The sequence below is a fragment of the Achromobacter aegrifaciens genome, assembly GCF_902859735.1.
In the GTDB taxonomy this organism is placed as follows: domain Bacteria; phylum Pseudomonadota; class Gammaproteobacteria; order Burkholderiales; family Burkholderiaceae_B; genus Achromobacter; species Achromobacter aegrifaciens.
In genome coordinates this window covers 112,730-291,285 of record NZ_CADIJY010000006.1, presented here as the reverse complement: position 1 = coordinate 291,285, position 178,556 = coordinate 112,730, and the positions used below count along the sequence as shown (strand labels likewise).

Here is a 178,556-nt window from a genome sequence, read left to right as displayed (position 1 = left end):
CAGGCCCAGCCGTCGCCGCGCCGATGCCTGCGCCCGCAGCACCGGTCGAGGCCGCGGTTGCCGCCGCGCCTGCCGCGCGCGAGCGCAGCCTGGGTAACGCCACGGTGGAACCCGTGACGGCTCAAGTGACCATGAAGGCCATGGTGATAGATGTGGTGATGGTGCTGGCCTGGGGCGCGATCATTCCTGGCCTGATGTGGCTGGGCGCGGCCGCCGGATTCTGAACGGTCGGATGCCCGGCGGTAGCCGGCAGGCAAGGCGTAACCGGTACGCGCCAGCCCCGCCAGCCGGAACTGCCCGGAGCAGGGTTCGTCAGCTTGAACCCAGCAGAACGACGCCCGCCAGGATGGCCAGGCAGCCAGCCAGCCGGCCCGGTCCGACTTTTTCGCGCAGCAGGAACATGCCGGCCAGGGTGCCCAGCATCATGGACATTTCCCGGGCAGGGGCTACCAGGCTCAGCGGCGCGCCGTTGCGCAGCGCGTACAGCACCAGGATGTAGCCCAGCGGCGACAAGAGGCCCACGGCCAGCGCCAGATGCCAGTGCCCGCGCATGGCCTCCCAGGACTGGGGGCGGCGGCGCAGCATGTGGGGGGCCATCATGGTCGTGCGGGTCACGCAGGTAAACCAGTCGAACAGCACGGGGCTGATCAGCAGCACCTTCACGCCGTAGGCGTCGACGACGGTATAGGCCGCGATGAACAGGCCGATCACCACGCCCCAGCGCACGCCCACCCAGGCCTGGGCCTGCTTGAAAATGGCCAGGCGGCCCTGGGTTGCGATCAGCAGCACCCCGCCCACTACGCAAAGCATGCCGATGATGCCGGTGCTGGTGGCGGGTTCGCCCAGCAGCAGAAAGGCGCCGGTGGTGGACAGCAGCGGCCCGGTGCCCCGTGCGATGGGGTAGACCACAGACAGGTCGGCCACCTGGTACCCGCGTTGCAGGCACAGGCTGTAGCCCAGATGCAACAGGCTGGAAGTCAGGATGGCGCCGACCACGGGCCAGGTCCAGGTCATGCCGTCGTGCAACAGCACCCAGATGACCCACGGCGCATACAGTACCGAGGCGCACAGGCCATAGGCGAAGACGAAGGGAGCGCCCACCATGGCCGCGCGCTTGGCGAGCAGATTCCACGTGGCGTGGGCCATTGCCGCCAGGACGACCAATATCAGGGACGAATACGACATGAAGGAACAGCGCCAGATGACGTGTTTGTTACAGAAGACGGAAGGGTACTCCAAACCGCGAGAACCGGGGCCATGTTACCTGATGCCCGGAGCGATTTTTGGTGTAGAATCATTGGTTTGCCAAATCTCATCCTCTGCTTGCGGCACATGCAACGGGAGCTGGCCTTAGCGTCAGTTGGCCGTGCAACACGCGATGGATGCGGGCTTGTGCTTATAGCGCAATCCTGCAGAAGCCACGTGAACAACATCGAACGGCAAAAGTTTTAGTCCGCAAAGACATGATGATCTAGGAGTTCTCATGAACCTTATCGCTATCCTGGAACAGGAAGAAATTGCCCGCCTGACCGGCGGTCAAGCCAAGCCTGAATTTGCTCCTGGTGACACCGTCATCGTGAGCGTGAACGTCGTTGAAGGCACCCGCAAGCGCGTGCAGGCTTTCGAAGGCGTCGTGATCGCCAAGCGCAACCGCGGCCTGAACTCCGCGTTCACCGTGCGCAAGATTTCGTCGGGTGAAGCCGTGGAACGTACGTTCCAGCTGTACTCGCCGCAAATCGCCGGCATCGAAGTCAAGCGCCGCGGCGACGTGCGCCGCGCCAAGCTGTACTACCTGCGCAACCGCTCGGGCAAGTCGGCGCGTATCAAGGAAAAGCTGGTCAGCAAGCAAGCCTCGGCGGCTTGATCGCTTATCGGCACACGGCCCTACCAGTGTCGGACGCTCACGCCATCCAGCGTTTTCGTTCGGCACGGGTTTCCGGGTTAAAAAGGCACCTGCGAGGGTGCCTTTTTCTTTTTGCAGAGTCTTTTGCAGAGACGTATGTCTGATTCCTCGTCTTCCCCGCGGCCCCGGCGGCCGCTGGCGCGTCCCGGCTTCGATCCGGCGACGCAACCCTGGGTGGTGGCCAACGCGTCCTTGCCGGCCGTGCCCGCCAGCCTGTTGACCCCGGATTCGTTGCGGGGCACGCTCAGCCAGCCGTCCACCTGGACGCTGGAGCTGTCGCGCGACACCGACCTGCGTTATCCGGGCCGCGAAGGCGTGCCCGTGCCTGCGGCGGTGCTGATTCCGCTGGTAACGCGCGACAACGGCGTGCACATCATGCTGACGCAGCGCGCCGCCCACCTGCATGACCATGCCGGCCAGATCAGCTTTCCGGGCGGGCGCATCGAAACCAGCGACTCCACGCCGGAGGCCGCGGCCTTGCGCGAAGCGCAGGAAGAAACCGGGCTGCCCGCCAACCACGTCGAAGTGCTGGGCAGCATGCCGCCGTATCTGACGGCGACGGGGTTCTCCATCATTCCGGTGGTGTCGCTGGTGCGTCCAGGCTTTGACCTGGCGCCCGACGCCTTCGAGGTGGCGGAAGTATTCGAAGTGCCGTTGTCCTTCCTGATGGATCCCGCCAATCACCGGCTCTATGAGGCCCGCCTGGATGACGGCCGGGTGCGCCAGTACTACGGCATGCCTTACGGCAAGCATTTCATCTGGGGCGCGACAGCCGGCATGTTGCGCAACCTCTACCATCTGCTGCGCCACGGCTTTACGCCCCGTTGATCCCCGCCGCGAGCCGGCCTTGGTTTCCGGCTTTCGCTGCCAATGAATACGGCCCCGTACAGGGGCCGTATTCAATTACGGAACGTCCAGGGGAGTGTGTGTCGGACTTCGCAGCAGGTTCCCATTGGACGACACGCTAGTAGCGCTGCTGTCCCGCCAGGTTTTCTTCCAGGATGCGCTGGTACAAGGCGTAGCGCGCCGGATCGATTGCGCCCGCCTGCAAGGCCGCGACCACGCCGCAGCCGGGTTCCTGGCGGTGGGTGCAGTTGTAGAAACGGCACTCCTCGATGGGCTTGGTGAACTCCGGGAAGCCGCGGATGATGTCCTCACGGCTCAGATGCTGCAGGCCAAAGGCCTGGAAGCCCGGCGAGTCGATCAGGTCGCCGCCCGGCGCGGGCAGGTGATAGAGCCGCGTGCTGGTGGTGGTGTGCTTGCCCATGTCCAGCGCGGTGGAGTGCTCGCGGGTGGGAGCGGCCGCGTCGGGCACCAGGGCGTTGAGCAGCGTGGACTTGCCCATGCCGCTCTGGCCCAGCAGCAGGCTGGTGTGTCCGGCCAGGCGCGGCGCCAGCAGCGTATGCACCTTTTCGGGTTCCAGCGCGCTGAGTTCGATCACGTCCACGCCCAGCGCGGCGATCGGCGCCAGCCGCGCGCGCGCCGCCGGCAGTTCGTCCGCCAGGTCGGTCTTGTTGAGGATGATGATGGGCGCGATATCCGCGCTCCAGGCGCCGGCCAGGGCGCGGCCGGTCAGGTCGTCCGAAAACGTGGGCTGCACGGCGACCACGATCAGCAACTGGTCGACGTTGGAGGCGAACTGCTTGGAACGCATTTCGTCCGAGCGGTACAGCAGATTGCGCCGCGGCAGGATGGCGTCGATGGCGCCTTCGTCCTTGCCCTGGGGGGTGATGCGCACGCGGTCGCCGACGGCGGCGCCTGCCTTCTTGCCGCGCGGGAAGCACTTGCGCAGCGTGCCGTCGGCGAGCTCCACCGTGTAGTGGCGCCCGTGGGCGGCGATGATGCGGCCTTCGTTGGACGGCGCGGTCATGCAGCGGCCGCCGTCAGGTGGCGGATGCGCACGGCGGCGGGGGGATGGCTGTCGTAGAAGGCGGAGTGCACGGGGTCGGGAGTCAAGGTGGCGGCGTTGTCGTCGTAGAGTTTGACCAGCGCGGACACCAGGCGTTCCGGCGAGCTCTGTTCGGCCGCGTAGCGGTCCGCTTCGAACTCGTCGCGGCGCGAGTACCAGCTGGCCACGGGCGTGAGCATGAAAGTGAAGACGGGGATCACCAGGAAGAACAGCAGCAGCGCCATGGCGTCGTTGCGTCCGCCCAGTTGCGGCATGACGCCCAGTCCCACGTAGAACCAGGGCTGTTGCGAGATCCAGCCCAGGATGGCGAAGAAAACCAGCGCGGCGGCGAAGCTGAAGACGATGCGCTTGACGATGTGGCGCTTGGCGAAATGGCCCAGCTCGTGCGCCAGCACGGCTTCGATCTCGTCGCCGTTCAGGCGCGCCAGCAGGGTGTCGAAGAACACGATGCGGCGCGAGCGGCCGAAGCCCGTGAAGTAGGCATTGCCGTGGGCGGAGCGGCGCGAGCCGTCCATCACGAACAGGCCGTTGAGCGCAAAGCCGCAGCGCTGGGCCAGGCGCTGGATGCGGCCGGCCAGCTCCGGGTCGGACAGCGGCGTGAATTTATTGAAGAGCGGGGCGATGAACATCGGGTAGACGATCAATAGCGCCAGGTTGAACGCGGTCCACAGCGCCCAGGCCCACACCCACCAGTAGGCGCCCGCGCTGCCCATCAGCCACAGCACCGCGGCCGCCAGCGGCAGGCCCAGCACCGCCGCGACCAGCAGGCCCTTGGCGGCGTCGGCGATGAACAGGCCAGGCGTCATGCGGTTGAAGCCGAAGCGCGCTTCCAGCTTGAACTGCCGCCACAACGTGAAGGGCAGGCCCAGCACGCCCAGCAACAGCGCCACCACGACCAGCAGCAGCATCTGGCGCAGGAAGTCGTTGCTGGTAATCTGGGCCACCATCAGGTCGATGAGCTGCAGTCCGCCCATCAGGGTCAGGCACACCAGCAGGATGGCGTCGTAGGTGCGTTCCAGCATGCCCAGCTTGACCCGCGCCACGGTGTAGTCCGCCGCCCGCTGGTGGCTGGCCAGCCCGATACGGTGAGAGAATTCGGACGGCACCTGGTCGCGGTTGCGCGCGACATGGCGGATCTGGCGCGTAGCCAGCCACAGGCGCACGGCGATATCGGTCAGCAGGAAGGCAACGAACAGCAATGTGAACATGGGCGATGCGGCGTGCTCAAGTGTGGGTATGTGCGAAAATCGAACGTTTTATAGGCAAATTATATGGCTGTGAACGAAAACCGCCTGGTTTGGCTGGACATGGAAATGACCGGCCTGGACCCCGAGAAAGAACGCATCATCGAAGTCGCCGTGGTGGTGACGGAACCCGACCTGACCGTCGTGGCCGAGGGCCCCGTGCTGGTGGTGCACCAGCCCGACAGCCTGCTCGACGCCATGGACAGCTGGAACAAGTCCACGCACGGCAAGAGCGGCCTGATCGACAAGGTCAAGGCGTCCACGATTTCCGAGGCGCAGGCCGAGGATACGCTGCTGGCGTTTCTGGCGCAGCATGTGCCGGCGGGCAAGTCGCCGCTGTGCGGCAACACCATCAGCCAGGACCGCCGTTTCATGTTTGCTTACATGCCGCGCCTGGAGCAGTTTTTCCACTATCGCAACCTGGACGTGAGCACGCTGAAGGAACTGGCCCGCCGCTGGGCGCCGGCCGTCTACAAGGGATTCGAGAAGAAGAGCCGCCACGAAGCGCTGGCCGACATCTACGAATCGATCGACGAGCTCAAGTACTACCGCGAACACTTCCTGAAGGTATAAGCGGCCCCCGCCCATGCCTGCCGCCCCGTCCGCCTGCGAGCCGCTCATCGGGGATCACCCGTCGATGGCGGCGCTGCGCGATCTGGTCGGCCGGGTCGCCCGCAGCAAGGCCAGCATCGTCCTCATCTACGGCGAAACCGGCACCGGCAAGGGGCTGGTCGCCCGCAACCTGCATGCGCAGTCGGCGCGCGCGGCCAAGGGCTATACCGAGATCAACTGCGCCGCCATCCCGGGCAACCTGCTCGAGTCCGAATTGTTCGGCCATGAACGCGGCGCGTTCACCGGGGCGGTGGCGCGCAAGACCGGCCTGCTCGAAGCCGCCAATGGCGGCAGCGTGTTCCTGGACGAAATCCGCGAGCTGGATCCGGTCATGCAGGCCAAGATCCTGACCTTGCTGGACAGCCGGCGCTTCCGGCGCATCGGTTCCGTCCAGGAGGTTTCAGTCGATGCGCGCTTCATCGCCGCCACCAACAAGATCCTGTTGGGGGAGGTGCAGGCCGGGCGCTTTCGCGACGACCTGTATTACCGCCTGCAGGTGGTGTCGATCAACCTGCCGCCGTTGCGCGAGCGCGGCGATGACGTGATCGTGCTGGCGCAGCGCTTCCTGGAACGCTACAACGCCACCCACGGCAGCCGTTTCACCGTCATCGATCCCGAGGTGCGGCGCATTTTCAAGGCCTACGCCTGGCCGGGCAATGTGCGCGAACTGAGCAATCTGCTGGAGCGCATCTGCATCCTGGAAGACGGCGACACGGTACTGGCGCGACACCTGCCGCAGCGCATCCTGCGCGAAGCGGGCAAGCCCGCGCCGGCGGCCTCGTCTGCCGCCGCCGGCACCTACGCCGAACTGTCCGCGCAGTTCCAGCGCGGCCTGATCCGGGCGGCCTTGCAGGCCCAGGACGGCAACCTGGGGCGCGCCGCCGAGTCCCTGGGGCTCACGCGGCACGCCCTGCGCCACCAGATGCTCAAGCTGGGGCTGGAAGGCTGAGGCCTATTCCGCGCTGATGTTGTGCTTGCGCGCAATGCCTTGCCACAGGGCCAGTTCCTCGCGCACGCGCGTGCCGAATTCGGCGCTGTCCATGCGCGACGGCACGGTGCCGTCCAGGTCCAGCAATGCCTTCATTTCGGGCGAAGCCGAGATATCGACGAGCGCGGCGTTGAGCTTGTCGATATAAGGCTGCGGCGTGCCCGCCGGCGCGAACACACCCACCCAGATCTGCACCGAATATCCCGGCAGCGCCTGCGCGGCCGGCGGCAGGTCGGGGAACGCCGCGGAGGGCGATTGCGCGGTGGTCGCCAGCAGCGTGACCTTCTTGCCCTGCACCACGGGGGCCAGCGTGCTGTAGTTGGACAGCATGACATGGATCAGGCCGCCGGCCAGGTCGGAGGCGGCGTTGGCCGCGCCCTTGTAGGGCACGTGAGTCATCTCCGTGCCGGCCGCGTCGTCCAGCATGACGGTGGCCAGATGCGCCAGCGAACCGACGCCGGCGCTGCCGTAGTTCAGGGCGCCCGGCTTGCTGCGCGCCGCTTCCAGCAGCTGCTTCAACGAGGTATAGGGCGTCTGCGCCGAGGCGGCGATGACCAGCGGCCCCTGTCCTATCATCGCCACCGGCGCGAACTGCTTCAGCGGATCGTAGGGCAGGTGAGGCTGCGTGGCGGCGGTGGTCAGGAAGGTCGACGAGGTCAGGAGCAGCACCGAGCCGTCCTTGGCCGAGCGGGCCACGTACTCGGAACCGATCGCGCCGGCCGCGCCGCCGCGGTTTTCCACGATCACCGTGTTGCCGAAGCGGGCCGCAAGCTGCGGCGCGATCGCGCGGGCGATCGCGTCATTGCTGGCGCCGGCGGTGAACGGCACCACGATCTTGACCTGCTTGGGCACTTCCGTCTGGGCCGCTGCCGCGCCGGCCAGCAAGGATGCCGCCAGGAACAACGTTGTTTGCATTAGCGCTTTCATGATCGATTCTCTAGGAGAGCGGAGGTTGGAGCGGGCGCCGGGTGCGGCGCCCGCGGCGTTCAGTCCGGCATGGGGACGGCGACGTCCAGCAGCGGCGCATATTGCTGCGCGCCGAAGATGTCGCCATCGCCCGCGGACCCGCTGGGAGCCAGCCGGTAGATCGTGAACTTGATGGCCAGGCCGGGATCGTAATGCACGAAGTCCGATATGCGGCTGTCGTCGATGCGGTACAGGGCCGCCATGCTGGCGCGCGTCAGCGCGCCGGAGCGCTTGACCGCCTCGTAGGTCGCCGGCTCGCGGAAGATGATGTCGAAGGTGATCTTGTTCACGCCCGCGTTCTTGCTGCGGATGGTCTTGGCCAGGGTGCTGAGTTTCTGGGTGCTCATGGTCTTGCCGGCTCAGGCGCCAGCCTCGGTGAGGTGGGTCGGGAAGAGTTCGCCGGCGTCTTCCACCGGCAGCGTGTGGTTCAGGGTCCAGCGGTAGGCGGCGCTGGTGCGCACCACCTCGTCCAGCGGGAACGACACCGAACCGGCCGTGCCTTTCACGTCGGGCAGGCGGGCGTAGAACATCTGGCGCAGGCCCGTAAGCGTCAGTTCCTCGGCCATTTCGGCGGTCGGCGCCACGCCCTGGACCATGACGCACAGCTCATGGCCCGGCTGGTCGCGCAGCGGCTCCAGGTCGCCCATGACGCCGTCGCGCCCGTAGACCTTGTAGTGCAGCTCATAGCCCGAGTCGCCGAAGCGTTCGCGCACCTTGTCTCGCGCCCAGGCGATGACGCGGTCGACGTTGGCGATGGTGTAGGGATCGCGTATGCCGCAAAGTCCCATGTAGCGCTCGCCGACCTTGCCGGAGCCTTCCAGCTTTACGCGCACCTGGGCGGCGGGTTCGAAGCGCGAGCCGGTGATGCGGGTGGTCTTTTCGCTCAACTGCTCGTAGCGGCAATCGGCCATGTCCAGCCGGCCGCCTGCGAAGAATTCTTCGTAGGGATTGGAGCGCTCGTACATCGCGTGGCCCGCGACCGACGCGATGGTGCAGCGCTGGTCGGGATGCATGGCCGTGACGCGCACGTCCTCCGCCGAGATCTCGCCCATCACGGTTTCCTTGCCGCCATAGGGTTCGGCGCAGAACGAAGCGCACTCCAGCACCTTGCCCAGGTAATAGGCGCGGTCGGCGTCGTAGCCCCGGTGCAGGGCAGGGGCGGCGAACACGGCGGCATCCGAGCTGCGGCCGCCGATGATCACGTCCGCGCCAGCTTCCAGCAGCTTGATGTAGGGATGCACGCCGGCCACCGCCACGATGCGGTCGCTGGCATCCAGCTCGGCTTCGGTCAGGTCAGCGTAGCCGTCCAGGCCGGCCACCTGCTGGCCCGCGCGCAGCGCGCGGCGCACGCGTTCCTTGTCGACTTCGGAATAGAAGTAGCCGACCTTGAACGGCGCCAGCTTGTGCTCGGCGGCGATCTCCTTGATCAGGCGCACGTACAGGTCGACCCGGCTGTTGGAGCCGGTGTCGCCGGCCGAGCCGATGACCATGGGCACGCCCAGCTTGCGCGCGGCCAGCAGCATCTGTTCCAGGTCGTGGCGCTGCCAGGCTTGCGGGCTGGTGGAGGTGTCGGAGCCCAGCGGCACGGGACCCACGTCGTCGCTGCCCGAGTCGGCGGCGATGCAGTCCGGCCCGGCGGCGACGCCGAGCTGGAAGCTCTCGGTGCGCAAGGGGGCGAATCCTAAGTGCCCGTTCGGGCAGATGATGCTCATGGAACGCATGGGTGTAGTCTCTTCAGTTGAGTCGTCCGGTCTCGCTCGTACCGGCAATGACTACAACGCAAGATGCGTGCCAACTGGCGGGAAGCGTAAAACCCGCGAATTTGCGGGCTTGTCGGCGCGATCTCTTTAAATTTGCCGGTAAATTTTCACGCAATGCGTGAATTTCACACATAAAAAGCGATGCCATCTTCATACTCGGTCGCCCGGATCCGCGACGCCGAACGCCAGGCCTTGGCCGCCGGCAGAAACTTGATGCCCCTGGCGGGGGCCGCTGCGGCCCGTTACGCGGCGGCGCGGCTCGGGCCGGGGGCGAGGGTGCTGGCACTGGCGGGGCCTGGGAACAATGGCGGCGATGCGCTGGAAGCTGCGGCCGGCCTGCGCGCCATGGGACATGACGTGCGGGTGCTGTTGCCGGCGGGGGCGCAGCGCCTGCCGCCGGATGCCGCCCGCGCCTATGCCGGCTGGCTGGCCGCGGGTGGTGAAACCTGGTCGGAACTGGAACCGGGCTTCGCGCCGGAATTGGTCATAGACGGCCTGTTCGGCATCGGCTTGAATCGCCCGCTGGGCGCGGATTGGCAGGCGCTGGTGGACACGGTCAACGCCTGGAGCGTGCCGGTACTGGCGCTGGACGTGCCCAGCGGCATAGACGCGGACAGCGGCGAGGCCCTGGGGCGGCCCATCCGGGCGCGCTGGACGCTGTCTTTCATCGGCCGGGCCAGGGGGCTGGAACGGCCAGGCCCGGGACGCGACGCCTGCGGCGTGTCGGAAGTGGACACGCTGGGCGTGACCATCGAGCCGGCGGCCTGATCCGAAAGGCAGGTCTTGGCGTCTTGGCCTAGGCGGGCTTGCCGCCGAAGCGCGAGGCGATGTCGGCCGCCAGCGGCGCGTAGCGCTCGTTGTCGCGGCCGGCCAGTGCATCCAGATGCGCTTCCGACGCGTCGAACACGTGCCAGTAGATGCGGCCGCAGATCTCGCGGGCGGCATGGCCGGGCCAGTCGTCAGGGAGCATGGGGCCCGGCAGTTGCGGATCGTGCAGCACGATCCGGCGCCAGCTGTGCAGCAGCATGACCCGCACGATGAACGCATCGGCGGGGGCGGGCGGGGTTTCCAGCAGCTTTTCCAGCGGGCCGAAATTCTTCGCGAACTGGCGGTACTGCTCGGCCAGCTCGTCCAGGTTCCAGCATTGCGAGGCCAGGCTGGCTATCGGCAGACCGCCTGCGCCGGCCAGGTCGCGCGCCGACAGTACCAGCGCGCGGTCGGGGATGCCCAGCTTTTCCAGGATGTCGTGCGCGGCGCTTGCCTCGGTGTGCGGATGCGCGAACAGCCCGGGCGCGATCATGCCGAAGCCTTCCCAGACCAGTTCCCGGCGCAACTCGGCGCGCTCGGCCAGTCCGTTGCCGGTGCGCGGCAGGGCGACCAGCGTCCATTCGCCGTTCCATTCCAGGGGCGGACCGACATAGATGCGCTGCGAGGCGTGCGCGGTGTGGCGCAGGCCCTGCTCGGAGATCAGGTAGAGGCTGCGCCGTCCGTGGCGTTCGGATTGCAGCCAGTTCTGGGCCACCAGGCGGAACACGCTGGTGCGCAGCAGCCGTTCATTGATGCCCAGCGGGGCCAGCAGCTCGATCAGATCGCCCAGCCAGATGGCGCCGCCGTGCGGCGCCAATGCGTCCCCGAGCAGGCTGACGCAGAGCGATTTCGCGCGCGGCGGATCGTTCTTGATCAGGCGTGACAGAAAGCGGTCCAGGGGCGACTGAGGGTTTGCCATTAGAGGGGGCCAGAGTGGCCGATATCGGGATCCGCAATATGATACATAAATCCAATGTGATACAGATTTGAGTTTGACAATGAATTTTTTGTATTAAATAATCCGCCTATGACATGACGGCACTGCGGAACGTTTGCTTTGCGTTTTCGCAAACCGTCTTCAAGGAGACAGACATGTACGCTCAACTCGTCGAAACCGGCGTCAAGCAGGTCAAGACCGCGGACCAGCTCGAAGGCCGGGAACAGACGTTCCAGCGCCGGATCGACGACGGCGTCCGCATCGAGGCCAAGGACTGGATGCCGGACGCCTACCGCAAGACGCTCGTGCGCCAGATTTCCCAGCACGCGCACTCCGAAATCGTCGGCATGCTGCCCGAAGGCAACTGGATCACCCGCGCGCCTTCGCTCAAGCGCAAGGCCATCCTGCTGGCCAAGGTCCAGGACGAAGCCGGCCACGGACTCTACCTGTACAGCGCCGCGGAAACCCTGGGCGTGTCACGCGACGACCTGATCGACGACCTGCATGCCGGCCGCGCCAAGTACTCCAGCATCTTCAATTACCCCACGCTCAGCTGGGCCGACATCGGCATGATCGGCTGGCTGGTCGACGGCTCGGCCATCATCAACCAGATCCCGCTGTGCCGCTGTTCCTACGGCCCCTATGCGCGGGCCATGGTGCGCGTCTGTAAGGAAGAGTCCTTCCACCAGCGCCAGGGCTACGACCTGCTGATGCAGATGTGCCTGCACGGCACGCCCGAGCAGAAGGCCATGGTGCAGGACTCGCTGAACCGCTGGTGGTGGCCCGCGCTGATGATGTTCGGCCCGTCCGATGCCGACTCGCCCAACAGCGCCCAGTCCATGGCCTGGAAGATCAAGCTCTTCTCCAACGACGAACTGCGCCAGAAGATGGTGGACCAGACCGTGCCGCAGGCCGAATACCTGGGCCTGAAGGTGCCGGATCCCGAGCTCAAGTGGAACGCCGAACGCGGCCACTATGACTTCGGCGAGATCGACTGGTCCGAGTTCTACGCGGTGCTCAAGGGCAACGGCCCCTGCAACCGCGAACGCTTGGCCGCGCGCGTCAAGGCGCACGAGGACGGCGCCTGGGTGCGCGATGCGCTAGTCGCCTACGCCGACAAGCAGGCCGAGCGCAAGGTAGCTTGAGCCCGCGAGCGGGCTCCACTCTTCTTCACCACCATTGCAAACCGGAGCGCGCCGCGCGCGCCCGGCATTCAAGGACATCCATCATGAGCAAAGACTGGCCCCTGTGGGAAGTGTTCATCCGCAGCCAGCACGGCCTGGCGCACAAGCACGTCGGCAGCCTGCACGCGCCCGACGCCGAAATGGCGATCAACCACGCCCGCGACGTCTACACGCGCCGCAACGAAGGCCTGAGCATCTGGGTGGTGCGCGCCTCCGATATTTCGGCCAGCAGCCCCGGCGACAAGGATCCGCTGTTCGAACCGGCCAACAGCAAGGTCTACCGGCATCCCACGTTCTTCCCGATGCCCGAAGAAATCAAGCACATGTAAGACGGCGGGGGAGACATGGACAAGACTCTGTTTGAATACCTGCTGCGCCTGGGCGATTCCTCGCTCATCCTGTCGCAGCGGCTCGGCGCCTGGACCGGCCACGGCCCGATCCTGGAAGAAGACCTGGCGTTGACCAACACCGCGCTCGACCTGCTGGGCCAGGCCCGCATGTGGCTGACGCTGGCCGGCGAAGTCGAAGGCGCCGGCCGCGACGAAGACGCACTGGCCTATTTGCGCGATGCGCACCAGTTCCATAACGCGTTGCTGGTTGAACGCCCCAACGGCAACTACGCCGACACCATGGCGCGCCAGTTCCTGTTCGACGTCTGGCACTATTTCCTGCTGCAGCGCCTGGAAAAGTCCAGCGACGAACGCGTCGCCGGCATTGCGGCCAAGGCCATCAAGGAAGTGACCTACCACGTGCGGCGTTCGTCGGACATGGTGGTGCGCCTGGGCGACGGCACGGCGGAAAGCCATGCCAAGATGCAGGCCGCCATCGATGATGCCTGGCGTTTCACCGGTGAGTTGTTCGCCGACGACGCCGTCGACCTGGACGTCGCCGCCCGCGGCATCGGCTGTGAACTGTCGGCCCTGCGCCAGCCCTGGCTGGCCCATGTGCGCGAAGTCCTGGAAGAAGCCACCCTGACGGTGCCCGACGAAGCCGCCGCCAGCCATCTGGCATACCGTGGCGGACGCCAGGGCAAGCACACCGAGGAACTGGGCTACGTGCTCGCCGAAATGCAGTTCCTGCCGCGCGCCTACCCGGGAGCCACCTGGTGAACGCGCTGGCGCCCGTTTCCGCCGACCAGGTCTACGCCTGGCTGCAGGAGGTCCCCGACCCGGAGATCCCCGTGCTGTCCGTGGTGGATCTGGGCGTGGTGCGGGACGTGTCCTGGGACGGCGAGGCCTGTGTCGTGGTCATCACGCCCACATACTCCGGCTGTCCGGCCATGCGCGAGATCACGCAGGATATCCAGCAGACGCTGGCCCGCCACGGCGTCGCCGAGGTCCGCGTGGAAACCCGCCTGGCGCCGGCCTGGACCACCGACTGGATGAGCGAGAAGGGACGCGAGGCGCTCAAGGGCTACGGCATCGCCGCGCCCGCCGAACGCGCCGTCGACATCTCGGGCATCAGCCGGCGCGCGGTCGGCCCCGCCATCGCCTGCCCGCGCTGCGGCTCGAAAGACACGCGCCTGGTCAGCAACTTCGGGTCTACGTCGTGCAAGGCGCTGTATCGTTGCGTGTCTTGCCGCGAGCCCTTCGATTATTTCAAGACTCACTGAGAGCGGTTTCGCAATGAGCCAGAACCAATTCCATTCCTTGACGGTGGCTTCGGTGGCGCGCAACACGCGCGACGCCGTGGTCGTGACCTTCGACCTGCCCGAGACGCTGGCGCAAGAGTTCGCCTTCCTGCCGGGCCAGTACCTGACGCTGCGCACCGAGCTCAACGGCCAGGAGCAGCGCCGCTCCTATTCCATCTGTTCCGCGCCCCACGACAAGCTGCTGCGCGTGGCCATCAAGAAGGTGGACGAGGGCGTTTTCTCCAGCTGGGCCAACCATGAACTGCAGCCCGGCCAGACCCTGGAAGTCATGGCGCCGGCCGGCAACTTCACCGTCGATTTTTCCCCCGAGAACAAGCGCCACTATGTGGCGTTTGCCGTAGGCAGCGGCATCACGCCGGTGTTCTCCCTGGTCAAGACCGCGCTGTCGACCGAGCCCGACAGCAAGTTCACGCTGTTCTTCGGCAACCGCGCTTCGTCCGCGGTGCTGTTCCGCGAAGAGATCGAGGACCTGAAGAACCTCTATATGGAGCGTTTCTCGCTGGTCTACATCATGAGCCGCGAGACCCAGGACATCGAACTCTTCAACGGCCGCCTGGACGGCGACAAGGTCGACCAGCTGATGTCGGCCTGGATGAGCCCCGAGGATATCGATTACGCTTTTGTCTGTGGTCCGCAGACCATGACCGAAAGCGTGGTCGAGCGGCTGCAGGCCCGCGGCATTCCGAAGTCGAACATCAAGTTCGAACTCTTCGGCGCGCCCAAGGGGCCGCGCGCATTGCGCACCGGCCAGGACGCCCGCCAGGCGCCCGGCAAGGGCCAGTGCGAGGTGACCGTGGTGCAGGACGGCCACAGCCGTATGTTCGTGATTGAAAAGAATAAAGACAGCGTGCTGGATTCGGCGCTGGCGCAAGGTATCGAACTGCCGTATTCGTGCAAGGGCGGGGTGTGTTCCACCTGCCGCTGCAAGGTCATCGAAGGCGAGGTGGACATGGACGCCAACTTCGCCCTGGAAGACTACGAAGTGGCGCGCGGATTCATCCTGAGCTGCCAGAGCTTTCCGGTCAGCGACCGCCTGGTCATCGACTTCGACCAGGAAACCTGACCCGGCCCGCGCCAGGCAGATAAAACCATATCCATTTGGAGAGACGCAGTGTCCCAACAATTCTTCGAACGCCATCAGCCCCTGCTGGAACAAGCCATGGCCGCCGCCTCCCTGCGCGGCTACTGGAGCCCCTTTGCCGAGTCGCCCAGCCCCCGCAACTATGGCGAAACCGCCAACGACGACGGCCGCGCGGCTTTTGAGGCGCTGCAAGGCAAGCCTTTCCCGCTGAACCTGCACGACGCCGACGGTACCGTCGGCGGCGAAAAATCGCCGTTCGGCTTCGACTTGGGCATCACCTATCCGCACGTGCCCGCCGACAAGCTGATCGCCGCCTCCAAGCGCGCGCTGGAAGACTGGCGCCGCGCCGGCCCGCGCGCCTGGGTGGGCGTGTCGCTGGAAATCCTGGCGCGCCTGAACAAGCGCAGCTTCGAGATCGCCTACGCGGTCCAGCACACCACCGGCCAGGGCTTCATGATGGCCTTCCAGGCCGGCGGCCCGCACGCGCAGGACCGCGGCTTCGAAGCCGTGACCTACGCCTGGCAGGAAATGTCGCGCATCCCCGGCGTGGCCGTCTGGGAAAAGCCGCAAGGCAAGAATGACCCGATCCGCATGGAAAAGCAGTTCACCGTGGTGCCGCGAGGCGTGGCGCTGGTGATCGGCTGCTCCACCTTCCCGACCTGGAACGGCTACCCCGGCCTGTTCGCCAGCCTGGCTACCGGCAACACCGTCATCGTCAAGCCGCACCCCGGCGCGATCCTGCCCCTGGCCATCACCGTGAAGGTGGCGCGCGAAGTTCTGCAGGAAGCGGGCTTCGACCCGGACGTCGTCCTGCTGGCCGCGCACGCTGCCGGCGATGACACCGCGCAGAAGCTGGCGCTGGACCCGGCGGTCAAGATCGTCGACTTCACCGGCAGCACCGCCAACGGCGACTGGCTGGAGAACAACGCCCGCCAGGCGCTGGTCTACACCGAGAAGGCCGGCGTCAACCAGGTCATCATCGATTCCACCGACGACCTCAAGGGCGTGGCCCGCAACCTGGCGTTCTCGCTGGCCCTGTACTCGGGCCAGATGTGCACCGCGCCGCAGAACATCTACGTGCCGCGCGACGGCATCCAGACGCCGGAAGGCCGCGTCAGCTTCGACGAGGTCGCTGCTGCCCTGGGCGCCGCGGTCGAGAAGGTCGGCGCCGATGCGGCCAAGGCCGTCGAGCTGACCGGCGCGATCCAGAATGAAGGCATCGTCGAGCGCATCGAGAAGGCCCGCGCGCTGGGCCTGCCGGTGGTGGCCGACAGCAAGGCGCTGACGCACCCGCAGTTCGAGAACGCCCGCGTCCGCACGCCGCTGCTGCTGCGCACGGAAGCTGGCAACGCCGCCATCAGCCAGGAATGGTTCGGCCCGATCGCCTTCGTGGTGGCTACCGATTCCACCACCCACAGCATCCAGCTGGCGCGTGACAGCGTCATCAAGCATGGCGCGTTGTCGCTGTCGGCCTACACCACCAGCGACGCCGTCGCCGACCAGGTGCAGGACGCGGCTGAAGTCTCGGGCGTGTCGCTGTCGCTGAACCTGACGGGCGGCGTGTTCGTCAACCAGACCGCCGCTTTCAGCGACTTCCACGGCACCGGCGCCAACCCGGCCGCCAACGCCGCGCTGTCGGATTCGGCCTTCGTGTCCAACCGCTTCCGCGTGGTGCAAACCCGCCGTCATGTCTGAACGGGGGCGATGACATGAGCTACCAGGATATCCAATTCGACCTGTCCGGCGGCATCGCGCGCCTGACGCTGAACCGTCCAGACAAGCTGAACAGCTTCACCGCCAACATGCACGGCGAAGTGGCCGACGCGTTGACGCGCGTGGAGACCGAGGGCGCGCGTGTGCTGCTGCTGACGGGAGCCGGCCGCGGCTTCTGCGCCGGCCAGGACCTGAGCGAGCGCAAGCCCGCCGCCGACGGCACGCCGCCCGATCTCGGCGAAACCGTCGACAAGTTCTACGGGCCGCTGGTGCGCCGCGTCAACGCCTTGCCCATGCCCGTCGTGGTGGGCGTGAACGGCGTGGCGGCCGGCGCAGGCGCCAACCTGGCGTTTGCGGGCGACATCGTCATCGCCAAGGCTTCGGCAACGTTCATCCAGTCGTTCTGCCGCCTCGGGCTGATCCCCGACACGGGCGGCACCTTTGTGCTGCCGCGTCTGGTCGGCCGTGCCCGCGCCATGGGCCTGGCCATGCTGGGCGACAAGCTCAGCGCCAAGCAGGCCGAAGAGTGGGGCCTGATCTGGCAATGCGTGGCGGACGAGGAATTCGATGCCACGCTGGAACGCCTGGCGCAGCACTTCGCCAAGGCGCCGACCAAGGGCCTGGCGTACACCAAGCGGGCCATGCAGGCCAGCCTGGGCAATGACCTGTCCACGCAGCTGGACCTTGAGCGCGACATGATGCGCGAACTCGGCCGCAGCGCAGACTACGCGGAAGGCGTGGCCGCCTTCCTCGGCAAGCGCGAACCGCAATTCAAGGGGCAATAAGAATGAACGCACACGTTCCCGCGGTCGAAGTGCCGGCCGATCCCCAGGAGCTGGCGCAGGCCGTCGGCACCGTCATGTTTGCGGGCGATGCGGCCTCGCAGGGCCTGGACATGAAAGTCGAGGAAATGGCGCCGGGCTACGCGCGGCTGACCATGCGCGTGCGCGCCGACATGCTGAACGGCCACAAGACCTGCCACGGCGGATTCATCTTCGCCCTGGCGGACAGCGCCTTCGCCTTTTCGTGCAATTCGCGCAACGTCAGCACCGTGGCCTCGGGCTGCACCATCGACTATCTGGCCCCGGGCTTCGAAGGCGATCTGCTGACCGCCGTGGCGCAGGAGCGTTCGCTGGCCGGCCGCACCGGCGTCTATGACGTCACCGTCACCAACCAGGAAGGACGCAACGTGGCGCTGTTCCGCGGCCGTTCCTACCGCATCAAGGGCCAGATCGTCGGCGTCCCCGCGGACGCTTGAGGCAGCCAGCCAACCAAAGCTATACGGCCGCGGGCCGCGCCGCGAGCGGGCAGGGCATACGCCCGCCGCGATCCGGCCCCGCGCAGAGAGAATTTCAGGAGAGAGATAACCATGTCCAACACCATGAGCAAGCCGGGGCTGGACCCCATCGAGCATGCCAGCCAGGATGAGCTGCGCGCGCTGCAGCTCGAGCGCCTGAAGTGGTCGCTCAAGCATGCCTACGACAATGTGCCGCACTACAAGAAGGCTTTCGATGAAGCCGGCGTGCATCCCGACGATCTGAAGCAGCTGTCCGATATCTCGAAGTTCCCCTTCACCACGAAGAAGGAACTGCGCGAGAACTATCCTTTCGGCATGTTCGCCGTGCCGCGCGAGCGCATCTCGCGCATCCACGCATCCAGCGGCACCACCGGCAAGCCGACGGTCGTGGGCTACACCAAGGGCGACCTGGACAACTGGGCCAACCTGGTGGCGCGCTCGATCCGCGCGGCGGGCGGCAAGCCCGGCGACACGGTGCACGTGGCCTACGGCTACGGCCTGTTCACGGGCGGCCTGGGCGCGCATTACGGCGCGGAACGCCTGGGCTGCACGGTCATCCCGATGTCGGGCGGACAGACCGAAAAGCAGGTGCAGTTGATCAACGATTTCCGTCCGGACATCATCATGGTCACGCCCTCCTACTTCTGCAATATTCTGGAGGAACAGCGCCGCCAGGGGATTGATCCGCGTCAAAGTTCGCTGCGCATCGGCATCTTCGGCGCCGAACCCTGGACCGGGCAGATGCGCGCCGACATCGAGGCCGAAGCCGGCATCGACGCCGTGGACATCTATGGCCTGTCCGAAGTGATGGGGCCTGGCGTTGCCAGCGAATGCGTCGAGACCAAGGACGGTCCGGTGGTCTGGGAAGACCATTTCTACGCGGAAATCATCAATCCCGACACGGGCGAGCCCGTGGCCGACGGCGAGCCGGGCGAACTGGTGTTCACCTCGCTGACCAAGGAAGCGATGCCCATCATCCGCTACCGCACCCGCGACCTGACGCGCCTGCTGCCGCCCACCGCGCGCAGCATGCGGCGCATCGGCAAGATCACTGGCCGCAGCGACGATATGCTGATCGTGCGCGGCGTGAACATGTTCCCGACCCAGGTCGAGGAACTGGTCCTGAAGATCGCCCAGCTGGCGCCGCATTACCAGTTGGTGCTGTCGCGCACCGGCAATATGGACGAGCTGGAAATCCTGACCGAACTGCGCGCCGAATTTTCCACCCTGTCGGATGCCGAGCGCGCGAACCTGGGCAAGCAGCTCCAGCATGCCGTGAAGACGCACATAGGCGTGAGCGCGCGCATCCAGGTGTCGGATTCCGGGCACGTGGAACGCACGCTGACCGGCAAGGCTCGCCGCGTGATCGACAAGCGGCCGAAATAAGGTCCAAAAAAAGCAGCCGCAAGGCTGCTTTTTTTACTTGATCGTCCCGCGCACGATGCGCCGGTACCAATAGTGCAGCAAGGCCGCCGACAGTCCCAGGCCGACCATGGCCATCAGCCACATGCTGCCCGCGCCCTGGGGGGAGCCAGGGACCAGGATGGCGCGCACGCCGTCCAGGCCACCGCGGCCCGGGCCGAAACCGAACCACCAGCCGCCGACCAGGCCCACGCCCGCCAGCGCCACCACCTGCAGCAGCAGCGGCACCACCGCGACCTTGTAGGCGCGCAGCAGGTAGGAGTTGATGCACTGCATCGAGTCGAACAGGTGGAACAGGGGCAGGACGGCCAGCAGCGTGGTCGCCACCGCGGCCACCTCCGGATTGTCGGTATAGGCGGCCAGGATCAGCGGACGGCCAGCCAGCAGCACCGCCGCCGTCAGCAGGGCGCCCAGGATGCCCAGCGTCAGGCCGGCCATGCCGGTGCGATGCGCATGGGCGAGGTTGCCCGCGCCGATGGCCTGCGCGGTCAGGGCTGCCGTGGCGACGCCCAGCGCCATGGGCATCATGTAGCAGAGCGCGGCCAGGTTGGACATGATCTGATGGCCGCCGGTCACGTAAGTGCCTTCGCGCGCCACCAGCAGGGCCATGAAAGTGAAGGCCGACACTTCGACCAGGTAGGAACCGCCCATGGGGATGCCCAGGCGCAGCAGTTCCTTGAGCGTCTTCCAGTCGGGCTTGCCGACGTGCAGCTTGAAGCGGCGGTAGTAGCGGTCGTGGGTGATGACCCACAAGCCGAGGCCCAGGCTCATCCACGACACCACGGCGGTTGCCAGTCCGGCGCCGGTGGCGCCCATGGCGGGCAATCCCAGCTTGCCGTAGATGAACAGCCAGTTGAAGAAGGCCTTGAAGACTATGGCCGTCAGGTTGATCGCCATGACCAGCTTGGGCCGCGAAACCGACGTGCCCAACGCGTAGATGGTGCGGAACACCAGCGCGGCGGGCAGGGCCAGCACCAGGGCCTGCAGATACGAGCCGATGCGTTCGCGCACGCCGGGAGCGACCTCGCCGGACATGGACAGCCACATGTTGGGGAACAGCATCAGCACGGCGCCCACCACGGACAATCCCAGCGCCAGCCAGACGCCCTGGCCCCAACTGCGGCCGACCTCAAGATTGTTGCCTGCGCCGAAGTGCTGGGCCAGGATGGGGATCAGGGCGTGCACCACGCCCATCAGTCCGACGAAGATGGTGATGTAGATCGACGCGGACAGCGCCATTGCCGCCAGGTCGGCGGCGCTGGAATGGCCGGTCATGGCGGTGTCGAGCACGCCGAAGGAGATGCCGGCCCATTGGCTGACCAGCACCGGCCAGGCCTGCCTGGCGATGCCGCGCAGGGTGGCGCCGAAACTCATCGGCGCGGCGGGCGCGGGCGTCATCGGGGGGCGCCGACTCGGAGCAGGCGGAAGACTTCCTGGCGGTCGGCGCGCCGGCCGCCTTGCCACAGCACCTCGGCGCCGTCGCTGTAGGCGGCGGTGTTGTCCCGCAAGCTCTGGTTGCTGGTCTGCTGCAGCACCAGCGTGCACTTGGAGTCGAACGTGAACGTGAGGTTATTGAAGATCAGGAACGAGGCGCGCTGCCCGCTGCCCAGGCTAAGCCCGCGCACGCACTCGCCGGGGCGCACGTTCTGCTGCAGCGCCTGGGCCAACTGGCCCGACACGGTGCGGTAGCTGCGGGCGTAGTCCACGGCGGGTTGCCACAGCAGCACCAGCAGGATCCAGGTCACCGTCAGGCCGCCGGCCGACAGCACCGTGCCGCGCCACAGCGCCTGCGGCCGCACCCGCAGCCGCCACACCACCAGCGCGATCCAGCCCACGGTGAAACCCACGGCCAGCGCGAACGCGACCCAGGAGATCTCGGGTTGGTAGCCGGTGGTCTGGCGGGCGATATTGCGGGAAATCTGCGCCGGCCAACCGAAGTGCAGGGCAACCCAGCCCAGCCAGACCGTGATGGCCGTCAGCGAAAAGCACATGACGGCGAACCAGTCCAGCGTGTTGACCACGCCGCGGCGCAGCGTGGGCAGCGAGAACGCGCCCAGCACCGCGCAGGGCACGGCCAGCAGCACGTACTCGGAATCCGAGGCTTCTTCCAGGCCGAACAGCACGACCGCCGAGCACACCAGCAGGACCAGCGGCAGCCAGATGTGCGGCGCGTAGAGCCAGGCGCGCCAGCGCCAGATGGCCAGCAGGGCCAGCGGCCAGGTCGGCCACAGGTACCAGGGCAGGTCGCGCAGGGTGCGCCCGATGTCATGCCAGGGCGGCACGGCGAAGGACGACAGGTTCCAGGTCTTCCAGTTGCGGATCCAGTATTCGCTGCTGTGGCTGGCGGGTATCCACCAAGCCAGAATCAGGACGGCGGCCAGCAGCGCGGCCCACGGCAGCCAGCGCCGGCATTTCCACAGTCGGCTGCGGGGGTAGAACGCCAGGGCTGCGCCCACCATGATGGGGATGGCGCCGACCCAGCCGCGGGTCAGGAAACTGGCCGCCAGTGCGATGCCCAGGGTGGTGCTGCCGGTGAATGGCCGGTCTATGCTGCGCGCCAGCGAATAGAAGGCAAGCGCCTGCCAAGCCATGATGGCGGGCACCACGGTGGTTTCGTGGGTGCGCTGCAGGATGCCGACCGTGGCCAGCAGCAACAACAGCGCGGCGTCCGCCAGCATGCGTCCGTAGTCGCGCGGTTCGGGTTCGCCGCCGAAGGGCAGGGCCAGCGGTTGCGCCTCGGCGCGGCGGCCCAGCAGATAGGTGCCGTACCAGACGCTGGTGGCGGTGATGCCGAACCACAGCAGATTGGGCAGGCGGCCGGCGGTGATGTCGCCGATGTAGGGGCCGAACAGCCAGATGCAGATCGCGCCCACCCAGGTGATCAGGGGACCTTCCTCGGCGTGCGCCAGGTGTCCCACCTGCGGCAGCAACCAGGTGATGCCGCCTTCGCGGATCGCCGTGATCATGGTCGCCAGTCCCACGGCATCGTCTGTTTTCCACGGGTCGCGCATGAACAGGCCGGCCACGATATAGGCCAGCGACAAGCCCAGCAGAATCAGTCTGGGCAGTTTCGCGGTAGCCACGGACGTGAGCCGGGCTGGAGTGGAAATGGAAAGTGGGGACACGGGCGTTAATGTAACCGAGTGGTCTGGTTGCGCTAGTACCCAGCGTCAGAATCGGACGGCCAGGGAGAAAAAAAAGCAGCCCGGAGGCTGCCTTTTCGCTGCGGCTCCCGGGGGAGCGACAGATCAGGAAGCGGACTTGACCGTGCCTGCGGTGCGGGCGAAGCGGGCGCGGAACTTTTCCACGCGGCCGGTTTCGACGATGCGCGTCTGGGCGCCCGTGTAGAACGGATGCGATTCGGAGGTCACGTCGCACTTGAAGAGCGGGTACGTCTTGCCATCCAGTTCGATGCTTTCGCGCGTCTGGACGGTCGAACGGGTGATGAACTTGTTGCCCGTTTGCAGGTCGGCGAAGACGACTTCGCGGTATTCGGGGTGAATGCCTTCTTTCATGGTGCTTTCCTAGGGCTCTGTCGAGCCTTGCAAGTTGTTAGGGTCGCCAGCCGGGTGTCCGGTGTCCCGCCTGCCTGGCGAACCCGCCGATATGCGGATCGGGTTTGCCCAGCGGCCGGATACTCGTTGACTGTTCCAGCCACGTATCCAAAAAGTAACCCCAAATTCTAGCATGGGAATTTTGGCCAGGCCAAGAGGAAAGGAGGCCCCGCTCAGGGGCGCCCCTTGGCCAAAAATTGGGGCCAGATAAATTCGGCGCTTAAAGATCCGTGCGCAGCTTCCAGATCTCGGGGAACAGCACCACTTCCAGCATGCGCCGCAGGTAGTCCACGCCCGACGTGCCCCCGGTGCCGCGCTTGAAGCCGATGACCCGTTCGACCGTCGTGACGTGGCGGAAGCGCCACAGGCGGAACGCGTCTTCCAGGTCGGTCAGCTTTTCTCCCAACTGGTACAGGTCCCAGTAGCGGTCGGGCTGGCGGTAGACCGTCAGCCAGGCAGCTTCCACGCCAGCCGACGATTGGTAGGGTTGGGTCCAGTCGCGTTCGAGGTGATCGGCCGGCACGTCCAGGCCGTGGCGCGCCAGCAGCCGCAGCGCCTCGTCGTACAGCGACGGGGCTTCGTAGGCGCTGCGCACCTGGGCCAGCAGGTCCTCGCGGTGCGCATGCGGCTTTAGCATGGCCGCGTTCTTGTTGCCGAGCAGGAATTCGACCTGGCGGTACTGATAACTCTGGAATCCGCTGGAACGCGCCAGATAGGGACGCAGCGCCGAATACTCGGGCGGCGTCATGGTCGCCAGCACGTCCCAGGCATGGACCAGCTGTTCCATGATCTTGCTGACGCGGGCCAGCATCTTGAAGGCGGGCTGCAAGCGGTCGGCTGCCACATTGGCGATGGCGGCGCGCAGTTCGTGCAGCATCAGCTTCATCCAGAGTTCGCTGGTCTGGTGCTGGATGATGAAGAGCATCTCGTTGTGCTCGGGCGACAGCGGATGCTGCGCGCCCAGCAGTTCGTCCAGATGCAGGTAATCGCCATAGGTCATGTCGCGCGTGAAATCCAGCTGCGCTTTTTCCTGGCGGACGATGTCTTCGGGGCGTTCGGAGTGGCTCATGCGCGGCCTCCCTTGCAGGGCGGGGCGGCGCGGCGCGCCGAGGCGGGCAGGGCGCGCCACGAGGGCGCGTGGGGGCGGGCGCAGGCAAGCGCCGCATGCAAATCGGAATGGTCTTTCATGGTCGTGCTTCCAGAACCGGCGGCCGACTTCGGATCGGCCGCCATGGCCAGCGGACCAGCCTACAGTTCGCGCAGGACGGCGCGAACCGGGCTGGCATCGGCCTGGACCAGCGCCAACGGCAGTGCGATCAACTCGTAATCGCCTTCCGGCACATCGTCGAGCACCAGGTTCTCCAGTACCCGCATGTCGTGCCGCAAGATCGTGTGGTGGCTGTCCAGGGTCTTGCTGGACGCGGGGTCGATGCTGGCCGTATCCAGGCCGATCAGCATGACGCCGCGTTCGGCCAGCCATTCGATGGTCTGGGGCGCGTAGGCGGAGAAATCGTCGGTCCACCAGTCCTGCGCGGCATGCTTGGCGGTGCGGACCAGCACGCGCGGCGGCAGGTTCAGGGCCGCATGGGCCAGGTGGTCCACCGTGATGAGGGGGCCGCAATCGATGGCGTGGATGACGCGACAGGGACCCAGGAATGGTTCCAGTGATACGGCCCCGATGGCTGCGGCGCCGTTCTGGTAGTGCAGGGGAGCGTCAGCGTGCGCGCCGATATGCGGCGACATGGTGATTTCGCTGACATTCACCGGACAGCCGGGCGCAAGCGACCATTTCCATTGCTGGCGGTACGGCGTGTCGCCAGGAAAGACTGGCGATGCGGTGGACACGGGCGGGGAAATGTCCCACAAGCGTTTCATGTCAGGCGGGGGGATCGAGAGATGCGTTAAGCCTAAAGCAATTGCGGGCGCTAGTCTAACGAATTCCGGCGCGGGCCGCAGCCTACAGGCCGCCGAGTTCGGCCATGGACACGACCGTGCCGGCAGCCACGATCAGGTGGTCCACCAGCCGGATGTCCACCAGCGCGAGCGCCTGCTTCAGGTGCTGGGTGAATATGCGGTCCGCGGCGCTGGGCTCGGCCAGGCCGGACGGATGGTTGTGGGCGATGATCAGGGCGGCCGCGTGATGGCGCAGGGCTTCGCGCACGACCTCGCGGGGATAGACCGATGCCTGCGACAGGGTGCCGCGCGCCAGCTCGCCCGTGGCGATCAGGCGCAGGCGGTTGTCCAGGTAGAGCGCAATGCAGTGTTCCACCTGCCGGTGCCCCAGCGCCATCTTGCAATATTGTTTTACCGGCAGCGGGTGATCCAGATTGCTGTTGCGGGCCAGATCTTCCTCGATGGCGCGGCGGGCCAGTTCCAGCAGGGCGGCCAGCATGCACGCCTTGGAAACCCCCAGGCCGGGAATCGCGGTCAGTTCCTCGGGCGTCGCGCCCAGCAGGCCTCGCAGGCCGCCAAATCGGGTCAGGAGCCGGCTGCCCAATTCAACCACGTCCAGGCCGGGAATACCGGTGCGCAGGGCGATGGCGAGCAGTTCCGAGTCCTGGAGCGCAGCGGCGCCGTGGCGCAGCAACCGCTCCCTGGGGCGCTCGTGTTTGGGCAGCCGGTCGGACAATTTCATAAGAGGCTCTAAAATCAAGGTTTACTCAATTGCATATACGGTGGCAGATCTTGAGCATCGCCTCTAATGAAGTGAACGTTTTGGTCCGTCCGGATTCCTACCTGACGCTGCACTATCGCATCACGCTGGCCTCGGGCCCGGGCAAGGATTCCGTGTTCGCCGACACCTTCGATGGCCGTCCCGGCACGCTGCAGATGGGCAGCGGCCAATGGGCGCCTGGCCTGGAAGCGGCGCTGGTCGGCCGCGCCGAAGGCGAGCGCTTCAGCGTCACGGTCGAACCCGCCGACGCCTACGGCGAACGCAACCCCGAACTGATCCAGCGCGTCACGCGCGCCATGCTGGCCGAGCATGCGGGCGCCGACGCCACCTTCGAACCCGGCGACCTGGTGGAATTCACCGCGCCCAACGGCGGCCGCTATTCGGGCGTCCTGAAGGAAATCAACGACGAATCGGCCCTGTTCGATTTCAACCACCCGCTCGCGGGCATCAGCTTGCGGGTCGACGTGGCGCTCTTGGGAGTCCTCTGATGAGCCAGGTTGTCACCGCCACCGACGCCGAAGTCCTGCTGGCGCAGCCGCGCGGCTTCTGTGCCGGTGTGGATCGCGCCATCGACATCGTCGAGCGCGCGCTTGAATTGCATGGCGCGCCCATCTATGTGCGCCACGAAATCGTCCATAACCGCTACGTGGTGGAAGACCTGCGCGCCAAGGGCGCCATCTTCATCGATGAACTGGACGACGCGCCCGCCGGCGCCATCGTGGTGTTCTCGGCGCACGGCGTGTCCAAGGCGGTGCGGGCCGAAGCCGACGCCCGTGGGCTGCGCGTGTTCGACGCCACCTGCCCGCTGGTCACCAAGGTCCACATCGAGGTGGCCCGCATGCGCGCGGCCGGCCGCGAGATCATCATGATCGGCCACAAGGGCCATCCCGAGGTCGAGGGCACGCTGGGCCAGGCCCAGGGCGGCATGTACCTGGTCGAGACCGTCGAGGACGTCGCCGGCCTGCAGGTCACCGATCCCGAGAACCTGGCCTACGTCACGCAGACCACCCTGTCGGTGGACGACGCGGCGGCCGTGTCGCGGGCGTTGAAAGAACGCTTTCCCAACATCGCCGAGCCCAAGAAAAGCGATATCTGCTACGCCACCCAGAACCGCCAGGACGCGGTCAAGGTGATGGCGCCGGATTGCGACCTGGTGCTGGTGGTGGGCAGTCCCAACAGTTCCAACTCCAACCGGCTGCGCGAAGTGGCCGAGCGCAAGGGCGTCGCGTCCTATCTGATCGACGGTGCGCAATCGATCGATCCGGCCTGGCTGGCGGGCCGCAAGCGCATCGGCGTGACCGCGGGCGCTTCCGCGCCGGAGATCCTGGTGCAGCAGGTGATCGATCGGGTCAAGGAATTGGGCGCGGTGTCGGTACGCACCATGCCCGGCCTGGAAGAGAATGTGGCGTTCCCGCTGCCCAAGGGGCTGTCCCGCAAGTCGGCGCAAACGGAATCGCTGGAATAAGCAGGCGGGCGCCGCGCGCATGCGCGGCGCCGCAACAGAAAATCAAGGAGACTTCATGCAGTTGTACAGCTACTTTCGCAGCTCGGCCGCGTACCGCGTGCGCATCGCCCTCAACCTGAAGGGCTTGCCCTACGAATACCTGCCCGTGCATCTGCTGAAGGACGGCGGCCAGCAACTGTCGGCGGATTATCGCAAGGTGAATCCGACCGCGCTGGTGCCCACGCTGGTCGATGGCGACGCCGTCATCGGCCAATCGCTGGCCATCATCGAATACCTGGAAGAAACGCATCCTGAAGTGCCGTTGCTGCCGGCGGACGCGGTAGGCCGCGCGCGGGTGCGCGACCTGGCGCTGGGCATCGCCTGCGACACGCATCCCCTGAACAACCTGCGCGTGCTGAAGTACCTGAAGCACACCCTGGGCGTGGACGAGGCGGCCAAGACCGCCTGGTACAAGCACTGGGTGCATCAGGGCCTGGAAGCCCTGGAGGCGCAATTGGCCGGTTCTTCCGCCACCGGCCTCTTCTGCCACGGCGATACGCCCACCATTGCCGATCTGTGCCTGGTGCCTCAGGTGGCGAACGCCCAGCGTTTCGACTGCGACCTGTCGGCCATGCCCAACGTCGTGCGCATCGATGCCGCCTGCCGTGCATTGCCGGCGTTCGACGCGGCCGCGCCGGGCAAGCAGCCCGACGCGGAGTAGCGCCTATCCGGGTGCAGACCGGCTCAGCCGATCTGCACCGGCACGAAGATCTTGTCTTCGCCGCGCTGTACCAGCAGGGCGACCGTCTTGCCCGCCTTGGACAGCGCGTCCTTCACCTGAGCGACGTTGCGCACCGGTACGCCGTTCAGCGACAGCAGCACATCTCCCGGTTCGATCCCGGCCTTGGCGGCCGGTCCGATCGAACGTTCGATCAGCAGCCCCTCGGCGCCAGCCGCCTGCTGCTCTTGCGGGCTCAGCGGACGCAGCGCGAGGCCGAGCTGGCCGCGCTGAACCTCCTGGTCGCCAGCCGAGGCCTGCGTCTTGTCCTTGGGCACGCCGCCCAGGGTGGCGACCAGCTCCTTCTGCGAGCCGTTGCGCCAGACGTCCAGCTTGATCTTTTCGCCCGGAGTCGCCAGCGTGATGGTGGAGGCCAGGTCGCCCGAGGACACGATGGTCTTGCCGTCGATCTTGCGCACCACGTCGCCAGGCTGCAGGCCGGCCTTGTCGGCGGCGCTGCCTTTCTCCACGCTGGAAACCAGCGCGCCCGAGGGGGTATCCAGCTTGAAGGAGTTGGCCAGATCCTGGTTCACTTCCTGCACCGTCACGCCCAGCCTGGCGTGCTGCACCTTGCCGTGTTCGAGGATCTGGTCCTTGATCTTGTAGGCCACATCGATCGGGATCGAGAACGACAGGCCCTGGAATCCGCCGGTGCGGCTGTAGATCTGCGAATTGATGCCCACGACTTCGCCGCGGTCGTTGAACAGCGGGCCGCCCGAGTTGCCGGGGTTGACCGCCACGTCCGTCTGGATGAAGGGCACCGAGGTGTCGTCGGGCAGCGACCGGCCCTTGGCGCTGACGATGCCGGCGGTGGCCGTGTTCTCCAGGCCGTAGGGCGAGCCGATGGCCAGCACCCATTCGCCCACCTGCAGCTGGTTGACGTCGCCCACCTTCACCACCGGCAGGTTCTTGGCGTCGATCTTGAGGACGGCCACGTCGGTCTGCGGATCCGAGCCCAGCACGCGGGCCTTGTATTCGCGGCGGTCGGTCAGCTTGACCGTGACTTCCTTGGCGTCCTGGACCACGTGCGCATTGGTCAGGATGATGCCGTCGGCGCTGACGATGAAGCCGGAGCCTTCGCCGCGCATGGGCACTTCACGCGCGGGCCGCTGGCCGCGCGCGCCGGGAATCTGGCCGAAGAATTGGGCGAACGGATCGCCTTCGTCGGCGGACACCTTGCGGGTGCCGCTGACGCTGATGTTCACCACGGCCGGACCGAAGTCGCGCGTGATCTGCGCAAAGTTGGGCGGGCTGGACGTGCCCGGCGCCTGGAAGGAGGAAGCGATGGCCGGCGCGGTGGCCGCCATCGAAACGCCGCCGGTGAAGGCGGTTGCGCCCGCGCCGCCTATGGCGCCGGCTGCCAGCAGCGCCAGCACCAGGCGCGAGGGTTTCATTTGGGTGGTCTTCATGTCGGCTCCTGCGTTCATGTTGAAGGACATGGCGCTATCTTCGGGCCTGACACTTAGGCGAGTCTTAAGTCGGAAAAAACACCTTCACGCGCAGGCCTGCGCCCACCGGCGTGTCCTGCAGTTCTATGGTGGCGCCGTGCTGGTCGGCGATGCTGCGCGCGATCGCCAGCCCCAGGCCGCTGCCGTGCTGCGAATTGCCTTCGACGCGGTAGAAACGGTCGAACACGCGCTCGCGCTCGTCCGGCGCAATGCCGGGGCCCTCGTCGTCGATCAGCAGGGTCGTCTCGCCGGGAGCCTGTTCCAGATGGAGGTGGACGCGCTTGCCGGCGGGCGTGTACTTGATTGCGTTGTCCAGCAGGTTGCGTGCCAGCAGCGTCAGCGCGTCGCGATGTCCCTGCACCGATGCTTGCGGCGCGCCGTCCAGGTCGATGCTGATCGATTTCGCGTTGGCCTGGGGCAGCATTTCAGAGAGCGCCTGGCGCAGCACGTCGGCCAGGTCCACGGTTTCGGCGGGTGCCTGTCCGGCCGCGCTTTCATGGCGCGCCATGGATAGCAGCTGTTCGACCAGGCGTGTCGCGCGGTCGATGCCGGCTGCCAGCCGCTGTTCGGCCAGCCGGCGCGCATCCGTGTCGCCCGCGCGTTGCAGGGCCTGCAATTGCAGGCGTAGCGCAGTCAGGGGCGAACGCAGTTCGTGCGCCGCATCGCCGACGAACTGCTTTTGCTGCGCGAAGGCGCCGCGCATGCGCTCCAGCAGCAGGTTCAGTTCCAGCACCAGCGGCCGGATCTCATCGGGCAGGCCCTCCACGCTGACGGGCGACAGATCTTCCGGCTGGCGCGCCGCAACCTGGGCGCGCGCCCGCTTCACAGGCCGTAGCGACCAGCTGACCACGCACCAGACGATCAGCATGAGCAGGGGAGCGGCGGCGGCGATGGGGGCGATGGTGCGCAGCGCCAGCGCGCGCGCCATGCTGGTGCGCACGGTCATGTCCTGCGCCACCTGGATGACCTGGAAGGGCGTGGCCAGCGAATATACGCGGTAGGTGCTGCCCTCCATCTTCGCGTCGGAGAAGCCGAGGATGATCTGGTCCGGCAGCGGCCGGCGGGATCGGGAATTGAAGACGCGCACGCCGTCGGGCGTCCAGATCTGGATGATCAGGTCGTCCGCCACGGGCGAACCCGCGCCGCGCGCGTGCGCCGGACCTGTGCTGAGCAGTCCGTCGCCGGTGCCCAGCGACAGGGCGGTGCGCTGCAGCAGCGAGTCGAAGATATCGTCGGCCTGCGCCAAAGTGCTGCGGTAAGCGATGGCGCCTTGCACCAGCGCGCCGACCACGATGGCGGCCAACAGGAAGAAAAGCAGCCTGGCTCTCAGTGAGTAGCTAAGCGGAATGCTCATGTTTTGGGGATGACATAGCCGACGCCTCTGACGTTCTGGATCAGGTTCGGACCCAGCTTCTTGCGCAGGCCATGAATATAAACCTCAACCGCGTTGCTGCTGATGCCGTCTTTCCAGCTGTACAGCTTTTCTTCCAGCTGGGCGCGCGAAAAAATCATGCCCGGGCGAGCGATCAGCGGTTCGAGCACCGCCCATTCGCGCGCGGTCAGCGTGACCGGAGCGCCGTCCACCATGGCGGCGTGCGACTGGGGATCGATGGTGATGCCCTCATGCTCGAACACCGGTTCCGCGCGGCCTGCGCTGCGGCGGATCAGGGCGCGCATGCGGGCCAGCAATTCATCCACGTCGTAGGGTTTGACCACATAGTCGTCGGCGCCGGCGTCCAGTCCCGCGATCCGGTCGCTCACGGCATCGCGGGCGGTGGCTATCAGCACCGGCGTGCGGTCCTTGCGCGTGCGCAGGTCGCGTAGGAGCGACAGGCCGTCGCGCTTGGGCAGCCCCAGATCCAGAAGTATGAGGTCGTACGTATCGGTACGCAGCGCGAGCTCTGCGGCATTGCCGTCCTTGACCCAGTCTACGGCGTAGTGTTCGGCGCGCAGGCAGTCCAGCACGCTCTCGCCTATCATGAGGTCATCTTCGACTAGAAGGATGCGCATGGTCGTGTCCGCCAGGATGGTCCAGCAGATTGGACGCGTGGCGGCGGACGGGAGTTCCCGGGTAAGGGTTCGGCGCGCGAACCGGCGCGGAAATGAAAAAAGCAGCCCGAGCGGGCTGCTTTTTGGAATCTGGTGCCGGCAATAGGAGTCGAACCTACGACCTTCGCATTACGAATGCGCTGCTCTACCAACTGAGCTATGCCGGCAAGACCATTTGCTCCGCTCCTGTAAGAGCCGCAAGCAAAACATCTTCGTTTTTTCCGGTCCGTCACCCTGTTTATGGGGTCCGATCTGGAAAGACCGAGATCATATCAGAGTTTTTTTGCGATGGGAAACCAAGCGGGCCAAACAGGCGAAAAAATCAGCGATTTGCACACTTCAAATTTTTAGTTCATAATCTCGTTTCTTAGCAGTTCCCCGATAGCTCAGTCGGTAGAGCGACGGACTGTTAATCCGCAGGTCGCTGGTTCGAGCCCAGCTCGGGGAGCCAAAGAATTCAGGGCCATTCACGCAAGTGAATGGCCCTTTTGGTTTTCTCCATCAGGGCGGCGAGCATGGAAGATCGGGTATGGACGACAAACGCATAGGCGTGACGGTGATTTCCGGCTTCCTGGGTAGCGGCAAGACGTCGCTGCTCAATCGCCTGCTGAGGGATCCGGCATACGCTGACGCTGTCGTCATCGTCAATGAGTACGGTGAGATCGGTGTGGACCATCACCTGGTGCGCCAGGCCCGCGACAACATTGTCCTGGTTGAAGGCGGCTGCCTGTGTTGCGTCGTCAGCGGCGCGGTAGTCGACGCTTTACGCGAATTATTCATGTTGGCGCTCAGCCGCAAGATCAAGCCCTTTCGTCGCGTGGTCATCGAAACCAGCGGATTGGCCGATCCCGCGCCCATCCTGTTCACCCTCAAACACGACCGCTTCCTCGCCGAGCGCTATGCGTACCGGGGCGCGATCGTCGTGGCGGACGCCCGCAATGGGTTGGACCAATTGGAGCGGCAGCCCGAAGCCCCGCGGCAACTGGCCCTGGCGGATGTCGTGGTGTTCAGCAAGCCGGACCTGGCGGACGCCGCGAGTCTGGATCTTCTGGATCGGGCCGTCGCCGCCATTAATCCGGGGGCGCAGCGCTGCGTGCAATGGCCTGATGCGCCGCTTGCGGATCCGCTGCGCGCGGGTCTCGACCTGCGGGCCAGGCGCGATGGCGTGACCCTTGCGAATTGGTTGCGGCCCTTCGCGCAGTCGAGAGCCGCCGCTCATGGAGATGTGGGCAGTTTCTCGCTGGTATTGGCTGCTCCTGTCGGGCGGGCGGCGTTTCTTGCTGGCATGTCGCGGGTTCTGGAACGCTTTGGGCAGGGCTTGCTGCGCATGAAGGGGCTGGTGTGCTTTGAGGGTGAGGCGCTGCCGTGCGAGGTGCATGGCGTGCATGGCGAGCTCTATCCGATCAATCAGCTGGAGCAGTGGCCGGACGAGGGGCGGGCGTCACGGCTGGTCTGCATCCTGCGGGGGTTGGATGTCAATGAGGTCCGTGCCGCCTTGGGCGTTGCGCTCGGGCAGCTGGCTCCTTGATCGTCTGCGTCTGAGCGTCTGGTCTGGTCAGGGCTTGCGGGTGGCCGTCTCGATTATGGTGTCGATGTTGCGCCGAAATACGGTATAACCGGAGCGGTCTGGTGCAAGAATCGAGACAATCATGGATCGTTTGAAAGCCATGCAGGTATTCGTGGAAGTCGCTGACAGGGGCAGCCTGTCGGCGGCGGCGATCCATCTGGACATGTCGCGCGCCATGGTGTCGCGCTATCTCGCGGAAATGGAGCAGTGGGTGGGGGTGCGCCTGCTGCACCGCACGACGCGGCGCCTGAGTCTGACGCCGGCCGGCGCCGAAACGCTGCCGCGCTGCCGCCAGATGCTGGACATGGTGGGAGACCTGCGCAATGCGGTATCGACCCCGGACGACACGCCCCGCGGGCTGCTGCGCATTACCACCAGCATGTCGTTTGGCTCCCGCCATCTGGCCAGCGCCATTACCGACTACGTCAAGCTGCATCCGGGCACCTCGGTTGACCTGATGCTGGTCGACCGCGCCGTCAATCTGGTGGAAGAGCGCGTGGATCTGGCGGTGCGTATCACCAATGACCTGGATCCCAACCTGATCGCCCGCAAGCTGGCGGTCTGTCGTTCGGTGGTGTGCGCCTCGCCCGAGTACCTGCAGCGCGAAGGCGTGCCGGCGCGCATCGAGGACCTGTCCTTGCGCAACTGTCTGACTCATTCGTATTTCGGCAAGAGCCTGTGGCGCTTCGAGCGCGACGGCGAGCCGGTGGATGTGCCGGTCAGTGGCAATATCAGCGCGAACGAGGTGTCGGTGTTGTCGCGCGCGGCGCTGGAGGGCGCGGGTATTGCGATGCTGCCGACCTACTATGCCGCGGACTACATCGCATCGGGCCGCCTGCGGGCCATCCTGACGCAAAGCAAGCCGCAGGAGCTGGGTATTTATGGTGTTTATGTCTCGCGCCGCCAGATGCCTCTGATCTTGAGGTCCATGCTGGATTTTCTGGTGGACCGCCTGGAATCCACGCCGTGGGACAAGCCTGCTCCGTAGTTTTTGCGCCGCGCGAGGCGCTGTGCGGGCTTGAGGGTGGGGTATATGGCGGTATAATGAAACAACTGCTTGAATATGTTGGACGCGGCGGGCGGATGCCGGCCTTGTCTGGTTAGAAAACATCCAAGAATCGTGGTTGCGGCTTATGTGGGCCGCGGGCATTGCGGAACTGGTTTTTCGCGTGCGCCAGGGGAAACGTATCGGGTTTGTGGGTTGTGGCGGTCTGTCCGTGGCGCCCGAACCTTGATGATTCAGGTCCTAGATATCGATTGCCGCGGGAAGGCGGCGCCGGGTTGCCGGCGTGCTCCGCGGGCTGGCTGGCGATTTGTGCCGGCTTTTCCAGAATTTGCTTGAGTGTTTGCTGCGCGGGGCGCGGCAGGCATCCCGCTCAATCCCGATTGGCGCGGTCGTTTCGGCACATGTCCGGGGTATCTCTATCCGGGGTGCATGGCGGTAAACACAGGAATCCAGTGAGAACTACGCAAACCCATGCAGTCTGTTGCTGGCGAGCCGCCGAGGCTGCCGGTGCGGCGGCGGGTGCCTGTGCTGCCGTGCTGCGCACGTCGGTGCAGCCGGGTTTGCTGGATCTGCGGATTTTTTCCGGCGCCGCAAATGAAAAAGGCCCGGCGAAATCGCCAGGCCTGAATCAATTTGGTTGCGGGGGCAGGATTTGAACCTACGACCTTCGGGTTATGAGCCCGACGAGCTGCCAGACTGCTCCACCCCGCGTCTGAGAAATGAATAGTAGCCTTATTTTCAACCTAGCGCAAGTTAGCCCTTTTTGAATTTGAATGTCGATGAACGATAGCGAGGCAATACTCGTGTTGGAAACCGCGCTGCTATGCGCGGCGCAGCCGATGCAACTGTCCGATATGCGCAAGCTGTTCGGGGACGATGAACAATTCGACAACAGCGCATTGCGCACGCTTCTGGAAACGTTGCAGGCCAATTGGGCCGATGGCGGGCTGGAGCTGGTGCAGTTGGCCACCGGATGGCGCTTTCAGAGCCGCCCGCGCATGCAGCGCTACCTTGAGCGCCTCAATCCGGAAAAGCCGCCCAAGTATTCGCGCGCCGTGATGGAAACGCTGGCCATCGTGGCCTGGCGCCAGCCGGTGACGCGGGGCGACATCGAGGATATCCGCGGCGTCACCGTGTCTTCGCAGATCGTGAAGGCGCTGGAGGACCGCGGTTGGATCGAGGTCATCGGCCACCGCGACGCGCCGGGCCGTCCGGCGCTGTTCGGCACGACGCGCCAGTTTCTCGATGACCTGGGCCTGCGCGCCCTGGATGAATTGCCGGCGCTGGAATCCGCGCAGGCCGCGGCCGCGCTCGCCGGGCTGGATCTGGGTGAAGTGCAGCAGGTGCTGGGCGGCGAAGCGCCCGCCACCGAGGATGCGCCCACCGATGATGCCGAAGCTGCCGGTCAAGCGGTTGCCGAGGCTGCGGAGGGCGTCGAGGGTGAGGCGAGCGCCGAGGGCGGGGTTGGCGGCGAAGCCGAGGCTCGTCCTGACGGCGAACCTGCGGCTACGGCAGGCGAGGGTGAGGCGTCCGAAGTCAGTATTCCGGTTGCGGAATTGTCTGTTTCGGAACAGGATGTACCCATCGCTCCCGTCGATAGCGTAGAATCCATGCTTTCGCGCACAGAAGAAGGCGCGGATCCCGCCGACGAATCCACCGTCCGGGAGCAAGCCGAAGGCTTGTCCAATACGTCAGCCACGTCCGGTTTTCCCGACGATGCGGCTGACAACGACATTTCCGATATGGCCGCCGATGCCCCAGAAGCCGGCGCTGCAAAGGAAAGCGTCGAGAACGCAAAACACGCGGAACCGACCGACCCGATTGACGAGACCGATACCGCGGCGCCTGACGCCGCCGGGCATGAGCCCGCTTCCGGTCTTGCCGATCCTGTTCGGCCTGGCCCGGATGCCGCCTCTCCGGAATCGGACGAGGCAGGCGTCGAGCGGCCCGAGGCCGATCGACAGCCGGCGTCCCCAGATGATGACGAGCCTGCCGCAGGCAGGCCCACCCAAGTTTGAAATTCGGAGCTGTCCCAGTGACAACGAATACAGCAATGCAGGACGACAATCCCCGTTCGGATGATGCCGCTTCCAATGGCCAGCCGGAATCCGCCGCGCGTGAGCCGGCGGCTGAAGGCGAGACGGGAGCCCGCGGCAGGGGCCGCAAGCTGAGAACGCCGTTCCGCCGTCGCCGCGGCGATACCGCCGCCGAGCAGGCGCCGGCCGGCGAAGCGCAGCCCGCGGCGGCTGCCGCCCCTCAGGCCGAGCCGCAGGAGTCGCGCGGCACCGAGCAGGAAGCCGAGCAGGCGTTGTCGTACCTGGAAACCGCTGACCGCATGGAGCAGCGTCTGGGCAAGTACCTGAACAGCGATTCGGTCATGCCCAAGCTGCACAAGGTGCTGGCGGACGCCGGCATCGGTTCGCGCCGCGAAATGGAAGAACTGATCGTTGCGGGCCGCGTGTCGGTCAACGGCGAGCCGGCCCATATCGGCCAGCGCGTGGCGCCCAATGACCAGGTGCGCGTCAACGGCAAGCCCATCATGCGCGTCAATACGAAAAAGCCGCCGCGCGTGATCCTGTATCACAAGCCCGCTGGCGAGATCGTCAGCCATGACGACCCGGGCGGCCGCGCAAGCGTTTTTGCCCGCCTGCCGAAGCTGCGCACGGGCAAGTGGCTGTCGGTCGGCCGTCTGGATCTGAACACGGAAGGCCTGTTGATCTTCACGACCTCCGGCGACATGGCCAACCGCATCATGCATCCGCGCTACGGCACGGAACGCGAGTACGCGGTGCGTGTGCTGGGAGAAATGGACGAGGCTCAGCGCCAATCGCTGGTCGACGGCATCGAGCTGGACGACGGCATGGCTGCCTTCGGCGCCCTGGACTACCTGGGCGGCGACGGCAGCAACCGCTGGTACCGCGTCACCCTGCAGGAAGGCCGCAACCGCGAAGTCCGCCGCATGTTCGAGGCCGTGGGCGTCACGGTCAGCCGGCTGATCCGCACCCGTTTCGGCGACGTGGTCCTGCCGCGTACGCTGCGCCGCGGCCGCTGGGAAGAACTGGATTCTTCCCTGGTCACGGCCTTGATGGTCCAGTTGGGCCTGGTGCGCGACGACGATGAATCCGGCGGCAACCGTCGCCGCTCCAAGCAGCCGCAGTCGCATGACAGCGCGCTGCCCCCGGGTTTCGGCACCATGGACCGCAACGGCATGAACGGCGCGCGCATCGGCCGCCGCGGCAAGCTGCAAGGCGGCCGCTTGGGCAGCGCAGGCCAGGCGGCCGCGTGTCCGTCGGATCCTTTTGGCACGGGCCTGATGATTGCTGGTGGTTATGCCAACGGCCATCCCCTGTCGGGAGAGGGCGCTGGGGGCAACCGCAAGGGCGGCAAGCCTGGCGGCGGCCGTTCCGCAGCGGGGGCGGGCGGCAAGGCCGGCGGCAAGCAGGGCGGGGGCAAGCCTGGTGGCAAGTCCGGCGGCAAGCCGCGCGGTCCGCGCGCGGCTGCGGCGGGCGGCCAGCCTGGCAATGCCGTGTCGGTCGAGGCTGGCGGCGGCAACGTCGCGGAAGCGCCGGCTGGCGGTCGTCGCTCGGCTGGCGGCAAGCCTGCCGGTGCGCGTGGCAATAGCGGTCGCGGCGGCAAGCCGGCAGGCGCCGGTGGCGGCCGTAGCGGTAACAAGTCGGGAGGCGCCGGCGGCAATAAGGGGCCGAACGCTGGCGGCAAGCCGCGCGCACCCCGTAATGCCTCGTCGTCCCCGCGCGGCGATGACTGGCAGCCGCGCGGCGCTTCGGCGCACGAATCCCGTCTGGGCGTGATGGGCGGGCGCGGTCGTCAGGGTCGCTGAAGGCCTGCGGGCGGCGCGCCGGACGCGCCGCTGCGCGGGATATGTCCCGCATAAACGTAAGCCCGCGACGAATCAGGCGTTTTTCCAGTTTATCTGGTAAAATCAATGGTTTTCATGGCTTCGCGCCGTCGCCTTTTGCGTGCCCGCAAGGAAAAGCACGCAAATACAGGGGCGGCAAGAGCTGGCAGTTTGCATCGGACTTTGCGCCTGGTGCTGCCTGGCCCGGGTTGCGGGTTGGGGCGGCGGGTCTTAATGGCCTGGGGCGGCGCAAGCCAAATTTAGGTCGCAATATAGGGCACTGCCCAGCATTGCTCCTTACGTGCAGTAGGGTGGCGGCTGGGCGCTGTGCAATACGGTGGGCTGGGCGTGCAGCCCATTTTTTTTGAGTATATGGCTGATTTATTCGCATTGACCAAAGAGGCTCTGGCCGGCATGGACGTCGAACTCGTGGACGTCGAGCGTGCCGCCCTGGGCCTTTTGCGCGTCACGATCGATCGGGTCGGCGGTGTGCGCATCGAAGACTGTGAACAGGTGTCCCGCCAGTTGTCGCGGGTGTTCGAAGTCGAGAACGTCGACTACAAGCGGCTGGAAGTCGGTTCGCCGGGCGTCGACCGCCCGCTGCGCAACGAGGCCGACTTCCGCCGGTTCGCAGGCGAGCGCATCGAAATCAAGCTGCGCGAGGCATTGGACGGCCGCAAGGTCTTTGCCGGCACCCTGACGGTGCCCGAAGACGACGCCGCAGCCTCCGACGCGGCTGCTGGAATGCAAAAGACCGTGTTCGGTCTCGAATTTGAGGCAAAAAAGAACGACGTCCAGGTATTGAATTTCACGGTCGACGATATCGAACGTGCAAAACTGGACCCCGTTCTGGATTTCAAGGGCAAAAAGCGATGAGTCGCGAAATTCTTCTGTTGGTCGATGCCTTGGCGCGTGAAAAGAACGTCACGCGCGACGTCGTGTTCGGAGCGCTGGAAAGCGCGCTGGCCTCGGCGATGAAAAAGCGCTTCAAGGATGATGCGGACATCCGTGTCGCCATCGATAGGGACACGGGCGATCACGAAGGCTTCCGCCGCTGGCTGGTCGTGCCCGACGAGGCTGGCCTGCAAGAGCCCGACAAGCAGGAAATGCTGTCGGACGCGCAGGAAATCGTCCCCGGCATCAAGGAAGGCGAGTACATCGAAGAGCCGCTCGAACCCATCGAGTTCGGCCGCATCGGCGCGCAGGCCGCCAAGCAGGCCATTCTGCAGAAGATCCGCGACGCCGAGCGCGAGCAGGTGCTGAACGACTTCCTGGACCGTGGCGAGACCATCGTGTCCGGCACGATCAAGCGCATGGACAAGGGCGACGCCATCGTCGAAACCGGCAAGATCGAAGCGCGCCTGCCGCGTTCCGAAATGATCCCGAAGGAAAACCTCCGGGTGGCCGACCGCGTCCGCGCCTTTGTGTTGCGCGTAGACCACGCCGCGCGCGGCCAGCAGGTGATCCTGTCGCGCACCGCGCCGGAATTCATCCGCCAGCTGTTCGAGAACGAAGTCCCCGAAATCGAGCAGGGCCTGCTGGAGATCAAGGCCGCGGCCCGCGACGCCGGCGTGCGTGCGAAGATCGCCGTGGTGGCATACGATAAGCGCATCGACCCGATCGGCACCTGCGTGGGCATGCGCGGTTCGCGCGTGACCGCCGTGCGCAACGAGCTGGGCGGCGAACAGGTCGATATCGTGCTGTGGTCGGAAGACCCCGCGCAGTTTGTCATCGGCGCCCTGGCGCCGGCCAACGTCGAGTCCATCGTCGTTGATGAAGACAAGCACGCGATGGACGTCGTGGTGGACGAGGAAAACCTGCCCAAGGCCATCGGCGCCAAGGGTCAGAACGTTCGCCTGGCTTCCGAGCTGACCGGCTGGCAGATCAACATCATGACGCCGGAAGAAAGCCTGAACCGCCAGGAAGTCGAGCGTTCGGGCCTGCGCGCCACGTTCATGAGCAAGCTGGACGTCGACGAGGAAGTCGCTGACATCCTGATCGACGAAGGTTTTACCGGTATCGAGGAAATCGCCTACGTGCCCATGCAGGAACTGCTGGAAATCGAGGCCTTTGACGAAGACACCATCAATGAGTTGCGCGCCCGTGCCCGCAATGCGCTGCTGACCGAGGCGATCGCCCAGGAAGAGCGCCTTGAGACCGCGCAGGATTTGCTCGAACTCGAAGGCATGACGCCCGAACTGGCTGCCAAGCTGGCCGAGCGCCAAGTGCATACGCGTGATGATCTGGCCGAACTGGCGACGGACGAACTGGCGGAAATCGCCGGTCTGACCGAGCAGGAAGCCAGCGATCTCATCATGCGTGCCCGCGCCCATTGGTTCGACGAGGAATAACCAAAAGGACACGGGTCCGCGGCGGACGGAATATCCGCCGCCGCGAGTTCACGTTGTTTGTAATAGCTGCATATAGGGAAGAGAGAGCCTAATGTCGAGTAATACCGTCGCGCAGTTCGCTACCGAGCTGAAAATGCCTGCCAATGTGCTGCTGGATCAGCTGCGCTCGGCTGGCGTTGACCTCAAATCGGTCGACGATTCCGTCACCGACAGCGACAAGGCGAAATTGCTCGAATCGCTGCGTCGCGCCCACGGCGCGACCGAAGGCAAGAAGATCACCTTGACGCGCCGCCAGACGTCCGAGATCCGCCAGGCGGATGCCACCGGCCGTTCGCGCACGATCCAGGTCGAAGTGCGCAAGAAGCGCGTGTTCGTCAAGCGTGATCCCTCCGAAATCGCCCTGGAACAGGCCGCGTCCGCGCGTGCCGAAGATGAGGCAGCCGCCGAAGCGGCGCCGCAGGAAGTGTCGGCGCCCGTCGCACCCGAAGCTGCCGCTCCTCGCGAGACCGCTCCCGTCCAGGCTGAGGCTATTGCCCCGGCCAAGGCGGAAGAGCCCGTTGCTGCAGAAGCGCCCGCGCCGGTCGAAGCGCCCGCGCCTGTTGAATCCGTCGCGGCCGAAGCGCCCGCTCCCGTCGAGGCGAAAGCCGCCGAAGTCCAGGCTCAGCCTGAACCCGAACCGACGCCGGCGCCTGCTCCTGCCGAGCCCGTGGCCGAAGAGGCCAAGCCCGAAGTCAAGACTGAATCCACCGAGCCCAAGGCTGAAGAAGCCAAGCCGGAACCCGTTGTGCTAGCCAATAAGTCCGAACCATCTTCCTCCCAGGCCGCCGCGCCTGTCGCCCAGGCTCAGCCTGCCGCGAAGTCCGAACCCGTCAAAACTGCCGCGAAGCCCGAGCCCGCCGCGCCCGCCGTCAAGGTTGGCAATCGTGCGGACAACCGCCGCGCCGGCCCGCCTCTCGCGGCTTCCGCCGCGCCGGCGGCCCGCGACGAGGCCCGCCGCAAGGCCGAGGCTGAAGCCGCCGCTCTGCGCGAGATGCTGAACCGTCCGCGCAAGGTGCTGCGCGCTCCCGAACCGGAAGCGCCCGCCGCTGCCGCGCCGATCTCCGGCACGCTGCACAAGCCGGCTGGCAAGCCGGGCGCCGCTCCCGGCGCCAAGAAGGACGCCAAGCCCGCCGCTCCCGGCGCGAAGAAGACCATCAAGACCGCCGAAGTCGCTTCGACCTGGTCCGATGACGCTTCGCGCAAGAAGCCCGCGGACAAGCCGGCAGCCCCGGCCAGCCGCGACGGCTGGCGCGCTGGCGGCAAGGGCGGCGGCAAGGGCGGCCGAGGCGGCCGCAACCAGCAGAACGATCGCCGCAACGAGCCGGCGCCGCAGGAATTCATCGCGCGTGAAGTTCACGTGCCGGAAACCATCAGCGTGGCCGACCTGGCCCACAAGATGTCCGTCAAGGCCGCAGAAGTCATCAAGCAATTGATGAAGCTGGGCCAGATGGTCACCATCAACCAGGTGCTGGACCAGGAAACCGCCATGATCGTGGTCGAGGAACTGGGCCACGTGGCAATCGCCGCCAAGCTGGACGACCCGGAAGCCTTCCTGGACGAAACCGCGAGCGTGTCGGAAGCCGAACAGCTGCCGCGCGCGCCGGTTGTCACCGTCATGGGCCACGTCGACCACGGCAAGACCTCGCTGCTGGACTACATCCGCCGCGCCAAGGTTGCCGCGGGCGAAGCCGGCGGCATTACTCAGCACATCGGCGCCTACCACGTTCAGACCGAACGCGGCATGGTGACCTTCCTTGACACCCCGGGCCACGAGGCGTTTACCGCCATGCGTGCCCGCGGCGCCAAGGCGACCGACATCGTCATCCTGGTCTGCGCGGCCGACGACGGCGTGATGCCGCAGACCCGCGAAGCCATCCACCACGCGAAGGCCGCAGGCGTTCCGATGGTCGTGGCCATGACCAAGATCGACAAGCCTTCCGCCAACCCCGACCGCGTCAAGCAGGAACTGGTTGCCGAGGAAGTGGTGCCGGAAGAATACGGCGGCGACGTGCCGTTCGTGTCCGTGTCGGCCAAGACCGGCGAAGGCATCGACGATCTGCTGGAAAACCTGCTGCTGCAGGCCGAAGTGCTGGAACTGAAGGCTCCCGTCGACGCGCCCGCCAAGGGCCTGGTGATCGAAGCTCGTCTCGACAAGGGCCGCGGCCCGGTCGCGACCATCCTGGTGCAAAGCGGCACCCTGCACCGTGGCGACGTGGTGCTGGCCGGCGCAAGCTTTGGCCGCGTGCGCGCCATGCTGGACGAAAACGGCAAGCCTATCCAGGAAGCCGGTCCGTCGATCCCCGTGGAAATCCAGGGCCTGACCGAAGTGCCGGCCGCTGGCGACGAGCTGATGGTGCTGTCCGACGAGCGCAAGGCGCGCGAAATCGCGCTGTTCCGCCAGGGCAAGTTCCGCGACGTCAAGCTGGCCCGCCAACAGGCCGCCAAGCTCGAGTCCATGTTCGACAACCTGGGCGAGGGCACGCAGACCCTGGCCCTGATCGTGAAGACCGACGTCCAGGGTTCGCAGGAAGCGCTGGTGCAGTCCCTGGTCAAGCTGTCGACCGACGAAGTGCGCGTGCAGGTCGTGCACGCCGCCGTGGGCGGCATCTCGGAAAGCGACATCAACCTGGCCATCGCCTCGAACGCCGTCGTCATCGGCTTCAACGTCCGCGCCGAAGCCAGCGCCAAGAAGCTGGCCGAGAACAACGGCATCGACGTGCGCTACTACAACATCATCTACGACGCCGTGGATGAAGTGAAGGCAGCCATGTCGGGCATGTTGGCGCCCGAGAAAAAGGAAGAAGTCATCGGCTTGGTCGAGATCCGCGAGGTTTACAGCATTTCCCGCATCGGCAACATCGCCGGTTGTATGGTGCTGGACGGCCTGGTGCGTCGCGATTCGCAAGTCCGCCTGCTGCGCAACAACGTGGTCCAGTGGACCGGCCAGCTCGATTCGCTGCGCCGCTTCAAGGACGACGTCAAGGAAGTCAAGTCGGGCTTCGACTGCGGCCTTACGCTGCGCGGCAACAACGACATCCAGGTGGGCGACCAGCTGGAAGTCTTTGAAATCAAGGAAATCGCGCGTACGCTGTAAGGCGACCGCGAGGCATTTTTTCTAATGAGCCGTCACAAGTCCAAAGCCATCCCCGGCCGCAATCTGCGGCTGGCCGACCAGATCCAGAAGGATCTGGCCGGGATCATCCAGCGCGAGATCGACACGACCCGCGCTGGACTGATCACGCTCTCTGGTGTGGAATTGTCGACCGACTACGCGCATGCCAAGGTGTATTTCACGGTTCTGGGCGCCGAGCCCGAAGCCGCGACCGCCTTGCTGAACGAGAAAGCCGGTTGGCTGCATTCCCAGCTGTACAAGCTGCTGCACATACATACTGTCCCCACTTTGCGCTTCTTCCACGACGAGCAGATCGCCCGTGGCATCGAAATGTCGATCCTCATCGACCGCGCAAACCGGCCCGGCCCGCATTCGGGCGTGCCCGACGAACCTGAAGACCAGTCCTGATCGGGCTGTCGTCACTGCTTTAAACCGGATTCCGACGATGGCTAAACGACGCGGGCTTACGCTCGACGGTGTGCTGTTGCTCGACAAACCCGTGGGTTTGTCGAGCAACCACGCCCTGCAACGCGCCAAACGCGCCATGGACGCGGCAAAAGCCGGCCACACTGGCACGCTGGATCCCTTCGCCACCGGTCTGCTGGTGTGCTGCATGGGACGCGCAACCAAGATTTCCGGCGCGATGCTCAACGCCGACAAGGCATATCGCGCTACGCTGCAATTTGGCTCCGAAACCGACTCCGGCGACCTGACCGGTAATGTCGTGTCCACCGCCGAGCCGGGCTTTACCGTTGATGAGCAGGCGCTGCGCGACGCGCTGTCACGTTTCTCGGGCACGATCGAGCAGATTCCGCCCATGTATTCGGCGCTCAAGCGCGACGGCAAGCCCTTGTACGAGTACGCGCGCGCCGGCATCGAGCTGGAACGGCCGCCGCGCCAGATCACGATTTACCGCATCGAACTGCTGTCCCTGAACGGAACCGAGGCAGAGATCGATGTGGCATGCAGTAAAGGCACATACATCCGGACGCTGGCCCAGGACATCGGGCGCGTGCTGGGCTGTTACGCCCACCTGACGGCGCTGCGGCGCACGCACGTCGGGCCGTTTTCCCTGGAACGCGCCGTTGCGCTGGATGCCTTGCAGGCCATGCCAGACCCCAAGCAGGCATTGCTTGCATTGAACGAATTGCCGGAGGGCTTGCTGCCCTCCACCCTGACCTTAAAGGACTCGCTATGACTCGCGCCTTGCGCAACGTCGCCATCATCGCCCACGTGGACCACGGTAAAACCACCCTGGTCGACCAGCTGCTGCGCCAATCCGGCACCTTCCGCGAAAACCAGGCGCTGACCGAACGGGTCATGGACTCGAACGACCTGGAAAAAGAACGCGGCATTACGATTCTGGCCAAGAACTGTGCCGTCGAATACGAAGGCACGCACATCAACATCATCGACACCCCGGGACACGCGGACTTCGGCGGCGAAGTCGAGCGCGTGCTGTCCATGGTCGACGGCGTGCTGCTGCTGGTGGATGCGGTTGAAGGCCCCATGCCCCAGACCATCTTCGTGACCCGCAAGGCGCTGGCCCTGGGCCTGAAGCCCATCGTCGTGGTCAACAAGGTCGACCGTCCGGGCGCCCGCACCGATTTCGTCATCAACGCCACCTTCGACCTGTTCGACAAGCTGGGCGCCACCGACGAGCAGCTGGACTTCCCGGTGATCTACGCCTCGGGCCTGTCGGGCTACGCCGGCCTGAATCCTGAAGTGCGCGAAGGCAACATGCGCCCGCTGTTCGAAGCCATCCTCGAACACGTGCCGCAGCGCGACGACGATCCCAATGGTCCGCTGCAGATGCAGATCATCTCGCTGGACTACAACAGCTACGTCGGCAAGATCGGCGTGGGCCGCATCAACCGCGGCCGCATGCGTCCCGGCATGGAAGTGGCTTACAAGTTCGGTCCTGAAGGCCAGGGCGGCCGCGGCCGCATCAACCAGGTGCTGAAGTTCCACGGCCTGGAGCGCATCGTCGTGGACGAAGCCGAAGCCGGCGACATCGTGCTGATCAACGGCATCGAAGAGCTGGGCATCGGCTGCACGGTGACCGACACCGCCAATCAGGACGTGTTCCCGATGCTGCGCATCGACGAGCCCACCCTGACCATGAACTTCATGGTGAACACCTCGCCCTTGGCCGGCCGCGAAGGCAAGTTCGTGACCAGCCGCCAGCTGCGCGACCGCCTGGACCGCGAACTGAAGTCGAACGTGGCGCTGCGCGTGCGCGACACGGGCGACGACACGGTGTTCGAGGTGTCGGGCCGCGGTGAACTGCACCTGACCATTCTGCTGGAAACGATGCGCCGCGAAGGCTACGAGCTGGCCGTGTCGCGTCCGCGCGTGGTGTTCAAGGATATCGACGGTGTGAAGTGCGAGCCGTTCGAATCGCTGACCGTCGACGTCGAAGACGCCCACCAGGGCGGCGTGATGGAAGAGCTGGGCCGCCGCAAGGGCGACCTGCAGGACATGCAGCCGGACGGCCGCGGCCGTACCCGCCTGGAATACCTGATCCCGGCTCGCGGCCTGATCGGTTTCCAGAACGAGTTCCTGACGCTGACGCGCGGCACCGGCCTGATGAGCCACATCTTCCACGAATACGCGCCCATCAAGGAAGGCTCGATCGGCGAGCGCCGCAATGGCGTGCTGATCAGCCAGGATCACGGCGACGCCGTGGCCTACGCCCTGTGGAAGCTGCAGGATCGCGGCCGCATGTTCGTGAGCCCGGGCGATGCGCTGTACGAAGGCATGATCATCGGCATCCACAGCCGCGACAACGACCTGGTCGTGAACCCCATCAAGGGCAAGCAGCTGACCAACGTGCGCGCCTCGGGCACCGACGAAGCCGTGCGCCTGGTTCCGCCCATCCAGATGTCGCTGGAATACGCCGTGGAATTCATCGACGACGACGAACTCGTGGAAATCACGCCCAAGTCGATCCGTCTGCGCAAGCGCTTCCTGCTGGAAAACGAGCGCAAGCGCGCCGCGCGCGAATCCGCCGTCTGATGACACGGCGCGCAGCTTGGCTGCGCTGCTACAAAGAAACGCAGCCTTCGGGCTGCGTTTTTTTTGGGGGCCGCAGTGTCAGGGGCGATTCGCGCTTGCCGCGCCAGGCAGGCGCTGCACCGCGTCCAGCAGCCGGGCGGCGAACTCCTGGGCGGCGCGGCTGCGCGAGGCTTCCTTGCGCCACAGGATGGCCGCGCGGCGGATGGTGGTGGGGTCGGTCAGCGCGATGCTCTTCAACCCCGATCCGGCCGCGCCTGCCGCATGCTCGGCGGCGATGGTCGCCAGTTCGCCCTGCCGGCACAGGTGGATCAAGGCGTCCACCGACTCCATTTCGACCCGCACGTCGGGCGTCAGCCCTGCCTGGGCGCAGGCCGCGTCTATCATGCGGCGCGTGGCGAAACTGCGCGGCAGCAGCGCCAGCGGCACACCCGCGAGATCGCGCATGCGCAGGCTGCGCCGCGAGGCCAGCGGGTGGTTTTTGCCAACCACGACCTGCAGGCGTTCGTCGAACAGGGGTTGCGCCTCGATTTCTTCCCGCAGCGCCGGATGGAATGAAATGCCCAGGTCCAGCTGGCCGCTGACCAGCAGGTCTTCAATGGGGCCAGCCCGCAGATCGCGCACCTGGATCTGGACCTTGGGAAAGGCCAGGCTGAACCCGGCCACCGCGTCCGGCACGAAATGGGTCAGGAAGGTGGGGATGACGCCTATGGTCAGGGACCCCGCCTGCAGGCCGGCCAGATCCGCCAGGGCCATCTTGCCGGCTTCGATTTCCTGTAGCGCCCGGCTGGCGTGGTCGCGCAGCACCCGGCCCGCCTGCGACAGGCGCAGCCCCCGGCCGATGCGGTCGAACAAGGGCATGCCCAGCTCTTCTTCCAGCTGGCGCAGGCCATGCGACAGGGTGGATTGGGTGACGTGCAGGGCGTCGGCCGAGCGGGTCAGGTGCTCGGTGTCGGCGACGCTGAGAAAGTAGCGCAGCTGGCGCAATTCCATCGAGGGGCTCCTGGCGCTATGCCGGTCTGGGCGGTCGATGATTGTAAGTGTATCGTTCGACCATATCGAATGATAAATGCAATATAAATCATTGGATGCAAAACCGGCCGAGCCCTAATCTTGCCGCATCACTCACGCAGGGCTTCAGGCTTTATGACATCCGTTTCGACCCCGGCTCCGATCACGGCAGACGATGCCACCTGGCGCATCGAGCGCATCCACGCAAGAATCGTCGACATCCCGACGATCCGGCCGCACAAGTTTTCGTTCGGCGCCATCAACCGGCAAAGCCCGGTGATCGTGCAGCTCTGGCTAGCCAACGGCGCCTGCGGTTTTGGCGAAGCGGCCACGATAGGCGGCCCGTCGTGGAACGAGGAATCGCCGGAAACCATCCTGCATGCGATCCAGAACTACCTGGCTCCCGCCGTGGCCGGCGCGGATGCGCGCAGATTCGCCGAACACCTCAACCGCTTCGATGCGGTCTGCAAGGGCAATACCTTCGCCAAGAGCGCGGTCGAGATGGCGCTGCTGGACGCCGTGGCGCGCAGCCTGGGCGTGCCGGCCTGGCAATTGCTGGGCGGCAAGCGCATCGAACGCCTGCCGCTGGCCTGGACGCTGGCCAGCGGCGATTCGCAACGCGATCTGGAGGAGGCCGAGCAGATGATGCAGGCGCGCCGCCATCGCCTCTTCAAGCTCAAGATCGGCGCGCGCAGTCCGGCGGACGATGTGGCGCACGTGACGCGCATTGCGCGCGGCCTGGACGGCCGCGCCGACATGACGGTGGACGTCAACCAGGCCTGGGACGGCAACACCGCCCGCCGCTATCTGCCGCAACTGGTGGAGGCCGGCGTGACCCTGATCGAACAGCCCGTGGCGAAGTGGGACGTGCAGGCGCTGCGCGAAGCGACGCAGTCGCTGGGTTCGGCCGCGCTGATCATGGCGGATGAAACCGTGTGCTCCGCGCAGGACGCCTACATGCTGGCCGCGCAGCGCGCCTGCCATGTGTTTTCCCTGAAGGTTGCCAAGCACGGCGGGCTGCTGCGCACGCGCGAGGTCGCGGCCGTGGCGCAAGCGGCCGGCATCGGCTGGTACGGCGGCACCATGCTGGAAACCTCGCTGGGAAGCGCGGCGTCGGCGCACGTGTTCGCCACGCTGTCCGACCAGCACCACGGTTGCGAACTGTTCGGCCCGCAATTGCTGGTCGACGACATCGTCGAGCAGCCGATGACCGTGCGCGACTTCGAACTCCACCTTCCCGACGGCCCCGGCTTTGGCGTCGTCGTCGACGAAAAACGGCTGGAACGTTTTGACCGCGCAAGGGCGGGCCTGACGCCCGCCACGGTCGACTTCGGCCGCCGCGGCGAGGCCGCTGCGACCTGACCCATCACTTTCCCGATCATTCCAAAAAGCAGGAGACGCATCATGGCTGAATATACCCAGCAACAACTACTGGATCTGGTCAACAGCTCCCAGGTCAATCCGGGCAACGACCGCGTGCGGCAGATCACGCAGCGCATCGTGTCGGACCTGTTCCGCGCGATCGACGATCTCGACATCAAGCCCGATGAATTCTGGGCGGGCGTGGACTGGCTTGCGCGCCTGGGCGGCAGCGGCCAACTGGGGTTGATCACGGCAGGCCTGGGCTTTGACCGCCTGATCGACATCCGCGAGGAAGAGGCCGACGAGGCCGCCGGCCGCGCCGCCGGCACGCCGCGCGCGATCGAGGGACCGCTCTACATCGCGGGCGCGCCCTTGTCCGACGGCGAAGCCCGCCTGGACGAGGATCCCGCAGCCGGCACGGTGCTGGTGATGGAAGGGCAGGTGCGTGACGTGGACGGCAATCCCGTCGCCGGCGCACTGGTGGACGTGTGGCACGCCAACGAGCTGGGGCGTTATTCGCACTTCGATCCCGACCAGGCGGACTACCACCTGCGCCGCAAGATCAAGACCGACGCGCAAGGCCGCTACCGCTTTCGCAGCTTCATCCCGCCGGGCTACGCGATTCCGCCGAACAGCCCCACGTCCGAACTGTTCGGGGCGCTGGGCCGCCATGGCAACCGGCCGGCCCACATCCACTTCCTGGTGGCGGCCGACGGGCAGCGCACCTTGACCACGCAGGTCAACATCCCGGGCGACACCTTCCTGGACGATGACTTCGCCTTTGCCACGCGCGAAGGCCTGGTGGTCGAACTGCAGCCCAATACGCCGGCCGCTGGCTATGAGAGCCTGGGCGTGAACGCGCCGTTCACGCGCGTCTGTTTCGACTTTGTGCTGCAGCCGGCGCTGGACGCCGACGAGGCCCGTCCGCAAGCCCGCATGGACCGCGCCACCGCCTGACCGATGCCCGGGCGGCGCCCGCAAGCGGCGCCGCCATTTTTTCCCCCAAATCACCTAGAACAACCCGCAGGCGCGAGGCCGGGTTCGGCCGCGCCATGGAGACAACCATCATGACCGCGACTTCCAGCTGGTCGATTCCGACGCTGATCGACCAGGAACGACTGGGCGCCTTTCAATGGCGCGTGTTGATCCTGTGCTTTCTGATCGCGCTGTTCGACGGCTTCGACACACAGGCGATCGCCTTCACCGGGCCGGCGATCCTGGCCGCGTTCGATCTGAAGGCGGGCGCGCTGGCGCCCATCCTGACCGCTGGCATCGTCGGCATGACGGTGGGCGCCATGACCCTGGGCCTGATCGGCGACCGCATCGGCCGCCGTCCGGCCATCATGCTGGGCCTGGCCCTGTTCGGCCTGTCCACGCTCGCCACGGCCTGGGCCACCGACACCACCCATATCCTGGTGCTGCGCTTCATCGCCGGCCTGGGCATGGGCGGCTGCACGCCGGTGCTGCTGGCGCTGGCCGCCGAGTACGGTCCGGCCCGTTTGCGCGGCGCCATCATGACCGGCGTGCTGCTGGGCCTGCCGGCCGGCGCCATGCTGGGCGGCCTGTTGGCCGCCCGCATGCTGCCCGTCATCGGCTGGGAAGGCATCTTCATCGTGGGCGGCCTGGCGCCGCTGGTCCTGCTTGCCGTCGCCTTTCTGATGCTGCCCGAGTCGCTGTACTTCAAGGCCACGCGCCGCGATCCGGAAAGCCAGCGCTACATCGCGCGCGTCTTGTCGGCCATCTCGCGCCGCAAGCTGGACGCCGACACGCAGTTCACCGTGCCGGAGGAATCCGTCGCGCGCGCCGGCGTCGGCGCCTTGTTCTCGGATGGCCACGGCGCCAAGACCGTGGCGATCTGGGCGGTGTACCTGCTGAACTGGGTGGCGTGGTTCATGCTGCTGTCGTGGCTGCCCACGGTGCTGAAGGCCGCGGGCCTGCCCGCCGAGCAGGCGCCCATGGGCACGGTCATCGTCAACGCCGTCTTCATCATCTGCGCGATTCCGCTGTCCTTCGTGCTGCCGCGCGTCAACACGAGGAGGCTGCTTGGCGGCATGTTCGCGCTGGGCATCGTGGTGGCCGTCGGCCTGAGCCAGGCTGGCGACAACTGGACGCTGGTCTTCATCCTGGTCGGCGCGGCCGGCTTCGGCATCGGTGGTCAGCAGATTGCACTGAACTACCTGGTCGTGGGCGCTTACCCCACCGCCTTGCGCGCCACCGCCACCGGCTGGGCTATCGGCATGGGCCGCGCGGGCGCGATCGCGGGTTCGGCCATCGGCGGCAGCTTCCTGGCCTGGGGCGGACCGTCGGGATTTTTCATCGCGTTGGCGATACCCCTGGCGGTCGCGGCCCTGGCGGTGCTGAGCCTCAAGCTCAAGCACGCGCGGCCGGACGGCGCGCTTTCGGCGGCCCATTGATATAGCAAAGGACGATACAAGCATGAGCACACATCTACGCTTCGAGGGCCTGGTGGCCCTGGTCACCGGCGCCGCCCAGGGCGTAGGCCGGGCAACGGCCCGGCGCCTGGCGGCTGAAGGCGCGCACGTGGTCGTGGTGGACCGGGCGGAGGAGCAGGGCGCCGCCGTGGCCGAGGAGATCCGCGCCGCGGGCGGACGCGCGAGCTTCGCACAGGCCGATCTGGAAACCCATGAGGGCGCGCAGTCCATGGTGCGCGCCGCGTTGGAGATCAACGGCCGCATCGACGTGTCGGTGCATAACGTGGGCGGTACGATCTGGACCCGGCCGTTCTGGGAATACACGCCGGAGCAGATGCAGCGCGAGGTCAACCGTTCGTTGTGGCCCACGCTGTGGTCCTGCCGTGAAGTCATACCGGTGATGCGGGCGCAGGGCGCGGGCGCCATCGTCAACGTGGGTTCCAACGCCACGCGCGGCATCTACCGGGTGCCGTATTCGGCCTCCAAGGGCGGCGTGCACGCCGCCACCGTCTGCATGGCGCTGGAGCTGGCGAAGTCGGGCGTGCGTGTCAATTGCGTGTCGCCGGGCGCGCTGGACAACGGCGTGCGCGCGATTCCGCGCAATCACGAGACGCCATCCGCGCAGGAAGCCGCCTGGGTCAGCGAGATGTATGCCTCCTGCCTGCGCGACACGCCGCAGGACCGCCTGGGCCAGGCCGAGGAAGTCGCCGCGGCGATCTGCTTCATGGCGGCGCCCGAGGCGTCCTACATCACCGGGCAGATCATGTATGTGGCGGGCGGCGACATAGGCTGAAGACCGGGCTGGCTCAGCTGGCCTTGCGCCCGGCCGCCAGCCAGTCCAGGAAGTCGCGGCCCGGTCCCTGGTCGCGCACGATCGCGCCGATGGGCTGGAATGAACCAGGCGATTCGATGCGCACGCGCTGGAAATGTCCGTGCTGCATGTACCAGTTGCCCAGGGTCTGCGGCACCATGGCCAAGGCCTTCTGCGCCTGCATGACGGCGATGAGCAGCGGCATGGGCGGGGCGGCGCTGCTCAGCCGGCACAGCCGCGGCACCACGCCGGCGCGTTCGAAGAAGGCCTTGAAGACCGCATGGATGGCCAATTCCGGGCGAGGTTCTATCCATAGTTGGGATGCCACCTGCGCCAGCGTGGGGGCGTCGTCCGGATCCAGCAGCGGGTGGCCGGCAGCAGCCACGATCACGGCCGCGTCTTCCTGCAGCGGCACGAATTCCAGGCCGGCGGGCACGGCTTCCGGACGCCGGCACAGCAACATGTCCAGGCTGCCGCTGGCGGCTTGCGGCAGTAGTTGCTCGCGGCTGCCTTCCACCACCTCTACTTGCAGTCCGGGCCGCGCGTTCATGTAGGCGGGCAGGCGCTCGGCCAGCAGGCCGCCCGTGGCTGCCGGGATGGCGCCCAGGCGCAGATTGCCCGTGGCGCCCTGGCGCAGGGCCGCCACCGAATCGGTGGAAGCGCGCAGCGTCGTCAGCATGCTGCGGGCGCACTCCGCCATGAGCTGGCCGCTGCGCGTGGTGCGCATGCCGCGGGCATGGCGCTCGAACAGTTGCACGCCCAGCAGATCTTCGATGTCGGCCAGCGCATGGGTGGCCGCGGGTTGGCTCAGGCCGATATGGCTGGCCGCCTGCTGAATGCTGCCGAGGTCGGCGATGCTGGCTAGCAATTGCAGGTGGCGCAGGCGGCCTTTGGCGAGCAGGCGGGACAGCAGGGTGGCGGGAGCGACGTCCATGGCGCAGGGCGGAAAGCTATTCAAAATACGAATATATCAACGCATTAATGTATTTGAAATAAGGATATGCCCTGGACACAATGCAGCGATCCCTTACATCGCTTCCCGTTCCCCAGGAGTGGCTGGTCCATGAAGTCCCGTCTGCTGCACGCGCTGGTTTGCGCCGTAACTTTCAGTGTTTCGTCCCTGGCCGCCGCCCAGGATGCCTATCCCTCCCAGCCCTTGCGGCTGATCGTGCCGTTCGCGCCCGGCGGGTCCACGGACGCGCTGGCCCGCGCGGTGGCCGAGGGCCTGCGCAAGGAACTGGGCCAGAGCGTGGTGGTGGAGAACCGTGCCGGCGCGGGCGGCCTGCTCGGCACCGAGGCGGTGGCCCGGGCCGAACCTGACGGCTACACGCTGGGCATGGCCACGGTCAGCACCATGGCCGTCAATCCGCTGCTGTACGGCACCAAGCGGGTCAACCCCGAAACGCAGCTCAAACCAGTGGCCTCGGTGGCGACGGTGCCGGTCGTGTGGATGGTGAATCCGGCGTTTCCGGCGCAGGATTTTGCGCAGTTCCTGGCTGAGCTGCGGGCTCATCCGGGCAAGTATTCCTATGGTTCGCCCGGAGTCGGTTCGCTTGGCCACCTGAATCTGGCGGCGATGAATGCCGATCTGAAGGTCGATGTGCTGCACGTGCCGTACCGCGGCATGGGGCCGGCGCTGACCGCCGCGGTGGGCGGCGAGGTGCAGGTGCAGCAGGACCAGTACGCGTCCGCGCAATCGCTGGTCAAGGCCGGCAAGCTGCGCGCCATCGCCGTGTCGGCGCCCGCCCGGATGCCTGACATGCCGGACCTGCCGACCATGACGGAACTGGGTTATCCGCAGTTGAACGCGCTGGGCCAGACCTGGTTCGGCCTGGTCGTGCCCGCCGGTACGCCCGATGCCGTGGTGCAGCGCCTGAATCAGGCCGCAGTGCGTGCGCTGGCCGAGCCCGGGTTGGTGCAGCGCCTGGCGGGCATGGGCGCGCAGCCCGACGCCGGCACGCCGCAGGCCTTTGCCGAGCGCATCGCGCAGACGCTGGCCGCCAACCGCAAAATCATTGAAACTGCCGGCATCAAGCTCGACGAGTGACCTGACCGGTTTTTTCCCCGCCATTACAGCCACAGGAGAAACAATGGGTGCCATCGATAAACTTGCGCCGTTCATCGACGCGCGCAGCGAGCGCTACGCGGAACTGAGCGACCGCATCTGGAGCCTGGCCGAACTGCGCTACGACGAACACAAGTCCGCCGAGCTGCACATCGCGATGCTGGAAGTAGCGGGTTTCCGCGTCACGCGCGACGCCGCCGGCATTCCCACCGCCTTCGTGGCCGAGGCCGGCAACGGCGGCCCGGTGATCGGCATCCTGGGCGAGTACGACGCGCTGTCGGGCCTGAGCCAGGAGAGCGGCGCCTACGCCTGCCAGCCTTCGCCGGAAACGCCGAACGGCAACGGCCACGGCTGCGGCCATCATCTGCTGGGCACGGCCGCGCATTTTGCGGCGGTGGCGGTGAAGGAATTCCTGGAGGCCAACGGCCTGCCCGGTACCATCCGCTTCTACGGCTGTCCGGCCGAAGAGGGCGGTTCGGGCAAGACCTTCATGGCGCGCGCGGGCCTGTTCGACGACGTGGATGCGGCGCTGACCTGGCATCCCGCATCGCACACCGGGATCTTCCACCAGTCCTCGCTTGCCAACATCCAGGCCTATTTCCGTTTTCGCGGCGTTGCCGCGCACGCGGCCAATTCGCCGCACCTGGGCCGCAGCGCGCTGGACGCGGTCGAGCTGATGAACGTGGGCGTGAACTACCTGCGCGAGCACATGGTGCCGGATGCGCGCGTGCATTACGCCGTGACCAACAGCGGCGGCATTTCACCGAACGTGGTGCAGGCCCGCGCCGAAGTGTTGTACCTGGTGCGCGCACCCATCAATTCGCAGGCGTCTGAGCTGTACGAGCGCGTGCAGAACGTGGCGCGTGGCGCGGCGCTGATGACGGGTTGCGAACTGGAAATCGTGTTCGACAAAGCCTGCTCGAACTACATTCCCAACGGCGTGTTGAACCAGATCATGTACGCCAACATGCTGGCCTTGCAGGGGCCCGATTACACCGCGGGCGAGCAGCAGGCCGCTCGCCGCATGTGGGATGCGATCTCTACGGACGACATCGACAACGCCGGCAAGAACCTGGGCGCGGTGCTGCGCAATCCCACGCCGCTGTTTGCCGGCGTGGCGCCCTACGAGCCCGGCAAGGCTGAGATCACCTACGGTTCCACCGACGTGGGCGACGTGAGCTGGGTCGCGCCCACTGCGCAATGCTGGGGCGCTTGCTACGCCTACGGCACGCCGTTCCATTCCTGGCAGATGGTGGCGCAGGGCAAGATGTCCATGGCGCACAAGGGCATGGTGCACGCGGCCAAGATCATCGCGGCGACCGCCGCCGATCTGTACACGCAGCCCGAGGCGCTGGCGCGCGCCAAGGAGGAACTGATGGAGACGCGCCGCGGGCAACCTTACGTCTGCCCGATTCCGCCGGACGTGCTGCCCTCGTTCATGCGCAAATAACAGGGAAAGGGCCCCCACGCTGCGCACGCTTCGCGCGCTTGCTGCCCCTCCGAGGGGGCGGCAAGCGGGCCTTGAGCTACATGCGATTTCAGGCCGGCAGGGACGGCGCGTATTGCGCGTCCGAATTGACCTTGGCGTGGAATTCCACCACCTTGCGCACCACCTTGACGGGATCGTCTTCGATGATGAAGAGATCCAGGTCATGCGCGCCTATCATGCCATTGGCCAGCACCTGGCCGCCCAGCCATTCGACCAGTCCGGACCAGTACTCGCTGCCCACCAGCACGATGGGAGCGGGCGGGACCTTGCCCGTCTGGATGAGCGTCAGCGCTTCGAAGAGTTCATCCAGGGTGCCGAAACCGCCAGGCATCGCCACATAGGCGAAGCTGTGCATGAAGAAGGTTGCCTTGCGCGAGAAAAAATACTCGAATGACAGGCTGATGGTTTGGTATTCGTTGTTGTGCGCTTCGTGGGGCAGGCTGATGTTCAGACCGATGCTGGTGCCGCCTGCTTCGAACGCGCCCTTGTTGGCTGCCTCCATGATGCCGGGACCGCCGCCGGCGATCACCGCGAAACCCGCATCCGCCAGGGCGGCGGAAATTGCGACGGTGGTTTCATAGTGGGGGGAATTACGGCTGACTCGCGCACTGCCGAAGACGCTGACAGCAGGCCCGATGTTCGCGAGCTTGTCTGCCGCCGTCCGTATCTCTGACATAATCAGCGGAATTTGTTTGTTGGCGGGTGTTTCCGCAGCTATTGCCATATCTGCCTTTGTAACCATGAAAAAAACCTTATTACTGGTCGACGGTTCAAGTTACTTGTACCGCGCTTTCCACGCTATGCCTGATTTGCGCAACGCGCAAGGCGAACCCACGGGGGCGCTCTACGGCGTGGTGAATATGCTGCGCAAACTTGTCTCTGATCATAAGGCAGAGTATGCCGCATGTATTTTCGATGCCCGCGGCAAGACCTTCCGTGACGATATCTATCCGGAATACAAGTCGCATCGCCCGCCCATGCCGGAAGACCTGGCCGCGCAGATCGAGCCCATCCACCGCGCCGTGCGCGCGCTGGGCTGGCCGGTGCTGGCCATCGAGGGCGTCGAGGCCGACGATGTGATCGGCACCCTGGCCAAGCGCGCCGCCGAGCATGACGTGCACACCATCGTGTCCACCGGCGACAAGGATCTGGCGCAGTTGGTCAACAGCCACGTCACCCTGGTCAACACCATGACGGGCGAAGTGCTGGACGAGGCTGGCGTGGTCAACAAGTTCGGCGTGCCGCCCGACCGCATCGTGGATTACCTGATGCTGGTGGGTGACGCCGTGGACAACGTCCCCGGCGTCACCAAGGTGGGCCCGAAGACGGCGGTCAAATGGCTTACGGAATTCGGCTCGATAGACAAGCTGATTGAAGGCGCGGAAGGCGTCAAGGGCGTGGCGGGCAGCAACCTGCGCGAGGCCATTCCCAACTTCCCGCTGACGCGCCAATTGCTCACCGTGAAGTACGACTGCGACCTGGCCGGCCACGTGGACAACGTGGATGACCTGACGCCGCGTCCGCGCGACGATGCGACGCTGACCGAACTCTATGAACGCTATGGTTTCCGCACCTGGCTGCGCGACCTGACCGGCGACGCCGAACGCGTGCCCGCGGGCGACGCCCGCGTTGCGCACGAGGCGCCCGCCGCGCCCGTGGAGCTGGATTATCAGATCATTTCCGATTGGGCCGCGTTCGACGCCTGGATGGAAAAGCTGAAGGACGCGCCCCTGGTCGCGGTGGACACCGAGACCACCTCGCTGGACGAAATGCAGGCCAGGATGGTGGGCATGTCGCTGGCGGTGGCGCCGGGCGTGGCGTGCTACATCCCGGTCGCGCATCGCGGTCCGGACAATGCGCCGCAGCTGCCCAAGGCCGAGGTGCTGGCGCGCCTGAAGCCCTGGCTGGAAGACGCGTCCCGCGCCAAGCTGCTGCACCACGCCAAGTACGACGCGCACGTGTTCGCCAACGAAGGCATCAAGCTGGCCGGCATCGCCGAAGACACGATGCTGCAGGCCTATGTGCTGGAATCGCACCGCGGCGTGGGCCTGAACGACCTGGCCCAGCGCTATCTGGGCCGCAGCGGCGTGTCCTACGAGGACCTCTGCGGCAAGGGCGCCAAGCAGATCGGCTTTGACGAAGTGGCGGTGGACAAGGCGGGCCATTACGCGGCCGAAGACTCGGACTTCACCTTGCAGCTGCACCAGGTGCTGCGCCCCATGGTGACGGCCGATGCGGGACTGAACCGTATCTACCTGCTGGAAATGCAGGTGTCCTCGGTGCTGACCACGGTCGAGCGCAACGGCGTCAAGGTAGACGCCGCGGAGCTTGGCCGCCAGAGCCACAAGCTGGGCCAGGAGATGCTGCAGCTGGAACAGAAGGCCTATGAACTGGCCGGCCAGCCCTTCAACCTGAATTCCCCCAAGCAGCTGGGCGAGATCCTGTTCGGCCGTATGCAGCTGCCGGTGGTGCGCAAGACCGCCAGCGGCGCGCCGTCCACCGACGAAGAGGTGCTGAGCAAGCTGGCCCAGGACTATCCGCTGCCGCAGGTGCTGCTGGAGTACCGCGGCCTGTCCAAGCTGAAGTCCACCTATACGGACAAGCTGCCGCGCATGATCAACCCGGATACCGGGCGGGTGCACACGCATTATTCGCAGGCCGCGGTGATCACCGGCCGCCTGGCTTCGTCCGATCCCAATCTGCAGAACATCCCCGTGCGCACCGAGGCCGGCCGGCGCGTGCGCGAGGCGTTCATCGCCGAGCAGGGCATGCTGCTGTCGGCGGACTATTCCCAGATCGAGCTGCGCATCATGGCGCACGTGTCGGACGACGCCAACCTGCAGCGCGCCTTCGCAGCGGGCGAGGACATCCACCGCGCCACCGCTTCGGAAGTGTTCGGCGTGTCGCTGGCCGACGTCTCCACCGACCAGCGCCGCGCCGCCAAGGCCATCAACTTCGGCCTGATCTACGGCATGGGGGTGTTCGGCCTGGCGTCCAACCTGGGTATCACGCGCGATGCCGCGCAGGCCTACATCGACCGCTATTTCGCCCGCTATCCCGGCGTGGCCATGTACATGGACGATACCCGCCGCCGCGCGCGCGAGCAGGGCTACGTGGAAACCGTCTTCGGACGCCGCCTGCAGCTGCCGGAAATCCGCGGCGCCTCGGGTCCGCGCCGCCAGGCGGCCGAACGCGCGGCCATCAACGCGCCCATGCAGGGCACGGCGGCCGACCTGATCAAGATGGCCATGGTGGCGGTGCAGGACTGGCTGGAAGCCGAAAAGCTGCAGACGCGCATGATCATGCAGGTGCACGACGAACTGGTGCTGGAAGCGCCCGACGCCGAGCTGGAACTGGTCAAGGAAGCGCTGCCGCGCCTCATGTGCAACGTGGCGGAACTGCGCGTGCCGCTGGTGGCGGAAGTCGGCATGGGCAAGAACTGGGAGCAGGCCCACTAGAGCCGGAAGCACCCAGTCCCAGGACACATGGGCCGCCTGCGGGCGGCCCATTTCCGTTTTTGGTATTGAAACAATATAATGTTTCGCTTCCCTCCGCCTTAAAGCGTCCCCCCAAAAATGTTGCTGCTCTGGATTTTGCTCGCCACCGTCACCGGCGGGCTTATCGCCGTCCTTGTCGCCAGCTGGCTGGCCTACAAGGTTTTCGCGCAATACCTGCACCACATGGTCAGCCTGTCGGTGGGGGTGCTGCTGTCGGTGGCGCTGCTGCACCTGCTGCCCGAGGCCTTCGAGACGGGGGTGGGCGATGCCCACGTGCTGTTCGGCCTGATGCTGGCATCGCTGATCGGCTTTTTCGTGCTGGAGAAGATTGCGCTGCTGCGCCACAGCCATCACCACGAGGGCGACGGCCATCACCACCACAAGGGGCATGACCGCCACGAGGCGGGCCGCGGCGGCGTGCTGATCCTGATCGGCAGCTCGCTGCACAACCTGTGCGACGGGGTGCTGGTGGCGGCGGCTTTCCTGACCGATCCGCTGCTGGGCGTGCTGACCGCGGCGTCCATCATCATCCATGAGGTGCCGCACAAGCTGGGTGACTTCGTGGTGTTGCTCAACGCGGGCCTGGCGCGCCGCCGCGCGTTCTCCCTGATCCTGTTCACCAGCTTGTGTTCAGCCGTGGGCGGCATAATAGGGTACTTCGTGCTGCAGCAGGCGCAGCAATGGGTGCCGTATGTCCTGGTGGTTGCAGCCAGCAGCTTCCTCTACATTTCGGTGGCCGACCTGATGCCGCAGATGCACGAACGGGTATCCCTGGCCGATGCCGTCCCGCAATTGCTGCTGGTCGGCGTGGGCGTGGTGCTGATCTACAGCGTCACCACGGTGATGCACCATGGGCACGACCACGAGGCCGAAGCCGGCCAGGCCGCGCCGCAAGTGGAGCATGGCCACCGGCACTAGGACAGGCGCGGGGCCGTGCAGGCGCTGACGGGATATCCGGCTTGGTTGATCATCCCTACACAGGAGTTCTTCATGAGTTTTTCCGCCGCAGCCGGCAACGTCGCGCCCACCGTGATCCACACGGACACCCAGGGCCTGGTCCACGGGGATTTCAAACTGCCCGTGGCCGACGGCACGATCGCCGCCTATTACGCCGCGCCCGAAGGCAAGCGCGACCTGCCCATCGTGCTGGTTGTGCAGGAGATCTTCGGCGTGCACGAGCACATCAAGGACCTGTGCCGCCGGGTCGCCAAGGCCGGCTACCTCGCCGTCGCCGCCAATCTGTACGAACGCCAGGGCGATGCCTCGGTCTACACCGACATCCCGAAACTCATTGCCGAGCTGGTCAGCAAGGTGCCGGACGAACAGGTGTTCGCCGACCTGGACGCCAGCGTGGCCTGGGCGGCCGCGCACGGCGGCGATCCCAAGCGCGTGGCGGTGACGGGCTTTTGCTGGGGCGGTCGCCTGACCTGGATGTACGCCGCGCACAATCCCGACGTGAAGGCGGGCGTGGCCTGGTACGGCAAGCTCAGCGTGGGCCATGGCCCGCTGATCAAGCGCGTTGCCTTCGACGTGGTCAACGAACTGCACGCCCCGGTGCTGGGCCTGTATGGCGGCAAGGACGCCAGCATTCCGCTGGCCGACGTCGAAACCATGAAATCCAAGCTGGCCGCCGGCAACGACAACGCCCGGCGCTCGGAATTCGTGGTGTATCCCGAGGCCGACCACGCCTTCCTGGCGGACTACCGCGCCAGCTACAAGGCCGAGGCCGCGCAGGATGGCTGGAAGCGCATGCTGGAGTGGTTCAAGCGCTATTTGTAGGATGCGGGGCAGCGAAAGCTGCCCAAGAGCGCGGTGAAAAAAGCCGACCACATAAGGTCGGCTTTTTCGTTCTGCTCAGTTCCCAGCCTCGCGCAAGCGGCTGGGCAGCAGTTCGCCGTGCCGCGCCAGCAGCGGATAGGCCGCCGCGCCGACCAGATGGGAATTGATGCCCTTCATGTCGCGCAGGATGTCCAGGTAGAGCGCGCCCACCTCGGCGGCGTCGACCTCGCCGCCTTTGATTTTCTGCAGGTGCGTGTCCGCGGCATGGGTCTCGATCGAGCGGAAGCGCGCCTTTTCACCCGCCAGCGCACGAGCCTGGCGCAGGTCGTCGTTGACGAACAGGGCGGCGGCGGTGCGCTGGTTGGCGATGAGCTGGCCCAGCGTGTCGTCCAGGCTGGCGCGCTGTTCGGGCGAAAAGATCCAGCCCTGCTTGCGCAGCTTGGCGACGTGGCTGAGCAGGCCGTGGTGGGCGATGTCGCCGGCATGGCCGATATTGCTGGTGAAGGCCAGGATGTCGTCCAGGCGCTGGATGTCCTCGCGCGTCATGTTCTCCTGGTCCAGGGTGGCCAGGTAGGTGGTGATGGCGTTTTCCAGCTTGTCCAGCGCGGCGTCCAGCTGGCGCGCCTGCACCATGCGGTGGCGGTTGTCGCGCTTGAAGCCGGCGCGGGCGTAGAGCAGCAGCGTCTGCAGCATGTCGGCCATGCGCAGGGCCTCGCGCGCGGCGTTGCCCAAGGCCACGGCGGGCACGTCATGAGCCCATTCATCCAGGTACTGCGGGCGCGACGGGTCGTTCGGATCTGCGCGCTTGGGCAGCCAGCGCGTCAGCAGGGCGGCGTAGGGCGTCAACAGCGGCAGGAACACCAGGGCGATGACGGCGTTGAACAGGGTGTGGAAGTTGGCCACGGCGCGGGCTGGGTCGGAGGCCAGATCGCTCATCATCGGCTGCAGGTAGGGCAGCAGTATCAGCCCGATCAGCACGCCCAGCACCCGGGTCAGCAGGTTGCCCAGGGGCAGGCGGCGCGCGGCGGGGTCGTCTCCGGTCACGCCTTCGATCATGGGGTTGATGGCAGTGCCCAGGTTGGCGCCCAGCACCAGCGCGAAGGCTACGTGCGGGGCCACCATGTGGTGGCTGGCCAGCGACATGACCAGCACCACCACGGCCACGCTGGAATGCGCCGCCCAGGTGAAGGCGGCCGCCAGCAGTACCGTGGCCACGGGCTGGGTCGCCAGCGCGTCCAGGATCATGCCCAGCATGGGCGCGGTCTGGAAGGGCTGGAACAGTTCGACCAGTTGGTGCAGCGACAGCAACAGCAGGCCCAGGCCGATGAAGACGCGTCCCAGGTCGCGCGTGCGGCCCGGCGGGTAGCGGCGGAACATCCATACGCCCGCGAGGATCAGGATGGGGGCGAGCGAGGTCAGGTCGAAGGACAGCAGCTGGACGATGAGCGTGGTGCCGACGTTGGCGCCCAGCATGGCGGCCAGGGCCGGCGCCAGGCCGACGACGCCGCCGGCCGCGAAGCCGGTGATCATCAGGCCCGTGGCGGTGCTGCTCTGCAACGCGGCGGTAATGCCCAGTCCGGCGGCGAATGCCCGCAGCCGGGTTCCCAAGGCCTTGCCCAACGCCGCGCCCAGGGCGGCCCCGAAGGCGCGCTGCACGCCTGTTTGGACCATATGCACGCCCCAGAGGAGCAGGGCGACGTAGCCGGCGAAGTCAAGCAGGGTAATGAGTCCGGACATCCTGGCGTATTTCCATTCTTTTATGACAAGTAATAATTTTGTAATGATCGCATGCGCGGCGCTGCCGGGGGAACCTGTCCCCGCAATACAGCATACGCCTGCGGGCGCATCTACGGGGCAGGACGCTAGCTGCGCGTGGGCTGGCCTACGCGTATCATTGCCTCATCAATCGCAGATGCAATGGAGTTTTGCGTGGCTGTTTCCGTATTCGACCTGTTCAAGATAGGCATAGGCCCGTCTAGCTCCCATACGGTGGGCCCCATGCGGGCCGCCCTGTTGTTCGCGCAAGGCCTGGAGCGCGACGGCCTGATGCCCAATGTGGCCACGGTGCGCGCCGAGCTTTACGGCTCGCTGGGCGCTACGGGCAAGGGCCACGGCACCGACAAGGGCGTGCTGCTGGGCCTGATGGGCGAAGCCCCCGACACCGTCGACCCCGCCGCCATCGCCGGCATGATCGCGTCGGTGCGGGCCAGCCGCCAATTGCCGCTGCTGGGACGCTATCCGGTTCCTTTCGTCGAAAAGGAACACATGATGTTCTACCGCCGCGAAGCCATGGCGGAACATCCTAACGGCATGAAGTTTCACGCCTTTGACGCCAATGGCGAATCCCTGCGCGAGGCCCGCTACCTGTCGGTGGGGGGCGGTTTCGTGGTGACGGCCGGCGCGTCCAACAGCCAGGTCATCGCCGCGCACGACCAGTTGCCGTACCCGTTCCGCATGGGTCGCGAACTGATGGGCATGTGCAGCGAGAGCGGCCTGTCGGTGGCGCAGCTGATGATGAAGAACGAGTTGACCTGGCGCGACGAGGCCGAGGTGCACGCCGGGCTGGACCGCATCTGGCAGGTCATGCAGGACTGCGTGTCGCGCGGCTGCGGCATCAACTATCCGGAAGCGGACGGTGAACTGCCCGGTCCCCTGCGCGTGCGCCGCCGCGCGCCCGAGCTTTACCGCAACCTGACCCAGCGCGCCGAGCGCACCCTGTCCGATCCCCTGTCCGTGATGGACTGGGTCAATCTGTACGCCATGGCGGTCAACGAAGAGAACGCCGCGGGCGGGCGCGTCGTGACGGCGCCGACCAATGGCGCGGCCGGCATCATCCCGGCAGTGCTGCATTACTACGACCGCTTCGTGCCTGGTTCCAACCGCGAGGGCGTGCGCGACTTCCTGCTGACCGCGGCGGCCGTGGGCCTGCTGTACAAGTACAACGCCTCGCTGTCGGGCGCCGAAGTCGGCTGCCAGGGCGAGGTCGGCGTGGCCTGCTCGATGGCGGCGGGCGGCCTGGCCGCGGCCCTGGGCGGCACGGTCGAACAGGTCGAGAACGCGGCCGAGATCGGCATGGAGCACAACCTGGGCCTGACCTGCGACCCCGTGGGCGGCCTGGTGCAGATCCCCTGTATCGAGCGCAACGCCATGGCCTCCATCAAGGCCGTGAACGCTGCCCGCATGGCGCTGCGCGGCGACGGCCAGCACTATGTGTCGCTGGACTCCGTCATCAAGACCATGCGCGAGACCGGCGCCGACATGAAGACCAAGTACAAGGAAACCGCGCGCGGCGGGCTGGCGGTGAACATCGTCGAGTGCTGAGGGCACGGGGTGACGACGATGCGGGAGGGCGAGCGGCTGTCATGGCCTCGGGGTTTCTTTCCGAAGCAAGGGAAGAACGCAGGCCGGGGAGGAAATGGCAAACGGCACGCCTGCAGGCTGCAGCTGGCCGCTGTCCGGGTCGATGCGCATGCAGGAAATGCGGTGCTCGTCCTGGCTGGCGACCAGCAGGAAGCCGCCGTCCGGGGTGATGGCGGCGTCCCGCGGGGTGCGCCCGCCGGCGGGCCACAAGCCTATCGGCTCAAGCCAAGGGGCGGATTCCAATAGCCGAAATCCTGCGATGCTGTCGTGGCCGCGGTTGGTCGCGTAGAGCCAGCGTCCGCTCGGATGCAGGCAAAGCGCGGACGCGGAGTTGGCGTTTTGCCAATCTGCCGGCAGCGTGCCGATCCGGGCGAGCGCGTGTGCATGGGGATCGCGTGCCGTGGGCAGTTGAACGACGCTCACGCTATTGGACAGTTCGTTGAGCACGAAGGCGCGGGTACCGGCCGGATTCAGCCGCAGGTGGCGCGGCCCGGAACCTGGTCCTATCTGCACCTGCAGGTCCGGGAGCAGATCCAGCGCGGCGCCCCGCAAGGCATGGCGGGCGACGCTGTCGGTACCCAAGTCACACAGGTAGACCGCATCGCCGGACGGGGTCGGCTGGGCGCAATGCACATGGGGGCTCGCCTGGCGGTCGCTGCGCGGACCGCTGCCATGGCGAACGATGATGTCGGGCGGGGCGCTGGGCAACCCCTGCCCGTCGAGCCGGTAGCTCAGGAGTTCGCCGCTGCCATAGTTGGATACGAAGAGGCGCTCCGCCGCAGGCGTCAGGCTGATGTGGCAAGGGCTGGCGCCAGGCGTAGGCACATTGAGCAAATGCCGCAGCGTGGCCGCGCCGTCGACCGCGTAGACGTCGATGCTGGCGCCCACTTCCTGCTCGCTCACGCCGTACAGCAGGCCGAGGGACGCGGAATGGCACAGGTAAGAGGGATTGACGCCATGGCTGTCCACCTGCAATTCACGCAGCGTGGCCGTCGCGGCGTCGAACCTCAGCAAGTGGATGCCGCGCCCTATGCCGTGCACATGCGGCATCGGCCGCGTATACGTGCCCACGGCAACCAGCCAGCTGCCCGTTCCGCGGGCCGGGGAGTGCGTACTCGATTCAGCCACGGTCTGCCCTCGACATCACGTCTATCCATACGGCCAGGACCGGCGCCAGGCCCCTGAAATTATGCGCCCACCCCATTGAAGCAGGAATGTCTGATCGTTGGTCGTCTTCGGGGGGGGCCTCGCATCCTGGGGGCCATTTTTGGACGGAGCCGGAAAAGACGATGGCCCGCGCAAGCGGGCCATCGAGTCAGGGCTGCAGGGCGCGAGGCCCGTCTGAGCGAAAGGCTTAGATCACGCGCGCATTCTGCAGCGCGGCGATGCGGGCCGGAATCGGCGGGTGCGAGGCGAACATCGCGGCCAGGCCGCCCTTGCCGGTGATGCCCGAGGCCTCGAAGGACTTGGGCAGCTCGCCCGGTTCCAGGCCGCCCAGGCGGGCCAGGGCGCGGATCATGGGTTCGCGGGCGCCCATCAGGTGGGCCGAGCCGGCGTCGGCGCGGTACTCGCGCTGGCGCGAGAACCAGGCCACGATGATCGAGGCCAGCACGCCGAAGATGATTTCACAGACCAGCACGGTGATGTAGTAGCCCGGGCCGATGCCGCGTTCGTTCTTGAACACCACGCGGTCGATGAAGTAGCCGACCACGCGGGCCAGGAACACGACGAAGGTGTTCACCACGCCCTGGATCAGCGTCAGCGTGACCATGTCGCCGTTGGCGATGTGCGCGACTTCGTGCGCCAGCACGGCGGCGACTTCTTCCTCGCTCATGCTTTCCAGGAGACCGGTGGACACCGCGACCAGCGAGTCGTTCTTGAAGGCGCCGGTGGCGAAGGCGTTGGGGGCGCCTTCATAGATGGCGACTTCCGGGCGGCCGATGCCGGCGCGGTCGGCCAGCTGGTGCACGGTGTCGACCAGCCAGGCTTCGCGCTGGTTGCGGGGCGAATTCGGGTCGAGCACCTGGGCGCCGGTGCTCCACTTGGCCATGGGCTTGCTGATCAGGAGCGAGATGATCGCGCCGGTGAAACCGACCACCACCGAGAAAATCAGCAGGGCGTTCAGGTTCAGGCCGTTGGCGGTGATGTAGCGGTCCACGCCCAGGATGCGCAGCGTGGCCGACAGCACCAGCATGACAGCCAGGTTGGTCAGGACGAACAGGACAATGCGTTTCATGTTTTTTGTGTTCCTCTGCGAGCAGGATATGCCGGGATTCGACACTGCTGCGGGCCGCCAGTTCCCCGACTCGCGGCGCCGCTTCCGGTGACGGAGAGTATAGTATCGCTTTCCCTTATTCCTCCTCACTTTTCCCTTAGCGTAGACCCCCATGCAGGCACTCTGGATGTTGCTGGCGTCCGCCATGTTCGCCATCATGGGTTCGTTCGTGAAGCTCGGCACCGAACACGGCGCCTCGCTGCCGCAAGTCGTTCTATTTCGCGGATTGCCGTCGGTCATCCTGCTGCTGATCTGGGCCCGCGCCGGCCGCCAGTCCATCATCCCCGTCAGCTGGAAACTCCACCTGTGGCGCAACCTGTCCGGCGTCACCTCGATGTGGCTGGGCTTTTTCGCCATCGCCCATCTGCCCCTGGCCACCGCTACCAGCCTGAACTACACCGCGCCGCTGTTCATCGCCTGCTGGATGCTGGGCTGGGGCGGCGCGCAGCGCGACCCCGTGCGCATCGTGGCGGTGGCGCTGGGGTTCCTGGGCGTGATCGCGGTGCTGCGGCCCAGCATCAACGAGGACCAGTGGCTGGCTGCCCTGCTGGGGATGACCGCCGGCGCCATGTCGGCCATCGCCATGATGCAGATCCGCCAGTTGGGCCGGGTCGGCGAACCCGAATGGCGCACGGTGCTGTTCTTCTCCGTGGCCGTTTGCGTGTCCAGCCTGGCCGGACTGTTGTTCGAGGGCTGGGGCCACGCCGACTGGACCGGCTACCTGTCGCTGCTGGGCGTGGGCGTGACGGGCCTGTTCGGCCAGTTGGCCATGACCCGCGCCTTCGGCCTGGGGTCGGCGCTGCTGACGGCGGCGCTGCAGTACAGCACCATCATCTTCGCGGCCCTGCTGGGCATGGGTTTCTGGGGCGAACAGCTGGACGCCCTGGCCTGGGCCGGCATGGGCTTGATCATTTTCGCGGGCCTGTTGTCGATCTGGCGCACCATGCGCGATCCCAAGCCGGCCTGAGCCGCGGTCGCCCAACACCCTTACAGGAGCACACCGAATGACGATGACCCTGATTTCCGCCGCCGACCTGGCCGCGCGCCTGGATGCGCCGGACGTGCGCGTGTTCGACGTGCGCCACGACCTGACCAACCATGCGGCCGGCCGTCAGGCCTATGACGCGGGCCACATCCCCGGCGCGCGCTACCTGGACCACGAAACCGAACTGGCCGCGGCCCGCACCGGCAAGAACGGCCGTCATCCGCTGCCGTCGCGCGCCGCGTTCGGCGCGCTCATGGCCGCCCACGGCGTGACGCCCAAGACCCTGGTGGTGGCCTATGACGCCAGCGGCGGCATGTACGCTGCGCACCTGTGGTGGATGCTGCGCTGGCTGGGGCATGACCAGGTGGCAGTGCTGGACGGCGGCTGGCAGGCCTGGACGGCGGCCGGTTTGCCGACCACGACCGAGGCGGGCGCCGCCGTGCGCGCGGGCCAGCCCGTCGAGCCGGGCGCCTCGCTGGCGGGTTCGGTGGATGCGCAGGCGGTGCTGGACAACATTCCCCGCCAGGCCTTCACCGTGATCGACGCGCGCGCGGCCAACCGCTACCGCGGCGAGGTCGAGCCCATGGACCCGGTCGCCGGCCACATTCCGGGCGCGCTGAACCGCCCCAACGGCGAGAACCTCCAGGCCGACGGCCGTTTCAAGCCGGCCGCGCAGTTGCGCGAGGAATTCGCCACGCTGCTGGACGGCCGCGATCCGGCTGCCATCGTGCACCAGTGCGGCTCGGGCATCACGGCTTGCCACAACCTGCTGTCCATGGAGATCGCGGGCCTGTCCGGTTCGCGCCTGTACCCGGGCTCCTGGAGCGAGTGGTGCAGCGATCCGTCCCGCCCGGTGGCTACGGGCGCTCAGTGACCTGAGGCCTGGACCTGATGCCCGGGCCTGGACGCCCGGGCGTCGGCAAAGACCCGGGAACCCAGAAAGTCCACTAGCGCCCGGACCTTCGGCGACGGGTGCTTGCTGGCGGGCCACAGGATGTGGAAGACGTTGGTCCGCTCCGATTTTCCTTTCAGTACCTGCACCAGGCGGCCGTCCGCCAGGGGTTCGCGGATGGCGAAGTCCGGCAGGTAGGCAATCCCCAATCCTTGCAGCGCGAAGCAGGCGCGCGTCTCGATGTTGTTGCAGATCATCGAGACGGGCAACTGCAGTTCAGGCTCGTCGTCGGCTTGCCGCAGGGCCCAGGTCTCCAGCTTGCCGCTGCTGGGAAAGCGGTAGTGCAGGCAGCTGTGGCGCAGCAGGTCGGCCGGCGTTTTGGGCGTGCCGCGGCTGGCCAGGTAGGCGGGGGAGGCGACCAGCAGGATCTGGAAGGCGCCCAGGCGGCGCGCCGACAGGCGTGAGTCGGCCGGCTCGCCCGTGCGCACCACGGCATCGAAGCCTTCTTCGATCACGTCCACCATCCGGTCGGTGAAATCCAGGTCGAGTTCGATCTCGGGATACTCGCGCATGAACTCGCCCAGCACCGGCAGCACCAGCCCGCTGACCAGCGGCAGGCTGACGCGCAGGCGTCCGCGCGGCGCGGCGGCGGCCTGCGACAGCTCCAGTTCGGCCGCTTCGATCTCGGCCAGGATGCGGCGGCTGCGTTCCAGGAACAGCGCCCCTTCGGCCGTCAAGGTGACGCTGCGCGTGCTGCGGTGGAACAGGCGCACGCCCAGTTTTTCTTCCAGCCGCGCCACGCTTTTGCCGATGGCGGATGCCGACACGCCCAGCAGCCGGCCGGCGGCGACGAAGCTGCGCGTTTCGGCGACCTGCACGAATACGACAAAGCCATTGAGGCTATCCATCTGTTTCCTCGATTGCGGACATGTAATTCCGCATAAGAAGGAAATGTAGCCTACTTTTTCTTTAATCCGGGGGACTCTATCGTCTCGGCACCAAGCTTCAACCAAGGTGCCTGAGATGAAAAAAACCACGAATTCCCCGCGTCCGCGTACTGCGCCCACGCATCCCCCCGCCGGTCGCGACCGCCTGCCGCTGGGCGCCTTGCTGGCGCTGGCGATGGCCGGCTTCATCACCATCCTGACCGAGGCGCTGCCGGCCGGGCTGCTGCCGCAGATGGCGCAGGGCCTGGCCGTGTCCCAGGCCAGCATCGGCCAGACCGTCACCATCTACGCGATCGGGTCGTTGGTGGCGGCGATCCCGCTGGTCGCCGCGACCCAGGGCGTGCGGCGGCGTCCGCTGCTGCTGGCGGCGATCGCCGGGTTCGTGCTGGCCAACACGGTGACCGCGCTGTCATCCGGCTATGTGCTGACCCTGGCCGCGCGCTTTCTGGCCGGCGTGTCGGCGGGACTGTTGTGGGCGCTGCTGGCAGGTTACGCCGCGCGCATGGTGCCCGCACATCAGCAAGGGCGCGCGATCGCGGTGGCGATGCTGGGTGCGCCGCTGGCGCTGTCGCTGGGCGTTCCGGCCGGCACGTTCCTGGGCGCGCTGTGGGGCTGGCGCGCAGGCTTTGGCATCATGAGCGGGCTGGCCTTGGTCCTGATGGTCTGGGTGCGTTTGCGGGTGCCGGACTTTGCGGGACAGGCCCGGGGCCGGCAACTGCCGCTGCGGCGCGTATTCCTGCTGCCCGGCGTGCGCCCGGTGCTGTTCGCGGTGCTGGCGTTCGTCCTGGCGCACAACATTCTCTACATCTATATCGCGCCGTTCCTGGCATCGCTGGGCATGGCTGCAAACACCGAGCTGGTGCTGCTGGTGTTCGGACTCAGCTCCCTGGCCGGCATCTGGCTGATCGGGACGTTGATCGACCGTCATCTGCGGGCGCTGACTTTGGCCTGCATCGCCCTGTTCGGCCTGGCCGCGCTGGCGCTGGGTATCGCGGGCGGCATGCCGGCCATGCTTTATCTGTCGGTGGGGGCTTGGGGCGTGGCGTTCGGCGGCTCGCCGACGCTGTTCCAGACCGCGCTGGCCAAGACGTCGGGCGATGCCGCGGACGTGGCGCAGTCCATGCTGGTGACCGCGTGGAACACGGCGATTGCCGCAGGCGGGATCGTCGGCGGCGCGTTGCTCGAACGCCTGGGCGTGGCCGCGTTCGTACCGGTGCTGCTGGCGCTGTTGGCGGCGACGCTGGCGGTGGTCTGGGCCGCCAGGACGCACGGCTTTCCGGCCAGCCCTACCAGATGGCAGCCAGCTTGACCCGACCCGAGATGCTCTCGGCGATTTCCAGGAAGTGGTCCAGGGGCGGCGTTGCCAGCCCCGGAACCTTGGCCATGTCGTCCCAGCGCCTCAGGCGGATCGCATCCGGCGCGCCCGGCATGCTCGCGAATTCCACCGCCTGGCTCGCATCGAAACTGCCCCCCTGCAGCGCCAGGCTGCGTTTCGAATCCTCCGAGAGCGACGCTTCATATTGCGGTTCCACATAGCAGAGGTAGCGCTTGGCTTCCACGTGCAGCCGGATCGGGTCCAGCACCGCCGAGCTGAACAGGCCGCGCAGGAAGGGCAGGACGAAGTACTGGTGCTTGTCGTCGATGCCGCGCAGCGTCGGCGTGCCAGGCCGGTCGGCGATGAGATGGCCCAGGTCGTGCAGCAGGCTGGCGGTGATCAGGTGGGCGCCGGCGCCGTTGCGCTCGGCCAGCGCCGCGGTCTGCAGCGCATGCCGCAGGTGGCTGACGGATTCGCCGTCATAGGAGCGGTGCCCGCGCTCCAGGAAAATCTGCTCGATATCTTGCAAGGTCAAGGCCATGGTTGTCTCCTGGGTGGCCGCATAGGGGAGGGCGGCGCTCAGCCGGCGGCTGGCGCCATCTCCAGAAAGCGCGCGATCAGCTGCACCGGTTGGCGCTCGCGCAGGCAGTACAGGTATTCGTGCATCACGATGTCGGCGCCCTCGATGTCCAGGGCCGCCAGATCGGGATGGGACGGGATTTCGCGCGAGGGGATCAGGCTGATCCCCAGGCCGCACAGGATGGCCTGGCGGATGGACTCGCGGCTGCCGATTTCCAGCGTGCGGCTTACCGTGACGCCGGCCGCCTGCAAGGCGTCCTCCGTCAGCTGCCGCGTCATGGAGCCGGGTTCGCGCAGCAGCAGCGCGTGTTCGGCCAGGTCGGCCAGGCGGACGTGGCCGTGGCGCGCCAAGGGATGGTCGCGATGCGCCACCACCCGGATGGGGTCGGCCGCGATCATGCGGCGGTACAGGTGCTTGTCATCCATCAGAAACGACGACGTGGCAATCTCGATGCGATAGTCATGCAGCGCCTGCAGCATGCTTTGCGAATTGCCGATAGCCAGCGTCAGGTCTATGCCCGGATAACGCTGGTTATAGGCGCGCACCGTGTCCATGATGTAGTAGGGGCCGGTGGCGCCGATGCGCAGATTGCCTTCGCGCAGGTCGCTGGCGTCGCGCAGCCGGAAGTCGATCTCGGTTTCCTGCTGGACCAGCTTTTCCACCATGGGCATCAGGCTGTGGCCGGCGTCCGACAGGCGCATGCCGCGCCCCTGGCGGTGGAACAGTTCGACGCCGTAACGCGACTCCAGCTGGCGCAATTGCCCCGTCACCGTGGGCTGGCTGACGCCCAACTGGGCGGCGGCCTTGGTGACGGTGCCGCAGCGGGCCACGGCGTAGAAGGATTTGAGTTCGGCGACAAGCACGGTGCAGGGGGCGGAATAGGGGCGCAATGCGCAAGACCGCCAGTACACCAAAATAATTTGATGTTTTTATTACTGCATTTGCGCGAAGTGTCATAAACACTCAATACGCGTCTTCCATACTGCCTTCGTTCCCAAACCGGAGGCCCCATGGCCGAACGCGATACCGCATTTCTCTCTGTCAGGCATCTGGTGAAGCGCTTTGGCAGCCACACCGCGCTGTCGGACGTCTCGCTCGACATCCGCGCCGGGGAGTTGGTGTGCCTGCTGGGCCCCTCGGGCTGCGGCAAGACCACCTTGCTGCGCGCCATCGCCGGCCTCGAGCGCCAGGACAGCGGCACCATCGTGCTGTCCGGGCGCGACATCTCGCACGCCGAACCGCAGGCGCGCGACTACGGCATCCTGTTCCAGTCGTACGCGCTGTTTCCCAACCTGACGGTGGCCCAGAACGTGGCCTACGGCCTGAGCGGCAAGCGCGCCCACCGCAACCACGTCGCCAACCGCGTCGAGGAAATGCTGACGCTGGTCGGCCTGGCGGGCGCGGCGGATAAATATCCGGGACAGATTTCCGGCGGACAGCAGCAGCGCGTGGCCCTGGCGCGCGCGCTGGCGCCATCGCCGTCCCTGCTGCTGCTGGACGAGCCCATGTCGGCGCTGGACGCCCGCGTGCGCGAGCATCTGCGCATCGAGCTGCGGGCCCTGCAGAAGCGCCTGTCCATCACCACGCTGATGGTCACGCACGACCAGGAAGAGGCCATGGTGATGGCCGACCGCATCGCCGTAATGAATGGCGGCATCATCGAGCAGTACGGCACGCCGCGGGAACTCTACCGCCAGCCCGGCTCGGCCTTCATCGCCGATTTCGTGGGCGAGGCGAACTGGCTGCCGTTCGAACGCGTGGACGCGCACCGCGCCCGCGTCGGACGCCAGGAGCTGGCCGTGGACGAGGCGCTGGACGCCGCCAGCGGCAAGCTGTTCGTGCGCCCGGAAGCGGTGCGCGTCAGCACCGCGCGCCCGGATCAGCCCAACGCCATGTTGGCCGATGTGCTGGACGGCGTGTTCCTTGGCCGCGGCTATCGCCTGGCCTTGCGCCTTGAGGGCGTGCCCGGCAGCACGGTGCATTCCATCGTGTCCCCCGAAATCGGAGACGCCCTGCTGGGCCCTCACGCCGCCAGCCGCTGCTGGGTGGAGCTGCCGCGCCATGCGATTCGCGCCTACGCTTGATCCGGCCATGAACCGTTCCTCCAACGCCGCCGCGCCGGCTGCTGGAAATATCGCAGCGCCCATGCCGGCCCCGGCGCTGGGCCGCCGCCCGCTGCCGGCCTGGGTTGGCGCCTTCGGCCTGGCCACCGGGCAGGGCGCCCTGGCGCTGGGCCTGTTGCTGTTCCTGGCGCTGCCGCTGGCCGCCATCCTGCTCAAGTCGGTGACCGACAGCGATGGCGCCTGGGCCGGGTTGTCGGTGCTTGCGGACATCATCGGCGGCGACGGCTTCATGGCCATGGTCGCGCGCAGCCTCGCGGTGGGCGTGGTGACGACCTTGCTGGTCGTGCCCTGCGCCTATGGATTCGCCTATGGCCTGACCCGCACGCGCCTGCCGGGCAAGGGCCTGCTGCGCACCGTCGCCTTGCTGCCGCTGCTGGCGCCGTCGCTGCTGCCGGGGATCGCGCTGGTGTACCTGCTAGGCAACCAGGGTCTGCTCAAGAGCCTGACGGGCGGCGCGACCATCTACGGTTTCTGGGGCATCGTCGTGGGCGAGGCTTTCTATACCTTCCCGCACGCGCTGATGATTCTGCTGACCGGCCTGGCCCTGGCCGACGGCCGTCTTTATGACGCCGCGCGCGCCATGGGCGCCGGCCCCTGGCGCACCTTCCTGACCGTGACCCTGCCGGGCACCCGCTACGCCGTGTTTTCGGCCTGCTGCGTGGTGTTCACGTTGACGGTGACCGACTTCGGCGTGCCCAAGGTCGTGGGCGGCGATTACAACGTGCTGGCGATGGAAGCCTACAAGGCCGTGGTCGGCCAGCAGAACTTTCCCAAGGGCGCGGCCATCGGCATCCTGCTGCTGCTTCCCGCGATCCTGACCTTCGCCCTGGACAGGCGGCTGCGCGCCCGACAAGGCGCTCAGCTGAGCGGCCGGGCCCAGCCCTATGCCGCGGGCGTCAACCGCCGCCGCGATGCCGCGTTCCTGGCGCTGGCCGGCGTGCTGGCGGCGTTCCTGCTGCTGATCATCGGCGTGGCGGTGTGGGCGTCCTTCGTGAAGATGTGGCCCTACAACCTGTCGATGTCGCTGCGTTCGTACGACTTCGACAATATGGACGGCGGCGGCTGGCTCGCCTGGCGCAACAGCCTGCAGCTGGCGTTCTGCACCGCCCTGGCCGGCACGGCCGTGGTCTTCACCGGCGCATGGATGATGGAGAAGGTGCCCGCCCGCGGCCAGCTCGCGCGCGGCCTGCGCGGCATGGTCGGCATGCTGGCGCTGATGCCCATGGCGGTGCCGGGCCTGGTGCTGGGCCTGGGCTACATCTTCTTCTTCAACAGCCTGTCGAACCCGCTGAACGTGCTGTACGGCACCATGCCGCTGCTGGTCCTGTGCACCATCGTCCACTTCTACACCAGCGCGCACCTCACGGCTGCCACCGCGCTCAATGCGCTGGACCCCGAATTCGAAGCGGCCTCCACGTCGCTCAAGGTGCCGCGCCTGACGACCTTCCTGCGCGTGACGCTGCCGATGTGCCTGCCGGCCGCGCTGGACGTGGCCCGCTATCTGTTTGTTTCCGCCATGACCACGGTGTCCGCGGTCGTGTTTCTGTACAGCCCGTCGACGGTGCTGGCCGCGGTCGCGGTGCTGAACATGGACGACGCCGGCTTCATCGGTCCCGCCGCCGCCATGTGCACCGTGATCATGGCCAGTTCGGCCGTCGCTGCACTGGTCCTGCACCTGGCCAGCCGCGCGCTGGTGGCGCGCAGCCAGGCCTGGCGCCGCCCCGCGGCCCATTGAACGATTTTTCAAGGATGACCCTCATGACTGTTTCGCCTTTGCCCGTCCGCCTGGAGGCGGTGATCTTCGACTGGGCCGGCACGCTGGTCGACTTCGGTTCCTTCGCGCCCACCAAGGTGTTCGTGGACGCGTTCTCGCAGTTCGGCGTGAAAATGTCGCTGGCGCAGGCCCGCGGCCCGATGGGCATGGGCAAGTGGGACCACATCCGCACGCTCTGCAATGAGCCGGTCATCGCCAGCCAGTACCAGGCCCAGTTCGGCCGCCTGCCCACCGATGACGACGTGACCGCCATCTACGAGCGCTTCCTGCCGATGCAGCTGGAGAAGGTTGCCCAGTATTCGGCGGCGATCCCCGGCGCGGCAGAACTGCTGCGCGCTCTGCGCCAGCACGGCCTGAAGATCGGCTCGTGCTCGGGCTACCCCGCCAGCGTCATGCGCCGCGTGGTCGAGCGCGCCGCCACCGAAGGCCTGGAGCCTGATTGCATCGTCGCCAGCGACGACGTGCCGCGCGCGCGCCCGGCGCCCGCGATGGCACTGAAGAATGTGGTCGAACTCGGCCTGTCCGACGTGGCCGCCTGCGTCAAGGTCGATGACACCGCGCCCGGCATCGAAGAAGGACGCCGCGCCGGCATGTGGACCGTGGGCCTGCTGCTGTCGGGCAACGCCGCCGGCCTGACGCTGGAGGAATACCTGAGCCTGGACGACGCAGGCCGCCAGAAAGCGCGCACCGCCGCCAGCCTGGAGCTGTCGCCCGCCGCGCCGCACTACCTGATCGATACCGTCGCCGACCTGCCTGGCGTGATCTCCGATATCGAAGCCCGCTTGTCCGCAGGCCAGCGCCCCTAACCCTCTCACCTGTCTGCACCGCTTGCCGGGGCCGGTTCGCGCCAGCCCCGGGGGCCTCCCTCAGCCTTTTTCCGCCTACCCACGGAGTACTTCATGAATCGCTACAAGCTGCTTGCACTGGCCGCCGCCCTGACGGGCGTGATGGGCGCCGCCTCCGCCGAGACCACGCTGACGGTCTACACCGCGCTCGAAGCCGACCAGATCAAGGCCTACCAGGCCGCGTTCGAGAAGGCCAATCCCGACATCAAGATCCAGTGGGTGCGCGACTCCACCGGCATCATCACCGCCAAGCTGCTGGCCGAAAAGAACAACCCCAAGGCCGACGCCATCTGGGGCCTGGCCGGCACCTCGCTGGGCCTGATGGACAAGGAAGGCATGCTGCAGCCCTACGCCCCCAAGGGCCTGGACCAGATCGCCGCCAACATGCGCGACGCCAAGGCCGAGCCCAGCTGGGTCGGCATGGACGGCTTCGCCGCCGCCATCTGCTTCAACACCATCGAAGCCGAAAAGCAGAAGCTGCCCAAGCCCACTTCGTGGCAGGACCTGACCAAGCCGGTGTACGCCGGCAAGATCGTGATGCCGAACCCGGCTTCGTCGGGCACCGGCTTCCTGGACGTCAGCGCCTGGCTGCAGATCTTCGGTGAAGAGAAGGGCTGGGCCTACATGGACGCCCTGCACAAGAACATCGGTTCGTACACGCACTCGGGCTCCAAGCCCTGCAACATGGCTGCCGCCGGCGAATTCCCGATCGGCGTGTCGTTCGACTACCGCGCCGCCAAGCTGAAGGCCGACGGCGCGCCCGTCGAAGCCGTGTTCCCCTCGGAAGGCCTGGGCTGGGAAGTGGAAGCCACCGCCATCATGAAGGGCACCAAGAACCTGGAAGCCGCCCGCAAGCTGGCCGACTTCTCCGCCAGCCGCGAAGCCAACGAACTGTACAAGGCCAACTTCGCCGTGCTGGCCATCCCGTCGATCGCCACGTCCAATCCGAACCTGCCGGCCGACCTGATGCAACGCATGATCAAGAACGACTTCACCTGGGCCGCCACCAACCGCGACCGCATCATCGCCGAGTGGACCAAGCGCTACGACGGCAAGTCCGAGCCGAAGAAGAAGTAAGTCCGTTTGACCGCGGCGGCGCCGGACGCCGCCGCGCCCCGGGGGGCGCCCGCCAGGGCGGCTCCCGCCGCATTTCCCTTTGCAATGTTCCACAGATGAAAAATTTCGACGTAGTCGTGGTGGGCGCCGGCATGCTGGGCATCGCCCACGCCTGGGCCGCCGCCAAGCGCGGCCTGTCGGTGGCCGTGATCGAGCGCAGCCGCCAGGCGCATGGCGCCACCATCCGCAATTTCGGCCAGGTCATCGTGACGGGCCAGGCCCCCGGCATGATGCTGTCGCACGCCCAGCAGGCGCGCGAACTGTGGCTGGAACTGGCGGACCGAGCGGGTTTCCATGTGCGCGCCAACGGCGCCCTGGTGCTGGCGCGCAATGCCGAAGAGGCGGACGTGCTGCAGGAATTCGCCGACACGCGCATGTGCCAGGAAGGCTATCGCGCCGACCTGCTGTCGGCCCGCGAGGTGGCCCGGTTGTACGGCGGCCAGCTCGCGCACCACTGCGCGGGCCTGCAAGGTCATGACGATCTGCAGATCTATTCGCGCGAGGCGCTGCCGGCCATCACGAGCTACCTTGCGGAATCGCTGGGTGTGCAGTTCATCACCGGCACGCTGGCGCGCGCGGTCGAGGGCGGGCTGGTGTGTACCTCGGCTGGCGAATTCAAGGGCGGACACGTGTTCGTCTGCCCCGGGCATGACTACCTGACCCTGCTGCCTGAGCGCTTTGCGTCGATGAACCTGGAGGTCACGCGCCTGCAGATGTTGCGCGCCGCGTTCGAGACTCATCCCATCGCGCTGGACCGCCCCTTGCTGACCGGCCTGTCCTGCGTGCATTACGGCGCATTCTCGGACCTGCCGTCGGCGCTGGCGTTGCGCGACGTGATCCAGGCGCGCACGCCCATGCTGCTGGAGAACGGCATCCACCTGCTGATCAGCCCCACGCCTTATGGCGAACTGATCATCGGCGATTCGCACCGCTACGGCCAGGACGCGCCGCCGTTCAACGACGAGGCAGTCGACAATGCCATGCTGGACCTGGCGACCCAGGCGCTGGGCGCGCGCCTGCGCGTGCTGGAGCGCTGGCAGGGCGTCTATGGCGCGCATGGCCCCGCGCCGTTCTCGGTCATGCCGGTGGACCCGGCCACGACGGTGGCGGTGATGCACTCGGGCGTGGGCATGACGGTGGGACTGGCCATCGGCGAGCGCACGGTGGCGGGTGTGCTGGGCCGCTGATCGCGGCAGCCGGAAAGAAGAAAGGCCTCGCATGTGCGAGGCCTTTTTGCATGGGACAGGCGCCGGAGCCAGGCTTCAGACCCGCTCCTGCATGATGCGGCGATACCATTCATGGAAGTGCTGCATGCCGTCTTCCATGGGCGACTGGTAGGGACCGGTTTCGTTCACGCCGCGCAGCATCAGCGCCTTGCGGCCCGCGTCCATGCGCTCGGCGATCTCGTCGTCCTCGATCGCCGTTTCCATGTAGGCGGCGCGCTGCGCCTCGACGAACTCGCGTTCGAAGGCGGCGATTTCCTCGGGGTAGTAGAACTCGACCACGTTCACAGTTTCCTGCGGGCCCTTCGGGTACAGCGTGGAGAGCACCAGCACATGCGGATACAGCTCGATCATGTGGGTCGGGAAGTACGTGACCCAGACCGCGCCGAAATCAGGCGCATCGCCTTCGCGGAACGCCAGCAGGCGGTCGTGCCATTGCTTGTACACGTCGGACCCCGGCTGCGCCAGGGCGTTGTGCACGCCGACCTTCTGCAGGCTGTACCAGTCGTTGAACTCCCAGCTCAGGTCGTCGCAGGTGACGAAGCGGCCCAGGCCCGGATGGAACGGACCGACGTGGTAGTCCTCGAGGTAGACCTCGATGAAGGTCTTCCAGTTGTAGTTGCACTGGTGCACTTCGACGTGGTCCAGCACGTAGTCGCCGAAGTCGAATTCCGGGCGCGAGAACAGCGGCGCCATGTCGGCGGCCGGATCACGCGGGCCTTCGAACAGCAGGCCATGGCAGTCGCGCAGGCGGAACTTCTGCAGGTTCATGCAGGGCGTGGTGGCGAACTGGGGCGCGCCCAACAACTCGCCCTGGTTGTTGTACGTCCAACGATGCAAGGGGCAGACGATATTGCCGCCGGTTGCCTTCAGATTGCCATGCGTATTGCAGTTGCCGGCCACATTGCCGGTTTCGCCGCCAAGCATCAGCGCCTGGCGGTGGCGGCAGACATTTGAGATGAGTTCGACGCCTTGCTGGTTGCGAACCAGCACGCGTCCTCCGTCTTCCTGGACCAACGTACGCCAATCCCCGATTTCGGGCACCACTTTCTGGTGGCCGACGTATTGTGAGGATTGCTTGAAAATGAGTTCTTGCTCGCGGGCAAAGAGGGCTTCGTCAAAATACGCGCTGACGGGTAGCTGGGTGCGAGCTGGCACTACATGTGCCATCCGACCGATGTCGGTCATGATTCCCCCCGCTCGGATAAAAAAGCCAGGACGGAGGGGCTTTTGCCTGGCGGCTTTGAAATCCGCAGGATGCGTTCCGTGCTGGCGCGAAGAAAAATCGGTGTCTGGCCGATCAAATAAGCCGTGAATTGTACCCCAAGCCCTTACCCCGCGCCCGTGAAGATCTGCGAAGCTTCGTGAAGTTATGCCGTAGCCGTCGTGCACGCGCTGCGCGAGGCATAACCCCTTGAAGATGTAGGCCTTTCAGACGAAGCGCCGGGTGGCCGGATGGCGTCTCATCAGCCAGCTGCTGGCCGCCGACAACATGAACACGGCCACCGCCAGCATGGGCAGCGTCCAGGCCTCGTTGCGCGCGCCCGTCAAGGCGCCGGCGCGATGCGCCACGTCCAGGAACAGTGGATGGATCAGGTAGACGCCGAAGGTCAAAGGCGCCAGCGAGGCCAGCCGCGGCAGGCGCGGCGACCCAACGATCCACTGGAATGCGGCCAGCGACATGAACGGCACCGTGAGACTGAAGTAGTCGTAGAAGTAGGTATCCAGCGCGCGGTTGCTCGACATCGTGTACACGCCCAGCGCGGTCGCGGCGACGCTGGCCGCCAGCATCAGGCCGGGACGCGGGATGCGCATCTGGCCGTCGAAGATCAGGCGGCCCGCCACGAAGTAGCCCAGATAGGGCAGGAACCAGGTCAGGAAGAAGCCCGCGGGCGCGCCCAGCGCGCGGCGGTACAGCGCGTCCAGGATCGCCACGCCCAGGATGCCGACGACCCACAAGGCGCGGGCGCGCGGCGTGCTGCGCGCATACAGGACGCGCACCAGCGGCGCGAACAGATACAGGCCCACGATCATGTACAGGTACCACAGGTGGTAGTACGGCTCGCCCTGCACCAGCTTGCGCGGCCAGAACGAAAAATCGATGCGGCCGTCGTCCCACCAATCCAGCGCCGTGCGCCAGGCCAGATAGAAAAACGTCCAGAACAAGAGCGGCGCGCAGATCCGCGCCATGCGCCGGCTGTAGAACTGGCGCGCGTCCTGCGGCTTGTCGGGATCCAGCAGCAGGGCGCCGCTGACCATGACGAACACGGGCACGCACCAGCGCGCCGCCGAGTCGTACAGATTGGCCGCCAGCCACGCTCCCCCGCCGTACACCGCGGGGTTGCTTACCACCATGGCGGCGCTGTGCAGCAGCACGACGGCTACCGCCGCCAACCAGCGGGCGGCATCCAGGCGCGCATATTTCTCTTCGGCGTACGGCATCGGGCTCCCATGGCGGTGTCTACTTTTTCACCATAGCAGCGGGCAGCGTCCTGGTTCTGTATCCAGGGGTTAGAGGGCATATCGACGCGCATGAAAAACCGGCAGGGGCGCTGGAGCCCTCTGCCGGCGGACGCCGCGCGGCGCGGCGCATTCACGGGCGGGCGCGGGCCCGCCTACGTTTTGTCACGAAACCAGCCGCGCCATCATTGCAGGACGATATTGGCCTGCTTGATCAGTTGCGCCACGATCGGCTGTTCGGTCTTGATCTGCTTGTCCAGTTCGGCAGCCGTGCCCGAGCGCGGGTCGATGCCCATGTCCAGCATGCGCTTCTTGATGGTCTCGTCCTGCAGGGTCTCGGCCAGGGCCTGCTGCAGCTTTTCCATCACGGGGGCGGGGGTGCCCTTGGGCGCCACGAAGCTGAACCAGGCGGTCATGTCGAACGCGGGATAGCCTTGTTCGGCCAGCGTCGCCAGCTTGGGCTGCGTCGCCAGGCGGCCCGGGCTGGTGATGGCGAAGACCTTGACCTTGCCGGCATCGGCCTGCGGCATGCCGGTGGCCACCATGTCGAAGAACAGGTCCACGTCGCCGCTGACCAGGGCGGGCAGGGCCTGGGTCGCGCCCTTGAAGGGCACGTGCAGGATGTCGATGCCCGCGCGTTCCTTGAAGAGTTCGCCCGCCAGGTGCGAGGACGTGCCCGGGCCGAAGGTGGCGAAGGTCAGCTTGCCTGGATTCTGCTTGGCGTAGGCCACCACGTCCTGGGTGCTGTTGAACGGCCGCTTGGGGCTGGACAGCAGGACCAGCGGCCCGACGCCGACCATGCCGATGCGGGCGAAGCCATCGGGATCGTAGGGCAGTTCCTTGTACAGATAGCGGTTGGTGACCAGCGTGGAGTTGGTCGCCATCAGGATGGTGTAGCCGTCCGGCGCTTCGCGCGAAACAAAGGCCGCCCCGATCGAGGTGCCGGCGCCTGCCTTGTTCTCGACGATCATGGGCTGGCCCAGCGTCTTGGCCATGCGCTCGGCCAGGATGCGGGTCAGCACGTCGGTGGCGCCGCCGGCGGGGAAGGGCGAGACCACCTTGATCGGCCGGGCCGGATAGGTTTCGGCCTGGGCACCCAGCGCGGCGGCGCTGAGCAGCAGGGTGGCCAGCAGTTTGAAGCTAGTGCGAATCATGTTTTTCCCCTTGAAATCGCGTGCATGAGTGGATGTTCGGGCCTGGCTTGGCGCTGCGGGTAGCGCTTGCCAAGTCTCCTTGGGTGCATTAAATTCCGTAAAATGGAATTTAATTTTGTTATTCGAAATAAACTATAAAAACGAAGCGAATAGAAATGCAATCTTTTTCTGACGCCAAGCGCATCGCCCATCCCGCCGCCAAACCGGACGGCAAGGTCGAACTCAGCCTGCCCGCGCGCCGCAAGCGCGCCGCCGGCGCGGGCGTGGGCGCCAACTCGCCTGATTTCATTACCGCACTGGCGCGCGGGCTGGATGTACTGCGCTGTTTTCGCCATGGCGTGACGGCCTTGGGCAATCTGGACCTGGCGCGCCTGACCGGTTTGCCCAAGCCCACCATCAGCCGCATCACCTACACCCTTACTGAATTGGGTTATCTGCGCTATCACCCGGACACCGGCAAATATTCGCCTGGCTATGGCGTGCTGGCGCTGGGCTTCGGTCTGCTGGCCGGGCTGGAGGTGCGCGAACTGGCCAAGGCCTCGATGACCGAGCTGGCGCGCGCCACCGGCGGCGCGGTGGCCCTGGGCGCCTTCGATGGCGATGCCATGACCTACGTCGAGGCCATCCATGGGTCTTCGGCGCTCTACCTGCGCCTGCCCGTCGGCTATCGCGCCAGCCTGGACAGCGCCATGGGCCGGGCCTACCTGGCCAGCCTGCCGCCCCAGGCCTGCGCCGACGCGTTGGCCCGGCTGGGCGAGACCGCGCCGGACGCGGCCGCCATGGAGCGCGCCCGCGCCGAACTGCGCGACACGGGCTGCTGCTACGCCATCGGCGAATGGCAGTCGGGGATCAATGCGGTCGCCGTGCCGTTTGCCTCCATCACGGGCGAGGGCGTCTTCGTCATGAGCTGCGGCGGGCCCGCCAGCCTCTTGCCCGAGGCGGACCTGCGTACGCGCGTGGCGCCGCTGCTGCAGGGCGCCATTGCGGGGCTGGCAGGCGCTGCGGCCTGAGACGCGCCGCGCGCGGCGGCAAGCCCGACGGCCTTGCGGGTATCTCGTACAATTCACGGATTGATCCACCCCTAGCGCCCTCGGAGACCCGTTTGGCCAAATCTTCACAAGCCGATCCGCAGATCGATGACCGTCCCTTGCCCCAGGATTTCGAAACGGCGCTGGCCGAACTCGAATCGCTGGTAGCGGCCATGGAAGACGGCTCGTTGCCGCTGGAGCAGTCGCTGGCCGCCTACCGGCGCGGCGTGGCGCTCACGCGGGTCTGCCAGGAACGCTTGGCGCAGGCCGAACAGCAGGTCAAGGTCCTGGAGGGCGACTTGCTGCGTCCGCTGGACCCGGCGGCGCTGGATGACGAATAAGAACCCGATGAAGCAAATTCAACTCGCCTTCCCGGAATGGTTGCAAGGCCGTGTCCAGCACGTCGAAGACGTCCTGGACGATCTGCTCCCCCCGGCGGACGCGTTGCCCGCGCGGCTGCATGAAGCCATGCGCTACGCCGTGCTCGGCGGCGGCAAGCGGGTGCGCGCCGCGCTGGTCTACGCGGCGGGGCAGGCCTGCCCCGTCAGCGGCAGCGTGCTGGCCGTGCAGGCCTCGCTGGACCGCGCCGCCGCGGCGGTGGAACTGATCCACGCCTATTCGCTGGTGCATGACGATCTGCCCTGCATGGACGACGACACGCTGCGCCGCGGCCGTCCCACCACCCACGTGAAGTTCGACGAAGCCACCGCCATGCTGGCGGGCGATGCGCTGCAACCGCTGGCCTTCGATCTGCTGGCTTCCATGCCGATCGCGCCCGCGCTGATCGTGCAGGCCACTCAGTCGCTGGCGCGCGCCGCCGGCAGCCAGGGCATGGCCGGCGGCCAGGCCATTGACCTGTTCAGCGTCGGCCGCGCGCTGTCGCGCGACGAGCTGCAAACCATGCACAGCATGAAGACGGGCGCCATGCTGGCTTGCAGCGTGGCCCTGGGCGGCATCGTGGCGGGCGCCAGTTCGGCCTCGCGCCAGGCGCTGGACGCCTACGCGCAGGCGGTGGGCCTGGCCTTCCAGGTGGTCGACGACATCCTGGACGTGACCGCCGACAGCGCCAGCCTGGGCAAGACGCCGGGCAAGGACGCCGCCGAGAACAAGCCCACCTATGTATCGCTTCTGGGCCTGGACGGCGCGCGCGCGTTCGCCCAGGAACTGCGTGAGGACGCGCTGGCCGCCCTGGCTCCGCTGGGCGAGGCCGGATCGCGCCTGGCTGAACTGGCCGACTTCATCGTCCTACGAGACCGCTGAACCGGGACCAGCCCGGGCTGGAGGCAGACCGGGCCAACGAACCACATAAAAGCATGACGACAGATTTACTGGACCGCATTCAATCCCCGGCTGACCTCAAGCGCCTGGATCGCCGCGAGCTGAAGAAGCTGGCCGACGAGCTGCGCGGCTTCGTGCTGGAATCGGTGTCCAAAACGGGCGGGCACCTGTCGTCCAACCTGGGCACGGTCGAGCTCACCCTGGCCCTGCATCAGGTGTTCGACACGCCGCATGACCGCATCGTCTGGGACGTAGGCCACCAGTCCTACCCGCACAAGATCCTGACTGGCCGCCGCGCCGGCATGGCCAAGCTGCGCCAGCAGGGCGGGATTTCGGGTTTCCCCAAGCGCAGTGAATCCGAGTACGACGCCTTCGGCACCGCGCATTCGTCCACTTCCATCTCCGCGGCGCTGGGCATGGCGGTGGCCTCGCGCAACGCCGGCGTGCAGCGCCAGCACATCGCCATCATCGGCGACGGCGCGATGTCCGCCGGCATGGCCTTCGAAGCCATGAACAATGCCGGCGTCACGCCCAACATCAACCTGCTGGTGATCCTGAACGACAACGACATGTCGATCTCACCGCCAGTGGGGGCGCTGAACCGCTACCTGGCGCGCCTGATGTCGGGCCGCTTCTATGCGGCCGCCAAGAACGTCGGCCGCGCGGTGCTGCAACACGTGCCGCCGGTGCTGGAACTGGCGCGCCGCTTCGAAGAGCATGCCAAGGGCATGGTCACGCCGGCCACGCTGTTCGAGGAATTCGGCTTCAACTACGTCGGCCCGATCGACGGGCACGACCTGGACGCGCTGGTGCCCACGCTGCAGAACCTCAAGGCCCTGGAAGGCCTGCAGTTCCTGCACGTGGTCACCAAGAAGGGCCAGGGCTACAAGCTGGCCGAGGCCGACCCGGTGCTGTACCACGGTCCGGGCAAGTTCGATCCGGCCGTCGGCATCCAGCAATCGAAGGCGCCGGGCAAGCGCAGCTTCACGCAGGTGTTCGGCCAGTGGCTGTGCGACATGGCCGAACAGGATTCGCGCCTGGTCGCCATCACGCCCGCCATGCGCGAGGGCAGCGGGCTGGTGGAATTCGAAAAGCGCTTTCCGCAGCGCTACTTCGACGTGGGCATCGCCGAGCAGCACGCCGTGACGTTCGCTGCGGGCATCGCCTGCGAAGGCCAGAAGCCCGTGGTCGCGATCTACTCCACCTTCATGCAGCGCGGCTACGACCAGTTCATCCACGACGTGGCCCTGCAGAACCTGGACGTGACCTTCGCGCTGGACCGCGCCGGCCTGGTGGGCGCGGACGGCGCCACGCATGCGGGCAATTACGACATCGCCTTTCTGCGCTGCGTGCCCAACATGGTCGTGGCCACGCCCTCGGACGAAAACGAAACGCGGCTGCTGCTGTCGACCTGTTATCAGTATCCCGGCCCGGCGTCGGTGCGCTATCCGCGCGGCGCGGGCTGCGGCGCGGCTGAAGCGCCCGGCCTGGACACGGTCGAGCTCGGCCGCGGCGTGGTGCGCCGCGAGGGCCGCAAGATCGCCATCCTGGGTTTCGGCATGCTGCTTCAGGCCGCGTTGGGCGCGGCTGAAAAGCTCGATGCCACCGTGGCCGACATGCGCTTCGTCAAGCCGATCGACCGCGAACTGATCCTCGACCTGGCCAGCCGCCATGACGCCCTGGTTACGCTGGAAGACGCTTCCATCATGGGCGGCGCCGGCAGCGCGGTGCTGGAAACGCTGAGCGCGGCGGGGGTTGCGATCCCGGTCCTGCAACTGGGCCTGCCCGACGAGTTCATCGACCACGGCGAGCAGTCGGCGCTGTGGGCCGGCATCGGCCTGGACGCGGCGGGCATCGAAAGCGCGATCCGCGCCCGTTACGCCAATCTGCTGGGCTGAATCCGGCCCGATTCCGCGGGCAGGGGCCAGGCCACTGTCCGCGGCAATGAAACACACTGTTCCGGCCCCGCCAACCTACGGATAAAAGGGTTTTCCCTGGCGATCCGCGGACTATGGGCGATAATGGCCCCCTTCTCAAAGATTCCTAGGCCCGTGCGTTTTCACGACTGATTGCCTAGACAGGTAAGCCGAAATGAATTCTCCGATCGACCCCGCCATCGTGATGCCCGACGTCCAGAGTTCGGCGGACACCCGGCACATCCCGATTCAGCGCGTGGGCATCCGTGGCGTGCGCCACCCCATGTTGATTGAAAGCGGCGACGGCTCGCCCCAAGGCACCGTGGCCAACTGGACGCTCACGGTGGCGCTGCCGCCCGAAGAAAAAGGGACGCACATGTCCCGCTTCGTGGCCCTGCTGGAAAAGTACCGCAGCATCCCCATGACGCCGACCCTGTTCCGCGCCATGGCTGCCGACATGCTGCCGCTGCTGCATGCCGAGCGCGGCGACATCACCGCCGCCTTCCCGTACTTCATCAACAAGTCCGCCCCGATTTCCGGCGTGCAAAGCCTGTTGGACTACGAAGTGCAATGGATCGCCCGCGCCCAGGGCGACGAGGTCGAGTTCGAGTTGATCGTGCAGGTGCCCGTCACCAGCCTCTGTCCCTGCTCCAAGGCCATCTCCGAATACGGCGCGCACAACCAGCGCTCGCACGTCACGGTGTCGGCCATCCTGAATGCCGACATCGGCATGGACGGCGTCATCCGCCTGATCGAAGAAGAAGGCTCGTGCGAACTGTGGGGCCTGCTCAAGCGCCCGGACGAGAAGTACGTCACCGAGCGCGCCTACGACAATCCCAAGTTCGTCGAGGACCTGGTGCGCGACGTGGCTGCCCGCCTGAACGCGCATCCCGGCATCGCCCGCTACCGCGTGGAAGCCGAGAACTTCGAATCCATCCACAACCACTCGGCCTACGCCGTCGTGGAAGGCTGAGCTTTCCGTGAGCCATCCGGCGGCCAATGACTGGCCGCTCATCGCGGGGCTGCAGGAGTGGGAATCGCGGCTGGCCAGCAATCTGGCCGGCCGCGGCCGTTTTGGCGTGGCCCTTTACGAGTTCTTCCGCTTTGGCGTGAAGCAGGCCTGGGCCTGCCTGTTCGGCGGCCTGATGTGCGCGCTGCTGCTGGGCACGCACTGGTGGTATCCGAAAGACGCCGCGCTGGCCCGCTACGACTTCCTGACCCTGGCCGCGCTGGGCATCCAGGCGCTGCTGCTGGCGCTGCGCATGGAAACCTGGAGCGAAGCCCGCGTGATCCTGCTGTTCCATGTGGTGGGCACGGGCATGGAAGTGTTCAAGACCGCCGCGGGTTCGTGGATCTATCCCGAGGCCAGCGTGCTGCGCATCGGCGGCGTGCCGCTGTTCACGGGCTTCATGTACGCGGCGGTGGGCAGCTATCTCGCCCGCGTCTGGCGCCTGTTCGATTTCCGCTTCCGCGCGCATCCGCCGCTGGCGGCCTGCGTGGCGCTGTCGGTGCTGATCTACCTGAACTTCTTCGCGCACCACTACATCATGGATATCCGGTGGGCGCTGTTCGCGCTGACCGCCATCCTGTTCGCCCGCACCTGGGTGTATTTCCGCATTTGGCGAGTCTACCGCCGCATGCCGCTGCTGCTGGGTTTCGTGCTGGTGGCCCTGTTCATCTGGTTCGCCGAGAACATCGGCACCTTCGCCAACGCCTGGCGCTATCCAAACCAGTCGCAGGGCTGGCAACTCGTGTCCATCGCCAAGCTGGGCTCATGGTTCCTGCTGATGATCATCAGCTACGTGATGGTCGGCGTGGTCAACCGTCCCCAGGAAATCGATGTTGCCGATTTGCCTCGGCAGGCGGGGCAGGGCGATGGAAATAGTCCGTCCCTTATTTCCTGACCTGCCTCTGGCTTGCGTCTGACCGCTCAATCGGTGATAATCGAGAGCTTTCTTGCTCGACCGCCCATGGTTTTTGGGTAGCGGGCTGCCCCTTGCGGGCCACTGTTCAAGATGCATATTGCGATCCGCCCCTGATGGAAAGCGGGGGCGCAGGACGGTCGGCCAGCGAGACATCCTCAAGGAGTTTTACTCATGCGTCACTACGAAGTGGTGTTTATCGTTCACCCCGACCAAAGCGAGCAAGTGCCCGCCATGGTCGAGCGTTACCAAGCGCTGGTCACGGGCCAAGGCGGCTCGGTTCACCGCCTGGAAGACTGGGGTCGCCGTCAACTGGCCTACCCGATCCAGAAGCTCGTCAAGGCTCACTACGTCTGCCTGAACATCGAGTGCGGCCAAGCCACGCTGGATGAGCTGGAACACTCGTTCCGCTACAACGACGCCGTTCTGCGCCACCTGGTCATCAAGACCAAGAAGGCTCAAGCCACGCCCTCGATCATGATGAAGTCGGTCGAACGCGAAGAAGCCCGCAAGGCTTCGGCTGAAGCAGCAGCGCCGGCTCAGGCCGAGTAAGCAGGGCTCACGCAGAGCTCATCCCATGAAGTCCCCTCGGTGCCTGGCAGGATGAACAAGCTGGAACTCAGCGCCCGCGTTCTCGAATGCGAGCCTTTGCGCCACACTCCCGCCGGTTTGCCCGCACTGGAAATGGTGCTGGCGCACGAGTCCGAAGTCATCGAAGCAGGCCACCCGCGCCGCGTCGAACTGACTATCGCGGCCGTGGCACTGGGCGATCTGGCGTTGCTGCTGAAGGACACCGCGCTAGGGTCCGAATTGCTGGTGCAGGGGTTTCTGGCTCCCACCCGCAAGGACTCGGTGAAGGTCAAGCTGCATTTGCAGCAGGCACGCAGGATCAGCGGCAGCGCAGGGCGCGATCCGCTGGTGGCTTGAAGGGAATTGGGCAAGAGGCGCGATGAGCGCCTTCTGATTACGGATAGGTTATGGGGGTTTGGGCCCGTTTTGGGTAGAACCCGGCCCCCTCAAACAAAGAGGCACATATCATGGCTTTCTTCGGAAAACGCAAGGAAAAACGCAAATTCACGCAGCAGAACCCGCTCTTCAAGCGTCGTAAGTTCTGCCGCTTCACCGCTGCCGGCGTGGAAGAGATCGACTACAAGGATCTGGACACCCTGCGCGACTTCGTGCAAGAAAACGGCAAGATCATCCCGGCTCGCCTGACCGGCACCAAGGCAATCTACCAGCGTCAGCTGGACACCGCCATCAAGCGCGCGCGCTTCCTGGCCCTGTTGCCTTACACCGACAACCACAACTAATCCGGGGCACTGAAATGCAAGTTATTCTGCTCGAAAAAGTCGTCAACCTGGGTAACCTCGGCGAAGTCGTCCGCGTGCGTGATGGCTATGCTCGCAACTTCCTGATCCCCCAGCGCAAGGCCCGTCGCGCAACCGACGCCGCCCTGAAGGAATTCGAAGCGCGCCGCGCCGAACTGGAAAAGGCCCAGGCTGAAAAGCTGGCCGCCGCCCAGGCTCTGGGCGAGCGCGTCGCCGGCTTCCAGCTGAAGATCGTCCAGAAGGCTGGCGTCGACGGCCGCCTGTTCGGCTCGGTCACCAACGCCGACATCGCTGAAGGCCTGCGCAAGGCCGGCTTCGAAGCCGTGGAAAAGGCGCAAATCCGCCTGCCCAACGGCCAGCTGAAGTCGATCGGCGAGTTCCCGGCCCAGGTTGCCCTGCACGCCGACGTTCTGGTCGACGTGACGATCCTGGTCGAAGGCGAACTGTCCTAAGCCGGTACCCGCAGTAAAAAAGAAGCCGGCCCGCGCGCCGGCTTTTTTTCTTTTTGTCCATCGCGTATTGCGTGTAGTCTTCGGACTCCACGATCCAGGCCCCGCGCCGCATTCCTCAGAGGACGTCTTGACTCAGCCCCCCGTTCACCACAACGCGCCCCCCGGCCTGCGAGCCTGGTTGGATAGCGTGGATGCGTCGCGTGAACCTTCGGTGAGGGATGTGACGATAGATGGCGTGCGCTGCATCATCAAGCGCCGCCGTCCCGGCATCGGTCAGGGCGTGAGCTACGCGCTGCGCTATGTGCGCGCCCTGTTCCTGGGCGTGGGATGCAAGATTTTCCTCGGCGAGTTTCCACGTCCGGGCGTGTTGCTGCGCAACGGCCTGACGCATGAGTCGCAGCGCCTGGCGCAACTGCTCAAGGCCGGTTGCCGCGTGCCCGAGGTCTGGTGGCAGGAGCAAGGCCTGCTGGTGCTGGAATACGTGGGCGAAGACCTGGCCGACCTGATCCGCAACGAGGACACGACGTCCCGCTTGTGGCTGGCGCGCGCCGCGGCAGCAGATCTGGCCGCTTTCCATGCCCGCGGCATGTGGCATGGCGGCGCCCAGATCCGCAATATCACCCTGCAGGACGGCGAGCTGTGGCGCATCGATTTCGAAGAGAACATCGGTTCGACCCTGTCGCGCCCGCTGGCCCAGGCCTATGACCTGTTCCAGATGCTGGCCTCTCTGGTGTCTTTGCGTAAATTGCCGGACGACGTGGCCCGCACGCTGGGTAAACTGGCGTTCGAAGTCTATTTCGAAAGCAACCCCGACCCCGAGGTCCGAGCCCGCCTGACGCGCCTGGCGCGCGTGCTCTGCGGCATTGCCGCGCCCTTGCGCGTGGTGCTGGGCCGATTGCCCTCGCGCGATATCCAGGGATTCTTCCGCGTCGCGGACATCCTGCAGCCGTTACTATTGAAGTCATGAATACACCTGCCGACTCCCAGCTCGAATACCTGCGCGTTCCCCCCCATTCCATCGAGGCGGAACAGTCGGTTCTGGGCGGCCTGCTGCTGGACAACGCAGCCTGGGACCGCATCGCCGACGTGCTGGTCGAAGAGGATTTCTACCGGCACGACCACCGGCTTATCTGGCACCATATTGCCCGCCTGATCGGGCTGGCGCGCCCGGCGGACGTCATCACCGTCCACGAGTCGCTGGTCAGCGCCGGCAAGGCCGAGGATGCCGGCGGCCTGGCCTATTTGAACGCGCTGGCCCACAACACGCCGTCGGCCGCCAACATCCGCCGTTATGGCGAGATCGTGCGCGAGCGCGCCATGCTGCGCAAGCTGGTCGCGATCGCCGACGAGATCTCCGCGGCCGCCATGAGCCCGCAGGGCAAGGAAGCGCGCCAACTGCTGGACGAGGCCGAGTCCAAGGTGTTCCAGATCGCCCAGGAAGGCGCACGCGGCGCCGCGGGCTTCCAGGAAATCCAGCCGCTGCTGACGCAGGTGGTGGAGCGCATCGACGAGCTCTATCACCGCGAGAGCACCTCCGACGTGACCGGCGTGCCCACGGGCTTCACCGATCTGGACAAGATGACCTCGGGCATGCAGGGCGGCGACCTGATCATCGTGGCCGGCCGCCCGTCCATGGGCAAGACCTCGTTCTCGATGAACATCGGCGAACACGTCGCCATCGAGGAAGGGCTGCCGGTGGCGGTGTTCTCCATGGAAATGGGCGCGGTCCAGCTGGCCATGCGTATGCTGGGCTCCGTGGGCCTGCTGGACCAGCATCGCATGCGGACCGGCAAGCTGATCGCCGAGGACTGGCCACGCGTGACCCACGCGGTCCAGCTGATGCAGGACGCGCAGGTCTACATCGACGAATCGCCGGCGCTCAGCCCGATGGAAGTGCGGGCGCGCGCGCGCCGCCTGGCGCGCCAATGCGGCCAGCTCGGCCTGATCATCATCGACTACCTGCAGCTCATGTCGGGCAATGGCTCGGGCGAAAACCGGGCCACCGAAGTGTCGGAAATCAGCCGCTCGCTCAAGGGCCTGGCCAAGGAACTGAACTGCCCGCTGATCGCGCTGTCGCAGCTGAACCGAAGCCTGGAACAGCGTCCCAACAAGCGCCCCGTGATGAGCGACCTGCGCGAATCCGGCGCTATCGAACAGGACGCGGACGTGATCCTGTTCATTTACCGCGACGAAGTCTACAACCCCGATTCGCCGGACAAGGGCACCGCCGAGATCATCATCGGCAAGCAGCGTAACGGTCCCATTGGTTCCGTGCGTTTGACCTTCCAGGGCTCCAGCACGCGCTTCCTGAACTTCTCGGGCGCACAGCCGCGCGACATGTACTGAACCTGTCCGGTCCAAGAAAAAACCGCGCCTCGGCGCGGTTTTTCATTGCAGCTGCGAACCCGCTTCAGGCTTGCGCCTCGGGACGCTTGCCGAAGCGCGCGGCCAGCACGCCGCACACCATCAGCTGGATCTGGTGGAACAGCATCAGCGGCAGCACGATCGCGCCCACGGCGTGGCCGGCGAACAGCACCTGCGCCATCGGAATGCCGCTGGCCAGGCTTTTCTTCGAGCCGCAGAACAGCAGCGTGATGCGGTCTTCGACATTGAAGCCGAACACGCGGCCGGCCAGGGCCGACAGACCCAGCGCCAGCGCCAGGATGACGGCGCAAGCCACCACCAGGCCGGCCAGCGCGGGGATCGGGGTCGAACTCCACAGGCCTTCGTTGATGGCTTCAGAAAACGCCGTGTAGACCACCAGCAGGATGGAGCCCTGGTCGACGAACTTCAGCATGGCCTTGCGCTTGTGCACCCAGGCGCCGATCCAGCGGCGGGCGAACTGGCCCAGCACGAAGGGCAACAGCAGTTGCAGCATGATCTTGCCGACGGCGTCGAACGAGATCGGCGCGCTGCCCGCGTTGGCGACCACCGTGCCCACCAGCAGCGGGGTGATGAAGATGCCGAGCAGGCTGGAGGCGGAGGCGCTGCACACGGCAGCCGGCACGTTGCCGCGCGCCATCGAGGTGAAGGCGATGGCCGATTGCACCGTGGCGGGCAGGCAGCACAGGAACAGGATGCCCAGATAGAGTTCGGGCGTGACCAGCGGTTCCAGCACCGGCTTGAGCGCCAGGCCCAGCAGCGGGAACATGAGGAAGGTCGCGGAGAAGATCGTGAGGTGCAGCTTCCAGTGCGTCAGGCCGGCGATGATGGCCTCGCGCGACAGGCGCGCGCCGTGCAGGAAGAACAGCAGGCCGACCGCGATGTTGGTGATCCAGCCGAACACCACCACGCCTTGCCCATGAGCGGGTACGATGCTGGCGATGATGACGGTGCAGATCAGATAGAGGGTGAAGCGATCGGGAAGAAGGCGGGCAAGGCGTGACATGAGGGATGGAAGGGGGAGGGCGGACGGAAAGCGCCGCGGGCGCCGTAAACGGGCAGTATTGTAGTCCCCGGGACGTCTTGCTTCCTGACAGCCAGTTGTCAGCGCTGCAGGTCGCAGCAGCGCCGCAGCGCGGCGCTCAGGGCGTCATGGCCAGCGCCAGGTCGAACGCCGCGACCAGCGAAGCATGGTCGGCCAGGCCCTTGCCCGCGATGTCGAAGGCAGTGCCGTGGTCCACGCTGGTGCGCACGAAAGGCAGGCCTACCGTCACGTTCACGCCGTGGTCCAGGCCCAGGTACTTGACCGGAATGAGTCCCTGGTCGTGGTACTGCGCCACCACGATATCGAACTCGCCGCGCCTGGCGCGCATGAAGATCGTGTCGCCGGGCCAGGGCCCGCTCGCGTCTATGCCTTGCGCGCGGGCAGCGGCGATTGCGGGCTCGATGATGTCGATGTCTTCGCGGCCGAACTTGCCGCCTTCGCCCGCGTGCGGATTCAGGCCCGCGACCGCGACGCGCGGCTGGGCGATGCCCATCTGGCGGCAGGCCTGGTCGGCCAGCCGCATGGCAGTCAGTTCCGCCTGCGGCGTGATGCGCGCGATCACGTCGGCCAGCGCCACGTGTATGGTCACCAGCAGCACGCGCAACTCGTCGTTGGCCAGCATCATCGCGAAGTCTTGCGTATCTGAGCGTTCCGCGAGGATCTCGGTGTGGCCGGGATAGTCGATGCCGGCGGCATGCATGGATTTCTTGTTCAGCGGCGCGGTGACGATGGCGCGGATGCGGCCGGCCTGCGCGTCGTCGATGGCGGCGCAGACATAATCGTAGGCGCCGCGTCCCGCGGCCGCGCTGATCTGCCCCAGGGGCAGGTCGGCGGGCAGGGCAGGGCTGCAGGCGATGACGTTGATGTGGTCCGCGCCCGGCGCTGCCTGGCCGACGTCGGCGACCTCGACGATCTCCAGCCTTGCGCCCAGCTGGGCGGCGGCGCGGCGCAGTGCGCCCGCATCGCCATACACCACGCAAGGCGCGTTCAGGCCTTGCGCGTAGGCCTTGACGACGATTTCGGGACCGATGCCGGCGGCATCGCCCATGGTGATGCCTACGGGCAGGGAGGTGTTCACGATGCGGGGACTGAGGTTGTGTTGCGGATCTGGGTGGGCCGCCGCCTTACTTCGAGGAATTCTTGGGCGGCTCGATGACGCCGCATTCGAAGGTCACGGTGGCGCGCTTGGGGCCCAGGCCGGTCGCGTGGTTGGAGGTGATCTTGGGCTTGACCAGCTTGCGGTCGATCGACTGGCAATACTGTTCGGCCCGCAGCAGGGCCTGGTTCTTGATTTCCACCCAGGTCATCATCTGCGAGCCGGAGCTGTGGGTGACGCTGTAGGTGTCCTTGCCGGCGGGCGTGACCTCGCTCATGCTGGAACAGGCGGTCAGCAGGGCAAGCAATACGGCGGCGGGGGCAAGGCGTGCAAACATGAGGCGTCCTGGAATGGCGATTACCTCAATTACACCATCATTTCATGGTGCGGCCACGGCGCTGCGGCGATCGAGCTTGCGGCTCAGGACGATGGAAGTCTGGGTCTGCTTGACCCCGTCGATCAGGCCGATGCGGTCCAGCAGTTCGTCCAGCTGTTCGTGGGTTTCGCAGCGCAGGAAGATGAGGTAATCGTAGGGGCCGCTGACCGAGGAGACCTCCTCGACTTCGGGCATCTTCTCCAGTTCGCGTATGACCGCGGCGGGAGTCTTGGGCAGTACGCTGATGAAGCAATAGGCGCGCACCGCCGCTTCTTCCAGCAAGCGCCCCAGGCGCACGCCATAGCCCGCCACGATGTGCTCGCGTTCGAGCCGCGCAATGCGCGCCACCACCGTGGTACGGGCCAGGCCGAGCTTGCGCGCCAGGATGGCCGCGGGTTCGCGCGCATTGGCTTGCAGCAGGCTGAGCAGTTGCCGGTCGATGGCGTCGAGTCGTTCGTTCATACGGAAATGGGCGGCATGGAGCGAGAGGGCGCGAGTGCCGACGGTACAGGCCCGGGCCTGCCCGCGTCAATGCGCAGCCGGCCCTCGCACGCCAGCATGGCGCCAGGCGCTAGCCATCGGATTCGGGTGGAATGCCGCCTTGATAGATGCGCCCGTCGAACTCGAAGCGCGTGATGGTCTTGCGCGCAGCATCGAAGATGCGATCGCGGCTGGCATCGTCCAGGCCGTCGTGGTCGGCGAAGCTGAAGCGGCACAGATCGATGTCGCTATCGTAGAAGGCCGAATGCACATAGCGGCTGACATCGGCCTCGTGCGCGAAATGCGCGAATTCGCGCAACTGCTCCATTTCGTGGAAGGAGCCGTTACGGCTGACCAGCAACATGCCGAACTTGCGCTCTTCGTCGGCGACGGGTTCCGGCGCGGGCAGGGCGTCGGGATGCCGGGTGTCCTGATAATCGAAACGCGCGCCCAGGTCATGCATGGCCGCCAGCACGCGTTGCCATTGCGCTTCGTCCAAGGTGAGGCGGGCCGCCACGTAGAACAGGCGCTGGCGGCCCAGCGAGCGCGGTTCGGGGCCGCCGATGAAACTGTGCCAGGGAATGGCTGCGTCGAGTCCGGCCAGCTCCGCCATGCGCGCGTCGCTGTATCCCAGCCGGTCCTGCAGGCGCCGCATGGACTGGGCGTCCGGCGCAACGTAGTTCTGGATCGTCTTCATCGGAGGCCTCCGGTTGCACCGGATGCTCGCAGGCGCGCAGCCCTGGAGACGGAGCCGGTGACGTGCGCCGCCGTGCCTCTGCGGCTACGCTTCATGCTAGCGCGGCGCGCAGGGCTTGCCTAGCATGGGCCGGCGTGGCGCCGTGCTAGGATTTGCGCCGACTTCAATGCCAGGAGGCTTACACATGGACATCCAGGAACAAATCGCCGTCATCGTGCATACCATTTCGCATCAAGGCGGCCGCATCGATGCGCTGAATTCGACCGTGCTGTCGATGCTGCATCTGGCCAAGGCTTCGCCCGGCCTGCGCGAGGCCATCGAAGCCCAGCTCGAACAGAACTATTCCAGCCTGCTGGCCCGCTCCGAGAATCCGCAGTACGTGGCCGGTTTCGAGAGCGTGCGCGACATGATTCTGGGCGCCTTGAAATAGGCTGGCTTGCGGGTCCAGGCTTGCGGGAGTTACCCACAACTTCTGTGGACAAGCCTTGGGATAGTGCGGGCATAGATGTTCATTTTCCTTTAATTACAAAGGCTTGCATGGAGCGGTCAAAGCTGGCTCCATTTGCTCGCTGCGGCAGCGCTTGCTGCACGCTGCCGCAGGTCACGCAAGCCGGGTAATATGCGGCCCCATGCGGAATCAGTATTCATTGGAATGCCGGGGCGGATCGATCGCGATGCGCGTCTCGGAAGCAGCAAAGCTGGCGGCGTTCGACCCCGGCAAACTTTCCCCCGAGGCGCGCCAGAGCTGGGAGCGCATGGGGCATGGCTTCAAGGCCTGGCACGACTTCGACCAGCGCCACCCCATCCTGCGCCGCCTGGCGCGCTTGCCCCTGGTGGGCCGCTGGTACCGCAACGCGCGGCGCCGTTATGTGCTGCGCGCCAGCGGCAAGCTGGTGGTCTGAGCGCAGTTATTTGCGGCGCCTGCCCAGCAGGTGATAAGCCAGCCAGATGAGCACGCCGATCGCGATGGCCACGGCCAGCTTGGTCTCGACGCCGTGCAGGCGTCCCAGCATGGATTCGATCGTTTGGCCGAACAGATAGCCCAGGGTGCTGAAGCACACCGCCCAGATGGCGGCGGCGATGGCGTTGAGCACCAGGAAGCGCAGCGGCGGCACATTCGACACGCCCAGCGCCACTGGCCCCACCGTGCGCAGGCCGTACAGGAAACGCAGGCTCAGGATGAAGCCGTGCGGATAGCGGTCCACCGCGGCCAAGGCCTTTTCGAAAGCGGGCTTCTCGCGGATGCGCCGGACATAGCGATGATCGCGATAGCGGCGGCCCAGCAGGAACAGGGCCTGGTCCGCAAGGAATGAACCGGCGAACGCGCACAGCACCACATAGGGCAGGTGCAGCAGGTGCTGGTGTGCCAGGAAGCCGGCGAAAACGACCACGCTTTCGCCTTCGAGCAGCGTGCCGGCCAGCACCGCCCACAGGCCGTAGTCGACGATGAGCTGGTGCAGGGCGGGATTCATCTGGGCCGCTCGCCCACGATGCGCGCGAGCGTTTGCAGCGCAGCGGTGATCTCGGGCGTGGTGCGTTGTCCGCAGCTGATGCGCAGGAAATGGTTGTAGCGTGTGCCATTGGAGAACATGGCGCCCGGCGCGACCCGTATGCCTTGCCGGAGCGCGGCTTCGAACACGTCCATGCCCGAGCGTCCGTCGGGCATCTCCACCCAAAGCAGCATGCCGCCCTGCGGCACGCTCAGGCGGGTGCCGGAAGGGAAGTGCGCAGCGATGGTCTCGGCCGTCTGGTCGCGCTGCATCTTCAGGTGCCGGCGCAGGCGCGACAGATGGCGGTCGTAGGCGCGCGAGCCCATGAACTCGGCCACGGCAATTTGCGCCAATGGTTCGTTGGGCCGGCTCTGGGCGAACTTCAGCATGGCGATGCGGGCCTTCCAGCGGCCGCCCAGCAGCCAGCCCAGGCGCATGCCTGGCGCCAGCGTCTTGTGCATGGACGAACAATAGATGACGTTGCCGGTCGCGTCCCAGGACTTGGCGGCGGCCAGCGGCGTGTCGTCGTCCGTCAGCGCGCCGTAGGTGTCGTCTTCGATCAGGGGCACCTGCTGGCGTTCGCACAGCGCAACCAGCCGCGCCTTTTCCGCGTCGGGCATGACGCAGCCCAGCGGGTTCTGGAAATTGGGCACCACCACCACGGCGCGGATGTTGCCGTGGGTCTGGAACGCCAGGTCCAGCGCTTCGATCGACAGGCCGTGCTGCGGGCTGGTGGGAATCTCCAGCGCCCGCATGCCCAGGCTTTCCAGGATCTGCAGCAGGCCGAAGTAGGCGGGCGATTCGACCGCGATTGTGTCGCCTGGCCGCGCCACCGCGCGCAGCGCCAGGTTCAGCGCCTCGATGCAGCCATGCGTGACGATGACGTCGTCCGGCGTGGCGTTGATGCCGTTGGCCAGTGCGCGGCGGGCGAGCACGGTGCGCAGGTCCGGATGGCCCTGCGGCGGGACCGGGCTGACCAGCACCTGCGGCGACTGGCGCAGAGCGCGGATCATGGCCTGCTTAAGTTCTTCCAGCGGATAGGCTTCGGGCACTGCCGCGGCCAGGGCGAAGTTGGCGCTGACCGGATGCGCTTCGCACTTGGCCACGAAGTCCGAGACCCGATCGTGGATGCCCACGTATTGCGCCGCGCCCAGTGCCTGGCGGATGTCCGGCTCGTCCACGGGCGGGATAGTGTTGCGGCGGGGCTTGAGCACGAAGTAGCCCGAGCGGGGCCGCGCTTCGATCAGGCCGTCGTCTTCCAGCTGGCGGCAGGCCTGCAAGGCCGTGGACAGGCTGACGTGGTGGGTGCGCACTAGCGTGCGGACCGAGGGCATGCGCTGGGCGGGCGCCAGCACGCCGGTCTGGATGGCGCGCCGGTAATGGTTGGCCAGGCGTAGATAGAGCGGTTGCGGATCCATGCGCCGATCATGCTCCCCGAGGTTGGTGTGAGACTAGGCACAGATTTAAGCAAAGTACACCATAACAGCGACGAAATCGAGGATCTGCATCGGTACAGAAACCTCAGGGGTGTGACTGTTGCGCATAGCAGGGCGCGCGTAGTCTGTAGTTGTCCCACAGGAGACGACGATGATTGCGACTTACACCCCAGATGCCCAGGCCCGCCGCCTGGAACTTGCCGCCGGCGCCAGCCGGAAACTGGTCCTGCGCGCCGGCGCCACGCTGGTGTGCGTCAGCGGCAGCGTGCGGATCGAGGAACCCGTGAATGGCCCGGAAGCCGCGGGCGGACTGCCTCGCGCGGTATCGGTGCGCATTAATGCGGGTGAGGGGCATGGCCTGGGCTACGGCGGCGTGGCGCAGGTCACGGCCATCGGCCAGGCCGAGGTGATATGCATGGACGTACCGGGCTATGCGCAGCGTTTTTTTCAGGCAGCGGCCGCATTTTTTCGGCTGGATTTGGCCAGAAGCCGAAAAAATTCCCTCGGTGCGCTGCACAAGATTTCAAAATGATGTATGATTCACACATCAGACGCGGGGTGGAGCAGTCTGGCAGCTCGTCGGGCTCATAACCCGAAGGTCGTAGGTTCAAATCCTGCCCCCGCAACCAGTTTCAAGCAGAAGAAAGCCGCGATACTAATCGCGGCTTTTTTTCGTCTTGCGGCAGGATTTCCCGCGCCGCTTGCTCTGCGTCAAACCTTTGTTCCAGTCCGGACTTTCCCTGGTGTTCACGGCCGCACAGGCCCGCAGCCCTGCGCTACCATGGGTCACGCGCGCTAGGTTGCCGCACTCGAGGAGGGTCCATGGGAACAGCAAAATACGATCATCCCGGCTATGTCGCCGATACGGGCGCTGACGGCAAGTACCACGTGGGCATCTGGTGCCCCCATGGCTATCCCGCCCATATCCATATCGGCAGGCCCGCCGAACGTGGCGATCCCCAGGCGATGCTGCGCCTGCGCATACCGGACGGGGTGTTCCAGTCCTTGCCCGACGATCCTGAAACCCTTTGCCGCCGTGCGCTGGGGCAGGCGCTGGGCGCGGGCCTGTTGCCGTCCGTCTCGGTGGATGGCGAATACCAGGAACTGCGTTTCCAGATCGACGCCGAACCCTGGTCCGGCCCGATGCAGTCGGCCGCCCACGCCTGAATCCTGGCCGCGAGCCCAGGTTGAATTACCCACAGCAACTGTGGACAAGCCTTGGGATAGCCTCTGCGCATTTCGGGTTTTCCCTGCCAGAACAATGACTTGGTAACGCCGGTCAATAAACGCCCCACTGGGGCGTTTATTGCTTCCCTCCTGCACGACGGTCCGGCTATGCGACAATCTTTTCCCTCCCTGGCGTGCCCGCCCCTGTTTTGCCATTCCCTCCCGGTCCGTTCCCCATGCTTAGTGCTACGCGTATCCATTCCTGCGGCCTGAAGGCGCCGACGCCATGAGTCCAGCTGTCGCGCGCGTCGCCGTCATCGGCGGCGGTCCCGCCGGTCTGATGGCCGCCGAGCGCCTGAGCGCGCAAGGCGTGCAGGTGGATGTGTTCGATGCGATGCCATCGGTCGGCCGCAAGTTCCTGATGGCGGGGCGGGGCGGCCTGAATCTGACCCACAGCGAGCCGGCCGAGCCGTTCCTGGCGCGTTACGGCGACCGCGCGTCCCATGTCGCGCCTTGGCTGCAGGCGCTCGACGCGGACGGATTGCGGGAATGGACCCACGGACTGGGCATCCAGACCTTCGTGGGTTCGTCCGGCCGGGTTTTTCCCCAGGAGATGAAGGCGGCGCCCCTGTTACGGGCCTGGCTGGCCAGGCTGCGCGCCGGCGGCGTGCGCCTGCACATGCGGCACCGCTGGCTGGGATGGCCGGCGGGTTCCCGGCCTGGCCCGGGCGCGCTGCGCTTTGATACGCCCGAGGGCGAGCAGTGCTACGCGGCTGACGCCGTGGTGCTGGCGCTGGGCGGAGGCAGCTGGGCCAAATTGGGATCGGATGGCGCCTGGGTCGACGGCCTGCAAGCGCACGGCGTTACGGTCGCGCCGCTACGGCCGGCCAATTGCGGATTCGACGTGGCGTGGTCGGATCATTTTCGCGAACGCTATGCGGGACAGCCCGTGAAATCCGTGGCCATGGCCTGCGAAACCGCAGCCGGCGTGGCTCCCGCCCGTCAGGGAGAGTTCGTTGTGTCGGAAACCGGCATAGAAGGCAGCCTGGTGTATGCCCTGTCCGCGCCGCTGCGCGACCGTATCGATGCCCAAGGCCATGCCGTCGCCATGCTGGATCTGGCTCCGGACTGGTCGCAGGAGAAAGTGATGGCTGCCGTGACGCACCCGCGCGGCTCGCGGTCAATGTCCAGCCATCTGCAAAGCCGGTTGGGGCTGACCGGGGTCAAGGCGGGGTTGCTGCGCGAATGCGCCTCGGCGGAAGATTTCCGCGCCCCCGAGCTGCTGGGCCTGCGCATCAAGGCCTTGCCGCTGCGTCTGCTGCGTGCGCGGCCTATCGACGAAGCGATCAGCACCGCAGGCGGCGTGTCGTTCGCCGCGCTGGATTCCGGCCTGATGCTGCGCGAAATCCCTGGCGTGTTCTGCGCAGGGGAAATGCTGGATTGGGAGGCGCCGACAGGCGGCTATCTGCTGACGGCCTGCATGGCGAGCGGCGTGGCCGCCGCGGCCGGGGCGATTGAATTCTTGCGATCGGGTGGGCGCGGCCAGGCGGATGCCTGAAGCCGCATGAGCTCAGGAGCCCGAGGAATAGGGCGCCAGGCCCAGCGGCGCGCGCGGCGCCAGATCGCCGACGACGTGGCCCACGACGGGTTCGCCCCCTTCCGGTTGCGTGACGATGCCGATGACGCGGGTAATCGCGCTGGCCGGAATGTCCGTGCCGTGCGCGGGATCCTGCACCAGTTGCCAGATGGTGGCTTCTTCGGGGACTGCGGTCTGTTCGGTCAGGTCGGAGCTGTCCAGGCAGCTGCGGGCAAAGGCCGACCAGTCCGATGCGTTGCAAGGCAAGCCGTGAGCGGTGGCCAGGCGGGCCAGGGCCAGCGGCGCGTCTGCCTGGCTGGCCGCATGCTGGGCGGCGGCTCCCAGGGAGACATCCAGCGACAGCAGGCGCAGGAACTCTACGACGTTGTCGGTATTCTTCATTGTGCGGTCTCCTGTGGTGACTGTTCTGGTTATGGCCCTGAGCCTGCAGGCAAGCCGGGCGGCGTTTCAGGCCGGGCCTTGGCCCAGCATCGATACCAATGACTTTTTCAGGCGTGCCGAAAAAATCGGTACCGTATGGGACACCCCATCGCGGTCGACGCCCTCTTTGAGTTCGACCGATTGGCCGAGGAAAATATCCGGTGCGGCGCCAATTTCGTTGTAGCGGGCCAGCAATTCGTTCACGTTCTGCTGCGCGTCGGCGAGCGTGCTGCTTTCAGCCAGCTTGCCAGCGGCATGCGCCTGCAAAATGCGATGGAGATCGTCGATGAAGAGCGCCAAAGCCGCCTGCCCGCGGCACTGCGGCTGTTCCCAGCCCCAGCCCTGGTGGGCCGAGCCGGCGCTTTGCGATGTGTGTTTCTTGGTCATGTCCGCATCCTAATCGATTGGCGCTAAATGCGCGACAGGCGAACGCAAGCCTTTCCAACGGCGTTTGATCCCGGCTCAGCCTCCCATAGGGGAGCCGCCGCGAGCCGGTCCGGTCGATGCGCAAATGAGGGTCTTTGGGGTATGCTGGCTTCACTTTCCAAGCCCAGACAGGAGATGTCTATGAAGAACAAAGTCTTTCTCGTCATGTTGCTTTCGATCGCCGCGCTCTCGGCCGGTTGCAACACCGTAGCGGGGGCAGGCAAGGACATCCAGCGGGGCGGCGAGAAGATAGAGGGCGCCGCCACCAAGTAGGCCCGCGCCCTGCGCCGCAATCCGGCCTGGAAGCCGCGAGACATGCCTTGGCATCCCTCTCGCGGCTTTTTTGTTGGCGCGCTACGTAGAAAGGGGCTGCAAGCGGGAGGCGGTGCGAGGGCTTTCCCCCTGGCATAATTCGCGGAGTTGAATTCGATCGTGGGAAGTGTCATGCGCAAGTCTTTGTGGTTGGGAATGGCGTTTGCGGCCTTGTTGGCCGGCTGCGCGAGCAAAGGGGTCTACGAATCCGATGCCGTCGTCACGGAGACCTTCACCGTCAATACCAACTACGAAGCGGCTTTCCGCCGGGCCGGCGAGTACGTGCGCACCTGCCACGTGCAAGTGCAGCACGCCTATAACGTCGCCTATGCCTGGCGCCACGTGAAGGGCGAAAAGGGTGCGCCGGACGAAGTGCAGCTCTATAAGGTGACGGAACCCGCCAAGGTGCTGGAACTGATTGCCGCCGAAAGCGCCAGCCCCTCCACCGCCAAGGTAACCATCACGGTCTTGGGCGAAGGGCGTTGGGACGCTGCTGAAATCGCCGCTGCCCGCGCCTCCATCCAGAGCGCAACGCCGGTCTGCCGCAAGGGCGGCGAAGGCTGATCCATGGATGCCCGCGCCCAGCAGATCCGTGCTAGCGGCCTGTCGTTCTCGCTGCTGGCGGGGGCGTTCCGCTTCCTGGGCTGGCTCAATGGGGGCGCGGCGCTGGTCCTGACGGGGTTTTCGCTGGGCGTGGTCGGCGGCGATATCGCCGCGCCGGATCTGCAACTGCCGCTGGCGCTGCTGCTCGGCGGCCTGCTGGCCGCCTGCCTGGGAATTCTGTTTGCCTACCTGGCGCAGGTCAGCCTGTTGCGCCAGGGCTACACCGGACATCTGACGCGTGCCCACTGGCCCGCGCAGCTTCTGGCCATGGTTTGTTATCTGATCAGTGCGCTTGCCTTCTGCGCCGCCTGCTGGCTGGCGGCTGGACAGGCGGTCACGGATGCGCCTCAGACGACCGCCTATGCGAGGCGGTAGTTGCGGGTAAACCCGTGTGCGCAAAAGTGTTGGACTTGAATTTGTGTTGAGAATAATATGCGCAGTGCGTATATAAATCTCCTGTTCGGGGCCCGTCATGACCATTTCCCAGCAAGCCTTCCTGCGCGACGCCATGCGGCGCCTGAATCTCACCCGCGACGTGTTCGCGACCCGCATCGGCGTCAAACGCCGGGCGCTTGATACCTGGTTGCTGCCCGAGGGCTCGCAGGAATTCCGCGCCATGCCGGAAGTGGTGCAGCGCTTCGTCAGCGAAATCGTCCAGAACGGTGTTTTGCTGGAAAAATATACGCAAAGCGTACAAGAAGGTCCGCTGCGTGACCGCATCGCCGTGGAAGGCAAGCACCAACTGCTGTCGGTGGACCAGTTCACCCGTGAATCGGTCGAGGACCTGTTCCGCGTGGCCGACATGATGCAGCCCATCGCCCGCCGCCAGAAAGTGTCGCGCGTGCTGGAAGGCGCGGTGCTGGGCAACCTGTTCTTCGAGGCCAGCACCCGTACCCGCGTGAGCTTCGGTTCGGCATTCTGCCGCCTGGGCGGCTCGGTCTGCGACACCACCGGCTTCACGTTCTCGTCCATGGCCAAGGGCGAGTCGATCTACGACACCAGCCGCGTCATGAGCGGCTACGTCGACGCCATGGTCATCCGCCATCCGGACCAGGGTTCGGTCGCGGAATTCGCGCGCGCCACCAACATCCCCGTGGTCAACGGCGGCGACGGCCCGGGCGAACACCCTAGCCAGGCCCTGCTGGACCTGTACACGATCCTGACCGAGTTCTCGCGCCTGGGCAAACTGCTGGACGGCGCGCACATCGCCATGGTCGGCGACCTGAAGTACGGCCGCACCGTGCACTCGCTCATCAAGCTGATGGCGCTTTACAAGAACGTGAAGTTCTCGCTGGTGTCGCCCAAGGGCCTGGAAATGCCGGCCTACATCATCGAGCAGGCCAGCCGCAACGGCAACATCATCGAGCAGAAGAGCACGCTGGCCGAAGGCCTGGCCGGCGCCGACGTGATCTACGCGACGCGCGTGCAGAAAGAGCGCTTCGCCAACGAAGAAAACGAAGGCTACACGCCGGATTTCCAGATCAGCCGCGCCATCATCGACGCCTACTGCGGCCCCGATACCATCGTGATGCACCCGCTGCCGCGCGACAGCCGTCCCGGCGCCAACGACCTGAGCGTGGACCTGAACCACGATCCGCGCCTGGCCATCTTCCGCCAGACCGACAACGGCATTCCCATCCGCATGGCGATCTTCGCAGTGCTGCTGGGCGTGGAGGGCCTGGTGCAGCACTCCTTGCGCGACGTGACCTGGCAGCATCCGTCGCACGTGGGTCCGGACGATTCCGCTTTCCACGGACTCGAATAAGCGCGCGGCGCCGGGTCGAATACCCCTTGGACTCCAGCCGCTACGCGGCCTGGAGCCGGGGTTTTCAAGCATAATCCGCGCTGGCTTTTTCTGTCGCGTGTCGTTTCCGGACACGCCGTAGGGCCTACGGACGGATTATCTATGTCTACTAGCAGTGTTGGCGTCGTGCCATCTTCCGATCGGCACGCCGGCGCATCCGGCCAGGCGTGCTACCTGAGCGCATCCGACGAGCAGGCCTGGATAGCGGTCTACCAGTCGGTTGACGCCTATACGCGCGGGCAGGTCGCCGCAGTGGTGGGCGACAGCCTGTCCGCCCTGGTCGACGCCTTTTATTCCACGCTGCTGGCCGACGCCGAAGCCGGCCCCCGCCTGTCCCACGACATCGTATCCAGCCGTTTGCACGCGGGCATGACCCGCTGGCTCAAGGGGCTCCTGTGCGTGCGCGACCAGGGCGACATCGCCGTCCTGATGGCTACGCAGAAAAAAGTGGGCGAGGTGCACGCCCGCGTCCACATTCCGATCCATCTGGTGATGGCGGGCGCCCGCATCCTGAAGAACGAGATCGCGCTGCGCCTGCGCGCCAGCGACCTGGACGGCATGGCCGCATCGGTCGCCACCCAGTACGTGTGCAATCTGTTCGACCTGGCGGTCGAGCAGATGAGCCGCGCCTTCATGCGCGACATCAGCCGCGGCGCCCGCAACGACGAGGCCTATCGCCTTTTCGCCCTGGGCCAGAACATTTCCACGGAACGCGAACGCCAGCGCGCCGCCTTGCTGGAATGGAGCCAGGCGGTGCTGATCGGCTTGCATTACCGTGCGCCAGGGCAAAGCCTGCCGCGGCTGGCGGCCTCGGAATTCGGGCTGTGGCTGCAGCACAAGGGCGGGGCGATGTTCGAAAGCGCTCCGGGCCTGCAGCAGATCACGGACGCCGTCGCGCAGTTGGACTCGGTAGTGCTGCCCCAATTGATGCGGGGCGAAGAACAGGGGCTCGCCGCCTCGATGCCGGACCACGTGCGCGAATTGCAGGAACTGGTGGCGCGCATCAAGCATCTGCTCAACGGCCTGTTCGACATGGTGGCCGAGATCGAGAGCGGCAGCGATCCCCTGACCAATGTGCTGAACCGGCGCTTCCTGCCCTCGGTGGTCGGGCGCGAAATCTCGATCGCGCGGCGCCAGCGCAGCGCATTCTCCGTCCTGTTGCTGGACATCGACCATTTCAAGGCCATCAACGACCAGCACGGCCATTCGGGCGGCGACCAGGTGTTGCGCCAGTTTGCGGAAGTGCTGCACCAATCGTGCCGCTCCAGCGATTTCGTGTTCCGCTACGGCGGCGAGGAATTCCTCGTGGTGCTGGTGGATGCGCAGCAGGAGGCCGCGCTGGCGACGGCCGAGAAGCTGGGCGCGGAGATCCGCCGCCATGTGTTCAACATCCCCGAGGCGGGGCCGCTGCATATCACGGCCAGCATCGGCGTGGCGACCTTCGACGGCCACCCGGACTATGCCTATCTGATCGACCGCGCCGACCAGGCGCTCTACCAGGCCAAGCAGGCCGGCCGCGACCGCGCCGTGGCGGCCTGAGGCCCGGCGCGCGCATGAAAAAGGCCGCCCGGTCAGGGGCGGCCCGCGGTTTGCCTGGCGCCATGGCGCCCGCGGCTTACACCTTCTTTTCGCCGCCGAGCGCGTCGACCAGTTCGGCCATCATCTTGGCCAATTCGCCCGTCATCAGCATCATGTCGGAATCGAACTTCTCGTCGTCGTTGGCGGCCACGCCTTCGTTGCCTTCCTTCAGCACGTCCAGGGGCGCGACGCGCTTGACGTCCAGGCCTTCGGTCAGCACGAACGAAATGCGGTCGGCCCAGGTCATGGCCAGGCGGGTGCACTGCTTGCCCGACTGGATATGGCGGCGCACGTCATCGGCGTCGATCGAATGCTTGACGTAGCGGATCGCTGCGCCGCTTTCGCCCGACGAACGCAGCTCGGTGTCCTGGTCGATCGAGAAGTTGGCCGGAGCCTCGTCCTCGGCCAGCCAGCCGGTCATGGCCGAAGCCGGCGACTGCGCCACGTACAGGTTTTCGAGCGGGAACGGATCCACGCACTTGGCCAGGAGGCCGATGACTTCGTCGGCCTTGGCCGAGGCGGCCGCGTCGATCACCAGCCAATGGTTCTGCGGATCGATCCAGACGCGCGTGTCGCGGTACACGCTGAAGGCGCGCGGCAGGAGCTCGTCGGTGACGCGTTCCTTGATTTCCTTCATTTGCTTGCGGCCCGGCTTGTAGCCTTGCTGCTCTTCGATTTCCTGGGCGCGGGCCTTGGCGACCTGGTTCACCACGGTGCCAGGCAGCAGCTTCTTTTCGGCGCGCAGGCTCAGCAGGATCTGGCCGTTGACCACATGCGCCAGGCCGCCGTTCTCGCGCGGAGGAACCCAGCCCAGGCTTTGCATTTCGAGGTTGTTGCCGCTTTGGTAGGCATGCCGCGCGAGCGTTTCTTCAAGCTGGTCGCCGACCAGCGTCCACGGCGAGGAGAGGCGATAAATCTTGAGATTCTTGAACCACATGAGCGTCGGCCAAAAGGGTTGATTCTATACGACCCGGCCGCTTTGCCGAAGTGCGGCAATACCGCAGCGTGACGCGACACCTTCTGTCACTGACAGCGGCGGGCCGATGCGCTACTGTCCGCGCAGCAAGTCGAACTGGAGATAAAAAATGAAGATCATCGGCGCCATTCTGATCGTCCTGGGTATCGCCGCCCTGGCCTACAAGGGCTTCAACTACAAGTCCGAGGAGACCGTGCTGCAGATCGGTTCGGTGAAGGCCACCGCCGAGACCGAGAAGTCGGTGGCGATTCCGGCCTGGGCCGGCATTGCGGCCATCGTGGCCGGCGTGGTGGCGATCGGCGTCGGCATGCGCCGCTGACTGCGGGCTGTCTGCAAGATCCGCCGATGGCGACCGCAGGGTCGCCATTTTTGCGCGCGCAGGCAAAAAAAAGCGGCCCGGCTCATTGAGGGCCGGGCCGGTACGGGAGCACGCAATACCGCGTCATAAAAGGCTCGCGGGGAACGCGGTATCGGTGTCAGAACACTGGCCCTGCAATCGGCCGACAGGGGGATCAATCGTCGGTCAATCTGGCGCAAGGCCGTAATCTGAGCGCCCAGTCTAATGGCGCGGGTCTGACATGGTCCTGAAAGTGCGGACTCAATTGCGGTGGAGCGACATAGGCGAATTCGGACCAGGCCTATCGTTGGCGACCTTGGTCTGGGACTGGGCTGATTTTCCGCCTCGGGTCGAAAAAATACACTTTTCTCTCGCTATCGAGGTTTGTCGATGCCGGTCTTCGGTACTCAGAACTCGTACTTTTCGGCGAGGTGATGCGTGATGCGAGGTGAAACATGAAGAAAGCAGTCCGGCTCCTGGCTGCGGCTGGCGCAATTGTCCTGTCGCACTTGTTTGCAAACGACAGCTCGGCGGCAATTTGTACGAATCCGTACGCGTTCACGCTTCAAGGTCCCGCTTCTATTGCCTTCGACCCTGCGCTTACTGTCGGCGCCACACTTTGGAGCGGTTCTGTCAATGCATCCAGTGGCGGTAGCGGTGGCTGCAGTTCCGGTACGTTCAGGATTGATTTCGTGGGTTCGAAGACCTACCAGGGAAACAATCTCTACGATTCTGGGATTTCGGGGATCGGCTACAGGCTGAAGTTCACAAGCTCGGGATCTTGCACCAAAGTCTGGTGGCCGTCTTCGTGCACCGACTCATGGTCGGGCACGATGGGTACTCACAGCCTTCTGGTCGAACTGGTGAAGACCGGGCCGATCACAACCGGCGGAACGTTGAGCGGGATATTCGCGGAATGGAAGGTCGGCGCTGAACAGTACTTGCGCTACAGTTGGCGGGGCAGTGTCACCGTCAAGCCGGTGATCCCTACCTGCAAAGTCGCCACGCCGTCCATTCCCGTCCCGCTCGGCACCATTCCAGCCAGCAAGTTCTCTGGGATAGGAAGCACTTCGAAGTCCGAGAGCTTCAACATCGCATTGCAGTGCTCGGGTGGCGACGCCGGCCGCACCACCGACATCCATCTGACCTTGACCGACCAGACTGCGCCTTCCAACCGCACGGCCGTGCTGTCGCTGACCTCGGGGTCAACGGCGCAGGGTTTAGGCATTCAGGTCAAGAGCGGGACGACGCTTATCAGCTATGGCCCCGACTCGGCTGCGCAGGACAACCCCAATCGTTGGTACGCGGGGGCGGCCGCCAATGGCACGTTCCTGATCCCGCTGTCGGCGAGCTACGTGCAAACCGGGGCCACGGTCAAGGGTGGATCGGCCAATGGCCGGGCGACGTTCACGATGAGCTATCCATAGCCCCCCAATGCGCGCGCAAAAAAAAAGCTCCATAAGGAGCTTTTGAAAGGCCGGGCGGGCGCAGCAGTCCCGTCCGGCGGGGGATGGCCTTTTAAGCGTTGATGTCGTTGTCCTTGGATTCGCGCACGAACAGCGTGCCGATGACCAGGGTCATGACTGCAATGATGATCGGATACCACAAGCCGTCGTAGATGTTGCCGGTGGCGGCGACCACGGCGAAGGCGACCGGGGGCAGGAAGCCGCCGAACCAGCCGTTGCCGATGTGGTAAGGCAAGCTCATCGACGTGTAGCGGATGCGCGTCGGGAACATTTCCACCAGCATGGCGGCGATCGGGCCGTAGACCATGGTCACGTAGATCACCAGGATGGTCAGCAGCACCACGACCATGACGTTGTTGCTCTGGGCCGGATCAGCCTTGGCGGGGTAGCCGTGGCTGCGGATGGCGGTGGTGAGCGACTTGTCCAGTTCGGCGGCCTTGGCCTTGAAGTCGGCGGGCGCCAGGGCCTTGCCGTCGAACGAGGCGAACTCGTCGTTGCCGATCTTGACCTTGGCGACCGAGCCGGCCGGGGCCGCTTCGTTCTTGTAGTTCACCGAGTTGCGGGCCATGAACGACTTGACCACGTCGCAAGAGCTGGTGAACGAGGCGGTGCCCACGGGGTTGAACTGGAACGAGCAGGTGGCCGGGTCCGCGATCACGGTGACCGGCGCCGAAGCCTGGGCCTTTTCCAGCGCCGGGTTGGCGAAGTGCGTGATGCCCTGGAAGATCGGGAAGTACGTCGCCGCGGCGATCAGGCAGCCGGCCATGATGATGGGCTTGCGGCCGATCTTGTCGGACAGCGCGCCGAAGATCACGAAGAAGGGCGTGCCGATCAGGAGCGCGATCGCGATCATGATGTTGGCGGTGTTGGCGTCGACCTTCAGCGTCTGCGTCAGGAAGAACAGGGCGTAGAACTGGCCCGTGTACCAGACCACGGCCTGGCCGGCGGTCAAGCCCAGCAGCGCCAGGATCACGACCTTCAGGTTCTTCCACTGGCCGAACGATTCGGCGATCGGCGCCTTGGAACCCTTGCCTTCGTCCTTCATGCGCTGGAAGGTCGGCGATTCGTTCAACTGCAACCGGATCCACACCGAGATGCCCAGCAGGACGACCGAGATCAGGAACGGAATGCGCCAGCCCCAGGCCTTGAAGTCGTCTTCGCCCATGAACGTGCGGATGCCGAGGATGACCAGCAGCGACAGGAACAGGCCCAGGGTCGCGGTGGTCTGGATCCAGGACGTGTAGAAGCCACGGCGGCCATGCGGCGCGTGTTCGGCGACATAGGTCGCCGCGCCGCCGTATTCACCGCCCAGCGCCAGGCCTTGCAGCAGGCGCAGGACGATCAGGATGGCGGGAGCGGCCAGGCCGATGCTGGCGTAGCTGGGCAGCACGCCCACGAGGAACGTGGACAGGCCCATGATCACGATCGTGACCAGGAAGGTGTACTTGCGTCCGACCAGGTCGCCCAGTCGGCCGAACACCAGTGCGCCGAACGGACGTACGGCGAAACCGGCGGCGAACGCCAGCAGGGCGAAGATGAAGCCCGCGGTGGGGTTCACGCCCGAGAAGAAGTGTTGCGCGATGATGGCGGCTAGCGAGCCGTACAGGTAGAAGTCGTACCACTCGAAAACCGTGCCCAGCGACGACGCAAAGATGACGCGGCGTTCATCCTTGGTCATCGGGCGCGGATCCGCGGATGGACCGCGGCCTGCCATGGTTGTTGTGCTCATGATGTCTCCTCGGTTTTATGGCCGGCGGTGGTCCGCCGTGCTGCGCCCGCCGCCGGCGAGCCGACATTGAGCTATATGCAACATTGGGGGGTGAGGCTGACGAGGTTCTGACGGGATACTTACTTGAGTCTTAAAATTGAAACTGAAAGTAACTGCTCCCTGGGAGGCTAGGGATAGTCCTAGGAGACGTCGGAGAGGTCTGACAACTCGGCGTAAAGCGGAAAGATCACGCGAATCCGCATACCGGGGAGGTTCGAATACGTCGTGGGGTGATCGCTGATTTCGACGCTGGCCTGGTGCTTCTGGGCGATCTCCCGAACGATGGCCAGCCCCAGGCCGCTGCCGTCGGACTGGGTGCCCAGCACGCGGTAGAAGCGGTCGAACACCCGTTCGCGCTCTTCAGGCGGGATGCCGGGGCCGGAATCCTCTACCTCCAACACCGCATGCGCACCCAGGATCTGCGTGCGCACCGTGATGTGGCCGCCGCGCGGCGTGTAGCGCAGCGCGTTGTCCACCAGGTTGTTGAGCAGTTCGGCCAGCAGCAGCGGGTTGCCGTTGATCTCGACCGGGTGGTCCGAGCCTTCGAAGCCCAGGTCGGTACTCAGCGAGAGCGCCTGCGGCACCCAGTGCATGGCCTGTTCGTAGGCGATGGCGTTGATGTCCGTGCGGGTCATGCCGATGGCGCTGGGGTTTTCGGCCCGGGCCAGCAACAGCAACTGGTTCACCAGGCGCGTGGCGCGCTCGGAACCGGTCACGAGCTGGCGCAGGCTGGACTGCATTTCCTCGGGGCTGGCGTCGCGCAGGGCCAGTTCGGCCTGGGTGCGCAGGCCGGCCAGCGGGGTTTTCAGCTGGTGCGCGGCGTCCGCGACGAAGCGGCGCTGCGCCTGCACGTTGGACGATAGCCGGTCCAGCAGGTCGTTCATCGCGGCCACCAGGGGCGCGATCTCGGTGGGCGCGGCGCGCTCGTCGATGGGCGACAGGTCGTCGGGCCGGCGGGCCCGCAGGCGCTGCTGCAACGCGTTCAAAGGCGCCACCCCGCGCGACAGCCCGAACCACACCAGCAGCACGGCGACAGGCAGCACCACGAACTGCGGAATGATCACGCCCTTGATGATGTCGTTGGCCAGCTGGGTGCGCTTTTCGACGGTCTCGGCCGCGATCAGCAGCGCCGGCTGGGTATCGGGCAGATGCAGGTCCACCCAGGTGAACGCCAGCCGGACCCCGAAGCCGCGCAAGGTCGCGTCCTCGTACTGCACTTCGCCGGGCCGGGGCTGGCCCACGGTGGAAGGCAGGGGCAGGGCGCGGTCGCCGCCCAGGTATTCGCCGCGGCTGCCCAGCGCCAGCCAGAACACGCTATCGGTCTCGTCGGCGTGCAGTACTTCCCGCGCGGTGTTGGTCATCTTCAGCACGGCCCGGCCGTCCTGCGCATGTACCTGCAGCGTCAGCACATGAAGATTATTGGCCAGCGCACGGTCGTAGGGCACGTTGGCGATGTTCTGCGCCACCACATAGGTGATGGCCACGCTCATCGGCCACAGCAGGAATAGCGGCGCCAGCATCCAGTCCAGGATTTCGCCCAGCAGGGAGCGCTGCGGCGGCGCGAAGCTGGGGCCCTTGGCCCCCGCCCGCATGACATCCAGTGCTTCCTGGTTCAGCGCTTCCGGCGGCGCCGCTTCAGCTTGCGAGGTACGCCGCACCCTGGTCCCGCTCAAGACAGTAGCCCAGGCCGCGCACGGTCACGATCTTCACGCCGCTGGGCTCCAGCTTCTTGCGCAGGCGATGGACGTAGACCTCGATGGCATTGGTGCTGACCTCTTCGCCCCATTCGCACAGGTGGTCGACCAGCTGGGTCTTGCTGACCATGCGGCCGCTGCGGGTCAGGAGGATCTCGAGCAGGCTGACTTCGCGCGCCGACAGGTCCAGGGTCTGGTCGTCGACCATGGCGACGCGGCCGGTCTGGTCGAACAGCAGGCGGCCATGCTTGATCATGGTGGCGCCGCCGCCCGCACCGCGCCGGGTCAGGGCCCGCACGCGGGCCTCGAGCTCGGACAGCGCGAAAGGCTTGGCCATGTAGTCGTCGGCGCCCAGGTCCAGGCCCTTGACGCGCTGTTCGATGCTGTCGGCAGCCGTCAGGATGAGCACCGGCAGGGCGGAATTGCGGGCGCGCAGGCGGCGCAGCACTTCCAGTCCGGCCAGTTGCGGCAGGCCCAGGTCGAGGATGAGCAGGTCGAATGCCTGGGCCGCCAGCGCCGAGTCGGCCGCCAGTCCGTCGCGCACCGCATCCACGGCATAGCCGTTGTGGCGCAACGAACGGGACAGGCCGTCGGCCAGGATGCTGTCGTCTTCGGCGATCAGGATACGCATGGGCTACAGTGAGAAAAGGCCCCGCGGCGCAAAGGGGACAAAACGCCGGGTTCGTCTGGCATTCTGGCATAGGGCGCCATGCTTGCCACTCAGGGTATACGTGCAAAACACTGGCACACTGGTTTTATGTACAGTATAATCCGATGCCATAATCTGACCCGTTGCTCAAAGCACCCGCCTAACCCTGCGGCACTTCCCTAGACACCAGATACGTTACAGACAGGACTCTACATGGACGACAAAACCACCAAGGCCGCCGCATCGGAAAAGGCCAAGGCGCTTGCCGCCGCGCTTTCGCAGATCGAAAAGCAGTTCGGCAAGGGCTCGATCATGCGCTACGGCGACAACGAGGTGTCGCACGACATCCAGGTGGTTTCCACGGGCTCCCTGGGCCTGGACATCGCGCTGGGCGTCGGCGGCCTGCCGCGAGGCCGCGTGGTCGAAATCTACGGTCCGGAATCCTCGGGCAAGACCACGCTGACGCTGCAGGTGGTCGCTGAAATGCAAAAGCTGGGCGGCACCTGCGCCTTCGTCGACGCCGAACACGCGCTCGACGTGCAATACGCCTCCAAGCTGGGCGTGAACCTGGCCGACCTGCTGATCTCGCAGCCGGACACGGGTGAACAGGCGCTGGAAATCACCGACGCGCTGGTGCGCTCCGGCTCGGTCGACCTGATCGTGGTCGACTCGGTGGCCGCGCTGGTCCCCAAGGCCGAAATCGAAGGCGAAATGGGCGATTCCCTGCCCGGCCTGCAAGCCCGCCTGATGAGCCAGGCGCTGCGCAAGCTCACCGCCACCATCAAGAAGACCAATTGCATGGTCATCTTCATCAACCAGATCCGCATGAAGATCGGTGTGATGTTCGGCAACCCCGAAACCACCACCGGCGGCAACGCGCTCAAGTTCTACGCCTCCGTGCGCCTGGACATCCGCCGCATCGGCTCCATCAAGAAGGGCGACGAGGTCGTCGGCAACGAAACCCGCGTCAAGGTCGTGAAGAACAAGGTCGCGCCGCCGTTCAAGCAGGCCGAATTCGACATCATGTATGGTGCCGGCATCTCGCGCGAAGGCGAAATCATCGACCTGGGCGTGGCCGCGAACGTGGTCGACAAGTCCGGTGCCTGGTACAGCTACAACGGCAACCGCATCGGCCAGGGCAAGGACAATGTCCGCGAGTACCTGAAAGAGCACAAGGAACTGGCCATCGAAATCGAGAACCGCGTTCGCGAAAACCAGGGCATCGTCAGCCGCGCGGCAGAATTCGTGCCCACCGCGGAAGATACCTCCGAAGAGTAATCGGATTGGTGGCGGGCCTGGCGCGGCGCAATTCAGGTTCGCCGCAAACGGACCGCCTATCGCGTCGGGGCAGCCCGAACAGTTGCGGCAGGCGCCAGGACGGGCCTGCCGTTATGCATACTAAGCAGGAAACGCATGAGCTGGAAATCGCCGCCCGCTTCAGCCGAGCGCCTACGCGCCAAGCTGGACGATGAATTCGAAACCGTGGCCAAGCCCCAGGGCTTGCGCCGCACTTCGGATGCGCGCCGCGATCAGGAAGCGGAATCCAGCGATGCGCCGGAGCAATGGAGCCGCAGCTCGGAAGCCGGCAATGTGCGCCGAGGCCGGCGCGCCGCCGCTGCCGAGGACGGCCCGGACGCGGACGGCCAGTCCGCCCGCAAGGGGCCATCGCTGAAGATGCGGGCCGTGGGCTATCTGTCGCGGCGCGAGCATGCCCGCGAAGAGTTGGCGCGCAAGCTTGCCGCCTACGCCGAGGACTCGGGCGAAGTCGAGGCCGTGCTGGATGCCCTGGAAAAAGAAGGCTGGCTGTCCACCGAACGTTTTGCGCAAAGCCTGGTGCACCGCCGCGCGTCGCGCCAAGGGGCGGCGCGCATCGTGCAGGAATTGCGGCAACATGGCGTGGACGACAACCAGGTCGCCGAATTGCGCGAACAACTGCGCGCCACCGAGTACGACCGCGCGCTGGAAGTCTGGAAGAAGCGCTTCAGCGCCAAGCCGGAAGACCGCGCGGCCTATGCCAAGCAGGCCCGCTTTCTGGCCAGCCGCGGCTTCGCGCATGACGTTATCCGCCGCATCCTGGGTGCAGGCGGCGACGAGGACTGAGCGCTACGCCCGAAGCGCCTGGCCTCTTACTTTGCCGACTTGATCCCCGACAGCGTCTTGAAGCAGACATCCCGGGTAATGGTCAGGAACTCATCGATGTACGACGCGTCCGTGTCTTCGCTACGCACCGTCGCGTACAGCGTGCGCCATACGCCTTGCGGGCCCAGCCGGCACAGCCGCAGCCAACCCTGATTCATGTATTCCGTCAGCGCCCAGTTGGGCAGCGCGGCCACGCCGCGGTTGCTGGCTACCAGTTGCGCGATGATGGGAGTGAGTTCCGCGCGGCGGACGGCGGCCGGTTCCACGTCGGCGGGGTCGAGGAAGGCCGTGAAAATGTCCAGGCGCTGCTTGTCCACGGGATAGGTGATGAGCGTCTGGTCGGCCAATTGCTCCGGCATGACGAACTTGCTGCCTGCCAGCGGATTGGATTCCGACACGGCCAGCACCAGCTCGTACTTGAACAGCGGCAGGTATTCCACCGCATCCAGCGGTTGGGGATCTGACGTGATGACCAGGTCCAGGTCGCCGCGCACCAGAGCGGGCAGGGGGGCGAAGGAAAACGCCGCCGACAGGTCCAACGCCACGTCCGGCCATTGCACGCGGAAGGCATCCAGGGCCGGCATCAGCCACTGGAAGCAGGAATGGCAGTCGATGGCCAAATGCAGCCGGCCGGTGCGGCCCGCGGCCAGCCGCTGCAGGTCCCGTTCCGTCGCGCGGATGCGCGGCAGCACGTCATCCGCCAGCGCCAGCACCCGCAGTCCCGCCGTCGTCAGCCGAGCCGGCCGCGTGCGGCGGTTCAGCAACGGCGTGCCCAGCCGGGTTTCCAGGTCGCGCAACTGATGCGACAGGGCCGACTGGGTCAGGTGCAGGCGCTCGGCGGCTTCCTGCAGGCTGCCGCCGTCGCGGATGGCGGAAAGCGTTTCAAGGTGGCGGATTTCAAGCATGGGTGACTGCAGGATTTGGGAATAAGCTCATATTCTATGAGATTTGCTCATTTTATGAATGTAGACATTGATTTTGATTCATTTTGATTTGGCCTCAGAATGGCTGTCACTTGAACAAATTTTGTCTAACGGTGGTGATCCATGACTACGATTCATAATTTGGGGTTCCCCCGCATCGGCGCCCAGCGTGAACTGAAGCGCGCAGTCGAAGCTTATTGGGCCGGCAGGCAAACCGCCGAGGAACTGGAACAGACGGGCCGCGAGCTGCGCGCCAGGCATTGGAAGCTGCAGGCCGCCGCCGGCCTGAAGTTCGTGCCGGTGGGCGACTTCGCCTGGTACGACCAGATCCTGGAATGGAGCACGCTGCTGGGCGCCGTGCCTGCCCGCTTCGGCCAGCACGACAACGAACCCGTCACGCTGGACACGCTGTTCCGCATGGGCCGTGGACGCGCGCCGTCGGGCAAGCCCGCCGCCGCCTGCGAAATGACCAAGTGGTTCGATACCAACTATCACTACATCGTGCCGGAACTGGCGCCGGGCCAGACCTTCCGCATCGCCCGCGAATCGCTGTTCGAACAGGTCCAGGAGGCGCAGGCCCAGGGGTACGCCGTGAAGCCCGTGATCCCTGGCCCGCTGACCTGGCTGTACCAAGGCAAGGGCGACGCCTTTGCCGCCGGCGCCGCCGATGAGGGCAAGCTGCAATTGCTGGCCGCGCTGCTGCCGGTCTACCAGGAAGTGCTGGCGCGCTTCGCCAAGCTGGGCGTGCAGTGGGTGCAGATCGATGAACCCATCCTGGCGCTGGATCTGCCGCAAGCCTGGCGCCGCGCGTTCAAGCAGGCCTACGACCAGCTGTCCTCCAGCCCGGTCAAGCTGTTGGTGGCCACCTACTTCGACGGCCTGAAGGACAACCTGCCGACCGCCCTGGGCCTGCCCGTGGCCGGCCTGCATGTGGATCTGGTCCGCGCACCCGAGCAACTGGCGGAAGTGGTTGCGGGCCTGGGCTCCGGGCAGGTGCTGTCCGCCGGCATCATCAACGGCCGCAACATCTGGCGCACCGACCTGGATTCGGCCATTGCCACGCTGGCCCCGATCAAGCAGCAATTGGGCGACCGCCTGTGGCTGGCGCCGTCGTGCTCGCTGCTGCACGTGCCGGTGGACCTGGCGCATGAAACCGAGCTGGACGCGGAACTCAAGAGCTGGTTGTCGTTTGCCGCGCAGAAGCTCGAAGAACTGAGCCTGCTGGGCCGCGCCCTGGACGGCGCCACGCAAGCGGCCGCGCAGGAAGGCCTGGCCAGGCAGCGCGCCGCGCTCGCCGCCCGCCGCGCTTCGACCCGCATCCACAATCCGGCCGTCGCCCAGCGCATGGCCGGCGCTGCGGCCGTGTCGCGCGATCGCGCGCCGTTTGCCGGCCGCATCGCCCGCCAGCAGGAACAGCTGGGCTTGCCCGCCTACCCGACGACGACCATCGGCTCCTTCCCGCAGACCGCGGAAATCCGCGCCTTGCGCCGCGACTGGAAGTCGGGCGCGTTGACGGACTCGGGCTACGAGACCGCCATCCGCAAGGAGATCGAGGAAGTCATCCGCTTCCAGGAAAAGGTAGGCCTGGACGTGCTGGTGCACGGCGAACCCGAGCGCAACGACATGGTGGAGTACTTCGGCGAGCTGCTGGCCGGCTTCGCCTTCACCAAGAACGGCTGGGTTCAGAGCTATGGCTCGCGCTGCGTCAAGCCGCCCGTCATTTTTGGCGACGTTGCGCGCCCGGCGCCGATGACGGTGGGCTGGTCGTCGTACGCGCAGTCGCTGACCGACAAGCCGGTCAAGGGCATGCTGACCGGGCCGGTCACCATCCTGCAATGGTCGTTCGTGCGCGACGACCAGCCGCGCGAGCAGACCTGCCGCCAATTGGCGCTGGCGCTGCGTGACGAAGTGGTGGACCTGGAAGCCGCCGGCATCAGCGTCATCCAGATTGACGAACCCGCCATCCGCGAAGGCCTGCCGCTGCGCCGCGCCGATTGGCAGGCCTACCTGGACTGGGCCGTGGATTGCTTCCGCCTGTCGACCGCCGGCGTGCGCGACGAAACGCAGATCCACACCCATATGTGCTATTCGGAGTTCAACGACATCATCGAGTCCATCGCCGCCATGGACGCGGACGTGATCACGATCGAAACCTCGCGCTCCAACATGGAGCTGCTCAAGGCGTTCGAGGACTTCCGCTATCCGAACGATATCGGCCCCGGCGTGTACGACATCCATTCGCCGAACGTGCCCGAAGTGGACTGGATGGTCGGCCTGATGCAGAAGGCCGCGGCCCGCCTGCCCAAGGAGCGCCTGTGGGTCAATCCTGACTGCGGCCTGAAGACGCGCGCCTGGCCTGAAACCGAAGCTGCGCTGCTTGGTATGGTGCAGGCGGCCCGAGCCTTGCGCCAGGCGGCCTGAGCAAGCAGCTTGCCCTGACGCCGCCGGGATCCCAAGGGTCCGGCGCCAGCCCTGATCCGTGCATGTCGCGCGCGGAGCAGGGCTTTTTCCTTGCAGCCGCAAGGTCCTTCTGATGGCTGCAAGCCACAGCCTGCGCGCAGCGTGGATGTTTTTTTTCAAACTTGCTTGAACGAAATTTCGCGGCGGGGGTCAATACGCAAAAATCCCATTGCTGGATCCTTGTCGTTCCTATGATTCTCCAAGGCCCCTGTCGGCCCGACCTGCTGCTCGCAGAGACGCTGCCCGACATTCTGGAAGCCACGATCCGCCGGCATCCCGCCGCCGTCGCCATTCATTGGCTGGATCACACTCTCACCTACGACATGCTCGGCCAGCGCGCCGATCTGGCCGCGCATCATCTGATGCAGGCCGGCGTGCGGCCTGGCGATATCGTGGGCCTGTGCCTGCCGCGCGGCGCCGACCTGCTGGTGATGCAGGCGGCCATCGCGAAGGCGGGCGCGGCCTGGCTGCCGTTCGAGTCCGACACGCCGGCGGACCGCATGCTGGTCTGCCTGCAGGACGCGGGCGCTCGCGGGCTGATCGCGGGCGCCGAGGTCCGGCTGGACGGCATGGCCACCTGGACCACCTGGGCCTTGTCGGAGCCGGTCGAAGGCGCTTTGCGCAGGCGGGAAGGGCTGCTGGCCGAGCATCCCGCCTACGTCATCTACACCTCGGGCTCCACCGGCAAGCCCAAGGGCGTGCCTGTCAGCCATGCCAGCATCTGCCACTTCCTGCGCAGCGAAAACGCGGTGCTGGGCGTGCGCCACGAAGACAAGGTCTACCAGGGCTTCTCGGTAGCCTTCGACATGTCGTTCGAAGAGATCTGGATCAGCTATCTGGTCGGCGCGTCCCTGTGGGTGGCGCCCAAGATGCTGACCACGGACCCCGAAGGCCTGCCGGACGCGCTGGTGCGGGAAGGCATTACCGTGTTGCACGCCGTGCCGACCTTGCTGGCGCTGTTCGCGCGCGACGTGCCGGGATTGCGCATCGTCAACCTGGGCGGCGAGGTCTGTCCGGACTTCCTGGTGCCGCGCTGGGCCACGCCCGGCCGGCGCCTGTTCAATACCTACGGCCCCACCGAGACCACGGTGTCCGCCAGCCTGGCCGAACTGCTGCCCGGCCAGCCCGTGACCATAGGCACGCCGCTGCCCAACTACGGCATGCTGGTGCGCGGCGAGGATGGCGCGGTGCTGCCGCAAGGGCAGGTGGGCGAGCTGTGCATCACAGGCCCCGGCGTGGCTGGCGGCTATCTGGGCAGGCCCGAGCTGACGGCCGAGAAATTCCTGGCCAATCCGCGTCCGGCCGGCGATCACGACACGCGCATGTACCGCAGCGGCGACCTGGCGCGCATCGACGAGCACGGGCAGATCCACTGCCTGGGCCGCAGCGACGACCAGGTCAAGGTGCGGGGGTTCCGGGTCGAACTCGGGGAAATCGAGGCCGCGCTTTACCGCCTGCCGGGCGTGGGCGCGGCCGCCGTGGTGCTGCGCGATCTCGCGGGCATCGAGCAGCTGGTGGCTTTCCTCAAGCCCGAGGGCGAGGCGCGGCTGGACCCGCATGGGATGCGCGCCGCGCTGGGCGCGGACCTGCCCGCCTACATGATTCCGGCGCGCTTCGAACTGGTGGCCGATGTTCCCCGTTTGACCTCGGGCAAGATCGACCGCAAGGCGCTGAAGGCGCGCGAACTGGTGGCCGTGTCCGAGCCCGGCGGCGAAGACGACGAACCCGTCACGCCGGGCGAGCGGGCCTTGTTCGACGCCTTGCGTCCGCTGTTCCCGGGACAGCCGCTGCGGCTGGCCAGCGACTTCTTCCGCGACCTGGGCGGCCATTCGCTGCTGGCCGCGCGCCTGGTGTCGTCGCTGCGCAAGCATCCGCATTTTTCCGCGCTGACCATGCACGAGCTTTACCAGCATCCTGTGCTGGCGACGCTTGCGGCCCGGCTGGACGCGCTGGCTTCGGCCGAGAGCGACGCGGCCCAAGCGGCGGGCGTCGCCGGCATTGGCGCCGATCCCGCGCCCGCGCCCGAGTGGCGCCGCTGGACCTGCGGCCTGGCGCAGTTGGCGGCCTTGCCGCTGCTGATCGGCGTACGCATGCTGATCTGGCTGACGCCGTTCTTCACGTATCACTATTGGACGGGCGACGAAGGCGACTCCGTCTGGCGTGCGGTGGTCCTGTCCATCGCCAGCTATCTGGCCTGCAATCTGTTGAGCTTCGGCGTGGCCGTGGCCTGCAAGTGGGGCATTCTTGGCCGGCTCAAGCCCGGCAGCTATCCGATGTACGGCTGGCTGTTCTACCGCTGGTGGCTGGTGGACCGGGTGATGGACATTCCGCCCGCGCATCTGCTTGCGGGATCCCCGTTGCAGGTCTGGTACCTGCGGGCGCTGGGCGCGCGCATCGGCCGCGACGCTGCCATCAGCCGGGTGTCCGTGCGTGCGCCCGATCTGCTGTCGGTGGGCAACGGCGTGAGCATCGGCGCGGCGGTCAACCTGGAGAATTTCTCGGTGCGCGGCGGCGAGTGGGCTGTGGCGCCGATCACGTTGGCGGACAACACCTACATCGGTTCCTATTCGGTGCTGCAAGGCGACGTGGCGATGGGCGAGGGCGCACGGCTGGACGGACTGTCTGCGCTGGCGCAGGGCGCCCGCGTGCCTGCGGGCCAGATCTGGAGCGGGGCGCCAGCGCGCCACGATCCGCAGGCCCGCGCTCCCGAATTGCCGCCGCGGCCGCAACGCCACGGCATCTGGAGCCGGCTCGACTGCATGGCCTATGCGGCCGGCGGTACGCTGATCGCCGCGCTGTTCTTCATGCCGGTGTTCCCGAGCTTTGTGCTGATCGACTGGATCGACGCGCGCTGGCTGGACCTGATGGGCGCGCGAGTGCCCTGGCCTCAAGCTTTCCTGAGCTATCTGCTGCTGGCCTTGCCTGCCAGCGCATTGCTGTTGATGCTGACGGTGCTGGTATCGGCGTTGCTGCGATGGACGCTGTTGCCGCGTCTGGCCAGCGGCCGCTGGCCTGTATACGGCCAGATCTACCTGCGGCGCTGGTTGACGAACCAGATCCAGGAATCGAGCCTGAGCGTGCTGCACGGCCTGTACGCGTCGATCTACGCGGGCAACTGGTATCGCCTGCTGGGCGCGAAGGTCGGGCGCGGCACCGAAATTTCCACCGCCATGGGCGTGGTGCCCGACATGCTGACCCTCGGCCGAGACAGCTTCATCGCCGACGGCGTCATGCTGGGCGACGAGGAAATCGACGCCGGCTGGATGACCTTGCGGCCCACCGTCATCGGCAACCGCAGCTTCGTCGGCAACGGCGCCTATGTGCCGGACGGCTCGGTACTGCCCGACGACGTCCTGATCGGCGTGCAGAGCCGCGCGCCGGCCAATGCCCGCATGGCCAGCGGCCAGACCTGGCTGGGCAATCCGCCGCTGGCGCTGCCGGCGCGCGAACAGACCGCGGGCTTTCCGGCGCACCTGACCTTCCGCCCCAGCCTGGGGCGCAAGATCCTGCGCGGCGGCGTCGAGGGCATGCGCATGGTCCTGCCGCTGGCCGTGGTGATCGCGGTGGGCTATCTGACCGTGATGAAAGTCATCCCCATGGCCGCCCGCGAAGGCTTTGTCTCCGCTTTCGACGAGCTGATGCTGGCCGGCGTGTTGTACGGCGTCGGCGCGTTCCTGTTCCTGGTGGCGCTGAAATGGGCCTTGATCGGCCGCTACAAGCCGCGCGCCGAGCCCATGTGGACGCCGTTCGTCTGGAAGAGCGAAGCGGTCACCAGCCTGTATGAATCCATAGCGGTGCCCAACTTCTTCAACTTCCTGCGGGCCACGCCCTGGCTGCCGCTGGCCCTGCGCTGCATGGGCGCCCGCATCGGCAAGCGCGTCTTCATGGACACCACCGACATCACCGAGTACGACTGCGTGTCGATCGGCGACGACGCGGTGCTGCACGCCTGGTCCGGACCGCAGACCCATCTGTTCGAAGACCGCGTGATGAAGATCGGCATGGTCCGCATCGGCGATGCCGTCAACGTCGGGCCGCGCAGCACCATCCTGTATGACACTCGGGTCGAAGCGGGCGCGCGCCTGGGGCCGCTGACGCTGGTGCTCAAGGGCGAGGCCATTCCGGCGGACCAGGCCTGGATCGGCAGTCCGGCCACGCCTTGGGAGCAGCGGTGACCGGACCCCGGAGGCTGACCGGGGAGGGCGCCCCGGTCGAATTGTGGCTGCTGCACCTGCCTGCCTCCCGCCACAGGCAACGGGAGGCAGCCCGGAATTGGCTGGCCACGGAATTGGCGCGGCGCGATCCGCAAGCCGCGCCCGGCTGGACGGAAACGCCCAAGGGTCCGCAAATGCCCGCAGGCGCGCGCTGGAACAGTTCCTTCTCTTACTATGGCCCCTATATTCTCTGCGGCCTGTCCCGGCTGGGCCTGCCGGGCGTGGACCTGACCGGCTCGCAGGCCTGGGCGGGCGATGCGGACGTGATCCGCCTCTATTGCGGCCCGCAGGCCGCCGCCGAACTGGCCGCCAGTCCGCCGGCCGCCCGGGCGGACGCCTTCGCCCGCGCCTGGAGCGCGCTGGAGGCGCGCCTGAAAGCCTGCCGGCGGGGACTGGAGGAATACTCCCCCGAGCGCGAGCGGCACCTGGCCGCTGCCCGCATCACCTGCCAGCTCCGGCACCAGGGCCTATGGGCGGCAGCCGCACTCTGCGGCGGCGCGTCAGGCGCCAGTCAGGGGGCTTGATCGCAGGCCGCCTGCGCTATACTTTGAAGGTTTTGTTGCCGCGCACCATGCGCAGGCATCTCGCCCCGCAGGCCCCCAGCATGCCCTTGCCACCGCCGGACTATCCTCGCCAACCATTGCACACGCGTTCCATACGCGTGCAGTCGTATGCGCGCGAAGACGGGCACTGGGACCTGGAAGCCGAGCTGATCGACGTCAAGGCGTACGATTTCCCCAAGCGCGACGGCGAGATGTTCAAGGCCGGACAACCCATCCACCACATGCATCTGCGCATCACCATCGACGAGAACTTCTCGATCGTGGCGGCGCAGGCCGTCTATGACGCCGCTCCCTACGGCGAGCATTGCATGGCCATCGAACCGGCTTACACTGATCTGATCGGAATGAACCTGCTCAAGGGGTTCCGCCGGCAGGTCAAGGAGCGGTTCGGGCACGTGGAGGGCTGTACGCACATGACCGAACTGTCGCAGGTGCTACCCACCGCGGCGGTGCAGACCATGGCCAACCGCCGGCGGCAGGAAAACAACCCGAACCGGCGTCCATTCCAACTGGACGGCTGCCACGCGCTAAGCACCAGCGGCCCGGTGGTGGCTGAGCACTATCCCAAGTGGTACACCGGGGGTAGCGCTGAGGCATCGGCCGATTCGTCCTCCGATTCACCTTCTTTTTCTCATACGTCCTGACAGGTAACACATGAAAATCCACGAGTATCAAGGCAAGGAACTGCTGAAGCAATTTGGCGTCCCCGTGCCGCGCGGGATTCCCGCTCTTTCCGTCGACGAGGCCGTGGCTGCCGCTGAAAAGCTGGGTGGACCGGTTTGGGTCGTCAAGGCACAAATTCACGCGGGCGGCCGCGGCAAGGGCGGCGGCGTGAAGCTGGCGCGCTCGCTGGACGACGTCCGCAAGCTGGCCTCGGAAATCCTGGGCATGCAGCTGATCACGCACCAGACCGGCCCGGAAGGCCAGAAGGTCCGCCGCCTGTACATCGAAGACGGCGCCGACATCCAGAAGGAATACTACGTGTCGCTGGTCACCGACCGCGCCACCCAGAAGGTTGCCTTCATCGCCTCCAGCGAAGGCGGCATGGACATCGAGGAAGTGGCCCACTCCACTCCCGAGAAGATCATCACCGAATACATCGACCCGCTGACCGGCCTGTCGGCCGAGCAAGCCACCAAGATCGCCAACGCGATCGGCCTGCCCGCTGACTCCACCGCCCAGGCCGTGGACGTGTTCCAGAAGCTCTACAAGTGCTACATGGACACCGACGCCTCCCTGGTCGAAATCAACCCGCTGAACCGCGACAGCAAGGGCAACATCATCGCCCTGGACGCCAAGTTCAACTTCGACTCCAACGCCCTGTTCCGTCACCCGGAAATCGTCGCCTACCGCGACCTGGACGAAGAAGATCCGGCTGAAATCGAAGCCAGCAAGTTCGACCTGGCCTACATCCAGCTCGACGGCAACATCGGCTGCCTGGTGAACGGCGCCGGCCTGGCCATGGCCACCATGGACACCATCAAGCTGTTCGGCGGCGAGCCGGCCAACTTCCTGGACGTCGGCGGCGGCGCCACGGCCGAGAAGGTCACGGAAGCCTTCAAGATCATGCTCAAGAACAAGGGCGTGAAGGCCATCCTGGTCAACATCTTCGGCGGCATCATGCGCTGCGACGTCATCGCCGAAGGCGTGATCGCTGCTTGCAAGGCCGTCAACCTGAACGTGCCGCTGGTCGTCCGCATGAAGGGCACCAACGAAGAACTCGGCAAGAAGATGCTGGCTGACTCCGGTCTGCCGATCATCAGCGCCGACACGATGGCCGAAGCCGCCACCCGCGTCGTAGCCGCCGTCAAGTAAAGAAAAATCCAAGGATTCACAAATGTCGATTCTGATCAACAAGGACACCAAGGTCATCACCCAGGGCATCACGGGCAAGACGGGCCAGTTCCACACCCGCATGTGCCGTGAGTACGCCAATGGCAAGGCCGCTTTCGTGGCCGGCGTGAACCCCAAGAAGGCGGGTGAAGACTTCGAAGGCGTGCCGATCTTCGCTTCGGTGAAGGACGCCAAGGCTGACACCGGCGCCACCGTGTCCGTCATTTACGTGCCGCCCGCGGGCGCCGCTGCCGCCATCTGGGAAGCCGTCGAGGCCGAACTGGATCTGGTGATCTGCATCACCGAAGGCATCCCGGTCCGTGACATGCTGGAAGTCAAGAACCGCATGAAGGCCAAGGGCAGCAAGACCCTGCTGCTGGGCCCGAACTGCCCGGGTCTGATCACCCCCGACGAAATCAAGATCGGCATCATGCCCGGTCACATCCACCGCAAGGGCCGCATCGGCATCGTCAGCCGTTCGGGCACCCTGACGTACGAAGCCGTGGCGCAAGTCACCGAGCTGGGCCTGGGTCAATCCAGCGCCGTCGGCATCGGTGGCGACCCCATCAACGGCCTGAAGCACGTCGACGTGCTGAAGATGTTCAATGACGATCCCGACACCGACGCCGTCATCATGATCGGCGAAATCGGCGGACCCGACGAAGTCAACGCTGCCGAGTGGGCCAAGGACAACATGAAGAAGCCGGTCGTCGGCTTCATCGCTGGTGTCACCGCTCCTCCCGGAAAGCGCATGGGCCACGCCGGCGCGCTGATCTCCGGCGGCGCCGACACTGCCGACGCCAAGCTGGAAGTCATGGAAGCCTGCGGCATCCGCACCACGCGCAACCCGTCCGAAATGGGCAAGCTGCTCAAGTCGGTGCTGTAAAAAGCGCCTGGCCGCGCGTCCGGACGCTGCTTGCGTCCGGCGCCCGCGGCCTGCTGGCGGAAGTCCCGCTTCCGGCGTCAAACCCCTGGCTCCCGGCAACTGGCATCCGCCAATCGAAGCCCGCTCCGGCGGGCTTTTTTTCGTCTTTTTTTCCGTAATCCTAGGGAAATCCCGCGTCCACGTCGCGGCCTGGCAAACATACGGAAAGCTGAACGAAACTATAATGAAAGAAATTCTGCACGTACCCAGCAAGAATGCCGTCGGGCTCGCACCAAGACGGCCAGTACGTTTTTTTTCGTCTTATTTCACCCATTCATTTGGTTTGTCCTAGGGGGATCACACCTAGGAAAGAGAGGCATGGAACTCAGTTCAGCGGCATTCTGGATAGCATTGCTCCAGATCATTTGGGTCAACATTCTGCTATCGGGCGACAACGCCGTGGTTATTGCGCTGGCGGCGCGTTCGCTGCCTCCGGCCCAACAGAAAAAAGCGATCGTGGTCGGCTCCGCCGCGGCGATCATCATGCGTATCGTGCTGACGCTGGTAGCGGCCAAGCTGCTCCTGCTGCCCTGGCTCAAGCTCATCGGCGCGCTGCTCCTGGTCTATATCGGCGTGACGCTGCTGTTGCCCGAGGGCGAGGAAGACGGAGCCGGCAAGACGCAAGGCAATCTGCTGACCGCAATCCGCACTATCATGATTGCCGACCTGGTCATGAGCCTGGACAATGTGGTGGCCGTTGCCGCCGCCGCCATGGGCGACACGACCTTGCTGGTGTTGGGTCTGGCCATCAGTATTCCGCTGGTCATCTTTGGCAGTACGCTGCTCCTGAAGGTCATCGAGCGCTTCCCGGTCATCGTCTGGGTGGGGGCGGCGCTGCTGGGTTTCATCGCGGGCGAACTGCTGGTGGGCGATCCGGCCTTGCAGGAACCGGTGGCGCGCATCGACGCTGCCCTGGGCGTGACGCAGCACAGTTTTGCGCTGATGACAGGCGCGTTGGGCGCGGTGCTGGTGCTGGCTATCGGCAAAGTTTTGCTGATGCGCCAGAAAGCTGACTGAAAGCTGAATTATACTAATACGTTGTACTGAATAAGCCCGCCGCGTCGCGCGCGGCGGGCTTTGCCGGACCGGGACCGGCCACTCTTTTCATAAATGCCTTCGGGGGTTCATAGTGCTTGAGTTTTTCCAGACGCTGAGTTGGACAGCGGTATTCCAGATCATCCTCATCGACATCCTGCTCGGCGGCGACAACGCCGTCGTGATCGCGTTGGCCTGCCGCAATCTGGCGCCCAAGCAGCGCATGCAAGGCATTCTGTGGGGTACCGCGGGCGCCATCATCCTGCGCGTGGTCCTGATCGCCTTCGCCCTGACGCTGTTGTCGATCCCCTTCCTGAAGGTCGTGGGCGGGCTGCTGCTGGTCTGGATCGGCGTCAAGCTGCTGATTCCCGAGGACGATGCCCATGGCAACATCAAGGGCGGCACATCCATCGCCGCCGCGATCAAGACCATCATCATCGCCGACTTCGTGATGAGCCTGGACAACGTGATCGCCATTGCCGGCGCGGCCCAGAACGCCCACGCCGACCACCAGATCGGCCTGGTCGCCTTCGGCCTGATCGTCAGCGTGCCCATCATCATCTGGGGCAGCACCCTGGTGCTCAAGCTCATCGATCGCTATCCGCTGGTCGTCACCTTCGGCGCGGCCTTGCTGGGCTGGATCGCCGGCGGCATGCTGATCACCGACGTGGTTGTCGAGCGTCAATTCGGCGTGCAGCCCACTGCGGTTAAAATCGGCGCAGAAATCATTGGCGCCTTGCTCGTTGTTGTCCTTGGACGGTGGCTGGCAAGCCGCAAAACCGCTTCCAAGGAATCAGCACATGAGTCTGCGTAGATCCACCGATCCCCAGCAATCCGAATCGGGCCTGAGCCTCCTTCAGGGCCTTTTCGTGCTGGCCATCCTCGGGGTGGTCGCGACGGTCATCGTCTCCAATTTCGTTTGATGCCGTCTCGTGTCTCTACCGCAACGCCTGGTCATCGCGACCCGCGCCAGCCGGCTTGCCCTGTGGCAAGCCGAGCATGTGCGCGACCGGCTGCGCACGCTGTACCCGGCGTGCGCGGTTGAGCTACTCACCCTGACGACCCGAGGCGATCAGATCCTCGACCGCACGCTCTCCAAGGTGGGCGGCAAGGGTCTCTTCGTCAAGGAACTCGAAAACGCGCTGCTCGACGGCCGCGCCGATCTGGCCGTGCACTCCTTGAAGGACGTGCCGGTCGATCTGCAGGCGCCGTTCGAGCTTTGCGCTGTCCTCGATCGCGCGGATCCGCGCGATGCCTTCGTCTCCAATACCCATGGCTCGCTGGCCGACCTGCCCGCGGGCGCCGTCGTCGGCACGTCCAGCCTGCGCCGCGAATCCCAGATCCGTGCGCGCTATCCCGAGCTGGTCGTGAAGCCGCTGCGCGGCAATCTCGATACGCGCCTGGGCAAGCTGGACAAGGGCGAATATGACGCCATCGTGCTGGCCGCTGCCGGCCTGGAGCGGCTGGGCCTGGGCTCGCGCATCCGCAGCCTGCTCGAACCGGAAGACAGCCTGCCGGCGGCCGGGCAGGGCGCCTTGGGCATCGAGATCCGCGACGACCGCGACGACATGCGCGCCTGGCTGGCCCCCTTGGTCAGCGCCGACACCACGTCCTGTGTGGTGGCCGAGCGCGCCGTGTCCCGCAAGCTGGGCGGATCCTGCCAGGTGCCCCTGGCGGCGTACGCTGAAATTGCCGGCGGCACCTTGTCGTTGCGCGCCTTGGTGGCGTCGCCCGACGGCGTGCGCATGGTCCATACGGCCCGCAGCGGTCCGGTGGCCGAGGCCCAGGCCATCGGCGAGGCCGCGGCGCAGGCGCTGCTGGACGCAGGCGCCCAGGACATCCTGCGCGAACTGCTGCAAGACCCGCCCAGGGCCGACTGATGGTCATGGCGTCCGCAGCCGCCGAACCGCCGCGGGTCGCCATCCTGACGCGGCCCGACGGCCGCAACGAGGCCCTGGCAGGCCGCCTGCAGAGCGCCGGCTGGACGCCCTGCATTCTTCCCGCCCTGGAAATCCAGGTTTTGCCGGCCGCGACCGGCGGGCCGCCGCGTCCGTCCGACTACGACATGGTCGTGTTCGTCAGCGGCAATGCGGCCAAGCTGTACCTGGAACAATGGGCGCAGGCGGACGGGCCGGCTCCCTGGCCGGCGGGCGTCATCGCCGCCACAGTCGGGCCGGCCAGTGCGCAGGTCTTGCGCCTGTCCCCCTGCTTTGGCGCGAATACAACAGTTTTGCATCCCCCTGAAAGCGCGCCCAGCCACGATTCCGAGGCGCTCTGGGCGGTTTTGCTGGGGCTGCCGCAAATGCCCGCGCGCGTGCTGCTGGTGCGCGGCACGCAGGGCCGCGACTGGCTTGGTGACAAGCTCGAGGCGCACGGCGCGGCCGTGACGCGCCATGCTGCCTACCTGCGGCGCCCCGCGAGCTGGGGCGCCGATCAGGTCGCCAGCCTGCGGCGCTGGGCGGACGCGGGCATTCCGGCCACTTGGCTGATCACCAGCGGCGAGGGCGCGGATGCGTTGCGGGCGGGCCTGGAGGCGGCTGGCCTGGCGGACTGGTGGGCGCGGTGCAGCTTTGTGCTGACGCATCCCTCCCTGGAGCGCCGGCTGCCACAGCCCTGTCATGAAGGCGGGGCGCGGCCGATGGTAAAAATCTGCTTGCCCAACGACGAGTCGATATTCCAGGCTTTTGTTGCTGCTTGATTCGTTGCATCGGACTGACACCGAATACAATCGCGTCATGACAGACAAGACTCCCGCTACCGATCCGGTCGTTCCGACGGCCGCCCCGGGTGCAAGCGCGCCCGCGTCGGCCCCGGCCGATTCCGTCAAGGCCCGCCCGGCCAAGCGCCGCAGTGGCCCGCTGGTCCCCGCCCTCATCATCCTGATCCTGTTGGCCGCCGGCCTGGGTTACGCCCTCTGGATGCAGCGCACCCAGTTCGTGTCCGCCGGCCGCGAGGTCGCCACGCGCCTCGAAACGCTGACCACCGATCTGGCGCAAGCCCGCAAGGACACCCGCGAGGCCCTGGCCCTGGCCCAAGCCCAGGCCGGCCGCGTCGGCGAACTTGAAGACACCGTGCGCGAAACCCAAAGCCAGTACAACGCCTTGCAGCTGGCTTGGCAGAACTTCAACGACAGCGCCAGCGACGAACTGCTTGCCAACGACGTCGAGCGCCTGTTGACCATTGCCAACCAGCAACTGCGCCTGGCCGGTAATGTCTCCAACGCGATCGTGGCGCTGGAAACGGCGCAATCGCGCCTGGCGCGCGCCGACCGCCCGCGTTTCTCCAGCCTGCAGCAAGCCATCAACGGCGACCTGGACCGCTTGCGCGCCGTGTCCACCGTGGATATCCCTGCCCAGTCGGCCCGCATCGACCGCCTCGTGGCGCTGATCGGCAAGGCGCCGCTGCTGGTGCCGGACGCCGCCGCCCCGGGTGTGGCGCCTGCCGGCGAAGCCGCGCCGGCGGCCGCACCCGCCCCCGCGGTCGATCCGCTGGCGGGCTTGCCGGCCGACGCGCCCTGGTGGCAGCGCTGGCGCGCCGAGATGGCCTCCTGGCCCGGCCGCGCCGGCTCCGCGCTGGCGCATGAACTGGGCGGCCTGATCACGATCCAGCGCGTGGACGAGCCGGCTGCCTTGCTGCTGTCGCCCGACCAGGCCGACCAGGTGCGCGGCACGCTGCGCCAACGCCTGCTGACGGCGCAACTGGCCATGCTGATGCGCCAGCCCGCCGTCTGGAAGAGCGAACTCGACAACGTCGGCGTCACGCTCGCCAAGTATTTCGACGGCCGGTCCCCCGACACCGTCGCGGCCCAGACCCTGGCACGCGAACTGGCGCAGACCGACATTGCCGTGCGCATGCCGGAAGTGGCCGACAGCCTGAACGCCGTGGCCGCGCTGCGCGCCGCGGGCTTCAAGACCAGCGGACAGGACTGAGGCTTATGCGTACCTGGTTCTGGACACTGCTGCTCGCCGTCGTCGCCGTCGCCCTGGCGGTGGTGCTGCGTTCGCACTCCGGCAACGTGCTGTTGCTGGTCTGGCCGTGGCGCATCAGCATGTCGCTGACGTTGGCGGTCCTGCTGATCGTCGCGGCCTTCATCGTGCTGTACGTGGGCCTGCGCCTGCTGGCGTGGCTGCTGGCCATTCCCGACCGCGTGCGGGCCTGGCGCGGCAAGCGCGCCCAGGCGCGCGACCACGAATTGCTGGAACGCGGCTGGATCGGCCTGCTGGAAGGGCGTTACACCACCGCCGAAAAAGACCTGACCAAGCTGCTGGATCAGACCAAGGTCCAGACGCGCCGCGTGCTGGCGGCCTTGTCCGCCGCCCGCGCCACGCATGGCCTGGGCGAGTTCGACCGCCGCGACCGCCTGCTGGCGATCGCGCAGGAGCAAGCCGGCACGGATGCCGGCCTGATCGAAGCCACTGCCACCGTGTCGGCCGACATGCTGCTGGACCAGGGCCGCGCCGAGCGCGCGCTGGCCGTGCTGGAGCCGCTGGCCGACGGCGGCGCGCGCCATCTGCACACCATGCGCCTGCTGCTGCGTGCGCACACCGCCCTGCATCATGACGAGCAGGTGTTCACGCTGGCGCGGGGCCTGGTGCGCCGCAATGCGCTGGCCCGTTCCGAAGCCGATCAATTGATCGACGCTTCGGGCGCGGCGCGGTTGCGCGCCGCCGCCGCAGGTGGCAGCGACGCCTGGCGCGCCATCTGGAAGGATCTCAAGGCCGAGGAGCGCCTCCTGCCGGAAATCGCGCTGGCGGGCGCGGCGGCGTTCGAGGCCGCCGGCGAAGCCAGCGAGGCCGCACGCGTGCTGGAAGCCGCAGTCGCCGTGAAGTTCAATCCCGCCCTGGTGGCGGCCTACGCCCGCTGCGAGGCCGAGCAGGTGTCGCGCCGGCTGGCCCGTGCCGAAACCTGGCTGCAACAGCGTCCCACCGATCCGGACCTGCTTACCGCGCTGGGCATGCTGTGCCTGAACGGCCAGCTCTGGGGCCAGGCCGAACGCTATCTGTTGCGCAGCCTGAGCCGCCGCAGCGATGCGCAGACGCATGCGCTGCTGGGCAGCCTGTACGACCGCCTGGACCGTCCCGCCGACGCAGTGCGCCACTGGCGCCTGGCAACGGCGGCCAGCATGGCGCTGCCGGTGCTGGCGGCGGATGCCGCCTTGCCGGCCGCGGACACCGGTTCGGATCCTTACCGCGTGGACGCCGAAGGCGGCTATGCGGTGGGCCTGTCCGACGTCGACAGCGACACCGAACTTGGCGGCGATTACCCCGCGCTGCCGCCGGCCGTGGCGGCGTCGGCCTCCGACTACGTGCTGGATCCGGACGCCCGCGAGAACAAAGAACAGCGCGAGCGTGCGCTGGCTCCCGAGGATGCCCCGCTGGCCGGCGGCGGCACCTCCGACATCGACGAGTACTTCGACAGCGCCCCCATCCCGGCGGCGGCTTTCGATGATCCCGTGCCCACGTACGCTCCGGCTACGCCCGCCGGGTCCAAGCCCGCGCCTGCCGCCGCGCCCGTGCCGGCTACCAAGCCGCCGTTCAAGGACGACGGCTCGATTTGAACAATCCTTCAGACACACAACAAGGTTGAATCATGAGTCTTGATCGCGTCTCCCCTGGCAAGAAGCTGCCGGAAGACTTCAACGTCATCATCGAAATCCCCATGAACGCCGACCCGGTGAAGTACGAGGTCGACAAGGACACGGGCGCGATTTTCGTTGACCGCTTCATGCTGACTGCCATGCACTATCCGTGCAACTACGGCTACATCCCGCAAACCCTGTCCGAAGACGGCGACCCCGCCGACGTGCTGGTGCTGACCCCGTTCCCGATCCAGATCGGCGCGGTCGTGCGCTGCCGCGCCATCGGCGTGCTGGAAATGGACGACGAGTCGGGCGGCGACGCCAAGCTGTTGGCCGTGCCGATCGAAAAGCTGTACCCCCCGTACCGCAACATCAAGTCCTACGAAGATCTGCCGGCGGAAGACATCTCCCGCATCCAGCATTTCTTCGAGCACTACAAGGACCTGGAAAAGGGCAAGTGGGTCAAGGTCAAGGGCTGGAAGGGCCTGGACGCCGCGCACGAGGAAATCGTCCGCAGCGCCGAGCGCTACAACAAGGCCTGATTACGGCTTCCTGGATTTGGCCGGCGCAGCGCCGCCGGCTGACGTCTTGATGCGGCGCGGCCGCGACGGCATGATGCCGATCGCCGCCGCGCCGTTGCTTTGCGGAGCCTGCAGATTGCGCGACACCTGCGCGGCCGCGATCTGGATGCGCGCCTGCAGTACCTCCAGCCGCTCGGCCGAGGTGCGCGCTTCCGCGGCGATGAACACCAGGCTGCCCACGACTTTCTGTTCGGCGCTGAAGATGGCCGAGCCTATGCCTATCAGCCCAGGGTCGACCTCGCCGTGCGACACGTAGACGCCGGCTGCGCGCAGGCGCTTGAGGTTGGCGCGGAATTCGTCCCAATCCTCCCCCAGCCCGGCTTCGCGGATTTCCGCGGCGTGCCACAGCATCAGGTTGCGCAGCTGGTACGGCGGCAGGTTGGCCAGGATGGGCTTGGCGGTGGCGCCATGGAACATGGTGTAGGGACGGCCGCGCGCGTAGCTCGATTCGATGGAATCATCGGTCCAGTAGCGGTCCACGCACATGACCTTGTCGCCGTAGTAGTTGCACAGCATCAGGTTGGCGTGCAGCTCGTCGCCGGTGGCCCGCATGACCTCGCGCGCCGCGCGCATCAGCGGATCGTGCTGGCGAAGATGGCGGTCCAGCTCGATGATGCGCGACCCCAGCACGTAGGCGCCGCCCGAGGTGGGTGCCAGCAGCCCGCTTTCGGTCAGCGACTTGAGGTAGCGGTAAGCCGTGGCGCGCGAGCAGTCCAGATGCGCCATGACGTCTTCCTGGAACGCGGCGGTGGTGTCGTCGCGAAAGAGGTCGAGGATGGACAACATGCGGTCTGGAGTGCTCATTGCGGGAGGGCGCGCCTAGTGAATGTGGAAGCCGCCATTGACGTCGACCACGATGCCGGTTGAGTAGGAGGACAGGTCCGAGGCCAGGAAAAGTATGGCCTGGGCGACTTCGGCGGGCGAGCCGAAACGCTGTAGCGGAATGCCCTGTTTGAGTTCTTGTTCCCAATTTTCGCCGAATTTTCCCAGCGTCATGTCCGTTTCGATGATGCCGGGCGCCACGCAATTGGCGCGCACCCCGCGCGGGCCGAGCTCGCGCGCCAGCGCCTTGGTGAAGCTGATGACGCCGCCCTTGGATGCGGCGTAATGCGAGCCGCCCAGCAGGCCGCCGCCGCGCAAGGCGGCGGTGGAGCCCAGGTTGACGATGGCCGGACGCCGCGCGCTTTGCAGCAATTCCGGCAGCGCCGCATGCGTGACGTTGTAGGTGCCGGTCAGGTTCACCTCCACCATGCGGCGGAACTCGTCCTCGGGCAGGTCCCAGATGCGCGTGGCCGCGACGATGCCGGCGTTGTTGACCAGCACGTCGATGCCGCCGAGCGCCTCGCGGGCGCGGGCAATCGCCGCCTCGCAGGAGGCCGAACGGGACACGTCGCAGTGCAGGTCGATGCGGCTCGCGGCCAGCGCCGCGCCGGCGCCTTCCGGATAGGCCTGGTCCAACACCGCGACCGTGGCGCCCTGGGCGATGAAGAGCTCGACGATGGCGGCGCCTATGCCACGGGGGTTGGCGCCCCCCGTGACAATGGCGCGCTTGCCGGCCAGCAGTCCAAGCGCGCCGTCCATCACGATTTCACCAGCGGGCAGGCGCCGTCCTTGAGCGGACGGAAGGCCTGTTCGGCCGGAATCTTGCGCACCAGGTTGTAGTAGTCCCAGTCGCGCTTGGATTCCGAGGGCTTCTTGACCTGGAACAGATAGAGATCGCGCATGATGCGGCCGTCCTCGCGGATGCGGCCGTTCTCGGTCATGAAGTCGTTGATGGGCGTCTCATGCATCTTCTTCAGCACCGGCTCGGACGCGTCCGTGCCCGCCGCCTTGACGGCGTTCAGGTAGTGCATGGCGGCGCTGTAGTTGCTGGCCTGGACCATGGACGGCATGCGGCCGGTGCGTTTGAAATAACGCTCGGACCATTGCCGCGACTTGTCGTCCAGGTCCCAGTAGAAGGGTTCCACCAGGTTCAGGCCCTGCGCGTATTCCAGCCCCACGCTGCGCACGTCCACGATGCTCATGAAGAGGGCGGCCACGCGCTGCTTGCTGCCCATGATGCCGAACTCGAACGCCTGCTTGATGCTGTTGATGGTGTCGCCGCTGCCGTTGGCCAGGCCGATCACCTGGGCCTTGGAGGCCTGCGCCTGCAGCAGGAACGAGGAGAAGTCCGCGCTGGCGATCGGGTGGCGCACGCTGCCTACGACCTGGCCACCCTTGGCCTTGACCACCGCCATGGCGTCGCGCTCCAGCGAATGGCCGAAGGCGTAATCGGAAGTGATGAAGTACCAGCTCTTGCCGCCGTCTTCCATGACGCCGTTGGCCACGCCGGTGGCATAGGCATAGGTGTCGTAGGTCCAGTGCATGCCGTTGGGCGAGCAGGCCTTGCCCGTCAGGTCGGCGGAGCCTGCGCTGGTGAAGATCACCACGCGCTTCATCTGGCGGGTCAGGTCCTGCACCGCCAGTGCGATCGCGGAGTTGGGCACGTCCAGGATCAGGTCCACCTTGTCATTCTCGTACCAGCGGCGCGCGGTCGCCACGCCGATGTCGACCTTGTTCTGGTGGTCGGCCGAGATCACTTCGATGGGCTTGCCCAGCACGGTGCCGCCGAAATCCTCGACGGCCATCTTCACGGCTTCCACGCCAAACTTGCCGGACAGGTCGGCCATCATGCCGGACTGGTCGCCGAGCACGCCGATCTTCACGACGTCATCGGATACCTGCGCCTGGGCCGATACGGACAGGGCGCCCAGCACGCAGGCGGCCAGGCTGTTCTTCAAACGGGTCTTCATGGGTATGTCTCCTCGGGGGCTAGTTTCTTTGCGCGCCGTCCTGTGCCGGACGGTCGCGCCGGGGCCGCTTACTCCAGCGTCTGGCCGGCGTAGGCGTCGATGAACATATTGGGTTTCAGGAAGAAGCTCAGCACCAAAGCGCCATTGGGCGCGCGCGCCACGTGCCGGTTGCCGCGCGGACGCCACACGTAGTCGCCAGCGCAGACCTCGCCTTCGGCGTCGACGATCGAGCCTTCCAGCACGAAGGTCTGTTCGACCTCCACGTGCTCATGCAGCGGCAGCTCGGTGCCGGGCTGCCAGCGGAACAGGGCGGTCAGCAAGCCGGTCTCCTTGTCCTGCATCAGCACCTTCATGTCTATGCCTTCCACTTGCGTCGGTTTCCACGGCAGATCGGCAACTTTGAGGAAGCGTGAAGCCAGGGGCGGCAAGGCGTTGGCTGCGGGGCAGCCGGGAGTTTCCAGGGCCATGATGTCTCCTACCAGAACTCTTTATGAGAGATAAAGAAAAAATCTTGTTATTGAGTGTTTAAAAATAGTCGCGTATATTGAGATTTATGTCAATCATGTTTTCGCCTGGCGCAAGCATGCAGCGACACAGGCCGGGCCAAGAAATCCGGCGCATATAAGACCAAGGAGACAAGCTTGAAACACGACTATCTGGACCGCACGTTCGGTCTGGCGGGGCGCGTCGCGCTGGTGACGGGCGCAGCAAGGGGACTGGGCTACGCCATCGCGCGAGCATTGGGCCAGGCTGGCGCCCAGGTGGTAATCAACGATCTTTCCGGCGAGGCCTGCGCGGCCGCCTGCGAGCGCCTGGCGGCCGAAGGCATCAAGGCCCACGGGGCGCCTTTCGATGTCGCCGACGAAAAGGCCGTGGCCGATGCCGTCGCGCAACTGGATAACGCGGGGCTGGCGGTCGACGTACTGGTCAGCAATGCCGGCAACCAGAACCGCAAGCCCGTGGTGGAGATGAGCTCCGCCGAATGGCAGGCCTTGCAGAACGTGCACGTCAACGGCGCCTTCCATTGCGCGCGGGCCGTGCTGCCCGGCATGGGCAAGCGCGGCTTCGGCCGCATCGTGCTGATGTCGTCCGTGGCAGGGCAGGCCACCATGCCCAACATCGCCGCCTACGCCACGGCCAAGGGCGCGATCGCGGCCTTCACGCGCGCGCTGGCGGTCGAATACGGCGCCAGCGGCATCACCTGCAATGCGCTGGCGCCCGGTTTCGTGCGCACCGATTTCACGCAGGGGCTGCAGGACAATCCGCAGTTCCAGTCCTTCCTGGCCACGGCGGTGCCCGCCGGCCGCTGGGCCGCGCCGGAAGACATTGCACCCGCGGTGGTCTACCTGGCCTCGCCGGGCGCCGCGTTCGTCAACGGACACGTCCTGGCGATCGACGGCGGCCTGCTGGCCCGCATGTAGGAGCGCGCCCATGAACACCCCAGCGGTCCTGTCCGCCCAGGGATTGGTCAAGCGGTTCGGCGGCTTCAATGCCGTCGACGGCGTGTCCCTGTCCCTGCGCGAAGGCTCCATCCATGCCTTGATCGGCCCCAATGGCGCAGGCAAAACCACCTGCTTCAACCTGCTGACCAAGTTCCTCGCGCCCGACGCGGGCGTCATCCACTATCGGGGCCGCGACATCACGGCGCTGGCGCCCGAGCAGATCGCGCGCCTGGGCATCGTCCGCTCGTTCCAGATATCCGCCGTGTTCCTGGGCCTGACGGCGCTGCAGAACATGCGCGTGGCGCTGATGCGCCAGCACGGCGATGGTTGGCGCTTCTGGCGCAGCCGCAGCAGCATCGACCACCTGAACGGCCGCGCCATGGAACTGCTGGACGCGGTCGGCCTCTCCGGCCTGGCGCACACCACCGCGGCGCTGCTGCCTTATGGACGCAAGCGCGCACTGGAAATCGCGATGACTCTGGCGCTGGAGCCGGAAATCATGTTGCTGGACGAGCCCATGGCGGGCCTGGGCCAGGAGGACGTGACCCGCATCGCCGCGCTGATCCGGCGCGCGTCCGCCAACCGCAGCATCCTGATGGTCGAACACAACCTGTCGGTAGTGGCGGATCTGTCCGACACCATCACGGTGCTGGCGCGCGGCGCGGTGCTGGCCGAGGGCGACTACGCCACCGTGTCGAGCGACGAGCGCGTCATCACGGCCTACATGGGCTCCGACGAGGAGGCGCACTGAGATGCTGGTTATCAAGGACCTCAACGCCTGGTACGGCGAATCCCACGTGCTGCACGGCGTGGACATGGAAGTCAGGCGCGGCGAACTCGTCACCATCCTGGGCCGCAACGGGGCGGGCAAGACGACCACGCTGCGCGCCATCATGGGCATCATGGACAAGCGGCGCGGTTCCATCCGCTTGAACGGCCAGGAGACCGTGGGCATGGCGGCGCACCGCATTCCGCGGTTGGGCGTGGTGTATTGCCCCGAAGAACGGGCCGTGTTCCGCAGCCTGGACGTGACCGAAAACCTGATGCTGCCGCCGCGCCTGGCCGATGGCGGCATGTCGCTGGACGAAATCTACACGCTGTTTCCCAACCTGCGCGAACGCAGCGCCAGTTCCGGCGGCAACCTGTCGGGCGGCGAACAGCAGATGCTGGCGATCGCGCGCATCCTGCGCACCGGCGCCCAGCTCATCCTGCTGGACGAACCCACCGAGGGCCTCGCGCCCGTCATCGTGCAGCAGATCGGGCATGCCATCCGCACCCTGAAGGAGCGGGGCTTCACCATCGTGCTGGTCGAGCAGAACTTCCGTTTCGCGACCAAGGTGGCTGACCGCCACTACGTCATGGAGCACGGCTGCGTCGTCGACCAGCTGTCGGCAGAAGAAGCGCGCAACGATCCCGAGCGGATCAAGCGCCGCCTGGGCGTCTGAGGGGAGAATCCACGTGTTCGAAATATTCGGCGTGCCGTCCACGGCACTATTCGGCCAACTGCTGCTCGGCCTGATCAACGGTTCGTTCTACGCACTGCTGTCGATCGGGCTGGCGGTGATCTTCGGCCTGTTGAACATCATCAACTTCGCCCATGGCGCGCAGTACACGGCGGGTGCATTCCTGGCCTGGATGCTGCTGAACTATCTGGGCGTGAACTACTGGGCAGCGCTGGTGCTGGTGCCGCTCATCATGGCCGTGTTCGCCATCGTGGTCGAGCGCCTGTTGATCTCGCGCACCTACCGCATGGATCACTTGTACGGGCTGTTGCTGACCTTTGGCATCGCGCTGCTGATCGAAGGCGGCCTGCGTCAGGCCTATGGCGTATCGGGGTTGCCCTACACGATACCCAAGGCGTTGTCTGGCGGCGTCAACCTGGGCTTCATGTTCCTGCCCTGGTATCGCGGCTGGGCGGTGGCGGTGTCGCTGGTGCTGTGCCTGGCCGTGTGGGTGCTGATCGAGAAGACCCGCGTGGGCGCGATGCTGCGCGCGGCCACCGAGAATCCGACGGTGGTGCGCTCCTTCGGCATCAACGTGCCGCTGCTCATCACGCTGACCTACGCGCTGGGCGTGGCGCTGGCGTCGGTGGCGGGCGTGATCGCCGCGCCGATCTACCAGGTCAGTCCGATGATGGGCTCCAACCTCGTGGTGGTGGTGTTCGCGGTGGTGGTGATCGGCGGCATGGGCTCCATCATGGGCGCCATCATCAGTGGTTTCGGGCTGGGCATCATCGAAGGCCTGACCAAGGTGTTCTATCCCGAGGCCGCCAACCTGGCGATCTTCATCATCATGGTACTGGTGCTGCTGTGCAAGCCCGCGGGCCTGTTCGGCAAGCCGCTGCAGGTGCAGAACGTGCTGGCCGCCGAGGCCACACGCGAGCCGGTGCAGCTGAGCCGCCGCGGCATGCGCGTGGCGATGGCGGCGCTGGCCGTGGCCGCCATCGCCGCGCCCTGGTTCATCTATCCGACCTTTCTGATGAAGGTGCTGTGCTTCGCGCTGTTTGCCGCGGCCTTCAATCTGCTGGTGGGCTACGTGGGCCTGCTGTCGTTCGGCCATGCCGCGTTCTTCGGCGCGGCTGCCTACGCGACCGGCATCGTGATGAAGCTGCTGAGCGCCACGCCCGAACTCGGCCTACTGGCCGGGGTGCTGACGGGGGGGCTGCTGGGTCTGGCGTTTGGCGCCGTCGCGATCCGGCGCCAGGGCATCTACTTCGCGATGATCACGCTGGCGTTGTCGCAACTGGTCTATTTCATCGCGGTCCAGGCGGGCTTTACCGGCGGCGAGGACGGCCTGCAGAGTGTGCCGCGCGGCAAGCTGTTCGGCATCTTCGATCTTGAAGGCGTGATGCCGATGTATTACTTCACGTTGGCCGTGTTCGCGCTGGGCTATGCCTTTGTGCTGCGCGTGCTGAACTCGCCCTTTGGCGAGGTGATCCGTTCGGTGCGCGACAACGAGCAGCGCGCGCGCTCGCTGGGCTATTCCACTTCGCGCTACAAGCTGATGGCGTTCACGCTGTCGGCCTCGGTGGCGGGGCTGGCCGGCGGCCTGAAGGTGCTGGTGTTCGGCGTCGCGTCGTTGACGGACGTGCATTGGCACGCCAACGGCGAAGTGGTGCTGATGGCGCTGCTGGGCGGCATCGGCACGGTGTTCGGCCCGTTGGCCGGCGCGTTCACCTTCGTGTCGCTGCAGAACTACCTGGCGCCGCTGGGCTCCTGGGTGCTCATCGTCCAGGGCGCAATCTTCGTCCTCTGCGTCCTCCTGTTCCGCGACGGCATCATGGGATTGGTCTCGCGAGCCTGGCTGGCGCTTACCCGTACGAAAAAGGAATCCTGATGTACTTGCATGTCGTAATGCTGCAGCTGTCCGAGGCCGCCGACGCGCGCTTCCATGACCGCGTCCAGGGCTATTGCCAACGCATCCTGGCCGAATGCGAAGGCGTGGCGGGCTACGCCTTCCGGCCCAACGAAGCCAGCCGCTCGGACGGCCTGACCCACGCCGTGGTGGCGGCCTTTGCGGACAGCCCCGCGCATGACCGCTACCAGGTCTCGCCCGCGCACCAGGAGATGAAGGCCTACATGGCCGGCTTCATCGAGCGCCTGGTGGTGTATGACGGGGAAATTCCTACGTTCAGCTGAATGGCCCGAACCGCGCCCGGGCTCCCGGAAAGGGATAAACTCGCGGATGACTTTTCATCGTCTGGCCGCCTGCAGGGCAGGCCGCCCGCGGTAGCGGGCGCCTCGCGGGGCTGGCTGTTTTCTATTGCCGGATTCCGGCCACGTATTCTTCATAGGTCGAGTGAACATGGACTACGTATTGCCCCCTCAGCCGCCCGTCGCGGTTCCCGTTGCCGGCAGCGCCGCGCTGTTTCCGGTGCGTCGCGTCTATTGCGTCGGCCGCAATTATGCCGAACACGCCAAGGAAATGGGCTTCACGGGCCGCGAGGATCCGTTCTTCTTCTGCAAGCCGGCCGACGCCGTGCTGAGCGTGGCCGACGGCGAAACCGGCAAGATGCCGTATCCGCCCAAGACCTCCAACCTGCACTACGAAATGGAATTGGTCGTGGTGCTGGGCAAGGGCGGCCGCGACATCCCGGTCGAACAGGCCAATGAGTGTGTGTGGGGCTATGCGCTGGGCCTGGACATGACCCGCCGCGACCTGCAAGGCGAAATGAAGAAGCAGGGCCGCCCCTGGGAAATCGGCAAGGCCTTCGACCTGTCCGCGCCGCTGGGTCCGATCCATCCGCGCAGCGTCGTCGGCACCCTGGAAAAGGGCGCCATCTGGCTGGACGTGAATGGCCAGCGCAAGCAGTCCAGCGACATTTCGCAGATGCTGTGGAACATTCCTGAGAGCATTTCCTACCTGTCCGGCCTGTTCGAACTGCAACCCGGCGACCTCATCTTCACCGGCACGCCCGAAGGCGTGGGCGCCGTGCTGCAAGGCGACGTGATCACCGGCGGCGTCGAAGGCCTGGGTGAACTGCGCGTCCAGATCGTTTAAAGTACGCCCCGGATCCGTTTTCACCACTTCAGGAGCGCCAGCATGCGCAGCAAGATCGTGCTGACCGCCTTCGTCGTGTTCGGCTTCGTTCTCGCCGGTTGCAACACCGTCGCGGGCATGGGCAAGGACATGTCGAAGGCAGGCAACGCCATTACCAACGCCGCCGACAAGTAATTGCCGGGGCGGTTTTGAGAGGGCCTGAGTTGGGAGTCACGCCCCGCTCAGGCCTTTGTACGTTCAGACGCTAGGAAGCAAGGTGTGCTTCTGCGCCCGCTATGAAAATCCTGAGTGAGAAATCGAGTTGCTCGGGCCCGTAGGTGTCGATTCCCAATGCGACGGCCTGGCGTAGCCGTGAATAGGACTTTCCATCGACCGAATCCAGCCATTTCTGAAGCTGGCGAGGTCTGGTGCGATCGACCGCTGACCTGGCCTGCCAGATATCCTTCACATGGCCAACGCAGAGGGCGGCCAGCAGCACGGCCAGGCGCACCGCGGCCGCTTCGCTGAAGCCCGCCCGATTCAGCTGTTCGAGCAATTCCTCGGTCGGCAGCAGGTTCCAGCTCATCAGCTCGGAATCGTCAAAGCGAAGATGTTCCGCCAAGCCCCCCATGGCGACGGCGGCGTCGACCAGGTGGGTCGCGTAGGTCCTGCATGCGTCTTGCCATGTGGCCGCGTGAGCGATGTCGGCGCTGCTGAAGCTGGCCGTCAGCGTGTCCTTCGCGACAAGCGCCAGCAGCGTCTGGCGATCTTTCACGTGATAGTTGAGCGCCTTCCGGTCCACATTGAGCGCATCCGCCAGTGCCTGCATCGACAATTTGTCGTGACCGATGCGCCTTGCCACCCGCAAGATCCGGTCCAGATCAAGGCCGGCTCGTTCTCCTCTTCCGCGCTCAACTTCCCCTAAAACGTCTTTTTTCATCGTCTTTTCGGCGTGATGTTTGGTCAACAAGCAGGCCGCCTCAAGTCTGCTTGAGCGCGGAAAGCATGGCACATCCTGCGGAAAACCCTGCTTGACCTCAGTTGATCGTAACACTAACTTCAACGCCATATTCCCGACCGGGAATATGGCGTTGAAGAGGCGGGATGCTGATCAGAGGGTGCATGGATCGCCGCCAACAACGTCGTGACCAGCAGCAGGCTGCACGGAATGGAGGTGGTTCGCCCAGTGATCAACTTTCGACACCGGTCGGCATGAAATATCTCAATTGGCCCCAAGCCTGGAGCATCCGGGCCGGGCTATCGAGACGGCTGCGGACGCGCTATCGGGATGCCTCCCCTCCTTGAATTCTTGCATCGACCATGACCTATGCGTACATGCCCGATTGTTATGTCTAAACAATCCAGATTTTTCAGAGAACAAGCGAGAAATCCGGGATTGAAGGAGGCCGCGTGCCAAACCAGATCATCAATTCGCGCCAGGTCAAAGTGCCGGCGCACTCGATCGTGTCGATCTTTACCGCCATGGGGGCGATTGCATGGGACTGCAATGCCTCTGAATCCCGAACGGGGCTCGAGCGCGGAACCGTCGCTCAGCTACGGCCCTCATCCGAGGCCTCGGTCGCGGAATCCGCGCCGCCGCCTGCGTCTGATTTTGCGTCTCTTGAGCGCCTGATGGAGCAGGGCGCGCTGGTCCGGATTCCGTCGATTCGAGACACAGTGCTGCGGGATGCCGGCGGATTTCGTTCCGACCTGGCGCGGCACGGGATAGGTTTTCAGATAGTCAGCTTGAACTCCGCGGCTTACGACCTCAAAGGCGGAAACCCGAGGACGCATCGCAAGCAGTCGTACAACGGCCAGGTTCCCACCGTCGCGGAGACACAGCAGCTTGTCCTGACTTATGACCTGGGTCAGCACGGAAACGATCAAAGCCAATTGATTTTCAGCGCCATGACGGGGCACGCGAGCTGGGCGCCGAAGGGGCCTTCGGCGGACATTGCGCTGAGCCGGCTGGCGTACTTCACCACATTCAACAACCGTCAGTGGGAGTTGAAGGCAGGCTATCTCAGCAATGCCCTGGAGTTCGTGGGCTTGTACGTTGGCGGTTCGTTGGCGGTCGGCGCGCAAGGGATGAATGCCATCATTCCCTTTCAGGTCGGCCTGTCACGCCTGCCTTTCGCCACCCCGGGCGTAAACGTGACCTACAACGGCTCTGGCGGCTTCTACAACAAGACCGGAATTCAGCGCAGCATAAGCCCCTATGGAGCAGAGGCCGAAGAGTCGGAACATCAGCATGGGCTGAAGTGGAAAACGCCGGGAAGCGGGTGGTTGGCGATCAACGAAACCGGAGTGAAGCAGCAAGCAAGTCCCGACAACCCTTCGAGATGGTTTCGGATCGGGGGGATTTTCAATACGTCCGACTACGCCAGGTTCGATTCCCGCCAGCGCAGCTCGAACAACTACGCGCTCTATGCCGCGGGAGACCAGCAGATTTCGCGGCTGACGCCCAACTCCTCGTCTGCGCAGGGATGGTACGCCGGCCTTTCCTTGCACCTTGCTCCCGCGGATCAGAATCTGTACACCAAGTTCGTGGAGGCCAGGCTATATACGATAGGGACGTTTCCATCGCGACCCTATGACATGCTATCCGCCACGGTCACCTGGTCGGATTTCAGCGATACCGCGAAGGACGCGTTCGGCAAGCGGGGCGTGGACACGGCCAACTCGAGCAGTGCGGCCATGGTGTCCTACATGGCGCGCCTCTATCCCGGCGTCTATCTGAGCACGGGACTCAGCTACATCCGATCCCCGTCATTCGTGCCCGTGGACAACAATGCCTTGAATTTTCTGGTGGGGTTCAACATGTTCATGTAAGGGGGCATTCTTCCTTTCCGCCCCATGGCCATCTTTACCTATATGGGGACTGCCAAAAAAAACGCCCGATGAGATTCATCGGGCGTTCATTCCTTGGGCCAAGCCTGCGCTGGTCGCCTGCGGCAGGAGGCCCATGGGGGCGAGGCCTACAGCACATCTCCAGCATAGTCGGCCAGGCGCGAACGCTCGCCGCGCTGCAGGGTGACGTGCCCCGAATGCGGCCAGCCCTTGAAGCGGTCGACCACGAAGGTCAGGCCGGAACTGCCTTCGGTCAGGTAGGGCGTATCGATCTGGGCAATGTTGCCCAGGCAAATCACCTTGGTGCCCGGGCCCGCGCGCGTGACCAGCGTCTTCATCTGCTTGGGCGTCAGGTTCTGCGCCTCGTCGATGATCAGGTACTTGTTCAGGAAGGTGCGGCCGCGCATGAAGTTCAGGGACTTGACCTTGATGCGCGAACGGATCAGATCCATGGTGGCGGCGCGCCCCCAGTCCCCGTTGCCTTCGCCTTCACCCATGTTCAGGACGTCCAGGTTGTCTTCCAGGGCGCCCATCCAGGGCAGCATCTTCTCTTCTTCCGTACCCGGCAGGAAACCGATGTCTTCCCCGACCGGCACCGTGACGCGGGTCATGATGATTTCGGTGTAGCGCTTGGTTTCCAGCACCTGGGTGATGCCCGCGGCCAGCGCCAGCAGCGTCTTGCCCGTGCCCGCCTGACCCAGCAGCGACACGAAGTCGCACTCCGGATTCATCAGCAGGTTCATGGCGAAGTTCTGCTCGCGGTTGCGCGCGGTGATGCCCCAGACGTTGTTCTTGCCGTGGGTGTAGTCGCGCAGCGTGGCCAGCACCGCCATCTTGCCGCTGACCTCGCGCACCTGCGCGTACAGCGGCATCTGGCCTTCGAAGTAGACGAACTGGTTGACCACGAACTGCGAGCACAGCGGGCCATGGATGCGGTAGAAGGTGGTGCCGCCCTGTTGCCAGGATTCCACGTCCTTGCCGTGCTTGTTCCAGAAGTCCTCGGGCAGCTGCATCACGCCCGAGTACATCAGGTCCGAGTCCTCCATGACATGGTCGTTGAAGTAGTCTTCAGCGGCCATGCCCAGCGCGCGCGCCTTCAGGCGCATGTTGATGTCCTTGGACACCAGCACGACTTCGCGCTGCGGGTACTTTTCCTGCAGGGCGCGCACGACGCCCAGGATCTGGTTGTCGGCCTTGCCCATGGGCAGGTCGGACGGCAGCGTGCTGTGGATCGCGGTCGTCTGGAACATCAGGCGGCCGGTGGCGTCCTTGTTGCCCAGCTTGGTCAGCTCCAGGCCTTCGTCCAGCTGGGTCGCGTCCTGCACCAGCGCGTCCAGCGAACGGCTGACCTGGCGCGCGTTGCGCGCCACTTCCGACATGCCCTTCTTCTGATGGTCCAGCTCTTCGAGCGTCATCATCGGCAGGAAGATGTCGTGCTCTTCGAAGCGGAACAGGGAACTGGGATCGTGCAGCAGCACGTTGGTGTCCAGCACGAACAGCTTGCGCGGTTCGTTCTGGGCGCGGGCTTTGGTGCGCTTGGCTGGCGCCGGCTTGGCGCGGCGCGTTTCGGCGCGCGCAGCGGGAGCGGCTGGCGCCGGCGGCGGCACCTGGCGGGCGGGCGCGGGGATCTGCGCCTTGCGGGCCGGTGCGGCCAGGCCTTCAAGTTCGGGCTGGACGAGGAGCTCGTCTTCGTTGTCCTCGGCGAGGACTGCCTGGGTACTGGACCGCGCAGCGGCGGTCTTGGTGCTGCGGGCCTGCGCCCGGGCGGATTCGCCCGAGGGGAAGGTCAGGATGGCTGCGGGACGGGTGGGCAACTTCGGAAGCGGCATATTTGTCACTCTCCAGTGTGGGCCGGCTATAGCGCCTGACGGGTAAAACCTGTGCTGACGGCTAACCGATGCTCTTCGCTGCTTGCAGGACTTCCTTGGCGTGGCCCGGGACCTTCACCCCGCGCCACTCCTGCACCAGCACGCCATAGGCATCGATCAGGAAGGTGCTGCGCTCGATGCCGCGCACCTGCTTGCCGTACATGTTCTTCTGCTTGATGACGCCGAACAGATTGCAGACGGTTTCGTCGGCGTCGGAGATGAGAGGGAAGGGAAGCTCGTACTTGGCCTTGAAGTTCTCGTGCGATTTCAATGAATCGCGCGAGATGCCGATGACCACCGCGCTGGCCGCCAGGAATTCGGCGTGCAGGTCGCGGAAATCCTGGCTTTCGGTGGTGCAGCCAGGCGTGTTGTCCTTGGGATAGAAATACAGGATCACGGCGCGGCCCTGGCATTGCTCCAGGCTGATCGGACCTATGGTGCTTTCGGCGGTGAACAGCGGGGCGGGTTTGCCTATGGTCGGCGTCATTTCTGGGATTCTCCGTTGGGGGGGATGAGGGCCACGACCACGCGCCGGCCCTCCGCCATCAGGATGTTGTAGGTGCGCGAGGCGGCGTGCGTGTCCATGATCTCGACGCCGATGCCGGCCGCCAGCAGGGGGCGCAGCACGTCGGGGCGCAGGAACTGCTGGCGCGCGCCCGTGCCCACCAGCAGCACTTCCGGCGCATTCGCGGGACGGCTGGGGCTGGCTTCCGGTTCGTCCAGAAAGTCCATGGGGTCGCGGACGGGCTCGGACAATCCGGCCGCCTGGCGCAAGAGGGTGGGGGTGATGTCGGCCGGCGACTCAACAGGCCAGTGGGTCACTTCGCCTTCGGGGCCGAACGCGACCGAGGAGGAAAAACGTACCTGGTTGACCTCGATATAGCCATCGCCATAGGCGGTGACGGTATTCAGAGCGGCCGTCGCAGGATCGGTATGCAGCTTCAATAAAAACTCCGGCTATATGGCCCGATAATAGCGCATCGGGATGACGCCATGTTGCAGGGTATCCACGAGAGAGACCCCTACGCCGCACTCGCTGCGCCCGCTTGCTGCCCCCAAGAGGGGGCGCGTTTTGCCTTGGGGCGGCCCGGCGGAGAACCGAGGCCCCCACGCCGCACTCGCTGCGCTCGCTTGCTGCCCCCCGAGGGGGTGTTTTGCCTTGGGGCGGCCCGGCGGAGAAACGAGGCCCCCACGCCGCACTCGCTGCGCTCGCTTGCTGCCCCCCGAGGGGGCGTTTTGCCTTGGGGCGGCCCGGCGGCAAAACAGGGCTTCTTTGCCACGCGATTTCCCTCGGGCGGACCCTGAAATCGGCCCCTTTTTTTCCCCATTTGCCGCACAGCCCTCCTTGCGCTAGATTACAGGGTTTTGCTGCACTGCAATCCCTTGCCGGCGCAGCGTTTCGGACCCTTTTCCCCTTCGCGCATTCGCGCCCTGGTTTTTTCGCCCTTTTTATCGCCCCCTAAGGATTCCCATCATGAGGAAGTTCTCCCGCATCGAGCGTCTGCCCCCGTACGTTTTCAACATTACCGGCGAGCTCAAGATGGCGGCGCGTAGGCGTGGCGAAGACATCATCGACATGTCGATGGGCAATCCGGACGGCGCGACTCCCAAGCACATCGTCGACAAGATGGTGGAAGCGACGACGCGCCCGACCACGCACGGCTATTCCGTGTCCAAGGGCATTCCGCGCCTGCGCAAGGCGATCTGTGACTGGTACCAGCGCCGCTATGCGGTCGAGTTCGATCCGGATTCCGAAGCCATCGTCACCATCGGTTCGAAGGAAGGCCTGGCCCACCTGATGCTGGCCACGCTGGACCGCGGCGACACCGTGCTGGTGCCGAACCCCAGCTATCCGATCCATATCTACGGCGCGGTCATCGCCGGCGCCAATATCCGTTCCGTGCGCATGACGCCGGGCGTGGACTTTTTCGAGGAACTGGAGCGCGCCGTGCGCGAGTCCATTCCGAAGCCCAAGATGATGGTGCTGGGCTTCCCCAGCAACCCGACCGCGCAATGCGTGGACCTGTCGTTCTTCGAACGCGTGGTGGCGCTGGCCAAGGAGCACGACATCCTGGTCGTGCATGACCTGGCCTACGCCGACATCACCTTCGATGGCTACGTGGCGCCGTCCATCATGCAAGTGCCCGGCGCGCGCGATGTCGCCGTCGAGTTCTTCACGATGAGCAAGAGCTACAACATGGCGGGCTGGCGCATCGGCTACATGGTCGGCAACCGCGAGCTGGTCAACGCGCTCGCGCGCATCAAGAGCTATCACGACTACGGCACGTTCACGCCGATCCAGGTGGCGTCCATTGCCGCCCTGGATGGTCCGCAGGACTGCGTGAACGAAATCGTGGCGCAGTATCAAAGCCGCCGCGACGTGCTCGTGCGCGGCTTGCATGAAGCAGGTTGGAATGTGGAAATTCCCAAGGCGTCCATGTACATCTGGGCGCAGATCCCCGAACCCTACAGGGCGATGGGCTCTTTGGAATTTGCCAAGCGCGTCCTGTCGGATGCGAAGGTGGCCGTGTCCCCCGGGATCGGCTTTGGCGAGTATGGCGACGAATACGTGCGCTTCGCTTTGATCGAAAACGAGCAGCGCACCCGGCAAGCGGTGCGAGGCATCAAAGACATGTTCCGCAAGGACGGATTGCTGCGCTAGGCCCACCCCCGAAGCGCTGCGCGCTTCCCCCTCAAGGGGGCGCCGCAGCGGACCGGCAAAGCCGGCTCCGCGCGGCCCCGCGTGGCGCTGCCAAGTGTGGAGTCTTTCGTACAGCAGTTATGGAGAACCGAAAATGAATTCCCCTCAACGCCCGCCCGCAGACGGCGCCGCGATGAAACCCATGAAAGTCGGCCTGCTCGGCCTGGGCGTGGTTGGCGGAGGCACCTGGGCGGTGCTGTCGCGCAATGCCGAAGAGATTGCGCGCCGCGCCGGCCGCCGCATTGAAGTGACCCGCGCCGCCGTGCGCGACGTGGCCAAGGCGCGTGCGCGCGTGGGCGACGCGATCCTGGTCGACACCGATGTGCGCGCGCTGGTGCGCGATCCTGAAATCGACATCGTGGTCGAACTGATCGGCGGCGACACGCTGGCGCGCGAGCTGGTGCTGGAAGCCATCGCCAACGGCAAGCACGTCGTGACCGCCAACAAGGCGCTGCTGGCCAAGCACGGCAACGAGATCTTCGCTGCAGCCCATGAACGCGGCGTGATGGTGACCTTCGAAGCCGCCGTCGCGGGCGGCATCCCCATCATCAAGGCGATCCGCGAAGGCCTGACCGCCAACCGCATCCAGTGGGTGGCCGGCATCATCAACGGCACCACCAACTTCATCCTGTCCGAAATGCGTACGCGCGGCCTGCCGTTCGCCGACGTGCTGGCCGAGGCGCAACGCCTGGGCTACGCCGAAGCCGACCCCACGTTCGACGTGGAAGGCGTGGACGCGGCGCACAAGCTGACCCTGCTGGCGTCGCTGGCCTTCGGCGTGCCGGTCCAGTTCGACCGCGCCTACATCGAAGGCATTTCGCAGCTGGCCGCCGAGGACATCGAGCATGCCGAACGCCTGGGCTACCGCATCAAGCTGCTGGGCGTCACCAAGCGCCGTCCGGACGGCATCGAACTGCGCGTGCATCCCGCGCTGGTGCCGGCCGAGCGCCTGCTGGCCAACGTCGAAGGCGCGATGAACGCCGTGCTGGTCAAGGGCGACGCCGTCGGCCCCACGCTGTACTACGGTCAGGGCGCGGGCGAAGAGCCCACCGCCTCGGCCGTGGTGGCCGACCTGGTCGACGTGACCCGCCTGCACACCGCCGATCCGGGCAACCGCGTGCCGCACCTGGCGTTCCAGCCGGACGCCATGTCCGATACGCCGATCCTGCCGATCGAAGATGTCAGCACCTCGTACTACCTGCGCCTGCGCGTGGACGACCAGCCGGGCGTGCTGGCCGACATCGCCCGCATCCTGGCCGACCGTTCCATCTCCATCGGTTCGATGATCCAGCAGCCGTCGCACATCGGCGGCGCCGACATCATCTTCCTGACGCATGAAGCGGTTGAAGGCAACGTCAATCAGGCGATCGAGCGCATCGAAGCCCTGCCGTTCGTGCGCTCGAAAGTGACGCGCCTGCGCGTGGAAAATTTGCTATGAAATACATCTCCACCCGCGGCGGCATGACGCCGCTGCAGTTCTCGGACATCCTGCTGGAAGGCCTGGCGCCGGACGGCGGCTTGGCCGTGCCGGAGCAACTGCCCCAGGTTTCGGCGGAAACGCTGGAGTCCTGGCGCGGCCTGCCGTATGCCGACCTGGCGTTCGAAGTGCTGTCGCTGTTCGCCACCGACATTCCGGCCGACGACCTGCGCCGCTTGACGCGCGCGGCCTACAACCAGCAGACCTTCAACAGCGAGGACATCGTCCCGCTGCGTCCGCTGGACGGCGGCCTGTCGCTGCTGGGCCTGTCCGAAGGGCCGACGCTGGCCTTCAAGGACATGGCCATGCAGTTCCTGGGCCAGGTCTTCGAATACGTGCTGGCCAAGCGCGGCACCACCCTGAACATCGTGGGCGCCACCTCCGGCGACACGGGTTCGGCGGCGGAGTACGCCTTGCGCGGCAAGAAGGGCGTGGCGGTGTTCATGCTGTCGCCCCACGGCCGCATGAGCGCCTTCCAGCGCGCGCAGATGTATTCGCTGCAGGACGAGAACATCCACAACATCGCCGTGCGCGGCGTGTTCGACGAAGCCCAGGACATCGTCAAGGCCCTGGCCGGCGATCTCGAGTTCAAGAGCAAGTACCGCCTGGGTGCGGTCAACTCCATCAACTGGGCGCGCATCGCCGCCCAGGTGGTGTACTACTTCCACGGCTGGCTGCGCGCCACCAGCAAGGCCGGCGAGCAGGTTTCGTTCGCGGTGCCCTCGGGCAATTTCGGCAACATCCTGTCCGGCCACATCGCGCGCAGCATGGGCCTGCCGATCCGCCGCCTGGTGCTGGCCACGAACGAAAACAACGTGCTGGAAGAGTTCTTCCGCACGGGCGTCTATCGTCCGCGGCCCGCCGAGCAGACCTACGCCACCTCCAGCCCGTCCATGGACATTTCGCGCGCGTCGAATTTCGAGCGCTTCGTGTTCGACCTGGTCGGCCGCGACGCGGCGCGCGTCAAGGAACTGTGGGCCGGCATGGCGCGCGACGGGTCTTTCGATCTGTCCGCCCTGAAGCCGCAGTTCGAGGAACGCTATGGCTTCGTGTCGGGCGCAAGCACGCACGAAGACCGCCTCGCGACGATCCGTTCGGTCTACGACGAAACCGGCGTGCTGATCGATCCGCACACCGCCGATGGCGTCAAGGTCGCGCGTGAATTCGTCGAGCCCGGCGTGCCCATGCTGGTCCTGGAAACCGCCTTGCCGGCGAAGTTCTCGGAAACCATTGAAGAGGCCCTGGGCCGTCCGGCCACGCCGCCGGGCAACCTGGCCGATCTTGAATCCTTGCCGCAGCGCGTCGAACTCATGGATTGCGATGCGGGCGCCGTGCGCCGTTTCATCGAGGCGAACGCCAAGGTGTAAAGGCCGCTTGCGTCTTGTATGCGTGTGCAACCCCTCGCAGGCCGGGCCTTCGAGGGGTTTCTTTCATTTTGGCGGGTCTGCGGCTTTACCTTCGCATGCATTTTGACCACAACCCGTCACGAATGCGGGGACAGTGTCAGATACAGTGAATTCACGATTCACTTTCGGAGAACACGCCCATGAAACTGAAGACCATGACGCTCGCCCTGGCCGTGACCGGATTCGGAGTGCTGGCGGGATGCTCGTCTCCGTCGGTCATTCAGCAGCGGGATGGCAGCTCGACCGTGACGCCGGACAAGCCCGAGTACGACAAGGATTCGGGCATGTACGAATACGACAAGGACGGCAAGAAGGTCCAGATCAACAAGGACGACGTGAAGTCGATCGAACAGGTGAAGTGACCGCCGTTCCGATATGCTTGTCCATGCAAAAAGCCCCGGCCGCTCAAGGCGCCGGGGCTTTTTCGTTGGCGCAGGGCGCCCGCAGCGTTACTGCTTGGCTGCGTCTTCGGCGTGGTAGCGGCCGACGCGGTCGACTTCGTTCTTCGAGCCCAGGATCACGCTGACGCGCTGGTGCAGCTTGTCAGGCTGGATCTCCATGATGCGCTGCGTGCCGTTGATCGCGGCGCCGCCGGCCTGTTCGACCAGGAAGCTCATGGGGTTGGCTTCGTACATCAGGCGCAGCTTGCCGGCCTTGCCAGGTTCGCGGGCATCCCACGGGTACATGAAGATGCCGCCGCGGGTCAGGATGCGATGCACGTCGGCCACCATGGAGGCGATCCAGCGCATGTTGTAGTCCTTGCCCAGCGGACCGGTCGTGCCGGCCAGGCAATCGTCGACGTAGCGCTTGACCGGGGCAGCCCAGTGGCGCATGTTCGACATGTTGATGGCGAACTCCTTGGTGTCCTCCGGCACGCGGATGTTCTCGTGCGTCAGCACCCACGAGCCCATTTCGCGGTCCAGCGTGAAGCCCACCACGCCATTGCCGATGGTCAGCACCAGCATCGTCTGCGGACCATAGACGGCATAGCCGGCCACGACCTGCTTGTCGCCCGGTTGCAGGAAGTCCTGCTCGCACACCGGCGCGCCCGACACGTCATGCGGGGCGTGCAGCACCGAGAAGATGGTCCCGATGGAGACGTTGACGTCGATGTTCGAAGAGCCGTCCAGGGGATCGAACAGCAGCAGGTATTCGCCCTTGGGGTAGCGGTTCGGAATCAGATGGATGGTTTCCATCTCTTCCGAGGCCATGGCCGCCAGATGGCCGCCCCATTCATTGGCTTCGAGCAGGATTTCGTTGGACAGCACGTCCAGCTTCTTCTGCACTTCGCCCTGGACATTCTCGCTTTCCAGGCTGCCGAGGACGCCGCCGAGCGCGCCCTTGCTCACCGCATGGCTGATGGCCTTGCAGGCGCGCGCGACCACTTCGATGAGCAGCCGCACTTCCGGCGCGAGGGCTTGGGCGGAGCGCTGCTGCTCCACCAGGTATTGGGTCAGTGTTTTACGTTTCAAAGGAACCTCCTATGCTGCGAATTCTAAAGCCTTGGATACGATTTCCTGCACATTGCGCGACAGGCCTTCCTGTGCGCGCACCCGCTGCAGGGCGGCCTGCATAGGCGTGCGCAGGGCGGGCACGAAGCGTGCCCAGTTGTCCAGCGCGCGCGCCAGGCGGGCGGCAATCTCGGGGTTGAGGGCATCCAGCGCCAGCACCTGCTCGGCCCAGAAGGCGTAGCCGGTGCCATCGGGGTGATGCATGCCGCGGGCGTTGTTCAGGCAGAACTGGAAGATCAGCGAGCGCGCGCGGTTCGGGTTGCGCAAGGTGAACGCGGGGTGCTGCATCAGCTCGCGCGCGGTCTGCACGGTGGTCGAGCGGGCCGCAGCCTGCAGGGCGAACCACTTGTCCACCACCAGGGCGTTGTCGCGCCATTTGTCGTAGAAAGCGGCAAGCGCCTTGTGCGGGAAGTCGCCCTGGCCGAAATTGATCAGCGCGGACAGCGCCGCCATGCTGTCGGTCATGTTGCCGGCCTTCTCGTACTGCTGCTCGGCCAGGCGCTGGGCATCCGGTTCGCCCGCCGCCATCAGGTGGCTGAGCGCCAGGTTCTTCAAGGCGCGCCTGCCGGCCGGAACCGGCGCCGGACTGTATTCGCCCGGGGTCTGGTTGTCGTCGAATGCCTGGCGGAATTCGGCGGACAACTGGCGTCCCAGTTCGGCGCGCAGGAAGTCGCGCGCGACCGCGAGGGCCGGCGGGTCCACCTGCTGCATGCGTTCTGCCAGGGTCTTTTCGGACGGCAGGGCCAGGGCGCGGGCGCGATAGGCGGCGTCCAGCGCCGGATCGGTCAGCAACGCGCGCCAGGTCTCGATGAAGGCGGCGTCGGCATGCAGGGTCTTGCCGGCCTGGCGGGCCTCGGCCAGCGCCAGGATCTGGCGGGTGGCGAATTCCTGGCCGGCCTCCCAACGCGCGAAGGGATTGCCGTCGTGCGCCGACAGCAGGGCCAGTTCTTCGTTGGTCCAGTCGTAGTCCACGATGACCGGGGCCGAGAAGTCGCGCAATAGCGACGGCACGGGACGCTCGGCGATATCCTCGAATACCCATTGCTGGCTTTGCTGCGTCAGTTCCAGCAGCGCGGTGTCCAGGACCGCGCCAGCATGGCGCAGCGGCAGCGCGCGGCCGTCGCGGTCCAGCAAGCCGATGGCGAACGGGATGTGGAAGGGGGCCTTGACGTAGTCGGCGCCGGCCTTCTTCTCCACGCCGACCGGCGGGCATTCCTGGGTGAGCGTCACGGTGCAGCGGCGCGCGGCGGCGTCGTGGTCGAGCTTGACGGTCACGCGCGGCGTGCCGGCCTGGCGGTACCAGCGGCGGAACACGGACAGGTCGCGGTCCGGATGCTGGCGCACGTAGACGGATTCCATGGCGGCGACGAAGTCGTCGCAGGTCACGGCCTGGCCGTCATGGCGGCGGAAGTACTCGTCCATGCCGGCGCGAAAGCCTTCCTCGCCCAGCAGAGTGTGCTGCATGCGGATGACTTCGGCGCCTTTTTCGTACACGGTGGCCGTGTAGAAGTTGCCGATCTCCTGGTAACTTTCAGGCCGGATCGGATGGGCCATGGGACCGGCGTCTTCCGGAAACTGGGCGGCGCGCAACGCCACAACGTCGTCGATGCGCTTGACCGCGCGGGCGCTCGCGGCCTCGGCGGCATCCATGCCGTGGGCCATCATGTCGGCGCTGAATTCCTGGTCGCGAAAGACGGTCAGGCCTTCCTTCAGGCTCAGCTGGAACCAGTCGCGGCAGGTGACGCGGTTGCCGGTCCAGTTGTGGAAGTACTCGTGTCCGATGACGGATTCGATGCCTTCATAGTTGGCGTCCGTGGCCGTATCCGCATCCGCCAGCACGTAGGCGGCGTTGAAGATGTTCAAGCCCTTGTTTTCCATCGCGCCCATGTTGAAGTCATGGACGGCCACGATCATGAAACGGTCCAGGTCCAGCTCCAGGCCGAAGCGGCTTTCGTCCCAGCGCAGCGCGCGCACCAGCGAATCCAGCGCCCATTCGGTCTTGGATTCCGAGCCCGGGTCGCTGTAGACCTGCAGCAGCACGTCGCGGCCGCTGGACGTCTTCACGGTGGTTTCGCGGTGGGTGAGCTTGCCTGCCACCAGCGCGAACAGGTAGCAGGGCTTGGGGAAGGGATCTTCCCATTCGACTTCGTTGCGGCCGTCGGGCAACTGGCGCGTGGCCAGCAGGTTGCCGTTGGACAGCAGCACCGGATACTCGGGCTGGGCGCGCAAGGTCACGCGGTAGCGCGACATCACGTCGGGCCGGTCGGCGAACCAGGTGATGCGGCGAAAACCTTCGGCTTCGCATTGGGTGAAGAAGTTGCCGCCCGAGACGTACAGGCCCATCAGCGTGGAATTGGCCGACGGTTTGCATCGGCTGACGATTTCCACCGTGGCGGCGGGGGGCAGGCCGTAAAGGGCCAGGCTGTGTTCGGAAAGGCGGTAACTGTCGGCGGGCAGGGCCGTGCCATTCACGCCTACCGAGACGAGTTCCAGGTCTTCGCCGTCCAGGATCAGGGCGGCGTCGGCGCTGGCCCCGGCCTTGCGTTGCACTTGCATCGTGCAGCGCACTTCGGTCGCGTCCGGCGCGAGGTCGAAGGCGAGGGCGACTTCGGGAATGTCGTAGGGGTAGGGCTGGTAATCCTTGCGATATACGGTTACGGGCGTGTCTGTGCGCATGGGATTGCAGTCCTGTATGAACGAGGGTTCTATTGTAGTGGCTGGGCAAGACGCGCCGACCTGGGCCGTTTGGCGTACCGTAAACTTTTTGTAGCGGTCTGAGTCAAAGTCAGTATCATGGCGCCGTCGCGCGCCAGAGGGGTGTCAAATGTCGAGGTTGTCCATGTTCAATATGCGCCGCTGGGCCGGTCTGCTGGCCGTGGCGGGGGCGTTTGCCCTGACGGGTTGTGCCGCGCCCACGGTTTCCGCGCGGGTCACTTCCTTTCAGCAATGGCCCGCAGGCGTGGAGGGGCAAACCTACCAGTTCATTGCCGCCGACGCCTCGCAAAACAATAATCTCGAATATCAGTCCTATCAGGACATGGTGCGGGCCGGCATAGGCGCAACCGGCCTGGTCGAGGCCAGGCCTGGCGCCAAGGGTCGTTTCGACGTGTCGTTCAACTACGGCACCTCGCAGACCCAGATAATGGTGCAGCGTCCGTACGACCCATATTTCTACGGCGGCTACGGCTACGGAGGTTTCTACGGTCCGCGTCCGTGGGGAGCGGGATATGGCTACTGGGGGCCGGACTGGGTGGACGTGCCCATGGTCGTGCAGCGCAATACCCTCACCCTGCATATCTACGACACGCAGCGCAGCGGCGCCGAGGTATACCGTTCCAGCGCTTTCATATTGAGCGAGCGCGACGATTTCCTGCGTACCATGCCGTACCTGGTGCGCGCAATATTTGATAATTTTCCCGGGAATAATGGCGCGGAACGCGAAATCCGCTTCCCCGTGCAATGAAATCGGCGTGGCTTTTCGGTCCCGCCTTTAAATAAAATCGGCGCACCAAAATGGTGCGCCGATTTTTTTCTTACTGGCGAATAGGTTCTTATTCTTTGATAAGAAAACTGTCGCGGGTCGCGCCTGCGGCTTCTTCCGCGGCGAGCCAGCGGGGAGCCTTGCCACGGCCGCTCCACGTTTCCCCTGTTTGAGGATGGCGGTACTTGGGCGCAACGGCGCGTTTGGCGGCGTTGGCCGGACGGGCAGCGGCGCCAGCCTTGCGGCGGCCGCCGGTGGCGGCGCGGGCGGGTTTGCCGGCGCCATAGGCTGCGACGATTTCTTCAGGCGTGATGTCGTACTCGCGCATCGACGTGATGATCTGCGTGATCACGGGCTTGCGACGCTTGGTTTGCAGGACTTCAGCCTTCTTTTGTAGCTTGTTGATTTCCTTTTCGATCTTTGCTTGCAGTGCTGCGTAGGATTCTCGGGCCATGGTTTATTCCTGATTATGGAACTGCTGTAATCGCCGGCGAAGTTATTGTGTAATTGTTGTGCCTCGCATAATACAGAAGTTACGGCTTGACTTCCTGGTTTCTGAAGCAATTACTTTGTATCAAAAGAGTCCGATACCGTTTTCAGGCGCGCGAGTGCCCGCGACGAGCCAAGTATTGGGAAGGATATTCTCGAATTTGGGACAACTTGAAACAATAGGGGTATTGGTTCACGAGGCGGACGAATAGCCGCGCGTGCCCTTGCATCTGCCCGATTTGTCTCGCAAAGCGCGCAAATGCGGGGCTTCCAGGCTTGGCGCCTGCCTCGAGCAAGCGGTGTGCGAGGCGTTCCCAGAAGTCTGATGACGTGATGGCGGGAACGAATGAATTGTCTAGCAGTCTGATATTGGTCCAACCTGATCAGATGGGGTCCTCGCGCTGCGAGCCCTGCGAGCTGTTTGGCATATTTCATTTTGATGTCAGGTTGTATGACGAGTTTGGCCCGAGATGTCTGAATCCCTTTGCCTATATGCCAGGTGGCTGCAAATGTTCCATGGCGACCAGGAAAAAGGGGCGCATCGAACATCGTTTGAGCTCGTCAATTCAACTTGATATGTAATATTCCGGCCCCATGCATACCTCCGCAGATAATGCCCGCGGTATTTTTGGCCGCCGACGCGTACCTTCCGGAGATCCGTGGCTGGCGCCATGTCGCCGGGCCGCGCCAGCGTTACGATATGATCTCGAGTATCACCGCGAGCGCGCGCCAGCGCGCCGCCGTCTCCTGTACAGAGCCCCATGAAAATCATCGATCCCGCCATTGCTTCCCTCGCCACCGCCAAATCTCTGCTGCTCGACCCCTGGGGCCTGACCGAGGCGGACATGGCGCGCGCGCTGGGTGAGATCTTCACGCACAAGGTCGACTACGCCGATCTGTATTTCCAGTACACGCGCAGCGAGGGCTGGAGCCTGGAAGAGGGCATCGTCAAGACCGGCAGTTTTTCGATCAGCCAGGGTGTCGGGGTACGCGCCGTGAGCGGCGAGAAAACCGCCTTCGCCTATTCGGATTCGCTGTCGCCCGAAGCGCTGTTGTCGTCCGCGCACGCGGTTCGCGGCATTGCGCGCCGCGGCGCTGGCAAGGTAAAGGTGGCGGCGCAGGTCGAAGCCGAGATCGGCCGCAGCCTGTATGCCGATATCGATCCGGTTGCCACCTTGAGCGCTCCCGAGAAGGTCGCGCTGCTGGAACGCGTGGAGCGCATGGCGCGCGCGCGCGATCCGCACGTGATCCAGGTCATGGCGGGGCTGGGCGCCGAATATGACGTGGTGCTGGTGGCCGGCAGCGACGGCCGCCTGGCCGCCGACGTGCGTCCGCTGGTGCGCCTGTCGCTGACTGTCATTGCCGAACGCAATGGGCGCCGCGAAATGGGTCACGCGGGCGGCGGCGGCCGCCTGGGCCTGGCCTATTTCACGGACGAAATGCTGCAGGGTTATGTCGAGCGCGCGGTGCACGAGGCCATGGTGAACCTGGAAGCGCGCCCGGCGCCAGCGGGTGAAATGACCGTCGTGCTGGGTTCGGGCTGGCCCGGCATTCTGCTGCACGAGGCCGTCGGCCACGGGCTGGAAGGCGACTTCAACCGCAAGGGCTCCAGCGTGTTCTCCGGCCGCATCGGTGAGCGCGTGGCCTCCAAGGGCGTGACCGTGGTCGACGACGGCACGATCCCGGATCGCCGCGGCTCGCTCAATATCGACGACGAAGGCAATGCCACCCAGCGCAACGTGCTGATCGAGGACGGTATCCTGCGCGGCTACATGCAGGACACGCTGAACGCGCGCCTCATGAAGACCGCCGCCACCGGTAACGGCCGCCGCGAATCGTTCGCGCATCTGCCCATGCCGCGCATGACCAATACCTACATGCTGGCGGGCGACAAACCGGCCGAGGAAATCGTGTCTTCCGTCAAGCGCGGCTTGTACGCGGTCAACTTCGGCGGCGGCCAGGTCGACATCACCAACGGCAAGTTCGTGTTCTCGGCGTCCGAAGCCTACATGATCGAAAACGGCAAGGTGACCTATCCGGTCAAGGGCGCCACCCTGATCGGCAACGGTCCGGACGCCATGAACCGCGTCACCATGATCGGCAACGACCTGCAGCTGGATTCCGGCGTGGGCACTTGCGGCAAGGATGGCCAGAGCGTGCCCGTGGGCGTGGGCATGCCCACGGTCCGCATGGAAGGCCTGACCGTCGGCGGCACCGCCTGACTCAAAAACACGGATGACGGCTCGAAAAAATTGTGCTAGAGTCAATCCCCATGAAATTCGCGTCCCCCGCTTTTTATTTTTATTTTTATGGTTTTCTGAAGCCGCTGGCGGAGGAAGGGACGCGCTCAATCTGAAGTTTGGAAAGAATCCCCCCAAAAAAGCCGCCAGCGAACTGGCGGCTTTTTTTGCGCCGCCAGTTGAGGAAACCATCTCGGGAACATCCCCGCGGCGGGCAACCCAGGAGCAGTACCGTGTCACACAATACCGATGACCTTCGCATTCGAGAAATCAAAGAGCTGAACCCGCCCGCGCATGTCATGCGCGAGTTCGCCTGCACCAAGGAGGCGTCCGACACCGTGTTCGCCGCCCGCCAGGGGATGCACCGCATCCTGCACGGCATGGATGACCGGATGATCGTCGTGATCGGCCCTTGCTCCATCCATGACACCCGCGCGGCTATCGAATATGCGAAGCGCCTGAAGCCCGTGCGCGACCGGCTGAGCGCCGACCTGGAAATCGTGATGCGCGTGTACTTCGAGAAGCCACGCACCACCGTGGGCTGGAAGGGCCTGATCAACGATCCGGACCTGGACGGCAGCTTCGACATCAACAAGGGCGTGCGCGTCGCCCGTGAACTGCTGCTGGACATCAACAGCATGGGACTGCCGGCGGGTTGCGAGTTCCTGGACATGATTACGCCGCAATACATCGCGGATCTGGTCTCCTGGGGGGCGATCGGGGCTCGGACGACGGAAAGCCAGGTGCATCGCGAGCTGGCATCGGGACTGTCGTGTCCGGTGGGGTTCAAGAACGGCACCGACGGCAATGTGAAGATCGCGGTCGACGCGATCAAGGCGGCGTCGCAGCCGCACCATTTCCTGTCGGTGACCAAGGGCGGGCATTCCGCCATCGTGTCGACGGCCGGCAACGAGGACTGCCACGTCATCCTGCGCGGCGGCAAGACGCCGAACTACGATGCGGCCAGCATCGAGGCGGCCTGCCAGGACATGTCCAAGGCAGGCCTGGCGCAGCGCATCATGATCGACGCCAGCCACGCCAACAGCAGCAAGAAGCCCGAGAACCAGCCGTTGGTCATCGAAGACGTGGCGCGTCAGATGGAAGCGGGCGACAGCCGCCTGGTGGGCGTCATGGTTGAAAGCCACCTGCTGGGCGGCCGCCAGGACATGGTGCCGGGTACGCCGCTGGTCTACGGCCAGAGCATCACCGACGGCTGCATCGACTGGGACGCCTCGGTCGCCGTGCTTGAACGCCTGGCCCATGCCGTGCGCGAACGCCGCCGCGTCGCCCTGACTTCCGGCAAATAAGCCCCTGGCAGCGCCGCGGATCGCCAAGGCCTGGCGGTTTGCGGCGCGGTGCGCGCGGCGGCGTAGAATAATCAGGTTAACGAACCCGAGATCACGCTGACCATGAACGCTCCCTTGCACGCAGAATCGTTGCGCCGCCCGGTGCCGGCCGCTTGTCTGGATGCCTTGCGCGCCCGCTTTGGCGACCGCCTGTCCGAATCCTCCGCCATGCGCGACCATCATGGCCGCGATGAATCTCCCTATCCGGCCATGCCGCCGGACGCCGTGGTCTTCGCGCACACGACCGAAGAAGTGGCCGAGATCGCCAAGCTGTGCAACGAGCATCGCGTGCCGCTGATTCCCTATGGCGCCGGCTCTTCGCTCGAAGGCCATATTCTGGCGATCCAGGGGGGCATCAGCCTGGACCTGTCGCAGATGAACAAGGTGTTGGCGGTCAACGCCGAGGATCTGACCGCCACCGTGCAGGCAGGCGTGCTGCGCAAGCAGCTCAACGAGGAAATCCGCGACACCGGCCTGTTCTTCCCGATCGATCCGGGCGCCGACGCGAGCCTGGGCGGCATGGCGGCCACGCGCGCTTCCGGCACCAATGCCGTGCGCTACGGCACCATGCGCGAGAACGTCATGTCGTTGACCGTGGTGACGGCGGATGGGCGCATCATCCGCACAGCGGGCCGCGCCCGCAAGTCCTCGGCCGGCTATGACCTGACGCGCATCTTCGTCGGCAGCGAAGGCACCCTGGGCATCATCACCGAAGTGACGGTGCGCCTGTATCCCCAGCCTGAAGCCGTGTCGGCCGCGGTCTGCAATTTCCCCACGCTGGATTCGGCGGTGCAGAGCGTGATCGAAATCATCCAGATGGGAGTGCCGGTCGCGCGCGTCGAGTTCATGGACGCGGCCAGCGTGCGCGCGGTGAACCTGCACAGCAAGCTGACCCTGCGCGAAACGCCGCTGCTGGTGTTCGAGTTCCACGGCAGTCCCGCCGGCGTGCAGGAGCAAGCCGAAACCGTGCAAGCGATCACGGCAGACCATGGCGGCATGGACTTCGAATGGGCAGAGCGTCCCGAAGACCGCAGTCGCCTGTGGACCGCGCGCCACAATGCCTACTTCGCCGGCCTGCAACTGCGCCCCGGCTGCCGCGCCAGCACTACCGACGTCTGCGTGCCGATCTCGCGCCTGGCCGATTGCGTGCGCGACACGGTCGAAGAACTCGACCGCGCAAGCTTCCCCTACACGATCGTGGGCCACGTTGGCGACGGCAACTTCCATGTGCTGATGCTGCTCGATGCGGACAGCGCCAAGGAATGGGAAGAATCCGAAACCATCAACCACAACCTGGTGCGCCGCGCGATCGCCGCCGACGGCACCTGCACGGGCGAGCACGGCGTGGGCCTGCACAAGATGCAGTTCATGGCCGAAGAGCATGGCGAGGACGCCCTGGATCTGATGCGCAGCCTGAAGCACGCGTTTGATCCGAACAACATTCTCAATCCTGGCAAGATCGTGTCCTGGTAAGCCTGCTTCGGCAGCGCAGCCGATATCCGAAGCCGACGGCGCGCCGTCGGCTTTTTTCTTGCCGTCCTCAGGCGCGAACGAGGAGGGCGGCTTTCGCGGTGCGGCAGGCGATTACGGCTGGTTACTTATCTGGCGTGCCATAGGTGCACGGATGCGGGTAAATCCCGGTCTGCTAGTGACGGGCGCTCGCGCTATTGTTGCGCTCATGAATTCATTGGTCGAAACCGGCCTGGCACAAGTGCAGGCGCCTTATTCCTTGCAGCAGCTCATCGAGGCGTTGTCGGCCGTGTTGCCCGCGCACTGCGTGTTGTTCCGCGAAGAAGATACGCGTCCCTACGAGTGCGACGGCCTTTCCCTGTATCGCGCGCTGCCTGCGGTCGTCGCCCTTCCAGAAACGGAAGAGCAGGTGCAGGCCGTCATGCGCATCTGCAAACGCCTGAATGCGCCCGTGGTCGCGCGCGGCGCCGGCACCGGCTTGTCCGGCGGCGCCATGCCGCATAGCCGCGGCGTGTTGCTCGGCTTGTCCAAATTCAATCGCATCAAGCACATAGACCTGGCCAGCGCCACGGCCATCGTGCAGCCGGGCGTACGCAATCTGGCGATCTCGGAGGCGGCCGCGCCTTACGGGCTGTATTACGCGCCTGATCCTTCCAGCCAGATAGCCTGTTCCATCGGCGGCAACGTGGCGGAGAATTCCGGCGGCGTGCATTGCCTGAAGTACGGACTGACCGTGCACAACGTGCTGCGCGTGCGGGTCGTGACGATCGATGGCGATGTGGTTGAACTGGGTTCCGAAGCGCCCGATGCGCCGGGCCTGGACTTGCTGTCCGTCTTCATCGGTTCGGAAGGCATGCTGGGCGTGGTCACGGAAGTGACGGTCAAGCTCATTCCCAAGCCGGCCTGCGCGCAGGTCGTCATGGCCAGTTTTTCCAGCGTGGAAGCAGCGGGCAATGCGGTCACGCAGGTGATCGCGGCCGGCATGATACCCGCGGGTCTGGAGATGATGGACCGCCGCGCGACCCACATGGTCGAACCCTTTGTGCGCGCCGGCTACGACATGGATGCGCAAGCCATCCTGCTGTGCGAATCCGACGGCACGCCTGAAGAAGTGGAGCACGAGATCGCGCGCATGGAGGCCGTGTTCCGCGAGGCCGGAGCCACGCGCTGCCAGGTCTCGTCATCAGAGGCCGAACGCCTGAAGTTCTGGGCCGGCCGCAAGAATGCCTTCCCGGCCGCGGGGCGCGTATCGCCCGATTACTATTGCATGGACGGCACGATACCGCGCCGCCATCTGGCGCGCGTGCTGGGCGCCATCGAACAGATGGAAGACGAATTCAGCCTGCGCTGCGCCAACGTCTTTCACGCAGGCGACGGCAACCTGCACCCGTTGATCCTGTTCGATTCAAACAAGCCGGACGAGGTGGAGCGCGCCGAGAAATTCGGCGCCGCCATACTCGAGCTGTGCGTGCAGGTAGGAGGGACCGTGACCGGAGAGCACGGTGTGGGTATGGAGAAAATAAATCAAATGTGCGTGCAATTCTCTCGCGAAGAACTCGACGCGTTCCTGGCGGTCAAGCGGGCCTTCGATCCGCCCTGCCTGCTCAATCCTGAAAAAGTCATCCCTACGCTGGCCCGCTGCGCCGAATACGGCAAGATGCACGTCCACGCGGGAGAGTTGCGCTTCCCCGATCTCGCCCGTTTCTAGGACCTGTCCTTATGGATTTCGTCCTGTCGGAATTGTGCGACCAGGTCATGACGGCCCGTGCCGGCCACAAACCCCTGTTTGTGATGGGCGGGGGCAGCAAGGCGTTCTATGGCAATTACCGCCCGGTGACGCCGCAGGACGGCCACTGCCTGCTGGACATGACTCCCTATCGCGGCATCGTCAGCTACCACCCGTCGGAGCTGGTGGTGACGGTGCGCGCGGGTACGCCGCTCGCCGAACTTGAAGCCGCGCTGGCCGAGAACGGACAGATGCTGGCCTTCGAGCCGCCGCATTTCTCGGCGTCCGCCACGGTGGGCGGATGTGTCGCGGCGGGGCTGTCAGGCCCGCGCCGCATGAGCGCCGGCGCGCTCAAGGATTTTGTCCTGGGCGCGCAACTGCTGGATTCGGAAGGCCGCATCCTCTCGTTTGGCGGCGAGGTCATGAAGAACGTGGCGGGCTATGACGTGTCGCGCCTGTTGGCCGGTTCGCATGGCATCTTCGGCGCCATACTCGAAGTCTCCCTCAAGGTCGTGCCGCGGCCGATGGAAGAGATCACCCTGGCGTTGCCCGCGACGCAGGCGCAGGCCTTGGCCAGCTTCGCCCTGTGGCGCGGCAAGCCGTTGCCGATCTCGGCCACCAGCTGGAGCGGTGACGAGGCGGGCGCCGAAGGCCAGATGGCCGTGCGCCTGTCGGGCGCGCCGCCCGCGATCGCCAGCGCCCGCCAACTGATAGGCGGCGCGCCGATGGCGCCCGAGGCCGCGCAGGCCTGGTGGCGGTCGCTGCGCGAGCAGACGCATTCCTTCTTCGCGCCGGGCCGGCCCTTGTGGCGCCTGGCGTTGCCGCCCACCGCCGCCGCGTTGGCGCTGGGGCCGACCTTGCTGGAATGGGGCGGAGGCCAGCGCTGGCTGTCGGGCGAGCAAGACGCCGCCGCGCTGCGCGAGACCGCAGAGCGGCTGGGCGGCCACGCCACGCTGTTCCGCACCGGGCAGGGCAAGCCGCCTGCCGACGGCGTATTCCATCCGCTGGCGCCCGGGATCGCCTCGATCACGCGCCGCCTCAAACAAGAGCTCGATCCGGCCGGCCTGTTCAATCCCGGCCGCCTGGTCCTGGATCTATAGGGCATCATGCAAACCAATCTTGCATCCTGGGCACGCGATACCGATCTGGGCAAGGAGGCCGACGCCATCCTGCGGCGGTGCGTGCACTGCGGTTTCTGCACCGCTACCTGTCCGACGTATCAGGTGCTGGGCGACGAGCTGGACAGCCCGCGTGGGCGCATTTATCTGATCAAGCAAGTGTTGGAGGGCGCCGAGCCCACGCAGTCCACGCAGCAGCACCTGGACCGCTGCCTGACTTGCCGCAATTGCGAAACCACTTGTCCGTCCGGCGTCCAGTATGGCCATCTGGTGGATATCGGCCGCAAGATCGTGGAAGAGCGCGTGCCGCGCAGCTGGGCCGACAAGACCAAACGCAGCTTGTTGCGCAAGACCATGCTGTCGCCGCTGTTCGCGCCCGCGATGCGGCTGGGGCAGGCGGTGCGCGGCATGCTGCCGGAGGCGCTCAAGCGCAAGGTGCCGGAACGCCGCGCGGCGGGGCCGCTGCCGCAGGTGGCGGGCCATGCGCGGCAGGTGCTGATGCTGGCGGGATGCGTGCAGCCCGCCATGATGCCAACCATCGATGCGGCCACCATCCGCGTGCTGGACGCGGTGGGCATAGGCGCGCGCATCGCGCCCGGCGCCGGCTGTTGCGGCGCGGCCAGTTTCCACCTGGACGCGCAGGAAGAGGCCTTGGTGCAGATGCGCGCCAACGTCGATGCCTGGTGGCCGCTGCTGCAGGATGGCAAGGTCGAGGCCATCGTGATGAACGCGTCGGGCTGCGGCGCCATGGTCAAGGAGTATGCGCATCACCTGCGGCACGATCCGGCCTACGCGCAAAAGGCCGCGGACATCGTGGCGCTGGTGAAGGATGTGGCCGAGATCGTCGCGCCGCATGCGGCGCAATTGCGCGCGCGGCTGCCTGCGGGCACGCGCGCGGCATTCCATCCGCCATGCACGCTGCAGCATTGGCAGGGCCTGCGGCCGCTGTCGGAACAATTGCTGGCGGATCTGGGTTTTGCGTTGCAGCCGTTCGCCGACAAGCACTTGTGCTGCGGTTCGGCGGGCGCCTATTCGGTACTGAATCCGGAGATTGCGCTGGAACTGCGCGACCGCAAGCTGGGCGCGATCGCCGCGGGCGGACCGGACGTGATCCTGTCAGCCAACATCGGCTGCATCGGCCATTTGCAAAGCGGCACCGACACGCCGGTGCGGCATTGGATCGAAGTGGTTGACGAGCAATTGCGCCAGCCTGCGGGCCAGCGCGGCGCGTAGGCGCCGGACGCCTGGCGGCATCCGGCGCCGGGCGTCTTACTCCACGGCCTTGACCATGTCTTCAAGCACCTTCTTGGCGTCGCCGAAAACCATCATCGTGCGGTCCATGTAGAAGAGCTCATTGTCCAGGCCCGCGTAGCCCGATGCCATGGACCGCTTGTTCACGATCACGGTGCGGGCCTTGTAGGCTTCCAGGATGGGCATGCCGGCAATGGGCGACTTCGGGTCGTTCTTGGCGGCCGGGTTGACCACGTCGTTCGCGCCCAGCACCAGCACCACGTCGGTCTGGCCGAACTCGCTGTTGATGTCTTCCATTTCGAAGACCTGGTCGTAGGGCACCTCGGCCTCGGCCAGCAGCACGTTCATGTGCCCGGGCATGCGTCCCGCCACCGGGTGGATGGCGTACTTGACCGTCACGCCGCGCTCGGTGAGCTTTTCCGCCAGTTCCTTCAGCGCGTGCTGCGCGCGCGCCACCGCCAGGCCGTAGCCGGGAACGATGGTCACGCTTTCGGCGTTGGTCATCAGGAAGGCGGCGTCGTCGGGACTGCCCGACTTGACGCTGCGCTGCTGCGCATCGCCCGCCGCAGCGGCGCCGCCAGCCTGGCCGCCGAAGCCGCCCAGGATCACGTTGAAGAACGAACGGTTCATCGCCTTGCACATGATGTAGGACAGGATCGCGCCCGAGGAACCCACCAGCGAACCGGCGATGATCAGCATGGGGTTGTTCAGCGAGAAACCGATGCCGGCCGCCGCCCAACCCGAGTAGCTGTTCAGCATGGACACCACCACCGGCATGTCGGCGCCGCCGATCGGGATGATGATCAGCACGCCCAGCACGAAGGCGATGAGCGTCATGATGATGAAGGGCGTCCATTCCTGCGTGAGCATGAACCAGATGCCGCAAGCCAGCATCAGCAGCGCCAGCGCCAGGTTCAGCATGTGCTGGCCCGAGAACACCACCGGCGCGCCCTGGAACAGGCGGAACTTGTACTTGCCCGACAGTTTGCCAAAGGCAATGACCGACCCCGAGAACGTAATGGCGCCGACGAAAGTGCCGATGAACAGCTCGAAGCGGTTGCCGGTGGGAATCGGCACGCCGACGGGCACGATGCCGAAGGCGTGCGGCTCCGCCACCACGGCCACCGCGATGGCGACCGCCGCCAGGCCGATCATGCTGTGCATGAAGGCGACCAGCTCGGGCATCTTGGTCATCTCGACGCGCTTGGCCATCAGCGTGCCGATGGAGCCGCCAACCAGCAGGCCCAGGACGACCCAGCCCAGGCCGATGGTGGCGGCGCCGTCGCGCGCCAGGCCGACGATGAGCGCGGCCGTGGTCAGCACGGCGATCGCCATGCCGGCCATGCCGAACGCATTGCCGAGTCGCGACGTGGTCGGATGCGACAGGCCCTTGAGCGCCTGGATGAAGCAGACCGAGGCGATCAGGTACAGCAGGGTGACGAGGTTCAGCGAGATCATTTCGCTTCCTCCTTGCCCGCCTTGCGGTCCTTTTTCTTGAACATTTCCAGCATGCGCCGGGTCACGAGAAAGCCGCCGAACACGTTGACCGCGGCCAGCGCCACGGCGAACACGCCCATGCCGCGCGCCAGTCCGCCTTCGGTCAGCGCGGCCGCCAGCATGGCGCCCACGATGATGATGGCGGAGATGGCGTTGGTGACTGCCATCAAGGGCGTGTGCAGGGCGGGGGTGACGTTCCACACGACGTGGTAGCCGACATAGATGGCCAGCACGAAGATGATGAGATTCATCAGGGTGGGGTTGATCGCTTCCATGCTGTTAGTTCCTCCGCGCCACGTTGCCGCCTTCGCACACCAGGCAGGCCGCGACGATCTCGTCGTCGCGCTGGATCGCCAGCGCGCCGTCCGCATTGATGATGAGCTTCAGGAAATCCTGGATGTTGCGCGCATACAGCGCCGAAGCGTCGGTCGCGACCAGGCCGGGCAGATTGGTCAGCCCGATGATCGTCACGCCATGCTTTTCCACCACCAGGCCTTTCTCGGACAACGGGCAATTGCCGCCGCGCTCGACCGCCAGGTCCACCAGCACCGAGCCCGGCTTCATGGCCGCGACGGTTTCCGCGGACACCAGTGTGGGGGCGGGGCGGCCGGGAATCAGCGCGGTGGTGATGACGATGTCGGCCTGCTTGCAGCGTTCGGACACGAGCGCGGCCTGCCGAGCCATCCAGGCGGGCGGCATGGGCCGGGCGTAGCCGCCCGTGCCTTGCGCGATCTCGCGTTCTTCGTCCGTTTCGAAAGGGACGTCGATGAACTTGGCGCCCAGCGATTCCACCTGTTCGCGCGCGGCGGGACGCACGTCCGAGGCTTCGACCACCGCGCCCAGCCGCTTGGCGGTGGCGATGGCCTGCAGCCCGGCCACGCCGGTGCCCAGCACGACGGCGCGGGCGGCCTTCAGCGTGCCCGCGGCGGTCATCATCATGGGTATCAGGCGGCCGTAGTGGTGCGCCGCCAGCAGCACGGCCTTGTAGCCGGCCAGGTTGGCCTGCGAGGACAGCACGTCCAGGCTTTGGGCCCGCGTGATGCGGGGCGCGGCTTCCAGCGCGAATCCGGTGAGTCCGGCGGCCGCGATCTGCTGGATGCCTTCGGCGTCGAAGGGATCCAGCATGCCGACCACGACGGCGCCGGATTTCATCTGGGGCAGTTCCGCGGCAGAAGGCGCGCGCACCTTCATGACGAGTTCTGCCCCCAACGCATCCTGGGCGCTGCCGAGCGTTGCGCCCGCTGCCTCATAGGCTTCGTCGAGATAGCGGGCGGCAATGCCTGCCCCGCGCTCCACGATGACGGTATGTTTTCCGCCTACGTACTTCTTGACGGTCTCCGGTGTTGCTGCGACACGAGTTTCCCCGTCTCGGGTTTCTTTTGGTATCCCGATGTGCATCTACGCCTCTCCTCATTAGTTGGCATCAGTTATACACGGGAAAGTGAAAGGAAAGGTGTCGCGCCCCTGGGAAGTGAGGGAGAAGAACCAAGGTTGCATCGGCCCGCTGATGCCCGGCGGCGGGCCGAAAAAAAGCCCCATGGCGAACCATGGGGCTGGGGTCTTGCAACCCAACTGCTCCGGCCAGTCTGACTTTTGCGCTGGCCGGCACCTGCGCGCAAACGTCCGGCGTCAAGCCGTTTGCGCGCGGGTCCAGGTGATCAGCGCGGCGGTGAGTTCGCGCAGATCGGCCTTCAGGCGGCCGTAGTTTTCGGAAGGACGCAGCGAAACTTCGTCCATGTAGAGTTTGCGGTTGATCTCGATCTGCAGACTGTGGCGGCCTTCTTCGGGGCGGCCGAAGGCGCGCACCAGCTCCACGCCCTTGTAGGGATCGTTGACGGTGACGTTGTAGCCGCGTTCGCGCAGCCAGGCGGCGATGAATTCGCGGAAGGCCGGGTCGCTGGTGCTGCCGTCGCGGTCGCCCAGCACGAAGTCGGGGTGGACCAGGCCCGGGCGGTCGGTGGCGTAGGCGCCGGCGACGCTGGGCATGGAGTGGCAGTTGATGTGCCAGACCTTGCCGAACTTCTTGTGGGCTGCGTCCAGCACTTGGCCCAGCGCGGCGTGGTAGGGCTTCCAGCAGGCGTCGATGCGGTGGCGCACTTCCGCGACCGTGAGCTTGCGGTTGTAGAGCGGCGTGCCGTCGTCCAGCATGCGCCAGATCAGGCCCTTGCCCAGCTTGACCTTGGGCGAGGCGTTGATGGCGTCGGGCCAGGCGGCGTCCAGCAGCAATTCGTCGATTTCGTCGGGCGAGCGGTTGGCGTCGATGTAGGCGCGCGGGAACGCGGCGGCAATCATCGGCACGCCCATTTCGATGGCGTCGCCCCACAGGTCGTCAACCCAGGTGTCCTCGGCGGTGCGCAATGCGCCAAAGTCCACCGCAGCCGCGAAATCGGGGGGGTAGGCGGTGCCGCTGTGCGGGGAGTCCAGCACGAGGGGAGCCGAGGAGTCCGAATCAGGATATTGCTGCGGGAGGTCGAGCCGGTAAGACAGGGGTTGGGTAATTCGCATAAGGGGGTGTTGCGTTCGTTAATCGGAGGTCCTCGCGCACCGGCGGGCGCGCGAGGACCGAAGATCGCTTAGTCGATCTTCACGTTGGCTTCTTTGGCGATGCGCTTGTTCTTGGCGATTTCAGCCGAGATCTGCGCCGCGAATTCGGCCGGAGTGTTGGCGGCCGGCGCGGCGCCCAGGGCTTCCAGGCGGGTCTTGACGTCGGCTTCGGCGCTGACCTTCTGCACGGCTGCGTTCAGCTTGTCCAGCACGGGCTGGGGCAGCTTGGCGGGAGCCACCAGGCCGAACCAGGACGCGTCGTTCACGGCCGGCAGGCCGGCTTCGGCGAACGTGGGCACGTCGGGCAGGGCGGCCACGCGCTTGGGCGAGGCCACGGCCATGGCGATCAGGCGGCCGGATTGCACGTGCGGCAGCGAGGAGGGCAGGTTGTCATACATGACGTCGACCTGGCCGGCCAGCGCGTCGTTCAGCGCCGGGCCCACGCCGCGGTACGGCACGTGCATCAGGTTGGTGCCCGAAGCCATCTTGAACAGTTCGCCCATCATGTGCGAGACCGAACCGTTGCCGGCCGACGCGTAGGTCAGCTTGCCCGGCTCGCTCTTGGCCAGCTTGATGAAGTCGGCGATGTTCTTGGCCTGGACCTTCGGGTTGATGGTCATGATGTTGGGCACGGCCGCCAGGTTCGAGATGGGCGTGAAGTCCTTCTCGCCATCGAACGGCAGGTTCGGGTAGATGGCCGGGTTGATGCCGTGCGTGCTCACGGTGGCGATGCCCAGGGTGTAACCGTCCGGCGCGCTGCTGGCGACGAAGGCGCTGCCGATCGAACCGCCGGCGCCGCCGCGGTTTTCCACCACGACGGTCTGGCCCAGCTCCTTGCCCAGCTTGTCGGCGAACAGGCGACCGACGATGTCGGTGGTGCCGCCGGGCGGGAAGGGAACGATCAGGCGGATGGGCTTGGTCGGATACGCGTCTTCAGCGTGCGCGATACCCGAGGTCAGCGGCGCGGCGAGGGTCGCGGCGGCGACGCACAGGCCCAGTACTACGTTACGGCGTTGCATGGATTCCCCTAATGAATTGGAAAGCGGATGCGCAAAGGCAGACGCAAACGCAACGATTCTTTCCTGGCGGTCCGGTTTGCGCAAACGAAAGTTTCTCCGTAAGCTATGACTTTTTTTCATGCCTCTTTTCGCGGCGGCCCGGAACAGGGCCGTTTTCGTTGCGCGGCCTGAAACAATTTGCGTACCTTATCCATGCGGCGATTCTGTCCCTCACTCACGGATCTCCAGGCGTTCGAAGTCGCCGCGAGACATAGCAGTTTCACGCGCGCGGCGCAGGAATTGTGTGTCACGCAGGGCGCGGTCAGTAAGCAGGTGAAACATCTGGAGGAGTTCGTCGGCATCGAACTATTCCTGCGAATCAGGCAAGGCCTGGTCCTGACCGAGGCCGGACGCAGTTACCTGACCAAGATCCAGGCCGGGCTGGGCCAGATCGAAGCCGCCACCGTGGAACTGATCGCGCACCAGGGGCAGGGCGGCACGCTCAACCTGACCTGTATGCCGACTTTCGGGGCGCGCTGGCTGATCCCGCGCCTGACCGCCTTCATGCGCCTGCGGCCGGACATCCACGTCGAATTCCTGCCTCACCGCCAGGGCTATGATTTCTCCACCCCTGAACTGGACGCTGCCGTGCGCTTCGGCGAAGGCATCTGGCCGGGCAGTGGGGCGGACTACATCGTCGGCCGCGAAATCCTGCCGGTCGGCAGCCCGCGCCTGATCCCGGGCGGCTGTGCGGCGCCCGCGGACCTGCTGGCCTATCCGCTGCTGCACCATACCTCGGCGCTGGAAGGCTGGCGCGACTGGTTCGAGCAGGCTGGATGCGATACCCGGCGCAGCCTGGAAGGCGCGCGCTTCGACCAGTACGCGCTGCTGTCGCAGGCGGCCGCGGCCGGCTTCGGCGTGGCGCTGATTCCGCGCTGCCTGATCGAGGACGAGCTGCGCGACGGCAAGCTGGCCGTCGCCATCCAGCTGCCGATACGGGCGCGCATGGGGTACTACCTGTGCTATCCGGAGCAGAAGGCCAACCTGCCCACCCTGCAGGCTTTCCGTACCTGGCTGATGGAAGTGTCGCGGGCGGCCGAGCCGCAGCCGCAGGAAGATGTACGGACCGATCTAAAATAGACCCATCATGAGTCAAAAACTTACCAAGAAAGGCCGCGTTGTCGTCGGCATGTCCGGCGGGGTCGATTCTTCGGTCACCGCCTGGCTGCTCAAGCAGCAAGGCTACGAGGTCGTCGGCCTGTTCATGAAGAACTGGGAAGACGACGACGATTCCGAATACTGTTCCACCCGCCAGGACCTGCTGGACGCCGCCAGCGTCGCGGATCTGGTAGGGGTCGAGTTCGAGTTCGTCAATTTCGCCGCCGAATACAAGGACCGCGTGTTCGCGGAGTTCCTGCGCGAGTACTCCGCGGGCCGCACGCCCAACCCGGACGTGCTGTGCAATGCCGAGATCAAGTTCAAGGCCTTCCTCGACCATGCCATGGCGCTGGGCGCCGAGCATATCGCCACCGGCCACTACGCGCGGGTGCGCGAGGTGCCGGCCGAAGGCGGCGGCACGCAGTTCCAGCTGCTCAAGGCGCTGGATGCGTCCAAGGACCAGAGCTACTTCCTGCACCGCCTGAATCAGGCGCAGTTGTCGCGCACCATGTTCCCGCTGGGCGAGATCCACAAGACCGAGGTGCGGCGTATCGCGCACGAGATCGGCCTGCATAACGCCGCCAAGAAGGATTCCACGGGTATCTGCTTCATCGGCGAGCGGCCGTTCCGCGAGTTCCTGAATCGCTACCTGCCGACCGAGCCGGGTCCGATCATGACGCCGGAAGGTCAGAAGGTAGGCCGTCACGAAGGGCTGTCGTTCTATACGCTAGGCCAGCGCAAGGGCCTGGGCGTGGGCGGGGTGAAGGGGCGCCAGCGCGAGGACGGCACGGCCGAAGCCTGGTACGTGGCGCGCAAGGACCTGGAGCGCAATGTGCTCTACGTGGTGCAGGGGCATGACCATCCCTGGCTGCTGTCGGGCGAGCTGCGGGCGCAGGACGCGAGCTGGGTCGCCGGCCACGCGCCAGCCCCGGGCGCCTATGGCGCCAAGACGCGCTACCGCCAGGCCGATGCCGCGTGCAGTCTGGCTGGCGCTGCCGACGGCACCTTCAGCCTGAGCTTTACCGAACCGCAGTGGGCGGTCACGCCCGGGCAGTCCGCCGTGCTTTACGATGGCGAGGTTTGCCTGGGCGGCGGCATCATCCTCCTGTAGGTATGGGCGCCGCGCCGGCATTCGCCGCGTGACGTGCACGGATTTCAATCAAAGCCCCTCGGGCGCGGCCCTTGGGGCTTTGTTCATTACCAAGAAGAAAGAGGAGACAGTTGTGGATGTAACGATGGTGATTTGCCTGCTGGTGCTGGGCGGCGTGGTGGGTTTCGCCGCGGGCCTGCTGGGCATAGGCGGAGGCATGTTGCTGGTGCCTTTCCTGACGATGCTGTTCGCGTGGAAGGGCATGCCCGCCGACCTGGTTGTTCATGCCGCCATCGCCACGTCGATGACCTCGATCCTGTTCACTTCCATTTCCAGCGTGCGGGCGCACCAGCAGCGCGGCACGATCAAATGGAACATCGTCTGGGCGATGGCGCCGGGCATCATCATCGGCGGCCTCCTTTCGGGCGGCGCGGTCTTTGCCGCGCTCAGCACGCTGTGGCTGTCGCTGTTCTTCGCGCTGTTCGTCGGCTATTCCGGCTGGAGCATGCTGCAGAACAAGAAGCCCAAGCCCAGCCGCCAGATGCCGGGCGTGGTGGGCACCAGCGCGGCTGGCGCGGGCATCGGCTTTCTGTCTGGCCTGGTGGGCGCGGGCGGCGGTTTCCTGTCGGTGCCTTTCATGGTCTGGTGCAACGTGGCCCTGCACAACGCGGTGTCGACTTCGGCCGCGCTGGGCTTTCCCATCGCGCTGGCCAATAGCGTCGGTTACGTGGTGTCGGGCCTGAACTCGGGCGAAACGCGTCCGGGCATGCTGGGCTATATCTACTGGCCCGCCTTGATCGCGCTAGTCTGCACCAGCGTGCTGACGGCCCCGCTGGGCGCGCGCATGGCCCACCGCCTGCCGGTGCAGACCCTGAAGCGCGTGTTCGCCTGCCTGCTGTTCGCGCTGGCCGCGTACATGCTGTTCAAGGCCTGGCAGACGTTCAACGCCTGAGCCAGGTAGGGCTGCGCCGATAGAAAGGCGCAGCTCACGCAAAAGCGCCGCCGATGCAGAAGCACAGGCGGCGCAGAGGCAAAGGCAGAACGGAAGCGCGGGCGGAGCAGGGGCGAGGCCAAGTAGAAGCCGGGCCGCACGGATCCGGCTCCGCCGGTCCGTAGCGGCGCCCCCTGGGGGGAGGCGCGCAGCGCCTCGGGGGGGGCTTATCCTGGAACGGTATCGATGAAGGACTGGCGCTGCGACAGCTTGTCGTACAGGCGGGCCAGGTTCTGGTGGTTGGTGCGCCAGTCGAGCGCGGCGAAGCGCAGGTCCAGATAGCCCAGCGCGCAGCCGACGGCGATGTCGGCCAGGCTGTAGTTGATGCCCATGCAGTGGGCGTTGTCGCCCAGGCTCTTGTTCATCGCGTCAAGGCTGGCATGGATCTTGGAATACTGGCGCTCGATCCATTCGGGGCTGCGCTGAGCCTCGGGACGCTGGTTTTCCTTGACGATGGTCACGCAGGCGTCCAGGAGGCCATCGGCGATGGCTTCCCAGCACTTGACCGCGGCGCGATCGCGCCCCGGCTGAGGAATCAGGCGGGCAACAGGGGACAGGGTGTCGACGTATTCGACGATGACGCGCGAATCGAAGAGGGCGCCGCCATCTTCCATGACCAGGCAAGGTACCTTGCCCAGCGGGTTGTACGTTTGGATCTGCGTGTCGGCGGACCAGACGTTTTCGAGTTCAAGCCGGTAGTCCAGCTTTTTCTCGGCCATGACGATACGCACTTTGCGCACGTAAGGACTGGTAAGCGAGCCGATCAGTTTCATGGAGTCACAAGCGGAGTCGGAAAGCGGCCGAAGTATAGCAGGCCGCATGACGGCAAGACGGCCAAAAGGCCGGAATCTTCGTCAGTTTGCCACAATGTTGCGCGCTTCCGGATGATAAAATCGCCCGATTCGCTCATTCCCCGCTTTTTCTCTTCCAGACCATGCAAATCGCCGATCAGCTCAGCCAACTCAACGCCCTTTCGCCACTGGATGGCCGGTACGCTTCCCGGGGCGACGCGCTGCGCGGCCTGCTCTCCGAAGCCGGTTTCATGGCGCACCGCGTCGAGGTCGAGGTGGCCTGGCTGGTCGCGCTGTCCGACGCCGGCCTGCCGGAGCTGCCCGCCTTCTCCGAAGCCGCCCGCGCCCGCCTGCAACAATTGGTGCGCGACTTCTCCGAGGCCGACGCCGCCCGCATCAAGGACATCGAACGCGTCACCAACCATGACGTCAAGGCCGTCGAGTACTGGCTGAAGGAAAAAGTGGCCGATGACGCCGAGCTGGCCCGCGCCGCCGAGTTCATCCACTTCGCCTGCACCTCCGAGGACATCAACAACACCTCGCACGCGCTGATGCTGACGCGCGCCCGCAACGAGGTCGTGGTGCCGCGCCTGCGCGAACTCGCCGCCAAGCTGAACGACATGGCCGTGGCCCAGGCCGATCAGCCCATGCTGTCGCGTACCCACGGCCAGCCCGCCAGCCCGACGACGCTGGGCAAGGAATTCGCCAACGTGGCCGCGCGACTGAACCGCGCCATCGCCGCGGTCGAGGCCGTCGAACCGCTGGCCAAGCTGAACGGCGCCACCGGCAACTACAACGCGCACCTGTCGGCCTACCCCGAAATCGACTGGCCCGCCTTCAGCCAGCGCGTGCTGGCCGGCCTGGGCCTGACCCAGAACCGCCACACCATCCAGATCGAACCGCATGACTGGATGTCGGCCCTGTTCGACGCCATCACGCGCGCCAACATCATCGTGCTGGACCTGGATCGCGACGTCTGGGGTTACGTGGCGCTGGGCTATTTCAAGCAGCGCCTGAAGGAAGGCGAGGTCGGTTCCTCCACCATGCCGCATAAGGTCAACCCGATCGACTTCGAAAACTCCGAAGGCAACCTTGGCCTGGCCAACGCCGTGCTGCGCCACCTCGCGGACAAGCTGCCGATCTCCCGCTGGCAGCGCGACCTGACCGACTCCACCGTCCTGCGCAACCTGGGCGTGGGCCTGGGCTACTGCCTGGTGGCTTGGGATGCCTGCATGCGCGGCCTGGGCAAGCTTGAAGTCAACACCGTCGCCATCGACGCCGACATCGACGCCTGCTGGGAAGTGCTGGCCGAGCCGGTGCAGACCGTCATGCGCCGCTATGGCCTGCCGCAGCCGTACGAACAGCTCAAGGCCTTGACGCGCGGCAAGGGCATCACCGAGGAAGGCCTGCGAGAATTCATCCAGGGCCTGGCCCTGCCCGAAGAGCCCAAGGCGCGCCTGTTGGCGATGACCCCGCGCTCCTACATCGGGCTGGCCGCTGACTTGGCCCGGGCGGTATAGTCGCCTTGCCGCGCGCCCGGGGTGCGCGGCTTCTGTTGACCTTACGGGAGATTGCAATGAAGAAGTTGTCCACGCTCGCCGCGTTGGCCTGTATGACGGTTGGGCCCCTGCTGGCGACGAGCGCGTCCGCGCAGTTCGCCAAGCCCGAGGACGCCATCAAGTACCGCCAGTCGGCGCTGACGCTGATGGCTTCCCACTTCGGCCGCATGGCGCCGGTGGTCAAGGGCCAGCAGCCCTATGACGCCGCGCAGATCAAGGCCAATGTGGAAGTGCTGAAGACCTTGTCGGCCTTGCCGTGGACGGCTTTTGGCGCCGGAACCGAGGGCGGTGACGCGCGTCCTGAAGTCTGGAGCGACGCCGCGGGCTTCAAGCAGAAGCAGCAGGCCTTCCAGGACAATATCGTCAAGCTGTCGGCCGCTGCCGATGCCGGCGACCTGGACAAGCTGCGCGCTGCATTCGGCGACGTCGGCGCAAGCTGCAAGGC

168 protein-coding genes, 4 tRNA genes and 1 pseudogene (1 of these 173 cut by a window edge) are annotated in these 178,556 nt (G+C 65.9%); 112 read left to right on the top strand and 61 right to left on the bottom strand.

Annotated elements, in window-relative coordinates; genetic code table 11:
* Positions 1 to 224 (top strand): annotated as a pseudogene (locus HV766_RS19895) (hypothetical protein); the annotation flags it as partial.
* An 88-nt stretch (positions 225 to 312) separates the two neighbouring features.
* Here the strand turns inward: HV766_RS19895 and HV766_RS19890 are convergent.
* Positions 313 to 1,185: an EamA family transporter gene (locus tag HV766_RS19890; protein ID WP_054450952.1), complete on the bottom strand. Its 873-nt coding sequence runs from the start codon at positions 1,183 to 1,185 to the stop codon at positions 313 to 315.
* Positions 1,186 to 1,483: 298 nt separating this feature from the next.
* On the opposite strand from HV766_RS19890, the gene rplS reads away from it, so the two are divergent.
* Positions 1,484 to 1,864 carry a 50S ribosomal protein L19 gene (gene rplS, locus HV766_RS19885; RefSeq protein ID WP_006218237.1) on the top strand — a complete coding sequence of 127 codons (381 nt, stop codon included), beginning with the start codon at positions 1,484 to 1,486 and terminating at the stop codon, positions 1,862 to 1,864.
* A 135-nt stretch (positions 1,865 to 1,999) separates the two neighbouring features.
* Entirely contained in the window at positions 2,000 to 2,731 is a 732-nt protein-coding gene (locus tag HV766_RS19880; RefSeq protein ID WP_119450892.1) for a CoA pyrophosphatase, read from the top strand.
* A 136-nt stretch (positions 2,732 to 2,867) separates the two neighbouring features.
* Here the strand turns inward: HV766_RS19880 and rsgA are convergent, their stop codons facing one another.
* Together rsgA and HV766_RS19870 are read right to left on the bottom strand one after the other, a co-directional pair.
* Positions 2,868 to 3,773, bottom strand: coding sequence for a ribosome small subunit-dependent GTPase A (rsgA, locus tag HV766_RS19875; RefSeq protein ID WP_054450957.1), 906 nt, complete (start codon positions 3,771 to 3,773; stop codon positions 2,868 to 2,870).
* Positions 3,770 to 5,020 (bottom strand): M48 family metallopeptidase, encoded by a 1,251-nt coding sequence (locus tag HV766_RS19870; RefSeq protein ID WP_054450959.1) that lies wholly within the window; start codon positions 5,018 to 5,020, stop codon positions 3,770 to 3,772. Before HV766_RS19870 ends, rsgA begins: the two co-directional genes overlap by 4 nt.
* 63 nt (positions 5,021 to 5,083) lie before the next feature.
* Between HV766_RS19870 and orn the strand changes: the two genes are divergently transcribed.
* Positions 5,084 to 5,629, top strand: a complete 546-nt coding sequence (gene orn / locus HV766_RS19865) for an oligoribonuclease (protein WP_042792554.1) — start codon at positions 5,084 to 5,086, stop codon at positions 5,627 to 5,629.
* A gap of 13 nt (positions 5,630 to 5,642) precedes the next feature.
* The gene (locus tag HV766_RS19860; RefSeq protein ID WP_054450961.1) at positions 5,643 to 6,617 is read left to right on the top strand and encodes a sigma-54 interaction domain-containing protein; all 975 of its coding nucleotides are present in this window, start codon (positions 5,643 to 5,645) and stop codon (positions 6,615 to 6,617) included.
* Positions 6,618 to 6,620: 3 nt separating this feature from the next.
* Here HV766_RS19860 and HV766_RS19855 read toward each other — a convergent pair whose 3' ends face one another.
* The 3 genes from HV766_RS19855 to HV766_RS19845 form a co-directional block, all read right to left on the bottom strand.
* Positions 6,621 to 7,571: a tripartite tricarboxylate transporter substrate-binding protein gene (locus tag HV766_RS19855; RefSeq protein WP_254593340.1), complete on the bottom strand. Its 951-nt coding sequence runs from the start codon at positions 7,569 to 7,571 to the stop codon at positions 6,621 to 6,623.
* A gap of 71 nt (positions 7,572 to 7,642) precedes the next feature.
* Positions 7,643 to 7,969, bottom strand: coding sequence for a DUF4387 domain-containing protein (locus tag HV766_RS19850; protein ID WP_013392433.1), 327 nt, complete (start codon positions 7,967 to 7,969; stop codon positions 7,643 to 7,645).
* 12 nt (positions 7,970 to 7,981) lie between these two features.
* Positions 7,982 to 9,343 (bottom strand): acyclic terpene utilization AtuA family protein, encoded by a 1,362-nt coding sequence (locus HV766_RS19845; protein WP_054450963.1) that lies wholly within the window; start codon positions 9,341 to 9,343, stop codon positions 7,982 to 7,984.
* Positions 9,344 to 9,523: 180 nt separating this feature from the next.
* Between HV766_RS19845 and HV766_RS19840 the strand changes: the two genes are divergently transcribed.
* Positions 9,524 to 10,150 (top strand): NAD(P)H-hydrate epimerase, encoded by a 627-nt coding sequence (locus HV766_RS19840; RefSeq protein WP_175181718.1) that lies wholly within the window; start codon positions 9,524 to 9,526, stop codon positions 10,148 to 10,150.
* Positions 10,151 to 10,178: 28 nt separating this feature from the next.
* On the opposite strand, the gene paaX is transcribed toward HV766_RS19840, so the two are convergent.
* Positions 10,179 to 11,108, bottom strand: a complete 930-nt coding sequence (gene paaX / locus HV766_RS19835) for a phenylacetic acid degradation operon negative regulatory protein PaaX (RefSeq protein WP_175181717.1) — start codon at positions 11,106 to 11,108, stop codon at positions 10,179 to 10,181.
* Positions 11,109 to 11,281: 173 nt separating this feature from the next.
* Between paaX and paaA the strand changes: the two genes are divergently transcribed.
* The 9 genes from paaA to paaK all read left to right on the top strand — a co-directional run bounded on the left by paaA (position 11,282) and on the right by paaK (position 19,438).
* Complete coding sequence (paaA, locus tag HV766_RS19830) at positions 11,282 to 12,271, top strand: 1,2-phenylacetyl-CoA epoxidase subunit PaaA (RefSeq protein WP_054450966.1); 990 nt, start codon at positions 11,282 to 11,284, stop codon at positions 12,269 to 12,271.
* 83 nt (positions 12,272 to 12,354) lie between these two features.
* Positions 12,355 to 12,639, top strand: coding sequence for a 1,2-phenylacetyl-CoA epoxidase subunit PaaB (paaB, locus tag HV766_RS19825; RefSeq protein ID WP_006388300.1), 285 nt, complete (start codon positions 12,355 to 12,357; stop codon positions 12,637 to 12,639).
* A 15-nt stretch (positions 12,640 to 12,654) separates the two neighbouring features.
* Positions 12,655 to 13,419 carry a 1,2-phenylacetyl-CoA epoxidase subunit PaaC gene (gene paaC / locus HV766_RS19820; protein WP_119450888.1) on the top strand — a complete coding sequence of 255 codons (765 nt, stop codon included), beginning with the start codon at positions 12,655 to 12,657 and terminating at the stop codon, positions 13,417 to 13,419.
* Positions 13,416 to 13,922 (top strand): 1,2-phenylacetyl-CoA epoxidase subunit PaaD, encoded by a 507-nt coding sequence (paaD, locus tag HV766_RS19815; protein ID WP_175181716.1) that lies wholly within the window; start codon positions 13,416 to 13,418, stop codon positions 13,920 to 13,922. Before paaC ends, paaD begins: the two co-directional genes overlap by 4 nt.
* A 13-nt stretch (positions 13,923 to 13,935) precedes the next feature.
* Complete coding sequence (gene paaE / locus HV766_RS19810; RefSeq protein ID WP_054450969.1) at positions 13,936 to 15,024, top strand: 1,2-phenylacetyl-CoA epoxidase subunit PaaE; 1,089 nt, start codon at positions 13,936 to 13,938, stop codon at positions 15,022 to 15,024.
* A gap of 48 nt (positions 15,025 to 15,072) precedes the next feature.
* The gene (gene paaN / locus HV766_RS19805; RefSeq protein ID WP_054450970.1) at positions 15,073 to 16,737 is read left to right on the top strand and encodes a phenylacetic acid degradation protein PaaN; all 1,665 of its coding nucleotides are present in this window, start codon (positions 15,073 to 15,075) and stop codon (positions 16,735 to 16,737) included.
* Positions 16,738 to 16,751: 14 nt separating this feature from the next.
* Entirely contained in the window at positions 16,752 to 17,540 is a 789-nt protein-coding gene (gene paaG, locus HV766_RS19800; protein WP_119450887.1) for a 2-(1,2-epoxy-1,2-dihydrophenyl)acetyl-CoA isomerase PaaG, read from the top strand.
* Positions 17,541 to 17,542: 2 nt separating this feature from the next.
* Entirely contained in the window at positions 17,543 to 18,013 is a 471-nt protein-coding gene (gene paaI, locus HV766_RS19795; RefSeq protein ID WP_054450972.1) for a hydroxyphenylacetyl-CoA thioesterase PaaI, read from the top strand.
* A gap of 111 nt (positions 18,014 to 18,124) precedes the next feature.
* Positions 18,125 to 19,438 carry a phenylacetate--CoA ligase PaaK gene (gene paaK, locus HV766_RS19790; RefSeq protein WP_054450973.1) on the top strand — a complete coding sequence of 438 codons (1,314 nt, stop codon included), beginning with the start codon at positions 18,125 to 18,127 and terminating at the stop codon, positions 19,436 to 19,438.
* Positions 19,439 to 19,471: 33 nt separating this feature from the next.
* Here paaK and HV766_RS19785 read toward each other — a convergent pair whose 3' ends face one another.
* The 6 genes from HV766_RS19785 to radC form a co-directional block, all read right to left on the bottom strand.
* Positions 19,472 to 20,872 (bottom strand): MATE family efflux transporter, encoded by a 1,401-nt coding sequence (locus HV766_RS19785; protein WP_119450886.1) that lies wholly within the window; start codon positions 20,870 to 20,872, stop codon positions 19,472 to 19,474.
* The gene (locus HV766_RS19780; RefSeq protein ID WP_054450975.1) at positions 20,869 to 22,599 is read right to left on the bottom strand and encodes an ArnT family glycosyltransferase; all 1,731 of its coding nucleotides are present in this window, start codon (positions 22,597 to 22,599) and stop codon (positions 20,869 to 20,871) included. The genes HV766_RS19785 and HV766_RS19780 overlap by 4 nt, the downstream gene beginning before the upstream one ends.
* Before the next feature lie 123 nt (positions 22,600 to 22,722).
* Positions 22,723 to 22,989, bottom strand: coding sequence for a type B 50S ribosomal protein L31 (locus HV766_RS19775; RefSeq protein ID WP_054450976.1), 267 nt, complete (start codon positions 22,987 to 22,989; stop codon positions 22,723 to 22,725).
* Between the two features lie 259 nt (positions 22,990 to 23,248).
* The gene (gene kynA, locus HV766_RS19770) at positions 23,249 to 24,097 is read right to left on the bottom strand and encodes a tryptophan 2,3-dioxygenase (RefSeq protein ID WP_054450977.1); all 849 of its coding nucleotides are present in this window, start codon (positions 24,095 to 24,097) and stop codon (positions 23,249 to 23,251) included.
* Between the two features lie 179 nt (positions 24,098 to 24,276).
* Positions 24,277 to 24,903, bottom strand: coding sequence for an arylformamidase (kynB, locus tag HV766_RS19765; RefSeq protein WP_054450978.1), 627 nt, complete (start codon positions 24,901 to 24,903; stop codon positions 24,277 to 24,279).
* Between the two features lie 82 nt (positions 24,904 to 24,985).
* A complete protein-coding gene (radC, locus tag HV766_RS19760) occupies positions 24,986 to 25,663 on the bottom strand; it encodes a RadC family protein (RefSeq protein WP_175163872.1) in 678 nt (225 codons plus the stop codon).
* Between the two features lie 50 nt (positions 25,664 to 25,713).
* On the opposite strand from radC, the gene HV766_RS19755 reads away from it, so the two are divergent.
* Genes HV766_RS19755 through maiA form a run of 3 tightly spaced genes read left to right on the top strand, consistent with a single transcriptional unit; the run spans position 25,714 to position 27,867 of the window.
* Positions 25,714 to 26,190 carry an FKBP-type peptidyl-prolyl cis-trans isomerase gene (locus HV766_RS19755; RefSeq protein ID WP_119450885.1) on the top strand — a complete coding sequence of 159 codons (477 nt, stop codon included), beginning with the start codon at positions 25,714 to 25,716 and terminating at the stop codon, positions 26,188 to 26,190.
* Positions 26,190 to 27,167, top strand: a complete 978-nt coding sequence (gene ispH, locus HV766_RS19750; protein ID WP_054450981.1) for a 4-hydroxy-3-methylbut-2-enyl diphosphate reductase — start codon at positions 26,190 to 26,192, stop codon at positions 27,165 to 27,167. Before HV766_RS19755 ends, ispH begins: the two co-directional genes overlap by 1 nt.
* Positions 27,168 to 27,222: 55 nt before the next feature.
* A complete protein-coding gene (maiA, locus tag HV766_RS19745; RefSeq protein ID WP_054450982.1) occupies positions 27,223 to 27,867 on the top strand; it encodes a maleylacetoacetate isomerase in 645 nt (214 codons plus the stop codon).
* 23 nt (positions 27,868 to 27,890) lie between these two features.
* Here maiA and HV766_RS19740 read toward each other — a convergent pair whose 3' ends face one another.
* The 4 genes from HV766_RS19740 to HV766_RS19725 form a co-directional block, all read right to left on the bottom strand.
* Positions 27,891 to 29,333, bottom strand: coding sequence for a DegQ family serine endoprotease (locus tag HV766_RS19740; RefSeq protein ID WP_054450983.1), 1,443 nt, complete (start codon positions 29,331 to 29,333; stop codon positions 27,891 to 27,893).
* 64 nt (positions 29,334 to 29,397) lie between these two features.
* Complete coding sequence (locus HV766_RS19735) at positions 29,398 to 30,726, bottom strand: ATP-binding protein (protein ID WP_175181715.1); 1,329 nt, start codon at positions 30,724 to 30,726, stop codon at positions 29,398 to 29,400.
* Positions 30,723 to 31,382, bottom strand: a complete 660-nt coding sequence (locus tag HV766_RS19730; protein ID WP_054450985.1) for a response regulator — start codon at positions 31,380 to 31,382, stop codon at positions 30,723 to 30,725. Before HV766_RS19730 ends, HV766_RS19735 begins: the two co-directional genes overlap by 4 nt.
* 130 nt (positions 31,383 to 31,512) lie before the next feature.
* Positions 31,513 to 31,588: transfer RNA gene (locus HV766_RS19725), tRNA-Thr, on the bottom strand.
* 208 nt (positions 31,589 to 31,796) lie between these two features.
* Here HV766_RS19725 and HV766_RS19720 point away from each other — a divergent pair.
* The 3 genes from HV766_RS19720 to HV766_RS19710 all read left to right on the top strand — a co-directional run bounded on the left by HV766_RS19720 (position 31,797) and on the right by HV766_RS19710 (position 33,976).
* A tRNA-Asn gene (locus tag HV766_RS19720) sits at positions 31,797 to 31,872 on the top strand.
* Between the two features lie 78 nt (positions 31,873 to 31,950).
* The gene (locus tag HV766_RS19715; protein WP_175181714.1) at positions 31,951 to 32,949 is read left to right on the top strand and encodes a CobW family GTP-binding protein; all 999 of its coding nucleotides are present in this window, start codon (positions 31,951 to 31,953) and stop codon (positions 32,947 to 32,949) included.
* A 121-nt stretch (positions 32,950 to 33,070) separates the two neighbouring features.
* The gene (locus HV766_RS19710) at positions 33,071 to 33,976 is read left to right on the top strand and encodes a LysR family transcriptional regulator (protein ID WP_119450881.1); all 906 of its coding nucleotides are present in this window, start codon (positions 33,071 to 33,073) and stop codon (positions 33,974 to 33,976) included.
* Positions 33,977 to 34,628: 652 nt separating this feature from the next.
* On the opposite strand, the gene HV766_RS19705 is transcribed toward HV766_RS19710, so the two are convergent.
* Positions 34,629 to 34,705: transfer RNA gene (locus tag HV766_RS19705), tRNA-Met, on the bottom strand.
* A gap of 68 nt (positions 34,706 to 34,773) precedes the next feature.
* On the opposite strand from HV766_RS19705, the gene scpB reads away from it, so the two are divergent.
* The 8 genes from scpB (at position 34,774) to typA (ending at position 46,370) form a co-directional block, all read left to right on the top strand.
* The gene (gene scpB / locus HV766_RS19700) at positions 34,774 to 36,012 is read left to right on the top strand and encodes an SMC-Scp complex subunit ScpB (RefSeq protein WP_370881516.1); all 1,239 of its coding nucleotides are present in this window, start codon (positions 34,774 to 34,776) and stop codon (positions 36,010 to 36,012) included.
* Positions 36,013 to 36,047: 35 nt separating this feature from the next.
* Entirely contained in the window at positions 36,048 to 37,832 is a 1,785-nt protein-coding gene (locus HV766_RS19695) for a pseudouridine synthase (protein WP_054450989.1), read from the top strand.
* Positions 37,833 to 38,222: 390 nt separating this feature from the next.
* Positions 38,223 to 38,726: a ribosome maturation factor RimP gene (gene rimP, locus HV766_RS19690; protein WP_054450990.1), complete on the top strand. Its 504-nt coding sequence runs from the start codon at positions 38,223 to 38,225 to the stop codon at positions 38,724 to 38,726.
* On the top strand, positions 38,723 to 40,201 hold the full coding sequence (nusA, locus tag HV766_RS19685) for a transcription termination factor NusA (protein WP_054450991.1): 1,479 nt from the start codon (positions 38,723 to 38,725) through the stop codon (positions 40,199 to 40,201). Before rimP ends, nusA begins: the two co-directional genes overlap by 4 nt.
* Positions 40,202 to 40,292: 91 nt before the next feature.
* Positions 40,293 to 43,334, top strand: a complete 3,042-nt coding sequence (gene infB / locus HV766_RS19680; protein WP_054450992.1) for a translation initiation factor IF-2 — start codon at positions 40,293 to 40,295, stop codon at positions 43,332 to 43,334.
* A 24-nt stretch (positions 43,335 to 43,358) separates the two neighbouring features.
* Complete coding sequence (gene rbfA / locus HV766_RS19675; protein ID WP_006388333.1) at positions 43,359 to 43,760, top strand: 30S ribosome-binding factor RbfA; 402 nt, start codon at positions 43,359 to 43,361, stop codon at positions 43,758 to 43,760.
* Positions 43,761 to 43,797: 37 nt separating this feature from the next.
* Complete coding sequence (gene truB, locus HV766_RS19670; protein ID WP_054450994.1) at positions 43,798 to 44,550, top strand: tRNA pseudouridine(55) synthase TruB; 753 nt, start codon at positions 43,798 to 43,800, stop codon at positions 44,548 to 44,550.
* Positions 44,547 to 46,370 (top strand): translational GTPase TypA, encoded by a 1,824-nt coding sequence (typA, locus tag HV766_RS19665; protein WP_054450995.1) that lies wholly within the window; start codon positions 44,547 to 44,549, stop codon positions 46,368 to 46,370. Before truB ends, typA begins: the two co-directional genes overlap by 4 nt.
* A gap of 78 nt (positions 46,371 to 46,448) precedes the next feature.
* Here the strand turns inward: typA and cynR are convergent, their stop codons facing one another.
* The gene (gene cynR / locus HV766_RS19660) at positions 46,449 to 47,360 is read right to left on the bottom strand and encodes a transcriptional regulator CynR (protein ID WP_054450996.1); all 912 of its coding nucleotides are present in this window, start codon (positions 47,358 to 47,360) and stop codon (positions 46,449 to 46,451) included.
* A gap of 153 nt (positions 47,361 to 47,513) precedes the next feature.
* On the opposite strand from cynR, the gene HV766_RS19655 reads away from it, so the two are divergent.
* The 4 genes from HV766_RS19655 (at position 47,514) to HV766_RS19640 (ending at position 51,965) form a co-directional block, all read left to right on the top strand.
* On the top strand, positions 47,514 to 48,740 hold the full coding sequence (locus HV766_RS19655; RefSeq protein WP_054450997.1) for a muconate cycloisomerase family protein: 1,227 nt from the start codon (positions 47,514 to 47,516) through the stop codon (positions 48,738 to 48,740).
* Positions 48,741 to 48,782: 42 nt separating this feature from the next.
* On the top strand, positions 48,783 to 49,697 hold the full coding sequence (locus tag HV766_RS19650; RefSeq protein WP_175181712.1) for a dioxygenase family protein: 915 nt from the start codon (positions 48,783 to 48,785) through the stop codon (positions 49,695 to 49,697).
* Between the two features lie 110 nt (positions 49,698 to 49,807).
* Complete coding sequence (locus HV766_RS19645) at positions 49,808 to 51,154, top strand: MFS transporter (RefSeq protein ID WP_054450999.1); 1,347 nt, start codon at positions 49,808 to 49,810, stop codon at positions 51,152 to 51,154.
* Between the two features lie 22 nt (positions 51,155 to 51,176).
* Positions 51,177 to 51,965 carry a 1,6-dihydroxycyclohexa-2,4-diene-1-carboxylate dehydrogenase gene (locus HV766_RS19640; protein WP_054451000.1) on the top strand — a complete coding sequence of 263 codons (789 nt, stop codon included), beginning with the start codon at positions 51,177 to 51,179 and terminating at the stop codon, positions 51,963 to 51,965.
* Between the two features lie 13 nt (positions 51,966 to 51,978).
* On the opposite strand, the gene HV766_RS19635 is transcribed toward HV766_RS19640, so the two are convergent.
* Positions 51,979 to 52,917 (bottom strand): LysR family transcriptional regulator, encoded by a 939-nt coding sequence (locus HV766_RS19635; protein WP_054451001.1) that lies wholly within the window; start codon positions 52,915 to 52,917, stop codon positions 51,979 to 51,981.
* Positions 52,918 to 53,046: 129 nt separating this feature from the next.
* Between HV766_RS19635 and HV766_RS19630 the strand changes: the two genes are divergently transcribed.
* Positions 53,047 to 54,030, top strand: coding sequence for a Bug family tripartite tricarboxylate transporter substrate binding protein (locus HV766_RS19630; protein ID WP_082400683.1), 984 nt, complete (start codon positions 53,047 to 53,049; stop codon positions 54,028 to 54,030).
* A 43-nt stretch (positions 54,031 to 54,073) separates the two neighbouring features.
* Positions 54,074 to 55,498, top strand: a complete 1,425-nt coding sequence (locus HV766_RS19625; protein ID WP_054451003.1) for a M20 family metallopeptidase — start codon at positions 54,074 to 54,076, stop codon at positions 55,496 to 55,498.
* Between the two features lie 88 nt (positions 55,499 to 55,586).
* Here the strand turns inward: HV766_RS19625 and HV766_RS19620 are convergent, their stop codons facing one another.
* Positions 55,587 to 56,279 (bottom strand): LOG family protein, encoded by a 693-nt coding sequence (locus tag HV766_RS19620; RefSeq protein ID WP_444978601.1) that lies wholly within the window; start codon positions 56,277 to 56,279, stop codon positions 55,587 to 55,589.
* Between HV766_RS19620 and polA the strand changes: the two genes are divergently transcribed.
* The 3 genes from polA (at position 56,278) to HV766_RS19605 (ending at position 60,813) form a co-directional block, all read left to right on the top strand.
* Positions 56,278 to 58,995 (top strand): DNA polymerase I, encoded by a 2,718-nt coding sequence (gene polA / locus HV766_RS19615; protein ID WP_175181711.1) that lies wholly within the window; start codon positions 56,278 to 56,280, stop codon positions 58,993 to 58,995. The genes HV766_RS19620 and polA overlap by 2 nt on opposite strands.
* A gap of 117 nt (positions 58,996 to 59,112) precedes the next feature.
* Entirely contained in the window at positions 59,113 to 59,952 is an 840-nt protein-coding gene (locus HV766_RS19610) for a ZIP family metal transporter (RefSeq protein WP_054451005.1), read from the top strand.
* A 72-nt stretch (positions 59,953 to 60,024) separates the two neighbouring features.
* A complete protein-coding gene (locus HV766_RS19605; RefSeq protein ID WP_125470911.1) occupies positions 60,025 to 60,813 on the top strand; it encodes a dienelactone hydrolase family protein in 789 nt (262 codons plus the stop codon).
* Between the two features lie 75 nt (positions 60,814 to 60,888).
* On the opposite strand, the gene HV766_RS19600 is transcribed toward HV766_RS19605, so the two are convergent.
* Complete coding sequence (locus HV766_RS19600; protein ID WP_054451007.1) at positions 60,889 to 62,550, bottom strand: Na/Pi cotransporter family protein; 1,662 nt, start codon at positions 62,548 to 62,550, stop codon at positions 60,889 to 60,891.
* A 192-nt stretch (positions 62,551 to 62,742) separates the two neighbouring features.
* Between HV766_RS19600 and HV766_RS19595 the strand changes: the two genes are divergently transcribed.
* Positions 62,743 to 64,134, top strand: a complete 1,392-nt coding sequence (locus tag HV766_RS19595; RefSeq protein ID WP_119450578.1) for an L-serine ammonia-lyase — start codon at positions 62,743 to 62,745, stop codon at positions 64,132 to 64,134.
* A gap of 39 nt (positions 64,135 to 64,173) precedes the next feature.
* On the opposite strand, the gene HV766_RS19590 is transcribed toward HV766_RS19595, so the two are convergent.
* Both HV766_RS19590 and htpX read right to left on the bottom strand, forming a co-directional pair.
* Positions 64,174 to 65,301 (bottom strand): lactonase family protein, encoded by a 1,128-nt coding sequence (locus tag HV766_RS19590; RefSeq protein WP_175181710.1) that lies wholly within the window; start codon positions 65,299 to 65,301, stop codon positions 64,174 to 64,176.
* 226 nt (positions 65,302 to 65,527) lie between these two features.
* Positions 65,528 to 66,409: a protease HtpX gene (htpX, locus tag HV766_RS19585; protein ID WP_013392481.1), complete on the bottom strand. Its 882-nt coding sequence runs from the start codon at positions 66,407 to 66,409 to the stop codon at positions 65,528 to 65,530.
* A 151-nt stretch (positions 66,410 to 66,560) separates the two neighbouring features.
* Between htpX and HV766_RS19580 the strand changes: the two genes are divergently transcribed.
* Positions 66,561 to 67,415, top strand: a complete 855-nt coding sequence (locus tag HV766_RS19580) for a DMT family transporter (RefSeq protein WP_054451009.1) — start codon at positions 66,561 to 66,563, stop codon at positions 67,413 to 67,415.
* Between the two features lie 37 nt (positions 67,416 to 67,452).
* On the top strand, positions 67,453 to 68,307 hold the full coding sequence (locus HV766_RS19575) for a sulfurtransferase (protein WP_054451010.1): 855 nt from the start codon (positions 67,453 to 67,455) through the stop codon (positions 68,305 to 68,307).
* Here HV766_RS19575 and HV766_RS19570 read toward each other — a convergent pair.
* Positions 68,301 to 69,233: a LysR family transcriptional regulator gene (locus tag HV766_RS19570; RefSeq protein WP_125470907.1), complete on the bottom strand. Its 933-nt coding sequence runs from the start codon at positions 69,231 to 69,233 to the stop codon at positions 68,301 to 68,303. The two genes, HV766_RS19575 and HV766_RS19570, sit on opposite strands and share 7 nt — an antisense overlap.
* Positions 69,234 to 69,348: 115 nt before the next feature.
* On the opposite strand from HV766_RS19570, the gene HV766_RS19565 reads away from it, so the two are divergent.
* Positions 69,349 to 70,581: an MFS transporter gene (locus HV766_RS19565; protein ID WP_370539854.1), complete on the top strand. Its 1,233-nt coding sequence runs from the start codon at positions 69,349 to 69,351 to the stop codon at positions 70,579 to 70,581.
* Here HV766_RS19565 and HV766_RS19560 read toward each other — a convergent pair.
* Positions 70,559 to 71,128, bottom strand: a complete 570-nt coding sequence (locus HV766_RS19560; protein ID WP_054451012.1) for a phosphonate degradation HD-domain oxygenase — start codon at positions 71,126 to 71,128, stop codon at positions 70,559 to 70,561. The two genes, HV766_RS19565 and HV766_RS19560, sit on opposite strands and share 23 nt — an antisense overlap.
* A 38-nt stretch (positions 71,129 to 71,166) precedes the next feature.
* Entirely contained in the window at positions 71,167 to 72,030 is an 864-nt protein-coding gene (locus HV766_RS19555; RefSeq protein WP_054451329.1) for a LysR family transcriptional regulator, read from the bottom strand.
* Between the two features lie 147 nt (positions 72,031 to 72,177).
* Here HV766_RS19555 and HV766_RS19550 point away from each other — a divergent pair, with 147 nt between their 5' ends.
* The 5 genes from HV766_RS19550 to HV766_RS19530 all read left to right on the top strand — a co-directional run bounded on the left by HV766_RS19550 (position 72,178) and on the right by HV766_RS19530 (position 78,212).
* The gene (locus HV766_RS19550) at positions 72,178 to 73,251 is read left to right on the top strand and encodes a putative 2-aminoethylphosphonate ABC transporter ATP-binding protein (protein WP_054451013.1); all 1,074 of its coding nucleotides are present in this window, start codon (positions 72,178 to 72,180) and stop codon (positions 73,249 to 73,251) included.
* A 7-nt stretch (positions 73,252 to 73,258) separates the two neighbouring features.
* On the top strand, positions 73,259 to 75,025 hold the full coding sequence (locus HV766_RS19545; RefSeq protein ID WP_254593339.1) for a putative 2-aminoethylphosphonate ABC transporter permease subunit: 1,767 nt from the start codon (positions 73,259 to 73,261) through the stop codon (positions 75,023 to 75,025).
* Positions 75,026 to 75,048: 23 nt separating this feature from the next.
* The gene (phnX, locus tag HV766_RS19540) at positions 75,049 to 75,870 is read left to right on the top strand and encodes a phosphonoacetaldehyde hydrolase (protein WP_415823205.1); all 822 of its coding nucleotides are present in this window, start codon (positions 75,049 to 75,051) and stop codon (positions 75,868 to 75,870) included.
* A 93-nt stretch (positions 75,871 to 75,963) separates the two neighbouring features.
* The gene (locus HV766_RS19535) at positions 75,964 to 76,986 is read left to right on the top strand and encodes a putative 2-aminoethylphosphonate ABC transporter substrate-binding protein (protein WP_054451016.1); all 1,023 of its coding nucleotides are present in this window, start codon (positions 75,964 to 75,966) and stop codon (positions 76,984 to 76,986) included.
* Positions 76,987 to 77,081: 95 nt separating this feature from the next.
* Positions 77,082 to 78,212: a TIGR03364 family FAD-dependent oxidoreductase gene (locus HV766_RS19530; RefSeq protein WP_175181707.1), complete on the top strand. Its 1,131-nt coding sequence runs from the start codon at positions 77,082 to 77,084 to the stop codon at positions 78,210 to 78,212.
* A gap of 75 nt (positions 78,213 to 78,287) precedes the next feature.
* Here HV766_RS19530 and HV766_RS19525 read toward each other — a convergent pair whose 3' ends face one another.
* The 3 genes from HV766_RS19525 to HV766_RS19515 all read right to left on the bottom strand — a co-directional run bounded on the left by HV766_RS19525 (position 78,288) and on the right by HV766_RS19515 (position 81,862).
* Positions 78,288 to 79,436, bottom strand: coding sequence for an aromatic ring-hydroxylating oxygenase subunit alpha (locus tag HV766_RS19525; protein ID WP_054451018.1), 1,149 nt, complete (start codon positions 79,434 to 79,436; stop codon positions 78,288 to 78,290).
* Between the two features lie 243 nt (positions 79,437 to 79,679).
* Positions 79,680 to 80,690, bottom strand: coding sequence for an acyltransferase (locus tag HV766_RS19520; protein ID WP_054451019.1), 1,011 nt, complete (start codon positions 80,688 to 80,690; stop codon positions 79,680 to 79,682).
* A gap of 203 nt (positions 80,691 to 80,893) precedes the next feature.
* The gene (locus tag HV766_RS19515; protein WP_054451020.1) at positions 80,894 to 81,862 is read right to left on the bottom strand and encodes a Bug family tripartite tricarboxylate transporter substrate binding protein; all 969 of its coding nucleotides are present in this window, start codon (positions 81,860 to 81,862) and stop codon (positions 80,894 to 80,896) included.
* A 155-nt stretch (positions 81,863 to 82,017) separates the two neighbouring features.
* Between HV766_RS19515 and HV766_RS19510 the strand changes: the two genes are divergently transcribed.
* The 12 genes from HV766_RS19510 to HV766_RS19455 all read left to right on the top strand — a co-directional run bounded on the left by HV766_RS19510 (position 82,018) and on the right by HV766_RS19455 (position 92,132).
* Complete coding sequence (locus HV766_RS19510) at positions 82,018 to 82,872, top strand: IclR family transcriptional regulator (RefSeq protein WP_175181706.1); 855 nt, start codon at positions 82,018 to 82,020, stop codon at positions 82,870 to 82,872.
* A 92-nt stretch (positions 82,873 to 82,964) separates the two neighbouring features.
* Positions 82,965 to 83,231 (top strand): exodeoxyribonuclease VII small subunit, encoded by a 267-nt coding sequence (locus HV766_RS19505; RefSeq protein ID WP_054451022.1) that lies wholly within the window; start codon positions 82,965 to 82,967, stop codon positions 83,229 to 83,231.
* 7 nt (positions 83,232 to 83,238) lie between these two features.
* Entirely contained in the window at positions 83,239 to 84,150 is a 912-nt protein-coding gene (locus HV766_RS19500; RefSeq protein WP_054451023.1) for a polyprenyl synthetase family protein, read from the top strand.
* 53 nt (positions 84,151 to 84,203) lie between these two features.
* Positions 84,204 to 86,066 (top strand): 1-deoxy-D-xylulose-5-phosphate synthase, encoded by a 1,863-nt coding sequence (gene dxs / locus HV766_RS19495; RefSeq protein ID WP_175162470.1) that lies wholly within the window; start codon positions 84,204 to 84,206, stop codon positions 86,064 to 86,066.
* 193 nt (positions 86,067 to 86,259) lie between these two features.
* On the top strand, positions 86,260 to 87,057 hold the full coding sequence (gene folE2, locus HV766_RS19490; protein ID WP_054451025.1) for a GTP cyclohydrolase FolE2: 798 nt from the start codon (positions 86,260 to 86,262) through the stop codon (positions 87,055 to 87,057).
* A 7-nt stretch (positions 87,058 to 87,064) separates the two neighbouring features.
* Positions 87,065 to 87,988 (top strand): DUF817 domain-containing protein, encoded by a 924-nt coding sequence (locus HV766_RS19485; protein ID WP_119450556.1) that lies wholly within the window; start codon positions 87,065 to 87,067, stop codon positions 87,986 to 87,988.
* A gap of 192 nt (positions 87,989 to 88,180) precedes the next feature.
* Positions 88,181 to 88,558 (top strand): 30S ribosomal protein S6, encoded by a 378-nt coding sequence (gene rpsF / locus HV766_RS19480; RefSeq protein ID WP_013392507.1) that lies wholly within the window; start codon positions 88,181 to 88,183, stop codon positions 88,556 to 88,558.
* A 51-nt stretch (positions 88,559 to 88,609) separates the two neighbouring features.
* Positions 88,610 to 88,933: a primosomal replication protein N gene (priB, locus tag HV766_RS19475; RefSeq protein WP_054451027.1), complete on the top strand. Its 324-nt coding sequence runs from the start codon at positions 88,610 to 88,612 to the stop codon at positions 88,931 to 88,933.
* Positions 88,934 to 89,043: 110 nt separating this feature from the next.
* Positions 89,044 to 89,316: a 30S ribosomal protein S18 gene (gene rpsR / locus HV766_RS19470; RefSeq protein ID WP_006218308.1), complete on the top strand. Its 273-nt coding sequence runs from the start codon at positions 89,044 to 89,046 to the stop codon at positions 89,314 to 89,316.
* A gap of 14 nt (positions 89,317 to 89,330) precedes the next feature.
* Positions 89,331 to 89,786 carry a 50S ribosomal protein L9 gene (gene rplI / locus HV766_RS19465; protein ID WP_054451028.1) on the top strand — a complete coding sequence of 152 codons (456 nt, stop codon included), beginning with the start codon at positions 89,331 to 89,333 and terminating at the stop codon, positions 89,784 to 89,786.
* 127 nt (positions 89,787 to 89,913) lie between these two features.
* Positions 89,914 to 90,753, top strand: coding sequence for a BUD32 family EKC/KEOPS complex subunit (locus HV766_RS19460; protein ID WP_054451029.1), 840 nt, complete (start codon positions 89,914 to 89,916; stop codon positions 90,751 to 90,753).
* Positions 90,750 to 92,132, top strand: coding sequence for a replicative DNA helicase (locus HV766_RS19455; RefSeq protein ID WP_054451030.1), 1,383 nt, complete (start codon positions 90,750 to 90,752; stop codon positions 92,130 to 92,132). Before HV766_RS19460 ends, HV766_RS19455 begins: the two co-directional genes overlap by 4 nt.
* A gap of 64 nt (positions 92,133 to 92,196) precedes the next feature.
* Here HV766_RS19455 and HV766_RS19450 read toward each other — a convergent pair whose 3' ends face one another.
* The 5 genes from HV766_RS19450 to HV766_RS19430 form a co-directional block, all read right to left on the bottom strand.
* A complete protein-coding gene (locus tag HV766_RS19450; protein WP_054451031.1) occupies positions 92,197 to 93,174 on the bottom strand; it encodes a bile acid:sodium symporter family protein in 978 nt (325 codons plus the stop codon).
* A 136-nt stretch (positions 93,175 to 93,310) separates the two neighbouring features.
* Complete coding sequence (pdxA, locus tag HV766_RS19445) at positions 93,311 to 94,291, bottom strand: 4-hydroxythreonine-4-phosphate dehydrogenase PdxA (RefSeq protein WP_082400687.1); 981 nt, start codon at positions 94,289 to 94,291, stop codon at positions 93,311 to 93,313.
* Positions 94,292 to 94,337: 46 nt separating this feature from the next.
* Complete coding sequence (locus HV766_RS19440; RefSeq protein ID WP_054451033.1) at positions 94,338 to 94,646, bottom strand: hypothetical protein; 309 nt, start codon at positions 94,644 to 94,646, stop codon at positions 94,338 to 94,340.
* 42 nt (positions 94,647 to 94,688) lie between these two features.
* Entirely contained in the window at positions 94,689 to 95,147 is a 459-nt protein-coding gene (locus tag HV766_RS19435; protein ID WP_054451034.1) for an Lrp/AsnC family transcriptional regulator, read from the bottom strand.
* Positions 95,148 to 95,256: 109 nt separating this feature from the next.
* Positions 95,257 to 95,862 carry a hypothetical protein gene (locus HV766_RS19430; RefSeq protein WP_054451035.1) on the bottom strand — a complete coding sequence of 202 codons (606 nt, stop codon included), beginning with the start codon at positions 95,860 to 95,862 and terminating at the stop codon, positions 95,257 to 95,259.
* A gap of 184 nt (positions 95,863 to 96,046) precedes the next feature.
* On the opposite strand from HV766_RS19430, the gene HV766_RS19425 reads away from it, so the two are divergent.
* The gene (locus HV766_RS19425; protein WP_054451036.1) at positions 96,047 to 96,292 is read left to right on the top strand and encodes a hypothetical protein; all 246 of its coding nucleotides are present in this window, start codon (positions 96,047 to 96,049) and stop codon (positions 96,290 to 96,292) included.
* 244 nt (positions 96,293 to 96,536) lie between these two features.
* A complete protein-coding gene (locus HV766_RS19420) occupies positions 96,537 to 96,764 on the top strand; it encodes a hypothetical protein (RefSeq protein ID WP_223283424.1) in 228 nt (75 codons plus the stop codon).
* A 6-nt stretch (positions 96,765 to 96,770) separates the two neighbouring features.
* Here HV766_RS19420 and HV766_RS19415 read toward each other — a convergent pair whose 3' ends face one another.
* Both HV766_RS19415 and HV766_RS19410 read right to left on the bottom strand, forming a co-directional pair.
* Entirely contained in the window at positions 96,771 to 97,334 is a 564-nt protein-coding gene (locus HV766_RS19415; protein ID WP_175181705.1) for a DedA family protein, read from the bottom strand.
* Positions 97,331 to 98,770 carry an aminotransferase-like domain-containing protein gene (locus HV766_RS19410; protein ID WP_054451039.1) on the bottom strand — a complete coding sequence of 480 codons (1,440 nt, stop codon included), beginning with the start codon at positions 98,768 to 98,770 and terminating at the stop codon, positions 97,331 to 97,333. The genes HV766_RS19415 and HV766_RS19410 overlap by 4 nt, the downstream gene beginning before the upstream one ends.
* Positions 98,771 to 98,939: 169 nt before the next feature.
* Between HV766_RS19410 and HV766_RS19405 the strand changes: the two genes are divergently transcribed.
* The 4 genes from HV766_RS19405 to HV766_RS19390 all read left to right on the top strand — a co-directional run bounded on the left by HV766_RS19405 (position 98,940) and on the right by HV766_RS19390 (position 101,513).
* Entirely contained in the window at positions 98,940 to 99,320 is a 381-nt protein-coding gene (locus HV766_RS19405; RefSeq protein WP_054451040.1) for a hypothetical protein, read from the top strand.
* 20 nt (positions 99,321 to 99,340) lie between these two features.
* Positions 99,341 to 99,417, top strand: a tRNA-Met gene (locus HV766_RS19400).
* A gap of 193 nt (positions 99,418 to 99,610) precedes the next feature.
* Positions 99,611 to 99,955 (top strand): hypothetical protein, encoded by a 345-nt coding sequence (locus HV766_RS19395; RefSeq protein WP_054451041.1) that lies wholly within the window; start codon positions 99,611 to 99,613, stop codon positions 99,953 to 99,955.
* Between the two features lie 286 nt (positions 99,956 to 100,241).
* Positions 100,242 to 101,513 (top strand): TIGR03862 family flavoprotein, encoded by a 1,272-nt coding sequence (locus HV766_RS19390; RefSeq protein WP_175181704.1) that lies wholly within the window; start codon positions 100,242 to 100,244, stop codon positions 101,511 to 101,513.
* Positions 101,514 to 101,525: 12 nt separating this feature from the next.
* Here HV766_RS19390 and HV766_RS19385 read toward each other — a convergent pair whose 3' ends face one another.
* Positions 101,526 to 101,933 carry a hypothetical protein gene (locus tag HV766_RS19385; RefSeq protein WP_054451043.1) on the bottom strand — a complete coding sequence of 136 codons (408 nt, stop codon included), beginning with the start codon at positions 101,931 to 101,933 and terminating at the stop codon, positions 101,526 to 101,528.
* Between the two features lie 66 nt (positions 101,934 to 101,999).
* On the bottom strand, positions 102,000 to 102,359 hold the full coding sequence (locus tag HV766_RS19380; protein ID WP_054451044.1) for a hypothetical protein: 360 nt from the start codon (positions 102,357 to 102,359) through the stop codon (positions 102,000 to 102,002).
* A 180-nt stretch (positions 102,360 to 102,539) separates the two neighbouring features.
* On the opposite strand from HV766_RS19380, the gene HV766_RS19375 reads away from it, so the two are divergent.
* The 5 genes from HV766_RS19375 to HV766_RS19355 all read left to right on the top strand — a co-directional run bounded on the left by HV766_RS19375 (position 102,540) and on the right by HV766_RS19355 (position 106,656).
* Entirely contained in the window at positions 102,540 to 102,671 is a 132-nt protein-coding gene (locus HV766_RS19375) for an entericidin A/B family lipoprotein (protein WP_042792633.1), read from the top strand.
* 171 nt (positions 102,672 to 102,842) lie between these two features.
* Positions 102,843 to 103,274: a BPTD_2524 family lipoprotein gene (locus HV766_RS19370; RefSeq protein WP_054451045.1), complete on the top strand. Its 432-nt coding sequence runs from the start codon at positions 102,843 to 102,845 to the stop codon at positions 103,272 to 103,274.
* Positions 103,275 to 103,277: 3 nt separating this feature from the next.
* Positions 103,278 to 103,688, top strand: coding sequence for a hypothetical protein (locus HV766_RS19365; RefSeq protein WP_175181703.1), 411 nt, complete (start codon positions 103,278 to 103,280; stop codon positions 103,686 to 103,688).
* Positions 103,689 to 103,785: 97 nt separating this feature from the next.
* Entirely contained in the window at positions 103,786 to 105,078 is a 1,293-nt protein-coding gene (locus HV766_RS19360) for an aspartate carbamoyltransferase (protein WP_054451047.1), read from the top strand.
* 141 nt (positions 105,079 to 105,219) lie between these two features.
* Positions 105,220 to 106,656 (top strand): diguanylate cyclase, encoded by a 1,437-nt coding sequence (locus tag HV766_RS19355; protein ID WP_175181702.1) that lies wholly within the window; start codon positions 105,220 to 105,222, stop codon positions 106,654 to 106,656.
* Between the two features lie 76 nt (positions 106,657 to 106,732).
* Here the strand turns inward: HV766_RS19355 and HV766_RS19350 are convergent, their stop codons facing one another.
* A complete protein-coding gene (locus HV766_RS19350) occupies positions 106,733 to 107,632 on the bottom strand; it encodes a recombination-associated protein RdgC (RefSeq protein ID WP_054451049.1) in 900 nt (299 codons plus the stop codon).
* Between the two features lie 148 nt (positions 107,633 to 107,780).
* Here HV766_RS19350 and HV766_RS19345 point away from each other — a divergent pair, with 148 nt between their 5' ends.
* Both HV766_RS19345 and HV766_RS19340 read left to right on the top strand, forming a co-directional pair.
* Positions 107,781 to 107,990, top strand: coding sequence for a hypothetical protein (locus HV766_RS19345; RefSeq protein ID WP_059379226.1), 210 nt, complete (start codon positions 107,781 to 107,783; stop codon positions 107,988 to 107,990).
* 473 nt (positions 107,991 to 108,463) lie between these two features.
* Positions 108,464 to 109,435: a fimbrial protein gene (locus tag HV766_RS19340; RefSeq protein WP_175162456.1), complete on the top strand. Its 972-nt coding sequence runs from the start codon at positions 108,464 to 108,466 to the stop codon at positions 109,433 to 109,435.
* Between the two features lie 91 nt (positions 109,436 to 109,526).
* Here HV766_RS19340 and HV766_RS19335 read toward each other — a convergent pair whose 3' ends face one another.
* The 3 genes from HV766_RS19335 to HV766_RS19325 all read right to left on the bottom strand — a co-directional run bounded on the left by HV766_RS19335 (position 109,527) and on the right by HV766_RS19325 (position 113,567).
* Positions 109,527 to 111,188 carry an MFS transporter gene (locus HV766_RS19335; protein WP_054451052.1) on the bottom strand — a complete coding sequence of 554 codons (1,662 nt, stop codon included), beginning with the start codon at positions 111,186 to 111,188 and terminating at the stop codon, positions 109,527 to 109,529.
* A 194-nt stretch (positions 111,189 to 111,382) separates the two neighbouring features.
* On the bottom strand, positions 111,383 to 112,762 hold the full coding sequence (locus tag HV766_RS19330) for a sensor histidine kinase (protein ID WP_156337320.1): 1,380 nt from the start codon (positions 112,760 to 112,762) through the stop codon (positions 111,383 to 111,385).
* A gap of 115 nt (positions 112,763 to 112,877) precedes the next feature.
* Positions 112,878 to 113,567, bottom strand: a complete 690-nt coding sequence (locus HV766_RS19325; RefSeq protein WP_013392535.1) for a response regulator transcription factor — start codon at positions 113,565 to 113,567, stop codon at positions 112,878 to 112,880.
* 231 nt (positions 113,568 to 113,798) lie between these two features.
* On the opposite strand from HV766_RS19325, the gene recA reads away from it, so the two are divergent.
* Entirely contained in the window at positions 113,799 to 114,863 is a 1,065-nt protein-coding gene (recA, locus tag HV766_RS19320) for a recombinase RecA (protein WP_054451054.1), read from the top strand.
* A 135-nt stretch (positions 114,864 to 114,998) separates the two neighbouring features.
* Positions 114,999 to 115,685 (top strand): recombination regulator RecX, encoded by a 687-nt coding sequence (gene recX, locus HV766_RS19315; RefSeq protein WP_119450546.1) that lies wholly within the window; start codon positions 114,999 to 115,001, stop codon positions 115,683 to 115,685.
* A 26-nt stretch (positions 115,686 to 115,711) separates the two neighbouring features.
* Here recX and HV766_RS19310 read toward each other — a convergent pair whose 3' ends face one another.
* The gene (locus tag HV766_RS19310; RefSeq protein ID WP_175181701.1) at positions 115,712 to 116,629 is read right to left on the bottom strand and encodes a LysR family transcriptional regulator; all 918 of its coding nucleotides are present in this window, start codon (positions 116,627 to 116,629) and stop codon (positions 115,712 to 115,714) included.
* A 141-nt stretch (positions 116,630 to 116,770) separates the two neighbouring features.
* On the opposite strand from HV766_RS19310, the gene metE reads away from it, so the two are divergent.
* The 14 genes from metE to ppa all read left to right on the top strand — a co-directional run bounded on the left by metE (position 116,771) and on the right by ppa (position 133,797).
* Complete coding sequence (gene metE / locus HV766_RS19305; RefSeq protein WP_175181700.1) at positions 116,771 to 119,068, top strand: 5-methyltetrahydropteroyltriglutamate--homocysteine S-methyltransferase; 2,298 nt, start codon at positions 116,771 to 116,773, stop codon at positions 119,066 to 119,068.
* Between the two features lie 230 nt (positions 119,069 to 119,298).
* A complete protein-coding gene (locus HV766_RS19300; RefSeq protein ID WP_175181699.1) occupies positions 119,299 to 123,282 on the top strand; it encodes a Pls/PosA family non-ribosomal peptide synthetase in 3,984 nt (1,327 codons plus the stop codon).
* Positions 123,279 to 123,845 (top strand): 4'-phosphopantetheinyl transferase superfamily protein, encoded by a 567-nt coding sequence (locus tag HV766_RS19295; RefSeq protein ID WP_175181698.1) that lies wholly within the window; start codon positions 123,279 to 123,281, stop codon positions 123,843 to 123,845. The genes HV766_RS19300 and HV766_RS19295 overlap by 4 nt, the downstream gene beginning before the upstream one ends.
* Positions 123,846 to 123,925: 80 nt before the next feature.
* Positions 123,926 to 124,528: a DUF2889 domain-containing protein gene (locus HV766_RS19290; RefSeq protein ID WP_054451331.1), complete on the top strand. Its 603-nt coding sequence runs from the start codon at positions 123,926 to 123,928 to the stop codon at positions 124,526 to 124,528.
* A 10-nt stretch (positions 124,529 to 124,538) separates the two neighbouring features.
* Positions 124,539 to 125,699, top strand: coding sequence for an ADP-forming succinate--CoA ligase subunit beta (sucC, locus tag HV766_RS19285; RefSeq protein ID WP_054451059.1), 1,161 nt, complete (start codon positions 124,539 to 124,541; stop codon positions 125,697 to 125,699).
* Between the two features lie 22 nt (positions 125,700 to 125,721).
* Positions 125,722 to 126,603 carry a succinate--CoA ligase subunit alpha gene (gene sucD / locus HV766_RS19280; protein ID WP_013392545.1) on the top strand — a complete coding sequence of 294 codons (882 nt, stop codon included), beginning with the start codon at positions 125,722 to 125,724 and terminating at the stop codon, positions 126,601 to 126,603.
* A 357-nt stretch (positions 126,604 to 126,960) separates the two neighbouring features.
* Positions 126,961 to 127,659 carry a TerC family protein gene (locus tag HV766_RS19275; RefSeq protein ID WP_054451060.1) on the top strand — a complete coding sequence of 233 codons (699 nt, stop codon included), beginning with the start codon at positions 126,961 to 126,963 and terminating at the stop codon, positions 127,657 to 127,659.
* Between the two features lie 112 nt (positions 127,660 to 127,771).
* Complete coding sequence (locus tag HV766_RS19270) at positions 127,772 to 128,491, top strand: TerC family protein (protein ID WP_054451061.1); 720 nt, start codon at positions 127,772 to 127,774, stop codon at positions 128,489 to 128,491.
* Positions 128,478 to 128,600, top strand: a complete 123-nt coding sequence (locus tag HV766_RS30305; protein ID WP_042792647.1) for a hypothetical protein — start codon at positions 128,478 to 128,480, stop codon at positions 128,598 to 128,600. The genes HV766_RS19270 and HV766_RS30305 overlap by 14 nt, the downstream gene beginning before the upstream one ends.
* Before the next feature lie 9 nt (positions 128,601 to 128,609).
* Entirely contained in the window at positions 128,610 to 129,557 is a 948-nt protein-coding gene (gene hemC, locus HV766_RS19265; protein ID WP_119450542.1) for a hydroxymethylbilane synthase, read from the top strand.
* The gene (locus HV766_RS19260) at positions 129,557 to 130,375 is read left to right on the top strand and encodes a uroporphyrinogen-III synthase (protein ID WP_175181697.1); all 819 of its coding nucleotides are present in this window, start codon (positions 129,557 to 129,559) and stop codon (positions 130,373 to 130,375) included. The genes hemC and HV766_RS19260 overlap by 1 nt, the downstream gene beginning before the upstream one ends.
* Before the next feature lie 37 nt (positions 130,376 to 130,412).
* Positions 130,413 to 131,606 (top strand): uroporphyrinogen-III C-methyltransferase, encoded by a 1,194-nt coding sequence (locus tag HV766_RS19255; RefSeq protein WP_054451064.1) that lies wholly within the window; start codon positions 130,413 to 130,415, stop codon positions 131,604 to 131,606.
* Between the two features lie 5 nt (positions 131,607 to 131,611).
* On the top strand, positions 131,612 to 133,234 hold the full coding sequence (locus HV766_RS19250; RefSeq protein ID WP_119450539.1) for a heme biosynthesis HemY N-terminal domain-containing protein: 1,623 nt from the start codon (positions 131,612 to 131,614) through the stop codon (positions 133,232 to 133,234).
* Between the two features lie 32 nt (positions 133,235 to 133,266).
* Positions 133,267 to 133,797 carry an inorganic diphosphatase gene (gene ppa, locus HV766_RS19245; RefSeq protein WP_013392552.1) on the top strand — a complete coding sequence of 177 codons (531 nt, stop codon included), beginning with the start codon at positions 133,267 to 133,269 and terminating at the stop codon, positions 133,795 to 133,797.
* Here the strand turns inward: ppa and HV766_RS19240 are convergent, their stop codons facing one another.
* From HV766_RS19240 to HV766_RS19225, 4 genes are all read right to left on the bottom strand, one after another.
* A complete protein-coding gene (locus HV766_RS19240; RefSeq protein WP_054451066.1) occupies positions 133,798 to 134,640 on the bottom strand; it encodes an IclR family transcriptional regulator in 843 nt (280 codons plus the stop codon). It abuts the gene before it with no gap.
* Between the two features lie 15 nt (positions 134,641 to 134,655).
* Positions 134,656 to 135,417: an SDR family oxidoreductase gene (locus tag HV766_RS19235; protein ID WP_054451067.1), complete on the bottom strand. Its 762-nt coding sequence runs from the start codon at positions 135,415 to 135,417 to the stop codon at positions 134,656 to 134,658.
* Positions 135,417 to 136,628 carry an ABC transporter substrate-binding protein gene (locus HV766_RS19230; RefSeq protein WP_054451068.1) on the bottom strand — a complete coding sequence of 404 codons (1,212 nt, stop codon included), beginning with the start codon at positions 136,626 to 136,628 and terminating at the stop codon, positions 135,417 to 135,419. The genes HV766_RS19235 and HV766_RS19230 overlap by 1 nt, the downstream gene beginning before the upstream one ends.
* A 68-nt stretch (positions 136,629 to 136,696) precedes the next feature.
* Positions 136,697 to 137,095, bottom strand: coding sequence for a cupin domain-containing protein (locus tag HV766_RS19225; RefSeq protein WP_054451069.1), 399 nt, complete (start codon positions 137,093 to 137,095; stop codon positions 136,697 to 136,699).
* 174 nt (positions 137,096 to 137,269) lie between these two features.
* Between HV766_RS19225 and HV766_RS19220 the strand changes: the two genes are divergently transcribed.
* The 7 genes from HV766_RS19220 to HV766_RS19190 all read left to right on the top strand — a co-directional run bounded on the left by HV766_RS19220 (position 137,270) and on the right by HV766_RS19190 (position 142,744).
* Complete coding sequence (locus HV766_RS19220) at positions 137,270 to 138,049, top strand: SDR family NAD(P)-dependent oxidoreductase (RefSeq protein WP_054451070.1); 780 nt, start codon at positions 137,270 to 137,272, stop codon at positions 138,047 to 138,049.
* A 10-nt stretch (positions 138,050 to 138,059) separates the two neighbouring features.
* Positions 138,060 to 138,821 carry an ABC transporter ATP-binding protein gene (locus tag HV766_RS19215; protein WP_175181696.1) on the top strand — a complete coding sequence of 254 codons (762 nt, stop codon included), beginning with the start codon at positions 138,060 to 138,062 and terminating at the stop codon, positions 138,819 to 138,821.
* A gap of 1 nt (position 138,822) precedes the next feature.
* Positions 138,823 to 139,515: an ABC transporter ATP-binding protein gene (locus HV766_RS19210; RefSeq protein WP_054451072.1), complete on the top strand. Its 693-nt coding sequence runs from the start codon at positions 138,823 to 138,825 to the stop codon at positions 139,513 to 139,515.
* Between the two features lie 13 nt (positions 139,516 to 139,528).
* Positions 139,529 to 141,406 (top strand): ABC transporter permease, encoded by a 1,878-nt coding sequence (locus HV766_RS19205; protein WP_119450536.1) that lies wholly within the window; start codon positions 139,529 to 139,531, stop codon positions 141,404 to 141,406.
* A complete protein-coding gene (locus HV766_RS19200) occupies positions 141,406 to 141,708 on the top strand; it encodes a Dabb family protein (RefSeq protein WP_054451074.1) in 303 nt (100 codons plus the stop codon). The genes HV766_RS19205 and HV766_RS19200 overlap by 1 nt, the downstream gene beginning before the upstream one ends.
* A 166-nt stretch (positions 141,709 to 141,874) precedes the next feature.
* On the top strand, positions 141,875 to 142,570 hold the full coding sequence (locus HV766_RS19195) for a fumarylacetoacetate hydrolase family protein (protein WP_054451075.1): 696 nt from the start codon (positions 141,875 to 141,877) through the stop codon (positions 142,568 to 142,570).
* Positions 142,571 to 142,612: 42 nt separating this feature from the next.
* Entirely contained in the window at positions 142,613 to 142,744 is a 132-nt protein-coding gene (locus HV766_RS19190) for an entericidin A/B family lipoprotein (protein WP_042792660.1), read from the top strand.
* Positions 142,745 to 142,814: 70 nt separating this feature from the next.
* Here HV766_RS19190 and HV766_RS19185 read toward each other — a convergent pair whose 3' ends face one another.
* A complete protein-coding gene (locus HV766_RS19185) occupies positions 142,815 to 143,519 on the bottom strand; it encodes a TetR/AcrR family transcriptional regulator C-terminal domain-containing protein (protein WP_175181695.1) in 705 nt (234 codons plus the stop codon).
* Between the two features lie 440 nt (positions 143,520 to 143,959).
* Here HV766_RS19185 and HV766_RS19180 point away from each other — a divergent pair, with 440 nt between their 5' ends.
* Entirely contained in the window at positions 143,960 to 145,381 is a 1,422-nt protein-coding gene (locus HV766_RS19180) for a carbohydrate porin (RefSeq protein WP_125470877.1), read from the top strand.
* A gap of 146 nt (positions 145,382 to 145,527) precedes the next feature.
* On the opposite strand, the gene HV766_RS19175 is transcribed toward HV766_RS19180, so the two are convergent.
* The 3 genes from HV766_RS19175 to HV766_RS19165 all read right to left on the bottom strand — a co-directional run bounded on the left by HV766_RS19175 (position 145,528) and on the right by HV766_RS19165 (position 148,212).
* Entirely contained in the window at positions 145,528 to 147,228 is a 1,701-nt protein-coding gene (locus tag HV766_RS19175) for a PhoH family protein (RefSeq protein WP_054451078.1), read from the bottom strand.
* A gap of 61 nt (positions 147,229 to 147,289) precedes the next feature.
* Complete coding sequence (locus HV766_RS19170; RefSeq protein ID WP_054451079.1) at positions 147,290 to 147,754, bottom strand: peroxiredoxin; 465 nt, start codon at positions 147,752 to 147,754, stop codon at positions 147,290 to 147,292.
* The gene (locus tag HV766_RS19165) at positions 147,751 to 148,212 is read right to left on the bottom strand and encodes an Mth938-like domain-containing protein (RefSeq protein ID WP_054451080.1); all 462 of its coding nucleotides are present in this window, start codon (positions 148,210 to 148,212) and stop codon (positions 147,751 to 147,753) included. The genes HV766_RS19170 and HV766_RS19165 overlap by 4 nt, the downstream gene beginning before the upstream one ends.
* A gap of 529 nt (positions 148,213 to 148,741) precedes the next feature.
* Between HV766_RS19165 and alaC the strand changes: the two genes are divergently transcribed.
* The 4 genes from alaC to HV766_RS19145 all read left to right on the top strand — a co-directional run bounded on the left by alaC (position 148,742) and on the right by HV766_RS19145 (position 153,213).
* Entirely contained in the window at positions 148,742 to 149,929 is a 1,188-nt protein-coding gene (gene alaC, locus HV766_RS19160; protein ID WP_054451081.1) for an alanine transaminase, read from the top strand.
* A 172-nt stretch (positions 149,930 to 150,101) separates the two neighbouring features.
* Positions 150,102 to 151,406, top strand: coding sequence for a homoserine dehydrogenase (locus HV766_RS19155; RefSeq protein ID WP_175181723.1), 1,305 nt, complete (start codon positions 150,102 to 150,104; stop codon positions 151,404 to 151,406).
* A complete protein-coding gene (gene thrC / locus HV766_RS19150; protein WP_119450532.1) occupies positions 151,403 to 152,812 on the top strand; it encodes a threonine synthase in 1,410 nt (469 codons plus the stop codon). Before HV766_RS19155 ends, thrC begins: the two co-directional genes overlap by 4 nt.
* A 179-nt stretch (positions 152,813 to 152,991) precedes the next feature.
* Entirely contained in the window at positions 152,992 to 153,213 is a 222-nt protein-coding gene (locus HV766_RS19145) for a YgdI/YgdR family lipoprotein (protein WP_054451084.1), read from the top strand.
* 87 nt (positions 153,214 to 153,300) lie between these two features.
* Here the strand turns inward: HV766_RS19145 and HV766_RS19140 are convergent, their stop codons facing one another.
* Together HV766_RS19140 and pepN are read right to left on the bottom strand one after the other, a co-directional pair.
* Positions 153,301 to 154,323 (bottom strand): class 1 fructose-bisphosphatase, encoded by a 1,023-nt coding sequence (locus tag HV766_RS19140; protein WP_054451085.1) that lies wholly within the window; start codon positions 154,321 to 154,323, stop codon positions 153,301 to 153,303.
* Between the two features lie 9 nt (positions 154,324 to 154,332).
* The gene (gene pepN / locus HV766_RS19135) at positions 154,333 to 157,038 is read right to left on the bottom strand and encodes an aminopeptidase N (protein ID WP_175163229.1); all 2,706 of its coding nucleotides are present in this window, start codon (positions 157,036 to 157,038) and stop codon (positions 154,333 to 154,335) included.
* Positions 157,039 to 157,186: 148 nt separating this feature from the next.
* On the opposite strand from pepN, the gene HV766_RS19130 reads away from it, so the two are divergent.
* Entirely contained in the window at positions 157,187 to 157,825 is a 639-nt protein-coding gene (locus tag HV766_RS19130; protein ID WP_082400691.1) for a DUF4136 domain-containing protein, read from the top strand.
* An 88-nt stretch (positions 157,826 to 157,913) separates the two neighbouring features.
* Here HV766_RS19130 and HV766_RS19125 read toward each other — a convergent pair whose 3' ends face one another.
* The gene (locus HV766_RS19125; RefSeq protein WP_054451087.1) at positions 157,914 to 158,297 is read right to left on the bottom strand and encodes an H-NS histone family protein; all 384 of its coding nucleotides are present in this window, start codon (positions 158,295 to 158,297) and stop codon (positions 157,914 to 157,916) included.
* Between the two features lie 796 nt (positions 158,298 to 159,093).
* Here HV766_RS19125 and tldD point away from each other — a divergent pair.
* From tldD to glcF, 6 genes are all read left to right on the top strand, one after another.
* Positions 159,094 to 160,554 carry a metalloprotease TldD gene (tldD, locus tag HV766_RS19120; RefSeq protein WP_013392574.1) on the top strand — a complete coding sequence of 487 codons (1,461 nt, stop codon included), beginning with the start codon at positions 159,094 to 159,096 and terminating at the stop codon, positions 160,552 to 160,554.
* A gap of 251 nt (positions 160,555 to 160,805) precedes the next feature.
* The gene (gene aroG / locus HV766_RS19115) at positions 160,806 to 161,879 is read left to right on the top strand and encodes a 3-deoxy-7-phosphoheptulonate synthase AroG (protein WP_054451088.1); all 1,074 of its coding nucleotides are present in this window, start codon (positions 160,806 to 160,808) and stop codon (positions 161,877 to 161,879) included.
* A 102-nt stretch (positions 161,880 to 161,981) separates the two neighbouring features.
* Positions 161,982 to 163,391, top strand: a complete 1,410-nt coding sequence (locus HV766_RS19110; protein WP_119450530.1) for an FAD-binding oxidoreductase — start codon at positions 161,982 to 161,984, stop codon at positions 163,389 to 163,391.
* Between the two features lie 205 nt (positions 163,392 to 163,596).
* A complete protein-coding gene (locus tag HV766_RS19105) occupies positions 163,597 to 165,096 on the top strand; it encodes an FAD-linked oxidase C-terminal domain-containing protein (protein WP_054451090.1) in 1,500 nt (499 codons plus the stop codon).
* An 11-nt stretch (positions 165,097 to 165,107) separates the two neighbouring features.
* The gene (gene glcE, locus HV766_RS19100; protein WP_054451091.1) at positions 165,108 to 166,214 is read left to right on the top strand and encodes a glycolate oxidase subunit GlcE; all 1,107 of its coding nucleotides are present in this window, start codon (positions 165,108 to 165,110) and stop codon (positions 166,212 to 166,214) included.
* A 6-nt stretch (positions 166,215 to 166,220) separates the two neighbouring features.
* Positions 166,221 to 167,465 carry a glycolate oxidase subunit GlcF gene (gene glcF / locus HV766_RS19095; RefSeq protein WP_119450529.1) on the top strand — a complete coding sequence of 415 codons (1,245 nt, stop codon included), beginning with the start codon at positions 166,221 to 166,223 and terminating at the stop codon, positions 167,463 to 167,465.
* A gap of 36 nt (positions 167,466 to 167,501) precedes the next feature.
* Here the strand turns inward: glcF and HV766_RS19090 are convergent, their stop codons facing one another.
* The 5 genes from HV766_RS19090 to HV766_RS19070 all read right to left on the bottom strand — a co-directional run bounded on the left by HV766_RS19090 (position 167,502) and on the right by HV766_RS19070 (position 172,543).
* A complete protein-coding gene (locus tag HV766_RS19090; protein WP_054451093.1) occupies positions 167,502 to 168,941 on the bottom strand; it encodes an NAD(P)(+) transhydrogenase (Re/Si-specific) subunit beta in 1,440 nt (479 codons plus the stop codon).
* Complete coding sequence (locus HV766_RS19085) at positions 168,938 to 169,255, bottom strand: NAD(P) transhydrogenase subunit alpha part 2 (RefSeq protein WP_013392581.1); 318 nt, start codon at positions 169,253 to 169,255, stop codon at positions 168,938 to 168,940. Before HV766_RS19085 ends, HV766_RS19090 begins: the two co-directional genes overlap by 4 nt.
* A 4-nt stretch (positions 169,256 to 169,259) precedes the next feature.
* Positions 169,260 to 170,378: a Re/Si-specific NAD(P)(+) transhydrogenase subunit alpha gene (locus HV766_RS19080; RefSeq protein ID WP_175181694.1), complete on the bottom strand. Its 1,119-nt coding sequence runs from the start codon at positions 170,376 to 170,378 to the stop codon at positions 169,260 to 169,262.
* Between the two features lie 231 nt (positions 170,379 to 170,609).
* Positions 170,610 to 171,485: an N-formylglutamate amidohydrolase gene (locus HV766_RS19075; protein ID WP_054451095.1), complete on the bottom strand. Its 876-nt coding sequence runs from the start codon at positions 171,483 to 171,485 to the stop codon at positions 170,610 to 170,612.
* Between the two features lie 68 nt (positions 171,486 to 171,553).
* Positions 171,554 to 172,543, bottom strand: a complete 990-nt coding sequence (locus tag HV766_RS19070; protein WP_054451096.1) for a Bug family tripartite tricarboxylate transporter substrate binding protein — start codon at positions 172,541 to 172,543, stop codon at positions 171,554 to 171,556.
* Positions 172,544 to 172,735: 192 nt separating this feature from the next.
* Between HV766_RS19070 and HV766_RS19065 the strand changes: the two genes are divergently transcribed.
* The 3 genes from HV766_RS19065 (at position 172,736) to HV766_RS19055 (ending at position 175,722) form a co-directional block, all read left to right on the top strand.
* Positions 172,736 to 173,662 carry a LysR substrate-binding domain-containing protein gene (locus tag HV766_RS19065; RefSeq protein WP_175181693.1) on the top strand — a complete coding sequence of 309 codons (927 nt, stop codon included), beginning with the start codon at positions 172,736 to 172,738 and terminating at the stop codon, positions 173,660 to 173,662.
* 7 nt (positions 173,663 to 173,669) lie between these two features.
* Entirely contained in the window at positions 173,670 to 174,791 is a 1,122-nt protein-coding gene (gene mnmA / locus HV766_RS19060) for a tRNA 2-thiouridine(34) synthase MnmA (RefSeq protein WP_175181692.1), read from the top strand.
* Between the two features lie 112 nt (positions 174,792 to 174,903).
* A complete protein-coding gene (locus HV766_RS19055; RefSeq protein ID WP_054451099.1) occupies positions 174,904 to 175,722 on the top strand; it encodes a sulfite exporter TauE/SafE family protein in 819 nt (272 codons plus the stop codon).
* Between the two features lie 206 nt (positions 175,723 to 175,928).
* Here the strand turns inward: HV766_RS19055 and HV766_RS19050 are convergent, their stop codons facing one another.
* The gene (locus tag HV766_RS19050; RefSeq protein WP_054451100.1) at positions 175,929 to 176,534 is read right to left on the bottom strand and encodes a glutathione S-transferase; all 606 of its coding nucleotides are present in this window, start codon (positions 176,532 to 176,534) and stop codon (positions 175,929 to 175,931) included.
* A 161-nt stretch (positions 176,535 to 176,695) separates the two neighbouring features.
* Between HV766_RS19050 and purB the strand changes: the two genes are divergently transcribed.
* Together purB and HV766_RS19040 are read left to right on the top strand one after the other, a co-directional pair.
* A complete protein-coding gene (gene purB, locus HV766_RS19045; protein ID WP_054451101.1) occupies positions 176,696 to 178,072 on the top strand; it encodes an adenylosuccinate lyase in 1,377 nt (458 codons plus the stop codon).
* A gap of 56 nt (positions 178,073 to 178,128) precedes the next feature.
* Positions 178,129 to 178,556: the 5' portion of a c-type cytochrome gene (locus HV766_RS19040; protein WP_175163219.1), read on the top strand. The gene runs 31 nt beyond the window's last position; 428 of the gene's 459 nt are visible here — the first part of the coding sequence; it begins with the start codon at positions 178,129 to 178,131; its stop codon lies off the right edge, out of view.

Bases quoted from the DNA above. Each gene is read 5' to 3' on its own strand.
- HV766_RS19560 (WP_054451012.1), bottom strand. From the start codon at position 71,128: ATGGCCTTGACCTTGCAAGATATCGAGCAGATTTTCCTGGAGCGCGGG.
- rplS (WP_006218237.1), top strand. From the start codon at position 1,484: ATGAACCTTATCGCTATCCTGGAACAGGAAGAAATTGCCCGCCTGACC.
- glcE (WP_054451091.1), top strand. From the start codon at position 165,108: ATGGATTTCGTCCTGTCGGAATTGTGCGACCAGGTCATGACGGCCCGT.
- ispH (WP_054450981.1), top strand. From the start codon at position 26,190: ATGAGCCAGGTTGTCACCGCCACCGACGCCGAAGTCCTGCTGGCGCAG.
- HV766_RS19565 (WP_370539854.1), top strand. From the start codon at position 69,349: ATGAAAAAAACCACGAATTCCCCGCGTCCGCGTACTGCGCCCACGCAT.
- kynA (WP_054450977.1), bottom strand. From the start codon at position 24,097: ATGAGCCACTCCGAACGCCCCGAAGACATCGTCCGCCAGGAAAAAGCG.
- HV766_RS19215 (WP_175181696.1), top strand. From the start codon at position 138,060: ATGAACACCCCAGCGGTCCTGTCCGCCCAGGGATTGGTCAAGCGGTTC.
- HV766_RS19330 (WP_156337320.1), bottom strand. From the start codon at position 112,762: ATGCTGGCGCCGCTATTCCTGCTGTGGCCGATGAGCGTGGCCATCACC.
- HV766_RS19250 (WP_119450539.1), top strand. From the start codon at position 131,612: ATGCGTACCTGGTTCTGGACACTGCTGCTCGCCGTCGTCGCCGTCGCC.
- HV766_RS19740 (WP_054450983.1), bottom strand. From the start codon at position 29,333: ATGAAGACCACCCAAATGAAACCCTCGCGCCTGGTGCTGGCGCTGCTG.
- truB (WP_054450994.1), top strand. From the start codon at position 43,798: ATGGCTAAACGACGCGGGCTTACGCTCGACGGTGTGCTGTTGCTCGAC.
- htpX (WP_013392481.1), bottom strand. From the start codon at position 66,409: ATGAAACGCATTGTCCTGTTCGTCCTGACCAACCTGGCTGTCATGCTG.
- HV766_RS19695 (WP_054450989.1), top strand. From the start codon at position 36,048: ATGCAGGACGACAATCCCCGTTCGGATGATGCCGCTTCCAATGGCCAG.
- HV766_RS19065 (WP_175181693.1), top strand. From the start codon at position 172,736: ATGCGGCGATTCTGTCCCTCACTCACGGATCTCCAGGCGTTCGAAGTC.
- HV766_RS19155 (WP_175181723.1), top strand. From the start codon at position 150,102: ATGAAACCCATGAAAGTCGGCCTGCTCGGCCTGGGCGTGGTTGGCGGA.
- paaG (WP_119450887.1), top strand. From the start codon at position 16,752: ATGAGCTACCAGGATATCCAATTCGACCTGTCCGGCGGCATCGCGCGC.
- HV766_RS19435 (WP_054451034.1), bottom strand. From the start codon at position 95,147: ATGAACGAACGACTCGACGCCATCGACCGGCAACTGCTCAGCCTGCTG.
- HV766_RS19210 (WP_054451072.1), top strand. From the start codon at position 138,823: ATGCTGGTTATCAAGGACCTCAACGCCTGGTACGGCGAATCCCACGTG.
- polA (WP_175181711.1), top strand. From the start codon at position 56,278: ATGAAAAAAACCTTATTACTGGTCGACGGTTCAAGTTACTTGTACCGC.
- kynB (WP_054450978.1), bottom strand. From the start codon at position 24,903: ATGAAACGCTTGTGGGACATTTCCCCGCCCGTGTCCACCGCATCGCCA.
- HV766_RS19575 (WP_054451010.1), top strand. From the start codon at position 67,453: ATGACGATGACCCTGATTTCCGCCGCCGACCTGGCCGCGCGCCTGGAT.
- HV766_RS19335 (WP_054451052.1), bottom strand. From the start codon at position 111,188: ATGGCAGGCCGCGGTCCATCCGCGGATCCGCGCCCGATGACCAAGGAT.
- HV766_RS19070 (WP_054451096.1), bottom strand. From the start codon at position 172,543: ATGCAACGCCGTAACGTAGTACTGGGCCTGTGCGTCGCCGCCGCGACC.
- HV766_RS19570 (WP_125470907.1), bottom strand. From the start codon at position 69,233: ATGGATAGCCTCAATGGCTTTGTCGTATTCGTGCAGGTCGCCGAAACG.
- HV766_RS19375 (WP_042792633.1), top strand. From the start codon at position 102,540: ATGAAGAACAAAGTCTTTCTCGTCATGTTGCTTTCGATCGCCGCGCTC.
- HV766_RS19635 (WP_054451001.1), bottom strand. From the start codon at position 52,917: ATGGACGTCGCTCCCGCCACCCTGCTGTCCCGCCTGCTCGCCAAAGGC.
- HV766_RS19170 (WP_054451079.1), bottom strand. From the start codon at position 147,754: ATGACGCCGACCATAGGCAAACCCGCCCCGCTGTTCACCGCCGAAAGC.
- HV766_RS19290 (WP_054451331.1), top strand. From the start codon at position 123,926: ATGCCCTTGCCACCGCCGGACTATCCTCGCCAACCATTGCACACGCGT.
- orn (WP_042792554.1), top strand. From the start codon at position 5,084: ATGGCTGTGAACGAAAACCGCCTGGTTTGGCTGGACATGGAAATGACC.
- maiA (WP_054450982.1), top strand. From the start codon at position 27,223: ATGCAGTTGTACAGCTACTTTCGCAGCTCGGCCGCGTACCGCGTGCGC.
- HV766_RS19655 (WP_054450997.1), top strand. From the start codon at position 47,514: ATGACATCCGTTTCGACCCCGGCTCCGATCACGGCAGACGATGCCACC.
- HV766_RS19050 (WP_054451100.1), bottom strand. From the start codon at position 176,534: ATGAAACTGATCGGCTCGCTTACCAGTCCTTACGTGCGCAAAGTGCGT.
- HV766_RS19345 (WP_059379226.1), top strand. From the start codon at position 107,781: ATGAAGATCATCGGCGCCATTCTGATCGTCCTGGGTATCGCCGCCCTG.
- HV766_RS19225 (WP_054451069.1), bottom strand. From the start codon at position 137,095: ATGGCCCTGGAAACTCCCGGCTGCCCCGCAGCCAACGCCTTGCCGCCC.
- HV766_RS19850 (WP_013392433.1), bottom strand. From the start codon at position 7,969: ATGAGCACCCAGAAACTCAGCACCCTGGCCAAGACCATCCGCAGCAAG.
- HV766_RS19125 (WP_054451087.1), bottom strand. From the start codon at position 158,297: ATGGCCCGAGAATCCTACGCAGCACTGCAAGCAAAGATCGAAAAGGAA.
- HV766_RS30305 (WP_042792647.1), top strand. From the start codon at position 128,478: ATGAGTCTGCGTAGATCCACCGATCCCCAGCAATCCGAATCGGGCCTG.
- HV766_RS19535 (WP_054451016.1), top strand. From the start codon at position 75,964: ATGAATCGCTACAAGCTGCTTGCACTGGCCGCCGCCCTGACGGGCGTG.
- rbfA (WP_006388333.1), top strand. From the start codon at position 43,359: ATGAGCCGTCACAAGTCCAAAGCCATCCCCGGCCGCAATCTGCGGCTG.
- HV766_RS19630 (WP_082400683.1), top strand. From the start codon at position 53,047: ATGAAGTCCCGTCTGCTGCACGCGCTGGTTTGCGCCGTAACTTTCAGT.
- HV766_RS19855 (WP_254593340.1), bottom strand. From the start codon at position 7,571: ATGCAAACAACGTTGTTCCTGGCGGCATCCTTGCTGGCCGGCGCGGCA.
- ppa (WP_013392552.1), top strand. From the start codon at position 133,267: ATGAGTCTTGATCGCGTCTCCCCTGGCAAGAAGCTGCCGGAAGACTTC.
- HV766_RS19195 (WP_054451075.1), top strand. From the start codon at position 141,875: ATGGACTACGTATTGCCCCCTCAGCCGCCCGTCGCGGTTCCCGTTGCC.
- HV766_RS19415 (WP_175181705.1), bottom strand. From the start codon at position 97,334: ATGAATCCCGCCCTGCACCAGCTCATCGTCGACTACGGCCTGTGGGCG.
- radC (WP_175163872.1), bottom strand. From the start codon at position 25,663: ATGAAATTGTCCGACCGGCTGCCCAAACACGAGCGCCCCAGGGAGCGG.
- HV766_RS19580 (WP_054451009.1), top strand. From the start codon at position 66,561: ATGCAGGCACTCTGGATGTTGCTGGCGTCCGCCATGTTCGCCATCATG.
- HV766_RS19545 (WP_254593339.1), top strand. From the start codon at position 73,259: ATGAACCGTTCCTCCAACGCCGCCGCGCCGGCTGCTGGAAATATCGCA.
- HV766_RS19410 (WP_054451039.1), bottom strand. From the start codon at position 98,770: ATGGATCCGCAACCGCTCTATCTACGCCTGGCCAACCATTACCGGCGC.
- rpsF (WP_013392507.1), top strand. From the start codon at position 88,181: ATGCGTCACTACGAAGTGGTGTTTATCGTTCACCCCGACCAAAGCGAG.
- HV766_RS19240 (WP_054451066.1), bottom strand. From the start codon at position 134,640: ATGAGCACTCCAGACCGCATGTTGTCCATCCTCGACCTCTTTCGCGAC.
- pepN (WP_175163229.1), bottom strand. From the start codon at position 157,038: ATGCGCACAGACACGCCCGTAACCGTATATCGCAAGGATTACCAGCCC.
- paaA (WP_054450966.1), top strand. From the start codon at position 11,282: ATGTACGCTCAACTCGTCGAAACCGGCGTCAAGCAGGTCAAGACCGCG.
- infB (WP_054450992.1), top strand. From the start codon at position 40,293: ATGTCGAGTAATACCGTCGCGCAGTTCGCTACCGAGCTGAAAATGCCT.
- alaC (WP_054451081.1), top strand. From the start codon at position 148,742: ATGAGGAAGTTCTCCCGCATCGAGCGTCTGCCCCCGTACGTTTTCAAC.
- HV766_RS19860 (WP_054450961.1), top strand. From the start codon at position 5,643: ATGCCTGCCGCCCCGTCCGCCTGCGAGCCGCTCATCGGGGATCACCCG.
- HV766_RS19735 (WP_175181715.1), bottom strand. From the start codon at position 30,726: ATGAGCATTCCGCTTAGCTACTCACTGAGAGCCAGGCTGCTTTTCTTC.
- HV766_RS19075 (WP_054451095.1), bottom strand. From the start codon at position 171,485: ATGCGAATTACCCAACCCCTGTCTTACCGGCTCGACCTCCCGCAGCAA.
- HV766_RS19775 (WP_054450976.1), bottom strand. From the start codon at position 22,989: ATGAAAGAAGGCATTCACCCCGAATACCGCGAAGTCGTCTTCGCCGAC.
- HV766_RS19840 (WP_175181718.1), top strand. From the start codon at position 9,524: ATGCCATCTTCATACTCGGTCGCCCGGATCCGCGACGCCGAACGCCAG.
- HV766_RS19440 (WP_054451033.1), bottom strand. From the start codon at position 94,646: ATGTTTGCACGCCTTGCCCCCGCCGCCGTATTGCTTGCCCTGCTGACC.
- HV766_RS19550 (WP_054451013.1), top strand. From the start codon at position 72,178: ATGGCCGAACGCGATACCGCATTTCTCTCTGTCAGGCATCTGGTGAAG.
- HV766_RS19450 (WP_054451031.1), bottom strand. From the start codon at position 93,174: ATGTCACGCCTTGCCCGCCTTCTTCCCGATCGCTTCACCCTCTATCTG.
- folE2 (WP_054451025.1), top strand. From the start codon at position 86,260: ATGAATTCTCCGATCGACCCCGCCATCGTGATGCCCGACGTCCAGAGT.
- HV766_RS19325 (WP_013392535.1), bottom strand. From the start codon at position 113,567: ATGCGTATCCTGATCGCCGAAGACGACAGCATCCTGGCCGACGGCCTG.
- HV766_RS19880 (WP_119450892.1), top strand. From the start codon at position 2,000: ATGTCTGATTCCTCGTCTTCCCCGCGGCCCCGGCGGCCGCTGGCGCGT.
- HV766_RS19650 (WP_175181712.1), top strand. From the start codon at position 48,783: ATGGCTGAATATACCCAGCAACAACTACTGGATCTGGTCAACAGCTCC.
- HV766_RS19080 (WP_175181694.1), bottom strand. From the start codon at position 170,378: ATGCACATCGGGATACCAAAAGAAACCCGAGACGGGGAAACTCGTGTC.
- HV766_RS19110 (WP_119450530.1), top strand. From the start codon at position 161,982: ATGAACGCTCCCTTGCACGCAGAATCGTTGCGCCGCCCGGTGCCGGCC.
- glcF (WP_119450529.1), top strand. From the start codon at position 166,221: ATGCAAACCAATCTTGCATCCTGGGCACGCGATACCGATCTGGGCAAG.
- HV766_RS19275 (WP_054451060.1), top strand. From the start codon at position 126,961: ATGGAACTCAGTTCAGCGGCATTCTGGATAGCATTGCTCCAGATCATT.
- HV766_RS19525 (WP_054451018.1), bottom strand. From the start codon at position 79,436: ATGACCGACATCGGTCGGATGGCACATGTAGTGCCAGCTCGCACCCAG.
- HV766_RS19530 (WP_175181707.1), top strand. From the start codon at position 77,082: ATGAAAAATTTCGACGTAGTCGTGGTGGGCGCCGGCATGCTGGGCATC.
- HV766_RS19890 (WP_054450952.1), bottom strand. From the start codon at position 1,185: ATGTCGTATTCGTCCCTGATATTGGTCGTCCTGGCGGCAATGGCCCAC.
- HV766_RS19730 (WP_054450985.1), bottom strand. From the start codon at position 31,382: ATGCGCATCCTTCTAGTCGAAGATGACCTCATGATAGGCGAGAGCGTG.
- HV766_RS19405 (WP_054451040.1), top strand. From the start codon at position 98,940: ATGATTGCGACTTACACCCCAGATGCCCAGGCCCGCCGCCTGGAACTT.
- mnmA (WP_175181692.1), top strand. From the start codon at position 173,670: ATGAGTCAAAAACTTACCAAGAAAGGCCGCGTTGTCGTCGGCATGTCC.
- metE (WP_175181700.1), top strand. From the start codon at position 116,771: ATGACTACGATTCATAATTTGGGGTTCCCCCGCATCGGCGCCCAGCGT.
- HV766_RS19190 (WP_042792660.1), top strand. From the start codon at position 142,613: ATGCGCAGCAAGATCGTGCTGACCGCCTTCGTCGTGTTCGGCTTCGTT.
- sucC (WP_054451059.1), top strand. From the start codon at position 124,539: ATGAAAATCCACGAGTATCAAGGCAAGGAACTGCTGAAGCAATTTGGC.
- HV766_RS19600 (WP_054451007.1), bottom strand. From the start codon at position 62,550: ATGTCCGGACTCATTACCCTGCTTGACTTCGCCGGCTACGTCGCCCTG.
- HV766_RS19425 (WP_054451036.1), top strand. From the start codon at position 96,047: ATGGACATCCAGGAACAAATCGCCGTCATCGTGCATACCATTTCGCAT.
- HV766_RS19385 (WP_054451043.1), bottom strand. From the start codon at position 101,933: ATGAAGAATACCGACAACGTCGTAGAGTTCCTGCGCCTGCTGTCGCTG.
- HV766_RS19230 (WP_054451068.1), bottom strand. From the start codon at position 136,628: ATGAAGACCCGTTTGAAGAACAGCCTGGCCGCCTGCGTGCTGGGCGCC.
- sucD (WP_013392545.1), top strand. From the start codon at position 125,722: ATGTCGATTCTGATCAACAAGGACACCAAGGTCATCACCCAGGGCATC.
- HV766_RS19365 (WP_175181703.1), top strand. From the start codon at position 103,278: ATGGATGCCCGCGCCCAGCAGATCCGTGCTAGCGGCCTGTCGTTCTCG.
- rimP (WP_054450990.1), top strand. From the start codon at position 38,223: ATGGCTGATTTATTCGCATTGACCAAAGAGGCTCTGGCCGGCATGGAC.
- HV766_RS19370 (WP_054451045.1), top strand. From the start codon at position 102,843: ATGCGCAAGTCTTTGTGGTTGGGAATGGCGTTTGCGGCCTTGTTGGCC.
- HV766_RS19380 (WP_054451044.1), bottom strand. From the start codon at position 102,359: ATGACCAAGAAACACACATCGCAAAGCGCCGGCTCGGCCCACCAGGGC.
- HV766_RS19870 (WP_054450959.1), bottom strand. From the start codon at position 5,020: ATGTTCACATTGCTGTTCGTTGCCTTCCTGCTGACCGATATCGCCGTG.
- HV766_RS19500 (WP_054451023.1), top strand. From the start codon at position 83,239: ATGAAGCAAATTCAACTCGCCTTCCCGGAATGGTTGCAAGGCCGTGTC.
- HV766_RS19845 (WP_054450963.1), bottom strand. From the start codon at position 9,343: ATGCGTTCCATGAGCATCATCTGCCCGAACGGGCACTTAGGATTCGCC.
- HV766_RS19085 (WP_013392581.1), bottom strand. From the start codon at position 169,255: ATGGAAGCGATCAACCCCACCCTGATGAATCTCATCATCTTCGTGCTG.
- HV766_RS19235 (WP_054451067.1), bottom strand. From the start codon at position 135,417: ATGGACGGCGCGCTTGGACTGCTGGCCGGCAAGCGCGCCATTGTCACG.
- recX (WP_119450546.1), top strand. From the start codon at position 114,999: ATGAGCTGGAAATCGCCGCCCGCTTCAGCCGAGCGCCTACGCGCCAAG.
- paaB (WP_006388300.1), top strand. From the start codon at position 12,355: ATGAGCAAAGACTGGCCCCTGTGGGAAGTGTTCATCCGCAGCCAGCAC.
- HV766_RS19785 (WP_119450886.1), bottom strand. From the start codon at position 20,872: ATGACGCCCGCGCCCGCCGCGCCGATGAGTTTCGGCGCCACCCTGCGC.
- HV766_RS19105 (WP_054451090.1), top strand. From the start codon at position 163,597: ATGAATTCATTGGTCGAAACCGGCCTGGCACAAGTGCAGGCGCCTTAT.
- HV766_RS19430 (WP_054451035.1), bottom strand. From the start codon at position 95,862: ATGAAGACGATCCAGAACTACGTTGCGCCGGACGCCCAGTCCATGCGG.
- HV766_RS19355 (WP_175181702.1), top strand. From the start codon at position 105,220: ATGTCTACTAGCAGTGTTGGCGTCGTGCCATCTTCCGATCGGCACGCC.
- HV766_RS19255 (WP_054451064.1), top strand. From the start codon at position 130,413: ATGACAGACAAGACTCCCGCTACCGATCCGGTCGTTCCGACGGCCGCC.
- thrC (WP_119450532.1), top strand. From the start codon at position 151,403: ATGAAATACATCTCCACCCGCGGCGGCATGACGCCGCTGCAGTTCTCG.
- recA (WP_054451054.1), top strand. From the start codon at position 113,799: ATGGACGACAAAACCACCAAGGCCGCCGCATCGGAAAAGGCCAAGGCG.
- HV766_RS19360 (WP_054451047.1), top strand. From the start codon at position 103,786: ATGACCATTTCCCAGCAAGCCTTCCTGCGCGACGCCATGCGGCGCCTG.
- HV766_RS19420 (WP_223283424.1), top strand. From the start codon at position 96,537: ATGCGCGTCTCGGAAGCAGCAAAGCTGGCGGCGTTCGACCCCGGCAAA.
- dxs (WP_175162470.1), top strand. From the start codon at position 84,204: ATGACGACAGATTTACTGGACCGCATTCAATCCCCGGCTGACCTCAAG.
- paaX (WP_175181717.1), bottom strand. From the start codon at position 11,108: ATGGCAAACCCTCAGTCGCCCCTGGACCGCTTTCTGTCACGCCTGATC.
- HV766_RS19645 (WP_054450999.1), top strand. From the start codon at position 49,808: ATGACCGCGACTTCCAGCTGGTCGATTCCGACGCTGATCGACCAGGAA.
- paaI (WP_054450972.1), top strand. From the start codon at position 17,543: ATGAACGCACACGTTCCCGCGGTCGAAGTGCCGGCCGATCCCCAGGAG.
- HV766_RS19130 (WP_082400691.1), top strand. From the start codon at position 157,187: ATGTCGAGGTTGTCCATGTTCAATATGCGCCGCTGGGCCGGTCTGCTG.
- HV766_RS19260 (WP_175181697.1), top strand. From the start codon at position 129,557: ATGGTCATGGCGTCCGCAGCCGCCGAACCGCCGCGGGTCGCCATCCTG.
- HV766_RS19200 (WP_054451074.1), top strand. From the start codon at position 141,406: ATGTACTTGCATGTCGTAATGCTGCAGCTGTCCGAGGCCGCCGACGCG.
- HV766_RS19620 (WP_444978601.1), bottom strand. From the start codon at position 56,279: ATGGTTACAAAGGCAGATATGGCAATAGCTGCGGAAACACCCGCCAAC.
- HV766_RS19605 (WP_125470911.1), top strand. From the start codon at position 60,025: ATGAGTTTTTCCGCCGCAGCCGGCAACGTCGCGCCCACCGTGATCCAC.
- rpsR (WP_006218308.1), top strand. From the start codon at position 89,044: ATGGCTTTCTTCGGAAAACGCAAGGAAAAACGCAAATTCACGCAGCAG.
- HV766_RS19625 (WP_054451003.1), top strand. From the start codon at position 54,074: ATGGGTGCCATCGATAAACTTGCGCCGTTCATCGACGCGCGCAGCGAG.
- HV766_RS19145 (WP_054451084.1), top strand. From the start codon at position 152,992: ATGAAACTGAAGACCATGACGCTCGCCCTGGCCGTGACCGGATTCGGA.
- HV766_RS19455 (WP_054451030.1), top strand. From the start codon at position 90,750: ATGAATACACCTGCCGACTCCCAGCTCGAATACCTGCGCGTTCCCCCC.
- nusA (WP_054450991.1), top strand. From the start codon at position 38,723: ATGAGTCGCGAAATTCTTCTGTTGGTCGATGCCTTGGCGCGTGAAAAG.
- rsgA (WP_054450957.1), bottom strand. From the start codon at position 3,773: ATGACCGCGCCGTCCAACGAAGGCCGCATCATCGCCGCCCACGGGCGC.
- HV766_RS19310 (WP_175181701.1), bottom strand. From the start codon at position 116,629: ATGCTTGAAATCCGCCACCTTGAAACGCTTTCCGCCATCCGCGACGGC.
- HV766_RS19300 (WP_175181699.1), top strand. From the start codon at position 119,299: ATGATTCTCCAAGGCCCCTGTCGGCCCGACCTGCTGCTCGCAGAGACG.
- typA (WP_054450995.1), top strand. From the start codon at position 44,547: ATGACTCGCGCCTTGCGCAACGTCGCCATCATCGCCCACGTGGACCAC.
- HV766_RS19175 (WP_054451078.1), bottom strand. From the start codon at position 147,228: ATGCCGCTTCCGAAGTTGCCCACCCGTCCCGCAGCCATCCTGACCTTC.
- cynR (WP_054450996.1), bottom strand. From the start codon at position 47,360: ATGGAATTGCGCCAGCTGCGCTACTTTCTCAGCGTCGCCGACACCGAG.
- paaC (WP_119450888.1), top strand. From the start codon at position 12,655: ATGGACAAGACTCTGTTTGAATACCTGCTGCGCCTGGGCGATTCCTCG.
- phnX (WP_415823205.1), top strand. From the start codon at position 75,049: ATGACTGTTTCGCCTTTGCCCGTCCGCCTGGAGGCGGTGATCTTCGAC.
- HV766_RS19520 (WP_054451019.1), bottom strand. From the start codon at position 80,690: ATGCCGTACGCCGAAGAGAAATATGCGCGCCTGGATGCCGCCCGCTGG.
- paaK (WP_054450973.1), top strand. From the start codon at position 18,125: ATGTCCAACACCATGAGCAAGCCGGGGCTGGACCCCATCGAGCATGCC.
- HV766_RS19090 (WP_054451093.1), bottom strand. From the start codon at position 168,941: ATGATCTCGCTGAACCTCGTCACCCTGCTGTACCTGATCGCCTCGGTC.
- tldD (WP_013392574.1), top strand. From the start codon at position 159,094: ATGAAAATCATCGATCCCGCCATTGCTTCCCTCGCCACCGCCAAATCT.
- HV766_RS19390 (WP_175181704.1), top strand. From the start codon at position 100,242: ATGAGTCCAGCTGTCGCGCGCGTCGCCGTCATCGGCGGCGGTCCCGCC.
- HV766_RS19395 (WP_054451041.1), top strand. From the start codon at position 99,611: ATGGGAACAGCAAAATACGATCATCCCGGCTATGTCGCCGATACGGGC.
- purB (WP_054451101.1), top strand. From the start codon at position 176,696: ATGCAAATCGCCGATCAGCTCAGCCAACTCAACGCCCTTTCGCCACTG.
- HV766_RS19515 (WP_054451020.1), bottom strand. From the start codon at position 81,862: ATGATTCGCACTAGCTTCAAACTGCTGGCCACCCTGCTGCTCAGCGCC.
- HV766_RS19710 (WP_119450881.1), top strand. From the start codon at position 33,071: ATGGATCGTTTGAAAGCCATGCAGGTATTCGTGGAAGTCGCTGACAGG.
- scpB (WP_370881516.1), top strand. From the start codon at position 34,774: ATGAACGATAGCGAGGCAATACTCGTGTTGGAAACCGCGCTGCTATGC.
- rplI (WP_054451028.1), top strand. From the start codon at position 89,331: ATGCAAGTTATTCTGCTCGAAAAAGTCGTCAACCTGGGTAACCTCGGC.
- HV766_RS19350 (WP_054451049.1), bottom strand. From the start codon at position 107,632: ATGTGGTTCAAGAATCTCAAGATTTATCGCCTCTCCTCGCCGTGGACG.
- HV766_RS19610 (WP_054451005.1), top strand. From the start codon at position 59,113: ATGTTGCTGCTCTGGATTTTGCTCGCCACCGTCACCGGCGGGCTTATC.
- paaE (WP_054450969.1), top strand. From the start codon at position 13,936: ATGAGCCAGAACCAATTCCATTCCTTGACGGTGGCTTCGGTGGCGCGC.
- priB (WP_054451027.1), top strand. From the start codon at position 88,610: ATGAACAAGCTGGAACTCAGCGCCCGCGTTCTCGAATGCGAGCCTTTG.
- HV766_RS19510 (WP_175181706.1), top strand. From the start codon at position 82,018: ATGCAATCTTTTTCTGACGCCAAGCGCATCGCCCATCCCGCCGCCAAA.
- HV766_RS19715 (WP_175181714.1), top strand. From the start codon at position 31,951: ATGGACGACAAACGCATAGGCGTGACGGTGATTTCCGGCTTCCTGGGT.
- HV766_RS19640 (WP_054451000.1), top strand. From the start codon at position 51,177: ATGAGCACACATCTACGCTTCGAGGGCCTGGTGGCCCTGGTCACCGGC.
- HV766_RS19340 (WP_175162456.1), top strand. From the start codon at position 108,464: ATGAAGAAAGCAGTCCGGCTCCTGGCTGCGGCTGGCGCAATTGTCCTG.